The following is a 230,686-nucleotide window of genomic DNA, read 5'->3' as shown; positions in this document are numbered from 1 at the left end:
TAGGAAGCACACGTTCATCCGATGTTTGAATATGTGTATGCGTTCCAACTACCGCACTGACTCTGCCATCTAAATACCATCCCATTGCGTTTTTTTCTGATGTCGTTTCCGCGTGGAAATCTACAAAAATGTAATTCGTTTCTTTTTTAGCTTCTTCAATTAGTTGATCAGCTTTTTTAAAAGGGTCATCTATATCTTGCATAAATGAACGTCCCTGTAAATTTATAATCGCTAATTTAATATCATTAATTTGAATAAATCTCATACCTACACCAGGTGCTTCACTAGGAAAATTTGCTGGTCTAACCATTCTATTTGCATTATCAATAAAATCATAAATTTCACGTTGTCCATATGTATGATTGCCCATTGTCATGAAATCTACACCATCTCTTAATAATTGCTTATACAATTTTTCAGTTAAACCTTTACCATGTGCTGCATTTTCAGCATTAACGATACTTACAGTCGGTCTATAAGATTGTTTAATTTTAGGTAAATATTCAGCAATCGCATTTCTTCCAACTTTTCCTACGATATCGCCAATAAATAATATTCTCATTGAATGTTCATCCTCTCATAAAAATAGTTTAATTCATATAGGGCTATAATAAAAGAGGATATTCTCACTCTTTTTAAATTAGATATCTATTTACTTTAGCATGTATACAACATATGTTAAGATAGATTTAACAAAAATAATAGGAGTTGTAAAATTTACATGTCAATTAATATTGATCCAGAGAAGTTTGCAGAATTAGTGGTAAAATCTAATCCGTCTAAATCAGAAGATGCAGAAGACATTGCTAAAGAAAGTCTTGAATTATACATCAATGCTTATCGTTTAGCGGAAAGATACTCAAATATTGCTACTAATTGTTATGATACAGCAGAAATTATTTCTGAATTGAAAAAAACTGATTTACAACTTAAATAATTTATTAAATCATCAATTAAGTAAAACACAAAAATATTTTAAGTTTACATTTAACAATTATTATAAGCGATTGAATTTTAAGTGTTAAGTTGTACATTTGCATTAATGTTCAATCATTGGCTCGGAGTGAGATAAAGAAATTTATCTTGCTCCTTTTTATATCTTAAAATTGAAGTATGACAAATGGTCATTTAATTTTCAAGTTCTCCCTTTCATATATTAAAGTTCACCTGATACTTCTTTTACGGTATGGCCTCATTTTTAACTATTAAATGACACTTTAAAGGCACAAAAAAACAGATCCAAAAATTGGATCTGTTAAAAATTATTTCGCATACTCTACTGCTCTTGTCTCTCTTACAACTGTCACTTTGATGTGACCAGGATATTGTAGTTCATCTTCAATTTGTGATTTAATGTCTCTAGCCAACCTGTGTGACTTCAAGTCGTCTATTTCCTCAGGTGATACAATGACTCTTATTTCTCGACCTGCTTGGATTGCGAATGCTTTTTCAACACCATCATAACCTTCAGAAAGTGTTTCTAAACGTTCCAATCTACGTATATAATTCTCTAATGTCTCTTTACGAGCACCTGGTCTTGCTGCAGATAATGCATCAGCAGCTGCTACCAAAATAGATATGATTGACGTAGGTTCTACATCACCGTGATGTGAATGAATTGCATTAATGACAGTGTCATTTTCTGCATATTTCTTAGCTAGTTCAACACCAATTTCTACGTGACTTCCTTCAACTTCATGATCGATGGCTTTACCTACATCATGAAGCAATCCAGCACGTTTGGCTAAGCTGACATCTTCCCCTAGTTCAGCAGCTAACATTCCTGATAAATGCGCTACTTCAATTGAATGTTTTAAGACGTTTTGACCATAGCTTGTTCTATAATTAAGACGACCTAAAACTTTAACTAAGTCTGGGTGCATGTTATGAACATTAATTTCAAATGTGGCTTGTTCACCAGCATCTCTTATAATGTCATCTACTTCTTTTCTAGCTTTATCAACCATTTCTTCTATTCTGCCTGGATGGATACGTCCATCTGAGACTAAATTAACTAATGCAGTACGCGCGATTTCACGTCTAATTGGATCAAAACCAGATAAAATGACTGCTTCTGGTGTATCATCAATGATTAAATCAATACCTGTTAATGTTTCTAAAGTTCTAATATTTCTACCTTCTCTACCAATTATGCGACCTTTCATCTCATCATTTGGTAAATTAACTACTGAAACTGTTGATTCTGTCGTATGATCAGCAGCTAAACGTTGTACGGTAGTAGCCAATAATTCTTTTGCTTTTTTATCAACTTTTTCTTTAGCTTCTTTTTCTTTTTCTTTAACAAGTACAGCAATATCTTGTGACAGTTCTTGTTCAACCCTTTGAAGTTGTTCATTAACAGCTTCTTCTTGAGTGAGACCGGAGATGCGTTCTAATTCTTGTTCATGCTTCATTATTAATGTTTGAACACTACTCTCTTTTGCATCTACTTGTTGTTGTCTTTCTTCAAGTTTAGATTCCTTTTGTTCTAAAATCTCATCTTTTTTATCAAGAAGATCAGATTTTCGATCTAAATTTTCCTCTTTTTGAAGAAGTCGGGCTTCTTGTCTTTGAAGCTCACCACGTCTTTCACGTAGTTCTGATTCAGTTTGTTCTCTTATGATTTGGTTTTCTTCTTTTGCCTCTAATAATTTTTCTTTTTTGATATTATCAGCTTCTTTATGACCTTGCTTAATAATATCATCAGCAGTTTGTCTAGCTTGTAATTGCTTTTGATGCAATAAATTTCGGGCTACAATATACCCCACAACAACCCCTAGAATAATCCCCAGCAAAATGAGTAGGAGGTTTAATAAATTCACATAAACACCTCCTTTTTCTAGGTATTTGCTTTGTATATCAAAATCTCTTCATGATTTTTATGAATGTATAATAATTATACATATCAATTGTACGTTTATTAACTTGTTAGTGTCAAGATATGAAATTGCACTGGTGTGATGGTCATTCATTCCAAGCCCCGATCCCCAGCTTGCTTTGCTTGTTGAATTTCTTATGGAAATTCTCTTTGCTGGGGCCCCAATCCCCACCTTGCTTTGCTTGTTGAATTTCTTATGGAAATTCTCTTTGCTGGGGCCCCGATCCCCAACTTGCTTTGCTTGTTGAATTTCTTGGTGTGATTTCTTGTGTTGGGTCATGTACAACCGGGATATCTATTTAATTGAATTCATTTTATTTAAGTGTTTGTTAAATTCTATGCCATATAGTAAATTGCTATCACTATTTATAACGTTTTCTCAAACTATGTATTCATTGAAAGTTCTATTTTTATATAACAAAAAAGTCTACTACATTTTACTAATACACTACTTCTGTTGACACTTTTTTCATTGTCCATAACGAAAGTAGCTTATCAAATGTAGAAGACTCTTATCATGTTTCAAGCAACTATTTAAATGAATCGTTTTGTTTACTCATACGTTTCAAGTAAATTAATATACATGTGTTTAATTCAAAATTAAAGTTTTAAACGCTATTCTTCATCAAATAATGTTTGAGGCGCATCTTCTTCTTTATCCTCAACATCACCATCAAAAATACCAAGTTTTTCTCGTAATTTACGATCAATTTCTTCTTTAACTTGTGGATTTTCTTTAAGATACGTTTTTACATTTTCTTTACCTTGACCCATGCGATCACCGTTATAAGAGTACCATGCACCTGACTTATCTACGATATCATTTTCAACACCTAGATCAATCAATTCACCTTCTTTAGAGATACCTTGACCATACATGATGTCTACTTCGGCAACTCTAAATGGAGGTGCAACTTTATTTTTTACAACTTTAATCTTAGTTCTATTACCAACAATTTCTTGTCCTTGTTTTAACTGTTCAGCACGACGAACTTCTAAACGTACAGAGCTATAGAATTTTAACGCACGTCCACCTGGTGTAGTTTCAGGGTTACCAAACATAACACCAACTTTTTCACGTATTTGGTTAATGAATATAGCCGTAGTATTCGATTTTGAAATGGCACCAGATAATTTACGTAGTGCTTGTGACATTAAACGGGCTTGAAGTCCTACATGTGTGTCACCCATCTCACCTTCAATTTCTGCTTTAGGTGTTAATGCTGCAACAGAGTCAACTACTACTATATCTACTGCACCACTTCGAACAAAAGCTTCGGCAATTTCTAAACCTTGTTCACCATGGTCTGGTTGTGATAGATATAAATTATCAATATCTACACCTAGTGCTTCAGCATATACTGGATCCAATGCGTGTTCGGCATCGATGAATGCAGCAACGCCACCATTCTTCTGTACTTCAGCAATAGCATGTAAAGCTACTGTAGTTTTACCAGAACTTTCTGGACCATAAATCTCAATGATTCTACCTTTAGGATAACCTCCTACACCAAGTGCATTATCTAAAGTAACTGAGCCACTTGATACACTTGAAACACGACGTCCTTTGTTGTCGCCTAGTTTCATAACGGCACCTTTACCGAAAGATTTTTCCATATTTTTTATAACTGTATCTAAAGCTTTTTGACGATCATTATCCAAAGCGAAACCTCCTATTAATGAGTTAATCCTCGTATTAATATCTTAATTAATACTATACATTCATTTGAATCTAATTACAAGTTTTTTTGCGAATATTTGTTCGCTTTTATTGAAGTGTCTAATCACAAAATCGAACAAACGTACTCAATAAGTGCTCATATTTTCACAAAGAAACATTATTTAAACCAATTTAATAATTATATCATGGCATAATTTTGACTTCTGTTTTGTAATATATTTCGTTTTAACGGCATTTTAAATGTTTCAAATATAAATACACGTTCATCGCTATATCCAAGATAAACTTGCTCTTGATCATGTAATAACGCTATACCCAATTTAGTTTTATATAAATCTTTTACATATTGTGTTGCGTTTTTGAGTTTATCTTCAATATTATCTATCTCAGAGATAAAGACACGGGAATCTGGCAATTGTCCCTCTAAAAGATGATTGGTATCATAATTTTTTAATCGTGTGTACAGTGCGCCATTAGTCACACCATCATATAGACTAAAGCGTGTATCCATAGCATTCATTAGTGCTTGTTCAATTACAATATCATCTGAACCATAATAATATTTCCCAATTCTATCAAGAATTGCATTCTTAGTAGGTTCAATTAAGTTTTTACATTCATTTTTCGTATCGGCATTGGCAGTTAATCTTATATATACTTCATGCGTACCAGCTAACGGTGCGATGGTTGGGTTATCTTGATGATCGATTAAATCCATTAATTCAGTTTCAACTTTAGATTCTCCAATTCCAGCAAATCTCAATTGTTCTGAAAAAATAACGCTATCGTCATCCATTAAACAAGGTAATAATTCATTTTTGGCCATTGGTTTCATTTCACTTGGCGGACCAGGTAACAAAATAACTTTCTTATCTTCTATTTCCACTAACATACCTGGTGCCATTCCATAGTGATTCTGTAATACTTTAGCACCTTCAATAACTAACGCTTGTTGTTTATTATTCGGCGTCATTTCTTGACCTTGTTCTTTAAAATAATTTTCTATATATTCTAATGCTGTAGCATCAGTTACTAGATTTTTACCAAGCACTTTTGCAACAGTATGCTTTGTTAAATCGTCTTTCGTAGGTCCTAATCCTCCAGTGAACACAATTGTGTCATATCGTTTTAACCCGTCTTTAATTACACGTTCTAATCTTTGCGGATTGTCTCCAATAACCGTATGTTCAACGACACTTTTTCCAATACTGTTAAATAATCTTGATAAATATTGTCCATTTGTATTGGCAATTTGGCCCAATAAAAGTTCTGAACCTACAGCAATAATTGAAATATTCATGTTCATTTCTCCCTATAGTGATAATTCTTACACGACATCTATTATTATAATGCATCGAATGGCGCTTATTCTAAAATTTAAACTTAAAAAACCAAGAATAACTAGGAATAGCGTTGTCTTTCTATTCACTAGTATTCTTGGTTATATTTTCACTAATTTAATGTTTAAAAACATCTCTACCTTTATAAAAGTATTCAATACCAGATAAAATCGTAAATAAAACACCAATATAAAGTAATACTTGGCCTATTTGAATGCCAATCCATGTTGCTAATAAATCACCCAGTAAAATCCAGATAATTGCAACCATAGTCACAGCAGTTTTAATTTTGCCTAATTGTCCTGCCGCACTTACAAAACCTTGCTCAATTTGTAATAATCGTAATCCTGTAACTGCAAATTCACGTGCGATAATAATAATGGCTACGACAGAATTCGTAAGTCCTAATTGGACCATAACAATTAATGCACTTGAAACGAGTAATTTGTCGGCTAAAGGATCTAAAAATTTACCCATATTCGTTACAAGTTGCCATTTTCTAGCTAAGTATCCATCAAGAAAGTCACTTAAAGAAGCTACAATAAAGATAATTGCAGCAATAAGTTGCTCAATGCGGATGTCAAATCCACCTAAAATAGATACATTGCCAAATCCAAAGTTCACTAGAGCAAATAAAATGAAAACTGGAATTAATATTACCCTAAAAATCGTGATTTGATTTGGTATATTCATGTTAAAGCCTCATTTCTAATTTTATCTCTTATTTTATAATAGTAACACAGCTAAGACCCATAAGATAAACGTAATTACAATAATACCGCCAATTAATATCATTAATTGTAGAGGTTCTTTATCTTTAGTGCGATATGTAGGCGCTTCATTATTATGGTATCTGTTCAGAAGTTCATTTAATTGATGTTGACTATCCGGTATTTCCTCACGATGCGCTTGTATCAATTGATATGAATCTATATTTACTACACTCGCATATCGGCGAATAAATCCCTCTGCATAGTCCACTTTCGCTAATTCATCAAAGCGGTTTTCTTCGATTAATTTAAGCGTATCACGTTTAATTTGAGTACGCTCTTCTAACTCTGCTAAAGTCATACCTAATCTTTCGCGTCTACCTTTCAATGTTTCACCAATTGTCTTCACTTTCAAAAGCCTCCACAACCACTATTCAAAAAATCCAAAACCTCCGCCAAACATATCTTCTCCAAAGTCTAGCGAATTTTTACTTTTAACCGTTTGTTGCTTCATTTGATCATATTCAATTTCTTGATTTTCATTCTCTCGCAATTCAATAATATAATCAAAATCATCCATGCTATAGTTCCCTGATTCTACAAATAAATCAGGATGTTCAACCACCTTAATTGATGGTAATGTCATGACTTCACGAACTAATTCTTGATGCTTAGGATTTGATTCTCTAGCAGTGACAGCGCCATCAATAATATAGACATGATTTGAATCATATTCCCCTTTAATAAGTGAACTGCGTACAGTTTGCTTAATTAAAGTAGAGCTTATAAATAACCAACGTTTGTGAGCACATACGCTTCCAGCTACTATAGATTCGGTTTTTCCTACACGTGGCATACCTCTGATACCAATCAACTTATGACCTTCCTCTTTGAAAAGTTCAGCCAAAAAATCAACTAATAATCCTAAATCTTCACGTTCAAAACGAAATGTCTTTTTATCATCAGCGTCTTGTTCAATATAACGTCCATGCCTTACAGCTAATCTATCACGCAATTCAGGCACTCTTAATTTGGTTATTTCTATTTCACTAAGTTCATTGATTATATGTTCAAAGCGATTAACTTTTTCAAGACTATCTGTTTTAATTAATAAACCTCGTCGGCCTTGATCTACCCCATTAATCGTAACAATGCTTATGCCTAACATGCCAAGTAAACTTGAAATATCTCCTAGTAAACCTGCTCGGTTAACCGTGATTTCATACTCAAGATACCATTCTTTTTTTTCGGCTACTGTCATCAATATCCGCCCCTCGTTTTAAAATGGTAACCTACCATTGGAATATTAAAAATTAGTAATCATATTATAGCATTTAGAACTTAATACAAACACAAATTTTTTTATTCTTCGTTTTCAATCTGTCTGAAATTAGATATACCAAGCACCATTGACTTTTTGAATTGTTCCAGTAACACTTTTTGCAAGTGGACTCCACAAATAAGCACATGTATGAGCAATTTCATCAGGAGTTATCATTCGCTGTTGTGGTAACTCTGCTAAAATAGACGCCATATCGTCTGAATTAAATGATTGTGCCATATTACCACTTACAAAACCAGGCGTAACTGCATTGACAGTGACATTCGTCATTGCTAATTCCTGGCTTAGCGCTTTAACAAAGCCAATTTGAGCACTCTTCATTGTAGAATAAATGGTCTCCATGCTTGCACCTGTTTCCCCCCAAATGGACGAAATAACAATAATTCGACCAAATTCACTATGACGTATTGTGTCTATAAAGTAACGACAACATCGTATTAATTGCTTAACATGAAGATTGTAGCTATGATCAATATCTTTATCTGACATATCTTGTAGTAAGCCGTACAAAGCTGTACCACTACTATAAATCAAGCAATCAATATGTTTCACATGGCCAAACGTTTCTTCCAAATCAATATCTTGTGATAAATCAGCTTGTATAAATTCAACAGCTTCTCCTTCATACTTAGCTTGTAACGTATTTATATCAGATTGAAAATATTGAACAATGACTTCGTTACCTTCCTCTAATAACCGTTCTACAATTGCTGTACCAATACTTCCTGAGCCACCAAGTACTAATGCTCTCATTAAGATTTAAGCTCCAAACGACTATCAACCATATTATCAATATTTAAAAACTTAGATGCTGTTTCATTAATACTATCTAATGTTATATTCTCAATAATATCTAACATATCGAACACACTAACACCCTCAAAATATAATTTAGCATATTGATTCGCTATATATTCAGGAGAATTTAAACTTGAAATATATTCACCAATAAATTGTTTTTTCAATAAATCAAATGCTTCTTGGTCTTTCAATTTACCGCGATGCATGTTGAGTTCATTTAATAACACTTCTTTCAACTTATTTGGATGTTGTGTCGCACTCGTAATGATTGAGAAACAATAGGTAGGTTCGAGCACAAATTGATAGCCAAATGATTCATCAATCAAATCTTCATTCAATAATGTTTGATAGAAATCCGTTTCTTCACCAAATACTAATTCGAAAAATAGCGTCATTTCTAAATCATGTTGTACATATTGTTGTGGTGATGCCTTAGTTGGTTCATTTTTAAATCCTAACATTAACCTAGGTGACTGTAGCTTCATTTCTTCAGTTACAAAAGGTGTTATCACTTTAGTTGGCTCATCAATAGTCGCTCTTTCAATACTAGGTTGATTCGTTTTATCTCTTTTATTTTCATGCGTTTCAACAATATCGCGTATATTTTCTGGATTCACATCGCCAACTACAAATAACACCATATTCGATGGATGATAAAATGTTTCATAACATAGATATAAGTCATCTTTTGTAATATTATAGATACTCTCTACGCTACCAGCTATATCCACTTTAATTGGATGATTTTGATACATCGCACGTAGCGTATTAAACATAATTTTATAGCCAGGTTGTTCTTGATACATTTTTATTTCTTCAGCGATAATACCTTTTTCTTTATCAACCGTTTCCTTCGAAAAGAATGGTGTCTCTACCATTTCTAATAATCTTAGAATATTACTTTCAACATTATCTGTGGCACTGAATAAATAACTAGTACGATCAAAACTAGTAAATGCATTGACTTGCGCATTATCACTTGCAAATGCAGTAAATAAATCTTCAGTGTCATCCTTTTCAAATAGTTTATGCTCTAAAAAGTGAGCAACGCCATCTGGTACAGTTACAAACGCATCTTGATTATGTGGTTTAAAAGTATTATCTAGAGAGCCAAATTGAGTTGTATACGTTACGAATGTTTTTTGAAACCCTTTTTTTGGAATAACGAATAAACGTAACCCATTAGCTAATTCATGTTCAAATACACGCTCATCAATGAGTTCATAATATGTTTCTTTCATTAAGAATGACCACCCTTCGTAAGTGCATAAATCGTATCAAGTTTTGCTTTATTGGCCATAGTTACCACATCTTCTTTAGTAACTTTTTGGATGTGATTAATATAGTTTTCATCAGTTTGCACACGTTCTAAAAGTAACTGATTTTGCATAACTTCGATAATACTTTTAGGTCGATCGGCAATCTCATGTCTATGAGAGATGATAATTTTTTTGGCGAGTTCTAATTTATCCTCGTCAAACTCACCACGTTTAAATTTATCAAACTCTTCCAAGATTGTATCTTTAGCAAGTTCAAATTTATCTGCTGATACACCACTTAATACAAAGAGATAACCATTTTTACCATCTAATTGTGAATGGATTGAATAGGCTAGACTTTGTTTTTCACGTACTTCATTAAATAAAACGGATGATGGGTCCCCACCAAACATCGTATTTAATACTACTAATGCATAATAATCTTGTGCCCCAAAACGCGTTGGAAAGCGATAACCCATATTTAATTTTGCTTGGTCCACTTCATCCTCTTCAACAATATATTGTGGTTCTGAGTTTGAATTCATTAAATACGGTTCATTAGATTGCGTCATTTCAAATGGTTTAATTATAAATTTCGATTTGATTAATTGCTTAACCTCTTGTTCATCTACATTGCCAACAACATAAACCGAACATTGATCATTGTTAATCATATTTTGATATGTATGATATAAGCTTTCAGGTGTAATTGTATTTATTTTCTCAATTTGCCCTGTCGCTAAGTAGCGATACGGTTCATCTTTAAACATGTATTTTAATAAATTTAAAAATGAATATTGCGCCTTATTATCGATAATAGCTTCAATTTTTTTAGTTAGTAAAGATTTTTCTTGATTAACAAATGTTTCGTTAAACGCACTATTTTCAATGAGTGGTTTATTGATTACTTCATATAAGACATTCAATCCTTTTTCAAAAAGTGGTGTTGAATCTTTGAGGTAACGTTCATTAACAATTTCTAATGAGATAGTGATCACATGTTTATCTTTAAATTTAGAAACAAAACTATGTATGTAAGCACCATATAATTCTGACAGTTGTTTACTAAACGCTTTATCAGTTGACCATTTTTGTGTAGCACGAACTAATAATTTACTAAGTAAAGATCGTGCTGTGATGGTTTCGTAATTTAAAGGTGCCATAAATTTGAAAGTAATCATAGTTGTCTTAAATTTATCTGTAGGTAACACATCGATATGTATGTGTTGGTCTTGATTGATTTGTTGTTCTAACATTCATCCACACTCCTTAATATCAAATCTATATTTTTGTACGTGTCAGTTTAAATTTAACTAAACTGCTCTTCACATAATTTAAAGAATATAAAATAGGTTTACCCAATTCATCATAGTGTACAACCTTTAATAGCATTAAACCTTCATGTGGAGAAGCGTTCAGAATATCAGAAATATGTGGCTCATAACTAATTGCTTCAACTTCTGTTTCAGCAGAAGCAACTTTATGACCGGTATTCGTCTCAATTGCATTTAGCATGGAACCATCACTGATTTGATAATCAGTACAGGTAAGATAATCTTTTGAAATTTTATCCAAACAATAAATAACTGGCTGATGATTTGCAGTGCGTAGACGCTCGATAATTGTAATTGGTTGTTTATCTTCAATGCCTAACATTTGTGCATCTAATATGGAGGCAGGTTGTTCCTCTAAACTCAAATATTCAGTTCCTGAGTGGTAACCTGCTTCTTGAATCATATCGTTAATGCTGAATAATTTATTTAATGGATAGAAGAAGGGGTGTAATGACTTTACACTTGGTCCTTCTTCAAAGTTATCAGTCAAAACTTGTTCAGTAATGAGTTCACCAATTGCATCATAGACATCGTCTGTTTTCACATTCAATTCTCTGGCAATAGATAAATTGCTAGGTAGTTTATCACCAGGTTTTAAAGATTGTTCTTTAATTTGCTTAAGAATATACTCCTTAACTTTAAAAGCTGCATTTGTCTCTGTCATCATTTACACCTCTTCATCATCTAAATTTACTAATACTTGTCTTGGTTTACTACCTTTTTGCGGTCCGATAACTTGGTTTCGTTCTAAATCATCCATTAATCTAGAAGCACGATTATAGCCAATTCTAAATTGGCGCTGTAATAGCGACGTACTTGCTTTTTGCTGCTCAATAACAAATATATAGGCATCATCATATAGAGCATCTTCACTCTTCATTTCTGATTTGTCTACAGGTGCATCTGGTTCCATTTCTTTCACATAATTCACTTTTTGTTGTTCAACAACATAATTAACAACATCTTGAACTTCTTGGTCACTTAAGAAAGCACCTTGTACACGCGTTTGAGATGACTCTCCATTACCTACATAGAGCATATCACCTTTGCCGAGTAGCTTTTCGGCTCCACCAGAGCCAATAATTGTTCTAGAGTCAGTTTGAGAACTTACGGCAAATGCAATACGTGAAGGAATGTTGTTTTTAATAATACCAGTGATTACATCTACTGATGGTCTTTGTGTTGCAACGATTAAATGAATGCCTGCTGCTCTGGCCATTTGAGTAATACGTTGAATGGCATTCTCAACTTCTTTACCTGCAACCATCATCAAATCAGCTAATTCATCTACAATAACTACGATATATGGTAATTCTGCTTGTTTCTCATCGAGTTCTTCATTTTGACGTCGTATAAATTTATTATACCCTTCAATGTTACGTGTAGACGAATGTTGGAATAAATCATAGCGTCGTTCCATTTCTGCCACTACCTTTTCTAAGGCTTGAGAGGCTTTATGTGGATTGGTCACTACTGGTATTAGTAAATGTGGCACCCCATTATACACATTTAATTCTACCATCTTAGGGTCAATCAACATGAGCTTAACCTCATGTGGTTTAGCGTTTAATAGAATACTAGTAATAATACCGTTAATACATACAGACTTACCACTACCTGTTGAACCGGCGACAAGAAGGTGTGGCATTTCATTCAATTGAATTGTCATTGGTTCACCAGAAATATCTCTACCAAGACCTACTTCTAATTTGTTACTTGCTGGAAATTTAGATTCAAGCACTTCCTTAAGGGTAACTAATGAAATCTTATCATTTGGCACTTCAATGCCTACTGCTGAACGTCCAGGTATTGGCGCTTCAATACGTACATCTTTTGCTGCTAATGCAAGTGCAATATCATTATGTAAGTTCACAATTTTGCTTACTTTAACGCCTTGAGCAGGTTGAATTTCATATTGTGTTACGGCTGGCCCAATTTTAATCTGTTTCACTTTAGCATTAACACCAAAGTTTTTCATTGTAGATTCAAGTATTTGGCCTTTACGTTGAACTTCAGCCTTAGACGTTGTTTGTTGTTTAGCTGGCTGATTAAGTAATGATAATGGCGGAATGTGATATGCAGCATTAGCCTCTTCTCCCGCTTCAGAAATTGAACCGTTCATTTGATGATCATCATTAGAAGCTGAATCTGACTTTGTATTATGATGTTGATGCTTGTCGTTATTTTGATTTTCTTCTTTAGCATGATCTTCGTTATTAATACCAAATTGTCTTTTCTTGCGCTTGTTAACAGGAGGTTGTTTATTTTCTTGCGACTCACTATGACCATAAATAGGAATGTCTTCCGGTTCTGGATTAACTTCCGGAAAATCACTTACATCTTTAATTTGCTCTGACTCAAGTTGTTCTTGCTCAAATTCATTTTGTCTTTGACGCTCACGCTCTGCTTCTTTTTCACGTTGACGCGCTTCTTTTTTTAGTTTATTTTGTGCTCTTTTTTCTTTCAAATTAGAAGACGCACTTTGACTCGAATTTTTCATTTTATCAATTAAAGATTTGACAACATCTCTATGTCTAAGTTTAAGCAATAGTATAATACTTGAACTTAATAAAACTAATGTGAGGATGATGACACCTGCAATGGAAATAAGTGGAATAAATATTTTAAGTAAATAGAATCCTATTAAACCACCACCGAAATTTGGAAAATGACTATGTTCATAAGCCTTGTATACATAAGATAGAACTGGCTCTCTTTCAGACACCGCCCCTTTTTGAAAATGGTAAATAATTTGTGTTGTAATCAATAACACAAATTGTAGCGATATCAATCCGAAAGTACGTCTTGTCTTAGGGAATTGCTTTTGCATTGCAATATAAACCGTAATTAAACTGAGTAATATGTATGTTAAATAGCGACTCATTCCAAACAAATAATTGAAAAAGCTATCTATCATTCGACCCACAATGCCTAATTGGAACATTCCTAAAATCGACAAAATGACTATTATGATTGCAATAACATAGCGTAAAGAACTGTCCTTCTTCTGTTGCTTTTTTTTAGTCGATTTACGGGTTGTTGCGCCCTTTTTACGGGTTGTAGTTTTTTTCTTAGTTTGTGGCAAAATCGTACACCTTCTTTATTTCTCACTTAGTAACTCTTTGTAAAACATCTAATTCTCATTTTTCCGATATGTATTATTAATATTTTTAAAAGTACGAAAGAGGTTGGAACAATACATACCACATTTAGACTCAAAGCGTCATAAAATAAAGTGAATAATTAAGGCTATTCTCAAACGTTGCCTTTAAAATTATTACACAACTGTGATGTTGTCCCGACCTCTTTTTGATTGAATATATCTTATATTTCAGAAATGACTGGTATAATCATTGGACGACGTTTCGTACTTTCAAATAGCAATTTACTGATTTGATCTCGCATATTTTGTTTAATGTCAGACCATTCAATACGTTTTTCTTGAAGACCTGCTTCAACAATTTCACGAACCTTTTCTTCTGCTTCCTTCATTAATTCTTCACTCTCACGGACATATACAAATCCACGTGATTGAATTTCTGGACCAGCAGCAATTCGTCTGTTTTTCGGATCCAATGTAACAACTGCGATAAAAATACCGTCTTCTGCAAGTAAATGACGATCTCTTAAAACGATATTACCAACATCTCCTACACCGATACCATCGATGAGAATATTGCCAGAATTAACTTTTTCGTTTAATACCATGTCTTTACCGTCGTAGTGTATAACGTCACCTTTTTCAACTAAGAAAATTTTCTCCGGTGCTACGCCAGTTTCATTAGCTAATTTAGCATGTGCAATCTGCATTTTAAATTCACCTTGAACAGGGATAAAGTATTCAGGTTTCATGATATTAATCATCATTTTTAATTCTTCCATGCAACCATGACTAGATGCATGAATTTTTTTATTATTAGGAATAATATATGCACCTGCACGCACTAATTCATTTAATGTATCAGCAATAATTACTTCCATATTCGCTGATGCAGTAATTGCTAAATATACAGAATCTCCTTCTTCGATATTCATAATTTTATGCTTATGTTGCGCCATTTGACTCAATGCCTCGATAGGTTCGCCTTCCATACCAGTGGCTATAATTACGACTTCATTTTTAGGGTAATTTCCTACTTCATTAATTGGAATTAATAAGTCTTTAGGAATATCAAAATATCCCATTTTACGTGCAATATTAAAAGAACTTTCTAATGAACGACCTAAAAATGAAACTTTACGGTTCAATTTACTTGCTGTATTTAATACTTGTTGAATTCTAATAAAATTAGAAGCATAACAAGATACAATTAAACGACCTTTCACTTTCGCAAACGCATCATAAATATGCGATTCAATTACATTCTCAGGTGTATTATAGCCTGGTTTCTCAGCTTCTGTAGAATCACTAATTAATGCGAAGACACCCTCTTCACCAATTTCAGCCATACGTTTGATATCAGGTGCATAGTGTCCTTGTAAACTTTGGTCAAATTTAAATTCACCAGTATATACGATAGAACCGTATGACGTGTGAATGCAAATACCTAAACTATCAGGAATACTATGGGTAGTATTAAAGAACGTAATATTAACATTTTTAAATCGCATAACTGAATCGTGATTAACTGTATAATAACGAACTTTCTTCTTAACGTTACGAGACTTCATATTTTCTTTAACAAGCGCTAACGTTAATTTAGAACCATACACAGGTGCATCAATTTGTTCTAAAATATAGCTAACCGCACCGATAGCATGTTCATGACCATGGCTTAAAAAGATTCCTTTTAATTTATCTTTATTATCAATGACATATTGGATGTCAGGAATAACGATATCTACACCTAACATTTCATCTTCTGGGAACATTAACCCCGCATCTAACATAAACATTTCATCGTCTACTTCAACGATATACATATTTTTTGCGATTTCGCCCACACCACCAAGTGGGATGATACGAATATCGTCATTCTTTTTTTTCACTAAACTCAAAATGTTACCTCCTATTATAAAAATCCCCGTCCATATAAACTCATAATTTATTATAATTTAATTTATGTTGGATGTACACTATTAAAGTGTTTCTCAGGGCATTATAGTCATGATTGAATTTAGTATTTAATAAAAAAATAGGGATTGATTTATTAAATCGCGCAAAACAAAAGAAAGTGGGACAGAATTTTTCTTAAATTCGTGTCCCACCCTCGTATGGATGACTAGAACAGAGAAAAATTTGATCTAAATGCCTTCTCAGTTCTGTCAGCTACTTTAATTTGCAAAATAGCATTATTATATTTTTTATATCCTAGACTCTCATACTAGTAAAATAACAGTTATTGACTAAGTTAAACATGCGTTTCTAACAAGCACTTTACTGTTTATTTATTTTCATCTAATACTTTGTGAGATGCGTTAACGCGACCTTGTTTATCAATTTCAGTAATTTTAACTTCGATTGTATCTCCAATACTCAATACATCTTCTACTTTATTAATGCGTTCTTTTGAAATTTGAGAAATGTGTAATAACGCATCTTTACCAGCAAATAATTCAACAAATGCTCCATATTTTTCAATACGTTTAACTTTTGCGTTATAAACTTGACCTACTTCAGCCTCACGTGTAATTTCTTCAATAATTTCACGCGCACGATTGATCATGTCTTGATCAACTGCACCAATAAAGATTGTACCATCTTGCTCAATGTCTAATTTAACACCAGTTTCATCGATGATTTCGTTAATTTTCTTACCACCTGGTCCAATAACGTCTCTAATCTTTTCAGGTTTAATATGCATGATTTCCACTTTAGGTGCATAGGCACTTAGTTCTTTACGTGGTTGATCAATCGTTTGTAGCATGTGATCCATAATTGCTAAACGACCTTGTCTAGCTTGCTCTAAAGCCTCTTCAATGACTTCACGTGTTAAACCGTCAATTTTAATATCCATTTGAATCGCAGTGATACCATCTTTTGTACCAGCCACTTTGAAATCCATATCGCCTAATGCATCTTCCATGCCTTGAATATCTGTAAGTATTGTATAACTATCTTCTCGTGTTACTAACCCCATAGCTATACCAGCAACAGGTGCTTTAATTGGCACACCTGCATCCATTAAAGCTAATGTTGAACCACAAATAGATGCTTGTGATGATGAACCATTAGATTCTAATACTTCACTTACAATACGAACAGTATATGGGAATTCAGATGTATCTGGAATAATGTATTTTAATGCTCTTTCACCTAAAGCACCATGTCCAATTTCTCGACGACCTGGTGCTCTCACTGGACCAGTTTCACCTACTGAGAAATTAGGGAAATTATAATGATGCATGAAACGTTTTTCTTGTTCTGGTCCTAAACCATCAATTAATTGATAATCGCCTAAGGCACCCAATGTGAGCACAGATAAAGCTTGTGTTTGTCCACGTGTGAACAGCCCTGAACCATGTGCACGTGGTAATAATCCAACTTCTGATTCAAGCGGTCTAATTTCATCTGGTTTTCGTCCATCTGGTCTAATCTTTTCATCAGCGATAAGACGACGCACTTCTTCTTTAACTAAATCATTTAAAATTGCATAAACTTCATCAATTAACAATTCATTCTCAGGATCTGCTTCGTCAATAAATTCAGTTGCAATCTCAGCTTTTAACGTGTCTAAATTTTCATCACGTTGTTGCTTATCAAAAGTCAAAACAGTTTCTTTTAGACCTTTTTCTTCGGTTAATGCTTTAACTCTTGATACTAATGCTTCATCACGTTCTACAGGAACGAATTCTTTCTTAACTGGTTGAATGTGTGCTATCACTTCTTCTTGGAATGCTACTAAACGTTTGATTTCGTCATGACCAAAGAAGATGGCTTCTAACATTTCTTTCTCAGTTATTTCGCTTGCACCAGCTTCTACCATGTTTACTGCATCTTTATGTCCAGCAACTTCTAAATCTAGGCGCGAAACTTCTTTCTCTGCAACGGTAGGATTAATGACATATTTACCATCAACATAACCTACGTTCACACCAGCAATTGGTCCTTGGAATGGGATATCTGAAACACTTAATGCCATTGAAGAACCTATCATTGCTGCCATTTCTGGTGAACAATCTGGGTCTGCACTAAGCACCGTGTTCATAATTTGAACATCATGACGGTATCCTTTTGGGAATAGTGGTCGAATCGGTCTATCGATTAGACGTGCTGTTAATGTTGCTTCATCCCCTGGACGACCTTCACGTTTTTTAAATCCTCCTGGAATTTTACCAGCAGCATACATTTTTTCTTCATAGTTAACTGTTAATGGGAAAAAGTCACCATCACGTGGTTCTTTAGATGCAACGGCAGTTGATAATACGACAGTATCTCCGTAGCGTACTAGCACTGCACCATTAGCTTGTTTAGCTAGTTGCCCTGTCTCAATCGTTAACGATCTTCCAGCCCACTCAGTTTTAAATACCTTTTTTTCTTGAGACATTATGAATCTCCTCTCTGAAATCTATTAACTACATCATATCATTTATTTTTAAAATTTTATATTAGTGTTTAATATTAAACGATAAAAAAAGGAAAGTACCAAACTAAATGGTGCTTTCCTCTTAATATATTAGAATTAACGACGAATACCTAATGATTTAATTAATTCACGGTAACGTTGAATATCTTTACTACGTAAGTAGTTTAATAAGTGACGACGACGACCTACCATTTTTAATAATCCACGACGTGAATGGTGATCTTTTTTGTGTTCACGTAAATGTTCGTTTAATGCAGCGATTTCTGCAGTTAAAACAGCGATTTGTACTTCTGGTGAACCAGTGTCAGTTTCGTGCACGCGATATTCTTTGATAATTTCGTTTTTACGTTCTTGTGTAATTGCCATAATTAAATTCCTCCTAAAATTTGTATACACCTTAATCTGAGCTAGGCGTCGGAGTCTCAACCCGCCAAGATAAAGGAATAATAGTAGTGAATTCCATTTCTTAGAACTCAACTTTAGATATTATACGATACATCATCACCAAAATCAACCGATAGTAGGTATTTAGCTTTTTCTTTATCATTGTTCATTTGTTCAACTAAAGGATCGATACCATCGAATTTCACTTCTGGTCTCAAGTAATGATGCCAATATACTATGACACGTTCACCATATATATTGTCATTAAAATCAAAAATGTTAACTTCAATTACTACTTCAGCTTTTGATGGGTCATGGAAAGTAGGTTTCACACCAACATTAGCGACACCACGATAGATTTTATTTTCGGCACCAATTGCCATACTTACAGCGTAAACACCTTTTTTAGGTAATACATAGTCATCACTTGGTTGAACATTTGCGGTTGGGAATCCAATAGTACGACCTCGTTTTTCCCCTTGTACTACTGTCCCTTTAATTCTGTATAGATAACCTAATTGCTCATTGGCTTTTTTTAAATTACCTTCTTTCAAAGCTTCCCTAATCGCTGTAGTGGAAATTTTTTCGGTTTCCATCTCTTGTTTACCAACAATGGTTGTGCTAAATTCATTCATTTCATTTAATACAGACATGTTACCTTTTCCGAATTTACCATATGTAAAATCAAATCCAGCAACTACTTCTTGCACATGATTATTAATAATATAATCTTGGACAAATTCTTCTGCGGTTACACTCGCAAAGCGTGATGAAAAATTGATTACAATACAATAATCTACATCATGTTGTTCAATCATCTCAAGTTTATCTGAAAGTGGTGTTAAATAGTCCGTACGTTTACGTTCTGGATTTAACACGACAGAAGGGTGAGGATCAAATGTTGTAACTGCCTTTTTTAGATTTCGCGCTGCAGCACGCTCATCCAACGCTTCGAACACTTTATGATGACCACGATGCATGCCATCAAAAAAGCCAAATGCCATCGCAACGTCTTCTTTTATCAATTGATCTTCTTGAATTGGATGGGTTACTTCTATCACTTTCATAACTTTTGACTCCTTTAATTAAATACTTTTTTAGGTTTAATTTCATATTTTTTATCTGGATGTTGAACATAAATTGCCATTACTTTCTGAGTTTCAGAATCAACAAAAACTAATTGTTCATCAATGATTTGATTAAAAAGTCTTTTATTAAACTTTTGTCCATTTAATATTCTTTTTTTCATATTCTCATCAGAAATGTTGATTTTCGGCAAACTTTTCAAACCATATTCTATAGGAAAAAGCTGCGATTGTAATGCGTCTTGCTCATGTAATTGAGAAATTTGCTCTAATGTGAGACTATCCTCAACATCAAAACCACCTGAATTCGTTCGCGTTAATAAAGACATGTGTGCCGGATAACCTAATTGTTTACCGATGTCCGTAGCGAGTGTACGAATATAAGTTCCTTTACCACATTTCACCTTAATATTAAAATGACATTTCTTATTTTCAAATTGGAGATCAGATGTACGCTCAATTAAATCAATTTTCACTTGACGCACTGGCCTTTCAACTGTTTCACCATTTCTTGCGTATTCATATAACTTTTTCCCATTGACTTTAACAGATGAATACATGGGTGGAATTTGTTCTATAAGGCCTTCAAAAGTTCTCAAAACGTCATCTATGTCGGTTGTATTAACCTCATTTTCAAGAACCTCAACTTTATCTATAACTTCACCCGTCTGGTCTTCAGTAGTAGTACTTTCTCCTAATGTAATGGTCGCATGATAGGATTTACCCATGTCCATGACGTAATCACTTACACGCGTTGCAGGACCAATACATATAGGCAATACACCTGACACTTCAGGATCTAAGGTTCCAGTATGACCAATCTTCTTAGTTTTTAAAATCTTTCTTAGTTTGAAGACGACATCATGACTCGTCAATCCACGTTCTTTATAAACGGGTAAAATACCGTTATACATTTTTTCACGTCCTTCATTTTAACTACCTCTATGTATCATAACTTATCTGACTGAATATGTGTTATGAAAATTAATTGTTATAACTTAAATTGACTTAGCAAATCACACTTTTCACTTACTATCAATATTCCCTTGAAACTCAAAATGAGACGGGAGTGGAACATCATTCGATTTGAATTTATTGTCCCACCCCCGTATAGGCGACGATTATTTTGAATAGCTTAAAAATTAGTGTTTATTCTATTTCTCGTTCAATTTGTATTTGTAATGTTAATAAAATAACAAAGTATATTGCTATAACTTAGTTAATAGACAATTATCTATCTTGCTTATGCAAATCTTGAATCATTTTCTCAATTTTATTACCATACTCAATAGATTCATCATATTCAAAGAATAATTCTGGAATAATTCGTAGTCTCATTCTTGAACCTAATTCAGATTTAATGAATCCTTTCGCTTTATCTAATGCTTTAAATGTATCATTAACCTCTTTTTCACTACCTAACACAGTAAGGTACACTTTGGCTTGTGATAAGTCGTTTGTTAATTCAACATCTGTAATTGTGATAAAGCCCACTCTAGGATCTTTAACTTTATTATTTACGATATCCATAATTTCTTTCTTCATTTGTTCGCCAACGCGTTCTGCTCTCATGTTACTCATGGATATTTCACCTCTTTAAAAAATTTGTCTTTTCATTATACCCTTATAACTATGCTCGTAAAGACATAGAAACTAAATTTATCATAAAAATTTATTCACTATTTTATTATATCTTATTAGCGCTAAAAACAAAATTTCTAATGTTCTTTTTCAATTGAAATCGTTGTGTTTTTGCTTCCTTTAATATCTTTTAATCGTTTTTGACCATAAATTTTCTCAAATTTATCATAAAGTGGGTTCTTCCAAGTGTGGCCTTCAAAATCTTTATATTCAGAAACAATAAACTTATATGTTTCAATATCTTTATCATCTTTTAAATTAAATATTTCTTTCTTACTATCTCCATGGCCGGTCAAATTAATTTCTTCATCTACGTAATTGTTAATATAAGAATCACCACTAAGAGCCATAGCAAACTCAGGTTTAACCGGTAAACCGTTTTTGTCCCATGCTGCTACTGCTACAGTCACTTCTTTAATATCTTTATTACTCTCATTTACTATAATTGGATTTAATTGATCAAACGCACGTACATATCCATCATTAGTGTCTTTATCAATAAACTTTACTGTCCCGACGTGCACATCTTGATTATTTAATTTTTTATCAAGTGATGTTGCATTATATGAAGTTAACATTCCACCTTCTTTTCCAGCTTTTACAGAACTACATCCTGATAATAGTATAACCCCACTCAAGCAACAGCCTATTGTTAAATTTGCAAATTTTTTCATAAGTTTCCCCTTTGAAATCTCAAAATTTTAATTTTTATAATGAATATATAATATCAAAATTTTCATTATGATTATTATATAACTTTTTCTTTTTTATTTACTTTTTTGTCTTAAAATATAAATAGATAAAAAAGTTTTAAAGCACTTTTTTATTTTGAGATTTGAGAACTTAGATTTTGTCTATGCATAAAGAAGCATTTTGTCGAGACTGTTTTTTAGGAGCATTAATTTCATGAAAAGAAGCACACTAGTACTTAAGTAAGTAAATCTAAAAGGATAATGAAATGTAGTTGAACGCGAGATCCAATATAAAAAATCTTGAAAAGAGATTTCACAAACTAAGCAAGTTGGGCAAGCGCGCCTCTCATACGAGGTATTGTAAAATGAAAAAGCCAGTAAATGAATTTATAAAAACTCATTTACTGGCTATATTGATGAAATTATGTCCCAGACTCAGTCCACTTCATAACTCATCGTTTTATCTTTCGATTTCAACCATCTCGAATGCTTCGATAATGTCGCCTTCTTTAATATCATTGAATTTTTCAATTGTGATACCACATTCATAACCTTGGGCTACTTCTTTAGCATCATCTTTGAAACGTTTCAATGTGTCTAATTCACCTTCGAATAACACAATACCGTCTCTAATAATACGTACACCTGCGTTACGAGTAATCTTACCTTCAGTAACATAACTACCTGCAATTGTACCAACTTTAGACACTTTGAATGTTTGACGTACTTCAGCTTGTCCGATGACTTGTTCTTCAAATTCAGGATCAAGTAAACCTTTCATAGCTGATTCAATTTCTTCAATAACGTTATAAATAACACGATGAAGTCTCATATCAACATTTTCAGCTTCTGCAGCACGTTTAGCACCTGCGTCAGGACGCACATTGAAACCAATGATAATACCATTTGACGCATTAGCTAATGTAACGTCTGATTCATTAATTGCACCAACTGCTGTATGAATAATGCGCACGTTAACGCCTTCAACATCAATCTTCATAAGGGAAGCGGCAAGTGCTTCAACTGAACCTTGAACGTCACCTTTGATAATAACATTGAGGTCTTTCATTTCACCTTGTTTCATTTGTTCGAATAAATTATCTAATGATACATTTTTGCTTTCTTGACGTTGTTGAATAACGCTAGCTTCATGACGCGCTTCACCAATACGACGCGCTTGTTTCTCATCTTTGAAGACAACGAAGCGGTCCCCGGCTAACGGTACATCGTTAATTCCTGTAATTTCAACAGGCGTAGAAGGACCAGCTGATTTAATTCTTTGGCCCAAATCGTTAACCATTGCACGAATTCGTCCAAATGTATTACCTACTACGATAGAATCTCCAACGTTTAAAGTACCATTTTGAACTAATAATGAAGCGGCAGGACCACGAGATTTATCTAATTCTGCTTCAATTACTGTACCAATCGCTTGTTTATTAGGATTCGCTTTTAATTCTTGTACTTCAGCAACTAAACCAATCATTTCTAATAAATCATCAATACCGTCACCACTTAATGCTGAAAGTGGAACAAAGATTGTTTCACCGCCCCAATCTTCAGGAATTAAACCATATTCGGTTAATTCTTGCATTACACGATCAGGGTTTGCAGTTGGTTTATCAATTTTATTCACTGCTACAATTGTAGGAACATTAGCTTCTTTAGCATGGTTAATTGCTTCAATGGTTTGTGGCATTACACCATCATCGGCTGCAACAACTAGAATTGTGATATCTGTTACTTGTGCACCACGCGCACGCATTGTAGTAAATGCTGCGTGTCCTGGCGTATCAAGGAATGTGATTTTTTTGCCTGCATTTTCAATTTGATAAGCACCGATATGTTGTGTGATTCCACCCGCTTCTCCTGCTGTTACTTTAGTGTGGCGAATTGAATCAAGTAATGTTGTTTTACCATGGTCAACGTGTCCCATAATAGTAACTACCGCTGGACGTTCAATTGCATCAGGATCATCTTCTTCTTCATCAAAATAAATTGATAAATCTTCTTCGTTCACTACGACTTCTTTCTCAAGTTCAACACCATAATCGTCGGCAATTAATTCTAATGTTTCTTCATCTAACGCTTGGTTAATATTGGCAACAATACCTAATAAGAATAACTTTTTAATAATTCCTGCTGATTCAATATTAAGTTTATCAGCTAATTCGCCAACTGTGATACCTTCTTCATATGTGATTTTAGAAGGCATTTCTTTTGGTTCTGCTGCCGGCTTGTTGTTTTTGTTACCTTTATTATTTTTATTGTTTTTGTTATTCTTGTTGTTTTTATTATTTTTGTTATTGCCTTTGTTATTGTTATTTTTGTTGTTATGATTGCCTTTTTGATTCGCGTTACCTTTGTTATTTTGTTTATTATTTTTATTATTGTTATTGTTTTGTTGTTTTTGGTGATTATTTTGAGTGTTTTGTTTCGTATCATTACCACTTTCTTGTGGTTTAAACTTTTTATCAAGCGATTTAATTTGATCGTCCTCTAACGCTTGCATATGGTTAGAAACTTCAACATTCATACTTTTTAACTCATCTATAATCTCTTTACTCTTAACATTTAATTCTTTCGCATATTCGTAAATTCTTTTTTTACTCATATAATCACTCCTTACAATATTCATCTATCATCGACGTAAGCTTAGACGCAAACCCAGAGTCTATAACTCCTATGTTTACACGTTCCGACTTACCTAAAGATTGTCCTAATTCTGCTCTTGTACTAAAAATCCTAAATGGGACATGATACGTTTCACATTTATTTTTTATATTTTTCAAAGTGTTTTCTGAGGCATCCGATGCCATGATAACAAGTTTAATATTATTTTTCTTAATCTCAGTAAGCAATACAGATTCGCCAGATTTCACTTTACGCGCTCTCATTGCTAAACCTAAAAAATTTAAAATTTGTTCTTTATTCATTTAGGAATCTCTTCTCTATAAATCAAACGTATAATTTCTTTATAAACAGGGTCTAGCTTTGCAGAATCTGCATTAAAATATCTTTCAAGTACGCCCTTTTCTTGAGCTGCTTCTACACTTTGTACATCTTTTGAAACATAAGCGCCTCTACCTTGTTGTTTGCCAGTACCATCTGCAAAAATGTCGCCTTCTTTGTTAATTACAACGCGAATCATATCTTTCTTGGGACGCATTTCATTTGTAATAATACATTTGCGCATTGGAATCTTTTTCTTCTTCACTTAATTACTCACCCCAATTATTTGCTTATACGTCTTTGTCTTCACTGTCTACTTCATCAGTATTTTCAGAAGGTTCATCGATTTCTGCTGCTAATTCTGCAGTAGTTAAATTCGATTCTTCTAAATCAACATCATCAATTTCAATATCTTCATCATTAGAATCAGATAAAACAATATCATCTGCTAATGCTTCTGATTCAATCACAGGGTAAATTCCCGCTTCGCGCGCATCAGTTTCAGATTTAATGTCAATTTTCCATCCAGTCAATTTCGCAGCTAATCGTGCATTTTGACCTCTTTTACCAATAGCTAATGATAATTGATAGTCAGGAACAACAACAACAGTAGATTGATTGTCTTCGTCAACGATAACTTCTAATACTTGTGAAGGACTTAAAGCATTACGTACAAATACTTTTGGATCTTCATTCCATTGAACAATATCAATTTTTTCTCCACCAAGTTCTTCAACTACAGCTTCAACACGCGCACCTTTAGCACCTACACATGCGCCTACTGCATCAATGTCTGGATTATCAGAATAAACACTAATCTTAGAACGATCACCGGCTTCACGAGCTACTGATTTTACAATCACTGTACCATCATAAATTTCAGGTACTTCTTGTTCAAATAAACGTTTTAATAAGCCAGGATGACTTCTAGAAACATAAATTTGTGGTCCTTTAGTTGTTTGTTCTACTTTGTTAACATAAACTTTGATGCGTTCGTTAGGAATATATTTTTCATTTGGACTTCTTTCAGCTTCAGATAAAACCGCTTCAATTCTCCCTAAATTTACATATACATAACGATGATCAACTCGGTCGATAACACCTGTTAAAATATCGTCTTCTTTGTCAATAAATTCAGTGTATAAAATTTCTCTTTCCGCATCACGTAATCGTTGCATTACAGCTTGTTTAGCTGCTTGTGCACCAACACGGCCAAAATCTTTTGGTGTAACATCTTCTTCGTAAATATCGCCAACTTCATAAGCTGGATTTTTAACGAGTGCAGTACTTAAATCTACTTCATCTCTATCATCAAATACTTCTTCGACAACATCTTTACGTGCAATAACTTTAAATGTACCTTCATCCATATTTAACTCTACACGTACGTTTCTAGCACTATCATAGTTCTTTTTATATGCAGTAATTAAAGCTGCTTCAATCGCATCAATTAATACTTCTCTTGGAATTTTCTTTTCTTTTTCTAAATATTCAGTTGCTAATAAAAGTTCATTACTTGCCACAATTATTCCTCCTCATCACGTTAAATCATAACAGTGTGACGTGCTTTTGCAATTTTATTTCTTGGTATTTCAATTTGTTTTGTTTTAGCTTTCTCTTTAACTTCCATCGTAATTACATCATCATTAACAGCTTTTAAAATACCGAGCCATTCTTTATCGCCTTCAATTGGCGCATATAATGATACAAACACTGGTTTTTCAATTGCATTTTGATAATCTTTTTCTTTTTTTATTGGACGTTCTGCACCCGGTGATGCAACGTCTAAGTAGTACATTTCTGGAATTGGATCATTTTCATCCATTACTTCGCTGATTTTTTCAGAGGCAAGTGTGCAATCATTTAAATCGACACCGCCTTCTTTATCAATTGAGATTCTTAAGAAATGATCTTTCCCCTCTTTAGTGTATTCAACTTCTACTAATTCAAAATTCAATTCGTCTAAAACAGGAGTTATGATTGTTTCTACTTCCTCAGTGATTTTACTCATACAGGCCTCCTTTTTCGGCAAATAGAAAAGAGCGGGTATATGCCCACTCTTTCTGCCTGAGTCTAATTTTTTACGCACAATAAGTATATCACACTTTAATTCCTTAAACAAATGTATACTCACTGTGTCAATAGGATTGACGAAATGAAATCAAATGTTCACAACATAAGTTCGTTTACATATCAAAGATAGATAACTGTGCTTTGTCTGGTAGGTCAGGTAACGAACCTAAATCATCAAGGTACTCGATGATTTTTTGAGATAATCCAGCTTTCTTATTTAAATCTTCTTTAGATAAGAAAGGACCATCTTCTCGTGCTTCTACAATACGTTTAGCAACGTTCTCTCCAAGTCCAGGCACAGAAATAAATGGCGGGATTAACGTATCTCCTTCAATAATAAAGTCAAATGCCTGACTTTTCTCGAGACTAATCGGTTGCATACGGAACCCACGATGCGCCATTTCATTCATGATTTCTAACACAGTAAGCACATCTTTCTCTTTTTTACCGAGGTCCATGTATCTAGAATACATATCTTTCACTGTATTCTTAATACTTTCTTTATCTTTAATCATCGTAATCAAATCAAAGTCTGAAGCACGAATTGTAAAGTATGCTGCGTAATAATAAAGTGGATGATGCACTTTAAAGTATGCAATTCTCACTGCCATTAATACATATGCAGCCGCATGGGCTTTAGGGAACATGTATTTAATTTTTAAGCAAGAATCTAAATACCAGTCTGGTACATCATTCTCTTTCATAGCGTCTATCATTTCATCAGTTAACCCTTTACCTTTACGCACTGACTCCATCGTTTTGAAGGCCATAGAGGGTTCTAATCCTGCATACATTAAATAAACCATTATATCGTCACGACAGCCTATAACGCTTGATAAATCACAAATACCTGTTCGGATTAATTCTTGTGCATTACCTAACCATACATCGGTACCATGAGATAATCCTGAGATTTGAACTAATTCTGAAAACGTCGTTGGCTTAGTATCTTCCAGCATTTGTCGAACAAACCCTGTCCCAAATTCAGGCACACCAAATGTCCCTGTCTTACAAAGAATATCTTCTTCAGTTACACCCAATGATTCCGGACTACTAAAGATTTGCATCGTTTCTTTATCATCGACCGGAATGGTCTTTGGATCTATACCAGATAAATCTTGTAGCATACGAATCATTGTAGGATCATCGTGTCCAAGTATATCTAGTTTCAACACATTATCGTGGATAGAATGGAAGTCAAAATGTGTCGTCATCCAAGAAGCACTTTGATCATCTGCTGGAAATTGGATTGGCGTGAAATCATAAATGTCCATATAATCTGGAACAACAATAATACCACCCGGGTGTTGACCGGTTGTACGTTTGACACCTGTACATCCTTTAACAAGGCGATCGATTTCAGCACCACGTTTGTGGATACCTTGATCATTTAAATAACCTTTAACATAACCGAATGCTGTTTTTTCAGCAACAGTACCTATTGTTCCAGCACGGAATACCTTGTCTTCTCCGAACAGCACTTTAGTGTAGTTATGTGCGTTAGGTTGATATTCACCACTAAAGTTCAAGTCAATATCAGGTACTTTATCCCCTTTAAATCCTAAGAACGTTTCGAACGGAATATCTTGCCCTTCTTTGATAAGATCGGCACCACAAGTGCTACATTTTTTATCAGGTAAATCAAATCCTGAACCTACAGAACCATCATCAAAGAACTCACTTGTTTTACAATTAGGGCAAATGTAGTGAGGTGGAAGCGGATTAACTTCAGTAATTTCTGTCATCGTCGCCACAAAACTTGAGCCTACCGAACCACGTGAACCTACTAAATAACCATCATCCAATGATTTTTTCACAAGACGTTGAGAGATCAAATAAATAACTGAGAATCCATTCCCGATAATACTTGCAAGTTCTTTTTCAAGTCGATCAATTACAATTTGTGGTAAATCCTCACCATATAATTTTTTAGCATTTGTATAGCTTAATTCACGTATCTCTTCATTCGCACCATCCATGCGTGGTGTGAATAGCTGATCTTTAATCGGAATAACTTTATCTATTCGGTCTGCTAAGTCATTGGTGTTTTTAACTACAATTTCGTGTGCTTTTTCTTCACCTAAGAAGTGGAACTCATCTAGCATCTCATCTGTTGTTCTAAAATGTGCTTCAGGTAATGTTGAGCGATTTAAAGGATTACCGGGTTGTGAGGCAATCAATATTTTACGTGCAATGGCATCATGCTCATATAAATAATGTGCGTTACCTGTTGCTAAAACAGGAATACCAGTACTTTCTCCAGCTTTCAAGATACGGTCATAGATTTCGTATAGTGTTTCTGTATCTCTAATCAGCTCTCTATCAATCAAATCTTGATAAAGTTTTGGTGGTTGGACTTCAATAAAGTCATAATACTTAGCAATTTTTTCAACTTCTGACTGATCTCTTTGCATAACAGCCGTGAATAATTCACCTTCATCACATGCAGTTCCTACCAAGATACCTTCACGATATTCATTTAATAATGATCGTGGAATTCTTGGTGTACGATAGTAATATTTAACTAAAGAAGCACTTACAATCTTAAATAAGTTTTTTAGACCTTCTTGTGTTTGAACAATTAATGTTACATGTGTTGGTCGTGCACGTTTATATGCATCCTCATTCGATAGTTTTTGGTTGATGTCTTTGTGGTTTGTTACGCCTAATTCTTTCATTTGTTGAACCATTTTAATGAAAATATATGCCGTAGCTTCAGTATCATAAATGGCTCTATGGTGCTGTGTTAGTTCTACACCATATTTTTTAGCTAAAAAGTTTAAACCGTGTTTACCATATTCAGTATTAATCGTACGTGATAATTCCAATGTATCAATGACACCATTCGTTGATGGGCCAAACCCTAGTCTTTCATATCCTGTGTCGATGAAGCCCATATCGAATGATGCATTATGCGCTACAAATATAGCGTCGCCAACCCACGTTTTAAATTCTGTTAGTACTTCATCAATTTCAGGCGCATCTGTTAACATATCATCAGTAATATGCGTTAAATTTATAATCGTTTCTGATAATTTCTCATGTGGATTACTGAAACGTTCAAATTTATCAATAATTTCTCCATCTTTTACTTTAACAGCAGCCAATTCTATAATTTGGTCATATTGGTTTGACAGTCCTGTCGTTTCAACGTCAAACACGACATATGTAACTTCTTTAAGATCTCGGTCTGTAGGTTTATAAGCAATAGGTACTCCATCGTCTACAAGCATACCTTCCATACCATAAATCATTTTGATGCCGTTTTTTTCAGCTGCGCCGTGAGCATCAGGAAATGCTTGCACGACGTTATGGTCAGTAACTGCTATCGCTTTATGTCCCCATTTAGCAGCTTGATCAACATACGCACTTATGTTAGGAATGCCATCCATTTGGCTCATTGATGTATGCAAATGAAACTCTACTCGTTTTTCTTCTGCTTTATCTTGCTTTGGCGCCTTTTTGATTTCTTCAATATCAGACATCATCATAACCAAATCTCTGACAAATGTGTCTTCTTCAATACGTCCTTGAGCACGAACCCATTTACCAACACTAAGTGCCTTAAAGTGATCTAAATCGTCTTTATTTTTTCGTGTAAACATTTTAAGCACTAAAGAGTCCGTATAGTCTGTCACTTTTAATTCAACAATGTGACGGCCACTCTTCAATTCTTTAAGGTTAATATCAAATATAACACCCTCAATTGCAACTTTGAATTCTTCTTCAACAATTGACTCAATAGGTTTAATATTTTCAACTTGTATTGGTTTACCAATTTGGCATTTTTCAACATTGCTTTCGTTATTATCTTGTTGTTTCGCTTTCTCAGCTTTCATTTTTTCGATTTTTTCGGTAGCTTCACGCGCACTCTTCTCATCTTCCTCTTGAATATGCGCTTCAAGTGAGGCTAAATCATCATAAGAACTTGAGTCATCTGTTTCAAATACGACTTTATCTATATCAAAACCACATTTACGAAATGCTTTTACTAAGCTACCATTACATACTTTATCAAAGTGATTTCTTTCGATGTCATTTGAGGTCATTACTTTGAGCACGTTGCCTGACATAATTAAACGTTTCTGTTTAAGCTGACCCTTCACTTTAGGCGATAGTGCAGTGTGTTCAATACAATGACCAAAATATTTAATGGCATGTTCATCTTGGTTACTTGTATCTTGAATTATAAAATGCCAATCAACTTTGGCAATGTCTTTAAATTCTTCAGTAATTGCATTTGTAAAAATTAAATAATCTTCGTGTGATAGAAAATATGGCAATGTAATTTGAAATTCCCACGTTCTATTTTTATTTGACACATCTACTCGCGTTAATTCACCTTGTTCAATAATTGTTTGATCAAGTTGATTGGAAACTTTAATTTGGTCCGCAAGTACTTTAAATTTTTCTTGATTCGTCATTGCCATGACAGATAACCACCCTTATATTTAACTCTTTTCTCAATTTTGTTTTAACGTAAAGTGTTATGTTCTAACTACAAACTTGATATCTATTATACTACTTTGAGTGATGCATTTCATTTGCTGCGTTTAATTCTTTTAATAAAAAAGAGGCTTAGACAACTATGAAATTGTCCTAACCTCATTTCGATTAGTGCATTGATTGCTCTATTAACTCAGTAATGACTTAGACGCTTAAATCATACGTCTAAGCGTTCACCATATTATAATTGACTGTATAATGTAGCGATATAGTCATTTAAATCATTTATATGAACATCTTCACTCTCACCAGTTTGACGCACTTTGACTTCGACGATACCATCACTCGCATTTTTACCTACGACAATTCGTATAGGTAAACCAATTAAATCTGCATCGTTGAATTTAACGCCTGCACGATCTTTACGGTCATCATAAAGTACATCATATTGTTGTTGCAATGTTTCATACAATTGATTACCTAATTCAAGTTGTTCATCTTTTTTAGGATTTATTGTTATTAAGTGTAAATCAAACGGTGTCACTGATTTTGGCCAAATAATACCATTTTCATCATTATTTTGTTCGACAATAGCACTTAATGTTCTTGATACACCAATACCGTAACATCCCATGATTAATGGTTTAGCTTTACCTTGATTATCTAAGAATGTTGCGTTCATTGCTTCTGAGTATTTTGTTCCCAATTTGAATACTTGACCAACTTCAATACCTTCAGCAAATTTCGCTTCACCAGAGCCATCACTTAATGGTTCACCTTCTAAGATAAAGCGGAAATCACCATATTCATCAACATTAAAGTCGCGTCCAATATTGGCATTTACATAATGGTAGCCATTTTCATTTGCACCTACCACTAAATTATTTAAATCTTTAACAAAATTATCAGCGTAAATTTTAATTTCTTTATCATGAATTGGTCCTAATGATCCTGGACTTGCACTTAATAAATTAATAATTTCATCTTCAGTTGCCATCTCAACATGATCTGTTCCGAAGTACGCTTTAACTTTGACATCATTTAACTCATGGTGACCTCTGATTAAGAACATGATAAATTCACCATCAATTTTGAATATCATCGTTTTCACAATTTCATCCAATGGACGATTTAAAAAGTCTGCTAATTCTTGAGCAGTTTTAACATTAGGTGTTTCAATCTTTTCAAGTGGTGCAACTTCAGCATGTTTTTCATTTGGATAATATGCAACTTCAGCTTTTTCAATGTTAGCTGCATAATCACTATGTTCACTATAAACAATCGTATCTTCACCAATTTCACTTAGCGCCATAAATTCATGTGTATGATTACCGCCAATTGCACCTGAATCTGCAACTACTGGACGCGCATTAATACCAACGCGTTTGAATATACGACCGTAAGCGTTGTACATATCTTGATACGTATCATCAAGTGATGCTTCATCAGCATGGAATGAATAAGCATCTTTCATAATAAACTCTCTACCACGTAATAACCCGAAACGTGGACGCTTTTCATCACGGAATTTAGACTGAATTTGGAATAAAGTTAATGGTAATTGTTTATATGACTTAAGTTCATCTCTCACGATAGAAGTGACTACTTCCTCATGCGTTGGTCCTAGTGCAAATTCACGACCATTGCGGTCTTTTAATCGCATAAGTTCTGGACCATAGGCACCCCAACGACCTGACTCTTCCCAAAGTTCTGCTTGTTGAAGCGCAGGCATTAAAATTTCAACAGCATCTATACGTTCCATTTCTTCACGAATAATTTTAGAAATATTATTTAAGACACGAGAAGCGAGTGGCAAATAGCTATAAATACCACTTGTGCTTTGTTTAATTAACCCTGCTTTTAATAATAATTGATGACTTAATGCTTCTGCTTCAGCAGGTACATCTCTCATTGTTGGAATGAAAACTTTCGATTGTTTCATCACTTACTCCTCCTTAATTTATAAGAAATAACGTTGTATGTCGTTCCAAGTTACTAGAACCATGATAATTAAGACAAATATAGCACCAGCTGCTATTATCATTGTTTCAGCTTTCTTATTCACTGGTCTTCTAAAGATGGCTTCATAAAGTACGAATAAGATTCGACCACCATCAAGTGCTGGGATTGGTAACAAGTTCATTATACCTAAGTTAACACTTAACAGTGCAGTGTAATACGTTAATGCAATAACACCCTGTTTCACAACAGAATCGACATTATGATAAATACCCACTGGACCATTTAACATGTCTAAAGAAAATTGACCAGTAAATATACTTGCAATCATTGTGCCTACTGCTTTAAATATTAACGTACTCGCACTTACAAACTGATCAAACCCTAAAGCTATTGGTTTAATTAATGTATGTTCTTTTTCCGGCTGGAAACCTAAAATGTATGTCGTTTCAGAATTTAATTTCGTTTGTTTAATTACTTGTTTCTTAGGTGTTATATCAACTGACTTGATTTGGTTATCTCTTTCAAATTTTATCGTTGTTTTGTTATCTTTAATTTTATTCGCAGCAGATTGTATATCGTCAAAATCCTTTGTTTTATATGGACCTACTTGAACAATTTTATCCCCAGCTTTTAATCCTGCTTGTTGTGCAGGGTAGTTATCAGCTAATTGCGCTACTGAAGTAGTAGGTGTACCTTGGAAATAAGCTAATGCAATAAATAGAACCAAAGCCAATATAAAGTTAAACAAAGGTCCTGCAAATAATGTTAAAAATTTTGGTAATGGCTTCTTGTGTGCAAATTGGCGATGTCGTGGTGCAATTTGGATTAAGCTTCCATTTTCAACGAAATAGGCCTTCTCAGCAATGTTAAAGTGATGGCGCTCATTGTCATATGATGTAATACCTTCTATATATAAATCATCTTTAAAGTCACATTTTTTGACTTCGATTGCTTCTATTTTTTGGAATTTATGTTGATCATCTAAAATAATATGCGTAATTTCATCTTTATCATTAAGCTTAACTTTAACATTCATGCCTGGTTCAACTGGCGGTTCTTCTAAACCATCTCCAGCCATTCTTACATATCCACCGACTGGTAATAGACGGATTGTGTATAACGTTTCATTCTTTCGGAAACTAAAGATTTTGGGTCCCATACCTATCGCAAATTCAGGACACATTATTCCTGCACGCTTAGCAAAGAACATGTGACCATATTCATGTACTGTAACCAGTACACCAAACACGATTATAAATGAGACAATAGTGATTAAATAACTCACGTGTCACACCTCAATTAAATTAATTTTCTACTTTATTCATAAGAATGATGTAGATTATCTATGATTTAGTTAAATTATTCAAGAATTTTACTTTTAATAAAAGGAGTTAAGAATTACATCATCTACTATATCTAGTCAAATGTGCACTCAATAACTCCTCAATTATAGCACTATACATTTTTCATATATAAATAAAACATTAAAATCATACTACATTTGTATTAATAAAATGTTGAGTAATGGTAAAACAAACATAAAGCTATCAAAGCGGTCTAATATGCCGCCATGACCTGGTAAAATTCGTCCAGAATCTTTAACACCAAAATGACGTTTAAATCCTGATTCAACTAAATCACCTAGTTGACCAAAAATACTTAAGATGATTGTTACTAATAATAGTAACCAAATGTTTAAATTAAAATCAACAAACCATAACATAACAATTGGTACTATTAAACTACAAATTAAGCCACCAATAAAGCCTTCGATTGTTTTATTTGGACTGATAACTGGCCACAATTTATGTTTCCCCATCAAACGACCGAAAATATAAGCCCCTGTATCAGTTAACCATACCACTAAAAATGCATAAAGTATGTAATGTAAACCATCTGAACGTGTTGCATAGAAATACATAAATCCAATGCCTACGTATGCAACTGACATCAGACAAAATGCTGCGTCCATAAAACTAAATCTATTCTTAGACAATACAGTATAACTTAATAAAATAAAACTCATTGCGATTAAACTTTTTAACTGAATATCACTAACCCAGTCACCTGCTGATTGAGGCAACATAATAATGATTAATGCTAATGCACTAAAAATGCCAGGGACTGAAAGTAATTTAATCATATTCATATTTAAGAGTTCTTTTAAAGCAATTAAAGCGAGTAAGTACGCAAACAACATGAGTGTTGTTCCACCCATTAATAAAATTGGGAGAAATATTATCAAAGCAATAATTGCGGTTAAAGTTCTAACTTTCATACGCTACTCCTTACTTAACCCTCCAAAGCGTCTTTGGCGAGATTGATATATTTTTAAACAATTTTTAAATTCTTCACCGTCAAAGTCTGGCCATAATTTCTCATTGAATATAAATTCACTATAAGAAGACTGCCAAATAAGGAAATTACTAATACGTTGTTCGCCAGAAGTACGAATTAATAATTCAGGATCTGGGTATGAATGTGTCATTAAATGCTTGGTTACCATTGATTCGTCAATATCTTTACTGCCTTGACCGTTATGTTGAAGTTCATCATAAATTGATTTCATACTTTGTACAATTTCAGCACGTCCACCGTAATTAATAGCAAATATCAATTTTAATCCTGTATTATTTTTAGTTTTTTCTTTTGCGTGTTCAATCGCTTCTATCGTCGATTTAGGAACGGCTTCCAGAAATCCAATTGTTTCAATTTGAACATTTTTTTCAATGAGTTCTGGTAAGAATGTTTTCAAAAAATTTACAGGCAAATTCATGATATAATTCACTTCATTTTCAGGTCTAGACCAGTTTTCAGTTGAAAAAGCGTATAAGGTTAAGTATTTAATGCCCAAATCACTTGCTTCTCGCGTTACCGTTTTAATCGTTTGCATACCTTCATAGTGACCTTTTATTCTAGGCATTTTACGCTTTTTGGCCCAACGTCCATTGCCATCCATGATAATCGCTACATGTTCAGGTAAATTATGTAAATCTAAATCATCGTTCTGACTGATTTTAGTCTTATTTCTTTTTATTAGCTTTTTAAACATGGTCTTTCCTCCGAGCCTGATCATCTCTATTATATTATATTAGTTATTTAAGAAATCATCTATCATTTTATCATACTCGATAATGGCATTGAATAAGCAAATGAAAAAACTGTACCAAAGTCTGAATTGGCACAGTTTAGACTAAAATAATTTATAGTAATGTATAAAGTACACTTTAAATACAACTTACACATTATTAAATGAATTAATTTATTGTCGAACTCATTAAACAGACATAATGTCTTTTTCTTTGTCTTCTACTAATTGATCAATTTCCTTAATAGAATTATCAGTTGCTTTTTGTACATCTTCTGTTTGACTTCTTAAGTCGTCTTCAGTAATGTCTCCATTTTTTTCATCTTTTTTCAATTGGTCGTTAATATCGCGACGAATGTTTCGAATTGAAACTTTCGCATCTTCACCAATTTTCTTAACATTTTTCACTAACTCTTTACGACGTTCTTCAGTTAAAGCAGGAACTGTGATACGAATAACTTCGCCATCACTTGTAGGATTTACACCTAAGTTCGCAGCGTTAATTGCTTTTTCGATATCAGCCACTGAAGTTTTATCATATGGAGAAATAACTAATAAACGTGCTTCTGGCACATTGATACTAGCTAATTGTTGAACTGGAGTTGGAGCTCCATAATAATCAACTGTTACGCCACTTAATAAATTTGAATTTGCTCTTCCAGCACTGATATTTGCTAATTCACGTGATAAATTATCGATAGATTTACTCATTCTAGCTTTAGTGTCTTGAATAATGTCACTCATACTAATTACACCTCTAATTATTTAGTTATTAATGTACCTATTTTCTCGCCCATAACTGCACGTTTAATATTTCCTTCTTCCATAATTGAGAATACATTTAATGGAATATTATTATCCATGCAGAATGATGAAGCTGTTGAATCCATCACTTGTAATCCTTCTTGTAACATTTGGATATGTGTTAAGTGATCATATTTAACCGCATTCTTATCTACTTTAGGGTCTGCTGAATATACACCATCAACATTATTTTTACCCATTAAAATAACATCGGCTTCGACTTCTGCTGCACGTAACGCTGCAGTTGTATCTGTAGAGAAGTAAGGATTGCCAATACCTGCTGCGAAAATTACAACACGTTTCTTCTCTAAATGTCTAATAGCTCGTCGACGAATATAAGGTTCAGCTACTTGTTTCATTTCAATAGAAGTTAACACGCGAGTGTCACATTCTAATTGTTCTAAACTGTCTTGAAGTGCAAGAGCGTTCATAACTGTAGCAAGCATACCCATGTAATCCGCTGTACCGCGGTCCATACCTAAGTCACTACCAGTTTTCCCTCTCCAAATATTACCGCCACCAACGATAACTGCGATTTCACAATCCATCTTAGCAACTTCAGCTACTTGCTGTGCTACACTTTTAATAATGATTGGATTAATACCAAAACCTTTGTCTCCTGCGAGTGCTTCACCACTAAGTTTTAATACTACACGTTTATATTTAGAAGTTTGCGCCATTGTTTTTTCCTCTCTATTGTAAAAATATGTAATATATACAAGTAAAGAAGACACTGACGCGCCTTCTAACATAAAGTATGACTTTATAATAGAAAACCTCAAAGGTGTCTTCTTTCTTGTAAATCCTGTCGACAGATTATTTCATTTGACCTTTAACTTCATCTGCGAAGTTTTCTTCACGTTTTTCCATACCTTCGCCTACTTCATAGCGAACGAAGTCAACAAGTTTACCACCTTTAGATTTTAAGAAAGCTTCAACTGTTTGATCTGGATCTTTAACAAAGTTTTGATCAACTGCACAAATTTCTTGAAGATATTTACGTAAACGACCTTCAACCATTTTTTCAACGATTTTTTCTGGTTTACCTTCATTTAATGCTTGTTGTTTTAATACTTCTTTTTCGTGGTTGATTTCTTCTTCTTTAACTTGTTCAGAAGAAACATATTTTGGATTGATAGCTGCGATGTGCATTGCTACATCTTTAGCAGCTTCTTCATCAGTAGAACCTTCAACTACAGTTAACACACCAATGCGTCCACCCATGTGTAAGTATGCACCAAATGCATCGTTATCAGATTTAGTTCTGATTTCGAAACGACGGATGCTTAATTTTTCACCGATTGTTGAGATTGCTTCTTTCATTCTTTCATCAACTGTTTTACCACTTGATAATTTAGTTTCTAATAAAGCATCTACTGTTTCAGCTTTGCTATCAAGAATTTGATTAGCAATTTCTTTAACTAATTCTTGGAAGCCTTCATTACGAGCTACGAAGTCAGTTTCAGAATTGATTTCAACGATAGCAGCTTCGTTTCCTTTAACTTCAACATGTACTAAACCTTCAGCTGCAATACGGTCTGCTTTTTTAGCTGCTTTAGCGATACCTTTTTCACGTAAGTAATCAATCGCTTTATCGATGTCACCATCAGTTTCTGTTAGCGCTTTTTTACAATCCATCATACCAGCGCCAGTTCTTTCACGTAATTCTTTAACAAGTTTTGCTGAAATTGCCATTAATTATTCCTCCAATATTTCTAATTGTAATAATAGATGATACCTAAATATTACCATTAAAGTCACTATAATTTCCAATACTCTAGTTAACTTTAATTATTATTTTTTATTATTTGAAAAAAGGGCGATAAGCATTACATCTTATCACCCATTTAAACTATATCTTAGTTTGATTCAACAGTAGTATTTTCTTCAGTTGATTCTGCTTCTTGAGATTCTTCTTTTTCATCTAAATTGATGTTTTGCTCTGCAGCTACTTCATCGTTAGAAACACCTTGTTGACCTTCTAAGACAGCGTCAGCCATTTTACCAGTTAATAATTTAACGGCACGAATAGCGTCGTCGTTCGCTGGGATAACATAATCAATTTCATCTGGATCACAGTTAGTGTCAACAATACCAACGATTGGAATATTTAATTTACGTGCTTCAGCAATCGCGTTGCGCTCTTTACGAGGGTCAACTACGAATAATGCTTGAGGCATTGATTTCATATCACGAATACCGCCTAAGAATTTGATTAAACGGTCGTATTCTTTTTTAAGTTCAACAACTTCTTTTTTAGGTAAAACGTCGAATAAACCGTCTTCTTCCATTTTCTCGATTTCAGAAATACGTTTAATACGTTTAGAAATTGTTTTATAGTTAGTTAAAATTCCGCCTAACCATCTTTGGTTAACGTAGAATTGACCAGCACGTTCTGCTTCAGCTTTAACTGATTCTTGTGCTTGTTTTTTAGTACCAACGAATAAGACTCTACCGCCATCTTCTGATACTTGTTTGATGAAGTTATACGCTTCTTCAACTTTTTTCACTGTTTTTTGTAAGTCAATGATATAGATACCATTTCTTTCAGTGAAGATATATTTTTTCATTTTTGGGTTCCAACGGCGTGTTTGGTGACCGAAGTGAACACCGGCTTCTAGTAATTGTTTCATTGAAATTACTGCCATTTTAAATTCCTCCTAGTGGTTATTTACCTCCATAATAAACTCATATAAAGACAATGATTGAATTGCACCCTCTACATGTGCGTTTATTATGTGTGTATTGGCTTTATAGCCGACAATAATAATATCATACTTTTAATTGCCGTGCAACGTTAATTTATTGATTACGTCAATACGTAACTCTTTCGATATTTCGAGCAATTAAAAAACTGCTGCAGATACATGTTTTAGCCTCGCAGCAGTTAAACTTCAATTTATTAGAATAATTATGCTAATACTAATTATTTATTACGTTCTAATTCTTCAAGAAATTTTTCTTTTTTAACTTTAATAAAGGTACCTTTCATCCCTAAGGATCGTGATTCGATTACACCAGCACTTTCAAGTTTACGTAATGCGTTAACGATAACTGAACGTGTGATACCTACTCTATCTGCTACTTTAGAAGCAATAAGTAAGCCTTCATTACCACCTAATTCTTCAAAGATATGCTCAATAGCTTCTTTTTCTGAATAAGATAATGAATTAATAGCCATTGTAATAGCTGCTTTATCACGCGCTTCTTTTTCAACTTCATTATGCTTCTCACGTAAAATTTCCATTCCAATTACTGTAGCAGCATATTCACCTAATACTAAATCATTTTCGTTAAAGTCATCTTTAACACGACCAAGTACTAATGCACCTAATCTTTCTCCCCCACCAAGAATAGGAAATACAGTCGTACGACTATCGTTAAATAATTCTTTGTCTTCTGGAGGGAATACTGTTAATTCATTATTAATATCAATATTTGATTCAGTTTGTCTAACATCCATTAATAGTTCAGTATACTCACTAGGAATATGTTTACTTTCTAACATGTCATTGATTCTTTGACTCTTTAAAAGTTCATTTAAACTTGAACCTAAAATTTTGCCTCTACGTGAAACAATAAATACGTTCGTTACAGTAACGCTACTAATTGTTTGAGCAACGTCTTTAAAGTCAACGGCAATACCCTTATGTTTTTGTAATAGTGTATTTAATTCTCTAGTTTTAGATAATAAGCTCATAAAATTTCTCCTTTATTTATATTATAAAATAAATGCACTTAAATCTTTATTTGTTGAAATAGATTTCAACTTATCATCAACATATTGTGGTGTTATATCTACTACAGCATTTGGCATGCTAGGTGCCTCAAATGATAAATCTTCAAGCATTTTTTCTAGGATTGTGTGTAAACGACGCGCACCAATGTTATCAGTGTCTTGGTTTACTTGATAAGCCATTTCAGCCAATCTTGTAATCGCTTCCTCGGTAAAGTTCACAGTGACCTCTTCAGTTTGGAGTAGTGCCTCATATTGCTTAATAAGTGATAGTTTAGGTTCTGTTAATATTCTGTAGAAATCATCCACAGTTAAGCTTTCTAATTCTACTCTAATCGGGAAACGACCTTGCAATTCAGGTATTAAATCGCTAGGTTTAGATACATGGAATGCCCCCGCACCAATAAATAGCATATGTTCAGTATTTACAGTACCATACTTAGTTTGAATCATGCTACCTTCTAAGATTGGCAAGATATCTCGTTGAACACCTTGTCTTGAAACATCTTGACCACTATTAGCATTATTCGTTGCTACTTTGTCAATTTCATCAATGAAGATAATACCCATTTGTTCTGCCAGCTCTAATGCTTCTTGATTCGCCGTCTCTTGGTCTATTAACTCATCCGCGAAATCATCAGCTAAAATCTTACGCGCTGTTTTAACAGGCACTTCACGTTCAACCTTACGTTTAGGCATGAGTTGATTCATCATATCTTGCATTTGCTGATTTTGATTAGTACCTAGCATTCCAAGCGCACCTGGATCTTGTTCAACTTTAATTCTAACTTTCTCTTCTTCAAGTTTACCATCTAATAATTGTTTTTTGATTTCTGAACGCTTCGTTTTAATTTCTTCAGTTGGTGTTTCTTCTTCCTCATCATCATTATTACCAAAGTTTGGAATTGCGCCACCAAATAATGACTCTAATGGATTGTTGTTATTTGATGCTTTTTTCTTCATACTTGGCACTAATAATTTAACTAATTTTTCATTTGCTTTATTAAGCGCTTCATCTTTGACCAAGTCTTTCTTTTGATCTTTAACAAGTCTTACTGCCACATCCACTAAATCACGAACCATACTCTCAACATCTCGTCCAACGTAACCTACTTCAGTAAACTTAGTGGCCTCCACTTTGATAAATGGGGCGCCAACAACCTTAGCCATACGTCTAGCTATTTCCGTTTTACCAACACCAGTTGGGCCAATCATTAAAATATTCTTAGGCGCGATTTCTTGTTTAGTTTCTTCGTCAAGCAAACTTCTTCTATAACGATTTCTTAACGCAATGGCAACTTTACGTTTAGCATCATCTTGCCCAACTATATATTCATTTAATTTAGATACGATATCTTTAGGTGTTAATTTTATACCATTTGCATCCATATCTTTTACCTCCAACCTAATATACGTCCATTTATATTCATTTCCATTTGTTTAACGTTAAAGTGTTTCCACTATAATATTATCATTAGTGAACACACAAATGTCAGATGCAACTTTCAAACTTTCATAAGCCATTTCTTTTGCTGACAAATGACTAGCATGGCGTTTCAACGCTCTTCCAGCACTTAATGCGTAGTTTCCACCTGAACCAATTGCAATTAAATCATCATCTGGCGCAATCACTTCTCCAGTTCCGCTCACCACTAATATTGCATCTTTGTCCATTACAATTAGCATTGCTTCTAATTGACGCAGTTGTTTATCCCCACGCCATTCTTGTGCTAGCTCAACAGCTGCACGTTCTAAGTTACCACTAAATTGTTGTAACTTTGTTTCGAATTTCTCGAACAATGTGAAAGCATCTGCAACACTTCCAGCAAATCCAGCAAGCACTTTCCCTTCGTATAATCTACGAACCTTACGTGCTGTTTGTTTCATAATGACTTGCTCACCAAGTGTCACTTGTCCATCACCAGCCATTGCCGCTTCACCATTGTGTCTAACAGCATAAATCGTTGTTGCATGTAATGATGTTTTACTCATTTATTTACTCTCCTTTTTCGCTCGAGGATGTGCATTTAAATACACTTTACGTAATTGTTGATTAGATACATGTGTATATCGTCCAGTGGTTGATAGATTTACATGTCCTAATAAAGATTGTACCGTTCTCAAATCCGCTCCTTGATTGAGTAAGTGTGTTGCAAACGTATGTCTAAGTTTATGGGGATGAATTTCTGTCACTCCTGCTGTACGTTTTACAACATCATTTAATACATACCTAACGCCCCTTTCAGTTATAGGTGCGCCATTCATATTAACTAACAAATATGAATGTTTGGCATGTTGTATCGGTTTGAATTCACTTAAATATTGTTCAATACTTTGGCGACAAAATTCTCCAAACGGAACGAATCGCTCTTTGTTTCCCTTTCCTAGTACCTTGACACCAGGTAAAGACATATCAATATCTTTAAGTTGTATATTTACTAGTTCTGAAACACGTATACCAGTTGCATACAATAATTCTAAAATAACTCGATCACGTAATCCCTTTTTAGAATCTTGAGCTACAGTTTTAAATAAAGCCTCCATCTCTTCTTCATAAAAAAACTGTGGTAAATAGTTTTCCTTCTTAGGATGAACCAGTTGAACAAAAGGATTGATGATTGTCTCATCTTGTGTCATCCAAAACTCATAGAAAGTTCTTAGCGTTGAAATCTTCCTTGATACAGTAGTACGTTTCAAATTTTGCGAATATAAATAACTTAAATAATTTCGAGCATCTTTATATTCAAAGTTTCTTAGGCTTAATAACTCTTGATCTAAAAAACGATTAAATTGTACTAAATCATCATGATATGATTTTAAAGTATGGTCGGAGAAATTCCTTTCAACTTTGAGCATATTTAAGAATGTAACTTGGATTTCTTCCACTTAAAAATCCCCTCCATCATATGCATTGTAGCATATAACATGAAAGGGACTAAAACAATTAGCTATAGAATTCAAAATCTTTTGAGAATTCTTTAAAACTTTGAATTGACACATTTTCTATCAATTATAAAGTTTATATTATTTTTAAAGTGTTTTCTTATAATTTTCTAAATATTCGAGTGCTCTATTTGCTTGTGCCTCGTAACGTTCTTTTTTATCTTTGATACGTTTTTCAAGTGATGGGAGTAAACCAAAATTAGCATTCATAGGTTGGAAATTCTTTTCATTTTTGGCATGTGAGATGTAATATGCCATACTACCTATCATTGTTTCTCTTGGGAATATTACTTCACCTTTATCTAATATTTTATGAGCTAGATTGATGCCAGCAACAAGGCCACTTGCTGCACTCTCAACATAGCCTTCAACACCTGTCATTTGACCTGCAAATTGAATTCGATCTTCTTTAATCAATTCATACTTTTCATTTAACACGTCAGGAGAGTTAATAAAAGTATTTCGATGCATGACACCATATCGAACGATATCTACATTTTCTAAACCAGGGATAAGGCGAATGACTTCTTTTTGAGCACCCCATTTTAAGTGCGTTTGGAAACCAACAATATTATATAGTGTGCCTGCAGCATCATCTTGTCTTAATTGAACAACAGCAAATGGACGTTTGCCTGTTTTGGGGTCTTCAAGTCCCACTGGTTTCATGGGTCCAAATAATAATGTTTTACGTCCACGTTCAGCCATTACTTCAAAAGGCATACATCCTTCAAAGTATTTTTCTTTTTCGAATTCATTTGTTGGTGCAACCTCTGCTTCAAGTACTGCATCATAAAAGCGATTGAATTCTTCTTCTGTCATTGGACAATTCAGATAAGCTGCTTCACCTTTATCATAACGTGATTTCAAATACACTTTATCCATATCTATGGATTCTTTTTCTATTATTGGAGCGGCAGCATCATAAAAATAAAGTTGATCTTTACCAGTTATGTCTACGATTTCTTTAGCTAAATTTTCAGTAGTTAATGGGCCCGTAGCAATAATCGTATACCCTTCAGGAATACTATTTATTTCTTCATTAATTACTGTAACGTTTGGATGATTTCTTAAAGTTTCAGTAATGTAACCAGAAAAATCATGTCGATCAACTGCTAATGCACCACCGGCAGGCACTCTCGCTTTATCAGCAGCAGAAATAATTAACGAGTCTAATCGTCTCATTTCTTCTTTTAGTACACCTACACCATTTGTTAAAGCATTACCACGAAGTGAGTTAGAACATACTAGTTCTGCAAATTTATCAGTATGATGCGCTGGTGTTTGTTTAACAGGACGCATTTCAATCAAATTAACCTTGATTCCTCGTTGAGCTAATTGGTAAGCAGCTTCTGAACCAGCTAAGCCTGCGCCAACAATATTTACAGTTTGACTCATGGTTTTCCTCCTTATAATTTCTATCTATTTTTGAACTTCTTCTTTGTAATCACAGTTAGAACATATAACTTGTGAGCTACGTCCTTTTTTATGTTCCATTAAGTAATGATTACACTTAGGACAATCACGGCCAACAGGTTTATCCCAAGAAATAAAATCACATTCGGGATAATTTGAGCAACCATAGAACAATCTATTTTTCTTAGATTTTCTTTCAACAACATCTCCATCTTTACATTTAGGACATGTAACGCCAATCGTTTTAATAATCGCTTTCGTATTTCTACAATCTGGGAAGTTTGAACATGCCATGAATTTACCATAGCGTCCCATTTTAATTACCATAGGCGAACCACAAACTTCGCAATCTTCACCGGCTGGTTCATCTTTAATTTCAACTTTTTCCATTTCTTCCTCAGCACGTTCAACGTCTAATTTGAAACTTCCATAAAAGTTATCAATTACTTTTCTCCACCCGATATCTCCTTCAGCAATTTTATCCAATAATGTTTCCATATTAACCGTAAATTCCACATCAATAATTTCTGGGAAATAGTCCTTTACTTGTTCGTAAACGATTTCACCTAATTCTGTAGGAATAAATCGTTTGCTTTCAAGTTTGACGTAATTACGTTTTTGGATTGTATCAATAGTAGGTGCGTAAGTTGATGGTCTACCGATTTTTAGTTCTTCTAATGTTTTGACTAAACGTGCTTCTGTATATCGTGGCGGTGGTTGTGTGAAGTGTTGTGCTGGCTCAATTTGCGTCGCAGTTACTTCATCACCTTTACTTAAATTTGGTAATTTGTTTTCTTTTTCATTATCTTTATCGTCTTTGGCCTCAACATAAAGTGTCATGAAACCTTTAAATTTAATTGTTTGACCGTTCGCTCTAAATTTAATGTTATTTTGAGTAACATCTAAAGCAACCGTGTCTAGGATTGCTGGTGCCATTTGACTTGCCACAAAACGTTCCCAAATCAATTTATATAAACGATGCTGATCTCTCGTTAAGTACGATTTCATTTCATCAGGTGTACGTAAAGTACTCGTTGGACGAATTGCCTCATGGGCATCTTGGTCACCTTGTTTACCTTTCGCTGTTCGATTAGAAATATAATCTTTACCATACTTATCTTCAATATATTTTTTTGCTTCGTCTTTTGCTGTTTGTGAAATACGAGTAGAGTCCGTTCGCATATATGTGATTAATCCAACTGTGCCTTGTCGTTTTAGATCAATACCTTCATATAATTGTTGCGCAAGCATCATTGTTTTTCGCGCTTTAAAGTTCAACTTACGCGCGGCTTCTTGTTGTAATGTTGATGTTGTAAACGGATTAGCAGGATTTCTAGTTTTTTCCTTTTTATTCACATTTGTTATTTCAAATTTATCGCTGTCTAGTTCAGTTGTGATTTTTTCAACATCTTTTTTAGTTTTTAACTTAAATGGTTTGTTTTTATAATGAAGAAACTTAGCAGTAAATTTTGATTTTTTATATCTAAATTCACCTTCTATAGACCAATATTCTTCAGGGTTAAAGTTACGAATCTCGTTTTCTCTATCGATAACTAATCTTAAAGCAACAGATTGAACACGTCCTGCTGAAAGTCCTTTTTTCACTTTCTTCCATAAAACTGGTGAAATGTTATAACCAACTAATCTATCTAAAATACGGCGTGCCTGTTGTGCATCTACTAAATTCATTTCAATGCCACGAGGGTGTTTGAAACTTTCTTTTACCGCATCTTTTGTAATTTCATTAAATACTACTCTGTTTTCTTTTGTATCATCTAGTTCTAAAATTTTTGATAAATGCCAAGCAATCGCTTCACCTTCACGGTCAGGGTCACTCGCAAGAAAGACATTTTTAGCTTTCTTAGCGTATTTTTTTAAATCTTTTACTACTGGTCCTTTACCGCGAATTGTAATATATTTCGGTTCAAAATTATCTTCTACATCGACACCCATTTGACTTCTTGGTAAATCTCTAACGTGTCCCATAGAAGCTATCACTTTATACTTTTTACCTAAATATTTTTCAATGGTTTTAGCTTTTGCAGGCGACTCAACTATGACTAAATTATCTGCCAAAGTGAATTCCCCCTTGCTATTTCAATTACTAAAGATAAATGATAAACGGTCAATTTTGATTTTGTCAATGTTTAAATTCTATTTATGTGTTTTTTAAACTTATTTTAATAATATTTTTAGCTATATATTAGAAATAAATGTACATTATTTATACAATAAAACGGCTATATTTATGTATGTTAATAATCACAAGTGATATCATCTGCTTTAGTAACAATCATCGCTCCTTCTTGTGCACGTCTCAAATTCCCTTTCGTTAATGGGTTGAAAAGTGAGCCTGGCAGTACGTATACATTTCTATTTTGTTCTAGTGCACAATCAATAGTAATTTGACTACCACTCTTAACCCGAGCTTCAGTAATTAATACACCTTTAGAAAGACCACTTATCAATCGATTGCGTTGCGGAAAGTAATAGCGTCTGATACGTTCAAAGGGTGGATATTCACTTATGACTAATCCTTTTTCTTCAATTATATTGCGTAATTCTTGAGTTTCTTTGGGATAATGATGTAAATGGCCATAACCTAAGATAGCTATAGTTGGAATATGGTATTTCAACGCGAATTGATGCGCCATACTATCGGCACCTTTCGCCAAACCAGAAATGATTGTTAAAGGAATATGCGTAAATTGTGGAAATAAGTATTGAATTGCTTTAGCAGAATACTGTGTTGCGCTTCTTGAGCCTACAACGCCTAATGTATTTAACGATGTTAGCAAGTTAATCTTACCGCGGTAAAATAATACAAATGGATAATCGTAAATTTCTTTTAATAGTTTAGGATAGTTCCCATGAAATATTGTTATAAAATTTATATTATATTGGTTAAGAAATGATAGAATATCTTTCTCGTCTAGATCATAGAATTTATTGTAACAATGGCCCTGGTGATATAAAGTGTCCCAGATTTTAATTGTGCCAATTTGGTCATTATTAGAGTAGCTAAAAAAGTCAGGATACAATCTTAATAAATGATGAAGATGTTGTGTCGTATATCCCGCCCATATCAATTTCAAAAGTATCATATCGTTGTTAATCATGAAGTCGTCTCCTTTGATAACATTATAGAATAAATATGTCTTGGCGCACATTTCAATTACAATACAATTTAGCACAAATATTCATTAACACTTAATGAGTAATTTCTACATTGAATTATGTAAACTATCCAATATAGATTAAAACAAATAAAATAATCTGAAACTTAAAAGTCTCAGATTATTTTGAAGTTATCATGTTACATGTGTCCGCAGACGAAAGGTTCAAGTTGACGTTAATTTAGTTGTTCCCAATTAGTTTTACTCATTTTCGGTATAGCTTGTATAAAAATTTATTGACTGGCTTAATAAAATCCCCTACGTATTCCTCAATAAAGGCATTAAATCCTTTTTTAAACTGTTGCACACCATAATCTTCTGCTTCATTGCCAAAGTCACCAGTAATTCCATAAAAATTGTACCGATGAATACCTAGTTGTTTCGCGTGACATATCATATCCCATTGTAATCGATATGCCCCCATAAATTCATTATATTTAGGATTTGAGCCACTTGATAAATAATACATTTCATGCGCATTATGAATAAATAATGCCGCTGCTAAATCTAATAATGTACCATCTGTAATGATTAACTGCTCAGTATTTCTAATTTTATTATGCGTGCTATCTAATTGCTGTTTAATTTGTTGATATTTCACTTTTGTCTTTTTTGAATTGACATTGACATCTAGCATTTGTTTGATTTCAGTCATCGCACATTCTAAATCATTAGCTTTGGACTTTAAGGTTCTTAAATAATGATTTAAATCAATATAAGCTAGTTTCAAACACGCATTGTCTCCATAAGTGTCTAACATCTTTCTAAAATAGGGTTCTTCTTGAAAATGGAAACCATGTTTTTCTTCAGCCATGTGAAATAATCTATAAAATCTATTCGTATCTTCAATAGACAATGTTTTAATTTGTACATTCATTTCTATTGTTTTTAAGATATTGCGTCGCGTTTGATACGACATCTCTTTTAACAATTGTTGTTCGCTTTTATCTTTTAAATTTAAAATAGAATGCCATCTAATTTGACTCATTCCTGAGTAACCAGTAGTAAATCCTTGATGTTGATAACCAAGTCGATTCATCACTTCAAACCAGTTATCGTTATTAATGTGTTCAATTATGTCGCCATCAGCAGTTCTAACATTCTCAACTATATATGGATCAACCTGTATAAAAATGCCTCTTCGACGACGTACATATTGTGTTAATTTTTTAAAGAAAAATTCAACTAATGACAAATTAGAATAATCCATGACTGGCCCACGATGTGTATAAAAATATTTGAATGCCTTTAACACTCGAGCATCTGTCAATAAACATGCTGCAATAACAGTGTTATTTTCCTTCACTCCGACAAGGTGAGCACCTAAATGTCGTTCCTTACGATAAATATATAAATCTTTTACCTGTGTATAATGTGAAAAATGATGATCTACGAATGTATTAAATTCTTCTATGCTAAGCTTTGTAAAAATCATATTTAAAACCCACTTCCAATCATTTATGATGGCCCTAATATAAGATACGTCTTCAGTGCAAATCACAAATTCAAAGCGGTCTTATTATTGAATGTTGTCGTTTCATGTTGTTCTCCCCTATCATTCATACACTATAAATATAATATCGCTATTAAATAAAAAAAACAAATATATTTCTCGAAAATTTATTATAAAAAGAGACGTATTTTAAAACAAAATAACTCCGTTCAAAGTATTTAGAAGTTATAATACTTTGGACGGAGTATAGTGGATCATTTATTGATTTACAATCTCATTATTTAATTGTTAATAATTCTTCATAGATACCAGCGTCTTTAGCTGCTTCGATTAATGTTGTACCGATTTCTGAAGGTGTATCAGCAGTTTTTACACCACAATCATTTAATGTTTTAATCTTTTCGGCTGCTGTACCTTTACCACCAGAGATGATTGCACCAGCGTGACCCATACGTTTGCCTGGAGGCGCTGTTTGACCGCCAATAAATCCAACAACTGGTTTATTCATATTAGCTTTAATCCATTCAGCAGCTTCTTCTTCCGCTGTACCACCGATTTCACCAATCATTACTACAGCTTTCGTATCTTCATCTTCATTAAATGCTTTAAGCACGTCGATAAAGTTTGTACCGTTGACTGGGTCGCCACCAATACCTACAGCTGTAGTTTGACCAATACCTTCTTCAGTCAATTGATGAACTGCTTCATATGTTAATGTACCAGAACGAGATACAACACCAACGTGACCTTTTTTATGAATATAGCCTGGCATAATACCAATTTTACATTCATCAGCAGTAATAACACCTGGACAGTTAGGTCCTACTAAACGTGTTTTTCTACCTTCTAAATAACGTTTAACTTTGACCATGTCTACAACAGGAATATGTTCAGTGATGCAAATTACCATATCTAAATCTGCATCCGCAGCTTCTAAAATAGAGTCCGCAGCAAATGGCGCTGGAACATAAACTACAGATACATTAGCACCTGTTTCTTCTTTAGCTTCAGCAACAGTGTTATAAACAGGCACGCCTTCAACAACTTGTCCACCTTTACCTGGTGTTACCCCTGCGACAATTTGTGTGCCATAATCAAGCATTTGTTTTGTATGGAAAAGGGCAGTAGACCCTGTAATACCTTGTACCATTACTTTAGTATTCTTATCTATAAATACACTCATCTTAGTGTTCCCATCCTTTCCTTACGCTTCTTTAACAAGCTTAACAATTTTTTGTGCACCTTCAGCCATTGTAGCTGCTGGTTCAATTGCTAAACCTGATTCATTTAAGATTTCTTTACCGCGTTCTACATTTGTTCCTTCTAAACGGACAACTAGTGGTAAAGTTAATTCAACTTCTTTAACTGCTGCCACAATACCTTCAGCGATAACATCACATTTCATGATTCCACCGAAGATGTTTACAAAGATACCTTTAACATTGTCGTCACCTAAGATGATTTTGAATGCTTCAGTAACTTTTTCTTTTGTAGCACCGCCCCCTACGTCTAGGAAGTTAGCTGGATTTCCACCAAAATGATTAATTGTATCCATTGTAGCCATAGCTAAACCAGCACCATTAACCATACAACCAATATCTCCATCTAATGCAATGTATGATAAGTCATATTTAGATGCTTCGATTTCTTTCGGATCTTCTTCTTCTAAGTCTCGTAATTCTTGAATATCTTTATGTCTAAATAATGCGTTATCATCGAAATTAATTTTAGCATCTAACGCTAAAACGTCACCGTCTCCAGTAGTAACTAATGGGTTAATTTCAACGATTGAGCAGTCTTTTTCAATAAATACATTGTATAGAGAAATTAAGAATTTCGCTGCTTTGTTAATTGATTCTTTTGGAATATTAATATTGAAAGCAATACGACGCGCTTGATATGGTGATAAACCAACAACTGGATCGATTGTTTCTTTGAATATTTTTTCTGGTGTTTTAGCAGCAACTTCTTCAATTTCAGTACCGCCTTCTTCTGAAGCCATTAAAGTAATGCGGTCAGTTGCACGATCAATAACAAAACCTACGTAATATTCTTTTTGAATATCGCAACCTTGTTCGATGTACAAACGTTTTACTTCTTTACCTTCAGGACCAGTTTGATGTGTGACTAATTGCTTACCTAATAATTCATTGGCATAAGTTTCAACCTCAGATAATGATTTAGCAATTTTAACTCCACCTGCTTTACCTCTACCCCCAGCGTGGATTTGTGCTTTAACCACATAAACCTCAGTGTCTAATTCTTTTGCCTTCTCCACTGCTTCTTCAGCAGTAAATGCAACTCGTCCTTCTGGAACGGCTACGCCCATAGAACGAAATATTTCTTTACCTTGATACTCGTGGATATTCATCTTCCATCCTCCTACTTCTTAGGTTAAGTTCAGTTATAATTATAGAAAATGAAAGCGCTATTGTAAACTGAAAGTATTCTACTTTTTGCAATTAATTTAAAATTCAAATAATTACGTCATAGATTTGATTGGTTCGAAGTTACGTCGATGATGAGGCGTAACGCCATAGTTATCTAAACCTTCTAAGTGTGCTTTCGTTCCATAACCAACATTTTTTTCAAATTCATAACCTGGATATTCCTCAGCAATTTCTCTCATCAAATCATCTCGATACTCTTTTGCCATTATACTCGCTGCTGCAATTGATACACTCTTAGCGTCACCTTTAATAATCGATGTTTGAGGGATTTGAGTGTCTAAAGCCATTGCATCTATGAGTAAATGGTCTGGCTGATTTACCAGTTGAGTCAAAGCTCGATTCATTGCTATTTTAGTTGCATTATAAATATTGAATTCATCAATTTCTTTAGGACTTGCTATACCATAGGCGTATTCAAGTACACCCTCTTTAAGTTTTGCATTAAGCACTCGTCTTTTAGTCGCCGAAACTTTCTTAGAGTCATCTAAACCTAAATAGCGATGACCTTGATTTAATATAACCGCACATGCAACCACGGGCCCTGCAAGCGGACCGCGACCCACTTCGTCAATCCCACAGATTAATGCTTCGGGATGGGTAGCTAACAACGCATCCTCAAATTGATTCATTTGATAATAGTGGTCGACAATGTCTTGTTCTTTAAGCAGTTGTTTACGACGTCTTGATATAGCTTGGTGTACACCTTTACGGGTGTCTTGGTTGAATTCATGCTGCTCTAATTCATCTAATGAATGTATGTCAGCTAATATACGTTTAATTTCATTTATTGTCTGTGTCATTTTCTAATTCACACTTCATTTCTGAATATAAGTCGAAACAATATGTACCAATTTTAGCATTGCGTACATCGTTTATGATAAGTTCAATAACCGCTTCATAATCCACTTCATTTCCTCTTTGTAAAAGACCGCGTCGACGACCAATCGCATCAAACCATTCTAATATTTCGGCATCTGCAGGTACATCAATTTTATAATGTTGTTTAAATCCATCTAAATCATGATGAATTAAAAATTGTAGACCATAGATTGCAACTTCATCTAAATGTACGATGCTATCTTTAATCGCACCCGTTAGACTTAATTTCTTACCAACCGTTTCATCTTCAAATTTAGGCCATAAGATACCAGGTGTATCTAACAATTGTAGCGACTGTCCTACTTTAATCCATTGTTGTTGTTTTGTCACACCAGGTTTATTACCAGTTTGAGCAATATTCTTTCTTGCTAATTTATTAATTAATGTCGATTTACCCACGTTAGGTATCCCCACAATCATAGCTCTAATGGCCCTTGGTTTAAGACCTTTAGCTTTCTCACGCTCAAATTTTTCTTTTGTTGCAGCAATCGCCGCAGTTTCGACGCCCTTTAAATTTTTACCATGTTTTGCATCTACTGCAACAGGATAATATCCTTTGTCTATAAAGAAGCTTTCCCATTTCTGCATCTCATTTAAATTAGCCATATCTTTTTTATTGAGAATAACCACACGTGGTTTCTGTTTAATTACTTCATCAATCATTGGATTACGAGAACTATATGGAATTCGTGCATCAACTAATTCAAATACAACGTCTACTTTCTTCAGTTGTTCTGTAACTTCTCTTTTAGCTTTTGCCATATGTCCTGGATACCATTGTATTGCCATTGATTGTCACCTTACTTTCTTTATATTTTACTTTAACTTGTTGATTATAATTGAAATTATAAATAAGAGCCACTGTTTAATTGGTTCACCCATTATTTTAGCATTCATCATTTAAAACGAGAAAGTGTAATAAAAGGAATCATGCTAAAAAGCATAATTACTTTTATTCATATGAACTATCCCCTACAATTTAAATGTACTATTTAAATTTCAATCCGATTATTAGAGGTAAGTTATGAAGAAAATATTTATATATATAGGTATATTTTTTACTTTGTCACTCTTAGGACATAGCTATATTATTTACCGCTTCATTCATGACGGTATATTATTTACAGGGCCAAATGATGGTATTGAACAGATGGTACCGATTCAGATGTTTTTATTTGAAAAGTGGAGTCACGGTAACCTCTTTTATGCTTCTGATTTTGGATTAGGTGGAGACTTTTTCACTGATTTAAGTTATTACTTTTCAACGAACATCCTATTTATTATCAATGTTCTATGTATCATACTATTAAAAACGATTATACATATAAACACACAAGGCTTACTATTTTGGATGGTAAATGCACTCGTTATCTCTATAATTAAAGCTACAATTGCAATGTATTGTACCTATCTTTATAGCAAATATTTATCACGTAATACGTGGATAAGTATTATTATGGCGTTTTTATTTGTCATGTCGCCACTATATTATCGCTTTACAGTGTATTGGCCATTCTTTAGTGATGTCTTCATTTGGTTGCCGTTACTCTTGCTCTCGATTGAACGCGTGCTTCAAAAACAGAAATTGTGTCTTTTCATTGTTACAGTCACACTGATCATGATAAATAATTTCTATTTTGCATATTACCTTTGTCTAATAGGTGCAGGTTACATACTTATTCGTATCGTCTTTAGACATTCAAAAGATATTATTTCACGCGGTAAAGCGATAATATTATTTGTAATTAGTGCTATTTTAGGATTAGGTAACAGTTTATTTATGTTTTTCCATGGTGTTCAAAGTTTCCTAAACAATCGTCGTGTCCCCTTCTCTGGAACGGTGGATACCTTTGAAAAGCTGAATATTAACACAAATATCTTCTTTGATAACTATTTAATTGTGTTACTCTTCTTAACAATTCAAGCGCTATTGTGCTTTAAGCTTTATAAACATTACTACTATCGCTTATTCGCCATGTTAACACTAGTGTTTATCTTACTCAGCTTTGTGCCATTTATTGATCAGGTGTTTAATGGATTTTCCGCACCACAAAAACGCTGGCATTTTATACTTTCATTCAATTCAGCAATGTTAATTGGGTTATTCATGAAATATTTTAGAACATTAAAAATTAAAACTTACGTATTTAGTAATATTATTGCTGAACTCATCATTTTCGCCAGTGCGATTACGTATCATAAATTTGTAGCTTGGCTTATCCTTGTACCAATCGTTTCAATCATAGGTTTACTTATTTTAATTTTAAAAGACAGACATTACCGTATTAATTTAAGTTATATTTTTGGAATATCTATTCTCTTACTTAATATAATGGTTTCTTTCGTCTTTATTAAAAATCAAATTTATTTTAAAGATCATGAAGAACGTGCGAATACGTTTTATATTAACTCAAGTTTATATAGTTCAGATTTACAACGTTCTTTAGTCAATATAATGAATAACAGTAAACGGGAAGATGAACGTATTGATTGGCGTGTAAATGAACAGGATAATACACCGATGTATCAACATTTTAAGGGATTGAGTTTGTATTCTAGCATCTTCCATCATCATATTCTGGATTACTATTACGATGCCCTTAAAATCAATCTTGCCGAAGAGTCGTTAAGTCGCTATCAATCAACGAATGGTCGACAAAATATCGCAAGCCTTTTCTCGGTACGCTATATGATGTTGAAAGATTACCAAGGCAATTTGCCTGCTTATTTTAAAAAAATTAAAACAAGTGGACAATACACTATATATGAAAATTCACTTAACTTACCAAGCGTAAAAGTAACAAATAACATCTATGATTCTAAATCTTTAAACACAGCTATCGATCGAGAACATGCAATGTTGAACGGTGTCGTAATGGATAATAAAGGTACGTCTTATAAATCATCGTCGCCAAATTTATTATCGAAAGTCGATATGCAACATCAGAATATAAAACTTAATGGTAAACATCGCTATAAAGTTACCGGTGAGCAAGGTGGCACAATAAAACTACATTTACCGAAACATTTACGTGATAAATACGATGACTTTTATTTAACTATGAAGATTAAGCGAGGCAATCCTGATAGTAATTACACAGTTGCGATTAATAATTATGCTAATCATCGCTTGTTTAACAACTCTACTTATCGTACAGGGGTAGATACGCAACTTTATCGAGCACAACCAGATAAAAATGGTGATATTACGATAACCCTTTCACCTGATGGCGAATTTTATATCGATTTGCAACAATTAAATGGCGAGAATTATGATACGCTTAAAAAGGCACATCGGGATGCTCATTTTAGTGCTGGTTATAAGGATATTAAAAATGGTGTTCAAGTCAATCTTAATCATCATGATGGTGGTATTGCTGCCATTAATATTCCTTACCGTAAAGGTATGCATGCGTACGTAGATGGTGCACCTGCCAAAGTTCAGAAAGTTAATTATATGATGACTGGTGTTTCAGTCAATAAAAATGCTAAGCAGATTGTCATCAAATATCAACCACCTTACTGGAATACTATGATTATCACATCACTCATAAGCATGCTTTTAAGTGCTATATTTATTAAAAATTATAATTTAAAAAAACGAAAGATGAGGAAGTAAATTGATTAAAAAAATATGGTCGAAACCTTTATGGACATTTGGTTTTATTTTTATCATAGCTAATATCGTAACACTAGCGATTTATTATCCGTTTATACGTGATTATCTTAAAGATGGTGTAGTGTTTAGTGGATCTGGCGATGGCTTTAGACAAATGATGCCATTTCAATTATATTTATATGAACATTACACACACTTAAAAGGATTTTACGATCACTCATTTGGACTGGGTGGGGATTATGTAAAAGGTTTAGCATACTATTATTCCCTATCCCCCATCATGTGGGTCAATTTTATTTTTGTATGGATTGGCGAGCAATTATTTCATTGGCAACCGCACAATATCCGCTTTTGGCCAACAAACCAACTCATTGTAGCTTATGTCCGTACGATAATCACTTTTATTTGTGCATTTTATTATTTTAGATATTTAAGATTAAAATCTGTACCTCTATTAATAGCAACACTACTATATGGTGCATCAACAGTCGTATTATATTACAATTTCACATGGTCATTTTATGGTGACCTATTAATTGTATTACCATTATCTTTATGGGGAATGGAACGCTTTTTCCAACGTAAGAAGATTGGTTTGTTTATTTTTGCAGTAGCGATTACACTCTTTTCAAATTTCTATTTTACTTATTATCAAGCCATTGTGTTAGGTATTTATTTCATATTGCGAGTTGTGTTTCAATATCGCTATGATATCGTATCACGCTGGCAGAAATGTTACTTATTAATTATTGGTGCTATGTTTGCGCTTTTATCAAGTATATTAGGATTTTACACTGGTGTATCATCATTCTTAAATAATGATCGTCAACAAAATTCAGAATTTAATATTTCTTTGTTTACTGATTTAACCAAAAATAATTATTACATATTTTCAAGTGGTTTCTATGTCACAATTTCACTTGTCGCACTCGTGGCATTGTTAACGCCTAAATTATATAAACACTACTACTATAAAGTTTTTGCGATTATAACTTGGTTCTTACTTATTGGTTCCTTATCACAATACTTTGATAGTGCTTTTAACGGATTCTCTTTACCGCAACGTCGCTGGGTTTATTTCTTAGTGTTATCTACAAGTGGACTTATTGCGTTATATATTCATCACTTATCTGAAATAACAATGAAACAGTATTTAGTTGCTGCTATACCTGTATTTATTGCAGGATTGTGCCGATACATCATTGCCGATGATTTTGTGGATTGGATGCCTATAGCATTATTTATCATCATTGTATTAGGTTTATTCATTTATCGTAAACCTCTACTTAAGCAACCAATAATCATGTTATCGTTGATTGTGCTCTTTTTCGGCCAGCAAATTGTAATGACACATGATTCAAGACAAAGAACAATAGATCCATATGCAACGACAATCCATACTTTAAATGATCCATCATACTTTGATGACACAATTGCCAAAAAAATCGATACGATCAAACAGCATCAAAATGACCCATTTCACCGTATCGATTATATGTCAGCATACGCACTAAATTCACCATTTATTTATCACTATAATGGTATATCGCTATATTCTAGCATTTTTGATGGCGATATATTGAAATATTATGATAAATTAATGCAAATCAATATGCCTGTGGATAAAAATAGCACGTATCGCTTTTTGGGAAATCGTGCGAACTTAGCTGCGCTATGGAATGTTCAAGATCGTTTACGTCATCCTGAAGATCAAAATATGCCCTACGGATTTAAAAAGAAAGATACCATTTTGAATGGTAAAGATACGCTCATCCACTCCGAAAATACGATTGACTACCCAGCAGCTCATGTGACGAATCGAATTTATAATTCTAATGACTTAAAGTCACCATTAGATCGTGAGCAAGCAATGTTAAAAGGCATCGTCTTAAATGGTCAGCCAGAGAAAGCGAATACTTCATTTAAATCAAATCAAAACTTGTTAGACAAAGCGAACATGTCGACAAATGATTCATCATGGCACAATCAAAACCATCTTACTGTGCAAAAGGATAATGGTGGTGTTACGTTATCTTTACCTAAATCAGTCGCTAATCAATATAAAGATATGTATGTGGAAATGGATGTCGAATTGCTGTCGCCTGACAAAGCGCATTCAGTCGGTGTTAACGAATATTCACAAAGCCGAAATAAACTAAGTTATAAATATCGACGTTTTGTCACTCCTGTTACAATGCGCGTAAAAGCATCTAATAAACTTAATATTCAACTATCTAAAGGTAATTATCGTTTATCTGTTAAAGGCATCTATGGTGAAGATTACAGTACTTTACAAAAAGCATCTAAAGACGTTACACCTGTGAAGGTTAAAAGCATGCGAAATGGTTATATTGTTCATAAACCCAAAAATGCATCAGGCTATGTTGTCCTACCAACTGTATATGCAAAAGGCATGCATGCACACGTAGATGGTAAAGAGGTACCTGTACAACAAGCAAATGGTATGATGACGGCAATACCGGTAAATAAAGGTGATATGGTGATTAAAGTCTCTTATACCCCGCCACATTTCTATCTACTTACCATTTTAAGTATCATCGGTGTTATAGGTAGCGTACTATTTAGCTTATGGGTAAAAAGAAAACAATAAACTGAAATAAACAACTACGTCTAAGGTCAGACTTCAAAATTTTAAATACAATAAATAAAAGCTTCCAATCTCAACTTGAAAAAGAAGATGATTGGAAGCTTTGTTAGTAAGACAAACGTTGTAACTAACCTTTATCTTATTCATATACTCAATTTGCTGATTAACGAATTTCTTGGATTCTAGCAGCTTTACCACGTAAACTACGTAAGTAGTATAATTTAGCACGACGTACTTTACCACGACGTTTAACTTCGATTTTTTCGATTTTTGGAGTGTGTAATGGGAATGTACGTTCCACACCTACACCTGAAGAAATTTTACGAACTGTGAAAGTTTCAGAAATTCCTCCACCACGGCGTTTGATTACAACACCTTCGAATACTTGGATACGTTCACGTGAACCCTCAACGATACGTACGTGTACACGTAAAGTGTCACCAGTACGGAATGTTGGTAAGTCTGTACGTAATTGTGATTTAGTAACTGCTTCGATTAACTTATGATTACTCATTGATATACTCTCCTTCAACCTATGTTCTTGCCTAGACATTCATATAGCAGCGGACCATAGTGATATTTAGTGTCTTTTCACACTTGATATATATTAGCATAATACTACTAGTTTTTCAATTGCTTTTTATAGCTTTCTATTATTTTTTTATCTTCTTCTGTTAGAGGATAATGATCAAGTAAGTCCGGTCGCTTATTAAACGTCCGAATTAATTTTTGTTCATGTCGCCATTGTTCGATATTTGCATGATTACCTGACAACAATACATCTGGAACAGTCATATCCTCAAATACTCTAGGGCGTGTATATTGTGGAAACTCTAGAAGTCCATCTGAAAAAGAATCATCTTGGTGCGACTGTTGATTACCTAATACGCCAGGAATTAATCGTACAATTGCATCTGTCATTGTCATGGCAGGCAATTCGCCTCCAGTTAACACATAATCTCCCATTGAAATTTCATCTGTCACAAGATGTTCTCTGATACGTTCATCATAACCTTCATAATGTCCGCAAATAAATACAATATGTTCTGCTTCACTTAGCTCTTGTGCAATACTTTGAGAGAATGGTCTACCTTGAGGACACATTAAAATCACACGCGTCTCTTCAGTGCGTTGCAAGTCTTTCATAGCATTGAAAACCGGCTCTGGCTTTAATACCATACCTTGCCCACCACCAAATGGATAATCATCTACTTGATTATGTTTATTGATAGCGTAATCTCTGAAATTAATTGTATTTACACTAATAATTTCTTTATCTTGTGCTCGTTTTAAAATGGAGTGATTGAGTACGCCATCAAACATCTCTGGAAATAAAGTTAAATAGTCAATTTTCATTAGTCTAACAACCCTTCCATAGGTGTTATGTGAATTGTTTTATTTTCAATGTCAATGACCTTAACAACATCAGCTATATAAGGAATTAGGTATTCTTTATCACCTTTAACGACCCAAACATCATTTGCGCCAGTTTCAAAAATATTGATGACTCGCCCAATAGGCGTCTCTTCATCATCAAACACAGTGCATCCTATAATATCTGAATAGTAAAACTCATTCTCTGCTAATTCAATATCTTCGTGATCGCGTTCTTGATATAAGAAGTCACCTTTATACTGTTCAACTTCATTAATATTATTAATGTCATTAAATTTAAGCATATGGAATCCTTTGTGTACACGATACGATGTGACAGTTAATTGAATTTCATTGTTATTATGTTTTACTGTTAATACTTCACCAGGTTGAAAACGCGTTTCTGTAAAGTCAGAATTCGATTTGACTTTGACTTCACCTTTAATACCGTGAGTGTTTACAATTTGACCCACTTCAACTTGCATAGTCGCACCTCTCTTAATACATTAATTTATTTCTTTCATATTAACATGAATATTTCAGTATTGAAAAAGGCGCCACGTAATGGCGCCTTAAGAAACTTTATATTAAAGTTTAAGCTAAATTATTTAGCGTGTTTTTGTTCATCAAAAGTTTTTAAAATACCTTGTTTAGATAAGATATTATGAACTGTATCAGTTGGTTTAGCACCGTCTTTTAACCATTTTAATGCTAATTCTTCGTCAATTTTAACTTCTGGAGCATTAACACTAGCTGGGTTGTAAGTACCGATTTGTTCGATAATACGACCATCACGTGGTGAACGTGCGTCTGCAACTACGATACGATAGAATGGATTTCTTTTTGAACCTAAACGAGTTAAACGAATTTTAACTGCCATATATAAAACTCTCCTTTAAATCTTTTACTTTTTATTTTCTACAAGAAATAATATTAACAGTAACTTGATTATTTGTAAAGACTTTTTTCTTTACCAAATCTAGGTTTATGAAATAAACCGTAGATTTGGTTATGCATGAGCTTTAGCTCAGGCGAACCTTATTATTTTCTAAATTTATTTAGTTAGTGGGACTTACGCACTAGCTTTAGCTAGGGTGTTCCTTTAACTAGGTTTATGAAATAAACCGTAGATTTGGTTATGGGAGTGAGATAGAATTTTAAATTCGTCCACCCCAGCTTGCGTAGCTTGTAGAATTTCTTTGCGAAATTCTCTGTGCTGGGGCCCCGCCCCCCTCGCACAGTTGATTAGGTGCTTGAAATATTTTATTTCAAGTCCAATCAACCACTGCGTTAAAGCTTCAGCTCAGGCGATCCTTTAGTTAGATTTATGAAATAAACCGACATAAAAATATCGAGCGCTTATCAAAAAGCGTCCGATATTTTTAAATCATTAAAATGGTAAGTTCATGCCTTTTAACATATTTTCCATTTGACTTCGTTTACCTTTTTTACCTTTACGACCAGCACCACTAAATTGTTTCATCATTTTCTTCATATCATTAAATTGTTTCATTAAGCGATTCACTTCTTGTAATGAACGACCTGAACCTTTAGCAATACGTTTTTTTCTAGAAACATTTAAGACTGCTGGATTTTCTCTTTCACTTGGTGTCATAGACTGGATAATCGCCTTAATATGGTCAATTTGTTTTTCATCCATATTAAGCTTATCCATACCTTTCATTTTGTTCATTCCAGGAATCATTTTCATAATATCATCCAGTGGGCCAAGGTTTTTAACTTGATCCAATTGTTCAAGAAAATCATCCAATGTAAATGTTGAATTACGCATTTTTTGTTCTAAGTCTTTAGCTTTTTCTTGGTCAACATCTTGTTGTGCCTTTTCGATAAGACTTAGTACATCTCCCATACCAAGTATACGAGAAGCCATTCGCTCTGGGTGGAAGAGTTCAAGTCCATCCATCTTCTCACTCATACCAACAAACTTAATTGGCTTTTGTGTTACTGAACGAATTGATAACGCTGCACCACCACGCGTATCGCCATCTAATTTAGTCAATGTAACGCCAGTCACATCTAATTGATCATCGAATGATTGTGCAACATTAACTGCGTCTTGACCAGTCATTGCATCCACAACCAACATAATTTCATTTGGTTTAGAAATTTCTTTAACTTCTTGTAATTCATTCATCAATGCTTCATCAATATGCAAACGACCTGCTGTATCAATGATTACAAAATCTAAATGTTCTTCTTTAGCGTGCTTTAATGCGTTTTCCACGATTTGTTGTGGTTTGACTTGATCCCCTTCACTATACACAGGAACATCAAGTTGTTTACCTACAGTTTGTAATTGATTAATTGCAGCTGGACGATAAATATCTGCAGCTACTAACATAGGTTTTTTATTGTATTTTTTACGCATTAATAATGCTAATTTACCGGCAGTAGTCGTTTTACCTGCACCTTGTAAACCAACCATCATCACAACAGTTGGTGGCTTGTTCGCCATTTTAATCGTTGCGTTTTCGCCACCCATTAATTGTGTTAATTCGTCTTGTACAATTTTAATGACTTGTTGACCAGGTGTTAATGATTGCATTACATCTGATCCTAAGGCACGTTCTGACACAGTTTTCACAAATTCTTTAACTACTTTAAAGTTCACATCGGCTTCTAATAATGCTAATCGTACTTCTCTCATCATAGCTTTAATATCAGCTTCTGTGACTTTACCCTTACCACGCATTCTTTGCATCGTAGCTTGTAAGCGATCGGATAATCCTTCAAATGCCATACCAAATGCCCTCCTTTATATATCTGTTTATTCTAATTCTTCTAATTGATTAATATATTGTTCTAACGCTGTAGCATCATTTAAAGATTGTTTCATTGCTTCATAAATGTTACGACGTTGTTCGAATTTTTCATATAAATTCAACTTAGATTCATAATCTTCAACTAAATCGCCAGTTCTTCTTATATTATCATAAACTGCTTGTCTACTCACATCAAATGTCTCTGCAATTTCACTTAATGAATAGTCTTTTAAATAGAATAGCTCTAAATAATTTCTCTGCTTATCAGTTAATAACGTTTGATAGAAATCAAACAAATAATTCATTCGTAATGTTTTAACTAAATCATTTTTCCCCATGTGGATGATCCTCGTTATTAAAATCTAATTCAGCAACTTCATCTGGAATATCTTCATTTTGTTCTATCATATCTGCAAATAATCCATAAACGTAGCTTTCTGGGTTAAATGGTTGCAAGTCGTCAAGTTTTTCACCTAAGCCTACATATTTAACTGGGATATGAAGTTCATTTCTAATTGCAAGCACAATACCACCTTTAGCCGTACCATCCAATTTAGTTAATACGATACCTGATACGTTTGTAACTTCTTTAAATGAACGTGCTTGAGATAAGGCGTTTTGACCTGTTGTTGCATCTAAACACAATAAAGCTTCATGAGGAGCATCTGGTACAGCTCTGCTAATAACACGTTTCATTTTATCTAGTTCTTGCATTAAGTTTGATTTATTTTGTAAACGTCCTGCAGTATCACAAATTAAAATATCGACGCCTTTATTTTTAGCCGCATTGATTGCATCATAAACAACTGCTGCAGGGTCAGATCCCTCACTTTGGCGTATAACTTCAACACCTACTCGGTCACCCCACACTTGTAATTGATCAATAGCACCAGCTCTGAATGTATCTCCAGCTGCAAGCATTACTTTTTTGCCTTCCATTTTATATCTATGTGCAAGTTTACCGATAGTAGTTGTTTTACCTACGCCGTTTACACCAACCATTAAAATGACGTTTAATCGGCCATCTTCAAGATTCATAGCTTCAGATTGGTCGTCTTCTTGATGGTATATTTCAACAATCTTTTCGACAATGACTTCACGTAAATCTTCCGTTTCCTTAATATTACGACGTTGTGCCTCCGTACGTAATTCTTCTGTTAATTGCATCACTGTGTTGAAACCAACGTCGGCAGTAATTAACATTTCTTCAAGTGCTTCGAAGAAATCTTCATCAACCGTTCTATAACGCGCAATTAAATTATTAAGTTGTTCTTGGAAGTTCTGACGTGATTTTTCAAGACCTGCTTTAAACTTAGCACCCATTTTTTGTGCTTCAATTTCTTCAAAATCTTCAATCGAGATTAAACCATCATCATCAAAATCTGCTTCACTTAACTTACGTGGTTTCTTCTTAGGTGCCGGTTGTGATACTTCTTCATTATCATCACGTGGTGTGCTACTCTGCTCACTTTCATCTTGTGATAATTCTTGTTCTATATCTTCCGTTGATTTCGTAGAAAATTTATCTTTTAAACGTTTAAAGAAACTCATGCTTGTTCCTCCTTCATGACCTCATCAATAGTATTTAAGTTAACACTTACTAATTTTGAAACCCCTGATTCTTGCATTGTCACACCATACAAACGATCTGAATATTCCATTGTCCCTTTTCGATGCGTAATCACAATAAATTGAGTTTGCATTGATAACTCTTTTAGAAATTGTGCGTATCGAATGACATTTGCTTCATCAAGTGCCGCTTCTACTTCATCCAGTATAACAAATGGTGCAGATCGTACTTTCAAGATAGCAAATAGCAATGCGATTGCACTTAAGGCACGTTCACCACCACTTAACAACGACAAGTGTTGTAATTTTTTGCCTGGCGGTTGAACAATAATATCGACACCAGCTGATAAATAATCATCATCTGTTAATTCTAATTTAGCATGTCCTCCACCAAATAACGACTGAAATACTGTCGTAAAATGAGATTGAACCTGTAAAAATGTCTCTTTAAAACGACCCTTCACTTCTTGATCCATCTCATTAATAATTTGCTCAAGTGTCTGTTTCGCTTCACGCAAGTCTGTGCGTTGTTCATCTAAGAAAGTATAGCGCTCATTTAACTCTTCAAATTGTTCAATCGCATTAATATTAACAGGGCCTAATTCATCGATTGACATTTTAGTTAATTTAACTTTCTTTCTTAGCGACTCAATTGGTGTTTCCGAGAAGAATTCATCTCTGGCACGTTCGACTGTTAATTGATATTCATCATTTAAATGATCAATGGCATGATGAATTAATACATCTAATTTTGATTGTTGCGCTTTGATATCCTGATAGAAACTTTCTATTGATAATAAATCTTGATGGCATTCTTGTAACTGTGCTTCATGTATTTCCACATCTTCATTGACATCTACACGTTGCTTTTTCAAATCTTTTAATTGATTAGTAATCGATTGTCGTGAATTTTCCTTAGATTTAATCTCTTGTTGTAATTTATCAAATGCTTGTTCACCCATCATTTCGTCAGAATTAAAGAGTTTAATCTTGTCTTCAACGTTCGTTAACTGTTGATGAATCGTTGCAATCTGTTTATCTGTACGGGTTAATGCCCCTTTTTGCGCATGTATTCGTTCTTTAATAACTGCTAAATCAGAGCGTTTTTGGTTTAATTGTTGTTGTACTTGCGTAGTCGTCTCTTTACCTTCCTTAGATAATTGCGTATAACGTTCAATGTCCGTTTCAAGTTGTTTTAACTTACCTTGAATAATAGATAAACGTGCTTGCTTTTCATTTAAAGTAACACGACTATTTTCACTTTGGTAACCGTCATTCTTTTCAAACTCAAATTCTTCATGCTCATCTTTAATATGTGCTTCTTGTGTTTTAAGACGGTCTAATACTAACGCTTCGTTATGTGATTGTTCTTTCACTTCATTATATTGTTGACTCAAATTAAAATATGTTTCACTTAACTGCTCGACGTCATCTTTTTGATTTTGCAATTGTTTTTCAAAATCTTTAGTTTGCGATTCATAATTTTTTAATTGGTCACGCATTGTAGTCAGTTCATCTTTTTGTGATAAAATGCTCTTCGTCTTACGCGCACCACCACCAGTCATAGAACCTCCAGGATTAACAATATCGCCTTCTAAAGTAACGATACGTGTTTTATATTGAATCGCTCTCGCCAGTTCATTCGCATGTTTTAGATTATCTACAATAATAGTCGTACCAATTAAATTTTCAACTACGGCTTGATATTGCGCATTCACTGTAATTGCATCAGAAGCAACATTAATATAACCTGCTGTACTTTCAGCAATTTGACGAATATGATGAGATAGCTGTCTTGATTTAATAACATTTAATGGTAAAAATGTTGCTCTACCAAGTCCTTTTTGCTTTAAGAATTGGATTGCTTGGCGACCATCTTTTTCGTTGTCAACGATGATATGTTGCAATGAAGCGCCTAATGCGGTCTCAATTGCCTGTGTCAATTCTGATGGTACAGAAATCACTTCTGCAACTGCACCATGAATACCTTGTAAGCTATCGTTTTTAGCTTTTAACACATGCTTAACGCCATTAAAGAAGTACGTATAGTCTTCCTCTTGTGTTTCCAAACTTTCAATTCGAGCTCTCATTTTATCCGTATAACGATATGCTTGATACAATTTATCTTCGTATTCAGTTTGAATTTGTTTCGCTTTTGATAATTGTTGCTCTATTCGACTTATTTGGTCTTCTATATTGCTCAATTGTTTAACTGTAGCTTTATGATGTTGTTCTGTAGAAGCAATTTCGCTTTGTAACGCCTTGAGTTGATTAAATGCTTCAACTAAACGTGAATCTAAGCGTGATTTCTTCGCTTCATTTTCTTTAATGGTATGCTCTAGGAAACGAATGTCATTATTGACATCTGATTGTTCAGACATTAATTCATAGTATTCATTTTTAATAGATTCGAGTTTTTCATCATGTTGTTCATCAGAAACGTAAAGTTGTGATTCTAGTTCATGAATATCATTATTTAACGTTTTCTGTTTTTCTTTTAACGTCTCAATTTGTTGCGTAATCTCATTTTTTTCATCTTGAGCGTTCTTTAATTCGTGATTTAAATTATCTAATTCTTCTTCAAAGCGCGCATTCGTTTCTGATTGATTACGTTTTCTTTCTTCTAAGACATTTAATTGACCTGTAAACTTCTCATATGCTTCTGTAGCTTTAATCAAATCATAATTTAATTGTTCAATGTCATTATCAATATGTTGACGTTGAGACTTTTGTTTTTGAATATATTGATTTATTTGTGCTTGTTTCGCCTCTTTATCTGCTTGTTGGCTTTTTAGGTAATTAAGTTTGACGTCTAATTCACGATTATCTTCCGAATACTGATCGATATCATGTACAGTAACAATGACATCGCTTTGTTTCATTTCTTCAGAGAGTTTCAAATATTCTTTTGCGCTGGACGCTTCTGCTTTTAATGGTTCTACGCGCCCTTCCAAGTCATATAAGATATCTTCAACTCGTGTAAGATTGTCTTCTGTTTGATCTAATTTTTGTAGTGATTCAGCTTTTCGTTTTTTGTATTTTAATACGCCAGCAGATTCTTCAAGAATTTGACGACGATCAATCGGTTTAGCGTTTAAAATTTCATCAACTCTACCTTGAGATATAATGCTAAATGCTTCTTTTCCCAAACCAGAATCCAAAAACAATTCAGTAATATCTCTTAAGCGTGCTTTATCATTATTAAGATAATATTCACTCTCACCACTGCGGTACAAGCGACGCGTCACGACAATATCATCTGAATCAACTTGTAATTTTCTGGCTTTATTATCAAGTTTCAATTGTACTTCTGCATAATTCTGAGCATTTCGATGTTCAGCTCCTGAAAAGATAATATCTTCCATTTTAGAGCCACGTAATGATTTTGCGGACTGTTCACCTAATACCCATTTGATAGCATCGGTAATGTTACTCTTGCCGCTACCATTAGGCCCAACTATTGCTGTCACACCTTTATCAAATTGGACATCTGTGTGATCTGCAAATGATTTAAAACCTATGGCATCAATTGATTTTAAATACACCATACTATTCTCCTTGCTAATCATTCCACTCATTCTAGTTGAGAGGAGGACAATATTTTAAAGATGATTGGTCATCTTAAACACTGCTATTATTCTTAAGTTCTGAGTAAGCACGCTCTGCTGCTTTTTGTTCAGATTCTTTTTTAGTTTTACCTTGACCTGTTGCAACTGCATTATTTTCCAAAATAACTTCCGATGTAAATAAACGATGATGCGCTGGGCCTTCTTCCTTAATTAATCGATAAGTTACATCTCCACGATTTTGACTGTGAACATACTCTTGAAATTGTGTTTTAAAGTCGACAACACCAACTAATTCATCATCTTCTACATATGGGAAAATGACTTTCTCAGCAAATTGCCATACGACATCTAATCCTTGATCGAGATATAAAGCCCCAACAAAGGCTTCAAATGCGTCAGACACAAGTGAAGGGCGCGTTCTTCCACCCGTTTTTTCTTCACCTTTACCTAATAGGATGAGTTGATTTAGCTCGATTTTATTAGCAAATATTACAAGTGAGGGCTCACATACAATTGTTGCACGCATTTTTGTTAAGTTACCTTCAGGAAGATCTGGATGTTTATCAAAAAGGTAGCGTGATACCGTCAATTCTAATACCGCATCGCCTAAAAATTCGAGTCGCTCATTATGCGCTAAACGATCCATATTAAAGTCATTGATAAAACTTGAATGAGAAAATGCTTGTTGATATAACTCGATATTTGAATATGTAAATCCTAATTCATTCATTTTCTTCGCAAACTGTTGTTGAAAATCATTAACCATTTCTATTTTTTTTGGATTAGCCACATTAGAACCTCCCATATATTTATGCTTTGTTTGATTCTTAAGAAAAAAATCTGAGCCATCTTGTAGACGACTCAGATGTAAGTTTTTTATTTTTCAAGACTATTGATGTATTTAACTGCATCACCAACAGTGTTGATTTTTTCAGCTTCTTCATCAGGAATTTCAGTACCAAATTCATCTTCTAATTCCATCACTAATTCAGCGATATCAAGTGAGTCAGCGCCTAAATCATCTTTGAAAGATGCGTCTTCAGTTACTTTGTCAGCATCTACACCTAAACGGTCAACGATGATATCTTTTACTTTATCGAAGTTTTCCACGTCGATTCACCTCCTTTGAAAGTGTCTATCCATAGACTATTATATTTTCCCATTTTAATGGGTAAAATACAAGCATTTCTTAAATACTCATTATAAATAGTATTTTGTTTAACAAAGCGATTTCTCATCAAAGTGTTATCGAAATAAAACTTATTTCAACTAACTAACTTTAGATGATTACATGTACATACCACCATTAACATGAATGGTTTGGCCAGTAATGTATTTTGCTCTATCAGATGCTAAAAATGCAACTGTATTCGCTATATCTGTATCTTGACCAAATCGAGATAATGGAATTTGTTCTAACATTTGTGCTTTTAATTCATCACTAAGTGCGTCTGTCATATCTGAAACGATAAATCCTGGTGCTACAGCATTTACAGTAATACCACGTGATGCAAGTTCACGTGCACTTGATTTAGTTAATCCTTCTATACCTGCTTTCGTAGCGACATAGTTTGCTTGACCTGGATTACCCATTGCACCAACTATACTTGATAAGTTAATAATTGCACCACCACGTTGACGAAGCATTTGTGGCGTCGCCTTTTGAATACAATTGAAAGTGCCTTTTAAGTTTGTATTAATTACATCATCCCATTCATGCTCTTTCATACGCATTAACAAATTATCACGTGTGATACCAGCATTATTTACAAGGACATCTAATGAACCAAATTGACTAACGACTTCTTTAATCATCGCTTTAACTTCGTCGCCTTCAGCTACATTAGCTTGAATTGCAAAACTTTCAACGCCTTTTGCTTTAATTTCAGACACAACCGCTTCAGCCTTTTCTTTATTACCAGCATAGTTAACAGCTACATTGAAACCATCTTCAGCTAATTGTAATGCAATACTACGACCTATACCTCTTGAAGCACCAGTTACTAATGCATTTTTATTCGTCATGATTATTCCAACCTTTCACATCTTCTAATGTTTGAATTGATGTTAATTTAACATCACGATTGATTTTCTTAATTAAACCAGATAACACTTTGCCTGGACCAATTTCTATAAAATGATCGACGCCTTGCTCAATTAACCATTCTGCAGAATTGATAAATTCAACTGGTGAATATAACTGCTTAATCATATTTTGCTTAATAGTTGTTGCGTCCGTTTCACCTTGCGCATTCACATTTTGCACAATAGGGAATGCTGCATCATGCCACTCAAATTGATTAATATACGACTCGAAGTCTTTTTCAATCACTTGCATCATTGACGAATGGAATGGGCCAGAAACTGCTAAAGGCAAGACACGTTTAGCGCCTAATGATTTACCTTCTTCAACTAATTTATCAATGAGTGATTTATGACCTGACACTACAATTTGTCCAGGGGAGTTAATATTCGCAGGTTCAATCAGTTCTTCAGATGTTGATAAGTCTTTGCAAATTTTATCTACTTCTTCATAGCTTAAACCTAATACAGCTGCCATACTACCTACACCGTTTGGAAAAGCTTGAGCCATGAGTTGACCACGTTTACGAACAATCTTAACTGCATCCTCAAACTTTAATACGCCTGCAGCGACTAAACTAGAGTATTCACCTAGACTATGTCCCATCGTATAGTCAGCATTAATAGAATTTAAGGCACGATATAAGGCGATGCTATGTGTTAATAAAGCTGGTTGTGTATGTTCAGTTTCGCCTAATTTGTTGTCACTATCCGTAAACATTGTTTCTAATAAATCGAAGTCTACGGCTTCTTGTGCTATGTTTAGAATCTCTGTTGCTTTTGTATCTTCATTATATAAATCGCTAGCCATACCAACTTTTTGTGCACCTTGACCCGGGAAAATAATTGCTACTTTACTCATCCTTTTCACCTACCGTCTCTCTCATAATTTCGACAATTTTCTCATCACCGGCAATTTTAGCTTGTCGGATTGCAGAATAAAACGCGCGAGCATTAGAACCACCATGTGCTTTAACAACTGTACCATCCAGACCTAATAATACCGAACCACCGTATTCTGCATAATCCATTTTTTTAGTAAATGTGTCTAAGTCCTTTTTTAACACTAATGCAGCAAGTTTGTTTTTTAAACTTCCTAAAAATGTCTCTTTCAACATTTTACCAATGGATTTTGCAGTACCTTCGATATTTTTTAGCACCATATTTCCAGTGTAGCCATCAGTTACAACAACGTCAGTGTTACCTTCCATTAATGTTTTAGCTTCAATGTTACCATCAAAATTAAAGCTTTGATCATCTTTTAGTAATTGATATGCTTTTTTAGTCAATGTATTACCTTTAGCTGGTTCTGTACCGATATTTAATAATGAGACCTTAGGGTTTTGAATGCCTCGAATTTTTTTAGCGTAGATATTACCAAGTTGCGCATACTGTAATAAATGTTCAGGTTTTGCATCAGCATTGGCACCAACATCTAAAAATACAAAACCTTTACCATCAATTGTTGGTAATGTTACTACAAGGGCTGGTCTGGCAACACCTTTAATACGACCGACAATAAACAATCCAGCTGACATAAGCGCGCCTGTATTACCCGCAGAAACACATCCGTCCGCTTCGCCATTTTTCACTGCTTCAGCCATTCTGACCATTGAGCTATCTTTTTTACGTTTAATCGCTCTCACTGGTTCGTCTTCCATCTCTATTTTTTCAGAACAATGTCTAAATTCAATTCGTTCATGATTGAGTGTATATTGGTTTTTATCTCCAAATAAAATTATTTCTAAATCTTTAAAATCATTTACTGCTTTTTCAACAGCCTCTAACACGATACCAGGCGCGTCATCTCCGCCCATCATATCAATAGCAATCTTAACCATGTTATTCATCCTCGCTTATATAAAACATTTTAAACGTTCCTTTAAACACCATTGTATCTCTTACATATGAATTCACTTCAATAATATAATGTTGCGCTGTTTTATTAACAACGCGTGCTTCAGCTCTTACAGTGTCATCCAGTTTTACTTTCTCGATAAAAGCGACATTACTTTCTTGTGTTAATACGGTTGATTTATGTATTAGAGCGACACAAAGCGAATTCGCTTGAGCAAATAAAACATGACCTCGTGCAATCTGTGTCTTTGCAAAGACTGATTCTTCAGTGATTTCAATGAGTGATTGTGCAGTTCTGTCTGGCTCAACTTGAATTAAATCTCCAACCACTTCATTTGCTTCAAGCGCACGAATTTGTTCATAGTTTTGCTCAGCTACTATTTTAATACGCTTACGTAGTTCTGGAATATTTAGATTTGTTCTATCTAAACGTATCGTTTGAATACTTACTTCAAACTGTTCACATAATTCACTATCCGTAATAAAGGGGTTTTGCTCAATTGCTTTTTGAATCGCCTCACGACGTTCTGCTTTTTTTAATTTCATATATATCCCCCTTTAAATGCGAAATTAGTACCAAGTCTTAAACATTCCTCACATATCATAACACTTTCCGTTTAATAAGCTCAACAAATATCATAGTGCTATATTTTACTTTTTAAAAATAATTACCTTTAAACACTAATCAAAACTCATATGTAGTAAATTCTGATCAATAAAATCACGTAAATGTTGATATGCTTCTGTAAAGAATTCTCCCGATTGAATCAACTCTGCCGCTTCATCTCGAGCGACTTCAAGCATTCGATAATCTTCCACAATATTCGCTACCATGAAATCCGGTAAACCACTTTGTTTAACACCGAAGAAATCTCCGGGTCCACGCATTTCTAAATCACGTTCACTCAACTCAAAACCATCCGTTGTTTGCGTCATTATAGTCATTCGTTCTATTCCTGTTTCCGTCTTAGGTGACGCAATAAGTACGCAATAACTTTGATGTTCGCTTCGTCCAACACGACCTCTTAACTGATGTAAAGTAGATAGTCCAAATCGATCTGCATCATAAATCATCATAAACGTTGCGTTCGGTACATTGACACCAACTTCTACTACAGTTGTAGAGACAAGAATGTCTATATCATGTTGACTAAAACGCGTCATAACTTCATCTTTCTCTTCAGCCGACATTTTGCCGTGTAATAAACCGACGCTCCCCTCTCCATAATAGGCTTGAAGTGAGTCGTACAACTCAACTACATTTTGTACATCATCTAAATGTTCCGAACTTTCAATGAGCGGACAAATCACATAAGCTTGACGACCTTTTTTAAGTTCCGTTGTCATTTGAGACAGCACTTGTTCGTATTGCTCGTGTTTTGCCCAGTTCGTAATAATCGGTTTACGCCCTTTGGGTAACTGTTTAATAGATGAAACATCCATTTCACCAAATACTGAAATAGCTAGGGTTCTAGGAATCGGTGTCGCTGTCATGAAGAGGACGTTCGTCATCGCTCCTTTTTCTCTTAACAGTTGACGTTGATTGACCCCAAAACGGTGTTGTTCATCGGTAATAACCAGTCCTACATTTTGAAATGCTACATCATCTTGTATAAGCGCATGTGTACCTATTAGACAATCAATGGTGCCATTCTCTAATTGTTCTAAGAGGACTTTTCTTTTTTTACCTTTAACAGATCCAGTTAATAATGCGACGTTCATATAGTCTCCAAATAACTCAGTTAAACTATTTGCGTGTTGCTCCGCTAGAATTTCAGTAGGAACCATTAGCGCAGACTGATATCCAGCTGTTTTTAACGCATACATACATATAGCAGCAACAACTGTCTTCCCTGAACCTACATCACCTTGCAATAATCGATGCATGCGAATCGGTGCTTTCAAATCTCTAAAGATTTCGTTCACACTCTTTTTTTGCGCATCCGTTAACTCAAAAGGTAATGTTTCTATAAACGCTTTTACCTTTTGGATGTCGTAGTTGATTTCAATGGCTTCGTCCGATGTCTTCTCTAGACGATTCAACCATTGCATTCGTAATTCAAACATGAATAATTCGGTAAAGGCATACGTCCGTCTAGCACGTAATAAGTCATGGCGATCTTTAGGATGGTGCAGTGCATGTATGGTATCAGATAAAGATTCTAATTTATACTTCTGTCTTAATTCATCTGTCAACCATTCATGTATCGTAACATCATCTAACGTTTGATAAATCATATCTCGCATTTGCTTTTGTTTAATGCCCTCTTTGATACGATACACAGGTTCTAATTTAACTTCAGATGCATCTTGAGACTGTGCATTAAAGAACATACGATTTCCGTTAATTTCTTGTTTCGCACGATTCCATTTTCCTTTAACAGTTACCGTACCATGAAGTTCAATTTTCTTTTTTAAGTATGGTTGATTAAAGAAGACACATTTAACTGCGATATTGTCCACCATTAAATGGACTGTTAACTTCGATTTATTTCTTCCGAAAAAAGCAACCGTCGGCATAGAATAAACTTCTCCAACAACTGTCACTGTAGATTGATCTTCAGCCATATTTAAGTCTACAACTGTATTATCTTCATAGCGACTCGGTAAATAAAGCACCAAGTCTTCTACCGTATTAATATTGAGTTCTTGCAATAAAGCAATTCGTTTTGGTCCTAGCCCTTTAATCTTTTGAAGCGGATATGGACTTTCTATTAAATTGACTTTAGACATAACTTCTCACCTAGTATTTATAATATTAATATTTATTTTATCATGATTAAGCAGAATAATTGATTGTTAAACCTTTGATATTTAAAAAGGCGGGAGTGGGACAGAATTCTTTTTGAATTCATCGTCCCACCCCCAGCTTGCTTTAAGCGTCTTCTCAGTACAGTCAGCTACTGCGAATTTGCAAAATAGCTTTATTATATTATTTATGTTCAAGCCTCACTCTAATTCACTGAACGATACATGTTTAACGTTCACATGCCCATCCATCTTTATCGCGGTCAAACTTTGTTTGATAAGCAGGATGACCCTTTTTCACACCATTTGGATATTTCTTTCTTAATAAAGTGCAATTTTTATAATTTTCTGTTGATTGCTTTTTCGTTGTCTTTGAAGTTGACGACGTTGATGTTTTCGGTTTAGTTGATGATTTTACAGATGCTTTTGTAGATGATGTTTGACCCGTCTTAGCTTTCGTGTTCGACGTTGTTGTAGACCATATATTTAGCTTTTCAGCTTGTGCTTTGGATTGGCTTACCTTTAACATTTGTTCAAATGTATTGTTCGGCGGATAGATATAAGTCACTCTAGCTAATCCTTGTCTAACAACCGCTTCATTAACCATTCTACCATCTGCATAAACGTATGCTAAATAACGACCATATTTATCTGTTCGTTGACCACGATCAAATTGAACTTGTACCGTACGCGCATTAGCCAACATTCGTGTTGTAAATTGACTAGCCTCCGGACCATATTTTTGAACAGGCTTTCGTGGATCCTTAGTTTCAGGTGTATCAATCAACAATAATCTAAAGGTTGATTTCTTCCCTTTATAAAGTAATTGAACAGTGTCTCCATCAATACCTTTAACAAATTTAACTTTCTCTTTAGTAAGTGCACTACTTTGTGCATTAACTCTATTGAGTGGCAATGCTATAAGTGTAGATGATGTTGTGATTAAAACCGCCAAAGCTGTAACAGCAATTGTTTTCTTTTTAAAAAGCATTAATATAAAACATATGATACTAAGACCAATAACTACTAAAAGTATATTTCCCATGTGCATACTCCTATTGTTTAATATACATATATTTTATACTAATACACATTAAAAATACTATTAAAATTTTAATATTTATATTTTTTGTAATCATTAAACACATGTAGATATGCACTATTTTATGTTTTAAACGGTATATCTATCGCTATGATAAGTAAGTTTTAAATGGGACTTCAAATTATATGAATGTGATGTTTGTTCAGAATGTCCGCTGAAGAATCAATGTATAAACTTCAATTCAAAAACAAATAAAAATAATGAAGAATTAAAACTGGGAGTATTTTAAATCCCAAATTAACAAAAAGCTTTCAGAACTAGAAACGATAATCATCTACAGTCAAAGCAAAATTGATGTGGTGCTGACTTTTGGATTTATGAAGGCGATCTTAAGTTTCACTCAGATGTCTGTCCAAGGGATAAATAAAGTCAAAAGAGAACTTGGTTTTATATGAATAACGCTTAATATAATAAAAGTAACAACTCAACGAGCTGAAAATAATCAAAAAAATATAAAAAAAGGGAGTGGAACAGAATTCTTTTAAATTCGTCGTCCCTCTCCCAGCTTGCTTTGCTTGTAGAATTTCTTGATGAAATTCTCTTTGTTGGGGCCCCGCCCGCAAGGATGACTAGAACTGAGAAAAGCTTGATTAAAGCGCCTTCTCAGTTCAGTCAGCTACTGCGAAGTTGCAAAATAGCTTCATTATATTATTTTTGTCCCAGCCTCTTAATATAAGGAAAGTAACAACTCAATGAGCTAAAAATAATCAAAAAATATAAAAAAGGCAATTTCTATATTATTTCAATAGAAATTGCCTTAATTTACTCATCCAGGAACTTTATGTCCAGGACCCTTCATAGCTTTTCAATTGATATTTATTCGACTGAGAATAAATATTGATAGATAGGTTGGCCACCGTTATGTTCTTCTACTTCAACGTCTGGATATTCGCTTTCAACCCACTCTACTAATTTATCTGAGGTTTCAGTATTTGCATCCTCACCAGCGATAATAGTTAAGATTTCACTATCTTCATTTAGCATCGCTTTAAGTAAACCTGTGATTGTCGCAAACTCATCATCGTTGCTTGTCACAATTTTACTTTCAGATAATCCCATGAATTCGCCTTTTTTAATCTCTACGCCATCAATTTTAGTGTCACGAACAGCAAATGTTACTGATCCAGATTTCACACTATCTAAAGCTGTTGTCATGTGAGATTGATTATCTTCAAGTGATGATGATGGATCGTATTGGAACAACGCCGCAATACCTTGTGGAATAGATGTTGTAGGAATTACAACTGTATCTGCTTCAACTAAAGTTGCAGCTTGATCACTCGACATTCTTATATTTTTATTATTTGGTAAAATAATGGCACGTTTACATTGAGATTGTTCAATGACCTTTACAATGTCTTCAGTAGATGGATTCATTGTTTGTCCACCGCTTATAATATGTGTCGCACCCATAGATGTAAATAATTCTGAAATGCCATCACCCATAGAAATAGCAATAATTGCTGTTTCAACTGTTTTTGATTCTTCTTGTTGGTCTGATTGATGATTTTGCTTTTCTTTTCTAATGACTTCACGATGTTGTTCACGCATATTTTCAACTTTTAATTTAATAAGCTCACCATACTCTTGACCATAGTTAAACACATCACCTGGTGTTTCAGTATGTACATGGACTTTTACAATTTCATCGTCATTAATAACGAGTAATGAATCACCAAAATGACTCATATCTGTTCTAAATGTTTGCTCATCAAATTCTCTTTTATCTTTTCCAAAACGTACCATCATTTCAGTACAATAGCCATACTTAATGTCTTCAGTGTTAATTACGCCATGGAAGTCATGCTCTTCATGCACTAACTCTTCTGTGTTTAATTTTTCTTTTTTCACTTCAATCGTTTGGCCTGTTAAACCTTTTAAGAAACCTTCATAAACACATAATAGCCCTTTACCACCACTATCAACTACGCCAACTTCTTTTAATACAGCAAGTAAATTGGGTGTATTATTTAATGACTTTTCAGCTTCTGCAATTGTATATTCCATAACTTCAACACAATCATCTGTTTCTTCAGCTTTATTAACCGCTGCCTTGGCTGCATCTTTAGCAACAGTTAAGATTGTCCCTTCGACTGGTTTCATTACAGCTTTATAAGCAGTGTCAACACCTGCTTGGAAACTATTAGCAAGTTGTTGTGCATTAATTTCATTTTCAGTTTCAATATTTTTACAGAATCCTCTAAATAATTGAGAAAGAATTACACCTGAGTTACCTCGAGCACCCATAAGTAATCCTTTAGAGAATGTCTTCCCTAATTCACCAATACTTTGAGATAAATTATTTTCAACTTCCTCACGTCCAGAAGTAATTGTAAGATTCATATTAGTACCTGTATCACCATCTGGCACAGGGTATACATTTAAAGAATCTACTAAATCTGCATTATTAGATAAATTTTGTGCCCCTTGTATTATCATATCGGCAAATAATTTACCATTAATTTTGCTAATCATCCTGCTAAGTCCTCCTATACCTACTTGCCCTTATTATTAAGTCTTACACCTTGTACAAATATATTAATTGAATTCACTTTTACATTGAGTGAGTTTTCTAGTGTGTATTTTACTGATGATTGTACATTATTAGCTACCTCTGAGATTTTAACACCGTAGCTAACGATAATATACATATCTATATCAATGACACCATTGTTTTCTTTGACTTCAATGCCTCTAGCATAATTTTCATGTCCTAAAATTTCGGCAATACCATCTCGCACTTGTTGTCTAGATGCCATACCAACAATACCATAACTTTCAACAGCTTTACTGCCTACTACTGAAGCAATGACTTCATTTGAGATATCGATTTTACCATAATCATTTGAGATTTCTATTGTCATCTTTATATTCCTCCTGAATTTTGTTTAAAAATGACGAAACTATAAACATTTACAATTAAATTCATTGTAGAAATTAACCGATTCTTCCATAAATAAGTCTTTATAACCTAATTAAATGTACTACATAACTCCTCAGCTTACAATTATACCATAAATTATAAAATTCAAAACATTTTTAGAGAAATACCTTTCAATTTCATTGCTTTAAAAATTCATATATGGTATCTTATTTAAGTATATAAGTAGTCAAGTGTATTTATATTTATTAAAGGAGGTACTTTGATGGGTAAACAATGTTACGTAACAGGTCGTAAAGCATCGACTGGTAATAATCGTTCACACGCTTTAAATGCGAATAAACGCAGATTTAATGCTAACCTTCAAAAAGTTAGAATTTTAGTTGACGGAAAACCTAAAAAAGTTTGGGTTTCTGCTCGTGCTTTAAAATCTGGTAAAGTTACTAGAGTTTAATAAATATAATGCACTAAAAAATGCCTTCATATGTGGTGAAGGCATTTTTTTATGTTCTTTTTTAACTTGCATCCTTACTTCTCATTTGAAGTACTTGTCCGTCATGTAAAATGATTTCCGCGACAGCTTCTTTTACTTCATTAGATAATGTAAGTGTCGATCCTTTTTCTAGAAGTTGCTTATTCAAATTATATTTAAAGCCCTTCAATGATAAAACAACATTTTCAGTAACTGGAATAAATGATACATATGGGAAATGAAGTGATTTTTGAATTTTATGGGTACCTTGTTTCAATAATTTAATTTCATTTTGATCATCTTCCACACTAATTGAAATATTTCGTTCTATATACTTTGGTTTTTGCAATATTTGCATGACACCCATAAAATGATCTAATCTACCACCAGTTGCACCATAAATATGTATTTGCGTAAAACCTCTATGAACAGCTTCTTCTACACCTAATGCTAAATCCGTATCATCTTTTTCAGCTTTGACGGGCTTAATATTCAACTGATGTTTGAGTTGTTGACGTTCTTCTTCTGAAACAGAATCAAAGTCTCCAATTGAGAACGTCGGTGTGATGGCATGGTTAACTAGAATCAGTGTTCCTCTATCAATGCCACCCCAATGTTCATGCTTTTGAGTGCTCAATACTTGTGGAGGTAAATGTCGGTCACTACATAATAAATTGATTCGCATATTAAAATCAGCCTTTCAGTAATTGTGTCACCTTGTTATAATCCTTTTGATTAAAGAAATAAGAACCTGTAACAAACATAGTTGCCCCATTATCAGCACACAATTGGATAGTTTCATCATTGATGCCACCATCAACTTCAATATCAAAATTTAAATTTAAAGATTGTCTTAGATCTCTAAGTGACTTCACTTTTGATGCGCATGCTTCAATAAATGATTGACCACCGAAACCTGGATTGACTGTCATCACTAATACATAATCTACAATCTCAAGAACTGGTAATAATACTTCAACTGGTGTACCAGGATTAATGACAACGCCTGCTTTTTTATCAGCATTCTTAATCATTTGAAGCGCTCTATGAATATGTTGCGTAGACTCGACGTGCACCGATATCATGTCAGCACCGTGTTCAGCAAAGGTGTTAATATACTGCTCAGGTTGCTCAATCATTAAGTGAACATCAATTGGTAATTGTGTAGCAGTTCGAATTGAATCAAGAATCGGCAAACCAATCGATATATTTGGTACAAATTGACCGTCCATCACATCAAAGTGTAAACCATCAACTTGTGCTTTTTCTAAAGCTTTAATTTCATCTTCTAAATTTAAAAAATCAGCGGATAAAAGTGATGGATAGATTTTTTTCATTAATATCTTACCTTTCTATTTGAAATTTCATTAAATAATTGAATGTAATGATCATAGCGAAATTGTGCTAAATGACCACTCTCCAATTGTTTCTTAACATGACAATGAGGTTCTTTAATATGATTACAGTTTCTAAATTTGCATGCCTCGCCATAGTGATGAATATCTATAAAATAGTGTTTCAATTCATCTTTTTCAATATGATCAAAATCTAATGCACTAAAGCCTGGTGTATCTGCAATAAAACCAGATTCCCTTTCGAATAATTCTACATGTCTCGTCGTATGTTTACCACGGTTAAGGGATTTTGATATATCATTGGTTTCTAAATTTAATTCTGGTTTAAAAGCGTTTATAAATGTCGACTTACCAACACCTGATTGACCACTTAGTACAATAAGTCCTTTCGGCCAAGAAGCGACTACTTCCTGTTTAGACGTATCTTTGCCAACAAATTGAGTATTGTAGCCAATAGTTTCATAAATATTTAACCATTCATTAATTTTTTTAATGTCATCATCAGACGCTAAATCCTTTTTAGTCACTAGTATACTCGGTTCTAAATCATATGAATGCGCAATAACTAGAAAACGATCTAACAATTGTGTTGAGAAATCTGGTTCTACAGCGCTCATCACGATGATTAAGCCGTCAATATTACTAACTGGTGGTCGTTTCAATGCATTATGACGATCGTGAACATGATGAATATAACCTTCATTGGTATTTTGAATTTCAAAATCAACAATGTCCCCTACAATTGGTGAAAACTTCTTTTTTCTGAAAAGACCACGTGGTTTAGTATCATATAAAGTTCCATCTACATCTACTTGATATACACCACTAATTAATTTAATAATACGTCCAGTTTCCAAAATGACACCTCTTAATCATTATTTATATTTCATTATTATAGCAAAACCTTAGAGAATATTATATCCAGAACATATTTGTTTAAAGTCAAAGTTATCAAAGCAGAGTACATTTAAAGTTTACATAATATTTTTATAGTTTTTATAAAGATTTAAAAAACCTTTTAGTGAATGTTTGATTGCTTTCATTCACTAAAAGGTTGAACTTTAATAATCTATATCTTTATCTGCAATAATATCGCCATCTACTCTAATGGTGTAGCCTGCGTCAGATCCTTCTTCAATTTTAAGCGGAATCGTGATTGTTCTATCACCTTTTATACTAAACGTTTGACTCGCAGATGTGCCACTATTGTCTTTATCTCTTATATAAACTTGAACTTTTTGACTTTCATCGTCACCCGTATATGGGATATGATATGTTTCGGTGTAATTTTTAACTTTCTTTGCGTCGTCGTCCTTATCTTTACTAGAATCATTAGACTTCTCGTCTTCTTTATCTTCGTCTTTAGAAGTTGCTTTTCCTTTCGAAACAATCAGTTGAACTGTACTTCCTTCATCAATTTCTGTATTTTTCGGATTTTGTGAAATAATATTATCTTTTTTTTCATTATTACTTGATTCAGTCGTTATTTGTACTTTTAGACCATTTTTTTCAAGTTCTTTCTGAGCAGTTTTATAATTTTTATGTTCATAATTTTTTACGTATACTTTTTTAACACCTAACGACTCAGTTAACGTGATTTGGTGATCATTCACACGTACATAACTATCCGGATTAACACTTTGTTTGGCGATAGCACCTTTAGGTATTTGATTATTGTATTCTTGATTCACTGTTACATGATCAAGTTTAAATTGTTTTAATTTATCAAGTGCATCAGCTTTTTTCATTCCTATAACATTCGGCATTTTAGCCCGTTCTGGTCCTTTTGAAAGCACGATATCAACTTTTTCATGTTGATTCACTCTTTCACCTTGTTTCGGTTTTGTCTCGATGATTTTATTTTCTGGATAGTCATCACTATAGTCTCTAGAAATATTGCCAATTTCTAAATGAGATTGACGTAATATTTTTTCTGCTTCTTTTTCAGTTTTACCCTTAAGATCTGGCATTTCTGAATACTTACTGCCAAACATGCCCATCGCAATAAACCCAAATAAACTTACGACTAATAACAATAAAATCAACGCAATGGCAAATTTTTTCTTTTTAGAACGCTTTTTCTTTGGTGGCTCGTAAATTTGCGCCTCGTTAGTTTGGAAATGGTGCTCATTGACAATAGGTATTTGCATGGTTTGAGCGATTTGTTTCTGCTCATTTTCTTCCTTTATTTTACTTCTGATATCTTGTCTATCAATGGCAACGGTATTTGTATCATCTTCTTCAATTGAATGCTTTTTTTCATTAGCACGACTAGATACAAGTACACTACTTAAGTCTTCTTTCATATCATTGACACTTTGATAACGATCCGTTGCTTTCTTTTCTGTTGCTCTAAGGACAACGTTACTTAAGGATTGAGGTATATCAGATCTTAACTCGGTTACATTAGGTATGGAATCCTGAATATGTTTTATCGCTATACTAACAGCTGTTTCGCCATTAAAAGGTGGTTCCCCAACTAACATTTCAAAAAGTACAATACCTATGGAATAAATATCTGTCGCTTCATTCGTAGTTTCACCTTTAGCTTGTTCTGGTGAAAGGTATTGTACAGTACCGAGCACGTGGTTTGTTTGCGTCATAGATGTTTCACTTAAAGCTTTGGCAATTCCAAAATCGAAAATTTTAAGTGTCTTGTTCTTATCAATTAAGATATTTTGAGGTTTAATATCTCTATGTATGATAAGTTTGTCATGCGCTTGCGCCACACCTTTTAAAATTTGATTGGTAAAGTCAATTGCTGTATCAATACTTAAAGGACCATGACTATGTATGTATTCAGATAAAGTAGGCCCATCTATATATTCCATAATTAAAAAGAAGCACTCTTCATCTTCTTGAACATCATACACTTCAACAATGTTTTCATGTGAGAGTTGCGTTGCATTATTGACTTCTCGCTCGAAACGTTTCATTGTTTCTTCTTTTTCATTCTGAGGAATTGAGATTGCTTTAATCGCCACTTCACGATTTAAAATGGTATCTTCTGCTAAGTAAACGGTACTCATTCCTCCGCCACCAAGCTTATCCACTATCTTATATCGTTCACTAACTAACTTTCCAATCATAGATGATCACCTTCAATAGCTGCTATTAAAACACTAATATTGTCTTTAGAATCATGGTTTAGTGCTAATTGAATAAGCTGTTCACCATGTTCTTCTAATGATAACGACGTATTAAACGCTTCAAGAATACGTTCACTTCTGACATAATCTGTTAAACCATCAGAATTCAACATTAAAAAGTCATAATAATTAAATCGTTTCGTAAATATATCTGGACTTACACGTTTATCTGTTCCCATCACTTTAGTAATAATATTACGTTGTGGGTGTGTGAATGCTTCCTCTTCAGTAATTTGACCTGACATAACTAAATGGTTAACAAATGAATGATCATACGTAATTTGTTCGATTTCTCTAGAATTAATAAGATATGCTCTAGAGTCCCCTATATTTGCCACAACCAAGTGCTTATCGAATACAAGGGCACAAACACATGTTGTACCCATACCTTTATACGATTCATTTGTTTGAGCGTATTCAAATAGCTCACGATTAATCTCTTTTAAATTGAAACGCAACCAAGTTTCGGCTTGTTCATACTCAATAAAATTTTCAGCTTCAAAACGTTTTTGAAGCTCATACGTAACAAACTGACTTGCAATTTCCCCCGCTTTATGACCACCCATACCATCGCATAGTACTAATAATTGTTGGTGAGTTTGGTTATAAAAAATACCTCCTGCATCTTCATTTTTATTTCTATGTTGTCCAGTATCTGTGAAAAATTGTGCGTTTAGCATTGTGATTACCTCGTTTCTACTTGTCGTTCCTTCGCTCTTAATTGTCCACATGCCGCGTCAATATCTGATCCTTGTTCTCTTCTAATTGTAGCATTTATGCCCAATCGTTTTAATTCTTTTTCAAATTTGAAAATATCATCTTTAGGTGTTTTAACGTAATTACGTTCTGGAACATGGTTGACTGGTATTAAGTTAACATGACAGTTTAGATCTTTAATAAGATGCGCTAAATCACGTGCATGCTCTAATTGGTCATTGACGCCACCAAATAATCCATATTCAAATGTCACACGACGATTTGTTTTTTCTTGATAATATTGAATTGCTTCCATTAATTTATCTACGTGGTAAGCTCTGTTAATTGGCATTAATTTAGAACGAATGTCATCTTTGGCTGCATGCAAACTTACGGCAAAGTTAATTTGAATATCTTCTTCAGCAAAATCATAAATACGTGGAATAATACCTGATGTTGACACTGTTATATGACGTGCACCGATATTTAAACTATTGTCATCATTAACGATACGTAAGAAATCCATCATTTCATCATAATTCTCAAAAGGTTCACCAATTCCCATAATTACAATTTGAGATACACGTTCATCTGTCGCATCTAATGCTTTTTGAACTGTTAAAACTTGTGAAACAATTTCTCCTGCTTCTAAGTTACGTTTTAAGCCACCTAATGTAGAAGCACAGAACGTACAACCGATACGACATCCAACCTGAGTCGTTACGCAAACTGAATTACCATAGTCATGGCGCATTAATACGGTTTCAATTGTATAACCATCTTGTAATTCAAATAGGAATTTTATGGTCCCATCTTTACTTTCTTGTTTTACAACAGTCGTTAAAGTGGTCATAGCAAAGTTATCTTTTAGCACTTGACGAAGATCTTTGGATAAATTCGTCATTTCATCAATACTATCTACACGTTTTTGATATAGCCATTCAAATATTTGCTTAGCTCTAAATTTTTGTTGGCCATGGTCTACTAACCATTCTTGCATTTCATCATATCTAAGTGAATAAATCGACTGTTTATCAAAGTCAGGCAAGAATTTATTTTTCTTCTTTTTTTCAGTAGTTATCATCTTAACTTTCCTTTCTTTTTATTTTTGTGATGAAAAAGCCATCTGAATTAAAATCTTGGGGTAAAATCTGTATTGTTTTTACTTGTTCACCGCTAACAGGATGTGTCATTAATTCAAATTCAAAGTCTTTATTATTTTTTAAGAAGGTATAAATCACATTTTCATTTTCGAGTTGTTCAATCGTACACGTTGAATAGACTAGAGTTCCACCAGGTTTCAAGTTTTCTTTAACATTGTCTAATATCTGTAACTGTAATTCAACCAAGTCTTGAATATCTTGCTTTGTTTGAACATATTTAATTTCTGGCTTATGTCGTAATACGCCTAAACCACTACATGGTGCATCAACAAGTATTTTGTCATATACATCTTTATATGGTTTTGTTGCATCATGATCAAATGCTTTAATGTTCTTAAGTTGTAATTTTCCAATATTTTCTTTAATTAAACCAATTTTATGCTTATGAATATCTGTCGCATCTACATGACCACTTGATGCTAATAATTCTGCAATATGACACGCTTTGCCACCTGGTGCACTACATGCATCCAAAATAACGTCATTGTCTTCGACACCCATTAAATATCCTACAAACATTGAACTCTTATCTTGAATTGAAATATTTCCATTTTTAAAATTGTCGGATTCAATTATTGGACGTCCTTTTAAATGTAAACAATAAGGAATCAGTTCATCCACTTCAACGTCATATCCCTCCGCTTGTAACCCTGCTACGACATCTTCAACTTTATTTTTACTTGTGTTAACACGCACAGTACTTGCAGTTTGTTCCATAAATGAAGATGCTATTTCACGTGTGGTCTCAACACCATAATGCGTAATCCAATGTTCAATAATCCACTTTGGAATACTATACTCAATGGCCATACGTTGTTTATCATTTTTAATTGAATCTAGGCTTGGCAATTCACTTCTAAAGATCGTTCTCAATATAGCGTTAACAACATTACCATTATGAGGACCACCACGACGTTTCGCAATATTAACTGCCTCATTTATAATGGCGTGATTAGGAACTTTATCTAAATAAATATACTGATACAAACTCATCCATAATAATTGTCTGACCCAACTTTTAATTTTCGTTTTTACAAAAGGTCTAAGATAAAAATCTAGCGTCATTTTCCGTTTTACAGTTCCATACACGAGTTCAGTGTACAAAGGTTTATCAATACTAGATACGTCCCCGGTAGAAAGTACCTCATTGATTCTTAAGTTACTGTAAGCATAATCATTAAAGATTTCTTGAATTGTTTGAAATGCTAATTCTCTTACTGTTTGTGTCATTTTAATAATTTCCCAACTAGCGATTCTTGAACACCGCTTAAATAATTTGCTGCTAGCATACGTTTTTTACCAGCTAATTGAATATCAGTTAAGGCAATTGCATCATCAGAGCCTGTAGCAACTATAATCGCTTTTTTAGTCGTTTCGACAATCTCCCCTGGTTGCCCTTTTTTGTTATGCACGATATGTGCAGCATACAATTTCAAGTTTGTATCATCCATCGTAGTATAGCCGACAGGCCATGGTGATAATCCACGTATATGATTATGAATATCTTCAGCGGTCATCGTCCAATCAATACGTTCATCTTCTCTACTAATATTTGAAGCGAATGTGGCTTGCGTATCATCTTGAGGCGTACTATCATTTGTACCATCGATAATTGCTGGTAATGTTTCTTTCAATAGATCTGCGCCTAATATACTAAGCTTATCATGCATCGTACCTACATTATCATCATCTTCTATATCAATTGCTTTTTGTGAAATAATATTGCCAGCATCTAACTTTTTAACCATATACATAATTGTTATACCAGTTTGTGCCTCACCATCAATAATTGCTTGATGTATGGGCGCACCACCACGGTATTTAGGTAACAATGATGCATGGACATTAATTGCACCTAATTTAGGTAATTGTAGTAATGTCTCAGGCAATAATTGACCAAATGCAGCAGTAACAATTAAATCAGGTTCTAATTGTAACAGTTGTGCCAATTCGTCAGATTGCGCTAATTTTTCTGGTTGATGAACAGGTAAATTGTGTTCTTCAGCCACTCGTTTAACAGGTGGTGGTGTTAATACACGTTTACGTCCCACTGGTCTATCAGGTTGCGTTACGACTGCGATAACGTCGTGTTCTTCTATTAACATTTCCAATACCTTAGTTGAAAAATCAGGTGTTCCCATAAATATCACTTTAGTCATTTTCAAAATACGCCTCCACTTCTTCATCAGTTAATAAATGCTGTGCACGCTTAGTAAATGATATACCGTTTAATTGGTCAACGATGTGTAAAATCATTCTCGCTATATCATCATAAGCGGTTAATTCTATCGTATTACCTTCTAAATCATTGGCTTCTACAGTTATCATTTTACTTCGTTCGACTTCCCCGTAGATACCTGGTGTGTTTACTGAACCTTCAAGGTCTGTGACTTTATCTTTAGACTCCGTTTTAATTATAGGATTGATTAGTTGTAGCAATCCTTCAAGTTCCATATCAATGATAGCTACTTGCTTACTAATACCAATTTGAGGTGCGCAAAGCGCTGATGCCTCATTAGCATATAATGTATCTTCTATATCTAATAATAAATCTTTTAATGTAGCATCAAATGTTGTTATGCGTTCCGCTTGTTTCGTTAATACAGGATGCGTTGACTGGACTAATTTTTGTATCGCCATTTATTTTGCTCCTCCTGAAAAAATTCATCATACAATTATAACTTAATTCACTTTGAATTGCGACCTTAGTCTGAAATTTATCCATTCTAGCTACTATTAATTGCTTTTATTTTTCAGTCTATTAAAATAAAAGTAACTTAACTTATCATCACTTGCACAATTAAAGGAGGTGCCAACATGGAAGTAAATAAAATTATTTATATTGTTTTAGCTATATTTTTAGGTGGTTTCGGTGTTCATAAATTCTATGCCGGTAAAACAATGTCTGGTCTTTTACACTTATTATTCTGTTGGACAGGTATTCCACATATCATTGCAATCATTAGTGCTATTCTTACACTATTTAGACCAGCAGATGAAAACGGTAATGTTGTCATGTAAAAACTAATATTTACGAAAGAAAGAGTTACGTAAGTTAGGTCTTTAAACCTAATAACTACGTAACTCTTTTTGTTTACATTAATACTTGCGGATTGATATCTATTTTTAATGCAAGTTTGTCTTTAAGATAGGCCTCATGATAATAATCATCTAAATATTGAAGTGCTTTTAACAATTCCGGTTCACGCTTGTATTTCACTAAAATTTGAAATCGATGTTCGTTGTTAATACGAGCTATTGCAGCTGGTGAAGGGCCTAACACTAACGCACGATCTGTGAGATGCTGCAGTAAGATTTGATGTATATGTTTGGATGCTTCCATCACTTTCTTCATATTTTTGTGTGAAATCGTAAAATTGATCAGAAAATAATAAGGTGGATACTTGCCCATTTTTCTGTATTCCATTTCTTTATGATAGAAAGTTAAATAATCATTTTTTTGAACATCTTCAATTGCATAATGGTCAGGATTATAAGTTTGAATAATGACATTACCCGGCTTTTCATGTCGTCCTGCTCTTCCAGCCACTTGTGTTAACAGTTGATATGTCCGCTCACTCGCACGAAAATCAGGTAGATTCAACATAGTATCAGCATTTAAAACACCTACTAAGGTGATATTTGGATAATCTAACCCTTTTGCAATCATTTGTGTGCCTAATAAAATATCGCCTTTTCCTTGTTCAAATTCGGATAGCAATTTTTCATGCGCGCCTTTTCTAGAAGTAGTATCTACATCCATTCGTATAATACGTGCACCTTCAAATTCTTGTTGTAATATTTCTTCCACACGTTGTGTACCCGTGCCTACTTGGCGAATATGAGAACTTTCACAATTAGGACATTTATTTGGAGGTACTTCATGGTAACCGCAATAATGACACTTCAATTGATCTGTTGACTTGTGGTACGTTAATGAAATATCACAATGTGGACATTGAGGCACATAACCGCAATCTCGGCATAACATAAATGATGCATAGCCACGACGATTAAGAAATAAAACGATTTGTTCATTTTTACGTAAGCGTTCTTCAATTGCTTCTCTTAATTCGTTAGAAAACATTGATCGATTTCCCGCACTCAATTCTTCGCGCATATCAACGATATCTATCGAAGGTAATGCTTGTTGATTCACTCTAGTAGGTAATGATAGTAACTGATACACGCCTTTTTCAGCTCGTGCGTATGATTCAAGGCTTGGTGTTGCACTTCCTAATACTAAAGGACATTGATGATATTGACTTCTCCATTCAGCGATATCTCTAGCATGATACCGTGGATAATCTTCTTGCTTATATGTTGATTCATGTTCCTCGTCAATAATAATTATGCCTAAATTTTTGAATGGTGCGAAGATACTTGATCGTGCACCAACACTGACACGTGCTCTACCGTCTCTAATCTTTTGCCATTCATCGTAGCGTTCTCCATTAGATAGACCAGAGTGTAGCACAGCTACGTCATCACCAAATCGACGTTTAAATCGTAAGACCATTTGTGGAGTTAAAGCAATTTCAGGCACTAACATCATTGCTTCTTTACCTTCATTGAGTACTTCTTCGATTGTCTGTAAGTAAACTTCTGTTTTACCTGAACCTGTCACACCATGTAATAAGAATGTACGTTGCGCTTTATTATCGATTTTGTCTTTAATCTGTTGAAAAGCAACACGCTGTTCTGAAGTAAGTTCCCGCTTCTCTTCACGTTCAAATATACGATGTGCAAACGGATCACGTTCTACTTCGGCATCATATTTCTCAATATAACCCTTCTTAACTAACCCATCTATACTTGATTTTGAGAATCCCATCTCTTCCATATCTTTCAGAAATACTGTATTATGTTGTTCATCTAATAGATAGGCATACACGTCATACTGCTTTATTTTCTTCTCAAGTTTAGCTAAGACCTCATCTGGATGATAACCTTCTACGATACGTACCGCTCTCTGTGTTTTCTTTTTTACATTTTGAGATAATATTGTAACTTCTTTCACTGCGCCTGTTTTTAACAATTTATTTAAAACAGGAAGATGATTATTCTTTTGCGCTTCTTTATATTTATATTGCCCCGTAGCATCAAAGTATTCAATCAATTGGTCATCGATATCATTATATTTCACAACTTCAAAGACTTTCGTATACTTTGCTTTAATTGCACTGGGCAACATTACTTCAAGTACTGAAATGCGCTTAGATACATGATAGTGGCTAATCCATTCACTCAATTGAATCAATTCAGAGGTTAATTCAGGTTTCATATCTTGAATTTCTTTGATTACTTTCAATTTCTCAATATTAATATCATCACTTGGTTCATTTTCAATAGCCATGACATATCCTTGAATTGTACGCGGACCGAATGGAACAACCACCCTAACCCCTACCTGAATAAAAGCCTCTAAATGCTCTGGTATCAAATAATCAAATTTAAAGTCCACACTCTTAGAAGGAATATCTACGATTACCTTCGCAATCATTATTGCCACCTAGTTTCTAATTCATCTAAAATTTGTTCAGCTAATTGAACCTTTTTGCCTCTCTTAATATTAATCATTTCATTAGTTTTAAAATGCATGGTTAATTCATTATCATCTGATTTAAAACCAATCGTTTTGTCACCTACATTATTCGAAATAATCACATCAGCATTTTTTCGTTTTAATTTATCTTGCGCATAGGCTTCGATATTTTGCGTTTCAGCAGCGAAACCTACTAAATATTGATGTGCTTTATGTTCACCTAAATATTTTAGAATATCTTTAGTTCGTTTAAAGGTAACGGCTAAGTCGCCATCTTGTTTCTTCATTTTATGATCTAATACTTCCATCGGCGTATAATCAGATACAGCTGCCGCTTTAAATACAATGTCTTGCTGATCAAAACGTGTCGTTACTGCCTCAAACATGTCTTCCGCACTTTCAATATGTACAATGTCCATACCAATAGGATCTACTAATTGCGTTGGCCCTGTCACTAACGTAACGTGTGCGCCTCTTTTTTGTAGCGCTTCAGCTAGAGCGTAACCCATTTTCCCTGAAGAACGATTGGATACATAACGAACAGGATCAATCACTTCTACAGTTGGCCCAGCTGTGACTAATGCATGTTTACCTTTAAACGAACTATGCGCCATTACCTTTTGCGAATGGAAAAAGTCGTTGATAACTTTAACAATTTGTAATGGTTCTTCCATTCTTCCTTTTGCTACATAACCACACGCTAAATAACCATCCCCAGGTTCAATAAAGCGATAGCCATCTTGTGCTAATACGTTAATATTGTGCTGTGTACGCTTATTCTCATACATATGTACATTCATTGCCGGAGCAATAAAGGTAGGTGTCTCAGTTGCTAACAACGTAGATGTTAGCATATCATCTGCAATACCCACACTCAATTTCGCAATCACATTTGCAGTTGCAGGCGCAATGATAATCGCATCTGCCCAATCACCCAATGCGACATGTTGAATTTCTTGTGGGTTCTCTTCTTTAAATGTATTGGTATAGACTGGGTTTCTACTAATTGCTTGAAAAGCAAGTGGTGTAACAAATTCTTGCGCATGTTCAGATAACATTACGCGTACATCGTAACCAGCTTGTGTTAATTTACTCGTTAAATCTATAGCTTTATATGCTGCAATACCACCTGTAACAGCTAGCAAAATGTGTTTCATAATCGTATTTCTCCCTTTTACTATATCGATTATTAATCATAATTTATATTAAATTTATTATACACAAATTAAAGGTGTAATTAAAAAGACACATCTTATTGAAGAAGCGTAATACTCAAATCAATAAGATGTGCATATGGATAAATTAATTTCATTTGGTTTTACATAGTGAATTCGTCAGAAACGACTGGTGTAATTTTACCGCTAGCAATTTCTTCTAATGCTTCACCAACAGGTTTAGCTGAATGATATCCACTTAATAAAGCTGTTTCAGGTCTTTCATCTAATTCACGTGCACGCTTAGCTGCAGTCGTAGCAATTAAATACTTAGAATTGATTTTCGATTGTAACTGGTTTAATGGTGGGTTTAACATTATTTTTTGGCCTCCAATAACATTTTTCTATATATAGCTTCAACACGTTCGCGTTTTAAGTGTTCAGCTTCAACAATTGATTGAATACGATCTTTCGCTAAATGGACTTCATCGTTGACTACAACGTAATCATAAAGATTCATCATCTCTACTTCTTTACGTGCTTCATTTACTCTACTTTGAATCTTCTCATCTGACTCAGTGCCACGTCCAACTAATCGTTCTTTCAAATGGTCTAAGCTAGGTGGTGCAAGGAAGATAAATAATGCATCTGGAAATTTCTTTCTTACTTGTTTAGCACCTTCTACTTCAATCTCTAAAAATACATCATGTCCAGCAGCCATAGTATCTTTAACATATTGAACAGGCGTACCATAGTAATTTCCAACGTATTCAGCATATTCAATAAATTGATCTTCCTGAATTAAAGCTTCAAATTCTTCTTTCGTCTTAAAAAAGTAATCTACACCATCAACTTCACCTTCACGCATATTACGTGTCGTCATTGAAATAGAGTACTTATATGATGTAGTTGGATCATCAAATATCTCTTTGCGTACAGTTCCTTTACCTACTCCTGAAGGACCTGAAAGAACAATTAGTAATCCTTTTTCATTATCCATGCCTTACGACCTCTCTAAGCTATTCTTCTATTATTTAAATATAATATCATATTGTAGTGAAAATTGTATAGAGTATGTAACATAAACTTAAATCATGACGCTTTCTTTTTACCATGTTACAATATATTGAATGATTAAATTGAAGGTGGAAATTATTTATGGCATATGATGGCTTATTCACTAGAAAAATAGTTGAATCACTACAGTTTTTAGTATCTGGACGAATCCATAAGATTAATCAACCAGAAACTGATACGATTCTTATGGTTGTACGCCAAAATCGCAAAAATCATCAACTATTACTATCCATACACCCTAGTTTTTCAAGAATGCATATCACAACGAAGAAGTATGATAACCCATTTGAACCACCAATGTTCGCACGCGTATTTAGGAAACATTTAGAAGGTGGCATTATTAAATCAGTACGTCAAATCGGTAATGACCGCCATATTGAAATCGATGTTGAAAGTAAAGATGAAATTGGGGATACCATTTATCGCACCGTTATTTTAGAAATTATGGGTAAACATAGCAATTTATTACTTGTTGATGAAAATTATAAAATTATTGAAGGATTTAAACATTTAACCCCGAATACAAATCAGTATCGTACGGTTATGCCGGGTTTTAAATATGAAGCACCACCAACACAAAATAAATTAAATCCATTTGACGTTTCTGGGGACGAAGCTTTAAAATATGTAGATTTTAATAGTGGTAAACTTGCAAAGCAGTTATTGAACACGTTTGAAGGTTTTAGTCCACTGATTACTAATGAAATAGTCAATCGCTATCAATTTATGACAACAGACACTCTACCTAAAGCTTATGATGAGGTTATCGCTCAAACGTTACAAACACCTGTACCTGTTTTCCATAAAAATCATGAAACTGGTAAAGAAGATTTTTACTTCATGAAATTAGAACAATTTCATGATGATATGGTTGAATATGCATCCTTACATGAATTGTTAGATCGGTATTATGATGCCCGTGGAGAACGCGAACGTGTCAAACAACGCGCAAATGATTTAGTACGCTTTGTTCAACAGCAATCTCAAAAATATCAACATAAATTGAGCAAACTGATTGCGGAGTATGAAAGTGCTAAAGATAAAGATAAACAGCAACTATACGGTGAACTCATTACTGCTAATATTTACCGCATTAAGCAAGGCGATGATGCTGTAACTGTTCTCAATTACTATACAAATGAAGACATTACGATTCCATTAAACCCTACTAAATCACCGTCAGTTAATGCACAATATTATTACAAGCAATATAATCGAATGAAAACACGTGAACGCGAATTAGATCATCAAATTCAATTAACGCGCGAGAACATCGATTACTTTGCAAATATCGAACAGCAACTCGACCATATTACGGTTGATGAGATAGATGATATTCGTGATGAACTAGCAGAACAAGGATTTATGAAACAACGTAAAAACGTTAAAAAGAAAAAGAATGATAAAATTCAACTTCAAACCTATCTTTCTACAGATGGGGATACGATACTGGTAGGCAAAAATAATAAACAAAATGATTATTTAACAAATCGCAAAGCTCAAAAGTCACATATTTGGTTCCATACAAAAGATATTCCAGGTTCTCATGTCGTTATTCTTAATGATGCACCAAGTGAACAAACGATTAAAGAAGCTGCTATGTTAGCTGGTTACTTCTCAAAAGCCGGAAATTCTGGCCAAATTCCTGTAGACTATACAGAAATTAGAAATGTTCACAAACCGTCTGGTGCTAAACCAGGATTTGTAACGTATGATAATCAAAAAACATTATTTGCAACGCCAGATTATGACAAAATTCAAAGTATGAAAGTTAAATAAGCTGCATCGCACAGTCACTAAAATGATGAAACGATATTTAAAAAGGGATTAGAACCGAACGCAAACTACATTCAGTTCTAATCCCATGTTTTATTTTTCAGGTAATGCGAGTTGAAAACTAACACCAAATTTATCTTGTACCCATGCAAATTCACGGAATGGCGGCATCGCAGTTTTAGGCATTAATATTGCGCCTTCCTTCTTCAAACCACTGAATAGTCGTTCCATTTCCATCGCATTATCAACCGTAATATATAAAGAAATTGACGGATTCATGGGCAAATTCTCACCATTATCCGCATCAATTGCCATAAATACTTGCCCATTTAGCGTAAATATAGAATGTTGTACTGTGCCTGGCACACCCGGTCCATCCTCTCCATATTTAACCATAGTTAAAATTTCACTATTATCGAACAGACTCGTATATAAATTAATTGCTTCTTCTGCTTGATTATTAAACATTAGAAATGTTGTTATTTTAGGTATTTCCACATTGATTCCCCTCTCTTTATCTTTAATACTTATTTTAAACTAATCTATATCATTTTAAAAAAATTTAACTATATAATTTCGTTAATCTAAATTTTTGACTTATTCAATTTTCAAGTTAAAATTAGAATAAAGTTCAATTGGAGGCTTTCAATTATGATGCATCTTGTTATACCTATTTTATGTATGCTTATTGTTTTACTTATCGGATGGGTGCTTATTAAAATTTTTATTCGCTAAGCGTTATGTATTATATTTCTAAACATATAAATCGTGGTATAGATATGACAACATGTCATCTATTACTTTAGATGATTGTGCCCGCCTATACCACGTTTTTTTAATCGATTTTACCCTTTTGTCTAAGCGATTGCTTAGCCTTTTTAAAGAGGTCACTTGTATGCACAAATGAGTCCATGCTTACTTTAGATTGATTTTTACTTATTTCTTTAATGCTATTATCAATCGACATTGCGTTGTCTGGGGATTTGAAGTCTTCATCTCTATATAAGAATTCATTAACGTGCTTCATATTATTATAGAAGCGATTCGCTTCACTATCCGTCATATTAATCAATCCCCCTTTTGACATAGCATATTACAAGTTGTCTCTCCATTCAACTAAAGTTTGTATATCATGATCAGAAATTTTACCTTCTTCACGTGCAACTTCAATTAACTCATTATAGTTACTTAATGTGTAGTAAGGGACATTGATATCATTAAACATGTCCTCTGCTTTCTTTAAGCCATAAGTGAAAATGGCTACTACACCTACGACATTGGCCCCCGCTTCTTTTAATGCTTCAACTGCAGTAATTGAAGATCCACCTGTTGAGATTAAATCTTCGACAACGACGACATTCTTGCCTTTGCTTAAAGCGCCTTCAATTTGGTTTTGTTTTCCATGGCTTTTGCTTTTCGAACGAACATAATTCATTGGTAAATTTAATTTCTCAGAGATATACGCTGCATGCGGAATACCTGCTGTTGCTGTACCAGAAATAATATCTACATCACCGAATTGTTCAATAATCAACTGGCTCAATCCATCACGGATGGCACTTCGTACTTCTGGATAGCCTAATGTTACACGATTATCACAGTATATCGGAGATTTAATTCCTGAACTCCATGTATATAGGTCGTTTGGAGATAATGTTACTGCTTCGATATCTAATAAAGATTTTGCTATTTCTTTTGCCATATTAACTTAACCAACTTTCTTTAATAGTGTGATAACTTTCTACAGGATTCTCACTTTGCGTGATTGGTCGTCCAACTACAATATGTGTTGCCCCTAATTGTTTAGCGTCTTCAGGTGTAGTGATTCGCTTTTGATCATCTACAGCTGCCCCTTGTGGTCTAATTCCAGGTGTTACTTTTAAAAAGTCTGAACCTAATTCATTTGTTAATAATTCTGCTTCTAATGGTGAGCATACAACACCATCTAAACCTGCTTGTTGCGTTAATGTCGCATAGTTTAATACGGCTTCTTCGATTGTTGTTTGAATATTTTGCTCATTACGCAACATTTCTTCAGTTGTAGATGTTAATTGTGTAACAGCAATAATCTTTGTATCATTACTAAATTTGTGCAATCCCCTTACTGCAGCTTTCATCATGGCTGTACCTCCAGCTGCATGCACATTAACTAAATCGACATCTAACTTTCCTAAGCCTTCCATTGCTTTTTCAACTGTGTTTGGAATATCATGTAGCTTCAAATCTAAGAAAATATCATGACCACGTGATTTAATAGATTTAATGAACTCTGGCCCTGCTTGATAGAAGAGTTCCATTCCGATTTTCACGAAAAGTGGTTCATCAAATTGATCTAAAAATGTATTCACTTTTTCTGCGGATTCGAAATCTAGTGCTATGATAGGTAAATCTTTCATATTATAACTCCTTTGAAAATGAACGACGCGGTCGCAGTCGTCTGACTAAGAAAATCCTGACTCATTACAACCTTGTCGTTTTCGAATTGTAATATTACATCGTTCTTATTGAAAATGTCATACTTTCAATCACATTTGTTAAAGCATTCGCAGTATCTAATGATGTTAAACATGGCACACCATTTTCAACTGTTGTACGACGAATTTGGAAACCGTCTCTCTCTACTTCTTTACCCTTAGTCATGGTATTAATGACAATTTGTACTTCACCATTTTGGATACGTGTTAATAAATCATCATCGCCACCAATTTTACCTACAACTTCAACTGGAATATGATGTTCTTCTAATTTTTGTGCCGTTCCTTGAGTAGCTAAAATCTTATACCCTACCTCATTTAAACGGTGAGCAATTTTTACAATTTCGTCTTTATCTTTATCACTTACTGTCATAAGTACAGTACCATGATCTTTAACTTCTACACCACTACCCGTTAATCCTTTGTAAAGCGCTTTTTCTAAAGTTAGATCTTTACCCATCACTTCACCGGTAGATTTCATTTCTGGTCCTAAAGTCACATCGACATTTTTCAATTTATTAAAACTGAAGACAGGTGCTTTCACATAGACACCTTCTGAATATGGTTGGATGCCTTGCTTATAGCCTAACGCTTTAAGCTGTGTTCCCATTATAGCTTGCATCGCAAGTTGTGCCATTTGAATATCTGTGATTTTACTTAAGAATGGTACAGTTCGACTTGCACGAGGGTTTACTTCTAGTACGTAAACACCATCATGTGCGATCACAAATTGGATATTAATCAAGCCTACGATATTAAGCCCTTTAGCTAATTTAATTGTGTAGTCTTCTAACGTATTAATATCTTCCTGGCTTAAAGTTTGTGGTGGATAAACAGCGATTGAGTCACCACTATGAACACCTGCACGTTCGATGTGTTCCATGATACCAGGAATGATGACTGTTTCACCGTCTGATATCGCATCAACCTCTATCTCCTTACCAGTTAAATATCTATCTACCAATACTGGATGTTCTGGGCTCGCTTTAACAGCTTGTTCCATGTAGTTTTCTAATTCAGCGTCGCTATTCACTATTTCCATAGCACGACCACCGAGTACATATGATGGTCTCACCACAACCGGGTAGCCAATTTCACGGGCATTTTCAAGTGCTTCTTTTGGAGAAGTCGCAGTTTTACCTTTAGGTTGAGGTACATTAATGGTATGCAGTAAGGCTTCGAATTCTTTTCTATCTTCGGCACGATTTAAATCGTCTAAAGACGTTCCTAATATTTGAACCCCATGTTTAGCTAATTTATCCGCTAAGTTAATTGCCGTTTGGCCACCAAATTGCACGACTACGCCTTTAGGTTGTTCTAAATTGATGATATTCATTACATCTTCTTCAGTTAATGGTTCGAAGTATAATTTATCTGATATTGAAAAGTCAGTCGATACTGTTTCAGGATTATTATTCACGATAATTGCTTCGTATCCGGCATTTTGAATTGCCCATACTGCATGTACAGTAGCATAGTCAAATTCCACCCCTTGCCCAATTCGAATTGGACCTGATCCAAGTACCAAGATTTTTTCTTTATCTGTCACGATGGATTCATTCTCAGTCTCATAGGTGCCATAGTAATAGGGTGTTGTTGACTCAAATTCAGCAGCACAAGTGTCAACCATTTTGTATACAGGTTTAATGCCATTTTCTTGGCGCAATTGATAAACTTCTGCTTCAGTCATACCGAATCGATGTGCAATCACTCTGTCACTAAAGCCATAGTCTTTAGCATATTTAAGGTAGTCTAAATCTCCAGGGTGTGCTTTCAACTCATGTTCGATATTAATAATATTTTGGAATTTATTTAAGAAGAAATAATCAATTTGCGTCATATTATGTATTTCTTCAAGCGTCGTACCACGTCTAATTGCTTCACCTATAAAGAAGAGTCTTTCATCATCTTGGTGGCTGATGCGTTCCTTAATATAATCTAAATCAAAACTTTCTCCATTTGGTAAGCCTAAATGGTGTACACCATATTCAAGTGAACGTATTGCTTTCAATAGCGATTCTTCATATGTACGACCAATAGCCATTACTTCACCAGTGGCTTTCATTTGAGTACCTAATTCACGTTCGCCTTTTTCAAATTTATCAAATGGGAATCTCGGTATCTTTGAAATAACGTAATCTAACGTTGGTTCAAAGGCAGCATATGATGTGCCTGTGACAGGGTTAAGCATCTCATCTAATGTTAATCCTACTGCTATTTTTGCCGCTAATTTTGCAATTGGGTATCCAGTTGCTTTAGATGCAAGCGCTGATGATCGTGATACACGTGGATTTACTTCTATAATATAGTAATTGAATGAGTGTGGGTCTAATGCAAGTTGGACGTTACATCCACCTTCAATACCTAATGCTCGAATTACTTTTAAAGATACATCACGTAACATTTGATATTCAACATCTGATAACGTTTGACTCGGCGCTACTACGATAGAGTCTCCAGTATGAATACCAACTGGGTCAATATTTTCCATATTACAAACAACAATTGCATTGTCATTTTTATCTCGCATGACTTCATATTCAATTTCTTTGTAGCCCGCAATAGATTTTTCAATTAAACATTGTGTCGCTGGACTGTAATGTAGCCCATTGCTCACTACTTCTTTTAATTCATCATCATTGTAGCAAATACCACCACCAGTACCTCCCATTGTAAAGGCAGGACGAACAATGAGTGGATAGCCTACTTCGTCTTTAAACGCAAATGCTTGTTCAACAGTATTTACAATATCACTTTCAGGGACAGGTACATTTAAATCATTCATTAATGATCTAAATAATTCTCTATCTTCTGCTTGTTGAATTGACTTTAATTCCGTACCTAGTAATTTCACATTATTTGCTTCAAGTACACCACTATCATGTAATTGAATTGCCATATTCAAACCTGTTTGACCACCTAATGTTGGTAACAGTGCATCAGGCTGTTCTTTACGAATAATACGTGCAATAAAGTCATGTGTTAACGGTTCGATATAAACTTTATCTGCAATTTCTTTATCTGTCATAATCGTTGCTGGGTTAGAGTTGACTAATATGACACGGTAGCCTTCTTCTTTTAAAGCAAGGCACGCTTGAGTACCTGCGTAATCAAATTCTGCAGCTTGTCCAATGATAATTGGACCTGATCCAATAACTAGAATCGTTTGTATATCGTCACGTTTAGGCATTTGCTGTTTGCTCCTTTTCTTTAAATTCTTTCATCATAGCCATAAATTCATCGAATAAATAATTTGAATCGCTTGGGCCTGGTCGTGCTTCAGGATGATATTGCACCGAAAATGCCGGTAATGTCTTATGTCTTAATCCTTCAACCGTACCATCATTTAACGCAATATGTGTCACTTCTAAGTCAGTATGTGCCAATGAATCTTTATCAATAGCGTAACCATGGTTTTGACTTGTGATATCTACTTTTCCAGTTCGTAAATCTTTTACAGGGTGATTTGCACCACGATGACCGAACTTCATTTTAAATGACGTCGCACCTTGAGATAGCGCGAATAATTGATGTCCTAGGCATATACCGAAGAATGGAATTTTGCCTAAAATACCGTTAATCATATCCAATGCAACTTCTACCACATCTGGGTCACCAGGGCCATTAGATAACATCACGCCATCAGGTGACATAGCTAATATCTCTTCAGCCGATGTGTCATAAGGTACTACTGTCACATTGCACCCACGCAAATTTAATTCTCTTACAATGTTTTGCTTTTTACCAAAGTCTAACAAGACGACACTTAAATCAGATCCTGTAGAGACGTATGGTGTTTTAGTAGATACTGTTTCCACTTCATTTCGAGGTAACGTTGTACCTTGTAATGTACTGATTAGTGTGTCAATGTCCTCTCGATTATCAGTGAACCCTGCCTTGAGTACACCATGCTGTCTAATCTTACGAGTAATACTACGTGTATCTACGCCTGAGATACCAGGTATCTTGTATTGTACAAGCACATCGTGTAACGTTTTTTGATTTCTAAAGTTACTTGGATGCGTGCTTGCTTCTTTCACTACTACACCATTTAATGTTGGTGTTAGTGCTTCAAAGTCGTCTCGGTTAATACCGTAATTACCAATTAATGGGTATGTGAATGTAATGATTTGACCAGTATATGAAGGGTCTGAGATTGTTTCTTGGTATCCTGTCATCGCTGTGTTGAATACGATTTCTCCAACTGATAAGTCGTTAGATCCCAATTGATATCCTTCATAATAAGTCCCATCTTCTAATACAAGATAGCGTCGCTCAAGCATTTATTTATCCTCCTTATATTTAACTTCGCCTTCTACCATAGTTAAAATCGGGTTACCATAAACTTTGTAACCAATAAATGGTGTATTATCTGCTTTAGATAAGAAATCTTCACCTTTGATTTCGCGCTCTTCTTCCAGATTAATCATTGTTAAATCAGCTAAGTGTCCTTCTTCCAATTTGCCATATGGTAAATCAAATACTTGTGCTGGTTTAACAGTTAAGTAATCCACTAATTGTTGCAATGTCCAATCTCCATTTTTTACAAAATGCGTATATAGTAATGGGAATGCAGTTTCACTTCCTACAATACCGAAAGGCGCTTTAGTCATCGGTTGTGCTTTCTCTTCTTTCGCATGTGGTGCATGGTCAGTTGCAATACAATCTATCGTTCCATCTAATAACCCCTCTAATAAGGCCTCTCTATCTTCTTTACTTCTTAAAGGTGGATTCATTTTATAAATTGCATTATCACCTGGTACATCATCTTCAGTTAGTAATAAGTGATGTGGTGTAACTTCGGCTGTCACATGAATACCAGCTGCTTTAGCATCACGAATAGCTCTAACACTTTCTTTCGTTGAAACATGACATACATGATAATGACAATTTGCTGCTTCAGCTAGTAGCACATCTCTCGCGATTTGCACCGCTTCACAAATATTTGGAATGCCAGGTATACCTAACGCTTCGCTTCGTTTACCTTGGTGCATTGCACCACCATAAATTAAACTATTATCTTCGCAGTGTGCTACCACAGCTTTATTAACTTTAGCTGCTTGTTGCATTGCTTCATACATCATTGCTGATTCTTGAACACCTACGCCATCGTCTGTGAACGCAAAAGCACCTTGCTTAGCTAGTGCTTCAAAATCAACATGTTCTTTTCCAGCTTGGCGTACGGTTATAGATGCATATGGTAATACACGTACTTGTGCGTTCTCTTCAATTAATTGTTGTAAACGCTCCATATGTTCCACAGTGTCCGGTACTGGACGTGTATTTGGCATTGGACATACAGTTGTAAACCCACCACGAGCTGCAGCTTTCGTACCTGTCTCAATCGTTTCTTTATGTTCTCCACCTGGTTCACGTAAATGAACGTGAACATCAATTAAACCAGGTGCTACAAAATGTCCTTGTGCATCAATTACTTCAACACTTTCATCAACTTCAATATTATTGCTTATTTCTTTAATATGTTGACCGTCAATTAAAATAGATGTTTGCTTAAGTTCACCGTTATCTAAAATTTGAGCATTTTTGATTAATTTCAACGTTTACGCCTCTTTTCCTGATAATAGTTTATTGATTACTGACATTCTTAAATACATGCCATTTGTCATTTGTTTGAAAATTCGTGCCTTAGGCGCTTCCACTAATTCAGAATCAATTTCAACACCTCTATTAACTGGTGCAGGGTGCATAACAATTGCTTTATCTTTCAACTTATTATATCTATCCATTGTTAAACCGTATTGTTCATGGTAATCATTTGCCTCGAAGTTAGCTTCACCCGTTATACCATGACGTTCATGTTGAACACGTAATAACATAACAATGTCTACTTGGTCGATAACATCATCAATTTGCACATATGGTGCATCTAAAGATTCATCAACCCATTCATCTGGACTTGAGAACATCACATTTGCGCCTAGTGATGTTAAGCTTATGAAATTACTTCTTGCTACACGCGAATTTTTAATATCTCCACAGATCAAGATATTCAATCCTTCAAATGACCCATACTCTTCATAAATTGTCATGATATCTAATAAACTTTGTGTAGGGTGTTGACCACTACCATCACCAGCATTTGCAATTGGGATATTAAGATTTTCTAGTTCTTCATAATATGCATTTTGAGAATGTCTTATGACAAGTAAATCAACGCCGATGCTCTCAAGCGTTTTACATGTGTCGTACAGTGATTCTCCTTTTTGTACTGATGATGTACTTGTTTCAAAGTTAACTTCTTTAAGACCTAATTTTTGCTCTGCTACTTCAAAGCTACATTTAGTACGTGTTGAGTTTTCGAAGAATAAATTTGAAACAAACTTTCCTTCAAATTGTGGTAATGGTTGTTTTCCTGATTTGTAATCACAAGCTGTTTGAATTAAATCGTAAATGTCCTCGTTAGATAAATGTTCCATAGATAATAAGTTATTCATAAAGCGCCTCCTGATAAATAATCCTTGTTAAATTAGTTTTTTGATTCCTGTTTTTCTTTTGGCAAAATTAAATTTAAGATAATACCTGAAAGTGCTGCGAGTGCCATACCTTCGATTTGAAGGTTTACACCTAAACCTTTTAAATTGATAAGTAAATTACCAATACCTACAACTAAGATGACTGAAGCAATGACTAGGTTACGGTTGCTTGCGAAATCGATATTGCTCTCAACTAACATTCTCAGTCCGCTTGCTGCAATAATACCGAAGAGCAAGATGGATACGCCGCCCATTACCGGGGTAGGTATTGATGAAATCAACGCTGAGAACTTTCCAATGAATGATAAGACAATCGCGATAACCGCTGCGCCACCAATAACATAAATACTATAAATTTTTGTTATTGCTAGAACACCGATGTTTTCGCCGTATGTTGTACTTGGTGGACCACCAATAATACTTGCGAACATGGTTGACACACCGTCACCGATAATTGAGCGATGTAAACCTGGATCCTCGAAGAAGTTTCTACCTACAATTTTATTGATTACCATTTGGTGACCGATATGCTCACTCACTGTTACGAACACGATTGGTAACATGACGAGTATTAAACCAAGGTGTATCGACGGTACATAATCTTTAAACGGTAAATAGATGTGAGGGAAGTCAATCCAATTTGCTTTCGCAATATTTGAAAAGTTTACTAATCCCATAAAGATTGAAACAATGTAGCCGACGATGATACCAATAAGTACCGGTATCAGTGATAAGAATCCTTTGAAGAACCCTTGGACAATAATGGTTACAAGTAATGTGATAAGTGCTACAACTAAATAGCTTAAGTTGTACCCTTTCATATCACCTGAATTCTCAAACATTGCCATATTGACTGCTGTTGGTGCTAGGCTTAAACCAATCACCATGATTACTGGCCCCACTACTACTGGTGGAAGTAAATGCATTAACCATCCAGTACCACTTATTTTGATTAGAATACCGATGATGACGTACATGACGCCACTAGCGAATAATGCGACCAACATATCACCTAGACTGTGTGTGCTCAAGCCAGTAATAATCGGTGTGATGAATGCGAAGCTTGAGCCTAAATATGCTGGAATCTTTGCTTTAGTAATTAGGATGTAAAGCAATGTTCCTATTCCTGATGCAAGTAAAGCTGCTGATATAGGTAAACCAGTAAGGAATGGTACTAATACAGTAGAACCAAACATTGCAAATAAATGTTGCAAACTCAGTAATGCCCACTGTGCCGGTTGCGGTTTATCCTGTACGTCTAACACCGGCTTAACGGTGCGTTCAAACATTTGTTCATTTTCCATTTTTTTCTTCCTTTCATAAAAAAAGTCTCTTTAACATATAAATGTAAAGAGACTAAAAAATCGTATTTAGTAAGCAGATACGTTTTCATATCCAACGTGATCTGTACATACGTGACAAAGTATTCTGTTTTAGTGAGCGCATTATTACTTATATTGAAACTTTAATACTGACACTCACTATTGAATACTTTACCTTTTTCAGTCTCTCGTACTGATTTAAAAGGCCTTTATTCAATTATAACTGCGTTCTGTGAATCCTTTTCATTTAAGAACACAGAAACGGATTCTTCTTTAGCAGTTGGAATATTTTTTCCTACAAAATCTGCTCTGATAGGCAACTCACGATGTCCTCGATCTACAAGTGCAGCCAATCCAATTTTAATTGGTCGAGAATGTAATAGAATCGCATCTAGTGAAGCTCTAACAGTTCTACCAGTGTAAAGCACATCATCAATAATGATGACGACCTTGTTATTAATATCAGCATCAATATCTATTGCGTCTTGAGTGATTTTCTTGTTAGTAATTTCAATATCATCTCTAAAATGCGTAATATCAATTGTGCCTGTCGGAACTGCTTTTTGTTCAATTTGATTGATTTTGTCTTGAATACGTCGTGCTAAGTATTCGCCTCTCGTTTTGATACCGAGTAACACAAGATTTTCTGTACCTTTATTGTATTCTAGAATTTCGTGCGCCATACGCGTTACAGTACGTTGTATTGCAGCTTCATCCATGATGATACGCTCAGACATTATCTCACCTCTTAATATTAAAAAACCTCATGTCTTTAATCAAAGACATGAGGTTTAATTTATATACGGACATGTACGTTTATACGATACATGATAAAGTCATTCTCATTAAACAATTCATCAATGTGCTCAATGAATCATTTTAAGAAAGTGTATAGAATTATACTCATTGTCTTTGAAGCCTCTCTGGACTTTCGTTTAAAGACATCGTTTTCTTTTTGAACTGTTATTAGCTTAATGCTTTTTGACTTATAAGTCAATGCAAATTTTAAAATTCTCTGTGTTAAATAATCCTTTTTTATTAGATTAAATTCCATTTAGACAATTGAATGATTAACTTATGCTTCTCTTAAACGGATATCTTCTAATAATGTTTCAAATGCTTCAGGTAACTCCGCTTGTCGTTCAATGTATTCATGTGTGACTGGATGTTCAAACCCAATAACCCCTGCGTGTAAAGCTTGACCACCAATATCAAGTGTCTTTCTCGGACCATATTTAGGGTCTCCAACAAGAGGAAATCCTATATACTTCATATGCACACGGATTTGGTGTGTACGCCCTGTCTCTAATTGACACTCAATTAATGTATAATCTTTAAAATGTTCCAACACATTGAAATGTGTCACGGCTTCTTTACCATTATCAACAACATCCATGGATTGTCTATCTTTCTCATTTCTTCCTATTGGCGCATCGATTGTACCGTAATCATGTGGAATGTTTCCATGTACTAATGCAGTATATTTTCGCTTAACAGATTTATCCATTAACTGTTCAACTAAACCACGATGCGCGATATCATTTTTCGCAACCATTAATAACCCTGATGTATCTTTATCAATACGATGTACGATACCAGGACGAATCTCACCATTAATACCAGATAAATCTTTAATTTGATACATTAATCCATTAACCAGTGTACCTGAATAATGACCTGGTGAAGGGTGAACTACCATACCTTTAGGTTTATATACAATCGCAACATCTTCATCTTCATAATAAATATCTAAGTTTAAATTTTCCGGCTGAATATCAGCTTCAACGACTTCCTTTTCAGTAACGATAATACTGTCATTTAATTTAACTTTATAATTAGATTTAATCACTTTGTCATTTACTGTTACTAAATCTTCTTTAATCCAATCTTGTATTTGACTTCTTGACCAATCATTGTTGAATTCGGGTAATAATTTATCAATACGCTGTCCAACATAAGCTTGGTCTTCTATTTTAAATTCATGTGTTTTCAAATTACAGCCTCCTATTCTTTCGAATTTGCATCTTTAAGTAAGGCAATGATGATGAATAATACACCTATTGTTAGACTAGAATCCGCAACATTAAATATTGGAAAATCATATCCGAAAATAGTCGTATCAACAAAATCAACTACTTCACCATTTACTAATCGATCAATAAAGTTACCTAATGCGCCTGCAAATAATAAACTAATTGCAACTTGCATAAACAGATTATACTTTGCTTCTTTAATATAAAATAATACAAGTACGACGAGAATTATAAGCGTAATAATATAAAAGAATCCCATTTTACCACTTAATATTCCCCACGCCGCACCGTCATTTCTATGTGATGTTATATTTAAAAAATTGGGAATAACTTCATACGAATCACCAATATTCATTGTTGTAGCTATTATGCGTTTAGTTACTTGATCAATGATTAATATTGTAATTGCTACGATTAAAGATATCGTTATATAATATTTCTTTTTCATTCACGTGCCTCCATTCACACACTACACTTTGACAACACTCTACATTATAGCTTACTCCCATACATAAAAAAAGCTACAGTTACAAATAACTCATGAGAGGTGTAACTGTAGTTCACTATGCTGTTTCATTTTTATTTTCCTTTGGGTGAATATAATTAAATTCGTCTACTTGATTGTCATGAACTGTTCTTTTAGTCACTTCATACGGTTTATTATAGTTCATATCAAATACTGTTAGCGACCCATCCTGGTGAACTTTATCTATATATGCTACATGACCATATTGACCTTTAGGATATTGCAAAATTGCGCCAACACTAGGTTCATTATTTACTGTATATCCTTCTTCATCAGCTTTTGCAGCCCAATACTTAGCATCGCCCCATTTATTGCTAATGATATTACCATCTTGTCGTATTCTGTCAAACACGTAATACGTACACTGCCCCTTAGCATATAAATTGAATTTCATTGGATTCTTTTCCCAAAAATGAATTGTAGGTTGTGTCATATCTTGATTATCAATACCATCATATATTGCTCCAACAGTGAAAAGTGCACTACCTAATAACATTATAGCTATAAATTTCTTCATTTAATCACACTACTTCTATAAAATTAAATCTAAATTGAAGTCCGTCTGGACCATTTACATCGATATGCGTTGTTTCTGGATAATAATAATCAATTAATGCGAGACCATATGTGATAGGATTCATAACGCGCTTCGTACTTGATAACCATTGATTAATTGCTAAATGATGATGATATTGATTTGAAGACATATAGAGTGAAAATTTATCTAAATATGCAGATGTTTCAAGTCCAAAATAGTTTAAATAATATGATTTGACTTCAGACATACGTATCGATTTAAGAGATACATTTCCAATTTTAGTTCCTTTAGGAATGCCTTGCCAAGTTTGATCTGTTACATGCGTTAATAATCGTGGAACATTAATTGCTTCAACATCCAATTTCACATATTCATTATCGTACACCCAGTCATCTATATCGTGATCGACATAAAACTTAAATGCATTTCCCTCTGGATCTTCAATAAAAAGAGAAGTACAGACACTTTGTTCTCCACCATTTACTGGAATTTCAAAATCTGTCATTTGTACAAGTAAATCTGCTAAATCTTCTATATTAGGAAGCAAAATACCTATATAAAATAATCCGGCTTCAGATAATAGCGGTTCCCTACCATTTACAATTTCTTTTAAAGTTATAAAATGATTAGATTGACCAATCTCATATTGGACAGATTGGTGTGTTTCGGTAATCACTTCAAATCCTAATACCGTTTCATAAAATGGTCTTAAATTAGCTAAATTTCTCACATTTAATGTTATACCATTTACGAAATGTGCATGCTTGGAATGAAACATTGTGGCCTCCTAATATGACTGTAAATCAACTGCATCATTTTTATCGGATGCATTAATCACTTAGATGAAAATAATACTTTTTATTTTACCTTAAAATCTATCAAATTTTATCAGTCTTTGTATGTATATTACAATTTATGTTTTTTTAGTTCGCCCTTCTAAATATGGACTTCAAGATAAAGTATTTACATTTTACTTAGTTTACTTTTTTAAATTATGCTAATGAATTAAAAAGAGGCTAGGACATAAATAATATAATGAAGCTATTTTGCGAATTCGCAGTAGCGGACTGAACTGAGAAGGCACTTAAATCAAGCTTTTCTCAATTCCAGTCATCCTTGCGGAGGTGAGCGGGGCCCCAGCACAAAAAATCACGAAAGTGATTTTACAAGCTAAGCAAGTTGGGGTCGGGGCCCCAGCAGAGAGAATTTCATTAAGAAATTCCACAAGCAAAGAAGCTGGGAGCGGACGACGAATTTAAAAGAATTCTGTTCCACTCCCTTTTCAACTATATCAGCGCTATAACTCGGACGTTCTTTTAAAACAAATTAACGTATGCATTATATCTTTATGGATGATTTATGCTTTAATCAGATGATATATTTTTGATCCTACATAAGCACCCACAATCGCACCTGTAGTCATCGCAATAGTACTGAATAGCTGATTATTGTGTGATGACGCTTGTTTATCTTCTTCAGCAAGTTTATTCATATGATTAACAAATAATTCCATAACTGTTTTATGAATATTGGCTTGTGTATATTTATAAACTACCCAAGGCAATGTCGGCTCATATTCTTGTAACGCAACGATTGCTTCATTCGTATCTAAAATACGTCTAAATTCAAATCGAGCATTTCCACCATTATTGGATAATGCTAAATTACCACCTACGATTTTGTAAACAATCATATCCTCAGAAGAATCTTCCATATCACGTTCCATTTTTAAGATAAATTGATTCATAAACGGCAGTGTAATATCAAATTTATTTTCATTTATAGTGCCATTGATTAAATGTAACGTAATATTGTTAATAAACGTTGCATATGTTTTAGCCACATCTTCCATTGAATAATTGGCCGGAATACTAAAACGTGATATTGCTCTTACATCTTTGATGCTTTCTTTTTTACTTTTACTTGATGATTTTTTGTTTTTATTTTGTTTTTGATTCATTTTATTTTCTTCATTTAGCGCTTGTTCTACACTTTCTTCATATGACATCTTACCAATAGATATATCAGGATGTGTGCGTTCTGGTTGTGGAATCATATCATGAACTAAACTATTCATAAGTGGGTAAACCATCTCTTTAGGCACCTGTGAAATAAGTTGTACTCAATATCGACTAACCCAAATAGGGATAATTGGTAAGTCAACGATTGGTAAACGTTTATTTAACACTACTGCCGTGCGTTGTATTAATTCCTTATAATTCATAATTTCTGGACCTGTAATATCAAAAGCCTCATTATGTTGTGGTGTACGTTCGACTAATAGTGCGAGTTTATCAATAACATCGTTGATTGAAACGGGCGCAATCATATTATATGCCCAACTAGGTAAGACCATTCCGGGTAAACGTTCAACCAAACGTTTTAAAATCGGGTAAGAGCTTCCCTTTGCCCCAATAATTAAACCTGCTCGCAATGTGCTAACCGGTATGCCATAAGACCCAAGAATTTTCTCACATTCTAAACGACTACGTAAATGCGCCGACAGCTTGTCTTCATTGGGAATTAAACCACTCATAAAAACAATATGTTTTACGCCTTGTTTTTTAGCAGCTCTCGCAAAATTATCCGCTAATAAGGCATCCATATCTTCAAAATTTGCTTGCGTCAATTTTGCATTAGGCATCATAGAATGAACAAGGTAAATTGCAGTATCTACCCCTTCCATAACCTCTGTGATTTCATCTAAATCAAATAAATCAGCAGCTTTCCAAGTGACATTCTGTTCATTTTCTTTATTTTTAATATTTCGTGAAATTGCGATAATTTCGTAATTCTCTTTTAATTGCGCTTTCAAGTGTCCACCAATATAGCCAGATGCACCTGTTAATAAAATTTTACTCATCGTTCCACCTCTGTTTATTAGAAATTCGCTCTGTCATTTAACTATGAATATATCTTTCTAAATAACCTTAAATCATAAAGTGAAACATTGTATATTATTATTCTTTTTATGTATAAATTATATTGTAATTATTAAAAAGAAGCAGGACAATGAAATAAATTTTAGAAAATATATTTCTGTCCAGCTCCTTTTTGCTCACATACTATTAAATTAACGTTTTAACTACTTGTTGGCATCGTGGGCATAAGTGTTCTAATTCACCTACTGCGCCTAATGCTTCAGTGTAGTTCCAACATCTTTCACATTTTTCGCCTTCAGCATGGTCAATTCTGATATCACCATGTTGGTAAGTCTCTGCATTGTCCACAGCATCTGTAACTTCAACTTGTGAAACTATGAATAATTGTTGTAAATCTTCAAATTGTTGTAAGAACTCTGCAGCGTTAAAGTTGTCGTTATTACCAATAACAACTTTTGCTTCGAGTGATTTACCGATTACTTTATTGTTACGTGCTACTTCTAATGCTCGGTTAACATCATCACGTAATGCCATTAATTGATTCCATTTATCAAGTAATGCTTGATCAACTTCAACTACTTTAGGCATATCAGCTAAATGAACACTTTCTTCTTTCACATGTGGTGTGTGTGTCCAAACTTCTTCAGCTGTGTGGACTAAAATAGGTGCTAATAATTTCGTCATATCAACTAAGATTTGGTATAACACTGTTTGCATACTGCGACGTTTATGCGCATTTTTCTCTTCGATATAAAGGATATCTTTACCATAATCTAAATAGAAGTTACTTAATTCAACATTAATAAAGTTTTGAACTTCTTGATAAATATTTAAATAATCAAAGTTATCATAATGGTTAATTGTGCTTGCAGTGAATTCACGTAAACGGTTTAATAAGTAACGGTCTACTTCTAATAATTCAGATTCAGGAATTGCATCTGTTTCCGGATTGAAATCGTTAATATTACCTAACATGAATCTTAATGTATTTCTAATTTTACGATAAACATCAGATGTTTGTTTTAAGATTTCATCAGAAATACGAACGTCAGCTAAGTAATCCGTACTACTAACCCATAATCGTGCGATATCAGCACCTTTTTGTTTTACAACTTGGTCTGGAACAATAACATTACCAAGTGATTTACTCATTTTCTTACCTTCACCGTCCATTACAAAACCGTGAGATAATAAGAATTTATATGGTGCTTGTCCTCTTGTTGCCACAGCAGTAGTAATTGAAGAGTTAAACCAACCACGATATTGGTCACTACCTTCAAAGTATAAATCTGCAGGGAAACTTAATTCTGGACGATTTTCTAATACACCACGGTGTGATGAACCTGAGTCAAACCAAACATCCATGATATCCATTTCTTTTGTAAACGTACCATTTGGACTACCAGGATGTGTAAATCCTTCAGGTAATAAGTCTTTCGCTTCTTTTTCAAACCAAATATTTGAGCCATGTTCTTCAAATAAATCTGCTACATGGTTAACCGTTTCTTTAGTCATGATAATATCGCCGTTTTCAGCATAAAATACTGGTAATGGTACACCCCATACACGTTGACGAGAAATAACCCATTCTCCGCGATCACGAATCATATTATAGATACGTGTTTTACCCCAATCTACTTTGAAGTCTGTGTCTTCAATTGCATCTAAGATATCTTGTCTTACCTTATTGATTGAAGCAAACCATTGTGGTGTTGCACGGAAAATAACTGGTTTCTTAGTACGCCAATCATGAGGGTAACTATGTGTAATAAAGTTAAGTTTTAATAAAGCATCTTTTTCAGTTAATAAATCAGTAACTGCTTTGTTAGCTTTATCGTAAAACATACCTTCAAATTGTCCGCCTTCTTCAGTGAACACACCTTTATCATTTAAAGGACTAATTACTGGTAAATCATATTTTTGTCCAACGATATAGTCATCTTCCCCGTGACCAGGAGCGGTATGAACACAACCTGTACCTGCATCAGTTGTAACATGGTTACCGTTAATTACAAGTGATACACGATCTAAGAATGGGTGTTGGGCTTCAACGTACTCTAATTCTTTACCTGTAAATTCTTTTTCTAATTGAATTGCTTCTTTATCCCATTCTAATGCTTCTGCTACATTTTCAGATAAAGCTTGTGCAATGATATATTTCTTACCATTCACGTTATATTGACCATATTTAAGTTCAGGATGAACAGTAATCGCAACGTTTGATGGAATAGTCCATGGTGTAGTTGTCCAAATAATAAATTGTGCATCTTCATCTACAATACCTTTTGAATCTTTTACATCAAACGCAACATAAATTGATGCTGAACGTTTATCATGGTATTCAATTTCCGCTTCAGCTAAAGATGATTCACTTGAAGGTGACCAATAAACAGGTTTTTTACCTTTATAAATTAAACCCTTATCAGCCATTTCACCGAATAAACGAATTTGTGCCGCTTCATATTCTGGTTTCAAAGTGATGTATGGATCATTGAAGTCACCACGCACACCAAGACGTTTAAAGTCTTTCTTTTGTAATTCAATTTGTTCTAATGCAAATTCTTTACATTTTTCTCTAAATTCGGCAATTGACATTTTTTTACGATCAACGCCTTTTTTAGTTAAAGCTTGTTCAATTGGTAAACCGTGCGTATCCCAACCTGGAACATATGGTGCATAAAATCCTTGCATCGTTTTATAGCGAACGATGATATCTTTAATGATTTTATTTAATGCATGTCCCATGTGTAAATTACCATTTGCATACGGTGGACCATCATGTAGGATATAAGATTGGTTACCTTTATTTTTTTCTAGTGCTTTTTGGTATTGGTTGTTAGCTTCCCATTGTTCTTGGATTTGAGGTTCTTTATTTGGCAATCCACCACGCATTGGAAAGTCAGTCTTTGGCATTAATAAAGTATCTTTATAGTTCATAATTGTTTTCACTCCTTAAATGTAAAAAAGAACTCTAAGTTCAATTAAAAAGGGACGGAATGACCGCGGTACCACCCTTGTTAACTCAACTTAGAGTTCTCTCATATATATCGTATTACTTTGTCTAAGTCAGTGATATAAGAGATAGACTTTTATTAGGCTTTCACCGACCCTAATTCGCTGTAAAAAGTTGATTATCTCCTACGTGTCTGTCTTATTTGATAACATTTATTTATTTGTATTTGATGTTGATTCGCTTTGACTCACACTTGCCTCTGAAGCAACAGGTTCACTTGTACTAGTAGCGTCGCTTGTACTTAGTGAATCGGTTGATTGGCTATCACTTTCGCTCGTAACCGTACTTTCAGATTGCTGAGCCTGAGCGTTAAGTTGTTCCTCAGGTGTAATATCTTGACTATTTAAATGTTGAAAATTTTCTTGCGTAACTTGTTCTGCATCGATATCGTAGTTTAGTAAATAATCCCAATCATCATTTTTAAGTAAATCTAATTGAGCTTCCACTAACATACGGAAACGAGATCTAAAGATTTTAGATTGACGTTTCATATCTTCCGTTTGGAATGATAAATGACGCGCTTTCTCAATAGCATCATTTACGATTAAGTCTGCTTGTGCCTGTGCTTTACTAATCACAGCTTCCGCTTCTTTATTTGCTGCTTGTTTTGTTTCTTCACCAGCTTGTTGTGCTTGAACAAGTGCATCGCTAACTGATTGATGTACTTGTTGATAAGATTTAATATTAGTATCTCTCTCTTCAATTACTTTTTCAAGTTGTTTTTTTTCATCTTTTAATCGTTCAATTTCATGACTTAATTGATTTAAATAATCACTTACTTCAGCTGGTTCAAGACCATTTTTCACTTTTGTAAATTCTTTATTTTTTATTTCACTAGGTGTAAAAGGCATCCTACATCCTCCTTAAATCAATTTTAAATTGACTTCTATTTATTACTTAAACAATGTTCGATAATTAATGTGTATTTTGTCTTTTTTAGTTCTACCACCTATATCAGTAATTTGGGCTCTTCCAAATCCTTGAATAGATAATAAATCATTGTTTTGTATTTGAAAATCTGGTGAATCAATAATAGTATGATTTACTTTGACACGTTTCTTTTCAATTAATTGTTTCGCAATTGATCTAGATTTGTGAATCATTTCTTTTACGACGACATCTAATCTCAATGCGCTTACAGTACTTCCTTGAATTTTCCAATTCTCTACTGATTGTATCATATCTTTAAATGGAATAGAATTAAGTTTAACTGTAGCACCTTTTATCTTTGTTAATTCCAACATAATATATGATTCTAGTTGCTTTGTCAAAACAAATTGAATACGTTCTCCTACAATGATATCTCCGACTTGTTCTCTTTCAATTCCTAGTGACATGAGTGTGCCTAACACATGCTGGTGTTGAAGATGAACAAACTTTTCAGGGTAATTAATCTGAATTAATACTTCTTCAAAATCGTCTTCCTCCGGATCAAAATAACTCGGTGCTATTATTCCTCTTCTTCTTTCAGCGTTATTTCCACCAAAAAATGTCACATGCATATCTTCATAACTGCCTGTGATAACTTCAAGAATATATTGCCCTCTCGGATCAAGAAAGTTTGTCAAAATAGGTGCATACTGCTGTTCGACCTGATCACACTTATCTATTAATTGATCGATTAGCACTTGCTCTTCATCTCTAAAATGTTGATAAATATCGATTACTGTTACACCTCTCTTATATCTAATTCAAATGATAAAAGAGGTTGAAACAAACATTTGTATTGTCTCAGCCTCTTTAACTTCATTAATTATTACACTAAATAAATAAGTATCATATCAAAAATACTTCTTAACCCAGCTTGGAATAATACAAGTACAAACAAAGCTACAAGTGAAGAAATGTCAATCATTCCAATTGGTGGGATAATCTTTCTAAATGGTTCTAAAAATGGTTCATATAATTTACCTAGTATTTGGCCTAATTTAGATTCTCTAACACTTGGTACCCAAGATGTAAAGAAATATATAATCATTCCAAAATAATATATTTGTACTAGAAATATTATAAAATTAAAAATAGTAGCTAATAAACCTACATCCATATAATGTCTCCTTATTCGTAGTGCTGCGTTTCCATTTGTTCAATGTGGTCTGTGATACTTCCCGCAACTTCCACGTTATCAGGTGTACAAAGGAATATGTCAGTACCTACACGTTGAATATCCCCACCAATCGCATAAACTGTACCACTTAAGAAATCAATAATACGTTTAGCTGAAATTTTGTCAATGCGTTGTAAATTAACTAATGTAGCGCGACGGTTTTTTAATTCATCAGCGATATCTTGCGTATCAGAAAATACACGTGGCTCAAATAAGCACATTTTTGAACTTTCATTGCCACTGTAGCTTTGTGACGATTGATTCATCGTCACAACATTTTTACTGTTTGACTTTGATGGTGGTTGATTCATACGCACATTCCTTTCTTCTGAGTTATAATTTCTTGATGTTTTCTTTTGCGGTACGCTCTTTAATTTACTTTGATTGCTATATGAACGTTCAGATTGTTGTGGTTGATTCTGCTGAACATGATTTGTTTCTGTTTCTTCATTCTGAACTACACGACGTTGTCGCTCTTCAGGGCTTTCTACTTCCTCTTCATCATCCATTAGAAAAAAATTATTAAATAAATCTTTAATAGCCACGGGGCTCACTCCTATTCTCCAACAAGTTTAGTCCCTATTCTTATAAATGAGGCACCTTCTTCTACAGCAATTGCATAGTCATTACTCATTCCCATAGATAAATAATCACATGGTGCATAATCTAATTTAAGGTTTTTAATTTCATCTCGTTTTAATCGTAATTGTTTAAATAACTGACGAATATAAGCTGTATCATCTGTATAGGGTGCCATAGTCATTAATCCGACAATTTTAATGTTGTCATATTGTTTCATTTGTTCTATGAAGTGATTAACTTCATTCAAAGCAATACCATGTTTAGATTCTTCACCTGAGACATTAACTTGTACGAAGCAGGCAATCTCATGATCAGCTCGTTTATTAATTTCCTTAGCTAGACTAAGTCGATCTAATGCATGCAGGTAATCAATGTCGTTAATTACTTCTTTTACTTTTCTAGATTGTAAAGAACCTATAAAATGCATCGTAACATCGTCAGGTAACGCAGATTTCTTCTCTAAAAAGCCTTCTAATCTGTTTTCACCAAAATGTCTTAGCCCAGCATCATAAGCTTCTTTAGCACGGTCTATTGTAACATATTTTGTCACTGCAATCACGTTTGGCAAGGAACTTGCTTCACTATTTTCAAAGTGTGCTTGAATTTCACTTTCAATATTTTTTAAATTATCTTTTACGTCCATATTCTACCCAACCTCTTCAACATTTGTTAAGTACAATGATTATTAATATTGACTTTCACATATCTATTGTATTACGACAATCAATACTTTAAACAGCTTATTTTTGTCCTATAAATGCCAACATTCTTCCTGTTTGGCCCTTTTCAATGCGATATGAAAAGAAAAGAGACAAATCTTCTGATGTAGCATAATCAGTAATATATATATTGTCCATTGGCACACCATAATGATGAAGTAATAATGCATTAGCACGCTTTAAGTCAATGCCATGTCTATTTTCTCCACGTGTCTCAATATATGACTCTACATTAATTGGTAACGTTTCAAACTTCGATTTAATATCATCATTAATTTCATACGTCGTTGATGTCGATGGTCCTATCACTATATTTAAATCTTTTAGATCAAAATCAATTTGTTTTAACATTTCATTAACGATTTGGCCATAAGTACCTCGCCATCCTGCATGTGCTAAACCTATATAGTGGTGTTTCTCACTGTAAAAGTAAACGGGTACACAGTCTGCATAACACATAGTTAATAACGTATCAGATTCATATGTATACATCCCGTCGATACCATATAGTTCATCTGTTAAACTATCAATGTTAGTCCCACGATGACTTTGTGTAATCTCAATCACACGATTTTCATGTGTTTGAATCGGGAATACCCAATGCGCGCTTTCAAATCCAATTGCATCCGCCAATATTTCTTGATGTTTCGTAATATTTTCAGGTTCATCATCCACATATCTGGCCATATTAAATGACGCTTCAGGATATAGGCTATAGCCACCCTCTCTTGTAGTGAATCCCAAATTTACACGCATCAAGTCTTTAGATTCATAATTTAAGTAATGGGGATACTTCACAAACTTCTCTGACACGAAATCAAACCACCTTAATTTAATGTTTTATATTTATCGATTTAAAAAGCCTTACTCTAAAATTGAATATAATTATATTATATAACAATCTTCACTTTACTTGAAAGTAAATAAAAAGGGAGCGAACATGAATCCACAAGTGAATTCGTCGTTCTACTCCCTTTTAGGAATGATTAAGACGATAAACACACTTAATCATACAACGAAATATAGTCTAAACTTATTTGAATTAACGTCTAGTTCTTCTAGAACGTCTTTCTTCTCTATTTCTGATGAAGCTAGGAATGTCGTCATCTTTAGTAGTATGACTTCTTTCAGATACGCTTTCAGAAGAACGCGTGCTTGATGAACTTTGAGAGAATGATTCTTCTCTAGGTGTACTTGCTTGAGATGACGTACCTGAAGTTGCACTTGATCCGAAACCTGTGCTTGAAGCTTTACGTCCTTGTGAAGTTGGTTTATCTTCAAAGCCTGTTGCAATTACAGTAACTACGATTTCATCTTGTAATTCAGGATTGATAACTGTACCAAAGATCATATTCACATCTTCATCTGCTGCATCTTGTACGATGTCAGCTGCTTCTTGCGCTTCGAATAATGAAAGTGATTCTCCACCAGTGATGTTCATTAACACACCTTGAGCACCAACGATTGAAGTTTCAAGTAATGGTGATGAAATAGCTTTTTTAGCTGCTTCAACTGCTCTGTTTTCACCAGAAGATACACCAATACCCATTAATGCTGAACCTTGGTTAGACATGATTGTCTTAACGTCAGCAAAGTCTAAGTTTACTTCACCTGATACAGCAATTAAGTCAGAGATACCTTGAACACCTTGGCGTAATACGTTATCTGCTTCTTTAAATGCTTCCATCATAGGTGTTGATTTGTCAACGATGTCTAATAAACGGTCGTTAGGGATAACGATTAATGTATCTACAGCTGCTTTCATAGCTTCAACACCAGCAGCTGCTTGTGTTGAACGTTTACGTCCTTCAAATCCGAATGGACGCGTTACAACACCTACAGTTAATGCTCCCATTTCTTTAGCAATCTTAGCTACTACTGGTGCAGCACCTGTACCAGTACCGCCACCCATACCAGCAGTTACGAATACCATATCTGCACCTTGGATAGCATCTTCAATTTGTTCACGAGATTCTTCAGCTGCTTTTTTACCAATTTCTGGGTTAGCACCTGCACCAAGTCCACGTGTTAATTTCTCACCAATTTGGATTTTAGATTCTGCTTTAGATAAGTTTAAAGCTTGTCCATCTGTGTTAATTGCAATAAATTCCACATTATTCATACCATGGTCGATCATACGGTTAACAGCGTTGTTACCGCCACCACCTACACCGATGACTTTTAATGTCGCTAAATGATTAAATCCTTGTTCAAATTCTAACATTTATATTTCCTCCTAGTCTTAATGGCCCATCATTCAAATAGAGATTTCATAAGTTTTTTAAATTTACCCTCTTCTTTTTGAGGTTTTTCTTGATCATCATCATAATGTTCTGTCGTATCGTGATGAGTTTCATGGCTTTCATACTTATCATCATTGTCTACTTTTTCTGCTCTTTCATGTGGTTCGTTGTAGTCTTCTTCATAAGTATCTTCATTTTTATTTGACTTACGTTTAAACCAGTCAAATCCACCAGATTTAGAAGTATGTTCTTTTTCGTTATCTTCAATAACTTCTTCTTCAAATTCATCATTATCTTGATAACTCATTGTAACATAATCTAGCAGTTCATCAAAAGTGATGCTACTAGATATAGTAGAAATCGCTGATGTGAATTCTGGTTTTCTGATACCCATTTGTGATGGTGTATGAATTCTGATTTTTTCATTTACCATCGTATTGAGTAATTCTTTAACGCCTAATAAGTTTGAAGAACCACCTGTTACAATGAAACCACCGTTTACTCGTGTTAGACCTAAGTCAACTAATACATCAAATACCTCATTAAAGATATCTTGCATTGTTCTCTCAATTACTGCACTTAAGTCTTTTTGAGTATATTCTACTAATTCATCACTATCTACTTGGTCAACGCTGAATACATCTTGTTCTGATGCTGAATTAGCAAAAGCATGACCATACTGATGTTTAATCTTTTCAGCTGTTTCATATGTAGTATTTAATTCTTCAGCAATATCATCAGTAATATCGCGCCCTGCTAATTCAATTGAATCAGCATCTACTAATTCGCCACGTTCATAAAAGGCTATTTGTGTTAAATCTTCACCAATGTCAATAACACACGCGCCTAATTCTTTTTCAGTGGCAGTAAGAATTGAACCATAGTTATATGCATCTGAATAAACATCTAAAACGTCTACACCACATGATTCTACACATTTAATCATGTTGATTAAAATAGATTTGTGAATTGCAATAACCCCAGCTTCAACTCTTAATGAGTGTCTAGCAATTAATTCTTTAGGGTCTGATACTTCGTTATCCCCATCTACTATAAAACGAATCGGGAAAACATCAATGACATCAGTATCCGCTACATCATTTTTTTGACGAATACCTTCTAGCACTTCTTCAATATGTGTGCCGTTTATTTCAGTATCTTCATAAAAATCAATTTCATTTGCTTCATCGTATACTTCTGTACCTATGATAGGTAATTTTAAGAAAACTTCTTTAATGTCTACACCTGATGCGATAGAAGCTTTTTTAATTGTATCTTTAACTGCTTGTTTAGCAATGTCAAAATCATCAATTAATCCATTCTTAATACCGCTAGTGTAGGTTTGTCCTGTACCTATCACATTGATACCATTGTGAAATTTCTCGCCTACTATTGTTTTTACACTTGATGAACCAATATCTATGCTTACATAGTAATGTTCCTCCATAGATAGGCACCTCCTGACAAATTACTATTAAAATACACTATGTTTAGTTTACAATACGTCGAAAGGCTTGTGAACTATAAACACATATTAATATCGAAATTTTTTAATTATTTGAACCTGATTGTTCGTTAATTTTATTTAAAGCACTTTGTAACTCATCTTTTGCATCTGTTTCTTGTTGTGATTTTTGAAGAACATTTTGATCAGATTTAGAATCTCCGCTACTATTTTCATTATACGGGATAAATGATGCACCTACAGATAAATCTATATATCCTTGTGTTTTTAGATTTCCTGAATCATCTTTCGCTAAAGATTGAGACATTTGAGGGTAATATTTAATTTTATTAGCAATTGTTTTGATATTACCTACTACTTGCATATCATCTTGCATATATAAAAGAATTCGATTAGGACTATTTTGTTTGGGTGCGTAACTCACTTCTGAAATCATATCTCTAACTTCTGGAGACATCTTGGACAACGCTTTAATCATGTTATCTTTTTCTTTACCTTTAAATCCATCTATAATTGGACCGCTGCCGGCAATATTACCATCAAAATTTTTCAATTCTTCGTTGCCTTCAATGATTGGCACGTATTTATTTTTCTCTTTGACAACACCCACAACTTGATTTTCAGTTATTTGTACTTTCAATGTATTAGGTAATTGTTTTTTAATTTTAACGTCTTTGATTAAATCGTTTTTCTTCAGATTTTGAATCCCTTTACGTTTACTATACGTATACATTCTTGAATTGTCTTTAACATCTAAAGCTTTTTTAACTTGACTATCGGTTACGTTGTTATTTCCACTAATTTTAATATTTGAAATTCTACTTAGTGGTGTAAACATATAAAGTAAAAATAAGATAATTAACAGTATTAAAACGGTTAGGATAATATACTGAACTCTTTTTTGACGTTTCCTTCGCTGAATTCTTAGTTGTTCTTTTCTTTCTTGAGGTGATAAATGATCGAATCGAGCATCCTTTTCACGCTTTCGTCTCTTACGATTATCGTTAAATTCTTTCAACCTATCTTTGACTGTAAATTTGTACGTAGGTTTTTCTGACTGAGTAGAAAGCGTACGCCTTTTTTCTAGTTTTTCACTATCATGACGATGATCATTCTTTGCTTTTTTTTCTATGCTTTTATGCGATGGATCACTAAATGCATTTTGTTCTAATGATTCAGAGTCCTTGATTTGGCTTTCCGTTTTCTGTTTGTCTTCTGAATTGTTCTCATTTTCTTGTTCTTGATTTGATTCATCGGTTTGCTTTTTTATTTTGTACAATTGGTCATCATCAGTGGGTAAGTTATTATTATTTACATGATTTGAAAGGTGGTCTTCATTATTTAGTTCTCGATTTCTCTTTTCGATAAGACTTTGAATCGAGCTCACCTTATTATGTTTACGTCGTTTATCTTTCACTTGATTTCACAACCTTTAATAAGATGGTAAGTGGGCACGGAAGCTCTCTATAAATCTTTCTCCACGTTCTTCAAATGTATTATATTGATCCCAACTTGCACAAGCTGGAGATAATAAGACAACATCATTCGGTTCAACTACATCTTGTACTTTTTTGACTGCATCTTCAATATCTGTAGCTTTGACGACGATTTTGCCTTGACTATTGCCAAGTTTAGCAAATTTTTCTTGCGTTTGACCAAAAACAACCATAACACGAACATTTTTCATATAAGGGATTAATTCATCAAATTCATTCCCACGATCTAAACCACCACATAACCATACTATAGGTTGTTTAAAGGAATTTAATGCAAACTGTGTTGCTAATGTATTCGTAGCTTTAGAATCATTATAATATTTATTCGTGCGATTAGCGCCAATATATTGCAATCTATGATCTATACCGGAGAATGTCGTTAAACTATCAACGATGGCCTTTATTGGGACACCAGCTAGAATAGAGGCCAATACTGCAGCGAGAATATTCTCTAAATTGTGCTCACCTGGTAGAACTAAATCATCTATATTGATGATTCTTATGCCCTTATAGATAATAAAGCCATCTTTAATGTAAATACCGTCAACTTCCTGATGTGTAGAGAAGTACAGTGTCTTAGCTTTTAAATTCTCTGACTCAATTAATTGTCTTTGATGATAATTACATATTAAATAATCATCTTCAGTTTGATTTTTATAGATTTGTTTCTTAGCATTTTGATAATTTTCAAGCGTTTCGTGATAATCAAGATGCGCTGAATATATGTTTGTAATAATTGCAATATGCGGACGATATTGTTCTACACCTAATAATTGAAAAGATGACAATTCAGTTATGAGAAATTCATCTGGTGACGTTTCTTGTGCTACTTTAGATGCCACATAACCTATATTTCCAGATAAACGACCAGTCAATCTACTTTTCTTGAACATATCCCCTATTAAAGAAGTGGTAGTTGTTTTACCATTGGTACCAGTAACCGCAATAATAGGTGCTTCAGATATTAAATAGCTTAATTCGACCTCAGTTAAAATCTTTAAATGACGTTGATAAGCCTCTTTAATAATAGAAACAGTGTATGGGATACCAGGGTTCTTGACAATAATAGGATTATTATCAAGTAACGATAAAGGATGCCCACCATCAACAATTTTAACACCTAATGCTTCTAAATCCTTGGCATGTGGATCTTGAGATAAATCTTTGCCATCATTGACTGTTACATTTGCACCTAGTTTAATTAGTAACTTAGCCGCTTCATATCCGCTTTTTGCTAATCCTACCACAAGGACATCTTTATTTTCTAATCCTTTATAATCGAGCATGCTAATGCACTCCTATCCATAATCCGATTAATCCTGAAATTAAACCAACTGTCCAAAATACTGTTACAACTTTCCATTCTCCCCAACCACTTAATTCAAAGTGATGATGGATTGGGCTCATTTTAAAGATACGTTTTTTTGTAAGTTTGTAAGAAGCAACTTGTAACATAACTGAAGCTGTTTCGATTACAAATACTAATCCAACTAGTAATAATGATAATTCTTGATTTAACATAATTGAGATTGTAGCAAAAATACCACCCAAAGCTAAACTACCTGTATCACCCATAAATACTTTTGCAGGATTAAGGTTATATGGAAGAAATCCTAATAAAGCAAAAATCATTATGATACAAAATGCACCAATTGCTGGTGAATCTAAAACAAAGCTCATAATGGCATACATTGTAAAGCCAATGATTGATAGTCCTGTTGCTAAGCCATCTAAACCATCTGTTAAATTCACAGCATTTGAGAATCCAACTTGCCAAAATACGATAAAAATAACATAAGCAAATGATAATGGAATGCTAATATTTGTAAAAGGTATATTTAAATCAGTTGAAAACGCTATAAGATGAAATACGTCACTAAGTACGAAGAATACTATTGCAATAGCGATTTGTGCTAAAAATTTCTGTTTGCTTGTTAAACCTTGATTGTTTTTCTTAACTACGATGATGTAATCATCGATAAAGCCAATCAAACCAAAACCAATTGTTACAAATAATAATAATATGATTGGATTTGAATTATCTACAAAGAAAATTGCAATAATTGATGTAATGATAATACTAATTAAAAAAGTCAAACCACCCATTGTAGGTGTTCCTGTCTTCTTCATGTGACTTTGCGGACCTTCTTCACGAATACTTTGTCCAAATTTCATTCGCTTAAGTGTCGGGATTAATATTGGTACTAAAATAAAAGTAATTAGTAGTGCGATAAACGCGAGTATAAAAAGCATAATGGTCTCCTTTATATATTTAATTTTTAAACGTTGTACTCTGAGTTAACTTCGTTATAATATCTTATTTATTTTATCAATATTTGTAAGTAAATTCATTTAAATATGAGTACAGTATTGAATGAAACACTTTGATGATATGTAATTTATAAAAACATCAGTGTTCATCCAATACCTGTACCTCATCATCTACCTTTTCAAGACAAGATCTGATTACTCATTAGCATCGTGTGTCGTACTGGACTACTCGTCTTGGCCAGATGAACGAGATGAATCTTCTTTGTTGTCTTCCCCACTAGTGTCAGAAGACGAATTTGATTTGTCTTTATCTGACGAATCATCACTTGATTGTTCTTTATTAGAAGCATCATTTGATGTTGAATCATTAGCACTAGCATTCGTCGACGTGTCATCAGGGTCTTCAGTAGATAATTCAATTTCAACTTTACTATTATCTTTTAATGTTGTTCCACTCGTAACCGATTGTTTTGTGACGTAACCACTACCTTTTGTTGTAACGTTAATGCCCGTTAATTCTTGGAAGGCAAGCACATCATCTTTTGTCCAACTCTTCATATTTGGCATTGTGATATCACCATCAGTTAATAAAAGCACTTTACTGTTAGGCAATAGTTTTTTGTTTGGTTTAATCGATTGCGATTTAACATTATCTCCATTACCAATAACTACTGCTTGTAAATCTTCAGATTGCAGACTTTCTTTCGCTTTATCTGTAGACTGTCCTGATACATTCGGAACTTTTGAATATTGTGCTGATTTTGTTTCATCTGTTTTAGAACCTACATTTAAATATTTAAGTGTATTTTCCATGATTGGTTTAAATGCTTTACTTACACCCATTTCATAGGCTTCTTGGTCGTTTTTCTGAGCTAAGCTCATTCCAGCATAAACGATAACCTTAGGATTTTTCTTAGGTGCGTCGCCTATGAAACTTACAAAGTAAGGGTTCTCACCTTTAACATAACCGCCGCCTTTTTCATCTGCTACTTGGGCGGTACCAGTTTTACCTTCAATATCATAGCCGTCTACTCTATAGTTCATCGCATGACTTTTCTTACTATTAACTACTTTATCTAGTTCAGTTTCTACTTTACTTGCAGTTGAAGCAGTGATGGGTTTGCCCGCAAATTCTTTTTTGCCTTGATAGAATGTTTTCTTAGAAACTGGATTGTTAATACTTTCAACAAACCAAGGTTTCAACATATTGCCATCATTAAAGAAAGCAGATTGTGCCTGAATCATTTGTACTGGCGTTACAGTTGTAGATTGTCCAAATGCTGATGTTTTTTGTTGTAATTCATTTGACCAGGCAATATGACCTTCAGCTTCACCATCAAATAGACCGCCTGTTTTTTTACCAAAGCCAAATCGTTCATACCAAGATTTCATTTTGTCAGCACCTACAAGGTCTTGTAAATGCATCATCAATGTATTTGAAGAGTAAGTGAATCCAAGAGACATTGGGATTTCTCCCCAACCAGTTCTATTCCAGTCAGAAATTCGAGACCCCATAATATCACGGTGTCCAGACTCATATTTCTTATCAGGATCAAACTTACCTTCTTGTATAGCTGCTGCTAAACCGAATGATTTAAACGTTGAACCAGGTTCATACGTATTTTGATATAAGTCGTTCGCCCATTTTTTCCCAAAGTTTTCGCCAGTTTCTGGATTAAACGTAGGTCGTTGACTAAAAGCTAAAATCTCACCCGTTTGTGCATCCATCACAACAGCAAATAAATCTTTTGGTTGATATCGCTTAACCATATCATCCAGTGCTTCCTCTACGAACACTTGAATATTAGAGTCAATCGTTAAATGAACATCGTCGCCACGTTTAGGTGATTTTTCATTTTTAGTATTTGGAGCTATATATCCCCAAATATCTTGAATATACGACAACGCACCTTTAGTACCACTTAAATAACTGTCAAAGATTTTTTCTACACCAAGTGCACCTTTTAATTCGCCTGTATCCGGATTTTTCTGAGCCATCCCAATTAAATGAGACGCGAAATTACCATTTGGATAAAATCGTTCAGTTTCTGGATATAATGTGATGCCAGGTAAATCCATTTTTTCGAGTTTTTGTTTATCTTGATACGTTAAATTGGTTCCTTTTTGCCCAAATTCTACTTGGAATGCTTTTTTCTGATTAAGCCTTTTTTCAATTTCTTCAGGTTTCATATCTATAATTTTAGATAATGCTTTAGCAGTTTTTTTCTTATCTTCAACATAGCGTGGTTTATCACCACTTTTACCTGCACTTTTATCAACAACAGCCACAACTTTGTATCTTTCTACATCTTCTGCGAGAATTTTACCGTTTCTATCGTAGATCTTACCTCGTTCCGCCTGTTCATTGGTTTGAACAAGATACTTTTCATTTGCTCGCATAACTAAATCCTGTCCATCTGAATGACCTGTAATCATTATGTACGCATATCTTAAAACCAATATAAAAAAGAGCAGTCCGAATATACCAACAAGGAGGACTGCTCCTAATTTATTTTTTCTAATTTTAATTTTTCGCTTCGCCATTTGTACGCACTACCTTTACATTGTCGTTATTTAGGCTCATACCTTGTGCTTTAGCCTTGTCGTAAATGCGTTGGTAAGAAGAACTTTTCTTTATTTCAGATTGAATCGCGCTATTTTCACTTGATTGTTGTTCAATTTTAGAATCTAAATCTGCAATTTTTCCATTAGTATCATACGCATCCATTTTTAAAGATAGCATATAGATAGCAATAACTGCAATTGCAGTAACAAGTGTTATGTATAAGTATTTCTCAAACCTTGTGAGTTGAACTACAACCTTTTTTGTGACAGTTCGTGTTTGTGGTTTTGGTTGAGGTTGTTGTTTCGGTATACTATTGTGCTGAACGTCTTCATATGGTTCATATATTTCTTCTACAGCCATCGTCAATTACTCCTTATTTTAAAATTTCTGCAACACGTAATTTTGCACTGCGCGCTCTGTTATTTTCATCCAAATCTGTGTCAGTTGCCGTTATTGGTTTACGATTTACTCTTTTAAGTTTAGGTATGTAAGCTTCAGGAATAATTGGTAACCCTCGTGGCACTTCAGGACCCTTTTCATACTCTTGGAACATTTGCTTACATAATCTGTCTTCTAAAGAGTGGAAAGTGATTACTGAAATTCTGCCTCCAACTTTCACAAGCTCAATCGCTTGTTCAATTGAATCCTCGAATGCAGATAACTCATCATTGACTGCTATACGTATAGCTTGAAATACACGTTTTGCAGGATGACCACCTTTTCTTCGAGCTTTAGCAGGAATGCCTTCTTTAATGATGTCAACTAGCTCTAATGTAGTTTCGATAGGCTGATGTTCACGATGTGCTTCGATTCGTCTCGCTATTTGTTTAGAAAATTTTTCTTCTCCATAACGATAAAAAATCTTAACAAGCGCTTCATATGGCCATTGATTGACTACTTCATATGCGCTAAGTTGCTGCGTTTGGTCCATTCTCATATCCAGTTTGGCATCATGATGGTAACTAAATCCTCGCTCTGGAACATCTAATTGTGGACTCGAAACGCCTAAGTCATAATAAATTCCGTCTACCTTTTCAATGTTCAAATTTTTTAAAATGTCAGTCAATTCTCTAAAATTACTATGTACGAACGTGACTTTGTGTAGATGATCTTTCAATACTTCTTTAGCATTATCTAATGCTGTTGTGTCTTGATCAATCGCAATTAATCTACCGTCATCGTTTAATTGATTTAATAAATAGAGAGCATGACCCGCGCCACCAAGCGTACAGTCTACATAAATACCATCTTCCTTGATGTCTAGATAATCTATTGTTTCGTTGAGCATGACGCTAATATGATGAAACACGACTTATTCCTCCATTAAAAATCAAAATCTATTAAATCTTCAGCAATATCTTCGAAACTTTCTTCAGATTCATCATAAAAATCTTTCCAAATTTCTCTATCCCAAATTTCAATTCGATTTGAGACGCCTATTACTGTACATTCTTTTGTTAAATTAGCGTATTTCCTTAAATTTTGAGGAATATTAATACGCCCTTGCTTATCCAATTCCACTTCAATCGCACCTGAGAAGAACATACGCATAAACTTACGTGCGTCTTTTTTTGTCATAGGTAAGGTTTTCATTTTATCTTCTATTTGTTGCCATTCTTCAAGTGTGTAACCGAATAAACATTTATCAAGGCCTCGTGTGATAATAAAACGTTCGTTTAAGTCATATCTAAACTTAGATGGAATTATCATACGTCCTTTAGCATCAAGTTGATGTTCGTATTCTCCCATGAACATTATTATCACCTCACCTTATTTATAATTTACCACATATCCCCACTATCCTCCACTAATTCTGTAAAATATCTTAAAATTCTTTTTTCTATACAAAAAAACCCTATTTTATCATTCCGATAAAATAGGGCTAATGCCTGATTTATTAAGGTTTTACAATAATTTGATCAAATGTGTATTCAAGTGGTGGATAAGTGGAGGGACTGAACACATCAATCCCAAAATCATTCATAATTTGGAGTGGATTCCAAATTCTTTCTTGCAGTCCGTGGTGAGGATGTAATATGAAATCCAATTCTCTAAATTGTCTCATGCTAATATCATTTTCTCGTTCAATATTTAATAAATAGCGCTTAAGTAAATAATCAAATTGTTTATTATGAATGTCTCTATTTTTAGTAACTAAATTTAAATTGTCTTGGTTCCCTTGAACTTCATTTAATAATTGCTCATATACATTGTCATGTTTGGCTTGCAATTCTTCTACTTGTTGAATGAAGGTGTTGGATGCTTTTTCTCGTACAAATTTATTTTTGTCATCATCAATACCATTTTGAATTACTTTTTCAACATTCAAATTGTATTGTTTCAATAGTTTTTCTGTTCTTTCCATCATATAAGTGATTTTCATACGTGGTAAAACAATAGGCATTTCAACATCTAGTAATTGGAACACACCATTTAATTCTGCCCAATACTTAATCTCACTTGGGCCACCTATGAATGCTACAGTATTGAATAACCATTCTTCCATGACTGGTCTTGTGACAACGTTGTTTGAGAATCGCTCTGGCTCAGCTTCTATCAATTCCATGAGTTCCTTTTCTGAGAAAGTGTTCTCTGACTTACTTAATTTAAAATGGTCACCATCTCTTGTTATTAATTGTCGCATCCCATCTTCATGAAGGAATAAATGAACATTCGTGTCAGTCTGAATCATTTGTGTTAACCCAGCCTCAATAGTTTGTTCTTGTGTTTGTCTAAATGCCTGATCAATTTTAGTGTGTTGATTTACAATTTCTTTTAATAATGGTTTCTCCAGTTGTCTTAGGTTATTATTTTGTGCATCAATGAGTAACAAACCGTAATCTTTAAAGACTTCATGTAATAAAGCTTTAAAGATATCTGTCCATGTATCAAACGTATTAATAATATCCACACATAAGTTATATAAAGGTTTAGAATGCTTAGTTTCTTTTAATTCTTTGAAGAAAAGATTTAATGCATTAAGTAGCGCTTCTTTATCAGGTGTATATCTTGAAACATTAGTTTCTGGTGGTGTCATTGTATGATATTTAACTTTCTTTAATTGTGCCTCATTGGCATTATATGCATACGTATGATTGACTTCATCAAAATCATGATCTTCCCCAGCAATCCAAAATACTGGTACAACCGTTTCACCGTATGCTTTAGTTAGTTGATTACTTAACGTAACAATTGAAAGTATTTTGTGGAACGTATATAAAGGTCCTCCAAATAGACCGGCTTGTTGACCACCGATGACTACTTTTGCACCTTGTCCAAGCGCCTCTATGTGCTCTAGTTGAGAAGTCGTTAATTTTAAATCTGCCATATGGTCTTTAATGATTTGTGCTAATTGTTGTTCTCTACCATTATTTGGACGTTCCATTCTAGCAGTGAAGCTAGATGATGCAACAGGATCATACTGATAAAACGCTAATAATCGCTTGTCACTTTCTTTTAATTTTGAAATAAATAAATCTTTTTCTTTAAACTGAGTTACTCGACAGTCCATATCCATACTCCTTCAACATAGCTATTACTCATATAGTATAAAGATTATAGCACTATATGACAATTTTACGGCTTAAAAAATTATAAATAGTATTGTAAAAGATGCCTTTGCTAAGGTAAATATAATTGAATGAAATTTACATATTATTTAAGTTATAATAAAACAAAAGAAATAAGGGGGATAACGAAAATGAGTGAAGTTAAACATCTTGAAATAAATTATAAAACAGACGAGTTATTTGAAGCTTTTAGAGCGTTTGGAAATAAAGATTTATACATGGTAGAAGAACTACAAGGTCAAATGATAGACGCTAGTTCCGATTCACCATTCTATGGCATTTTCCATGGTGAAAACCTTGTTGCGCGTATGGCGTTGTTAAAAAAAGGTGATGTTGAGGAAATTTATTTTCCAGAATTTGACGACTATTTACTATTATGGAAATTGGAAGTATTAGAGAAGTACCAAAACAAAGGATACGGCCAATCACTCATTGATTACGCCAAATCTTATAATATGCCTATCAAAGCGATTGCACGTCAAAATTCTAAAAACTTTTTAATCAATCAAGATTTTGAGGATGTTCATGCCAAAAATCCTGAAGGCCACGATGTACTTGTTTGGTCTCCTAAATAATCGTTTTATAACGTGAACAAAAAAGTGATTCAAATCGTTTCTATATAAAACCAAAATTCAATTACTAGAAAAAAGCCAGTAAATGCGTTTTGACTTAATTCATTTACTGGCTTCAATTTTTGAATAACTGAGAATTAATAGCTCACTAGCTCAACTTGACATATGTGTGACGTCTCTGTTCGGAGCCTTCTACGTTAAGCCCTGCACTCAGCTATGTTTCATTATCCATTTCAATTAATTTAACTAATTCGTCTAATGATTTAATTTCATAATCCGGCTCTATGTTAGAGGTGTTCTTCTTGTTTCTTATATTAAACCAGCATGTAGCGATATTAGCATTTTTGCCTCCTAATATATCTGAAGTTAACGAATCTCCTACGATAATGGCACTTTCTCGTTTCGCTTCACCTATTTCATCGAACACATAATCAAAAAATTCTATCATAGGCTTTTGATAGCCAGTCTCTTCTGAAATAAACACACCCGCAAATGTATCTTTAAACTGTAATTGCGCAATACGTCTTTTTTGCGTATCCGTAACGCCATTCGTTACGATATACAGTTCATTATTTTGAGCTAAGCGATCTATCGTTTCTAAAGTTGAATCAAAGTGCTTAATAGGTGCCTTTGCTAATTCATCTCTAAACATAATATCCGCTTGTTTGCCATCAACTTCTATACCATAATGATTAAAATATTCAATAAAACGGTGGGATAGAACTTCTTCTTTAGTAAGTTTATTTTCTTGAAATGCCTCCCAATGTGCTTGATTAATTTGTTTAAAAAATTGAAAGTCTTCAGCTGTTGGATAATGTTGATAATGCTTTGCCATATTATGAAATGCTTTATCTTCAGCATCATAAAAATCAACTAAAGTATCATCGAAGTCTAATAGAATTGTATTATATTTCATCGTTTCATCCTTACTCATTATTTATTACTATGTATTTTAACAGAAATTGATCTATAAATTAAAAAAAGACCAGAGCGCTTGCCCTGGTCCATATGACATAAAATGTATATTAGAAACCGAAGATTTTACCTAAAGCACTAATACCGTTTTCTACGATACCTACGATGTCAGTACCCATTTTACCCCAGTCTTTATCTTGACCTGCTTGAATTGCTGCTGCGATAGATTCTGCTAATTTTTGCATATTTATCTCTCCATTTCTGTTTTTAAATTCATGATATTAACTAAGTTTTAAAAAAGCGTTGAATTAGAAACCAAAGATTTTACTTAATTCTGTTACACCGTTAGAAATTACATCTAAAATGCTTGTACCTAATTTAGTCCAGTCTTGGTTTTGACCTGCTTCAATTGCACCTTTGATTGCGTTTGCGATTTTTTCCATGATTATAATCTCCTTTATAATGTAGATTTATATTTTAATGAAATGTTATTAGTCGAAATATTAGAATCCGAATAATTTACCTAAAATGCCAACACCGTTTTCTACGATACCTACAATGCTTGTACCTAATTTAGCCCAATCTTGGTTTTGGCCTGCTTGAACTGCATCTGAAATTGCTTGTACTAATTTTGACATTTAAATCGCTCCATTTCTTTTTAGTTAGAATATTTGAATCTTAATGCACTCGTTTGTTCAAAATACATTAAGCTATTTCTTAAAACTAAAAACGATGAATTGGTAAGTTTTTGTTTACCTATCGTTTTGATACTTATACTATATACCGATTTGTTCGTTTTGCGTTCTATCTTTCTTAACTCAAACATTAAACATCAAAACTGTAGGCATTTGATTTCTTAGAATACACTTAGGCATTCATATATGTTGTACAAAATCAGACAATTCTGCAAACGTTTACAATACCTTTACATTCGCTTAAAACTAGATTATAAAACCCTCGCTTAAACAGATTATTTCATCAATTATAGTCCTTGCTAAGTTAATCTGTGTCTATTTTCATTCATAAAACAAAGCATAATCGTAAATAAACGCGTATTAATAAATGATCATACTAATTAAATGACATTACTTTATCAATACCATTCCTGTTCACGCATTTCATCGTACTACTATTGATAACTAACGTTGAAATTCAAAATCGGCAGATAGCATATAGAAGATTTAACGTCTAATTTTGGTCAATTCGTTTCGCAAGAGTTACAAATGCGCATAATTAGTGAAAAATATAAACTTTTTTTATATCAAAGCTATTGATAAATAAGGTTTCTTTAGCTATAATTATTCTTGTGTTAAAAAATCATGTCCTGGTAGCTCAGCTGGATAGAGCAATGGCCTTCTAAGCCATCGGTCGGGGGTTCGAATCCCTCCCAGGACGTCATATAACTTTTGATAAAAGTCGAAAAGCCTGCTATTATAGGCTTTCGGCTTTTTTATTTCGAACAAAACAGAATAAAACTGAACTATTTTGACACATGCTTAACACTTTTATATCTGCTTTTTCTAATTTATCAAGCTTCAATATGATTTAAACCGTAAGTACTAAATTAATAATTGAAAGCAACAATGGGAGTGGGACAGAATTCTTTTTAAATTCGTTGTCCCACCCCCGCAAGGGTGACTAGAACTGAGAAAAGCTTGAATTAAGCGCCTTCTCAGTTCAGTCAGCTACTGCAAATTTGCAAAATAGCTTCATTATATTATTTTTGTCCCAGCCTCCAAAGTGGTTCGTTTTTACTTCTCAATCTAATACCTTCATCCTACATGACTTATTTAAGTTGAATTCTATCCTATCTAATAATTAAAACACTTAGGCAACGACTTTTGCCTAAGTGTTTCTTTGCTAAATTTCGAATTCTATTGTTTCTATAATACGGTTGTCACGATTTCTAAAGTTTAAAATCGCATTCATATTTACTTCATCAATAACGAGTTCGGCAAACGTTTCTTCAATATTACTGCGGGATTGTGATATACTGCCTGGGTTAATAACGTGTACACCACTAAAGTGTTCATATTTTGCGACGTGAGTATGACCATAGAAAGCAAATTGACATCCAAGTGATTTAGCCTTCTCAGCTAAGTGCATGCGCGTTTGATTAACTGAATACAAATGGCCATGTGTATAAAAGGCTTTAATACCTTTAGCTTCCACAACTTCCTCATTTGGAAATTCAGGATAAAAGTCACAATTTCCTTTTACTCTTTTAAATAGACTTAACTCTGTGTCATTGTATTCGAATTCAGAGTCACCTAAATGTAGTAACATTTCAGCGTCTTTATGTGATTCATAAATATGGTATAAAATACCAGGTTCTGTATGATTGTCACTGACGATAAGCCACTTTGTCATATTGATTCACTCTCCAAATAAGCATTTAATTTCTTAATTGCATTACCTCTATGACTAATTTCACTTTTTTCTGTTGTTGTGAGTTGTGCCATGGTTTTACCTTTTTCAGGAACATAAAATACAGGATCATATCCGAAACCATGCTCACCTTGTCTCTCAGTCGTAATTACACCAGATACTGTTCCTTTGAAAGTTTGCGTCGGCTCATTAGGTGCACTCATACTAATGACACAAACAAATTGTGCCTCACGCTGTTCAATACCATCTAAATTCTTCAATAATTTATCAATATTAGCATCATCGCTCTTGTCTAGACCGGCATATCGAGCTGAATAGACACCTGGTTCTCCATTTAATGCAAATACTTCTAATCCACTGTCATCTGCGATAACACGTTTATTTAACACTTTTGCAGCTTCTTCTGACTTTAACCGTGCATTTTCTTCAAAAGTTGTTCCAGTTTCCTCTACATCGAAATCTGCGATGAGCTCTGATATACCTATCACATTATCGTGGGGAAAGATAGATTTAAAGTCATTAATTTTACCTTTATTGTTTGTAGCGATTACGATATCTGCCATTATAATTCCTCCTCACTAAGCATCTACACTGATGCGCTCAACTTCAACATCTAATTTTAACCATTGCAAAATTATATTTTTAATATGTACTGTATCTCCAGTAGCAAAGAATCGATGCTCTGGATGGCGCGTATAACTCGCGTGTTCATTACTAAACGTTAATAAAGCACTTACTTCACGCGCTGTCTCTAGTCCAGAGGAAATAACTTTCTTCTCTCCTCCAAAGTAATCATTAATTGGTTTATATAACAATGGATAGTGTGTACAACCTAAAATTATTGTATCTGCATCTGTATTTCTCCATTGTTTTAACGTTTGATGAATGACAATACTTGTAATGGTAGGATCATTGTAGCGCATTTGTTCAACTAACGGGACGAAACCAGGACAAGCTACGCCATATACATGCACATTAGGATTAATGCGTTTAATATGATGTCTGTACGCTTCAGATTTTATTGTCCCTTCTGTCCCAAAAATTAAAACTTTTTGATTCTTAGTTGTCATAATAGCTGTTCTGGAGCCTGGCTCAATAACCCCAATAACAGGAATAGGCAATACTTGTTGCAAATATTCTAATGCAACAGCAGTCGCAGTATTACACGCTATAACTAGCATTTTGATATCAAACTGCATTAGTTTGTTAGCGAGTTGTGTAGTAAATGCTTTTACTTCATCTCCAGGTCTTGGACCATATGGACATCTTGCAATGTCTCCTAAATAATATATTGTCTCATTAGGTAATTGACGCATAATTTCTTTTGCTACAGTCAAACCACCTACGCCTGAATCTATAACACCAATTGGTTTATTCATTTTCATTCATCCTTATAACACATAGTATAGTTATTTTACCATATACATGTTGAGAGTTTGACTAATCCGATTGAGTAAACGTTTTTACACATTTAAATGACAACAAGAAAGTAAGGGGTAGGACATAATTCTTTTGAATTCATTGCCCTACCCCTTACATATGACTAGAACTGAGAAAAGTTTGATTTACACATTTTCTCAGTTCTATCAACTACTGTAAATTCGTTAAGTTGTCACTAATTATGATTTTGGCTATCTTTAACTATTTAAAAAGTATTAATCAACTTTATGGTCTGAACCGAAGAATGATTTGAACATATGGAATGTTGTTTCTCTATTCATAGCAGCGATTGACGTTGTCAAAGGAATACCTTTAGGACAAGCATTCACACAGTTTTGAGAATTACCACATTCTTGTAAACCACCGGCGCTCATTAACGCATCTAAACGTTCGTCTTTGGTCATTGCACCTGTTGGATGTAAGTCGAATAAACGAACTTGAGAAATTGCTTGGGCACCAACGAATTTATTTTTAGGTGTAACATTCGGACACACTTCTAAACAAACACCGCAAGTCATACATTTAGACAATTCGTAAGCGGTTTGACGTTTTTTCTCAGGCATACGTGGTCCTGGTCCTAAATCATACGTACCATCAATTGGAATCCATGCTCTCATACGTTTCAAGTTATCGAACATTCTTGTACGATCTACTTGTAAATCACGTATTACAGGGAATGTACTCATTGGTTCTAAACGAATTGGTTGTTCTAAGTGATCAACGATTGCTGAACATGATTGTCTTGCGCGACCATTGATAACCATAGAACAAGCACCACAAACTTCCTCTAAACAGTTCATATCCCAAGTAACAGGTGTTGTTTTTTCACCTTTACTATTTACTGGGTTACGTCTAATTTCCATGAGACATGCAATCACATTCATGTTTTCTTTATAAGGAATGTCGAATGTTTCTTCATATGGTTTAGAGTCTTGATTATCTTGTCGTTTAATAATCAATTTAATTGATTTTTGTTTTGGCTTTTGTTGTTCTGTCTCATTTGTTTTACTATCGTTTTGGCGAAGTTCTTCGGGAGTTTCTTTTACTGATTGATTGTCAGCCATTATTTTTTACCTCCTTTAGACTTACTTGTATAGTCACGTTTACGTGGTGGAATTAAACTTACATCGACTGGTTCATAAGTAAATTTAGGTGCTTCTTCTTTACCTTGATATTCAGCTAATGTTGTTTTTAACCATTCATCATCATTACGGTCAGGGAATTCTGGTTTGTAATGCGCACCACGAGATTCATTACGATTGTATGCACCAATTGTAATAACACGTGCTAAAACTAACATGTTCCATAATTGACGAGTGAAGAATACAGCTTGGTTACTCCACGTTTGCGTATCTTCCATATCAATATTTTCATAACGTTTCATTAATTCAACGATTTTTTTGTCTGTTTCTAATAATTTATCATTTTCACGTACAACTGTTACGTTCGCTGTCATAACTTCACCAAGTTCACGGTGAAGTTTGTATGCATTTTCAGTACCACGCATATTTAATAATTTGTCAAAACGTTCTTGTTCTTCATCAACACGTTTTTGGTAAATGCTATCATCTAATTCAGTATATGTTGTTTCAACATTTTCTACATATTTAATCGCATTAGGTCCTGCGACAGTACCACCATAGATTGCTGATAGTAATGAGTTCGCTCCTAAGCGGTTACCACCATGTTGTGAGAAATCACATTCACCAGCAGCAAATAGGCCTTTAATATTTGTCATTTGATCATAGTCTACATATAAACCACCCATTGAATAGTGAACCGCTGGGAAAATCTTCATCGGTACTTTACGTGGGTCATCACCTGTGAATTTCTCATAAATTTCAATGATACCACCAAGTTTAACGTCTAATTCATGTGGATCTTTATGAGATAAGTCAAGGTAAACCATGTTTTCACCGTTAATACCTAATTTCTGATTAATACATACATCAAAGATTTCACGCGTTGCAATATCACGAGGAACTAAGTTACCGTAATCAGGATATTTCTCTTCTAAGAAGTACCAAGGTTTACCGTCTTTGTACGTCCAAATACGACCACCTTCACCACGTGCTGACTCACTCATTAAACGTAATTTATCGTCACCAGGAATGGCAGTAGGATGAATTTGAATAAATTCTCCGTTTGCATATTTAGCACCTTGTTGGTAGGCAATTGATGCTGCTGATCCTGTATTAATCATTGAGTTTGTTGTCTTACCAAAGATGATACCCGGACCACCTGTTGCCATGATAACTGCATCTGATCCAAATGATTTAATTTCTGAAGTAGTCATGTTTTGAGCAACAATACCTCTTGCAGCATTTTCATCATCTTTGACTATACCTAAGAATTCCCATCCTTCATATTTCGTAACGAGTCCATCTACTTCGAATGAACGTACTTGTTCATCAAGTGCATACAATAGTTGTTGCCCTGTAGTAGCACCTGCAAAAGCGGTTCTGTGATAAAGTGTACCACCGAAACGTCTAAAGTCTAAAAGACCTTCTTTCGTTCTACTAAACATTACACCCATACGGTCTAATAAATGGATAATTGATGGTGCAGCTTCAGCCATAGCTTTTACTGGTGGTTGGTTCGCTAAGAAGTCCCCACCATAGACTGTATCATCAAAGTGAATCCAAGGAGAATCCCCTTCACCTTTGGTATTTACCGCACCGTTAATACCACCTTGGGCACATACAGAGTGCGAACGTTTAACAGGTACGATTGAGAATAAATCTACATGCGCACCTTGTTCTGCAGCTTTAATTGTTGACATCAGACCGGCAAGTCCTCCACCGACAACAATAATTTTTTTCTCTGCCATAGAAAAGTCACTCCCCTAAAATATATCGATAGCTTAACGTGTTTACGTAAGCTCATATGATAAGCACCTAAATCAATTACTTATCAAAAATTTCAACGTACTATATGTGATTACTATTTATGTTTTATACAAATGCGAAAATTGCTGATACACCAATGTATCCAAGAACTAAGAATACAACTAAAGAAATCCAAGTGAAAACACGTTGAGATTGTTTAGATTGTAAGAATCCCCATGTTACAAAGAATGACCATAAACCATTAGAGAAATGGAAAATAACACATAATACACAAACGATATATACAATGACCCAAAGTGGGTTTTCAAGTGTTTTGTGCATCAATTCAAAATCAACTGCTTTACCAAAGAAGTATTTTTGAATTGTCGTTTGCCATAAATGCATGAAGATAAATATAAATGTCACAATACCTGAGAATCTTTGTAATGCGAACATCCAGTTTCTAAATAATGAGTAATGGCCGATATTTTCTTTAGCTGTGAATGCAATGTGGATACCATATAGACCATGGTATAAAATCGGAATGTAAATTAATAAAAATTCAACTGCGAGTAAAAACGGAATTGATTCCATAAAGCCAGCCGCCTTATTAAAAGCCTCTGCCCCTTGTGTTGCTTGATGGTTCACAATTAAATGAACGATTAAGAATGCACCAATTGGAATAATACCTAGTAACGAGTGTACACGTCTAAGGTAGAATTCATTTTTAGACTTTGCCAAAAGGAGTCCCCCCTGTAAAACTATTAATTTAAATCGCTTATTTCTAAGAAAGTCAATTTAATCAAGTCCATATATCACATAACGATTTACTATTTTATTTAGTACTTGTCTTATTTAAAGATCCTGACATTTCTTCATCAAGAGTCGTTCCAATCAAAACTATGTAAACAAGTAGGACTTAAAAAAGTAAATTGAGTTCGTTATTTTTTAATGATAAATGCAATTATTACATTAATCATTTCTAAAAACACTTTGATGATAATGTTTCTCAATTAGAAAACGCTTCCATACTTTCTTAAAAAAATAAACTTTTTGTTAACTGTATTGTAACATTTTTTATATGTTTTTGGGCTATGAGAATAATTCTCATAGCCCTTTTTTTAATTAATTATCTAACAAAGCTTGTTGTAAGTTATGTGCAACCTTCTCAGGTAAACCTGCTTGTTGTAAGTCGGCAACACTTGCTTCCTTCATTTTCTTAATCGATCCAAACGTTCTTAATAAACGCGTCTTACGTTTACTTCCGATGCCGTCAACAGTGTCCAATACAGATTGTAAACCTGTTTTTTGGCGTGTTTGACGATGGAACGTAATTGCAAAACGGTGAACTTCATCTTGAATTCGATGTAATAAATAAAATGCTTGACTATTCTTTTTCAATGGTACAACGTCTGCTTGTGGTCCATAAAGTAATTCTGACGTTTGGTGTTTATCATTTTTTCTTAATCCAGCAACGGGAATGTCTAACCCTAGTTCATTCTCAAGGACATCTAATACACCTGACATATGCCCCTTCCCACCATCGACGATAATTAAATCAGGCAAAGGCAATCCTTCATTTAAAACACGCGTATAACGACGACGAACGACTTCTCGCATTGACTTGTAATCATCTGGTCCATCGACCGTTTTAATTTTATACTTACGATATCCTTTTTTATCTGCTTTACCGTCAACAAAAGTAACCATGGCTGATACGGGATCTACACCTTGAATATTTGAGTTATCAAATGCTTCAATACGGATTGGTGTTTGAATGCCCATTCGTTCTCCGAGCTCTTCAATTGCTTTTATTGTACGAGATTCATCTTTTGCAATTAGCTCGAATTTATTTTCAAGTGCAACTTCGGCATTATGATTAGCCAAATCTACCATTTCTTTTTTAGCACCACGTGCCGGTTGAACAATTTTAGTATCAACTACGGATTGAATCATAGTCTTATCTAAATGTTTAGGAACATGCACTTCTTTGGGCAGAATATGTTGATTTAAGCTATAGAATTGACCTATAAATGTATAGAATTCTTCTTCTTCAGTTTGTTGTTGTAAAGGAATCATTGTCGCATCTCTTTGTATCAAATTCCCTTGTCGAATGAAGAATACTTGAATACACATCCATCCTTTAGAAACACTATAACCAAACACATCTCTAATCGTGTTATCTGACGACATAATTTTTTGTTTTTTAGTTAAATTATGAATATGTTGTATTAAATCGCGATACTCTTTCGCACGTTCAAAGTCTAATTTTTCACTCGCATCCATCATACGATCCTCTAAATTTTTGAGAATGGTTTTATCTTCTCCATTTAAAAAGTCACTTATTTCACGAGTCATTTGTGCATAGGCTTGTTGATCTACATCATAAACACATGGTCCCATACATTGTCCGATATGGTAATAAAGACATAATTTATCTGGCATTTTGTCACATTTTCTAAATGGATAAATGCGGTCTAATAATTTTTTCGTCTCTTGTGCTGAATAAGCATTAGGATATGGTCCAAAATATTTTCCAGTTCCTTTTTTTACGGTACGTGTAACAATTAACTTAGGGTGTTTCTCTTTAGTGATTTTTATAAAAGGATAGCTCTTGTCATCTTTTAATAAAATATTATAGCGAGGTTGATACTGTTTAATTAAGTTTAGTTCTAAAAGTAGGGATTCTGTTTCACTTGAAGTGACTATAAATTCAAAATTTCGGATTTCTCCTACTAATCTTGTTGTTTTCGCATCATGTGCACCGGTAAAATAGGAACGCAATCTATTTCTTAAACGTTTCGCTTTACCAACATAAATCACTTGGTCATTCCGATCTTTCATTAAGTAACAACCCGGTTCAAAAGGAACTACACTTAATTTATCTTTTATTTTAGTTTTGTAGTCTGACAATGTATCCCCTCCTTCCTAAGAGATTGACTACATATAAAAAAGACGGAGCGATTACATTTATGTAATGCCCCAGTCTCATTTATGTTTAGATTGTTCTTATAGGTGTTTATCTAATACTTCAGCTAAGTTTTCTTTAGGTTGGAAACCTACTACTTTATCAACTGGTTCACCATCTTTAAATACGATTAAAGTTGGGATACTCATTACTTCAAATTTAGCTGCTGTTGATGGGTTTTCATCAACATCTAATTTTAAAATATCAGCTTTACCATCGTAGTCTCCAGCTAATTCTTCTAATACAGGTGCGATCATTTTACAAGGTCCACACCAAGTTGCCCAGAAATCTACTAATTTAACGCCTGATTGAATATTTTCATCAAAGTTTGAATCCGTTACTTTTACGATTGCCATAAATGCCAATCCTCCTTAAATTTTGAATGATGAGCAAATTATAACAGACTTTAGTGGCACGTGCATCGCAGTTGCTCATTTACTAATGATCTGTCAATAATTATCAAATCTCATTCATCTTATTTTATTTTCACTGGCTTAATTGTACGTTATTTTCTAAAAAAATCAACAACACTGCTTAGACGTCAATGTAACTTATTTAAGTTCAGCAACTGTTACGCCAAAGCCGCCCTCACTTGGCATACCACCACGATACGATTTCACACTTTTATGTTTCTTCAAGTGGTTTTGAACGGCTTTTTGAAGTGCCCCAGTGCCTTTACCATGAATAATATAAACTTGTTCATAATTGCTGAGAACGGCTTGATCAATATATTGATCTAATTCGCCTACTGCTTCTTCATAACGATAACCACGTAAATCTAATTCTGTTTTAATCGTTTGACGATTTTGTCTAGTGACCATTTTAGATGGTTTTTCTTTTTTCTTTTTAGTCTTTTCAAGATCTTCAATAGGTAATTTCATTTTAATGATACCCATTTGAACCACTGCTTCTTCTTCACTTACGAGTTCTAAGACTTCACCTTTTTGACCATACGATAACACTTTAACCTCGTCACCTGCATGGATTTCATCATATTTTTGTTTTTGAACATTTTGTTTTAACGATTTTGCTTCATATTGATCATCTAATTGTTTCTTCTTATCGATAAGCTCATGTTCTTTAACGTCGGCACCTTTTTGATCACGTAATGTTCTTAATTCTTTTAAGATTGAATCCGCTTCTTTAGTCGCAGATTTGACACGTTGATTTGCTTTTTCTTTCGCTTCATCCATCAATTTCTTCTCGTAATTTTTATATTGTTCATATTGGTGTTCTAAATCATCATGTGTTGTTCTCGCTTCTTTTAACAGTCTATCTAATTCAATTCGTTGTTCATCGACACGTTTTGAATTCTTTTCAAGAGATTCAATCATTGAATTAATTTCTTGTTCGTCCGTCCCAATCATCGTCTTAGCTTTATTAATAATACCTAAGCTAAGTCCTAATTTACGAGAAATATCAAATGCATTTGAACGACCAGGTACACCCATCAATAATTTATAAGTTGGACTTAACGTATTAACATCGAATTCTACGCTAGCGTTCATCACACCTTCACGATTATAACTATATGCTTTCAATTCTGGATAATGTGTCGTAGCCATGACTAATGAGCCAATATCGCGAACGTGGTCTAAGATACTCATCGCTAACGCTGCACCTTCACTTGGGTCAGTACCTGCACCTAATTCATCAAATAATACTAAACTATTTTTATCAGTCTCTCGCAAAATTTCAACAATATTTTTCATGTGTGAAGAGAACGTTGATAATGATTGCTCAATTGATTGTTCATCACCGATATCACAATAAACATTTTCAAAGACACTTAATTGGCTACCATCTAAAGTAGGAATGAGCAACCCTGATTGCGCCATTACGATAATTAAACCAAGTGTCTTTAATGTAACTGTTTTACCACCTGTGTTAGGCCCTGTAATAATCACTGTTTCAATATCATCAATAAATTCAATCGTATTGGCTACAACCGTATCTTTATTTAATAGCGGATGGTAAGCATTCGGTAGGTAAACCGTTCTTTCTTTATAAAATGTAGGTTTCGTTCCCTTTATTGAACGTGCATAACGCGCTTTAGCAGTTAAAAAATCAATTTGACCCATAACAGATTCAGCAATTAGGCAACCATCTGCTTCAGCAGCAACCATACCTGTTAATTCTGTCAGGATACGCTCACGTTCAACTGCTTCGTCATTTCGTAAACGGCTAATTTGATTATTCATTTCAACAATAGATGACGGTTCAATATAAAGGGTTTGACCAGAGGCAGATTGATCATGCACAATCCCTTTAAAATCTTGTCGGTATTCCGCTTTGACTGGAATAACATTACGATCATTCCTTACAGTAATAATCGCATCAGATAATTTCTTCTGATTAGCCTGACTCTTAACGATACGATCTAAATTTTGACGAATGCGTTGATTCGTACTTGAAATCTTGCTACGTATCCCTTGTAATTCATAACTCGCGCTATCATACAAATCATGTGTATCGCATTTTTCATTTATCTCTTGAAATAGATCTGACAAAATTGGTAATTGGTTCATTTTGTCATTCAAAATTGGATACTTAACAACGTTCTCATCTTCTTCTAACAATTGATTATAAAATGTTTTAAACTGGTTCTGAACTTGTATCAAACGTTTAACCAAATTAAGTTCTGTTACATTAAGTACACCGCCAATCGTTGCTCGATGAATTAATGGTGAAATTTTGGCTAAACTACTTAAACTTGGTAAACGATGTTTATTATAAATTTGTGATATTTCATCTGTCTCATTCATTTGAAATTCCACTGTTTCAAAGTCTGTGGCTGGAGACATCTTAGACACTTTTTCACGTCCTAAGTCACTGATTGTCTCAGAAGCAACAAATGACTTAATTTTATCAAATTCTAAGACGTCTAATGTTTTTTGTCTCATACAATCCCTCTATTTCTTCAACTTTTTATTATTCTCAACAAAATCTTTAAATGCTTGACGAGACATCGTGTTTATTACTCGTTCTTTGTTTACAAATCCTTTTTGAGCAGTTGCTACACCATATTTCATAAAGTCTAAATGGTCTACATGATGTGCGTCTGTATTGATTGTTAATGTAACGTTAGGATATTTCCTTACTGTTTCAGCATTTAAATCCAAGCGTTTAGGATTTGCGTTAATTTCCATTATCGTATTTGTTTCTTCTGCTAATTGCATTAATTTTTCGATATTCGGTTTGTAACCGTCTCGTCGACCAATAATACGTCCTGTTGGATGTGCAATGTGTCGTACATATGGATTTCGACATGCATTTTCCAAACGTTTCATAATTTCTTCTTCTGATTGGTTAAAACTTTGATGAATGGCTGCAATGATGTAATCAAGTTGTGCTAACACTTCATCATCATAATCTAATGAACCATCAGGCAAAATATCCATTTCTGTGCCTGAATATATATCTATTTCTGAATACGCTTGATTGAGTTTTTTGATTTCTTCATTTTGTCGTAATAAACGTTCTACTTGTAAGCCATTAGCGACTTTTAAGCTTTGTGAATGGTCAGTAATCACCATAAATTGATAGCCTTTTTTAATATTTGCCTCAATCATGTCTCGGATAGAATACGCACCATCACTATAAGTGGTATGCATATGAATATCTCCATTGATATCATCTAAAGTAATCATTTGACTTAAATCTTTATCAAATTCGCTGCCATCTTCTCTTAGCGCAGGTGCTATCCATTCACTACCGAAATGTTGATAAATCGCTTCTTCGCTCTCTAGCTGTAGTAATGACCCATCTTGCTGTTCAATACCATATTCACTTACTTTTTCATTTTGCGCTTTGGCCATCTGTCTAATGCGAATATTATGCTCTTTAGAACCTGTAAAATGTTGCAATGTGTGGTAAAACGCAACTGGTTCGATAAGTCGGAAATCTACACCAATCGTTTCATCATCGTACGTCAACTCTAATGATACTTTGGTCTGTCCAACAGCAACATCTTTAACTTTATTAGGTATATTTAAAAGTTGTTGTTGTACTTTGTCTGGATGCTCCGTACTGATAATATAATCTAAATCCTTACTCATTTCTTTATATCGACGGAAACTACCCGCTTCGGAATATTTCTCGATATCATCTATAGTTTCCAAATAATCGATAATGATACGATTTAAACCACGCATTGTATCTATTGGGTAACGGTCTTTTTTAGCACCTAAAGCTTTAACTGCTTCAAGTATATTTTGTTCGGTTTTTTTAGCGAAACCACTCAGTTCGCTCACTTTCCCACTTTCACAAGCTGATTGTAGACTTTCTTTATCAGTAATATTCAGTTCTTTGTATAACTTAGCTATTTTTTTGCTACCTAATCCCTGAATCTTCATTAATGGTATTAAACCTTCTGGAACAAGTTGTTGCAATTCTTTCAAATAACTTGATTCACCAGTATTACGATATTCATTAATCACATCGCCTACACCTTTACCAATTCCTTTTAACTCAGTGACATCTTCAATTTCATCAAGTGGACGCTCATCAATTTCTAAACTTTGCGCCGCTTTTCTATATGCTGAAACTTTAAACGTATTGTCTCCATTTAATTCCATATAGATAGCAATTTTTTCTAATAATTGAATTACATCTTTTTTTGTCATTCCAATCACTCCATAAAAAGAAGACCAGGACATTTAACAAAGTAGCCTTGTCCTGACCTTATATCAGTTTTGTATTATAAATTTAAAATGTAAGACGAGAAAAATGGTGTATGAAATAAGATAAGTTTCCCTATGTACGCATGTTGTAAACTATGTTGTATCCACTCAATCGGATACAATGCTAACACATATATGAATAACTGAAGAATAACGACAGCCATGACTACACTAATTAAACTACCAAAGCGTCTACTCATTTGATTTATCATTCGATACGTCACTATATTATCAAAAGTAATTATAATAAGATATAAAATCAACTTACATATTGAGGCAATGAGTAAAAATGCCATCACTTTATCAAAACGTTGCTGCAAATCATTAAAATGAAATGCATACGCCATATCATACGCAATCGTCTTTGGAAACGGTAAAAAGACAATTAGTTGTTGACTTATACGTTGGTAAAATTGATGTGCTATGATAAATGACACGATCGTCGAACATAAATGTAAACTATTTAACCATATTCCTCTTCTATACCCCATGATAAGACTATATACAATAATGATAATGATCGTTAAATCAATAATCATCTATTCTTCTCTTTGCTTTAATTGTTGTATTTCTTGTAATAATTTACGATTTTCTTCTTCTAGTTTAACCTTTTCATGCATAATGTTTACTGCAGTTAGAATTGATTTTCTAGTGGTGTCCAATCCGGTTGATTTACGTCCCATTTCTCTTAATTTTTCATCTACTAAATGTGCTACATAACGAATATGCTCCGGGCTGTCCTCACCAATGATGGTATAATTCTGATCGTTAATCGTGACATTGATTCGATTTTTAAATTCTCCCATAGCAATAACTCCTGACATTATTTATTCTTAAAGCTATCAATGGTTACACGTAGATAACCACATCGTCTCGTACTTCAATTGAATGCAATTCTTACATAATTTATAAAGTAGAATATCACAACTAATTATACATTAGGATATGTTGTTTGGTAAGTAGTGATTACGGAATCGTTATAAATAATACATCTAACACACGTTATCTATTCTGAAGTGTAATCATAATATGTTATGCTTATCTATGTTTTATTATATTTTGAAAAGTGAGGTCAACTAGCGTATGGCAAACGTCGTTCATAAATTATCAGAATCTGAAATCCAAGACTTATTACAACACATTACATTTGAAACATCACAATTACCTCCAGGCATGAAGGCACGGACGAAATATAATCAAGCTGTAATTAACATATATAATTCAGGTAAAGTCATGTTTCAAGGTAAAAATGCGGAAGCTGTCGCACAACAGTTGCTTTCAGGACATTCTACCTCTTCTACCAAACCAACAACGTCTCAACAATCATCTGACCAAACATTGGCCTATAATCATTTTAATTGTATTGGTAGTGACGAAGCAGGTAGTGGCGATTACTTTGGACCTTTAACTGTATGTGCCGCTTATGTTTCAAAAGAGCATATTCAAATTTTAAAAACGCTAGGTGTGGATGATTCCAAAAAATTAAGTGATCAAAAAATAATTGAGCTGGCCGAACAATTAATCACATTTATTCCGCATTCTTTATTAACATTGGATAATCCCAAATATAACGATAGACAAGCGATAGGTTGGTCACAAGTTAAAATGAAAGCTGTACTTCACAACGAAGCTATTAAAAATGTAACGCAAAAAATAGACTGCAATGACTTAGACTACATCGTGATTGATCAATTTGCTGTGCGTGGTGTTTACCAACGTTACGCATTAAGCGCACTCCCCTATCCTGATAAAACAAAATTCGAAACGAAGGGGGAATCTAAATCATTAGCAATTGCAGCTGCGAGTATTATTTCTCGATATGCTTTCGTTAAACATATGGATCATATATCACATAAAATGAAACAAGTGATTCCTAAAGGAGCCAGCAATAAAGTAGATTTGATAGCCGCGCAAATCATCGATAAACATGGGATTGAAACACTAGATGCGATTTCTAAGAAACATTTTAAAAATCGTGATAAAGCGCAACATTTAGTGACTAAAAAGTATCAATAAACATTAAAAATGCTAGGACAAACTAATAAGATAATGCTACTTTGAAAATGCGCAGTAGCTGACTAATTTGAAAATGCGCTTAAATCAATCTTTTCAAACCTAGTCTTCATTCTAGCGAGGCCCTAGCAAAGAGAATTTCACTAAAAAATCATACACGCAAAGCAAGATGGGAGCGAGACAATGAATTGATTTAAATTTCTGTCCCGCTCCCTTTCCTACGATTATCTAATTGTAGCGCCCTGTGCTTGTAATGCTTCTAAAATCTTATCGTGAACTTTAGATACGCGTTCATCAGTTAATGTATCTTCAGTATCTAAATAATTCAAACGAATTGCTATTGATTTTTTACCTTCTTCTAAATGTTCACCTTCATAAACATCAAATACTAATGTACTTTGTAAGATATCCTCACCATTATCATGAATGGTTTGTTTCAATTCTGAAGATGGCACTTCATGATTGACTTCTAACGCAATATCACGTGTTACGCCAGGGAATCTAGGAATTGGCGCATAATTAATGTATCCTACTGCTACGTCCATCATTGCATCATAATTTAATTCGAACACATACGTACGTTTTAAATCATTATCAGCAGCAACTTGTGGATGCAATTCACCAATAAAGCCAATTTCTTTGCCTTCTAACGACACAATTGCTGTGCGCCCTGGGTGTAAACCTTTAATTTCTCCTGCTTTATAGCTCAATTCTAAGTTTAATTTTTCAGCTACTCGGTCTACAACACCTTTGGCTATAAAGAAATCAATTTCTTCTTTTTTACCTTGCCAAGCATTAACAACATATTCTCCTGTTAAAATACCACTTAGATATTCAACTTCATCTGGAAGCTCTCCTTCACCATTGCCAAAGAAAACACGACCAATTTCATATAATCTCACATCTTTATTTTTACGTGCGACATTATATGCAGTTGCCTCAATTAAATGTGGTAATAAACTTTGACGTAACGTTGCGTGTGCTTCACTCATCGGCATTAATAAACTGATAGTTGGACGTGCTTGTAATGCAAAGTCTTTCGCATGTTCTTTAGACACTAATGAATATGTGATGGCTTGGTTTAATCCAGCACCTTCAAGCGTTTCTTTAACTGTACGAGTTTTATGTTGACGATCTGTTAATTCTCCACTTGTAACTTCTCCGAAAATCGGTAATGATGAAGGGATTTCATCGTAACCGTAAATACGTGCAACTTCTTCAATTAAGTCTTCTTTAATTGAAATATCTTTACGACGTGACGGTACATTAACCGTTAATGTATCATCATTTTGTTGCGTATCAAATCCTAATTGTTCAAAGATTGCTTTAATTTCATCGCTTGATAAATCAAAACCAATCGTTTGATTCACTTTATCAGCTGTAATATCAATTGGTGTCACAAATGAACCTAAGTCACCTGCTGATACTCTATCTTGTAGTACTTCACCAGAAGCATATTCTTGCAATAAGTAACATGCTCTGTCGACCGCTTCATCGACAAATTCTGTTGCAATACCTTTCTCGAAGCGACTAGAAGCTTCACTACGTAAATTTAAACGGCGTGAAGTATGACGAATTGAAACTGGATCGAATATTGCGCCTTCAATCACGACATTGGTCGTTTGGTCTGTTACCTCTGAGAAGTCTCCACCCATTACACCAGCTAATGCGATAGGTTCTTGCCCATTCGAAATAACGATATCAGTGTCCACTAATGTGCGTTCAGTATTATCTAATGTTGTCATTACTTCTTTATCTTTAGCTTGGCGTACGACAATGTCTTGAGAACCGATATGGTCTTGGTCAAACATGTGTAATGGTTGGCCATATTCTAATAATACATAGTTTGAAATATCAACAACGTTATTAATTGGACGAATACCTGCTTTAATTAAACGTGCTTGCATCCATATTGGAGATGGTGCGATGGTTACATTTTTAACAACACGCGCACTATAATACGGCACCTTTTCAGGGTTATCAATTGTAACTGATAATTCATCTAATGCAGAAGTTGCAATTTCATTACTTTCAGTTGACGGTTTCGTCATTTCAGTTTGATATAACGCTGCCACTTCGTAAGCTGTACCAACCATACTTAATGCATCAGCACGGTTTGGTGTTAAATCAAATTCCATTACTTGGTCATTTAAATATAACGCAGTTAAAGCATCTGTACCTGGTTCAACTTCATTAGGAAAAACAAAAATCCCATTCTCATATGCTTTAGGTACTACATTGCTTGAAATACCAATCTCTTGTAATGAACAAATCATACCTTCGGAACGTTCACCACGTAATTTAGCGCGCTTAATTTTAATGCCTCCTGGTAAGCGACCACCCACTTTCGCTACAATAACATGTTGACCGGCATCTACATTCGGTGCACCACATACGATTTGAACCGCTTCTTCTTCACCAATGTCTACTTGGCAAATATTTAATTTATCTGCATCGGGATGTTTTTCTTTTGATTGAACATAACCAACCACTAAATTTTTAATATCTTTTGTATAATCAATAATGTCATCCACTTCAATCCCTGTACGGGTAATACGCTCAGCTAAATCTTCAACCGATACATTTGCGTTAACGTAATCTTTTAACCATTCATTTGAAATCAACATTATGCTTCACCTCTATCTTCAACAGCTTTAAATTGCTCAAGGAATCGAACATCATTTGTATAGAAATGACGAATATCTTCAATGCCGTATTTCAACATAGCGATTCGATCAGGCCCCATACCAAATGCGAAACCTGAATATTCATTTGAATCGAAACCAGCCATTTCAAGTACATTTGGATGTACCATACCCGCACCTAAAATTTCAATCCATCCTGTATGTTTACATACGTTACAGCCTTTACCTTTACATTTGAAACATGATACATCCACTTCAACAGAAGGTTCAGTGAATGGGAAGTAGCTAGGACGTAATCGAATTTCACGGTCTGCACCAAATAATTTTTTCGCTACTAATTCTAATGTTCCTTTCAAATCACTCATTTTGATATTTTTATCAACTACCAATCCTTCAATTTGAGTAAATTGATGACTGTGTGTCGCATCATCTGAATCACGACGATAAACTTTACCAGGACAAATAATTTTAACTGGTCCTTGTCCATTACGTTTTTCCATTGTACGTGCTTGTACAGGAGATGTATGTGTGCGCATCAGGATTTCATCAGTGATGTAGAAACTATCTTGCATATCACGTGCTGGATGCGATTTAGGTAAATTTAATGCTTCAAAGTTATAATAATCTTGTTCTACTTCATAACCATCAACAATTTCATAACCTAATCCTAAGAATAAATCTTCAATTTCTTCTACTGTTCGTGTTAAAGGATGTTTAGAGCCAATACTGATTTGACGACTTGGCAAGGTCACATCAATGGTCTCTTCTGCTAATTGTTGATTTAGTTTTTCATTTTTTAGAAGTGTTTGTTTTTCGTCTAATTCAGTTTGAATGGTTTGACGTAATTCATTCACTTTTTGCCCATATGCTGGCTTTTCTTCATTCGGTAAATCTTTCATGTTTTTCATCAAGCCACTTACTGAGCCTTTTTTACCTAAATATTTAACTTTTACATCTTGTAATTCGCGTTCATTTTGAGCTTCATTAATATCAACAAGTGCTTGTTGTTTTAAATCAGCCATAGAATCGTTTTGAGTCATTGACTTACACCTCTCATTTTATGTTCACTTTGTGTTTTACTATTTTATTCATAAAAAAAGACTTCCATCCCAATAACTGGGACGAAAGTCTTTCCGTGGTACCACCCAAATTTATGCTTACGCATACACTTGCAAACGTTGTTAACGAAGACATACTCCGACTTAAATTTCTTTAAGTAACCAAAAAGATGAAAGAAACTAATTCGTGTTGGAGTGAATTCCAGTCACGTTCACTCTCCCTGTACAACACGTTCTATTAGTTAAAGTCTTTTTATCGGTTATATTTTTAATTTTTATGCATTGATTTACCAATTTACATTATTCGTTGTGTATCTCTAAGTATAGCCGATTTTAATTCTCAGGGTCAACCTTTCAAATGATAAAGTAATATACTACCTGCGATGGCTACATTCAAACTTTCCGCTTTACCATAAATCGGGATTGTTAAATTTTGTGTAGTTTCATTTAACAATGCTTTGTTAACGCCTTCGCCTTCATTACCTAGTAGTAAAGCAAACGTTTCTTGAGAAGCTACTTCTTTATAAGGTTGCGCATTTTCAAGTGCCGTACCATACACAGGCCCGTTAAAGTCAGTTATAAACGTCTTCAAATCTGTAGTAATTACTGGGATATGGAAGACACTGCCTTGACTTGCGCGTAAAACTTTATCTTGATAAGGGTCAGCCGTGCCCTTTTCCATAACAATTAAATCAATGCCTGCTGCATCAGATGTTCGAATCAAAGTCCCTAGATTCCCTGGATCTTGAATTCTATCAATTAACAATACTTGTTTGGCTTGGTTAATGTCATATTCTGGCTTTTCAATTACAGCGAAAAACCCTTGCGGTGTAATCGTACCGGATAGTGATTCAGCCACTTTCATATTAATTTCATACGTTTCTTCCGCGTAATCTATAAGTGCCTCATCTGTTCTACTTGGTTCAATCACAAATAATTGTTTAATCACGATGCCACTTTGGTATGCTTCGTCAATAAGATGAATGCCTTCAATGAGTGCTTGTCCTGTTTTATCACGATCTCGTTTTTTCTTTAATTTATTCGCATTTTTTATTTTATTATTTTGAACTGATGTAATTTGTTCCATAATTATCTCCATTATTGTAACTAGATTGTTTTGTTTACACATTTATATTAACATAATCGAATTGATTATAATGAAGCCTTTCATATAATGCGTAAATTCATTACATTTTAAAGCACATTGTATTTAACGCTTTAATTATCGATAAAAAAGGAAGCAATGAACAAAGTAAAATTGTTCATGCTTCCTTCAAATTCATACGTCGATTATTTAGAAACGACTTCTTCACCATTGTAAGAACCACAGTTTTTACATACGCGGTGAGATAATTTGTATTCGCCACAGCTTGGGCATTCAGTCATACCAGGTACTGAAATTTTGAAGTGAGTACGACGTTTGTTTTTTCTAGTTTTAGACGTTCTTCTTTTTGGTACTGCCATGATATATCCTCCTTAATATTAAACACATATCTTAAGTGTTAGGTCATTAAATCATTATACAATAATTTAAAACAACCTGCTATTACTCTTTATCGTATAATTGTTGTAATTTTTGAAGCCTAGGATCAACTTGTTGCGTTTGGGAATCATTATTGTCTTTTTCTTTTTCAAGTTCGATCATTTGATCTTCGTCAATAACTTCCCAACCATTACCTTCTGTAAGCATTTGATCGCTATTCTCAGAATATGCTCTCATCGGTTTCTCAATGATAACCAATTCTTCAGCAATGTTTCGAATGTTAATCATACCATCAGTCGCTAGATGATAATGTTCATCTTCTTCAACTTCTTCATCGGTATAACTATCATAACCTTCTAAATCAAATATTTCAGATGTACGCACGTCTAAAGGAACTTCTACAGGTACAAGCGTACGTGCACAAGGCATTGTATACGTTCCAGTTAAATGCATATCTGCAATAACTTCATTTGATTTAACAGTTAATTCACCTTCAACATTGATTTCTGATAAATCAATCAAGCCTAAGGGTTCTATTAAATGTTCAAAATTCGCCGTTTGATTAAATTCAAATGGTTTATCTTGATATTTTCTTAATTGCGTTATTGACCATTTCATATGGCTTCACCTCTAACAAACACAAAATTTATTTTAACTTTACAAGTATAAGTTGTCAAGATTTTTTCTTAACATACTTTCTTCTGTTACAATACTAATAATGAATACTGAGAGGATGAATTGCAAATGAAAAGTGTTGGACTGATTTCAGAATATAATCCATTCCATAACGGTCACTTATATCATGCCCAACAATCTAAGATACAGTCTAATGCTGAAATCGCTATTGCAATCATGAGTGGCAATTTCGTTATGCGTGGCGAACCCGCAATCTACAACAAATTTTTACGTACTAAGATGGCTTTATCAGGTGTAGATTTAGTCGTTGAACTCCCAACCATTGCCAGCCTATCATCTAGTGATTATTTTGCAACATTTGCAATTAAAGTAGCTCACTATTTAGATATTGATACGATCGCATTTGGCAGTGAAATTGATAATCTTGCACGCCTTGAAAAGGTAGCAACAAACATCAACGCACTTGAGCAGTCATCACTTTTTCAAGATTTAATTAAGCAAGGCAAACATTATGCAAAAATTATTGATGACTTGGTTGAAGACCCCGATGTCTTACACTCACCGAATAATATACTAGGTGTCGCATACATAAAGGCAATCAATACCATTGATCCGACGATTAGTAAAATTGCTATTCAACGCCAATCTGCCACGCATCATGATCAAGACATTAAACATGACACATTTGCAAGTGGCTCAGCTATAAGACGGGCCTTAATAAATAACGATAATATTTGGAAGGATGTTGTACCATCCAATATAACTTGCCTATATGAGAAACCACACCTTTTAAAGCAACAGACATTTAATTTTATTAAATATAATATTTTAAGTCGTTCTTCTACAGAATTGTCACAAATTTATACAATGTCCGAAGGCTTTGAACACCGACTTAAAGCAAATATTCAAAGTGCACCAGATTTTGACACATTGATGTCATTAGTTAAGACCAAGCGTTTCACATATACGCATATTCAACGTGTATTGATGCAATTATTGTTGAACATAAAGAAAGATGCGTTCAAAGAGGATATTGAGGCTGTACGTATTTTAGGAATGACACCTCAAGGCCAACAATATTTAAAGTATTTAAAAAAGAAATTCCCAAATCGTTCTTATGTAACAAATATAAATAAGAAGACGGCCACTTTATTTGAAAATGAAATTAAAGCGACACATATTTATAATTTACTATCTGGTCAAATAGCTAATGATTTTAATACCCCAGTGATTATTAACAAAAAGGACTAGAAATGAGAAAAGCTTAATTAAAATAACTTCTCAGTTCTAGTCATCTTTGCGGGGGTGGGACGATGAATCTAAAAAAGAATTCTGTCTCACTCCCTTCAACTATTATTTTTTAAACTTTTCTTTCAAAGCTTTCTCTACACTAGGTGGCACAAAATCTGAAATATCAGCTTTATATTGTGCCACTTCTTTTACAACGCTTGAACTTATAAAAGAGTAGTTCGTACTTGTCATCATATACATCGTCTCTACATTACTATTTAATTTCTTATTCATTGATGTTAAACGTAATTCGTACTCAAAATCACTAACTGCTCTTAGTCCTCTAATGATTGTTTGAGCACCGATTTTATCACAAAAATCTACTAACAAGCCGTTATAATTATGTACTTGAACATTAGATAAGTGTTTAACAGATTCTTCTATTAATGCCATTCGCTCATCAATATTAAACGTTCCAGTTTTATTACTATTCTTTAGCACACAAATATGCAATTCATCAAAGCGCCCTGCACTACGCTCGATAATATCAATGTGTCCATATGTAATAGGATCAAAACTACCTGGAATGACTGCTTTCGTTTTAGCCATTTTGCTCTCCTTTTTCTAATAACAAAGTATCAGTAAGACCATAGTGATATTGTTTAATCACTTTGAATCCATTTGTGTTGATTTGTTCATGGTTGCTAAACTCACAAATGATGATACCATTTTCTTTTAATAAATTAAACTCTGCAATCTGCTCCAAAGCTTTATCAATTAATCCTTTATTGTATGGTGGGTCAAGGAAGATATAGTCAAATTGAATGTCTCGTTTATTTAAAGCTTTTAATGCTCGATCCGCATTATTTTTATAAACTTCTGATTGTTCACGTAAATCTAATTGCTTTAAATTTGCTTGGATTACTTTAACAGCTTTAAAATTTTGGTCGACAAAAATGACCTTCTCCATACCACGAGATAATGCTTCGATACCTAATGCGCCACTTCCGGCGAACAGGTCTAATCCCAAACCGTGTACGTCTTGTAAACTATTAAAAATCCCTTCTTTTACTTTATCCATAGTTGGACGTGTATTACGACCTTCTAAACTTTCTAGTGCTTTACTTTTATGTTTACCAGCAATAACTCTCATCTTGACTTACACTTCCATTTCTCTAGGTTATTTATTATAATTTGTTGTAAAAAGGAGAAAGATTATATTATGAAACAGTCATTTATTGTTTTAGGTGAAGGATTAACAGACCTATTTGAATTTAATACATTAATCGAATACAATCATCTTCGAATCAATAAAATAGTATATTTTAATACACCACAATCTTCAAAACAACTTTCGTCAGTAGCGTTGATTATGAACCCTACTTCAGGCAATCATTTCCAGGCAATGTACATCATGCTTAATGCACTTAAATATCCATATCCTAACAGTAATAAAAAATTTGAACTCATAAATAATCAAGCAAATCAATATAATATCCCTATATTGGGCGTAGATGTACAACCACCAGAAGCGTTCCACACTTTGGACCAATATTTTAAATATTTAATTAGTGTCTTACGACTACAAAATTGGATTCCACCTATGCAGTAACAGCGTTAGCTATGTCATTATGTAGTCAGAGAACCACTAAAATGAGACATCCGATGATTGTAATTGTCGCGATTTAAAATAATAATTTAAATAACGATTTATAACATTTCATGCTTTTCTTTCTCGTATGTTTTTTTCAAATATTTATAAGGTGATCCATCTATATCAACAACATACTTAAGTTTCATTAATTTATGAACAATTGCGTCTGCGTCTTTCTCATTAACATACAACACTACATATTTACGTTGTTTATTTGTATAAATGATATGACCATACTTTCTAATTTGACGTTCATGTTTAATATGTTTTAAATATATAATCAAACTCACTCTAGGAATTAATTCCATACTATACACACTCCATTTATTATGCATAATAACTATACCATGTCTATTTATTTTATAAAATCCTTAAAACGATATCTTGCATACCTGTTGATTAAATATCTATTTACTTTTGCGTTAGTGCAAAGTTTGGTACGCTTAATTCAATAATTACGAGGAGGCGTTATAAATGACGAATAAAAAAAGATGGGCGCTTAATTTAAGTTTAGCGAGTGTTAGTTTTTTAGGTAGCTTATTTTTTATAAATAAAAGCAATAAAACAGAACATACGAAGGAAATACCTAAGTTCTTTAGTGGTCAAGCACCATATATCTTTGCTCATAGAGGTGGCATGGCGGTAAGACCTGAACAAACTCAATTAGCATTTGATAACGCCGTTGCATACAACTTGGATGGTTTTGAAACGGATGTTCGACTGACTAAAGATGAAAAATTAATCGTCTTCCATGATGCAACTGTAGATCGTACTACAAATGGTTCTGGCAAAGTGAGCGACCATAGTGTTGCAGAATTGAAACGCTTAGATGCTGGTTATCATTTCAAAGATATAAATGGTTTATTCCCATATCGTGGTCATAATGAAGCTAAAATTTTAACTTTTGATGAGCTGTTAAAAATGTATCCCAACATGTATATTAATGTTGATTTAAAAGACGCACCTGATAGCTATGAAGGAACCGTTGCACCTACAAAAATGTATGAAGATATCATTAATAACGACGCACAAGATCGCGTACTTGTAACTAGTTTTTATAAAGAACAAAATGATCGTTTTAGAAAGATAAGCAATGGCCAAGTAGCGATTGGTGCGAGTCAAAAGGAAGTAGCAGAAGGCTTTATTAAGTTTAACACTGGATTGGGTAACACATATCAACCTGTTGCTGATACATTTCAAATGCCTACGCAATTTAAAGGCATTCCCTTAACTTCTAAACGTTTCATTCAATGGCTAAACGTTTTAAATATTGTGCCTGGTTTTTACGGCATCAATAGTACTGACTTAATGGTTGATTTATATCGTAAAGGGGTTCATACATTAGTGACTGACCGTCCTGATTTAGGACAACAATTTAAAGCAAGCCTTCAAAACAATAAATAAAATACTTTAAGATAATGTAAATGGGAGTGGACAGAATTCTTTTGAATTCGTAGTCCGCTCCCAGCTTGCTTTGCTTGTAGAATTTCTTAGTGAAATTCACTTTGTTGGGGCCCCACCCGCAAGGATGACTAGAACTGAGAAAAGCTTGATTTAAGCGCCTTCTCAGTTCAGTCAGCTACTGCGAAATTGCACAATAGCATATTTATATCATTTATGTCCCAGCCACATCTTTTATTTCAAACTACAATTGCATGTGCCACCCGTTGCACAACCATCATGACCGGTCTTAAAGAATGGATTTCCCGCTTCTATTTTTACATTTTGCGAAACTGACAGCGCAATCTTGCTTACTACTTCATCTATTAAATTCTGTAGTGATACTTCTTTAGATTTATAATCCATAACCACAGGTAACATTTCATAAGCTCTTTTACGTCGTCTTGTTTCTAACATGACTTTTTGATAATCGGGGTGATATTTTCCAAACCGCATTACCTCATCATAAGCAACCTTAGATTTCAAGAAGGCTTGATACATGAGATGTGCTTCATCATCTTGATTCAATCTCTCTTGAGCTTCCCGAAAATCATGATACAGTTCTGATTGAACAATCATATCCGAAAGGCCTTCGATGTCATCAAGGATTGACATTGTTTCTTCTGTATACAATGCAAAGTCTCCTTTCTAAATTAAATTATTTTTCTAAGAAAATAAGTGAATAGTAATCTTTCATGACTTCTCCACCCATTTCTTCATATTTAGTATTTAACATTCTAGAACGGTGCATATCAGAATTCATCCAACTATGAATTAATGTTGGTACATCATCAAAATCATACCCAACATTTTGACTTGTCGTAGTAAATGAAATATTCTCATTACTTAGTTGGCTTTTTAACGCATCCTCTGTAAACTCAACATCATTAGAACCAGTTGCTTCGTATAAATTTACTGATGCAATATGCGCAATATCCGAGTTAACTTTTAACGGTTTAATGTTTTTTAGCTCTCTCATCTCATTAGTAATTTCGTATAGCGTCATTAATTGGTTCGGGTTTTGTTCATAAGGCAGTTTATCTTTCTGAGCATTATTAAAATTGTCTCCTTTATCATCTTCTTCAGTCTCATTAGCTAAAGGATACAGTTTAAGAAATGCTAGTGCCTCTTTATCTAGAAAGCGTATGCCCATAATTTGATTAGATTGTTGATCAACATACACTTGTGCATACACATTCCCATATTTTATTAATGTTTGTGTCTTGATATCTTCATCAGATAGTTCAAAATTATAACGTTGACCATCCACTTTAATTGAAGGATCGGGGTTAATACTTGTATTTTCAAAGATACGTGACGCACTCTCGTTTATCTTTAAAGGTGCGACATTTGCTTTATTACCTGTAGCATAAACTGACTTTATTTTATGTTCTTTAGTTGAAACGATATAATATTGATTATCTTTCTTAAAGACATAGTTCATATAATGGCCTCTAAACGGATATGTACGACTTGCTTGGCCAAATTTATCAGTTAGCGTATCTATATCTTTTCCAATCCATGTACCTACCCCTTCCTTAGGTGCGGGATTTTCAGTGGTATTGTGCGTCTTAGGTGTTTGATCTGAATGATTGGTTGACACGGTTTTATTTGGGTTCTCTAATACATCAAATTTAAGTCTTGGTGAGTAAAATAAATAAATAAGAAATAAAACTAAAAATATTACACCTAAAACTTTAATAACTAATTTTGCCATCTTTCACCCACCTATTTTGAATTATATCTATTGTACAAAATAACTAATTTATTAATCAAGATATCCTACTTAAGATGACACTTGTGGCATACCCCGTTTTCTTTTTGTCATTAACATTATCATATTAAAAAAGGGAGCAGGGTAGAATTCTTTTTGAATTCATTGCCCCACTCCCACAAGTATGTCCAGTATAAAGAAGCGCTACTTTAAAGTGCTTTCTATTACAGTATACTGCTACGACATTGCTAAGTAGTCACCACAAATTATGTTGTCTGCTTATAATGATATGAATTGATTATAGGCCTAATGTAGCTTTAATCAATGACGTTGTTTCTCCACCTGGGTAAAATACATATAGTAGTAAGTAAACTGCTACACCAGTAATCGCTGTAAAGAACCAAATAATTGATGCAATTGGTCCTGCTTTTCTATGCCAATTAAACTTATCTTTGAATGCTGTAATGATTTGAACTAACCCAAGAACGCCACCAATTGTAGCTAAATTAATGTGGAATATTAAAAATATCTTATAATACGTTCTTACTGAATCTGGTCCCCCAAAATCTGTATTACCTATAAATATCGTTCTTGATGCATAGATAATAAAGAAAGTTAATGCAAAAATTGCTGCCCATAACATTGTTTTCTTGTGCTTATCTATATCTTTATGCCAAATTTGCCACCAACCAATGGCAACAAAAATAGCACTTATCACAATACAACTTGTACTAATCGTTGGTAGAATTGGTAAATTCATATGTTTCATCCTTATTTAATTTGTATATTTTAAATCATTTTTATAAGTGAGATAACAACAACTAAAACGAAAAACACTACTAAATAATTTAGAGAGTATATAAACATTTTTGTTGCCCATTTAGTTTGGTCTGTATTTCTCTTAAATGACGTTAAACCTATATAAAGCCAACCTAAATTGAGCAATGTTCCTAATACTACAAATGTTGTTCCAAGACTTGATAATAGGAATGGTAATGGAAGTAAAAATATTAACCATATAAACATACTTACTCTAGTACGTTTAAATCCTTTAACAGATGGTAACATAGGAATATTAGCTAATGCATATTCATCACTTCGTTTAATTGCTAAAGCATAAAAGTGAATTGGTTGCCAACAAAAAACAACTAAAAATAATGCAATTGCAACGAGACTTATATTTCCATCAATTGCAACCCATCCAATTAATGGTGGTACTGCACCTGGAAAACTTCCTACTACTGTATTCCAAGTTGTATGTCTTTTAGACCAAATTGAATAATAAGACACATAACCTACGATGCCGATAAGTCCTAGTACGCCTGATGGTACATTTAATAAGAATAAACAAGCTTCTCCTACTAACATCATACCAAAACTTAAAAATAATAAATTTTTATCTGAAATTCTATCATTAACTGTTGGTCTATTTTGTTTACTTGGCATTATACGATCAATGTCCTGATCATAATAATTGTTTAATGCACAAGCACCACCCATAATTAATGTTGAACCAATCAACATTAATAGAATTTGAGGTATTGACGATAGGAAGGAATGATTGGTCATCACAACTGCTAACCAAGCGCCTGCAAATGCAGGAATTAAGTTACCTTGGACCAATCCCATCTTGATAATCTGTTGTAACTCTTTAAACGATACACGGCTCGATGGTTGTGACAAAGTTTGCTCTTTGCTCATGATCCCCCTCCTTAAATTTTCCATATAATACTATGATATAGTAATTACTAAAAATTGACTAGTTTATATCAAATTTAATTGTGACACTTTAGCGACATTCTACTACACTAATTTTTTGTTAGTTCTTATTGTTGTATAATTATTTTAATAATATAATTTCAATAAAATAGACATTAATTAAGCGTAATCAATTGTATTTAGAAGATGCACTTAATTAATGATGGGGTGTATAACATTGTTTAATAAACGAAACCTTAAATGGTTATCTGTATTAGCAACTATCATAATGGCATTTGTACAACTTGGTGGTGCATTAGTTACTAAGACTGGCTCTGAAGATGGATGTGGATCATCTTGGCCTTTATGTCACGGTGCATTACTCCCTGACAATTTACCAATAGACACTATTATTGAATTAAGTCATCGCGCTGTCTCAGGTATCTCATTAATTGTTGTACTGTGGTTAGCTATTACTGCATGGAAACATATCGGCTATATTAAAGAAGTAAAGCCATTAGCTATTATTAGTATCGCATTTTTACTTGTTCAAGCATTAATTGGTGCAGCAGCTGTTATTTGGCAACAAAATTCATATGTATTAGCGCTGCATTTCGGCATATCTTTGATTAGTTTCTCTTCAGTATTCGTTCTAATGCTGATCATATTTGAAGTTGATAAGAAATATGAAGCCGATGAATTATATATCAGAAAGCCTTTAAGAAGATTAACATGGATCATGACAGGCATTGTGTATGTAACCATTTATACTGGTGCGTTAGTTAGACATGCAAAGGCAAGTTTAGCTTATGGTGGTTGGCCGTTACCTTTCCATGATATTATTCCACATACTGAACAAGATTGGGTTCAATTTGCGCATCGTGGCATGGCATTTATTACATTTATATGGATTATGATCACATTTATTCACGCAGTTAAGAATTATTCTGAGAATAGAACGATACGATATGGATATACGACTGCGTTTATTCTTATCATATTGCAAGTCATTACTGGTGCGTTATCTGTAATGACGAACGTCAATTTATTCATTGCACTTTTACATGCATTATTTATCACGCTATTATTTGGTATGATTGCCTACTTCATTATGTTAATGCTACGTACCATTAGAAGTGAAAATAACAAATAACCTATCATATTAAAAAGGAGATGTGAACCGTGTTATCACATCTCCTTTTTTTATTTATTGAATTGTTCTATAACGTCAAAATGTCTTATTTTCAAACAACTATTTAATTTAATCTGCTTTTTCAATCTCAATCAGTAGATCCCCTGTGGCAATTGCATCACCACTAACAACGGTTACTTGTTTGATTGTACCATTGAACGGTGCCTGAATTGTCGTTTCCATCTTCATCGCTTCTGTAATTAGTAGTGGTTGATTAACTTTTACTTCATCGCCAACTGCAACTTTTACCTCAGTAACCGAACCTGGCATTTGAGCACCGATATGACTAAGGTTTGATTTGTCTGCTTTAGGTTTTAAGTTCGTATTTGTTTTAATATTTTCATCTTTAATCGAAATACGACGCGCTTGTCCATTCATCACATAATAAATCGTTCTATAACCATTTTCATCTGGCTCACTAATCGTTTCAAGTTTAATGATCAATCGTTTACCCGTATCTATTTCGATTTCAACTGTTTCACCATTACGCATACCGAAGAAGAACGTTGGTGTATCTAATAACGATAAATCACCATATTGTTGTTTCGTTTGAATATATTGATCAAATACTTTTGGATACAATACATAACTGATAACATCTTGTTCAGTCACTTCACCATAAGCTTTTGCTTCAAGTTCTTGTCTTATATCATCAAAATTTACAGGGGCTAAATATTCACCTGGACGCTCTGTTAATGGTTGTTGGCCTTTAAGGATGACCGCTTGGAGATTTTTATTAAAACCATTGACCGGTTGACCGATGTCACCTTTGAAATATGATACAACAGATTCAGGGAAATCTAACTTATGTCCTTCATTAATTACTGTTTGTTCATCCAAATCATTTTGAACCATATAAAGTGCCATATCTCCTACAACTTTAGATGATGGTGTTACTTTCACAATATCTCCAAATAAGAAATTCACACGACGATACATATCTTTGACCTCGTGGAAACGTTCACCTAAGCCTAAACTTTTAGCTTGTTGACTTAAGTTTGAATATTGTCCCCCAGGCATTTCATGTTGATAAATTTCAGTATTAGGAGATTTAATGTCACTTTCAAAGTCATTATAGTAAGGGCGCACAGTACTCCAATAATGACTGAGTTCTTCTAAGCCTTCAATATCTGCGCTTAAATGACGATTAAAGCCATTCAGTCCATAATAAAGTGAATTAGCACTAGGTTGACTTGTCAAACCACTCATAGATGCAACAGCAGTATCTATGATATCAACACCTGCATCTATCGCTTCTTTATAGATAAGCAGGCCATTTCCACTCGTATCATGAGTGTGTAAATGTATTGGTAAGTTTATCGCTGATTTTAATTCGCCGATAAGTTCATAAGCTGCTTTAGGTTTTAATAATCCAGCCATATCTTTAATTGCTAAGATATGGAATCCTTCACGTTCTAATTCTTTAGCTAAATTAACATAATATTCAAGTGTAAATACATTTGAACGTTCAGGATTTAAGATATCTCCCGTATAGCAAATTGCGCCTTCAGAAATTTTACCTGCCTTTTGAACCGCTTCATTTGCTACTTTCATTTGGTCGACCCAGTTTAATGAATCGAAAATTCGAAAGACATCTACGCCTGCATTTGCACTTTCTTTTACAAACTTTTCAATTACATTATCAGCATAGTTTTTATAACCGACTGCATTTGAAGCGCGTAATAACATTTGGAACAAAATATTTGGAATGGCTTTACGTAATCTTTCAAGTCGTTCCCATGGATTTTCCTTTAAAAAGTTATATGCGACATCAAATGTTGCGCCTCCCCACATTTCTAAAGAGAAACTATCTTTAAATACTTCAGCTGTTTTAGAGGCAATATTCATCATATCTTTAGTACGTACACGTGTTGCTAAAAGCGATTGATGTGCATCACGAAATGTAGTATCAGTTACCAATACATCTTTTTGTTCACGAACCCAATTCGCAACTGCTCTTGGTCCTTCGTTATCAAGTAACTGCTTTGTACCATTCAATGAATTAATTTTTCTGTGAGACACTTGAGGTATCGTTGTTGATTCATAATCAGGTTTAGGTCTCTTTTCAACATTTGGGAAACCATTAATTGTAACATTACCGATATATTCAAGCGTTTTAGTACCACGGTCAAGTGTAGGTGCAATATTAAATAATTCAGGTGTTTGTTCAATAAATTTAGTTGTATAATCTCCACTGCGGAATTGATCATTTCGCATCACATTAATTAGAAACGGAATATTCGTTTTCACACCACGGATACGCATCTCGCGAAGTGAACGTTCCATCTTTTCTTCAGCTTGTTTAAACGTAACCGCGTGTGTCGATAATTTAACTAACAATGAGTCGTAATACGGAGATATCTCTGCACCTTGGAAACCATCTCCAGCATCTAATCGTACACCAAAGCCGCCACTTGAACGGTACGCGATAATTGTACCTGAATCTGGCATAAAATCATTGGTTGGGTCCTCAGTCGTAATACGACATTGAATAGCATAACCTAATGATTGAATGTCTTCTTGTTGAGGCATAGAAATACGTTCATCAAACAAATTAGCACCATCAGCAACTAAAATTTGAGTTTTAACAATATCTATACCTGTAATCATCTCAGTTATTGTATGCTCTACTTGTACACGAGGATTAACTTCGATAAAGAAGAACTCGTCCCCTGATACTAAGAATTCTACAGTACCCGCATTCACATATTTGATATTATTCATCAATTGTAGTGCCGCATCACAAATTCGTTCTCTTAAATCATGAGATAATCCTACTGAAGGGGCTACTTCTACAACTTTCTGATGACGACGTTGTACCGAACAATCACGTTCATACAAATGCACAATATTACCATATTCATCACCAATAATTTGTACTTCTATATGTTTCGGATTGTCTATGTATCTTTCAATATAAACGTCACTGTTCCCAAAAGATTTTTCCGCTTCAGATTTGGCACGGTGAAACGCATCTTCCAATTCTCTTTCTTCACGAACAATACGCATCCCTTTACCACCGCCACCACTAGTGGCTTTAATCATTAAAGGAAAACCAGCATCTTTAGCAAATGCTTTGGCCGCTTCGAAACTTTCAATTGGTCCATCAGTACCAGGAATGACTGGTAAGTTAGCTTTAATCGCAGTCGTTCTCGCTTTAACTTTATCCCCAAACATATCCAAATGTTCTAAGTGTGGACCAATAAATTTAATACCTTCTTCTTCACAACGATGTGCAAATTGTTCATTCTCACTTAAGAAGCCATAACCAGGATGAATTGCATCCACACCAGCTCTTTTCGCCACATCGATGATACGTTCAATGTTCAAATAACTCTCAGCTGGACCCAAATCTTTGCCCACTAAATAAGATTCATCAGCTTTATATCTATGTAAAGCATTTTTATCTTCGTTCGAATAAATTGCCACGGTTTTAATATTTAATTCTGTTGCTGCCCTAAATATTCTGATTGCAATTTCGCCACGGTTTGCTACTAATAATTTTTTTATATTTTTCAAAAAAGGCACTCCCCTTTTAAAGTTCGAATATTCTAACTAATTAGATAATAAAATTTTATACTAACTCAAATAATAAAGCTATCTTTATTTATGAAATGTGAGTTATAAAAAAATAGTAAAGTACTAATAATGCTTGAAAATAAGTATTGCATATATACCCTTTTCTAAAACGCATGCTCAGAGTATCATCAGGAAAAATTATCATTAGTCATAACTTTATATTATCACTTTAATAGATAATACTCCACCAACATCGACGTTTTATAATAATTTTCATAAAAATGTAAAAAACCTTTACATGAACTCTAATTATATGTTCATGTAAAGGTATCGTTTATATTATTATCTTTATCTAGTTAAACCAATTTTTTGTTTTTTAGCTTTTTGTGATCGTTTTTCGTCCATTTTAATTTGTTTGGCAACTAGCAATAATAGACCCATTGCGATACTTAAACTTAACATTGATGAACCTCCAAAACTTATAAATGGTAATGGAACACCTGTTAATGGGATAGTTGCTGAAATACCACCTAAATTAACAAACGTCTGACTTCCGATATAACTTGCAACACCTACACAAATTAATTTATAAAAATAAGATGGCGTTTTAGTAGCTAATACGAAAGCGCGATAAACGATAAAGAATAATAAGCAAATTACAAATAATCCACCTACTAAACCAAGTTCTTCACAAATGACTGCGAAAATAAAGTCAGTATGTGCCTCTGGCAAATAGCCAAGTTTCATAATACCATTACCTAATCCGCGTCCAAATAAACCGCCATTACCTATCGCCATTAATGAATTGGTCAAATGGTAACCTGTACCAGCTTCAGAACTGAATGGGTTCATCAGGGTACTAAAACGGGCTTTCAAATAGTGTGGCATCATACCGCTTGCTACAAAGAGTAAAGCAATACCAACGAAACTACCAACGATAAGTAAGACGGGTCCTTTGACTATTTTCTGAACACCTATGCCAGCAAAAATAAACATAGATACAATGATTATCATGATGAGCAAAGTCTGTCCAATATCACCCTGTAATAATACTAAAAATAGACATACAACTATCAGCACAAGTGGTGCAGCGATAACTTTAATCTTCTCTCTTACTTGTGGTAATTTTCGACTGATCACATATGAAATATATAATATGAATGCAATTTTCAACAATTCTGATGCTTGTAAGTTCATAAATCCAAGATTTATCCAACTCTTAGAACCGTTAATATTTTTACCTACGATAAGAGTTAAAAATAGTAACACGAAGATGATTATCATGATCCACTTCTGTGTTTTCGCTTGTTGTAATATTTTAATATTCAGCATAAAAGCGATAAAGAATACGACAATAAAACTCATAATAACGTATATAAGCTGTCTATTGTAGAAATACGTACCAGATACTTCAAGTCCACCTGTTAGCGTCCCTTTAGTTGCCGCAACCATACTTGCACTATATACCATAATCAAACCAAAGAGACACAAAATAACGTATGTAATTAATAATGGATAATCGATGAACTTAGCAGTTCTACCTATGTATCGAAATATATTTTTTAAATTACTCATAAAAATGATCATCCAATTCTAGATTTTTAAAACTATGAATACTATTACATTTAAACATAATTTCTGTCTAAACTATTATATACTTTGTGCACATTATTTAACAAATATAAACTGATTAGTGATGCATCTATTTAACTTACAATTTCAGTCTTCAATTTGAAAAAGCGCTTAAAACATAAAATGACTGAAAATATTATAAACATAATATTTCAGTCACTATAGTGAGATAATTTATATGTAATAAATATTACAATTAACTCAATTTATAAATGAAAAAGCAAATCATTAAAATTTACTTATATATTTAATCGATAGTTATTTTACATTAGTAAATGCTTCATGAAGTTTAGATAATTCTTTTTCTAAACGTAGCATTAAATTTTTGCCGTCTTCTTTATTGACTAAACCAAGTTTAACCGCAAAGTCAACTTCTTTTTGTAAACCAAACATTTGTGTGTCGAGAACTTCTTCATATAACGGGCACGAAGGTAAAGTTAAATTATCCATTTGAACTTTAATTAAATGTAAGATTCTATCAGCATCTTGATTTAATTGCTCATAAGCCACGTTACTCATTTTCGTTTGCTTCGGCATCACATACTCCCCCTATCATTAAATATCTTCATATCAAAAGTTTATCTTACTACTTTTTAAAAAGCAAGTTTATTCAGTGAATACATGAATTTAATTGTGATAAAATAATGACTAGAACGAAATTAGGGAGTGGGCAAAAAATGATTCAAATCAAAGGCTTAGTCAAGTTCCCTATCACTTTAGATAGTACAACTTGGATATTCGATGATAGAAAAGTAAAAATCGAAGATATTGAAAGCGGTGTGTTTGAAGGAACAAAACCTATTAAATTTGAAGATAATCGTGAATGGAACAGAGCCATTCTTGAAGGACAAACGAATCCTCCAACTTTAAATTCAGAGATAAAATATCGTAAACGTTCTGTATTAGAAGATTCTTTCGCTATCAATATGACACCTTTCTTCAAAAATGCAGAACCGCAAGACAATGCGACTGCAATTAAATTATTTAATGAAAATGATGCTATTGAAGTCCCAATTGACTTGTTACCTTATCTGTTCTTCCAATTTGCGAAAGACGGTAAACGAATGTATGATGATAACGCTGTAGATAGCTTTGTTTATAACCCAGATGAGAAAGATTACACGTATGAATTTAAATATGTTACGCATATAGAGGTGATCTAATTTGCGTGAAGTACAATGTATAATTTGTGATACGAAGGTTTTAATTGATGAACATACGGTTGAAGCCAAACGACTTCGCAATAATCCAATCAGAACATTTATGTGTGATGATTGTAAAAGTCGCCTAGATAGACCAAAGCAACGTCTAAATACACACCACACAGTAAACTTTAATCCAAATGATGGATTTTAATTATCTATAATTAATTAAAACTTTTATTTCTCAAAATAAATCAGTCTGGGACATAAATAATTTAATCATGCTATTTAGCAAATTCGCAGTAGCTGACTGAACTGAGAAGGCGCTTAAATCAAGCTTTTCTCAGTTCTAGTCATCCTGTAAAATACACAAACTAAAAAACCAGTAAATGATGCTTAGCACACATTTACTGGTTTTTGCATAAAGTACTCTAAATAATAATTTAGATTTCAACGATGCTTATTCTTCTTGCATCATTTGTTTCACACGTTTAGCTTCTTTTTCACGTAATGATTTATTTAAAATTTTCTTTCTTAGACGAATACTTTGAGGCGTTACTTCAACTAATTCATCATCATTAATATATTCTAACGCTTCTTCAAGTGTAAGAATTCTTGGACGGTTCATTGTTTGTGTTTGGTCTTTAGTAGCTGAACGTACGTTTGTTTGATGTTTTGCTTTAGTAATGTTTACTGTTAAATCATTTTCACGGTTATGTTCACCAACAATCATACCTTCATATACTTCAGTACCTGGTTCCATGAAGTTTACACCACGATCTTCTAAGTTGATGATCGCATATGCTGTGGCTTGGCCTTGGTCCATAGAAATTAATGCACCATTACGACGACCACCAATTTGTGCTTTAACACGAGGTCTAAATTCTTCGAAAGTATGGTTAATAATACCATATCCACGTGTCATAGACATAAATTCAGTTGTATAACCAATCATACCACGTGCTGGTACCATAAAGATAAGTCGTGTTAACCCATTATCAGTTGTTGACATATCTAACATTTCACCTTTACGTGCACCTAAAGATTCAATGACTGATCCTGCATTTTCAGAAGGTACTTCACATTGAACGCGTTCAAATGGTTCACTTAGAACACCATCAATTTCACGTAAAATAACTTGTGGTTTAGATACTTGAAGTTCAAATCCTTCACGTCTCATATTCTCGATTAAGATAGATAAATGTAATTCACCACGTCCTGCAACTACCCATGTATCTGGAGAGTCAGTTGGTGTTACTTTTAATGAAACGTCTGTTTCAAGTTGTTGATCTAAACGTTCTTGGATTTGACGTGCAGTAACATAGTCACCTTCACGGCCAGCAAATGGTGAATTATTTACTTTGAATGTCATTTCAAGTGTTGGTTCATCAATACGTAACACAGGTAATGCTTCTTGATGATCAGTTGGTGTCACTGTTTCTCCGACGTTAATATCTTCCATTCCTGAAACGGCAATTAAATCACCCGCTTGTGCTTCTTCGATTTCTTCACGTTTCAAGCCAAAGTAACCAAAGATTTTAGTTACACGGAAATTCTTAACAGTACCATCTAATTTAATAAGCGATACGTTGTCACCTACGCGCATTTTACCTCTGAATACACGTCCGATACCAATACGTCCTACGTAGTCATTATAATCCAATAATGCGACTTGGAATTGTAACGGTTCATCATGATTGTCGATTGGTGCAGGTACATAATCAATAATTGTTTCATATAAAGACTGCATGTTTTCATCTTGTTTTTCTGAATCAAGACTAGCAGTACCATTAACAGCAGATGCATATACTACTGGGAAATCTAATTGTTCATCATTTGCTTCTAACTCGATGAATAAATCTAATACTTCATCCACTACGCCTTCAGGTCTTGCTGATGGTTTATCAATTTTATTTACAACCACAACAGGTTTTAAGTCTTGTTCTAGTGCTTTTTTAAGCACAAAACGTGTTTGAGGCATTGTACCTTCATAAGCATCGACAACAAGTACAACACCGTCTACCATTTTCATAATACGTTCTACTTCGCCACCAAAGTCAGCATGTCCAGGTGTATCTAAGATGTTTATTCTTGTACCTTTATAATCAATCGCAGTATTTTTAGCAAGAATTGTAATACCACGTTCTCTTTCTAAATCATTAGAGTCCATTGCTCTTTCGTCAACATGTTCGTTCTCTCTGAAAATACCAGATTGTTTAAGTAATTCATCTACTAATGTAGTTTTACCATGGTCAACGTGCGCAATGATTGCAATATTACGTACATCTTCTCTTCTATTAGTCATTTTATAATTCCTTTCTCGAGTAAACTCCCACTTTTAATTACAACTTTTTTATTATATCATATTATTAGTAAAAGATAACAAAAAGGTGGGGTATGGGATGGAAAAACCTAAGTCTAAAGGTATATTTTGGTTGCTATCAATTATAGCAGTAATATTTTTAGTGCTTTTTAGTTTCAGCGTTGGTGCTGGTAGTATTCCAATGATGATTTTAACATTTATACTTTTCATTGCAACTTTTGGCGCTGGTTTCACGCTTAAAAAGAAGTATCGTGAAAATGACTGGCTTTAATATAATAAAAATGTCTCGGTAGTACCATTTGGAAGATGCACATCTTTCAAAGTTGACTGACCGAGACATTTTTTATTTTTTGAAACGTTGATGCAATTCTGTTAAAACGGCGTTATTCGGATTTAAATAATCAACCAAAATTTCATTATGCGTCGTCTTATTTCCAACTAGAACAGAATTAGCACTTTCTATTGTCAGTGGTTCACCTAATAAATTACTTCCAACGCCATCAACTTCATTTAAAATAATTAAGCCACCTGCAAAATCCCAAGGTTGCAACCTTGGCGTAATATATGCAGCCAATTGTCCCTTAGCAACACTTATAATTTCTAAAGCTGCACTTCCAAATGCTCTACAACTTCTTGCTTGATTTACAATTTCTGAAAAGATTGGCCCCATTTTAGGTTTGGTAATCCAATTGGGATTAATACCTATTAAGCTTTGTTTTAAATGCGTATCATTTAATGGTTTTAATTCATGTTTATTCTCAAATGCGCCTTCGCCCACTTTCGCATGATAGAGGACATCTTTCATCACGTCATAGACTAATCCGGCATATGGCTTACCATCACGATAAATACCTATTGATATCGCAAAGCCTTCTTGCTGGTGAACAAAATTGAGCGTTCCGTCAATTGGATCAACAACCCATACTACACCTTTGACGTCTTCCATATTATGACCATGTCCTTCTTCACCAATTACACGATGATCAGGATAATTTCTTAGTATGGCATCATAAATATAATTCTCAGTTGCTTTATCCACATTCGTAACTAGATCATTCGGGTTTGACTTCGTTTCAATACTCAATTCTTCTTTCATCATAAATCTTACTTTATTACCCGCTTCTAATATCAAACCTTGAGCAAATTCGTATAGTGACATATCATCATCTCCTGTTGTTTCCTATTATACAGAATTTTAGTCAATATAATCTATACATCTTTGTATACCTTATTATAATGAGTTTAAACGCAAATAATCTCAATTCAGCATTTGGATAGATTCAGTCATTCTGTGCTACAATAACGGTAAATTATTTTCTGAAAAGGAGCAACGCTAATGACGCAATATACATTTAAACCTAAAGATTTCAAAGCGTTTGAAGTTGAAGGCTTAGATGCTCGAATGGAAGCATTAAATGAGTACGTACGCCCACAACTTCATCAATTAGGGGATTATTTTAGTGAATATTTCACCTCTCAAACTGGAGAAACTTTTTATGCTCATGTTGCAAAACATGCACGTAGAAGTGTAAACCCACCTGTAGATACGTGGGTTGCTTTTGCTCCTAATAAACGTGGATATAAAATGCTACCTCATTTCCAAATTGGTTTATTTAAAGACCATTTATTTTTAATGTTTGGCGTTATGCATGAAGGTAAAGATAAAGCTGAACGTGTGAAAGTATTTGATAAACACTTTGATACGCTTAAACATTTACCTGAAGATTATCAAGTAAGTTTAGATCATATGAAACCTGAAAAATCATACATTAAAGATTTAAGTGATGATGAATTACACCAAGCGATTGATCGTGTGAAACATGTTAAAAAGGGAGAATTTTTTGTTGCACGTACACTCTCCCCTAATGATGCTGAATTAAAATCGGATAAGGCATTTTTAGCTTTCGTAAAAGAAACGTTTGATGAATTTTTAAAATTCTATGAATAAACTCAACGTTTAACGTTATTTTAATTGTTGTCATTATGATATCAGCGTATGTAATAAGTGAACTAGGTAGTACAGACGCAGTAGCTGACTGAATTGGAAAGGTGCTTACATGTTTCTTTTCTCAACATTCGTCATCCGTACTGGCGGAAACTAAAAAACATTATATGAAGCAATTTAATAATCCAAATAACTTGGGAGTGGGAATACGAATGTGATAAGCGTTCTAACCCACTCCATTAATTTTTTACTTCGATTTATTAGGTTGACCTAAAAATAAAGTTAGATTATTATAAAACATATAGTTTGAAGGAGTTTTATCATGGGTATTAAAGACAACAATGAACAACGTAGTTTAGATGAAATTAATAGCACAATCGAATTTAATGGTACACAACGTACGAGTCAAAAATTTTTAGCATTTCTAGGTCCAGGCTTACTTGTAGCGGTAGGCTATATGGATCCAGGAAATTGGATTACATCAATGCAAGGTGGCGCACAATTTGGTTATACCTTGCTATTTATCATTTTGATTTCAAGTTTGTCAGCAATGTTATTACAAAGTATGACTGTTCGCTTAGGTATCGCAACTGATAAAGATTTAGCACAAATGACACGTCATTATTTAAATAAACCGACTGCAATTATATTTTGGATTATCGCTGAGCTTGCAATCATTGCGACTGATATTGCCGAAGTAATTGGAAGTGCTATCGCTTTAGATTTACTTTTTGATATACCTTTAATCATCGGCGCATTGATTACAGTTTTGGATGTATTTTTGTTACTTTTTATAATGAAGTTCGGTTTTCGTAAGATTGAAGCAATCGTCGGTACATTAATTTTTACTGTACTTATGATTTTTGTATTTGAAGTCTTCATCTCATCACCGAATACAATTGAAATACTTAATGGCTTTATTCCTCATCATCAAATTATTACTGATCATAATATTCTGTATATTGCATTAGGTATTATTGGCGCTACGATTATGCCTCATAATTTATATTTGCATTCATCAATCGTGCAATCACGAAAATATAATCGTCACAGCCTTACTGATAAAGCCCAAGCGATTAAATATGCAACGATTGATTCTAATATACAATTAAGTATCGCATTTATTGTAAACTGTTTATTACTCGTTCTTGGCGCCGCCCTATTTTATGGTGTCAATTCGAATAATTTAGGTGGCTTTTATGATTTATATCACGCATTAAGAACGCAACCTGTCTTAGGTGTTGTGATGGGGAGTATAATGAGCACTTTATTCGCAGTAGCATTGTTAGCTTCTGGTCAAAATTCAACTATCACTGGTACACTTGCAGGTCAAATAGTGATGGAAGGTTTCTTAAAATTATCCATTCCAAATTGGATGAGACGACTAATCACAAGAAGTTTAGCCGTCATCCCTGTTTTAGTATGTCTTATTATTTTTCGGGGTAACGAATCTAAAATGGAACAATTGCTCGTATTTTCTCAAGTCTTCTTAAGTATTGCATTACCCTTCTCATTAATACCGTTACAATTAGCCACTAGTAATAAAACATTAATGGGACCATTTCAAAATAAAAAATGGGTAAATATATGTGCTTGGAGTTTAATCATTATACTAAGCTTCCTTAATATTTATCTGATTATAGAAACATTTAAAGAATTATAAAATTAAACGGCAAAATGAATAAGGGAGTGGGACAGAATTCTTTTTAAATTCGTTGTCCCACCCCCGCAAGGATGACTAGAACTGAGAGAAGCTTGAATTAAGCGCCTTCTCAGTTCAGTCAGCTACTGCGAATTTGCTAAATAGCTTCATTATATTATTTTTGTCCCAGCCTCTATTTAACTAGGCATTATTTCCTATGCACATCTATTTTCACTCTATATTTTAATAAATATAGGGATCATCTTTTTTACGTTCATTATAAGCCCTTTCAGATTGCCAGTCATCCATTGATGGCTTGACTGATTTTGGCTTTTTGTTAGGTTGATTTGGATCTTTTTTAACAAATAGCATTATTGCTACAACAATCCATAGCACGCCTGCAATTAAACTCATATTGAATATACCTACTAACGCTGCAACAATAAGTAGCGAACCAGCTAATATAGGTCGTCCTTTAATGATAGACATTCCAATAATGCCTAAAAGTGTTGAGAAAATAAGTGTTCCCATAGAAAAAGTCATTGCAAAGTTTATCATTTCAGGCGTAACCTTCACATCCTGATTACCAAATTGTTTTAACATTTGCTGGTATTGTTCCGTATTACTATTTTGTCTTACCGTAAAATATGATATTAATGACATAATCAAATACATCATACTTAAACCACAAGCAATCCAGCCAAGAATTAATTCTACCTTTCTATTCACACACTACACCTCCAATATTGAAGTATTTAGTTAAATCATACTAAAATTATAATTTATTTGCGACTAACTTAATAATTTATACAAAGCGGTTAAGCCAAAAATGACTTAACCGCTTTAAGGAGATATTAATCTTTATTATCTTCGTTGTTATTTAATTCTTTATCTGATTCAATATCATCTTTATTCAATATTTGTTTACGCTCTTCATAATTCATACGTCGTTGACTAACTGCACTTGGTTGATTTTTGCGACGCTCTTTCATACGTTGATTATAAGCTTTACGTTTTTCTTTTTTCTTGGCTTTAAGTTCAGCCTTTTCTCTTTTACGTTGTGCTTTTTCTTCTTTTTTATCAATTTTCGGCTCTGAATCAACCACATTTTCAGCAAAATCATTTGAATCTTCATCAATGTTGTTATCGTACTGAGATTGTTTATTCGATTTCTGATTGTATTTAGCCTGTCTAGAAAGTACGCCAGTTGCTTCATTCTCATTAGCATCTGTGTGGTACTCATCAGTGATTGCACGTTTTGGATATTGATTATATTTATCTTCCTCAGTGTCAGTTGCTAAATCTTGCTCAGCATCATTACGATGTGTTGTGTCATCAAAGTTGTTATCTCGATAATTATTATCGATATCATCATTGTAATATGGTTTTTTACGACGTGTACGACGGTCTGATTTTTTAGTTTTATGTGGTGGTTCCACATCGTCTTGTTCATAATCGTCATACTGGTTATGATTATCGTAACCATAGTCGTCATTAATATTTCTATTTGATCCATAATAACGATCATCATAATCATTATATTCATCTCTAGGATAGTAATGCGGTTCATAGCCTTGTGATGGACCGTACATAGGTACTGTTTCAACCTTACTCTTCCGTGCAAACATCATGATTGCAATGATAAAGAAGAAAATAGGAATAATTAATGTCACGAATAATAATACCAATGGCAATGTAATAATTGAGGCAATTAAGAATAAGAATCCAGAAAGTATTCTCATATTCATAGATATTAATGCTAAAAATGAAATAAGCAAACATACTATGAAATAAACAATAATTGCCCATACACCATTTTGTAACCAAATCACAAATTGTGTGGTATTTAAACTATTGTTTGTTAAAATCTGCTGAATTAGTTCATTATTATTCATTGAGTTTTCAAGATTTTGAATTGATGTATCATTACTAAATGACACGAGTGCAATAAACATTGTAATAACCGTCAATATAAGTAAGAAAATCCAACTAAACCAACCTAAAAGTTTTTCAGTCAGACGACTCACAGGCCGTTTGATTTGCGTGTAACGTTCTCCTGACATGTATTACAACTCCTTATATAACTTATCAAATAATTATATCTAATTCATTATAAAATAACTACTATTTATAGTCTATTTTAAAGACATTTTAAAGTTTAAGAAACTTTCGTTATATTCTCCTAATGTTTTAGGACCTAAATCTTTATAAACTTCTAATCGCGCTTGCTCTTTTTGCGTTGGATAGAAACGATGATCATCTCTTACTTCTTTAGGTAATAACTGACGTGCAGCTTTATTTGGTGTAGCGTATCCTACCCACTCTGTGTTCTGTTTGTTATTTTTAGCGTCAAGAAGGAAATTCATAAATTTATAAGCACCTTCTTTGTTTTGCGCTGTCTTAGGAATAACCATGTTATCAAACCATAGATTAGACCCCTCTTTCGGAATCACATAATTATATTTGTCACTATTTTGCACTAGTGGGGCTGCAACACCACTCCAAACGACTGCGATATTCCCTTCGTTTTGTTCAAGCATCATTGTAACCTCATCCCCAACAACACCACGAACTTGAGGTGCCAAATGATGTAAGTCCTTCTCCGCTTCTTTTAAATGATTGGGATTAGTATCATTTAAACTATAGCCTAATTTATTTAAAGCTAATCCCATAATTTCACGTGCACCATCCACTAATAGAACATCATTTTTATATTTGGGTTGGTATAAAGTACGCCAACTACTAAAGTCTTCATTTGGATAGGCTTGTTTATTATATAAAATACCCACTGTTCCAAAGAAATATGGTAGTGAATATTTATTATTTCTATCGTATGGCATATTCATATAATTAGGATCTAAATTTTTAATATTGGGAACCTTACTATGGTCAAGTGGTTCTAGTAAATTTTCACGTTTCAATTTTTGAACCGTATATTCACTTGGAAAAGCCACATCATAATGCGTTCCACCATTTCGAATTTTAGCTTCCATCGCTTCGTTCGAATCAAACGTTTCATATACAACTTGAATGCCCGTTTCTTTCTCAAATTGTTTAATTAAATCTGGGTCAATATATTCGCCCCAATTATATACATAAATCTTTTCACCAGTACTCGTATTATCCTGCGATTTAAACCAGTGACTAATACCTAAGCAAATTAAACCGACAACAATGGCACCCAATATAAGTTGTAAAAATTGCTTCACTGTTGTACACCTCGCTTAGCTAAATGTCGTTTTTTCACTGAACGTTGTATTGCATAATAACCAACAATTCCTAATACAATAGCAGCGAATAAAATCGTTGAAATGGCATTAATTTCCATACTAATTCCTTTACGTGCCATAGCATAGACTTCGACAGACAGTACACTAAATCCGTTACCCGTCACGAAGAAACTTACTGTAAAATCATCTAATGAATACGTTAAAGCCATAAAAAAACCACCAATAATGGAAGGCATTAAGTTTGGAATCAATACACGTCCAAGTATTTGTGATTCTGATGCGCCTAAATCGCGTGCAGCATTCAATATATTGTTATTCATTTCATAAAGCTGTGGTAACACTACGATAACAACAATTGGAATACAGAATGCAATATGAGATGCAAGTACTGTTCCAAAGCCTAAACCTAAGCCAGTTATATGTCCAACTGCTGTAAACATAATTAAAAATGAAGCGCCTATCACTACATCTGAGGAAACCATTAGTACATTATTAAGTGTTAACAAAGTTACTTTGAATTTTTTATTTCTTAAGTAATATAACGAAATAGCACCAAATGTTCCTATAATAGTAGAAATCGCTGCCGCTAATAGTGCAACTGCTATTGTATTAAAAATAACAGACATTAAACGGTCATTTTGAAACAGACTTTGATAATGCTCTAAAGTGAAATGTTCAAAATGAATCATATTTCCCGCTGAATTAAATGAATAAAACATAAGGAAAAATATCGGAACATATAATATAACTAATAGAATGCCAATATATAATTTTCCATACCACTTCATTTAATTCACCTTCTTTCGTCCGTTGATTTTGATTTAGTAATAATTAAAATAAACGCCATAAATACAATTAAGAAAATAGCAATTGTAGAACCCATACCATAATTTTGAATCACTAGAAATTGTTCTTCAATTGATGTACCAATATTAATTACTTTATTACCCGCAATCAATCGTGTAATCATGAATAATGATAATGCTGGGATAAAGGTTACTTGAATGCCTGTCATGACACCTTCTTTAGTCAAAGGTACGATTACTTTTCTAAAAGTTGTAAAAGGACTAGCTCCCAAATCACTTGAAGCTTGTAACAAATTATTAGGAATTGCTTTCATACTATTAAATATCGGTAGAATCATAAATGGTATATAAATATAACTTGCTACTAATAAAAATGCGCCTGGCGTAAATAAAAGATTAGCTGCCGGTAAATGAATAAAATTAAGAAATTTATTAATCAAACCTTCATGACTTAATATGCCAATAAACGCATATGTTTTTAGTAAAAGATTTATCCACGTAGGAATAATTAAAATGAGCAACCACATATTTTGATTTTTTGATGCACGAATAAAGTAAGCAGCCGGATAACTAATTAACAAAGTAATTATTGTAATAAGCGCTGCATAAAAAATTGAATCCCACATCATCTTTAAATATTTCAATGATAATATTTGTTCATAATTGGTAAAACTAAAATGACCATTTAGATCGGTAAATGAGAAATATACGAGTAAAATAACTGGTATGATAATGAATAATAGCATCCATAATAAATATGGAATGATGAGCACTTTATTAATATTACGCATTGTCTAACGCCTCGTAACTTTCAATACGTTTATCAAACTCTTCTTCTGTTTCACCAGGAACCATGATATGAATTGCTTCCGGGTCAAAATAAAGTCCAACTTCGCTGCCGACTTCAGCTTTTTTAGTTGTTTGTATTACCCACTCATACCCTTTTCGATCAATACAGCAAATTTCATAATGTACGCCTCTGAATAACATTGAGTCTACAGTGGCTTTGAATAGCCCTTTGTCCGATGCTATTAATGAAATATCCTCAGGTCTGATGACAACTTCTACTTTCTTCCCAGAGGGTATCCCCGCGTCTACACATTCAAAATCTTGACCATAGATATTCACTACAAAATCCTCTACCATTTTGCCTTCAACGATATTAGATTCACCTATAAAATCAGCAACAAAACGGTTGACCGGCTCATCATAAATATCTGTTGGTGTACCAAATTGTTGGATTTTACCATCTTTCATAACAAAGATATAATCACTTAAAGCCAACGCCTCTTCTTGATCGTGCGTTACAAATATGAATGTTATTCCTAGGCGTTTTTGTAGTTCACGTAATTCATATTGCATCTCTGTTCTTAATTTTAAATCTAAAGCGGATAATGATTCATCCAACAATAATATTTCAGGTTCGTTGACAATGGCTCTTGCAATTGCCACACGCTGTTTCTGACCGCCACTCATTTCATTGATGTTACGTTGTTCATATCCTGATAACTTCACAAGTCTTAATGCATCTTTTACTTTTTTATCGATATCTTTTTTAGAATGTTTTTTTAACTTTAATCCAAAAGCTATATTATCGTAAACATTTAAATGTGGAAATAAAGCATAATCTTGGAAAACGGTATTTACCTTTCTCTTATTCGCAGGCAAATCACCTATTGATTTATTTAAATAGATAATATCTCCATCATCTGGTTGTTCAAATCCAGCTATGAGCTTCAATATCGTTGTTTTCCCGCAACCTGAAGGACCTAGTAATGTGTAGAAATGACCTGATTCTATCTCTAAATCCATTTTGTTCAATATTGTTACATCGTCAAAACCTTTTGTCACACCTTTAAATGATAACAATGGCTCCATTACTATTCTCCTCCCTTATAAATATGATGCTGTCGCAACAATCAAAATTTCTATTTCTTCTGATGTTTCATTATGTAATTGATGAATTTCATCAGCCCTAAAGTATAAAACATCCTCTTCATTAGCCTGGTATCGTGACTTTCCTAAAGTCAGCGTTACACATCCTTTTAAACAATATATAAATGTGTCTGATTCAGATGGATCGAAATGTTTATAGGATGCACCTGGTTTCAATGATAATATGAGCGGTTCCATTTCAAATTCATTTGATTTCATTACCAACCAATTAAGAACATATCCTCTATCATATTCATCATAAACTGTGCGCTCATCTCTCGTATAAAGCACTTTTTCTTTTGATTTTTCTTTAAAAAAATCACTTGGAGATGTACCTAACACCTCTAGAATATTTAAAAAGGTTTCCATGCTAGGAGAAGCATGCTGACTTTCAATTTGAGAGATGTATCCTTTGGACAAATCTGTACGTTCTGCTAACTCTTCTTGTGTTAAATTCTTTATACGTCTTAAATTACGTAATTTATTGCCAATTTGCATTGTTAATCACCTTAAAAAAAAGCTATACCTTGTTTACTAATATTAAACATTTTGTTTAATGCTTAATAAAAGTATCAAAATATAGCTTTGACTTCAATAGTTTTTTGAAATTAAATATAAATTAATCTAATAGACTTTATAAGTTTTGATAGTTCACTTAGAACAACGCTAAGTTAATTAGCGCTAAACGACGTTTGATCAGGATTATTTTTCACTTCTTGTATGACTTTGTAGCTGTTATAACTACTCTTTTCTTCAAATTCTTTAAATAATTGCTTTTCCTCTGCTTTACCAGGAACGATTTCTTTAAAACGTTTATAATGCTGCATTAAGTCTTGACCATTGACCGATTTTTCATAATAGCTTTCAATTTTATTGAAAAAGGCAATCACATCGACCATTTCTTCGTTAGTCCAATCTAAATCTAGCGGATATTGATACTCCATCTAAACCCTCCCTTTTATTATTTTAGCCGTTATTAATCTTATACCCATTACAGCTAGATAATATTAAAAAAGGGGTGAAACCAAGTTCAAATATGAACTTGAGTTGCACCCCTGTTGACTGTTAAATAACTATAAAACAGTTATTCAATTTATGAAATTAGTCTATTCGACTAATCATTAATTATTACATAGTGTGGATTGGTAATCCAATTGCTTTTTCAGCAGCTTCCATAGACATTTCACCTAATGTTGGGTGAGCGTGTACAGTTAATGCGATATCTTCAGCATTCATACCAGCTTCAATAGCTAAACCTAATTCAGAGATAATGTCTGAAGCGCCGTTACCAGCAATTTGTGCACCGATAACAGTACCGTCTTCTTTTAATGTGATAAGTTTAACGAAACCAGTAGTATCATCTAATGATAATGCACGGCCATTACCAGCATAAGGGAATTTAGAAGCTTTATAGTCTAAACCTTCTTCTTTAGCTTGTGCTTCAGTGTAACCAACTTGAGCTAATTCTGGCTCAGTGAAACATACAGCTGGCATACCGATGTAGTCTACTTCTGATGCTTGGCCAGAAATAGCTTCAGCAGCTACTTTAGCTTCATAACTTGCTTTATGAGCAAGTGGTAAACCAGGAACGATATCACCAATTGCATAAATATTGTCGATAGAAGTACGGCTTTGTTTGTCTACTTCTAATAATCCACGATCAGCGAATTTAAGGCCTAATTCTTCTAAACCTAATTCGTCTGTGTTTGGACGACGACCAACAGTTACTAATACATAATCAGCTTCGATAGTTTTTTCTTCACCTTTAGCTTCATAAGTAACTTTAACGCCATTTTCAGTTTCTTCAGCATTTTTAGCCATTGCTTCAGTAATGATTTCAACGCCTTTAGCTTTCATGCCTTTTTTAACTGGTTGAACCATTTGTTTTTCGAATCCGCCAAGAATTTCTTTAGCGCCTTCTAAAATAGTAACGTCTGAACCGAAGTTAGCAAATGCAGTACCAAGTTCTGAACCAATGTAACCACCGCCGACAACGACTAATTTACCTGGAACTTCTTGTAAGTTTAAAGCACCTGTTGAATCGATAACACGTTTACCGAATTCAAAGTTAGGAATTTCGATTGGTCTAGAACCTGTTGCGATAATAGCGTGTTTGAAGTTATAAGTTTGAGCACTTTTTTCGTCCATAACACGTAAGCTATTATTATCAACGAAATATGCTTCACCTTTAACGATTTCAACTTTATTACCTTTTAATAAGCCTTCAACACCACCAGTTAATTTGTTAACAACTGATTTTTTGAATTCTTGAACTTTGTCAAATTTAAGTGATACGCTTTCAGCGATAACACCTAAGTTTTCAGAGTGTTGTGCTTCTACAAAGCGGTGTGAAGCGTGTAATAATGCTTTAGAAGGAATACAACCAACGTTTAAGCATACACCACCTAAGTTACCTTTCTCAACGATAGTAACTTTTTGTCCTAATTGTGCTGCACGAATTGCTGCAACGTATCCACCAGGACCTGCTCCGATTACAATAGTATCTGTTTCAATTGGGAAATCTCCAACTACCATGTTTTACCCCTCCATTAATAATAATTCTGGATTATTTAATAAGCGTTTAATGTGATTCATAGCGTTTTGTCCAGTTGCACCATCAATTTGTCTGTGGTCAAAGCTTAATGATAAAGTTAATACTGGAGCTGCTACGATTTCACCGTCTTTAACGATAGGTTTTTGAGCAATACGGCCAATACCTAAGATAGCTACTTCTGGGTGGTTGATAACTGGAGTGAACCATTGTCCACCAGCTGAACCGATATTACTGATTGTGCATGTAGCACCTTTCATTTCGTCAGATGTTAATTTACCATCACGCGCTTTAACAGCTAATTCGTTGATTTCATCTGAAATTTGGAAGATTGATTTACGGTCTGCATTTTTAACTACAGGTACTAATAAACCTCTTTCAGTGTCAGCAGCAATACCAATGTTCCAATAGTGTTTGTGTACGATTTCGCCAGCTTCTTCGTTGAATGAAGTGTTAAGTGCTGGGTATTTTTTAAGTGCAGAAACTAATGCTTTAACAACATATGGTAAGAAAGTTAATTTAATACCTTGTTCAGCTGCAACTTCTTTGAATTTTTTACGGTGATCCCATAAATCTTGAACATCAATTTCATCCATTAATGTTACGTGAGGAGCAGTGTGTTTAGAGTTAACCATTGCTTTCGCAATTGCTCTACGCATTGCTGGGATTTTTTCTGTAGTTTCAGGGAAGTCACCTTCAGGTACAGATTGTGTTTGAACTGCAGAAGTATCTTCTGATGTTGAAGCAGCTGCACTTTCGTTTGAAGCTGTTGCTGCTTGCGCACCGCCACCATTTAAGTGGTTGTCGATATCTTCTTTAGTAATACGACCATTTTTACCTGAACCAGCTACTGCTTTGATGTTAACGCCTTTTTCACGAGCATATTTACGAACAGATGGCATAGCTTTGATTTGTCTATTTTCATCTACTTCTTCATCTTGTGAAGCTGATGCTGCTGGTGCTTCTTCTGTTTTAGCTTCTTCTTGAGCTGGTGCTTCTTCTGTTGAAGCATCGTCATCATGACCACCTTTAAATTGCATATCTTCTGCATCAGGTGCGTCGATTTTAACAATAACATCACCTACTACTGCTACAGTACCTTCGTCAACTACAACTTCTTCAACAGTACCGCTAACAGGAGATGGGATTTCAACTACAGATTTGTCATTTTGAACCTCTGCTAATACATCATCTTCTTCAATTGTATCTCCGGCTTTAACAAACCATTTTACAATTTCACCTTCGTGGATACCTTCACCAATGTCGGGTAATCTAAATTCAAATGCCACGTTCTTGTCCTCCTAGATTTCTTATTCATCATTTAATAAATTTATAACATAGAGCAAGGACAGAATAATTTGAACCAATACATCAAATTACTTTGCCCTACGTCTCTAGTTTACACTTACTTATTCACACATAGAGTAAAAAGTAAACATGTTACTTACTTACTTCCTATAAGTCTGATTGCTAGCTAATTGTTAAGCTAAAAGTATTAGAATTCTAATGTAGCTTTAGCTTGTTCAACGATGTCGTTTTTGTTTGGTAACCAAACATTTTCGGCTTGAGTAAATGGATATACTGTATCAGCAGCAGCTACACGAGCGATTGGTGCTTCTAATGAAAGGATAGCACGTTCAGCTAATTCAGCAGCTACTGTAGCACCAACACCAGCTTGACGTTGTGCTTCTTGAACTACTACAGCACGACCAGTTTTTTCAACTGAAGCAACTAAAGTATCGATGTCGATAGGTTGTACAGTACGTAAGTCAATAACTTCTACTGAGTAACCTTCTTTTTCTAATTCTTCAGCAGCTTTTTCAGATTCTTGAACCATTGCACCGTAAGCGATTAATGTGATGTCGTTACCTTCTTTTCTCACATTAGCTTTACCGATATCAATTGTATATTCTTCTTCCGGAACTTCTTCACGGAATGAACGGTATAATTTCATGTGCTCTAAATATACAACTGGATCATTTGATCTGATTGATGATAGTAATAAACCTTTAGCATCATATGGGCCTGAAGGAATAACTACTTTAATACCTGGTGATTGAGCTAAAATACCTTCTAAGTTATCAGCGTGTAATTCAGGTGTATGAACACCACCACCGAATGGTGCACGGATTGTAACAGGTGCTACTTTAGAACCACCTGAACGGAAACGTGTACGAGCAATTTGACCAGCAACTTCGTCAAATACTTCAAATACGAAACCAAGGAATTGGATTTCCATTACTGGACGGAAACCTTCTACAGTTAAACCAAGAGCTAAACCACCGATACCAGATTCAGCTAATGGCGTATCGAATACACGATCTTCACCGAATTCTTTTTGTAAACCTTCAGTTACACGGAATACACCACCGTTAACACCAACGTCTTCACCGAAAACTACTACATTTTCGTCATTTTGCAATTCAGTTTTAAGCGCATTGTTAATCGCTTGAACCATTGTCATTTGTGCCATGGCTTATTTCGACTCCTTCTCTTTGTAAATTTCATATTGTTCAGCTAAGTTTTGAGGCATATCTTCGTACATGATATCCATTAAGTCAATAACTGTTTGTTTTGGAGTATTGTCAGCCTCTTTGATAGCTTTCTTGATGTCGTCTTTAGCACGTTCAATAACTTCATTTTCTTTATCTTCGTTCCATAATCCTTTGTTTTCTAAGAATTTTCTGAAACGAACTAATGGGTCTTTTTTCTTCCAATCTTCATCTTCATCTGAAGTTCTGTAACGAGTTGGGTCATCTCCAGCCATTGTATGAGGACCATAACGATAAGTCATAGTTTCAATTAATGTTGGACCTTCACCATTAATAGCACGATCACGAGCTTCTTTAGTAGCTTGGTATACAGCTAATGCATCCATACCATCAACTTGGATACCAGGGATACCTACTGCAATAGCTTTTTGAGCTAATGAAGTTGCTGCTGTTTGTTTACTACGTGGAGTAGAAATAGCATAGTTGTTATTTTGGATAACAAAAATTGCTGGTGCTTTGTAAGCTGAAGCAAAGTTGATACCTTCATAGAAGTCACCTTGTGATGAACCACCGTCACCAGTGTAAGTGATCGCTACTGCTTTTTTACCACGTTTTTTAATACCGAATGCTACACCAGCAGTTTGAATGTATTGTGCACCGATAATGATTTGTGGACTGAATGCATTAACACCTTCAGGGAATTGATTTCCTTTGAAGTGTCCTCTTGAGAATAAGAAAGCTTCAGTTAATGGTAAACCATGCCAAATGATTTGTGGCACGTCACGGTAACCTGGTAAGATGAAGTCTTCTTTTTCTAAAGCGTATTGTGAAGCTAATTGTGAAGCTTCTTGTCCAGCTGTTGGCGCATAGAAACCTAAACGACCTTGTCTATTTAATGAAATAGAACGTTGGTCAAGAATACGTGTCCACACCATTCTTTCCATTAATTCTACTAGTTGTTCATCAGTTAAATCAGGTACTAAGTCTTCATTTACGACATTACCATCAACATCCAAAATTTGAACCATTTCAAATTTCGACTGAGTATCATTTAATACTTTTACTGCATCGAATTGGGCTTGTAACTTAGGAGCCATTCAATTCACCATACCTTTCCCATATAATAGAAATTCATTTTATCCTCTCATAGTGTACCACAATTTATTTGTACTGTTAAATATTTTAATAAAGTTCTGTATTACTAAAAAAGATACAGTTTTTCCAACTGTATCATTATCGATATTCAATCTGTATCAATACCCAAAGTACTACAGATTATCAACATCTTGTTTTTCTTTATTTACTGTGTTCATAGCTTTTGAATATTCTTTAAATTTGTCTTGGAAATTCTTCTGTGCTTTATTTAATGCATCATTCTTTTCATCTACTTGAGATTGCGTTATACCATCCTGTTTGATAAGTTCGAATAAATCTTTTTCTTTATCTAAAACATTCTTATAGGCATCCGCATATTTGTCATGAACTTTATATTTGTTTTTAACTGCATCATCTAATTCTTTAAGTTCTTTTTTCTTGTCATCACTTTTAATTTCTTTGATGTGTGACTCGCCTTTATTAAATTGTTTCTTAGAATCGTCTAATGCTGCTATTTCTTTATCAAATGTATCTTCTCTTTGTTTGATATTATCAAGAATATCATCAGCTGCTTTCTTACGTGTTTCCTCGTTATCACTATTCGTTTTTTTATATAAATCTTGTTTCTTTTCTTCAAGAGAATTTAATTTCTTGCTAATACTATTAATAGGTTGTTCTTTATCAAACGCCTTTTGAACATTTTCATTGTATGCTTTCACTTCTTTTTTATCTGTTGTACAACCTGCTAATAAAACTGTCGACGCTGCTACTACTGCAACTGTTTTACGTAGTTTCATTGAGTGTAAACCTCCTCGTAGTCATTCGACTGTTATCATATAAAATTATGCTTTATAAATCAAATGAAATAAGATAATGTACTTATGATTCGTTTTTCTGTTATATTTTATTATAAGGAAGGTGTATGACATGTTAACTATGAAAGATATTATCAGAGATGGTCATCCTACGTTACGCGCTAAAGCGGAAGATGTAAATTTACCGTTATCTGATGAAGATAAAAATACATTAAAAGAAATGCGTCAATTTTTAATTAACAGTCAAGATGATGACATTGCTAAAAAATATGGTTTACGTTCAGGCGTTGGTTTAGCTGCTCCTCAAATTAATGTTTCTAAAAGAATGATTGCTGTTTACTTACCTGATGATGGAAACGGTAAATCATATGACTATATGCTGGTTAATCCTAAAATCATGAGCCACAGTGTTCAACACGCCTATTTACCTACTGGTGAAGGTTGTTTGAGTGTGGATGAAAATATTCCTGGATTAGTTCATAGACATTATAGAGTAACTATTAAAGCATTAGACATTGACGGTAATGAAGTTAAATTAAGATTAAAAGGTTACCCTGCGATTATTTTCCAACATGAAATCGATCATTTAAACGGTATTATGTTCTATGATTATATTGATCAAGAAAATCCATTAACACCATTACCAGACTCAGTTGAGGTTTAACTTTAATCAAGTTTATTTTACTCAAGCTATTTTCAAATATGGAAGTAGTTTGAGTTTTTTATTTATCCACGGCGTGAACAATAAATTTAATTCTTACTTATTTAATAATATTTAGACTTTATATCTAGTAATTGAAGTGTAGAACAGATATAAACTGCTTTATTTATTCATATACATAATGTAAAATAAATAGTAACTGAAATCTTAGTGTAATGCTAATTTTCAAATAATGAACGACATTTATATTTGCCTTAATACACGGTTGAAAGTCAGAAACATTTCATATTGTGCTTAATCACATAACTATTAGGTCGATATTTATAACATGACGCTAATATCAACACGTAGACAAATCAATATCTGCAAATAATTGTAAATTGATAAAGTACTACTATTAATCTACGCAATATGACTGGACGTATCAAGTTGATTAAGGTTTCAGATTAATAAAATCAATTAAGATGTTTAAATTTAGGAGGAACTATCCAATATGACAGTATTTAAAGTATTTTTCCAACATAACAAAGACGAAGTAATCGTTCGTGAAAACACAAATACAATTTATGTTGAAGGTGAAACAGAGGAACAAGTAAGACGTTATTTAAAAGACCGCAATTATAATATCGAATTCATTACTAAATTAGAGGGCGCACATTTAGAATATGAAAAAGAACATTCTGATCATTTCAACGTGGAGAATGCTCAATAATGAAGCAATTACATTCTAACGAAGTAGGTGTATATGCTTTAGGTGGCTTAGGTGAAGTCGGTAAAAACACTTACGCCATCGAATATAAGAACGAAATCGTCATCATAGATGCTGGAATTAAATTCCCTGATGATAATTTACTAGGAATTGACTACGTCATTCCTGATTACACTTACCTCGAACAAAATCAAGATAAAATTGTCGGTCTATTCATAACACACGGACATGAAGACCATATAGGTGGTGTGCCCTACCTATTAAAACAAATTAATGTACCTATTTATGGTGGTCCATTAGCTTTAGGACTAATACGTAATAAGCTAGATGAACACAACTTATTACGTAATGCGTCATTAAATGAGATTACAGAAGATAGTGTTATTAAATCGAAACACTTTGAAATATCATTTTATCTAACAACTCATAGTATTCCTGAAGCTTACGGTGTAATTATCGACACACCTGAAGGCAAAATTGTTCATACTGGTGACTTTAAATTTGATTTTACGCCTGTAGGTGAACCAGCGAATATTGCTAAAATGGCTGAATTAGGTAAAGAAGGTGTTCTATGTCTTCTATCTGATTCAACTAATGCCTTAGTTCCTGATTTCACACTAAGTGAGCGAGAAGTCGGACAGAACGTTGATAAGATTTTCCGTAATTGTAAGGGACGTATTATATTTGCTACCTTTGCATCTAATATTTACCGTGTACAACAAGCGGTTGAAGCTGCAATTAAATACAATCGTAAAATTGTAACATTTGGTCGTTCTATGGAAAATAATATCAAAATTGGTATGGAGCTTGGTTACATCAAAGCACCGCCAGAAACTTTTGTGGAGCCAAATAAAATTAACAATATTCCTAAACATGAATTACTTATTCTATGTACAGGCTCTCAAGGTGAACCGATGGCTGCTTTATCTCGTATCGCAAATGGAACGCATAAACAAATTAAAATTATTCCAGATGATACTGTAGTCTTCAGTTCTTCACCTATTCCAGGTAATACTAAGAGTATCAACCGCACTATTAATGCTTTATATAAAGCTGGTGCTGATGTAATTCATAGTAAAATATCTAATATTCATACATCAGGTCACGGTTCACAAGGCGATCAGCAATTAATGCTTCGCTTAATTCAACCGAAATACTTCTTACCTATTCACGGTGAATATCGCATGCTTAAAGCACATGGTCAGACTGGTGTTGACTGTGGTGTTAAAGAAGACAACGTCTTTATCTTTGATATCGGTGACGTGCTTGCATTAACACATGACTCAGCACGTAAAGCAGGTCGTATACCTTCTGGAAATGTGTTAGTTGATGGTAGTGGTATTGGTGATATTGGTAATGTCGTTATCCGCGATCGTAAATTATTATCTGAAGAAGGCTTAGTCATAGTTGTCGTTAGTATCGATTTCAGTACTAATAAATTGCTTTCTGGTCCAGACATCATTTCTCGTGGTTTCGTATATATGCGAGAATCTGGACAATTAATTTACGATGCGCAACGTAAAATTAAAACTGATGTTATTTCAAAACTAAATGCTAATCCAAATATTCAATGGCATCAAATTAAATCGTCAATCATTGAGACACTACAACCTTATTTATATGATAAAACAGCACGTCGTCCAATGATTTTACCTGTAATCATGAAAGTGAACGAAGATTAATAAATGGTTTCCGCATGACGTAATAGCGTCTGGGACACAAAGTTCCAGGATAAGTAAATTAAGACAATTTCTATTGAAATAATATAGAAATTGTCTTTTTTTATTATTTTTAGCTCATTGAGTTGTTACTTTCTTTATATTATGTGCATTAGCACAATTCCTTATTCTCTTTTGGATTTATTTATCTCTTGTACAGACATTCGAGTGAAACCCAAAAACGCCTCCATAAATCTAAAAGTAAGCGCCACATCAATTTTCCTTTGACTGTAGGTGGTTTTCGTTTTAGATTCTAAAAGTATTCAATTAATTTGGGCTTTAAAACATTCACAATTATAATTCTTCATTCATTTTTTATTTATTTTTGAATTGAAGTTCATACAGTTGTCCATTTTTCATACAATCTTCTTTCATTTTCATCAATGTGACATCATGGTCTATTTTAGAATAACTATTATTATATTTTGGTATAGTTACTTGAGTCATATTATATTTTTTAGTATTTTAATATAAAATTACATATAAATATAAAATATTTTGGCAAGACGCTTACGTTGATTATTAATGAACATAAGTGCTCACACACTTAGGTAAATAGCTCTATAGATGGATAATAATTGGCGTTGCGCGCGGGGCCCTAGCGAAGAGATTTTCAACATGAAAATCTACAAGCAAAGTAAGCTGGGGTTAATTAACGTAAGTGCTCACACACTTACGTAAATAGTTCTAAGATAGATTACGAAACAGAGTTGCGGAGACTCCTAGGGGGGCAGTAGTTTCAAAGAACCTAAGTGCTATAACACTTAGGTAAGTAGCTCTAAAGATGGATAATAAATGGCGTTGCGCGACTCCTCTGTTGGTTATTAATGAACATAAGTGCTAGCGCACTTATGTAAGAAATTCTAAAGATGAACTACGAATGACGTTGTGTGACGCCTGAGGGAGTAGGATGAGTGTCCAGACCGCGGCTCGACCCATCCCCCTAACAACAGAATGAGTAAATGTTCATCTAAGCATTTCTTTAAAAGGACTACAGGCTGAAGCTGTCCCCTAAGGTAGCGAGCCAACAATATCAAGTATTGCAAATAAAGAAACCAGTAAATGCGTTTTAACAAACGCATTTACTGGTTATTTTGCTAGGAATGATGTCCCAACCTCTTCCTGATTACGATAACTATGATGATCCTTTGTCTTGATTAAAATTCGCTGGTAATGTCTTAACAAATGTAAATAACACAATCGTTTGAATGATTACCATAATGACTAACCCAATTCGAATATATAAGTTTGAAATCATAAAAATAGAAAAACCAACTACTATATATAAACTTATAAGTATTCTTATTTTTTCTTTCATCGTATAACCTTTATACTTTTTAAGATTCTCAACGTAATCTTTATAAATTTGAGTGCTTTCAAGCCATACTTTGAACTTTTTGGAACTATTTGTAAAACATATGACTGCTAAAATTAAAAACGGTGTTGTCGGTAATAATGGTAACACTGCACCTATAAAAGCTATTACAGTAAATAATATACCTAATGCTATTAATACATATCTCATTTACTTGTATCATCACTCCATATCCCATTTTTGAAACTAGATATTTTCCACTTACATTCCCTCTAGTTATTATAAAAACATCACAAGTATTAAAGTTACCAAATCGTCAATCAATCTTATGTCTATGATTCGAAGTCCTTTAATAATTGTGATGCAAACTTTATCTTACAATTTTCTTTTCAAAACGATTTAAATCATTATCATGACCTATCATAATCAATATATCTCCAAATTCGATGTTCATCGAAGGGTCTGGGGATACAACAATTTCTTTACCACGTTTAATCGCAATAATATTGATTCCAAATTGCGCACGAATATCTAAATCGATAATTGATTGTCCTGTCATTTTTTCACTTGCTTTTAATTCAACTAGTGAGTGTTCATCTGCTAATTCAAGGTAGTCTAAAACACTAGCGCTTGCTACATTATGCGCAATTCGACGTCCCATATCTCTCTCAGGATGGACAACTGTATCTGCACCAATTTTATTTAATATTTTAGCATGATAATCATTTTGAGCTTTTGCTGTAACTTTTTTAACACCTAATTCTTTAAGAATAAGCGTAGTTAATGTACTAGATTGTATATTTTCACCAATTGCTACGATAACATGATCAAAGTTACGAATACCTAAACTTTTCATCACAGCTTCATCTGTCGTATCAGCTACGACTGCGTGCGTTGCAATGTCACTATAATCATTAACACGTACCTCGTCTCTATCAATTGCCATAACATCCATATCTAACGCATTTAACTCTCTTACTATACTTCCACCAAAGCGACCTAACCCAATAACAACATATTCTTTCTCCATTGAACGGCTACCCCTATCTCTTAAAAATAAGGCAAAGGCTGAGATAAATGACATCATGTATATTATACTTCATAAAGTTAATATACATTGATGTTCATTATCTCAGCCCCCTTCTATTATTATAATTATTTTTTACCTTCTACATATTCTTTATCGAATACAAATAATCTCAATAATAATATTAACGATGGAACTAATAAAAGTAAACCTAAAATAAATACAATCACAAGTGCTAATCCCATTGAATCATTAACACCTGAATCACTTACCTTAATAAATGGATATAATAAATAAGGTAATTTACTTATGCCATATCCATAAAATGCAAATGCCATTTGGAGTATCACCATTATAAATGCTAGACCATGATATTTCTTAATGAAGTTCAAAATACCCGCTACAATGAAACAAATGAAGCTTAATGCAAACATCCACCAGTAATGTTGTACTGCATTATTGAAATGATCTGCATTTTGAATTCTCAACGATAAGAAAACAAATAGTGAAATAATAATCATAGGAGGTCCCCAGAAAATAAACCATTGTCTCATATATTTATATGCCACTTCATCTTTAGCTTTCGATGCATAGTATGTTAAAAATCCTGAAGATATATACAATACACTAATGATTGCTAAAAAGACGACTGACCAAGCAAATGGACTAAGTAGTAATTGGAACCAATCTAAATCAAAATGTGAACCACGTTCATTGATGTAGCCACCTTCAGATATTGTTAATACCGTTGCTAATGATGCTGGAATTAACAAACCTGTTAAACCATACATAACTATCCATGGCAATTTAGTGTCTTGACCATAATGTTCAAATGCGTAGAAACTTCCTCGAATAGAAATCAGAATAAGCGCAATAGAACCAGGTACTAGCAACACAGTACCAAAATATAATGCTGAATCAGGGAAAAATCCTACAAATCCAACAAAGAAGAACACGAAGAATACATTTGTAACTTCCCATACTGGATTTAAGTATCGTTCAACTAAGTGGTTAATCTTTTTCTCTTCTCCAGTTAATTTAGTGTGTAAAGTAAAGAAACCCGCACCAAAGTCAATTGAAGCAACAATGATATATAAAAATAAGAACGTCCAAAGTACGGTAATACCTATTGTAGTGTAATCCATTAAGCATGACCTCCTTTTTCGATGACTTTATCTACATCATCTTGGGCAGGTTTATCTTTGAACATACGAATGAGTACATATGCTGATGTAAAGAGTAATACTAAGTAGAGTAATCCAAATAGTATAGTAACTAATGTTATTCCTCCTGCTTGCGTAGCAGCTTCACTCACACGCATATATCCTCTAACTATCCATGGTTGACGCCCAACCTCAGTTAAAAACCATCCAAATTCGATAGCTAACATAGAAGCTGGCCCAGTAAGAAGAATCGCGTATAACATACCTTTATGCGTAACGAATTTACGTAGTTTCTTAATGATTAAAGTTAAAATAAAAGCACCTGAAATAACAAAGCATAATACACCCATAGTTACCATTAAATCAAAGAAGTAATGGACAATTAATGGAGGTAGTTCATCTTTCGGAAAATCATTGAGTCCTTCTACTTTAGTGTTTACATTATTATCCGCTAAGAAACTCAGCATGCCTGGTATTTTGATAGCACCTTCAACTTCTTGAGTCTTCTCGTTTAATACACCGAAGAATACTAAATCCGCTTTCGATTGCGTATCAAAGTGCCACTCGTAAGCCGCTAATTTCTCAGGTTGCGCTTGGTGTAAGAATTTAGCTGATAAGTCTCCCGCTAACATTGACAATAATGTTGATAAGAATCCAACAATCATAGTCATTTTTAAAGCTTTTTTATGATATTCTGCATCTTTATTATATTTGTTTTTCAATAGTTTAAATGCTGCAATAGATGCTAGAACAAACGCCATTGTCATACCTGCAGTAGCTACCACATGGAACGCTCTTACTAGGAATGAAGGATTGAACATTGCTTCAAGTGGTTGTACATTAACCATTTTGCCGTCCTTCATTTCAAATCCTGCTGGTGTATTCATGAATGAGTTCACTGATGTAATAAAGAACGCAGAGAATGAACCACCGATAATAACTGGGATGCTAATAATGAAGTGTGTCCATTTATTTTTGAAACGATCCCATGTATATAAATAAATACTTAAGAATATCGCTTCAAAGAAGAACGCAAATGTCTCCATAAATAGTGGTAAAGCAATGACATGCCCACCCATTTTCATAAATGTTGGCCAAATTAATGATAATTGTAAACCGATAATTGTACCTGTTACAACACCGACAGCAACAGTAATGGTATAACCTTTCGACCAACGCTTGGCTAATGCTATATATTTAGGATCCTTGTTTTTGATTCCTAAAAATTCTGCAATTGCGAACATAAGTGGCATACCAACACCTATCGTCGCAAAGATGATATGTACTGCTAATGTCATACCAGTTAGGAAACGACTAATTTCAACGGAATCCATAATTTTATCACCTTTTCTATATCTATTTTTAAAAAGCAATTAATATAAATTATATTATGTTCTATTTTCTAACTAAATCCTTTTGCTTAAATTTAAGGAAGATTTTTTTATGAAATTCACATAATTTTCACAGTTTGCATTTCTTTCCAAAATTATATATAGTATTTTTCATGATAATAACTCGATAGGAGTGAGCTCGATTGCCAAACATCGTTATTTTTACTCAAAATGATTGTCCCCCTTGTACATTTGTAAAAAATTATCTTACTGAACACAAGGTCGGTTATATTGAAAAGAACATTGCGAATCAACAATATCGCGCTGAAATGATGGATTATGATGCGTTCGCTACACCATTTATTCTCTTAGATGGCGAACCAATGTATCAAGTGGACTTAGATAAGATTAATGCTGCATGTCATATTGGTTCATAGTATAATCATATTAACGATACAGACCTAGCACTAAATGAAATGATTTAGTTGCTAGGTTCTTTATTGTAAAAAAACACCTTAACGTCAGTTAAGGTGTTTAATCTATATAATATTATTTAGAAATATGATTAACTAAATCTTTTACTTCTTCTTGTGTAGCACAATTAATTGCACGGTTAGCTAATTCAGACATTTCATTTTTACTTAAACCATTGATTTGTCTTCTAGCTTTTAAAATAGATGTCGCACTCATTGAGAACTCATCTAAGCCTAAACCTAGTAATAATGGAATCGCTGTTTCATCTCCAGCCATTTCACCACACATACCAGTCCATTTACCTTCTTTATGAGAAGCTTCAATAACTTGCTTAACTAAGCGTAAAATAGCTGGGTTGTATGGTTGATATAAGTAAGAAACGCGTTCTGACATACGGTCAGCTGCCATAGTATATTGAATTAAATCATTCGTACCAATACTGAAGAAATCAACTTCTTTAGCAAAGATATCAGCTAATGCAGCTGTAGATGGAATCTCAACCATGATGCCTAATTCAATGTCATCAGAGATATCATGACCATCATTTTTAAGATTTTCTTTTTCTTCTAAAAGAATCGCTTTCGCATCACGGAATTCATTGATTGTAGCGACCATTGGGAACATAATGTTTAATTTACCATATACTGAAGCACGTAATAATGCACGTAATTGCGTTCTAAAAATATCTTGTTGATCTAAGCATAAACGGATTGCTCTGTAACCTAAGAATGGATTCATTTCTTTAGGTAAATTTAAATATGGTAGTTCTTTATCGCCACCAATATCTAACGTACGAACTACAACACGTTTATCTTTCATTGTTTCAAGCACTTTTTTATAGGCTTCAAATTGCTCATCTTCTGTTGGCATTTGATCTCTACCCATATAAAGGAATTCAGTTCTATATAATCCGATTCCTTCAGCGCCATTTTCCATTACACCATATAAGTCATCAGGTGTACCGATATTTGCAGCTAATTCTGCATGTTCTCCGTCGATGGTTACTGTTTCAGCATCACGTAATTTTTGTAATTCTTTTTTATCTTCAAAGAAACGTTCACGTTTGTTTTGATAAGCAATTAACTCATCTTCTGTTGGGTCAACAATAACGTCACCAGTGATACCATCAACGATAACCATATCGCCTTGTTTAACTTCTTTAGTAATTGATTTCGTACCTACAACTGCAGCAATTTCTAATGAGCGACTCATAATTGCTGAATGGCTTGTACGACCACCAATATTTGTAACGAAACCTTGAACAAATTCTTTATTTAATTGTGCTGTATCTGAAGGTGTTAAGTCATTTCCAACGATAACAACACTTTCATCAATCATACTTGGGTTTGGTAATTCAACACCTAAAAGATGTGCTAACACACGTTTTGACACGTCTCTAATGTCTGCAGCACGTTCTCTCATGTATTCATTATCCATAGATTCGAAGATTGTAATAAATTGTGAAGTAACTTCATCAAGGGCTTCTGGAGCACTTACTTTTTCATTCGCAATTTTATCTTCGATTGGTTGAATTAACTCAGGATCATCAAGTACTAATAAATGCGCATCAAAAATTGCAGCTTTATCAGGACCTAATTGCTTTTCAGCATTATTTCTGATTTTAGTTAATTCAATTTTAGAAGCTTCTAACGCATTTCTGAATTTTCGAATTTCAGCATCAGTATCTGTAACTTTTTCATTAGTGAATGATAAATCAGGTTCTACTAATAAATAAGCTTTAGCAATTGCGACACCATCTGATGCCGCAATACCATTAATTAATTTTGACATAATTATTCAGTTAAACCTTCTTTAGATAAGACATCACTGATTGCTTGAATTGCGTCTGCTTCATCGCTTCCATCAGCGTAGATAGTGATTTCAGCATCTTTACCTACACCTAAACTCATAACACCCATGATTGATTTTAAGTTAACTTTTTTACCGTTATATTCTAATTGAATATCTGAATCAAATTTTGATGCAGTTTGAACTAACATAGTTGCAGGGCGTGCATGAATACCTGTTTCATCGATAATTACATAAGATTTTTGTTCCATAATCTATTTCTCCTTCGCAAAGTTAGAATATTCAAATTTGTCATAATCTAACATAATTTTATACCATAACACTACCAAAATATATTACTAAATTCAATTCTAATAGGATTGAAAAACTATTATAATTGGTTTTTATAGAAATAAACAAGTGTTTCAAATTGTAAAAAGTCGATTTTAACCTTCAATATTTTTACTTACTTATCGTATGCATAACAGCACAAATTAAAATCACTGTCACAACTTTGGTTTAAATTATAATTTAAGACAAATTCGTATGATAACTATTTAGCCTTTATCATTAAGCTTACTCCAATTATACTACAACATTTTCATTTTAAATAATATCATGAAGCACTTTTTCACATTTTTCGATATGTTCGCGCCCAAGTTTGTTCATAAAGTAGTAACTGATTGATGCTGAAACAGCTTGTCCAACAACAGGGAACCATTTTGTTTGTTTCGCTGCAGCACGTTTTGCCATGTCTCTAATAACCACTTTTAACACAGCACTTGATACTTTTTTACCAATAAATGAACTACCTTGAATTGCTGCTGCTGCTAAAATTCGTTCTTTCACATCATCCCCAAGCGTATTCACTTGTTTATGATCTAGTCCATAAATTTTATTAACATCTTCAATAATGTCTCGCATTAATTTAATATCTACGCCAAAGTCTAGTCCAGGAATTGGCACAATACTCATACTTGATGATAATAATGATTTTTTCTTCACAATTGTTTCCGCTTTTGCTCTGCGTTCAGCTAATTCTTCTTTAGTAGTCGGTAAGTTACTTTTTTCTTTAATTTCTTCAATATTTAAAACTTTGTTCCCAACTTTATTTGTAACGCCACTTGTAAATTTATTCATAATGCCCATTTAAAGACACACCTTTCTTAAATCATTCATTAACCATGTATACCCATTTTTAATGATTTAATGCTTGATATTAATAAATACAGCTTTTAAATATTTTGACGGCTTATAGTGTGGGTGCGTTTTAAAATCCTTAGGCAACCCCATAACTTCCTCAATATCATATGCTACATCTGCTTCATTAAGCGTAGTTTTAATAACATTTTTAAAGGCTTTCAATGAAAAAGCACTTGAATTTGTACATAATAATAGAGAACCATTCGGAGCAAGTATATTTAATGCACCATTAATTAAATCATCGTAATTCTTTTGTACCGAAAATGTCTTCTTCTTATTACGAGCGAAACTTGGTGGATCAATTACAATCGTATCGTATACTTTGCCGTGTCGCGCAGCATAATTGTAAAAATCAAATGTATCCATTACATAAATATACTGGCTTTTAGGATCAATACCATTTAAACCAAAGTTTTCTTCCGTTAAACTACGTGAACGATTGGCTAAATCCACACTTGTTGTTGTAGTCGCATTTTTAGCAGCTACAACCGAAAATGCACCAGTATAACTAAATAAATTAAGTATATGCTTATCTTTTGCAAAGTGGTCTCGTAATTTCTTTCTTACTTCTTTTTGATCTAGGAAAATGCCTGTCATCAAGCCATCATCTAAATCTACATTATAAAATGTAAAATTTTCCTCTATAACTATTGGAAATTCAGGCGTCTCTCCTAATACATGTCCACCTGTATATTCCGAATCTTTAAAACGCATTTTTTCAAAAATTGACTTAAATGGAAATACTTTCTGAATCGCTTCAATGACATTATAGCGGAATTTATATATTCCTTTTGAGTACCATTGAATCAATAAATGGCCATCGTAGTTATCAATCGTTAAACCACCAACGCCATCGCCTTCTGCATTAAATAATCTAAACGCATTAGTACCTTCGATATGATAATAATAGTCACGTTCTTGTAATGCAATTTCAAATCTTTTTTCGAAAAAAGATGTATTAATTGTTTCATTTTGATCGTAGCTTAATATCCAGCCAAGTCCCTTATGTTGGCGCCCAACATATGCGGTTGCAATGTACTGTTCTTGACCATTCATAATGTAAAATAAGTCGCCTTCTTTTAAATGATCATTGTTATAAATATCCGCTTCATCTACTAGCGGATAGTGATTTAAATACTTTGTTTCTTTACCTCTATTTAATGTGGCTATTTTCATTTTCAAACGCTCCTATTTAGATTGTTTTAAGTTTGAATTTTATACAACACTCTCGTTATCGTTCAACACTAGTTTAACAAATATAAAATTATCATTACACAAAACAACATTAAACAAAAAAGGCGGAACGTGAAGTCTATTTTGTCACCATAGATTTCACGTTACCACCTTATCAAAATTAAACGCATTAAGGTCTGTCTCTCAATTGTAACGTAAATGCGATAATAACCGCTATCAACATTAAGATTAACGTTGGAGTTATAAAGATCGATAATAATAATCCATGAATCATAATGTTTACAAATTCAGTTAACAATTTAAAGAATAGAATACTAACCATAAAGAGTTGTAAATAATAATATTTACCTCTTAAGAAATGTGTAAATGTCGTTGCAATATAAGTGATAATAACTAGCATTAATAATAATAAAGTTACCCATTCAACAACATATTGTGTTTGGGATAGTTCCCATTCACCTGATACAAATAAAGCATTTCTGTTATTAAATTCAATAAATGTAAATAGGAATAAAATGAAACCACAGAATATTTCTACATACGCTGGTTTAATCCATTTCGGACGTCTCATCCAATTAGGAATATCATCTTCTTCAATATTAAATACATTTTTGAATTTATTCTTAAATTTATCACGTTTTGATCTGATTTTTTCTAAATCGACACTTCTTCTCGTCTTACGTGCATATTCTGATGTTTTATCTTGAAGCTGTTTAAAATGAACTTTAGACTGATTCGAAACATTTCCTTTACTTGTTCTTGATAATTCAGGTTCTTCTTCTCCCAATTCTTCTTTAGTCAATGGTAAGGATCTTCTTAAGAATAAGAAATTCCAAATTGAAGCTTGCGCTAATAACCACATTACTAAGAAAAATGTATTTACACTTAATATATCTATTGGTGCAATTTCATTGGCATCAATTTTGCCGTATAAAGAAATTTGAGTAATTAAATAACTTATTCCGTAAGAAAAGATAATCCATAAGTAATGATTTTTTCTATTAGCAACATTAAGTTCATCTTTATATACAATGTAGCCTGTGTGAATAATAAAAGGAATAATAAAAATAATTGCCCAAAAACTATATACTTGAGTCATTAAAGTAATTGAAATGAGGAAGTATAAAATCCCAATAATTAAAAAGAAAATTGAGATGTCGTAATCATATTTCGTAGTTCTATATAATGCATAACCAATAAGCATTACAAGAATACCAAACAGAATAATTATGACTGCACTAATAATAGGAAAGTTGCCTATGAACCTACTCATCACTCTAATAATTTCACTGAAGAATGCATTAAGGAAATCCCATAAATTATGAATTTTTAATTCAACTTTATCTTTATCCTTTAATTGATTAATTAAAGGTAAATTTATAAGTATTATGAGACCCGTGAAGAGTGAAACGATACCGACAATATAACTAAAAATAATCTCGGTGTGTTTCTTAAGAAAAGACATACTGTTCACCTCAAAATTCATTATATAGTAAGATGTTAATCTTGTCTTTATTAAACAATAAAATACATCTTGAGACCTATATAAGTTTATCCTAGTTTTATATGGGTAAACTTAAATTGTAAACATTAATCTAACAAGGAGTGTTCATTATGACAAACGAAGATGCTAAAAAAGCAAAAGAAGTAGAAGAAAAATTAAAAGAACAAAAAGAAGAAAAAACTGACGACATCGAACAAACTAAAAAAGATGTTCAAAACACTTTAGATTAATTACTAAAGCAATTATTTATAAAGGTTACAGCTTCACTCATTCATTTGCGTAGCTAACCGAACTGAGATGGCGCTATATTTCATGCGCTTCTCAGTTCTTTTCATTTTTAATGGTATTTAAGGCCATCAATTCATAATGTTTCATTCATTATGAATATCGATTTTTCTCTCATTTTTTTAATTTAATTAAAATCGCCTTGACATTAATTCATAAAAGTCATACATTTAAAATAAATTAAATATAAAACGCACTAGGGGTGTGTATACTGAGATGAGGTTTTACCTCGAACCCTTTGAACCTGAACTAGTTAAAACTAGCGTAGGAAAGTGTTGCTAATATAAATAATTGTAGTAAATACATATAAAACTTTTTATTTAAATTCACGCACAACTTTCTACGGATGGTTGTGCGTTTTTTTAGGAGGAAATATCATGTCAAAAGGTTTAAAGCTTTCAGAAATCCTTGTAACTGTTCTGATTGCAGTAGTATTTGCGATAATTTATAACTTATGGTGGTTTGCGTATAACGTGGCGCAAGTTGCCGGTGTTCATATTGAACAATTAACATATGGCGTTTGGTTTATGGCAGCTATCGTCGCATATTTAATTATTCCTAAACCTGGTATTGCACTTATTGCAGAGTTTGCTGCAGGTGCTGGTGAAACAATTGTTATGGGTAAATTTGATATTCCTACAATTGTATATGCAATTCTTCAAGGTTTAGCTTGTGAAATTATTTTTGCTATTTTTAAATACAAATCTAGATCATTAATGGTTGCTGTATTAGCTGGATTAGCAACTGCATTAATTTCATTTCCAGTTGATTATTATTACGGTTATTTAGCTGAAGTCGCAGGATGGAATCTTCTTTTATTCATTATATTCCGTTCTATTAGCGGTATTGTCATTGCCGGCTTATTATCTTATCTCATTGTTAAAGCATTAGATCAAACAGGTGTGACGAAATTATTCCGCCCTGCTTCTCAAAAAGACTACGACAACCTATAAGGGGAAATTAAAGTGTTAAAAGCGAAAAATTTACGTCTGAAATATCCGAATGGCGAACGTAAAATCTTCGATAATTTGAATATTGAAATTAAAGATAAAGAAAAAGTGCTTTTACTAGGTCCTTCAGGATCTGGTAAAAGCACATTACTTAATGTTTTAAGTGGCATTGTGCCAAATCTAATTGAGTTACCTATGAAATATGATGAACTTGAAATCGATCCACATTCCGGTGTCATCTTTCAAGATCCAGATACGCAGTTTTGTATGCCTAAAGTGTATGAAGAACTTGCTTTCGTTCTGGAAAATAAGCAAGTACCGCGTAATGAAATGGACGCACTTATAGAGAATGCTTTAGCATCGGTTGATTTAAATGTTACGGACAATACATTCGTCAATCATCTTAGTGGCGGTATGAAACAAAAGCTCGCTATTGTTGAAACTATTTTACAAGAAGCTAATACGCTTTTCTTAGATGAGCCTACTGCCATGTTAGATGTAGATGCTACAGCTGATTTGTGGCAACGACTTATTCAGTTATGGTCTGATCAAACTGTGCTTATTGTCGAACACAAAGTTGAACATATTTGGGAGCATGTCGATAGAGTCATCTTATTGAATTATGAAGGGCAAATCATAGCAGATGGCACACCGGATTACATATTAAAAAACTGTGAGCATTTACTCACTGAATTTGGCGTTTGGCATCCTCATGCTTGGGATCATGCGCCAAAGCCGATTACATTTCCAGCTAATAAAGCTGAAACATTATTTACTTTTAAGAATGGTCAAGTTATTCGTGGTAAAAAACAATTATTCCAGACATCCGAATTAAATGTTCATTCTGGAGAATGGATTACGATAACTGGGAAAAATGGTACAGGTAAAACAACGCTGTTAGAATCAATGATGCAACTTATAAAATATGAAGGTACGATGGCTTATAAGAATACAATATTGAAGAAAATAAAAGATGCAGCCAAGCATATGTATCTCGTTTATCAAAACCCTGAATTACAATTTATAACAAATTCAGTTTATGAAGAAATATATATTCATTATAATCACCAAGAACCTTCAATCGCTGAAAATGAAACGATGAAACTTTTAAAATTATTGCATTTAGAAGCCGTTAAAAACCAACATCCATTTGAATTATCTATGGGTCAGAAACGACGTCTTAGCGTAGCTACTGCACTAAGTTCAAAAGCCGATATCATCTTGCTAGATGAACCAACATTCGGACTGGATAGTCACAATACATTCCAATTGATTGAACTTTTCCAAGAAAGCGTCTCTAGTGGTCAAACCATCATTATGGTTACACACGATCCGGAAATCATTCATCGCTATCCAACACGTCGTTTAATCGTCGAAGATAACCAACTCATTGAAGAGGAAGGTGAATCACATGTTTGAACGTTGGAAGAAACACTATTCCTTTGTAGATGACGTTAATATCATTACGAAACTTTTACTTGGTGTAGCGCTATTCATTTTCATTATATTTGTCCATAATTTTGATTATATGATTTACATTACCATTATTATGTTTTTATTTTTAATGGCATTTAATGGTACGCAATTTAAAATTACAGGAGCCTTTATTTTAGCCACTGTGCTATTTGCGCTATTATCGTCATTATTTATGATTCTTTATGGTGATGGTACACATATGTTATTTAAATGGGGCATTATTCAAATTAGTACTGAAAGTATTGTACGTGGCTTGCATTTATCATTACGTACAATTACAGTGTCAATGTTTGGTATTTTATTGGCCCTCACGTCCGAAATTGTCATGATTTTTTATAGCCTAATGCAACATTTAAAAGTAAAACCTAAAATTGCATATGCGTTTATGGCTGCGATTAGAATGGTACCTCTCATTTTTACATCACTTATTCAATTGAGACGTTCGCTTAAAATGCGTTATCAAATGATTGATGCTTCAAATTATAGAGGGCTTAAACGTCTAAAACATTTATTAATACCTATCTTAAGTCAAAATATCCGTCGTGCGCATCAACTGTCTGTTGCGATGGAATCTAAAGGCTTCAAAGATGGTCCAAGAACATATTATTATAAAGCACCGTTTTCTTATAAAGATATTTTATTTGTAATTTGCGTTGTGGCCATATTAATCATCGCATTTTATCTTTCACAATACTTCCCTATCACTGGGATTACTGATGCTCGTGTATCAGGTTATACCTCATAAAAAATACGGAGTGGGACAGAATTCTTTTGAATTCATCGTCCCACTCCATTATTTACATTTACTTATTCAATGCCTTATTTCCAATATCATGACGATAAAATAGGTTATCACTCTTAATTTTTTCTACATTGTCATAAGCTACATTCTGTGCATCTTCAATTGTTGCACCTTTTCCAAGAGCTAATATCACTCTGCCTCCTGAAGTAACAAAAGCATCATCTTCTTTACGTAAACCACTTACGAAATAAGTATCATTCAATTCAAACCCAGTTACTTTAGCACCTTTAGCGTAACTTCCTGGATAACCCTTAGAGGCTAACATGACGCCCACGACATAGTCATCTTGCCATTGGAATCTAATTGGTTCTTTGCGATCTAAAGCAACGATTTGAGCCATTAAATCACTCTCTAATCGACTTAACAATACTTGTGCCTCTGGGTCTCCAAAGCGTGCATTAAATTCAATCACTTTGGGTCCTTCAGATGTTAAAATCGCACCAATATAAAGTAATCCAAAGTAATCATAACCTTCTGCTTTCATCGCTTTCGCAATAGGTTGTGCAATTTCTTTATTCGTACGTGTTAAGACATCGTCAGTAATATGAGGCACTGGACAATATGCACCCATACCACCAGTATTAGGTCCTTCATCATGATCAAAGGCACGTTTATGGTCTTGCGCAATACAATCAAACGGAACTGCATATTCACCATTAATAAAGGTCATTAAAGAGAATTCTTCACCCTCTAAAAATTGTTCAAATACCACTTTACCCTGCTCTTCCGGATATAGTGTTTCAACCGCTTCTTTCGCCGCTTCACGTGTATCAGCGATAATAACTCCTTTACCAGCTGCTAAGCCATCTTTCTTAGCTACGATAGGTAAATCACAATGTTTTATATAGTCGAGTGCTTCTGTTTTAGAATTCACTTCTTTATAATCCGCAGTTGGAATATTATATTTTTTCATTAATTGTTTAGCAAATAGCTTAGACCCTTCTATTTGAGCCGCGTCCTTATTTGGACCAAATACCTTTACATTAGCTTGTCGTAATTGATCTGGTAATCCATCAATTAATGGTTGTTCCGGTCCTACAATTACCCATTCAATATTCTTTTCTTGAACAAAGTTTAAGATGGCTTCATGATCACTTTCTGCAATGTCAGTATGCACTTCTGCAACATTAACCATAGCGTCATTACCTGGAATTGCGTGTAATTGATCAATTAATGGTGATTGACGCAATTTATTAGCTAAAGCGTGTTCGCGGCCACCCGCTCCGATAACTAAAACATTCATCATTATTACCCCTTCCATTATTTAAATGACAAATTAATGCTTGAAGTGACGCATACCAGTTGTCACCATAGCAATGCCATATTTATTCGCCATATCAATTGAATCTTGGTCTTTAATTGAACCACCCGGTTGAATAATAGCTTTAATACCATGCTGTGCAGCCAATTCAACGGTATCATCCATTGGGAAGAAACCATCTGAAACTAGGGCAACATTGTCATTGATTTCTATTGCACGCTCTAACGCAATTTTTGCAGAGCCAACACGATTCATTTGACCTGCACCAATCCCTACCGTTTGTTTCGTATTACTCAAGATGACAGCATTACTTTTTACAGAAGGGATTACTTTCCAACCTAATAGCATCGCATCCCACTGATCGTCAGTAGGTGCCTTGTCAGTTACAACTTTCATATCTTCTTTAGCAACTTCAAAGTTGTCTTTGTCTTGGACTAAATAACCACCAGATACAGAAACAAATTCTTCTTCACGATTATCAATCGTCATATCAATTTCAAGCAATCGGATATTTTTCTTTTGCGTTAGAATATCTAAAGCTTCATCTGTAAATCGTGGCGCGATGACCACCTCTAAGAATATCGCATGCAACGTTTCTGCTAATTCAGCAGTCACTGTTCTATTTAATGCGATAATGCCACCAAAAATAGATTGGTTATCTGCATCATAAGCATGTTTAAACGCAATTTCAATATTGTCGCCAATACCTACACCACAAGGGTTCATATGTTTAACGGCAACAGCAGCTGGTTCACTAAACTTCTTCACAAGTGAAAGTGCTGAATCCGCATCTTTAATATTATTAAAGCTTAACGCTTTACCATGTAATTGTTTAGCACCTGCAATAGTATGTTTACTATTCGAAGTACGAACAAAGCGAGCTGATTGTTGAGGGTTCTCGCCATATCTTAATTGTTCGCTATCTCCTTTAAAGAAGCTTACAATAGCATGATCATATTCATTTGTATGTGTAAATACTTTTATCATTAATGCTTTACGGTACGCTTCATCTAGTCGATCTTCTCTTATACGCTCGATGACTTCATTATAATCAGATGGGTGTACAATTGTCGTTACATGCTTAAAGTTTTTAGCTGCAGCACGTAGCATCGTAGGTCCGCCAATATCAATGTTTTCAATTGCTTCTGCTTCAGTCACATCAGGATTTTCAACCGTTTTTTGAAAAGGATATAAATTCACTACCACCATATCGATTAAATCAATATGTTGTTCCGATAATTGTTCTAAATGTTCAGGTTTATCTCTATCCGCTAAAATACCACCATGTACCGCCGGGTGTAATGTTTTAACACGGCCATCCATAATTTCGGGAAATTGTGTTAACTCTGAAACAGATTTCACTGGTACAGAAGCATCTTCTAAAGCACCTTTAGTTCCTCCAGTTGAATAAAGTTCATAATCTAATTTGATTAACGATTTAGCAAATTCCACTATTCCACTTTTGTTTGAGACACTTAAAATTGCTTTTTTCATGATTAGCTTAACTCCTTATTTAATAACTTTAGCTATAACACTTGGATAAAGTTCGTATTCCAATTGTTTAACACGTTCTTCCAATTCTTCTTTAGTATCGTCCGATTTAATATCACATTGTCGTTGATCAATAATTTCTCCCGTATCCATGCCACTATCTACATAATGAACCGTTGAACCAGTAATCTTATCACCGCTATTAAATGCTTGTCCTATAGCATCTTTCCCCTTATATTTCGGTAACAATGATGGATGGATATTTAAAATTTTACCTTCGTATGCTTCTAATAAGTCAGGCCCAATTAATCGCATATAGCCAGCAAGGATAATCCATTCTACTTCTTCGCGTTGTAACAACTTAATTACATGTTGTTCATAGGCTGCTTTTGATTCGAAATCTTTAGGTTCATTAATATTGACAGCTACTTTTAATTGTTCAGCACGTTTGACGCAGTACGCATCGTGATGATCAGTATATAAAGATGTAATTTCTATATTATTGAGTTCCCCTTTATCTGCGCATAATACAATATTTTCGAAATTACTACCTGAACCAGATGCAAATATTGCTACTTTAGCCACTACTCTACCCCCTCAAGATGAATAGGTGTGTCTTTGTCTTCAATAATTTCACCTATTTCGAAAGCAGCTATACCCTCTTGTTTTAAAATATCAAGTGATTGCGCAACATCTTTTTTATCGATTATGACAGTAAAACCAATCCCCATATTAAAGACATTGTACATTTCTTTAGTATCTATATTGGCTTGTTGTTGTAGCCAATTAAATACATTTGGTGTTGGAAATGCTTGTGTATCAATGTTAGCTGCTAAACCTTCTGGCAACCCTCGTGGAATATTCTCATAAAAACCACCACCAGTGATATGATTCATTCCTTTAATTTGAACAACTTTTTTTAGAGCAAGAATAGGTTTTACATAGAGCTGCGTTGGTGCTAGAAACGTTTCTAAGTACGAACGACCATCAAAGTCATCATTTAAATCAATACCTGATTCTTTAATTAATTTACGTACCAAACTATAACCATTAGAGTGAATCCCATTTGAAGCTAAACCAATAATGGCTTGTCCAGCTTCAATCGCTGAGCCATCAATGTATGCGTCTTTCTCAACTGCACCCACAGCAAACCCAGCAAGATCGTACTCACCTTCGTGGTACATCTCACCCATTTCTGCCGTTTCACCACCAATAAGTGCAGTATTTGTTTCTTCACAACCATCACTGACGCCTTTTACGATTTGTTCAATAACTTCTGGGACAACTTTATTTGTTGCAATATAATCTAAAAAGTATAGTGGTTCCGCACCCGTAGTTAAAATATCGTTCACGCACATTGCAACCGCATCTATACCGATTGTGTCATGTTTGTCATGATCAATAGCCAATTTCAATTTAGTCCCTACACCATCTGTGCCAGAAACTAAGACGGGTGCTTTCATATTTAATTGCGATAAATCAAAAGTAGCACCAAATCCACCTAAACCACCTAATACTTCTTTACGCATCGTACGTTTCACATGACTGGACATTCTCTCTACTGCTTCATAACCTGCGTGAATATCAACACCTGATTGTTCGTATGCTTTAGACATGAATATTACCCTCTCTATCAAAGTAGTGTTTATGATTATTGATATAATCTTGTTGACGTTGACTTAAGTTCTTATAATATTTCTCTTCATAATCAAACAGTCCTGCTGGATAGTCACCTGTAAAGCTCTCTACACATAATCCGCTATATGGTGCATCATAATCCAACCCAATTGACTCGATTAAACCGTCTACACTTAAATAAGATAGCGAGTCTGCACCGATATAATCACAAATTTCTTCAGGTGACTTGCTTGCTGAAATAAGTTCGGCAGTCGTTGAAACATCAATTCCGTAAAAGCTAGGAAACATAAATTCTGGTGAAGCAATTCTGACATGCACTTCTTTAGCTCCAGAATCTTTTAACATTCTGACAATACGCTTACTCGTCGTGCCACGTACAATTGAATCATCAACTAAGACAATGCGCTTTCCTTCTACAATATCTTTAACTGCTGATAATTTAACGCGAACACCTTGCTCCCTTAACTCTTGTGTCGGTTGAATAAATGTGCGAGCAACATATTGATTTTTTACTAAGCCCATTTCATAAGGTAAATGACTTTCTTCAGCATAGCCACTTGCCGCTGATAATGAGGAGTTGGGTACACCAATGACCATATCTGCATCTGCAGGGCTTTCTTGTGCTAATTTCTTTCCAGATGCTTTGCGTACTGCGTGGACATTTTTACCCGCGATGGTTGAATCAGGTCGCGCAAAATAAATGTATTCCATCGCTGATATAGCTGTATTCGTATGACTTGTATATGATTTAACCTCAATACCTTCATCGTTAATCACAACGTATTCTCCAGCATGGATGTCTTGCACATATTCTGCACCTAATACATCAATGGCACATGTTTCACTAGCTAAGATGTACGTACCGTCTTGCATTTTGCCAACGACTAACGGACGAATCGCATTAGGGTCAACAGCGCCATATAATGCATCTTTAGTAAGAATTGCAAAGGTGAAGCCACCTTTAATTTGGCGTAAACTTTCTTTTAATGCTTCTTCAAAAGTGGGTGCCTTACTTCTACGTATTAAATGCATAATCACTTCAGTGTCGGATGATGAATGGAATATCGCACCGTGTTTTTCCAAATATTGACGCAATGTCTGTGCATTAATTAAATTACCATTATGGCAGATCGCAACACTCATATCGTAAAAGTGATACAAGAATGGTTGTATATTTTCAATACCTTTATTACCTGAAGTCGCATAGCGAACATGGCCAATCGCGTTGTGACCATTTTTAAGTTGATCCATTTGGTCACCTTTAATTGCTTCTGTTAACAATCCAAGACCACGTTCACCTTTTAAAACTTCTCCATCTGATACAACGATACCTGCACCTTCTTGACCACGATGTTGCAAACTGTGAAGTCCCATATAAGTCAATTGAGCGGCTTCTGAATGATTCCAAATGCCGAATACACCACATTCCTCGTTTAATCCACTGTAGTTAAACATTGTGCAATTGCTCCTTCCCAACTTTCTTTAATATCTGAGACTTTTTCAACAATCGAACTTTGAGCATTCGTTACTTTAAATTCATCAACATCTGTTAATTGACCAATTTCTATAGCATCGTCAATATTTAAAGCCTGACCTTCTTTAACAGCAATGATATATCGACCTTGCGTTTCACTAAACAATTGTGCATCTGTAAGATCAACTGAAGCTTCTAACCCTAAACTGTAGTGCGCACTTAAGCGTGCTAAAGTGATTAATAAACCACCTTTACCTACTGTTTGTACGTGTGAAGCCACGCCATTTCGAATCGCATTTTTAACCGCTTCTCCTTTAGCAACTTCATCACTTAAATCAATCGCTTCAAATTCATGATTCACTTTACCGTACAATAATTTTTCAATTTGACTACCGCCAAAGTCATCTCTTGTTTCACCAACTAAATACAATTTATGGCCAGCTTCAGGGTGGAAGTCATTAAGGTAATTAATATCTTCAATTAATCCAACCATTCCTACGACAGGCGTTGGGAAAATGGATGTGCCACGTGTTTCGTTATAAAGAGAAACGTTACCTGAAACAACTGGTGTTTTTAATACTTCACACGCTTCTGACATGCCCTTCGTTGAATCAATCAATTGTTGATAGATTTCTTTCTTTTCTGGTGAACCATAGTTTAAGCAGTCTGTCATAGCTAGTGGTGTAGCACCTACAGCAATTAAATTACGATAAGCTTCTGCAACGACCATTTTTCCGCCCTCATACGGTTGGTTAAATACGTAACGTGCTTCACCGTCTATCGTAGATGCAATAGCTTTATTCGTACCTTCTACACGAACAACTGATGACTGTAGTCCTGGTTTGATAATCGTATTTGCACCAACTTGTTGATCATATTGTTCATATAAATAATGTTTAGAAGCAATTGTTGGGTGTTTTAAAAGTTTTTCAAAGACATCTTGAACATGGATTGAACTATAGTCATTTTTTGATGTGTTGTATTCTTTATCTTCACCCTCTAGCACATAAACCGGTGCTTCATCTGCAAGAGATTGCACAGGGATATCTGCAAATAGCTCATCTTCATATTTAAGTACGAAGCGGTCAGTGTTCGTTACTTTACCAATTACCGCACTATCTAATTCGTGTTTTTCAAATAAATCTAAGAATTTTTGTTCAGTACCTTTTTCAACGACTAGTAACATTCGTTCTTGCGTTTCAGAAAGCATCATTTCATAAGGTGAAATACCTGGTTCACGTGTAGGCACTTTATCTAAATGTAATTCTAGACCGCTGCCACCTTTAGCTGCCATTTCTGATGATGAAGATGTTAAACCAGCGGCACCCATATCTTGAATACCAACTAATTCGTCAAAAGTAATCGCTTCTAATGTTGCTTCCATAAGTTTTTTACCTACAAATGGATCCCCAATTTGAACTGACGGACGTTTACTTTCACTTTCTTCAGTCAACTCTTCAGATGCAAAAGTGGCACCATGAATACCATCACGACCTGTTTTGAGTCCTACATATATAACCGAGTTACCTTCACCTTTAGCAGTTCCTTTTTGGATCATGTCATGATCAATCACACCGACACACATATCATTGACTAACGGATTACCATCATAGCGATCATCAAATTCAATTTCTCCAGCTGTTGTTGGAATACCGATACAATTACCGTAACCGCCAATACCACGAACAACACCTTTAAGTAAACGTTGGTTTTGTTTCACTGACAATTCACCGAAACGCAAGCTATTTAATAAATTAATAGGTCTAGCTCCAATTGATACAATATCTCTAATGATGCCACCTACACCTGTTGCAGCACCTTGATAAGGTTCAATAGCAGATGGATGGTTATGTGATTCAACTTTAAACACAACTGCTTGGTTGTCTCCTATATCTACTACACCTGCACCTTCACCAGGTCCCATTAAGACATGTTCACCTGTTGTCGGAAATTGCTTTAAGAATGGTTTAGAGTGTTTATAAGAGCAATGTTCACTCCACATCACTGAGAAGATGCCTACTTCTGTAAAGTTAGGTTCTCTCCCTAATATTTCACACACTTTGTTATATTCCGCGTCACTTAAGCCCATATCTTGATACAATTTTTCAAGCTTAATTTCTTCAATACTAGGTTCGATAAACTTAGACATTTTGTTCCCTCCAACTATTTACCATTGCTTCAAATAATTTCACACCACTATCAGTTCCAAGAATGGTTTCAAGCGCACGTTCTGGGTGCGGCATCATACCACAAACATTACCTGCTTTATTAACAATCCCTGCAATATTTTCATGAGAGCCATTTGGATTATCTTCATAAGTTAAGATAATTTGATTATGCTCAATTAATTCATCATATATATCATCTGTACAGTAATAATGACCTTCACCATGTGCAACCGGATAAACGACAATTTCATTCTCACCATATAAATTTGTAAAAGGTGTTTGATTATTGGCAATTTTTAGACTTTCATTTCTGCTAATAAATAAATGAGAATCATTATGAAGCAATGCACCTGGTAATAAACCAATTTCTGTAAGAATTTGGAATCCATTACACACACCAAGAACCGGTTTACCTTCACTTGCTAGACGTTTCACTTCACTAATGATAGGTGCTACACTTGCCATTGCGCCTGAGCGTAAATAGTCACCAAAAGAAAAACCACCTGGAATTAATACGCCATCGTAACCTTCCAATGATGTCTCACGATAGTCAACATATTCTGCTTCAGCACCTGTCTTAATCGCTGCATTGTACATGTCTCTATCACAATTAGATCCTGGGAATACGAGAACTGCAAATTTCATCTTATGCATTCTCCTTTTCATCAACGATTTTATAACTATATTCTTCAATTACAGTATTAGCGAATAACTTCTCACTTAAAGTAGTAACGATATTATCAACCGCTTCATCAGTTGCTTCATCAACCGTCATGTATAATACTTTACCTACTCGAATATCATTTACTTGTTTATAACCTAAATCATGTACAGCTCGATTTAATGCTTGCCCTTGCGTATCTAATACTTGTGGTTGTAATGTAATGTGAAGTTCAATCGTTTTCATTATTTTAGTTCCTCCAATTTATTTAAAAATGTTGTATATGTGTCAATAAGTGAACCTGTATCATTTCGATAGACATCTTTGTCAAAGTTAGTGTCAGAATGTTTATCCCAAATACGACATGTATCAGGAGAAATTTCATCAGCTAGTAAGATTTTACCGTCAGATGTCTTACCAAATTCGATTTTGAAATCCACCAATCTTAAATCCATTTCATTCATAAGTTCTATTAATACTTTATTGATATCTTTCGCCATCGTTTTCAATGTTTCAATTTCACTATCATTCGCAATGTTTAGCAGTTTCACATGATCATCTGTAATTAAAGGGTCGTTCAAGTCATCATTTTTATAGAAAAATTCAACTAAAGGGGCTTCAAATTCATGACCTTTATTAAAACCTAAGCGTTTGGTAATTGAGCCTGTTGCAATGTTACGAACCACCACTTCTAATGGGATAATAGTCACTGCTTCGACTAATTGTTCCGTTTCTGAAAGTTGTTTAATAAAGTGACTTTTAATTCCATGTTGAGCTAAATAGTCGAATATTATAGCGGTAATTTGATTATTTAATCGACCTTTACCCTCCATTTTGTCTTTTTTTGCACCATTACCAGCCGTAACTTCATCTTTATACTCAACTCTCAATTGACGTTCTTTGTCTGTTGAGAAAATTCTTTTCGCTTTCCCTTCATATAATAATGTCATTAACTACTCTCTCCCTTCAAACTGTTTAAGCATGTCTTTCTCAGTTTCATTTAAATCATTCGTCAAAATGGTCATATGTCCCATTTTACGGTCAGGCTTGCGTTCTGATTTGCCATAAATGTGCACATGCCATTCAGGATGACTTGAAAACTGTTCTTCTAATAAATCTAAGTCTCGTCCTAACAAATTCATCATGACTGCTGGTTTTAAGATTTCGATTTGTTCTGGTAGCTTTTGACCTGTAACAGCAAGAATATGCGTATCAAATTGTGAATAATCACAGGCTTCAATAGAATAATGTCCTGAATTGTGTGGACGCGGTGCGATCTCATTTACATACAAATGATTTGATTTATCGATAAAGAATTCAACTGTGAATGTACCTACAAAATGAACTTGATCAATAATCTTATTCACTTCGTTTCTCGCTTCTTGTTCCTTGTCAGTTCGTGCAGGCACAATGGTTTTAAACAAAATCTGATTACGATGTTCGTTCTCTTGTAGTGGGAAGTACGTAATTTGTTTGTGATTGCCAATCGTAACTGTTAACGAAACTTCAAGTGAAATATCAAGATATTGTTCTGCTACACACTCTTGATTCGTTATAAGTGCTCTAGCTTCTTGGAGCGCTGTTTCATCTTTAACTAAGACTTGTCCTTTGCCGTCATATCCACCAAATCGCGTTTTGACTATAAATGGATAGCCTAATGTATGAATAGCGTCATTTAAATCTTTTTCACTTTTTATAGATAAAAATGGAACAATTTTAGAACCAGCTTGTTCTAATGTTTGTTTTTCAGTCAATCGGTCTTGCAATAATTGAATTGCTTGATAGCCTTGAGGAATATTGAATTGTTGCGTTAAGCGATTAAGTTGCTCAGCAGAAATATTTTCAAACTCATAAGTAATGACATCAGATTTTTCGCCAAGTTCATGTAACGCTTTTTCATCATCATAAGCAGCAGTGATAAATTCATGAGCAACAGGTTTACATGGACTGTCAGGGTTAGGATCTAAACAAATGACTTTGAAACCCATTTTCTGTGCTGATTGAGCCATCATCTTACCTAATTGACCACCACCAATAATGCCAATAGTGTCACCGAACTTTAATTTATTGAAGTTCATTTTGCATTTCACCAACTTTATCTACTAGACTTTGCTCATATTGTTCTAAATGATGACGAACTGTTTCGTTGCCAATACTTAATATTCTTGCAGCCAATATGCCAGCATTTTTAGCACCTGCCGTTCCAATTGCAGTTGTAGCTACTGGAATACCACCAGGCATTTGAACAATTGATAATAATGAATCCAGACCTTTTAAACTTTTCGATTCTATTGGTACACCTATCACAGGTAATGTTGTCATTGATGCAACCATTCCCGGTAAATGCGCTGCGCCACCTGCTCCAGCAATAATGACATCATAGCCATTTTTCTGTGCTTGACTGGCAAATTCATACATTAATTTTGGCGTACGATGTGCCGAAACCACTTTCTTATCGTACGGTATTTCGAATTCGTCTAACATCGCACAACTTTCTTGCATAATCTTCCAATCTGAAGAACTACCCATAATTACCGCTACTTTCACGTTGTACACCCTTTCAAAAGTTTGAAATTTAGATACGATTAGTTGTATATTACAGATATAGCATAACAATCATGCGATGCTTTTTCAATTAAAAATCGAACTTTAACTTAATTTTTATCTTTAATTTACGTCTTTTGGCTATTAATTGACGAGAATACAGTTTTAAAGTTAAGGTATAGTTATGATTAAAACAAACAAGGAGGAATTTTTTGTGGTTGCAAAAATTTTAGATGGGAAACAAATTTCTAAGGACTATAGACAAGGTTTACAAAATCAAGTCGAAGCTTTAAAAGAAAAAGGTTATACACCAAAATTATCAGTTATCTTAGTTGGTAATGATGGTGCAAGTCAAAGCTATGTAAACTCTAAAAAGAAAGCTGCTGAAAAAATCGGCATGATTTCTGAAATTGTTCATTTAGAGGAAGATACTTCTGAAGAGGATGTATTAAAAGAATTAGATCGTTTAAACAATGATGATTCAGTTAGCGGTATTCTAGTTCAAGTACCACTTCCTAAACAAGTAAGTGAACAAAAAATCTTAGAAGCGATTAATCCTGAAAAAGACGTTGATGGCTTCCACCCTTCAAATATCGGTAAATTATATATTGATGAGCAAACTTTTGTTCCATGTACACCATTAGGTATTATGGAAATTCTTAAACATGCTGATATTGATTTAGAAGGTAAAAATGCGGTTGTAATTGGACGTAGCCATATCGTTGGTCAACCAGTATCTAAATTATTATTACAAGCTAACGCTACTGTAACTATCTTACATTCACGTACTAAAGACATGCATAGTCATTTAAAAGACGCTGATGTCATTGTTAGTGCTGTAGGTCAACCAGGCTTAGTTACTAAAGATGATGTTAAAGAAGGCGCAGTTATTGTTGATGTTGGTAACACGCCTGATGAAAATGGTAAATTAAAAGGTGACGTAGAGTTTGAAGAAGTTAAAGAAATTGCTGGAGCTATCACACCAGTTCCAGGTGGTGTTGGCCCATTAACAATCACTATGGTGCTTAACAACACACTATTAGCTGAAAAAATGCGTCGTGGCATTGAATAAGAAGGCTTCACTTTGACTTAAGTCTTATGTTATTAGAATAATTAAATTAAAATGGCTAGGACATCATTCCTAGAGAAATAGCCAGTCAATGCGTTTTAACAAACGCATTGACTGGTTTCTTTATTTACAATACGGAGTATTGTTGGCTTGCTTGCCCAACGTGCTTTGCTTGTAGAAACTGATTAAATCAGTTTCTCTGTGTTGGGGCCCTGCGCGCAACGCCATTTATTATCCATCTTTAGAACTACTTCAGTCTGGGACATAAATAATATAATAATGCTATTTAGCAAATTCGCAGTAGCTGACTGAACTGAGAAGGCGCTTAAATCAAGCTTTTCTCAGTTCTAGTCATCCTTGCGGGGGTGGGACGACGAATTCAAAAGAATTCTGTCCCGCTCCCTCATTAATAATTAACGCAAGCGTCTCGCCAAAATACTTTGTATTTATATGTAATTTTACACTGAAATTCTTAAAAAATTAAGGCACACTCATATAATTTAGTAATCATTTCAACACTAAATTAGAGAGGTGCCTTTTATATTAGAAACTACACTATAAAATAATTATACGTCTTGCATTAATCCAGTAATGTAGCATATCTTAACATCCATTATTCTTATTAAACTGTAACACTTAATTTTGGTACGAATGTTTCATAATGGATGTGACTTTGATCCACATCTAATGCTTTTAATACTTCAATTACAGATTGAATGAACTTAGCACCGCCACATACATATACTTCAGTATCATTGCTTAAATAGTTTTCAAGATAGTCTTTAGTTAAATAGCCATTTTTTTCTCTATCATAAAGTTCATAATTTGCTTTGTCTGATTTTTGGCTAATAGCTTCTAAATGTGAAGTGAACGGTGTATCGTTAATGTCTCCAGTAACTTGAACAAATTGAGCTTTACTGCCTTTAGCTACTACTTCATCAAACATAGAAACTAGAGGTGTAACACCGATACCTGCACCAATAAATAGTTGTGGTTTTTCTGGATTTGCAACTGCAAATGGACCAACTGGAGCAGACAAGTTAATTGTGTCCCCTTCTTTTAATTCATCATGTAAGATAGTTGAAACTTCACCTTCATGATTAGTAGTTACATCACGTTTAACAGCAAATGTTAAACGTTCTTTTTCTCCTGATACGATTGAGTAATGACGTTTTGCGCGATAAGGTAATTTTTCACTACTTACGTCAACAGTGATATATTCACCTGGTGTGAATTGACTTAAATCATATTCAGTAGATTTAACTGTGAATGCTTTAATATCTGAAGACAATTGTTCAATTTTTTCGATTTCAAAAGGTTTGAAGCCATCCCAAAGCATTTCAGCATAAATATCTTTTTCTACTTGAATAAACACATCAGCAATTTCTTGGTAAGCTTTTTTCCAAGTTTGAATAATAGGATGATCATCTTCAAGACCTACAACAGCTTTAATTGCTTCGATTAAATTTTCTCCGACAATATCGTAACCTGCAGGTGGAACTTGTAAAGCACAATGTTTATACGCAATTTCTTTAACAACTGGCATGATATTACCTAAATTATCAATATTCACTGCTGCTGCTAAAACACTTTGTGCTAATGCAGTTGATTGGAACCCTTTCTGTTGGTTCGTTTGGTTAAACATATTTTTCAATTCTGGATGTTGGTTGAACATTCTATTGTAAAAATATGATGTAATCTCAGTGCCTTTGTCTTGTAATACTGGTACTGTTTCTTTAATAATGCCTTTTTCTTTTTCATTTAACATGAAAAGTCACTCCCATTTAGTTAAATATTTCAAACCATTTCTTAATTCATTCTATTTCAAAATTGAGATTTTTTAAATCAAATGTACTTAAATTCACAAAATGTTCATTTTACATAATCTTAATATATATTTTTCTTCTTATTATTTTAATTCGTAAAATAATACGATATATTAAGACTATAGTATGATGTTTATTGTCAGAATATATTGTATAGTTTAATTAAATTACTCAATGACTTTATTTTAACGGAGGTTAACTTAATGAATAAACTAATCCAGTCACTTTCAGCGCTAGGCGTCTCCGCAACTCTAGTTACCCCCAACTTAAGTGCAGAAGCTACTACAAATCACTCTCCTGAACTTAGAGGCGTGAATGATATTGTAATTGAAAAAGGCCAAAACTATAATCTACTTAATGGAATTAGCGCCTATGATAAAGAAGATGGCGATTTAACGCATAAAATTACTGTTGATGGTCATGTTGATACTTCTAAAGTAGGTAAATATAAAGTCAAATATAACGTCATTGATTCAGATGGAGCTAAAGAAACTTCTACACGATACATAGAAGTTAAGTAATGATGACAATTTTGAGATGAGATGAAATGTCTCATCTTTTTTTATGTCTAAAACCCTTGAAAACACTGAAAATGATAACGTTTCTCAACTACATGCGCATTTCACTTAATTTTGTCATTTTTCACAGAATAGACACATAATTTTAACAAATCTTACATTCCCCGTCATTCCTATTGTTGCTAGTTGTTTCCTATATATATTTATAATTTTTTTTGGATAAGTACTTGTAAATATCGCGTAATAAACTAAAATTAATGATAAGCCCTACATTTGTAGTATTAGGAGGTCAAAAAAGTGTCAAAATTTAAGTCTTTGCTTCTAATGTTCGGCACGCTAATTTTACTTAGTGGTTGTTCGAATGTAGAAGTATTTAATGCAAAAGGGCCAGTAGCAAGTAGTCAGAAGTTCCTGATTATTTATTCAATCATCTTCATGCTTGTTATTGTTGCTGTTGTACTTACCATGTTCGCTATTTTTATTTTCAAGTATAGCTACAATAAAAACAGCGAAACTGGTAAGATGCACCACAATTCTTTAATTGAAACAATTTGGTTTGTGGTACCTATCATTATCGTTATTGCTTTATCTATTCCAACAGTTAAAACTTTATACGATTATGAGAAACCACCAGAAAGTAAGGAAGATCCAATGGTTGTATACGCAGTAAGTGCTGGATACAAATGGTTCTTTGCTTATCCAGAACAAAAAGTAGAAACAGTGAATACATTAACTATTCCTAAAAATCGTCCTGTAGTCTTCAAATTGCAAGCTATGGATACAATGACAAGTTTCTGGATTCCTCAATTAGGTGGTCAAAAATATGCCATGACTGGCATGACAATGAATTGGACTTTACAAGCCGATGAAACAGGTACTTTCAGAGGACGTAACTCTAACTTCAATGGTGAAGGTTTCTCTCGCCAAACGTTTAAAGTTCACTCTGTAGACCAAAGTGAATTCGATTCTTGGGTTAAAGATGCTAAGAGCAAGCAAACACTTAGCCAAGATGAGTTTGATAAACAACTCTTACCAAGTACACCTAATAAAGAATTGACATTCAATGGTACGCATATGGCATTCGTTGACCCTGCAGCTGATCCAGAGTACATTTTCTACGCTTACAAACGTTATAATTATGTTCAAAAAGATCCTAACTTTGTAGCTGAAGAAGACTTGTACAAAGATGTTACTGATAAACCACAGAAACCAGCTCGTAAGGTTCAAATCACTAACGCTAACTATAAGCGTCATGGTATGAAACCTATGATTCTTGGTAACAATGATCCTTATGATAATGAATTCAAGAAAGAAGAGGATCATAACGCTAAGGAAATGGAAAAAATCAGTAAAAGCGCGAAAGACGAAAATGCGTCTAAATTTGGTAGCAAAGCAGACAATGATCATGGAGGTGGACATTAATGAATTTTCCATGGGATCAATTACTCGTTAAAGGTAACTGGATGATTACAATGGCACAAATCGGTGCGCCATTCCTAGTTATTGGTTTAATTGCAGTAATTACTTACTTCAAGTTATGGAAATATCTTTACAAAGAATGGTTCACATCCGTAGACCATAAAAAAATCGGTTTAATGTATTTAATTTGTGCTGTACTTATGTTCGTCCGTGGTGGTATTGATGCGTTACTTTTACGTACACAATTAACAATTCCAGATAATACTTTCTTGGAATCAAACCACTATAACGAAATCTTCAGTACGCACGGCGTTATCATGATTATCTTTATGGCTATGCCATTCATTTTTGGTTTATGGAACGTAGTTGTTCCACTACAAATTGGGGCTCGTGATGTGGCGTTCCCAGTTATGAATAACATTAGTTTCTGGTTATTCTTTGTTGGTATGATTTTATTCAACCTTTCATTCATTATTGGTGGATCACCAGCAGCTGGTTGGACAAACTATGCACCATTAGCTGGTGAATTTAGTCCAGGCCCAGGTGTTAACTATTACCTAATCGCTATACAGATTTCAGGTATTGGTACATTAATGACTGGTATTAACTTCTTTGTAACAATACTTAGATGTAAAACACCAACAATGAAATTCATGCAAATGCCAATGTTTACTGTAACTACATTTATTACGACTTTAATCGTAATTCTTGCGTTCCCAGTATTCACAATTGTACTTGCATTAATGACAGCTGACCGCATTTTTGGAACTGCATTCTTTACAGTTGCTGATGGCGGTATGCCAATGTTATGGGCAAACTTCTTCTGGGTATGGGGGCACCCTGAGGTTTATATCGTTATCTTGCCTGCATTTGGTATTTACTCTGAAATTATTCCAACATTTGCTCGTAAACGTTTATTCGGTCACCAAAGCATGGTGTGGGCAACTGCTGGTATCGCATTCTTAAGTTTCTTAGTTTGGGTTCACCATTTCTTCACAATGGGTAATGGTGCATTAATCAACTCATTCTTCTCAATTTCAACAATGTTAATCGGTGTACCTACCGGAGTTAAACTCTTCAACTGGTTATTAACATTGTATAAAGGACGTATTACGTTCGAGTCACCTATGCTATTCTCATTAGCCTTCATCCCTAACTTCTTATTAGGTGGGGTTACTGGTGTAATGTTAGCGATGGCATCAGCTGACTATCAATATCATAATACTTATTTCTTAGTAGCTCACTTCCACTATACATTGGTTACTGGTGTAGTATTTGCCTGCCTAGCTGGTTTAATCTTCTGGTATCCTAAGATGATGGGTTACAAATTAAACGAAAAATTAAATGCATGGTGTTTCTGGTTATTCATGATTGGATTTAACGTATGTTTCTTACCACAATTCATTCTTGGATTAGACGGAATGCCTCGTCGTTTATACACTTACATGCCTTCTGATGGTTGGTGGTTATTAAACGTAATCTCTACTATTGGTGCATTATTAATGGCTGTTGGTTTCCTATTCTTAGTAGCAAGCATCGTATACAGTCATATCAAAGCTCCACGTGAAGCTACTGGAGATAACTGGGATGGTCTTGGACGTACTTTAGAGTGGTCAACTGCTTCTGCAATTCCACCTAAATACAACTTTGCTATCACTCCAGATTGGAATGACTATGATACATTTGTTGATATGAAAGAACATGGTCGTCATTATTTAGATAACCATAACTATAAAGACATTCATATGCCAAACAATACACATACTGGTGTGTTTATGGGTATATTCATGTTATTAGGTGGTTTCTTCTTAATCTTTGAAACGATCGTCCCTGCTATAATTTGTTTAGTAGGTATTCTTGGTTCATTAGTTTACCAAAGTTTCGTTCAAGATCATGGTTATCATATCCCTGCTTCTGAAGTTGCTGAAAATGAAGCTCGCTTAAGAGAAGCTCGTATTAAAGAAAGGGAGGCTGTAGGTCATGAGTCATGATACAAATACTGTTGATTCACGTACGCACGAAGGTCAATTAAATAAACTTGGCTTCTGGATTTTCCTTACAGCCGAATTCTCGTTATTCGGTACCTTATTTGCAACGTTATTAACGTTGCAACATGGTGGCGATTACGCAGGCAAAATGACAACTGAATTATTCGAGTTACCGCTTGTATTAATTATGACATTTGCCTTATTAATCAGTTCTTACACATGTGGTATTTCAATTTATTACATGCGTAAAGAAAAACAAAACTTAATGATGTTTTGGATGATTCTTACAGTACTTTTAGGTTTAGTGTTCGTTGGATTCGAAATTTACGAATTCGCTCACTATGTTTCTGAAGGTGTAACACCACAAATTGGATCTTATTGGTCTAGTTTCTTCATCCTATTAGGTACACATGGTGCCCACGTTTCATTAGGTATTGGCTGGATCATTTGTTTATTAATCCAAGTAGCTACACGTGGTCTTAATAAATACAATGCTCCAAAATTATTTATCGTAAGTTTATACTGGCACTTCTTAGATGTTGTTTGGATCTTCATCTTTACTGCCGTATATATGATAGGGATGGTGTATAGCGGATGAATACAATCGTAAAACATACAGTTGGCTTTATAGCCTCAATCGTCTTGACGTTATTAGCAGTTTTCGTAACTCTATACACAAACATGACATTCCATGCTAAAACAACAATCATCTTTGGCTTTGCATTTATTCAAGCTGCAGTTCAATTATTAATGTTCATGCACTTAACTGAAGGTAAAGATGGTCAAGTACAATCGTTCAAAGTTATCTTTGCGATTATCATCACATTAGTGACTGTTGTTGGTACGTATTGGGTTATGCAAGGTGGACATTCTCACCACTTATAATTTAATATTTATCTCACTAAAAGAACCTGTTATGAAACGCCTTAGCGTTTCAAACAGGTTCTTTCTTTATACTTTCATTTACTATCTTAGATAAGTTATCTTTATATTAAACCAATCATTATATAGGAGATGAATTGAATCATGCGTTTACCATTAATTATAGATACAGACCCAGGTATTGATGATGCAGCTGCATTAAGTGTCGCCCTATTACATCCATCTTTTGATGTTAAAATGATATCAACTGTTAACGGAAATGTTGGTATCGAAAAAACGACCGCAAATGCGCTAAAATTAAAAGCTTTCTTCAACAGTGACGTACCTGTTCATAGAGGTGCTACAAAACCATTAATAAGTAAGGTTATTGATGCTAGTCATGTTCATGGAGAAAGTGGTATGGATGGTTATGACTTCCCTTCTTTATCAATAAATCAATTAGCATCAACTAATTCAATAACTGCAATGAGAGATATTCTCTTACAAACAGACACCCCTATCACAATCGTTGCTCTAGGACCACTGACGAACATTGCTTTATTAATAAGTACATTTCCAGAAGTTAAAGATTTTATTAAGGAAATTGTCTTAATGGGTGGTAGCGCTGGACGAGGTAATGTAACGCCGCTTGCTGAATTTAATATTTATAGCGATCCTGAAGCAGCTCATATTGTGTTTAATTGTGGCCTCCCTATCACAATGATTGGCCTTGATTTAGCGCGTCAATCTTTATTAACGCATGATTATCTAGCGTCATTCGAACATTTGAGTCGAACAAGTGCAATGCTTTATCAACTCTTTCAACATTATAGAGAAAAGGATTTTGCTCAAGGGTTAAAATTATATGACGTCTTTACTGTACTCTATCTACTCGACACAGAAAGTTACGAAACACATCTGGCTGATGTACAAATTGAACTACAAGGCACACTGACTAGAGGTGCTACAGTTGTCGATTTTGATTCTCCATATCCAAACTGTACAATAGTTACATCAAGTTTAAATGATAACTATCGTTCCATATTCAAAAACACACTTAAATAAAAACTATGGGAGTGAAGAACGACTTCAATATGATTTCGTTTCTCCACTCCCAATTTATTTTTGGAATATTTTTATGTCCTTCCTATTATTAGGCCCTTCTCCAATAAGGATAACTAAAGTTGATAAAACTTAATTTAAAGGTCCTCTCACTCTAGCCAGCTAATATCGATATTATATAGCCCTATAGATTAACGTTGCCTCAAATGCACGACTTTAGTTACTTCGTTTCATAAATATTTTGACCTAGTAATTGATAGTAAATATGTGAAATCGTCGACTCATTGGATAGCTTAGCATTATCAACTTTATTAGTCGCCAATACAATAATGTAGTCTTTATTAAAGTACACAGTAAATATTTGACCAAAGAATACACCATTAATTCGATTGACTTGTGGTGTCGCATAGAATCCATATCTATATGACTCTGGGTATTTAGTACTTCCAATTTCTTGAAGCAATGAGGTTGTCACCGTTTGATTAAAAATATTGTTTTGCTGTAAGTCATTAACTAATCGTGCCATATCATGCGTAGACATGTATAAATTCCCAGCACCGTAGTATTGCTCTAAAATATTAGGTTTCATCTTTTTTAATTTATTATTTTTAACTTTATAACCCGTAGCCATATTCTCTTTAAAAGGCTTTTCATTAAAGAAAGCACTGTGTTCTAAGTGATAAGGTTCAGCTAAATATTTATAGTAATTTTCTACATAAGATTGATGTGTGACTGATTCGATAACCTGAGCTAATACTAAATAATTCGCATCATTATATAAATGTTTATGATAATACTTATTGTTGATCCCTCTTCTTTGAATATCGTGTACTGCTCCATCTAAACTTTTAGTATCTGGATTAGCACTAAATTTATACAAACCACTTCTATGTAACATTAAATCTTTCAGGGTAATGGTTTTATTTGTCTTGAACCACGGTAGATATTTCGTAACAGAATCATTCATATTTATTTTGTTTGATAATTCTAAATGCTTGAGTATTAAGCCAGTAGTAAATTTTTGTGCTGAGCCAATTAAATACATCGTATTTGTGTTGTTCTTTTTCTTACTACCCAAATTTTGGTAACCGTAGCCTTTATCAAGCATTAACTTCCCATCTTTTAAAACTGTAATCGATCCATTAAAATGAACATTCTTTAAATATGTATTAATTTGTTTAATACTATGATCATCCGCTTGAACCGTTTTTAACTTAGGCGCCTTTTTGTGGTGTTTATCTCTATGTTCAATATAAGTCTTATTATCGTTCACATTATTATATGCACTATCTTTAATACTGTAATTAGTCACTTTAACGACAAATAATATGACGAGAAGCACTAATACGATTAATACTAAAATAAAAGCTATAATTTTTAATTTGTTATTTTTCATGAGGTCCCTCTTACATCTAAAATAGAAGCGTGTCTAAATCAAAAACTATTCTATCTATATTATTTTTTTATTCATTCAACATTTTATATTATATAACACAACATCATTGAATTCATCTTTCTTTAATCATACATGCATCATTTTTAAATTCATCATACTTTAGTATGATAAAGTATAAATTAATGCAACGAAATCTCTTTTTTTAATTTTATTTTAATTATGTAAATCTTGTATTAAAATTAAAGTTGTAATTTTCTCCAAAAAGTAATACAATTTAAGGCTATGAGAGTATAGAACACATAAATTCAATTCATTTTAACACCTTTGACTATAAACAAATTACGAAAACTAAAAACTTTATCTTTGATTTTTATGATTTTGCTTAAACAAGCACATAGTTGTGTTTATTTTTCGAATTGTAAAATCACTTATAAAAGATAATATGTATAGGAGCAAATGCTATGAACCGATTTTTAAAATATTTTATGATGCTACTCACATTAGTATTAATCGTTGTTCCTGTAATTTTTATCATCAATTTGTACAAAACTTCTGAAAGTGCAATGCAAGACTCTTATGATAAGATTGATTCAAAACGTCAGTCGAGCATTCGAGAAGGTAAAGTAAATCCTTCTAAAGACGCCGTATCAATCTTATTCTTAGGTATCGATGATAATGAAGGTCGCCGAAAAAATGGCCAAACTACGGAACACTCTAGAACAGATTCAATGATTCTTTCTACCTTTAGTCCTGACAAACGTCAAATTCGCTTACTGAGTATCCCACGTGATACGATTAGCTACATTCCTAAAGTTGGTTATTACGATAAAATAACGCATGCACATGCTTATGGTGGTCCTGTAGCTGCAATGGATTCTGTCGAAGCTACTCTAAATGTTCCAGTTGATTACTATGTACGTGTGAATATGGATGCGTTTGTTGAAGCAGTAGATGAACTTGGTGGGATCTATTACGACGTCCCTTATGACTTAAATGAACCAAATACAGACGACAGCGGTAGAATTAAAATAAAAAAAGGATACCAAAAACTGAACGGTGACGAAGCGTTAGCTGTTGCAAGAACAAGGCACCATGACTCT

The 230,686-nt window shown here is 33.9% G+C and carries 207 protein-coding genes, 1 tRNA gene, 5 pseudogenes and 1 riboswitch (2 of these 214 cut by a window edge); of the genes and pseudogenes, 35 read left to right on the top strand and 178 right to left on the bottom strand.

Annotated elements, in window-relative coordinates:
- Positions 1-562: the 5' portion of a TIGR00282 family metallophosphoesterase gene (locus tag AK212_RS04010; protein WP_053029343.1), read on the bottom strand. It extends 233 nt beyond the left edge of the window; 562 of the gene's 795 nt are visible here — the first part of the coding sequence; the start codon lies at positions 560-562; its stop codon lies off the left edge, out of view.
- A 159-nt stretch (positions 563-721) separates the two neighbouring features.
- Here AK212_RS04010 and AK212_RS04005 point away from each other — a divergent pair, with 159 nt between their 5' ends.
- Positions 722-937 (top strand): hypothetical protein, encoded by a 216-nt coding sequence (locus AK212_RS04005; RefSeq protein ID WP_053029342.1) that lies wholly within the window; start codon positions 722-724, stop codon positions 935-937.
- Positions 938-1,262: 325 nt separating this feature from the next.
- On the opposite strand, the gene rny is transcribed toward AK212_RS04005, so the two are convergent.
- From rny to ylqF, 45 genes and pseudogenes are all read right to left on the bottom strand, one after another.
- The gene (gene rny, locus AK212_RS04000) at positions 1,263-2,822 is read right to left on the bottom strand and encodes a ribonuclease Y (protein ID WP_053029341.1); all 1,560 of its coding nucleotides are present in this window, start codon (positions 2,820-2,822) and stop codon (positions 1,263-1,265) included.
- A 671-nt stretch (positions 2,823-3,493) separates the two neighbouring features.
- The gene (gene recA, locus AK212_RS03995; protein WP_053029340.1) at positions 3,494-4,540 is read right to left on the bottom strand and encodes a recombinase RecA; all 1,047 of its coding nucleotides are present in this window, start codon (positions 4,538-4,540) and stop codon (positions 3,494-3,496) included.
- Between the two features lie 197 nt (positions 4,541-4,737).
- Positions 4,738-5,859, bottom strand: coding sequence for a CinA family nicotinamide mononucleotide deamidase-related protein (locus AK212_RS03990; RefSeq protein ID WP_053029339.1), 1,122 nt, complete (start codon positions 5,857-5,859; stop codon positions 4,738-4,740).
- Positions 5,860-6,016: 157 nt separating this feature from the next.
- A complete protein-coding gene (gene pgsA, locus AK212_RS03985; RefSeq protein WP_053029338.1) occupies positions 6,017-6,592 on the bottom strand; it encodes a CDP-diacylglycerol--glycerol-3-phosphate 3-phosphatidyltransferase in 576 nt (191 codons plus the stop codon).
- A 33-nt stretch (positions 6,593-6,625) separates the two neighbouring features.
- Positions 6,626-7,018, bottom strand: coding sequence for a helix-turn-helix domain-containing protein (locus AK212_RS03980; protein ID WP_053029337.1), 393 nt, complete (start codon positions 7,016-7,018; stop codon positions 6,626-6,628).
- Between the two features lie 21 nt (positions 7,019-7,039).
- Positions 7,040-7,870, bottom strand: a complete 831-nt coding sequence (locus AK212_RS03975) for a YmfK family protein (RefSeq protein WP_016930681.1) — start codon at positions 7,868-7,870, stop codon at positions 7,040-7,042.
- Between the two features lie 129 nt (positions 7,871-7,999).
- Positions 8,000-8,704: an elongation factor P 5-aminopentanone reductase gene (gene ymfI, locus AK212_RS03970; protein ID WP_053029336.1), complete on the bottom strand. Its 705-nt coding sequence runs from the start codon at positions 8,702-8,704 to the stop codon at positions 8,000-8,002.
- Entirely contained in the window at positions 8,704-9,993 is a 1,290-nt protein-coding gene (yfmH, locus tag AK212_RS03965) for an EF-P 5-aminopentanol modification-associated protein YfmH (protein ID WP_053029335.1), read from the bottom strand. Before yfmH ends, ymfI begins: the two co-directional genes overlap by 1 nt.
- On the bottom strand, positions 9,993-11,267 hold the full coding sequence (gene yfmF / locus AK212_RS03960) for an EF-P 5-aminopentanol modification-associated protein YfmF (protein ID WP_053029334.1): 1,275 nt from the start codon (positions 11,265-11,267) through the stop codon (positions 9,993-9,995). The genes yfmH and yfmF overlap by 1 nt, the downstream gene beginning before the upstream one ends.
- A gap of 25 nt (positions 11,268-11,292) precedes the next feature.
- Complete coding sequence (locus AK212_RS03955; protein ID WP_053029409.1) at positions 11,293-12,009, bottom strand: GntR family transcriptional regulator; 717 nt, start codon at positions 12,007-12,009, stop codon at positions 11,293-11,295.
- Between the two features lie 3 nt (positions 12,010-12,012).
- Positions 12,013-13,470, bottom strand: a pseudogene (locus AK212_RS13985) (DNA translocase FtsK); the annotation flags it as partial.
- 99 nt (positions 13,471-13,569) lie between these two features.
- Positions 13,570-14,430, bottom strand: a pseudogene (locus AK212_RS13980) (cell division protein FtsK); the annotation flags it as partial.
- A gap of 239 nt (positions 14,431-14,669) precedes the next feature.
- On the bottom strand, positions 14,670-16,343 hold the full coding sequence (gene rnjB, locus AK212_RS03945) for a ribonuclease J2 (protein WP_053029332.1): 1,674 nt from the start codon (positions 16,341-16,343) through the stop codon (positions 14,670-14,672).
- Positions 16,344-16,729: 386 nt separating this feature from the next.
- Positions 16,730-18,832 (bottom strand): polyribonucleotide nucleotidyltransferase, encoded by a 2,103-nt coding sequence (pnp, locus tag AK212_RS03940; RefSeq protein ID WP_053029331.1) that lies wholly within the window; start codon positions 18,830-18,832, stop codon positions 16,730-16,732.
- 135 nt (positions 18,833-18,967) lie between these two features.
- A complete protein-coding gene (rpsO, locus tag AK212_RS03935; RefSeq protein WP_053018906.1) occupies positions 18,968-19,237 on the bottom strand; it encodes a 30S ribosomal protein S15 in 270 nt (89 codons plus the stop codon).
- Between the two features lie 113 nt (positions 19,238-19,350).
- On the bottom strand, positions 19,351-20,322 hold the full coding sequence (locus AK212_RS03930) for a bifunctional riboflavin kinase/FAD synthetase (protein WP_053029330.1): 972 nt from the start codon (positions 20,320-20,322) through the stop codon (positions 19,351-19,353).
- Between the two features lie 14 nt (positions 20,323-20,336).
- Positions 20,337-21,254, bottom strand: coding sequence for a tRNA pseudouridine(55) synthase TruB (truB, locus tag AK212_RS03925; protein ID WP_053029329.1), 918 nt, complete (start codon positions 21,252-21,254; stop codon positions 20,337-20,339).
- Between the two features lie 316 nt (positions 21,255-21,570).
- Positions 21,571-21,921, bottom strand: a complete 351-nt coding sequence (gene rbfA / locus AK212_RS03920; RefSeq protein ID WP_053029328.1) for a 30S ribosome-binding factor RbfA — start codon at positions 21,919-21,921, stop codon at positions 21,571-21,573.
- Positions 21,922-22,058: 137 nt separating this feature from the next.
- On the bottom strand, positions 22,059-22,655 hold the full coding sequence (locus AK212_RS03915) for a DUF5780 domain-containing protein (RefSeq protein WP_053029327.1): 597 nt from the start codon (positions 22,653-22,655) through the stop codon (positions 22,059-22,061).
- Between the two features lie 478 nt (positions 22,656-23,133).
- Positions 23,134-25,287 (bottom strand): translation initiation factor IF-2, encoded by a 2,154-nt coding sequence (gene infB, locus AK212_RS03910; RefSeq protein ID WP_053029326.1) that lies wholly within the window; start codon positions 25,285-25,287, stop codon positions 23,134-23,136.
- 4 nt (positions 25,288-25,291) lie between these two features.
- Positions 25,292-25,609, bottom strand: coding sequence for a YlxQ family RNA-binding protein (locus AK212_RS03905; RefSeq protein ID WP_053029325.1), 318 nt, complete (start codon positions 25,607-25,609; stop codon positions 25,292-25,294).
- Positions 25,606-25,890 carry an RNase P modulator RnpM gene (gene rnpM, locus AK212_RS03900; protein WP_053029323.1) on the bottom strand — a complete coding sequence of 95 codons (285 nt, stop codon included), beginning with the start codon at positions 25,888-25,890 and terminating at the stop codon, positions 25,606-25,608. The genes AK212_RS03905 and rnpM overlap by 4 nt, the downstream gene beginning before the upstream one ends.
- Before the next feature lie 25 nt (positions 25,891-25,915).
- Positions 25,916-27,148, bottom strand: coding sequence for a transcription termination factor NusA (nusA, locus tag AK212_RS03895; protein WP_053029313.1), 1,233 nt, complete (start codon positions 27,146-27,148; stop codon positions 25,916-25,918).
- A gap of 20 nt (positions 27,149-27,168) precedes the next feature.
- Positions 27,169-27,636, bottom strand: a complete 468-nt coding sequence (rimP, locus tag AK212_RS03890; RefSeq protein WP_053029311.1) for a ribosome maturation factor RimP — start codon at positions 27,634-27,636, stop codon at positions 27,169-27,171.
- A 175-nt stretch (positions 27,637-27,811) separates the two neighbouring features.
- Positions 27,812-32,128 (bottom strand): PolC-type DNA polymerase III, encoded by a 4,317-nt coding sequence (locus AK212_RS03885; RefSeq protein WP_053029309.1) that lies wholly within the window; start codon positions 32,126-32,128, stop codon positions 27,812-27,814.
- A 257-nt stretch (positions 32,129-32,385) separates the two neighbouring features.
- Positions 32,386-34,086 (bottom strand): proline--tRNA ligase, encoded by a 1,701-nt coding sequence (locus tag AK212_RS03880; protein ID WP_053029307.1) that lies wholly within the window; start codon positions 34,084-34,086, stop codon positions 32,386-32,388.
- Positions 34,087-34,104: 18 nt separating this feature from the next.
- Positions 34,105-35,391, bottom strand: a complete 1,287-nt coding sequence (gene rseP, locus AK212_RS03875; protein ID WP_053029306.1) for an RIP metalloprotease RseP — start codon at positions 35,389-35,391, stop codon at positions 34,105-34,107.
- A gap of 210 nt (positions 35,392-35,601) precedes the next feature.
- Positions 35,602-36,384 carry a phosphatidate cytidylyltransferase gene (locus tag AK212_RS03870; protein ID WP_053029303.1) on the bottom strand — a complete coding sequence of 261 codons (783 nt, stop codon included), beginning with the start codon at positions 36,382-36,384 and terminating at the stop codon, positions 35,602-35,604.
- A 3-nt stretch (positions 36,385-36,387) separates the two neighbouring features.
- On the bottom strand, positions 36,388-37,158 hold the full coding sequence (locus AK212_RS03865) for an undecaprenyl pyrophosphate synthase (protein WP_053029301.1): 771 nt from the start codon (positions 37,156-37,158) through the stop codon (positions 36,388-36,390).
- 225 nt (positions 37,159-37,383) lie between these two features.
- Entirely contained in the window at positions 37,384-37,938 is a 555-nt protein-coding gene (frr, locus tag AK212_RS03860; RefSeq protein WP_053029299.1) for a ribosome recycling factor, read from the bottom strand.
- Positions 37,939-37,955: 17 nt separating this feature from the next.
- Positions 37,956-38,678, bottom strand: coding sequence for a UMP kinase (pyrH, locus tag AK212_RS03855; RefSeq protein ID WP_053029298.1), 723 nt, complete (start codon positions 38,676-38,678; stop codon positions 37,956-37,958).
- 136 nt (positions 38,679-38,814) lie between these two features.
- Positions 38,815-39,693, bottom strand: coding sequence for a translation elongation factor Ts (gene tsf, locus AK212_RS03850; protein WP_053029296.1), 879 nt, complete (start codon positions 39,691-39,693; stop codon positions 38,815-38,817).
- Between the two features lie 164 nt (positions 39,694-39,857).
- Positions 39,858-40,646 carry a 30S ribosomal protein S2 gene (gene rpsB / locus AK212_RS03845; RefSeq protein ID WP_011275944.1) on the bottom strand — a complete coding sequence of 263 codons (789 nt, stop codon included), beginning with the start codon at positions 40,644-40,646 and terminating at the stop codon, positions 39,858-39,860.
- A 278-nt stretch (positions 40,647-40,924) separates the two neighbouring features.
- Positions 40,925-41,698, bottom strand: a complete 774-nt coding sequence (gene codY / locus AK212_RS03840; RefSeq protein ID WP_053029294.1) for a GTP-sensing pleiotropic transcriptional regulator CodY — start codon at positions 41,696-41,698, stop codon at positions 40,925-40,927.
- 21 nt (positions 41,699-41,719) lie between these two features.
- Positions 41,720-43,123 carry an ATP-dependent protease ATPase subunit HslU gene (hslU, locus tag AK212_RS03835; protein ID WP_053029292.1) on the bottom strand — a complete coding sequence of 468 codons (1,404 nt, stop codon included), beginning with the start codon at positions 43,121-43,123 and terminating at the stop codon, positions 41,720-41,722.
- 57 nt (positions 43,124-43,180) lie between these two features.
- Positions 43,181-43,726, bottom strand: a complete 546-nt coding sequence (hslV, locus tag AK212_RS03830; protein WP_053029290.1) for an ATP-dependent protease subunit HslV — start codon at positions 43,724-43,726, stop codon at positions 43,181-43,183.
- On the bottom strand, positions 43,727-44,590 hold the full coding sequence (gene xerC / locus AK212_RS03825; protein WP_156304822.1) for a tyrosine recombinase XerC: 864 nt from the start codon (positions 44,588-44,590) through the stop codon (positions 43,727-43,729). It lies immediately after the preceding gene.
- Positions 44,591-44,764: 174 nt separating this feature from the next.
- Entirely contained in the window at positions 44,765-46,072 is a 1,308-nt protein-coding gene (trmFO, locus tag AK212_RS03820) for an FADH(2)-oxidizing methylenetetrahydrofolate--tRNA-(uracil(54)-C(5))-methyltransferase TrmFO (RefSeq protein WP_053029285.1), read from the bottom strand.
- A gap of 24 nt (positions 46,073-46,096) precedes the next feature.
- Positions 46,097-48,166 (bottom strand): type I DNA topoisomerase, encoded by a 2,070-nt coding sequence (gene topA / locus AK212_RS03815; protein ID WP_053029284.1) that lies wholly within the window; start codon positions 48,164-48,166, stop codon positions 46,097-46,099.
- Between the two features lie 179 nt (positions 48,167-48,345).
- The gene (gene dprA / locus AK212_RS03810) at positions 48,346-49,209 is read right to left on the bottom strand and encodes a DNA-processing protein DprA (protein ID WP_053029282.1); all 864 of its coding nucleotides are present in this window, start codon (positions 49,207-49,209) and stop codon (positions 48,346-48,348) included.
- Between the two features lie 262 nt (positions 49,210-49,471).
- Positions 49,472-50,701, bottom strand: coding sequence for an aminoacyltransferase (locus AK212_RS03805; RefSeq protein ID WP_053029280.1), 1,230 nt, complete (start codon positions 50,699-50,701; stop codon positions 49,472-49,474).
- 295 nt (positions 50,702-50,996) lie between these two features.
- Positions 50,997-51,902 (bottom strand): succinate--CoA ligase subunit alpha, encoded by a 906-nt coding sequence (sucD, locus tag AK212_RS03800; protein WP_053029278.1) that lies wholly within the window; start codon positions 51,900-51,902, stop codon positions 50,997-50,999.
- A gap of 21 nt (positions 51,903-51,923) precedes the next feature.
- Entirely contained in the window at positions 51,924-53,090 is a 1,167-nt protein-coding gene (sucC, locus tag AK212_RS03795; protein WP_053029276.1) for an ADP-forming succinate--CoA ligase subunit beta, read from the bottom strand.
- A 111-nt stretch (positions 53,091-53,201) separates the two neighbouring features.
- Positions 53,202-53,969, bottom strand: a complete 768-nt coding sequence (locus AK212_RS03790; RefSeq protein WP_053029274.1) for a ribonuclease HII — start codon at positions 53,967-53,969, stop codon at positions 53,202-53,204.
- Positions 53,950-54,837: a ribosome biogenesis GTPase YlqF gene (gene ylqF / locus AK212_RS03785; RefSeq protein ID WP_053029272.1), complete on the bottom strand. Its 888-nt coding sequence runs from the start codon at positions 54,835-54,837 to the stop codon at positions 53,950-53,952. Before ylqF ends, AK212_RS03790 begins: the two co-directional genes overlap by 20 nt.
- 235 nt (positions 54,838-55,072) lie before the next feature.
- Here ylqF and AK212_RS03780 point away from each other — a divergent pair, with 235 nt between their 5' ends.
- Together AK212_RS03780 and AK212_RS03775 are read left to right on the top strand one after the other, a co-directional pair.
- Entirely contained in the window at positions 55,073-57,667 is a 2,595-nt protein-coding gene (locus AK212_RS03780) for a YfhO family protein (protein ID WP_053029270.1), read from the top strand.
- 1 nt (position 57,668) lies between these two features.
- Positions 57,669-60,278 (top strand): YfhO family protein, encoded by a 2,610-nt coding sequence (locus AK212_RS03775; RefSeq protein ID WP_053029268.1) that lies wholly within the window; start codon positions 57,669-57,671, stop codon positions 60,276-60,278.
- Between the two features lie 160 nt (positions 60,279-60,438).
- On the opposite strand, the gene rplS is transcribed toward AK212_RS03775, so the two are convergent.
- From rplS to AK212_RS13775, 16 genes are all read right to left on the bottom strand, one after another.
- Positions 60,439-60,789 carry a 50S ribosomal protein L19 gene (gene rplS / locus AK212_RS03770; protein WP_002448843.1) on the bottom strand — a complete coding sequence of 117 codons (351 nt, stop codon included), beginning with the start codon at positions 60,787-60,789 and terminating at the stop codon, positions 60,439-60,441.
- 107 nt (positions 60,790-60,896) lie between these two features.
- A complete protein-coding gene (gene trmD / locus AK212_RS03765; protein WP_053029266.1) occupies positions 60,897-61,631 on the bottom strand; it encodes a tRNA (guanosine(37)-N1)-methyltransferase TrmD in 735 nt (244 codons plus the stop codon).
- Positions 61,631-62,134: a ribosome maturation factor RimM gene (rimM, locus tag AK212_RS03760; RefSeq protein ID WP_053029264.1), complete on the bottom strand. Its 504-nt coding sequence runs from the start codon at positions 62,132-62,134 to the stop codon at positions 61,631-61,633. The genes trmD and rimM overlap by 1 nt, the downstream gene beginning before the upstream one ends.
- A gap of 119 nt (positions 62,135-62,253) precedes the next feature.
- Positions 62,254-62,529, bottom strand: a complete 276-nt coding sequence (gene rpsP / locus AK212_RS03755; protein WP_011275962.1) for a 30S ribosomal protein S16 — start codon at positions 62,527-62,529, stop codon at positions 62,254-62,256.
- 510 nt (positions 62,530-63,039) lie between these two features.
- The gene (ffh, locus tag AK212_RS03750) at positions 63,040-64,410 is read right to left on the bottom strand and encodes a signal recognition particle protein (protein ID WP_053029262.1); all 1,371 of its coding nucleotides are present in this window, start codon (positions 64,408-64,410) and stop codon (positions 63,040-63,042) included.
- Between the two features lie 27 nt (positions 64,411-64,437).
- Positions 64,438-64,770 (bottom strand): putative DNA-binding protein, encoded by a 333-nt coding sequence (locus tag AK212_RS03745; RefSeq protein WP_053029260.1) that lies wholly within the window; start codon positions 64,768-64,770, stop codon positions 64,438-64,440.
- On the bottom strand, positions 64,757-65,983 hold the full coding sequence (ftsY, locus tag AK212_RS03740; RefSeq protein ID WP_053029258.1) for a signal recognition particle-docking protein FtsY: 1,227 nt from the start codon (positions 65,981-65,983) through the stop codon (positions 64,757-64,759). The genes AK212_RS03745 and ftsY overlap by 14 nt, the downstream gene beginning before the upstream one ends.
- Complete coding sequence (gene smc, locus AK212_RS03735) at positions 65,980-69,549, bottom strand: chromosome segregation protein SMC (protein ID WP_053029256.1); 3,570 nt, start codon at positions 69,547-69,549, stop codon at positions 65,980-65,982. Before smc ends, ftsY begins: the two co-directional genes overlap by 4 nt.
- A 73-nt stretch (positions 69,550-69,622) precedes the next feature.
- Positions 69,623-70,375 carry a ribonuclease III gene (gene rnc / locus AK212_RS03730; protein WP_156304791.1) on the bottom strand — a complete coding sequence of 251 codons (753 nt, stop codon included), beginning with the start codon at positions 70,373-70,375 and terminating at the stop codon, positions 69,623-69,625.
- Between the two features lie 71 nt (positions 70,376-70,446).
- Positions 70,447-70,680: an acyl carrier protein gene (locus AK212_RS03725; protein ID WP_001830184.1), complete on the bottom strand. Its 234-nt coding sequence runs from the start codon at positions 70,678-70,680 to the stop codon at positions 70,447-70,449.
- A 177-nt stretch (positions 70,681-70,857) separates the two neighbouring features.
- Complete coding sequence (gene fabG / locus AK212_RS03720) at positions 70,858-71,595, bottom strand: 3-oxoacyl-[acyl-carrier-protein] reductase (RefSeq protein WP_053029252.1); 738 nt, start codon at positions 71,593-71,595, stop codon at positions 70,858-70,860.
- Positions 71,585-72,514 carry an ACP S-malonyltransferase gene (fabD, locus tag AK212_RS03715; protein ID WP_053029249.1) on the bottom strand — a complete coding sequence of 310 codons (930 nt, stop codon included), beginning with the start codon at positions 72,512-72,514 and terminating at the stop codon, positions 71,585-71,587. The genes fabG and fabD overlap by 11 nt, the downstream gene beginning before the upstream one ends.
- On the bottom strand, positions 72,507-73,493 hold the full coding sequence (gene plsX / locus AK212_RS03710) for a phosphate acyltransferase PlsX (protein WP_053029247.1): 987 nt from the start codon (positions 73,491-73,493) through the stop codon (positions 72,507-72,509). Before plsX ends, fabD begins: the two co-directional genes overlap by 8 nt.
- Before the next feature lies 1 nt (position 73,494).
- Positions 73,495-74,055, bottom strand: a complete 561-nt coding sequence (gene fapR, locus AK212_RS03705; RefSeq protein WP_053029245.1) for a transcription factor FapR — start codon at positions 74,053-74,055, stop codon at positions 73,495-73,497.
- A 135-nt stretch (positions 74,056-74,190) separates the two neighbouring features.
- Positions 74,191-76,242, bottom strand: coding sequence for an ATP-dependent DNA helicase RecG (gene recG, locus AK212_RS03700; protein ID WP_053029243.1), 2,052 nt, complete (start codon positions 76,240-76,242; stop codon positions 74,191-74,193).
- A gap of 244 nt (positions 76,243-76,486) precedes the next feature.
- Positions 76,487-77,302, bottom strand: coding sequence for a thermonuclease family protein (locus tag AK212_RS13775; RefSeq protein WP_053029241.1), 816 nt, complete (start codon positions 77,300-77,302; stop codon positions 76,487-76,489).
- A gap of 119 nt (positions 77,303-77,421) precedes the next feature.
- Between AK212_RS13775 and AK212_RS12915 the strand changes: the two are divergent.
- Positions 77,422-77,844 (top strand): annotated as a pseudogene (locus AK212_RS12915) (transposase); the annotation flags it as partial.
- Positions 77,845-78,175: 331 nt separating this feature from the next.
- Here the strand turns inward: AK212_RS12915 and fakA are convergent.
- The gene (fakA, locus tag AK212_RS03690) at positions 78,176-79,834 is read right to left on the bottom strand and encodes a fatty acid kinase catalytic subunit FakA (RefSeq protein WP_053029239.1); all 1,659 of its coding nucleotides are present in this window, start codon (positions 79,832-79,834) and stop codon (positions 78,176-78,178) included.
- 20 nt (positions 79,835-79,854) lie between these two features.
- On the bottom strand, positions 79,855-80,223 hold the full coding sequence (locus tag AK212_RS03685) for an Asp23/Gls24 family envelope stress response protein (protein WP_011275975.1): 369 nt from the start codon (positions 80,221-80,223) through the stop codon (positions 79,855-79,857).
- 282 nt (positions 80,224-80,505) lie between these two features.
- On the opposite strand from AK212_RS03685, the gene rpmB reads away from it, so the two are divergent.
- Positions 80,506-80,694 carry a 50S ribosomal protein L28 gene (rpmB, locus tag AK212_RS03680; RefSeq protein ID WP_011275976.1) on the top strand — a complete coding sequence of 63 codons (189 nt, stop codon included), beginning with the start codon at positions 80,506-80,508 and terminating at the stop codon, positions 80,692-80,694.
- 61 nt (positions 80,695-80,755) lie between these two features.
- Here the strand turns inward: rpmB and AK212_RS03675 are convergent, their stop codons facing one another.
- The 9 genes from AK212_RS03675 to AK212_RS03635 all read right to left on the bottom strand — a co-directional run bounded on the left by AK212_RS03675 (position 80,756) and on the right by AK212_RS03635 (position 89,715).
- Positions 80,756-81,397, bottom strand: a complete 642-nt coding sequence (locus AK212_RS03675) for a thiamine diphosphokinase (RefSeq protein ID WP_053029237.1) — start codon at positions 81,395-81,397, stop codon at positions 80,756-80,758.
- A gap of 7 nt (positions 81,398-81,404) precedes the next feature.
- Complete coding sequence (gene rpe, locus AK212_RS03670) at positions 81,405-82,049, bottom strand: ribulose-phosphate 3-epimerase (protein ID WP_053029235.1); 645 nt, start codon at positions 82,047-82,049, stop codon at positions 81,405-81,407.
- Positions 82,049-82,924, bottom strand: a complete 876-nt coding sequence (gene rsgA / locus AK212_RS03665) for a ribosome small subunit-dependent GTPase A (RefSeq protein ID WP_053029233.1) — start codon at positions 82,922-82,924, stop codon at positions 82,049-82,051. Before rsgA ends, rpe begins: the two co-directional genes overlap by 1 nt.
- Before the next feature lie 204 nt (positions 82,925-83,128).
- Positions 83,129-85,156 carry a Stk1 family PASTA domain-containing Ser/Thr kinase gene (pknB, locus tag AK212_RS03660; protein WP_053029231.1) on the bottom strand — a complete coding sequence of 676 codons (2,028 nt, stop codon included), beginning with the start codon at positions 85,154-85,156 and terminating at the stop codon, positions 83,129-83,131.
- A complete protein-coding gene (locus tag AK212_RS03655; RefSeq protein WP_053029229.1) occupies positions 85,153-85,896 on the bottom strand; it encodes a Stp1/IreP family PP2C-type Ser/Thr phosphatase in 744 nt (247 codons plus the stop codon). The genes pknB and AK212_RS03655 overlap by 4 nt, the downstream gene beginning before the upstream one ends.
- A gap of 5 nt (positions 85,897-85,901) precedes the next feature.
- Positions 85,902-86,996 (bottom strand): dual-specificity RNA methyltransferase RlmN, encoded by a 1,095-nt coding sequence (gene rlmN, locus AK212_RS03650; RefSeq protein WP_053029227.1) that lies wholly within the window; start codon positions 86,994-86,996, stop codon positions 85,902-85,904.
- A gap of 1 nt (position 86,997) precedes the next feature.
- The gene (gene rsmB / locus AK212_RS03645) at positions 86,998-88,305 is read right to left on the bottom strand and encodes a 16S rRNA (cytosine(967)-C(5))-methyltransferase RsmB (RefSeq protein WP_053029225.1); all 1,308 of its coding nucleotides are present in this window, start codon (positions 88,303-88,305) and stop codon (positions 86,998-87,000) included.
- A complete protein-coding gene (gene fmt, locus AK212_RS03640) occupies positions 88,302-89,234 on the bottom strand; it encodes a methionyl-tRNA formyltransferase (protein ID WP_053029408.1) in 933 nt (310 codons plus the stop codon). Before fmt ends, rsmB begins: the two co-directional genes overlap by 4 nt.
- A complete protein-coding gene (locus AK212_RS03635) occupies positions 89,227-89,715 on the bottom strand; it encodes a peptide deformylase (RefSeq protein ID WP_053029222.1) in 489 nt (162 codons plus the stop codon). Before AK212_RS03635 ends, fmt begins: the two co-directional genes overlap by 8 nt.
- 177 nt (positions 89,716-89,892) lie before the next feature.
- Between AK212_RS03635 and AK212_RS03630 the strand changes: the two genes are divergently transcribed.
- Positions 89,893-90,096 carry a TM2 domain-containing protein gene (locus AK212_RS03630; protein WP_053029220.1) on the top strand — a complete coding sequence of 68 codons (204 nt, stop codon included), beginning with the start codon at positions 89,893-89,895 and terminating at the stop codon, positions 90,094-90,096.
- Positions 90,097-90,169: 73 nt separating this feature from the next.
- Here AK212_RS03630 and priA read toward each other — a convergent pair whose 3' ends face one another.
- The 4 genes from priA to gmk form a co-directional block, all read right to left on the bottom strand.
- Positions 90,170-92,578, bottom strand: coding sequence for a primosomal protein N' (priA, locus tag AK212_RS03625; RefSeq protein WP_053029218.1), 2,409 nt, complete (start codon positions 92,576-92,578; stop codon positions 90,170-90,172).
- On the bottom strand, positions 92,578-93,777 hold the full coding sequence (coaBC, locus tag AK212_RS03620; protein ID WP_053029216.1) for a bifunctional phosphopantothenoylcysteine decarboxylase/phosphopantothenate--cysteine ligase CoaBC: 1,200 nt from the start codon (positions 93,775-93,777) through the stop codon (positions 92,578-92,580). Before coaBC ends, priA begins: the two co-directional genes overlap by 1 nt.
- A 161-nt stretch (positions 93,778-93,938) precedes the next feature.
- Positions 93,939-94,151: a DNA-directed RNA polymerase subunit omega gene (rpoZ, locus tag AK212_RS03615; RefSeq protein ID WP_011275989.1), complete on the bottom strand. Its 213-nt coding sequence runs from the start codon at positions 94,149-94,151 to the stop codon at positions 93,939-93,941.
- The gene (gene gmk / locus AK212_RS03610; RefSeq protein ID WP_053029214.1) at positions 94,151-94,774 is read right to left on the bottom strand and encodes a guanylate kinase; all 624 of its coding nucleotides are present in this window, start codon (positions 94,772-94,774) and stop codon (positions 94,151-94,153) included. Before gmk ends, rpoZ begins: the two co-directional genes overlap by 1 nt.
- A gap of 158 nt (positions 94,775-94,932) precedes the next feature.
- Between gmk and AK212_RS03605 the strand changes: the two genes are divergently transcribed.
- Positions 94,933-96,630, top strand: coding sequence for an Rqc2 family fibronectin-binding protein (locus AK212_RS03605; protein ID WP_053029213.1), 1,698 nt, complete (start codon positions 94,933-94,935; stop codon positions 96,628-96,630).
- Positions 96,631-96,720: 90 nt separating this feature from the next.
- Here AK212_RS03605 and AK212_RS03600 read toward each other — a convergent pair whose 3' ends face one another.
- The 32 genes and pseudogenes from AK212_RS03600 to bshC all read right to left on the bottom strand — a co-directional run bounded on the left by AK212_RS03600 (position 96,721) and on the right by bshC (position 132,869).
- Positions 96,721-97,125, bottom strand: coding sequence for a VOC family protein (locus AK212_RS03600; RefSeq protein WP_053029212.1), 405 nt, complete (start codon positions 97,123-97,125; stop codon positions 96,721-96,723).
- Between the two features lie 337 nt (positions 97,126-97,462).
- Positions 97,463-97,690, bottom strand: a complete 228-nt coding sequence (locus tag AK212_RS03595; protein ID WP_053029211.1) for a hypothetical protein — start codon at positions 97,688-97,690, stop codon at positions 97,463-97,465.
- Positions 97,691-97,720: 30 nt separating this feature from the next.
- Complete coding sequence (pyrE, locus tag AK212_RS03590; RefSeq protein WP_053029210.1) at positions 97,721-98,329, bottom strand: orotate phosphoribosyltransferase; 609 nt, start codon at positions 98,327-98,329, stop codon at positions 97,721-97,723.
- A gap of 1 nt (position 98,330) precedes the next feature.
- The gene (gene pyrF, locus AK212_RS03585) at positions 98,331-99,023 is read right to left on the bottom strand and encodes an orotidine-5'-phosphate decarboxylase (protein ID WP_053029209.1); all 693 of its coding nucleotides are present in this window, start codon (positions 99,021-99,023) and stop codon (positions 98,331-98,333) included.
- Between the two features lie 94 nt (positions 99,024-99,117).
- Positions 99,118-102,291 (bottom strand): carbamoyl-phosphate synthase large subunit, encoded by a 3,174-nt coding sequence (gene carB, locus AK212_RS03580; RefSeq protein WP_053029208.1) that lies wholly within the window; start codon positions 102,289-102,291, stop codon positions 99,118-99,120.
- Positions 102,284-103,384, bottom strand: a complete 1,101-nt coding sequence (locus AK212_RS03575) for a carbamoyl phosphate synthase small subunit (protein ID WP_053029207.1) — start codon at positions 103,382-103,384, stop codon at positions 102,284-102,286. The genes carB and AK212_RS03575 overlap by 8 nt, the downstream gene beginning before the upstream one ends.
- Positions 103,385-104,659 (bottom strand): dihydroorotase, encoded by a 1,275-nt coding sequence (locus AK212_RS03570; RefSeq protein ID WP_053029206.1) that lies wholly within the window; start codon positions 104,657-104,659, stop codon positions 103,385-103,387.
- Between the two features lie 3 nt (positions 104,660-104,662).
- Positions 104,663-105,556 (bottom strand): aspartate carbamoyltransferase catalytic subunit, encoded by an 894-nt coding sequence (locus tag AK212_RS03565; protein ID WP_053029205.1) that lies wholly within the window; start codon positions 105,554-105,556, stop codon positions 104,663-104,665.
- A 32-nt stretch (positions 105,557-105,588) separates the two neighbouring features.
- Positions 105,589-106,899, bottom strand: coding sequence for a uracil-xanthine permease family protein (locus AK212_RS03560; RefSeq protein WP_053029204.1), 1,311 nt, complete (start codon positions 106,897-106,899; stop codon positions 105,589-105,591).
- 227 nt (positions 106,900-107,126) lie between these two features.
- Positions 107,127-107,654 (bottom strand): bifunctional pyr operon transcriptional regulator/uracil phosphoribosyltransferase PyrR, encoded by a 528-nt coding sequence (pyrR, locus tag AK212_RS03555; protein WP_053029203.1) that lies wholly within the window; start codon positions 107,652-107,654, stop codon positions 107,127-107,129.
- Positions 107,655-107,992: 338 nt separating this feature from the next.
- On the bottom strand, positions 107,993-108,910 hold the full coding sequence (locus AK212_RS03550; RefSeq protein ID WP_053029202.1) for an RluA family pseudouridine synthase: 918 nt from the start codon (positions 108,908-108,910) through the stop codon (positions 107,993-107,995).
- Positions 108,911-108,921: 11 nt separating this feature from the next.
- Positions 108,922-109,398 carry a signal peptidase II gene (gene lspA / locus AK212_RS03545; RefSeq protein ID WP_053029201.1) on the bottom strand — a complete coding sequence of 159 codons (477 nt, stop codon included), beginning with the start codon at positions 109,396-109,398 and terminating at the stop codon, positions 108,922-108,924.
- A gap of 115 nt (positions 109,399-109,513) precedes the next feature.
- A complete protein-coding gene (locus tag AK212_RS03540) occupies positions 109,514-109,993 on the bottom strand; it encodes a CHAP domain-containing protein (RefSeq protein ID WP_053029200.1) in 480 nt (159 codons plus the stop codon).
- 4 nt (positions 109,994-109,997) lie between these two features.
- Positions 109,998-110,792 carry a VOC family protein gene (locus tag AK212_RS03535; RefSeq protein WP_053029199.1) on the bottom strand — a complete coding sequence of 265 codons (795 nt, stop codon included), beginning with the start codon at positions 110,790-110,792 and terminating at the stop codon, positions 109,998-110,000.
- A gap of 579 nt (positions 110,793-111,371) precedes the next feature.
- Positions 111,372-112,877, bottom strand: a pseudogene (locus AK212_RS03530) (NmrA family NAD(P)-binding protein).
- Positions 112,878-113,082: 205 nt separating this feature from the next.
- Positions 113,083-115,833, bottom strand: coding sequence for an isoleucine--tRNA ligase (gene ileS, locus AK212_RS03525; protein WP_053029198.1), 2,751 nt, complete (start codon positions 115,831-115,833; stop codon positions 113,083-113,085).
- Between the two features lie 228 nt (positions 115,834-116,061).
- A complete protein-coding gene (locus AK212_RS03520; protein WP_053029197.1) occupies positions 116,062-116,760 on the bottom strand; it encodes a DivIVA domain-containing protein in 699 nt (232 codons plus the stop codon).
- Between the two features lie 42 nt (positions 116,761-116,802).
- Positions 116,803-117,600, bottom strand: a complete 798-nt coding sequence (locus AK212_RS03515) for a YlmH family RNA-binding protein (protein ID WP_080365517.1) — start codon at positions 117,598-117,600, stop codon at positions 116,803-116,805.
- A 65-nt stretch (positions 117,601-117,665) separates the two neighbouring features.
- Positions 117,666-117,956, bottom strand: a complete 291-nt coding sequence (locus tag AK212_RS03510; RefSeq protein ID WP_053029195.1) for a YggT family protein — start codon at positions 117,954-117,956, stop codon at positions 117,666-117,668.
- An 11-nt stretch (positions 117,957-117,967) separates the two neighbouring features.
- Positions 117,968-118,561: a cell division protein SepF gene (locus AK212_RS03505; RefSeq protein ID WP_053029194.1), complete on the bottom strand. Its 594-nt coding sequence runs from the start codon at positions 118,559-118,561 to the stop codon at positions 117,968-117,970.
- 11 nt (positions 118,562-118,572) lie between these two features.
- Positions 118,573-119,241 (bottom strand): YggS family pyridoxal phosphate-dependent enzyme, encoded by a 669-nt coding sequence (locus AK212_RS03500; RefSeq protein WP_053029193.1) that lies wholly within the window; start codon positions 119,239-119,241, stop codon positions 118,573-118,575.
- A gap of 97 nt (positions 119,242-119,338) precedes the next feature.
- Positions 119,339-120,130, bottom strand: a complete 792-nt coding sequence (gene pgeF, locus AK212_RS03495) for a peptidoglycan editing factor PgeF (RefSeq protein WP_053029192.1) — start codon at positions 120,128-120,130, stop codon at positions 119,339-119,341.
- Between the two features lie 229 nt (positions 120,131-120,359).
- Positions 120,360-121,541, bottom strand: a complete 1,182-nt coding sequence (gene ftsZ, locus AK212_RS03490; RefSeq protein ID WP_053029191.1) for a cell division protein FtsZ — start codon at positions 121,539-121,541, stop codon at positions 120,360-120,362.
- A gap of 29 nt (positions 121,542-121,570) precedes the next feature.
- Positions 121,571-123,007 carry a cell division protein FtsA gene (gene ftsA / locus AK212_RS03485; RefSeq protein ID WP_053029190.1) on the bottom strand — a complete coding sequence of 479 codons (1,437 nt, stop codon included), beginning with the start codon at positions 123,005-123,007 and terminating at the stop codon, positions 121,571-121,573.
- A 103-nt stretch (positions 123,008-123,110) separates the two neighbouring features.
- Positions 123,111-124,442 carry a cell division protein FtsQ/DivIB gene (locus AK212_RS03480; RefSeq protein WP_053029189.1) on the bottom strand — a complete coding sequence of 444 codons (1,332 nt, stop codon included), beginning with the start codon at positions 124,440-124,442 and terminating at the stop codon, positions 123,111-123,113.
- A gap of 15 nt (positions 124,443-124,457) precedes the next feature.
- Positions 124,458-125,807: a UDP-N-acetylmuramoyl-L-alanine--D-glutamate ligase gene (gene murD, locus AK212_RS03475; RefSeq protein ID WP_053029188.1), complete on the bottom strand. Its 1,350-nt coding sequence runs from the start codon at positions 125,805-125,807 to the stop codon at positions 124,458-124,460.
- Between the two features lies 1 nt (position 125,808).
- Positions 125,809-126,774 carry a phospho-N-acetylmuramoyl-pentapeptide-transferase gene (gene mraY, locus AK212_RS03470; protein ID WP_053029187.1) on the bottom strand — a complete coding sequence of 322 codons (966 nt, stop codon included), beginning with the start codon at positions 126,772-126,774 and terminating at the stop codon, positions 125,809-125,811.
- A 243-nt stretch (positions 126,775-127,017) separates the two neighbouring features.
- The gene (locus AK212_RS03465; protein ID WP_053029186.1) at positions 127,018-129,336 is read right to left on the bottom strand and encodes a penicillin-binding protein; all 2,319 of its coding nucleotides are present in this window, start codon (positions 129,334-129,336) and stop codon (positions 127,018-127,020) included.
- On the bottom strand, positions 129,317-129,718 hold the full coding sequence (gene ftsL / locus AK212_RS03460; RefSeq protein ID WP_053029185.1) for a cell division protein FtsL: 402 nt from the start codon (positions 129,716-129,718) through the stop codon (positions 129,317-129,319). The genes AK212_RS03465 and ftsL overlap by 20 nt, the downstream gene beginning before the upstream one ends.
- A gap of 13 nt (positions 129,719-129,731) precedes the next feature.
- On the bottom strand, positions 129,732-130,667 hold the full coding sequence (rsmH, locus tag AK212_RS03455) for a 16S rRNA (cytosine(1402)-N(4))-methyltransferase RsmH (protein ID WP_053029184.1): 936 nt from the start codon (positions 130,665-130,667) through the stop codon (positions 129,732-129,734).
- 14 nt (positions 130,668-130,681) lie between these two features.
- Complete coding sequence (gene mraZ, locus AK212_RS03450; protein WP_053029183.1) at positions 130,682-131,113, bottom strand: division/cell wall cluster transcriptional repressor MraZ; 432 nt, start codon at positions 131,111-131,113, stop codon at positions 130,682-130,684.
- Positions 131,114-131,255: 142 nt separating this feature from the next.
- On the bottom strand, positions 131,256-132,869 hold the full coding sequence (gene bshC, locus AK212_RS03445) for a bacillithiol biosynthesis cysteine-adding enzyme BshC (protein WP_053029182.1): 1,614 nt from the start codon (positions 132,867-132,869) through the stop codon (positions 131,256-131,258).
- 189 nt (positions 132,870-133,058) lie between these two features.
- On the opposite strand from bshC, the gene AK212_RS03440 reads away from it, so the two are divergent.
- Positions 133,059-133,502, top strand: a complete 444-nt coding sequence (locus AK212_RS03440; RefSeq protein ID WP_053029181.1) for an N-acetyltransferase — start codon at positions 133,059-133,061, stop codon at positions 133,500-133,502.
- 211 nt (positions 133,503-133,713) lie between these two features.
- Here AK212_RS03440 and AK212_RS03435 read toward each other — a convergent pair whose 3' ends face one another.
- The 4 genes from AK212_RS03435 to AK212_RS12900 all read right to left on the bottom strand — a co-directional run bounded on the left by AK212_RS03435 (position 133,714) and on the right by AK212_RS12900 (position 135,052).
- Positions 133,714-134,415 carry a YjjG family noncanonical pyrimidine nucleotidase gene (locus tag AK212_RS03435; RefSeq protein ID WP_053029180.1) on the bottom strand — a complete coding sequence of 234 codons (702 nt, stop codon included), beginning with the start codon at positions 134,413-134,415 and terminating at the stop codon, positions 133,714-133,716.
- Positions 134,416-134,524: 109 nt separating this feature from the next.
- A complete protein-coding gene (locus tag AK212_RS12910; RefSeq protein WP_070855434.1) occupies positions 134,525-134,659 on the bottom strand; it encodes a beta-class phenol-soluble modulin in 135 nt (44 codons plus the stop codon).
- A 63-nt stretch (positions 134,660-134,722) separates the two neighbouring features.
- The gene (locus AK212_RS12905) at positions 134,723-134,857 is read right to left on the bottom strand and encodes a beta-class phenol-soluble modulin (protein ID WP_070855429.1); all 135 of its coding nucleotides are present in this window, start codon (positions 134,855-134,857) and stop codon (positions 134,723-134,725) included.
- Positions 134,858-134,917: 60 nt separating this feature from the next.
- Complete coding sequence (locus tag AK212_RS12900) at positions 134,918-135,052, bottom strand: phenol-soluble modulin PSM-beta-3 (RefSeq protein WP_011276028.1); 135 nt, start codon at positions 135,050-135,052, stop codon at positions 134,918-134,920.
- A 683-nt stretch (positions 135,053-135,735) separates the two neighbouring features.
- Here AK212_RS12900 and AK212_RS03430 point away from each other — a divergent pair.
- A tRNA-Arg gene (locus AK212_RS03430) sits at positions 135,736-135,809 on the top strand.
- A 465-nt stretch (positions 135,810-136,274) separates the two neighbouring features.
- Here AK212_RS03430 and AK212_RS03425 read toward each other — a convergent pair.
- From AK212_RS03425 to zapA, 12 genes are all read right to left on the bottom strand, one after another.
- On the bottom strand, positions 136,275-136,784 hold the full coding sequence (locus tag AK212_RS03425; RefSeq protein WP_053029179.1) for a YfcE family phosphodiesterase: 510 nt from the start codon (positions 136,782-136,784) through the stop codon (positions 136,275-136,277).
- The gene (locus tag AK212_RS03420) at positions 136,781-137,365 is read right to left on the bottom strand and encodes an XTP/dITP diphosphatase (RefSeq protein ID WP_053029178.1); all 585 of its coding nucleotides are present in this window, start codon (positions 137,363-137,365) and stop codon (positions 136,781-136,783) included. Before AK212_RS03420 ends, AK212_RS03425 begins: the two co-directional genes overlap by 4 nt.
- A 15-nt stretch (positions 137,366-137,380) precedes the next feature.
- Entirely contained in the window at positions 137,381-138,181 is an 801-nt protein-coding gene (gene racE, locus AK212_RS03415; protein ID WP_053029177.1) for a glutamate racemase, read from the bottom strand.
- Positions 138,182-138,457: 276 nt separating this feature from the next.
- Positions 138,458-139,306, bottom strand: a complete 849-nt coding sequence (gene sdhB / locus AK212_RS03410; RefSeq protein ID WP_053029176.1) for a succinate dehydrogenase iron-sulfur subunit — start codon at positions 139,304-139,306, stop codon at positions 138,458-138,460.
- Positions 139,306-141,072, bottom strand: a complete 1,767-nt coding sequence (gene sdhA / locus AK212_RS03405; protein ID WP_053029175.1) for a succinate dehydrogenase flavoprotein subunit — start codon at positions 141,070-141,072, stop codon at positions 139,306-139,308. The genes sdhB and sdhA overlap by 1 nt, the downstream gene beginning before the upstream one ends.
- A gap of 124 nt (positions 141,073-141,196) precedes the next feature.
- Positions 141,197-141,811 (bottom strand): succinate dehydrogenase cytochrome b558 subunit, encoded by a 615-nt coding sequence (locus AK212_RS03400; RefSeq protein ID WP_053029174.1) that lies wholly within the window; start codon positions 141,809-141,811, stop codon positions 141,197-141,199.
- Positions 141,812-142,195: 384 nt separating this feature from the next.
- The gene (gene uvrC / locus AK212_RS03395; RefSeq protein ID WP_049395075.1) at positions 142,196-143,983 is read right to left on the bottom strand and encodes an excinuclease ABC subunit UvrC; all 1,788 of its coding nucleotides are present in this window, start codon (positions 143,981-143,983) and stop codon (positions 142,196-142,198) included.
- A 96-nt stretch (positions 143,984-144,079) separates the two neighbouring features.
- Positions 144,080-144,394 carry a thioredoxin gene (gene trxA / locus AK212_RS03390; protein ID WP_011276093.1) on the bottom strand — a complete coding sequence of 105 codons (315 nt, stop codon included), beginning with the start codon at positions 144,392-144,394 and terminating at the stop codon, positions 144,080-144,082.
- A 195-nt stretch (positions 144,395-144,589) separates the two neighbouring features.
- Positions 144,590-146,941 carry an endonuclease MutS2 gene (locus tag AK212_RS03385; protein ID WP_053029173.1) on the bottom strand — a complete coding sequence of 784 codons (2,352 nt, stop codon included), beginning with the start codon at positions 146,939-146,941 and terminating at the stop codon, positions 144,590-144,592.
- 9 nt (positions 146,942-146,950) lie between these two features.
- Complete coding sequence (gene polX, locus AK212_RS03380) at positions 146,951-148,663, bottom strand: DNA polymerase/3'-5' exonuclease PolX (protein ID WP_053029172.1); 1,713 nt, start codon at positions 148,661-148,663, stop codon at positions 146,951-146,953.
- 74 nt (positions 148,664-148,737) lie between these two features.
- Positions 148,738-149,259: a CvpA family protein gene (locus tag AK212_RS03375; protein WP_053029171.1), complete on the bottom strand. Its 522-nt coding sequence runs from the start codon at positions 149,257-149,259 to the stop codon at positions 148,738-148,740.
- Positions 149,260-149,526, bottom strand: coding sequence for a cell division protein ZapA (gene zapA / locus AK212_RS03370; protein WP_016930711.1), 267 nt, complete (start codon positions 149,524-149,526; stop codon positions 149,260-149,262). It abuts the gene before it with no gap.
- Positions 149,527-149,803: 277 nt separating this feature from the next.
- On the opposite strand from zapA, the gene rnhC reads away from it, so the two are divergent.
- Positions 149,804-150,736 carry a ribonuclease HIII gene (gene rnhC, locus AK212_RS03365; RefSeq protein WP_053029170.1) on the top strand — a complete coding sequence of 311 codons (933 nt, stop codon included), beginning with the start codon at positions 149,804-149,806 and terminating at the stop codon, positions 150,734-150,736.
- A gap of 221 nt (positions 150,737-150,957) precedes the next feature.
- Here rnhC and pheT read toward each other — a convergent pair whose 3' ends face one another.
- The 5 genes from pheT to AK212_RS03340 all read right to left on the bottom strand — a co-directional run bounded on the left by pheT (position 150,958) and on the right by AK212_RS03340 (position 156,537).
- On the bottom strand, positions 150,958-153,360 hold the full coding sequence (gene pheT, locus AK212_RS03360) for a phenylalanine--tRNA ligase subunit beta (protein WP_053029169.1): 2,403 nt from the start codon (positions 153,358-153,360) through the stop codon (positions 150,958-150,960).
- Positions 153,360-154,418, bottom strand: a complete 1,059-nt coding sequence (pheS, locus tag AK212_RS03355) for a phenylalanine--tRNA ligase subunit alpha (protein WP_016930714.1) — start codon at positions 154,416-154,418, stop codon at positions 153,360-153,362. The genes pheT and pheS overlap by 1 nt, the downstream gene beginning before the upstream one ends.
- A 364-nt stretch (positions 154,419-154,782) precedes the next feature.
- Positions 154,783-155,523, bottom strand: a complete 741-nt coding sequence (locus AK212_RS03350) for a TrmH family RNA methyltransferase (protein ID WP_053029168.1) — start codon at positions 155,521-155,523, stop codon at positions 154,783-154,785.
- 203 nt (positions 155,524-155,726) lie between these two features.
- The gene (rpmF, locus tag AK212_RS03345; RefSeq protein ID WP_002435373.1) at positions 155,727-155,900 is read right to left on the bottom strand and encodes a 50S ribosomal protein L32; all 174 of its coding nucleotides are present in this window, start codon (positions 155,898-155,900) and stop codon (positions 155,727-155,729) included.
- Between the two features lie 82 nt (positions 155,901-155,982).
- Positions 155,983-156,537, bottom strand: a complete 555-nt coding sequence (locus AK212_RS03340; protein ID WP_053029167.1) for a YceD family protein — start codon at positions 156,535-156,537, stop codon at positions 155,983-155,985.
- Between the two features lie 126 nt (positions 156,538-156,663).
- Between AK212_RS03340 and AK212_RS03335 the strand changes: the two genes are divergently transcribed.
- Entirely contained in the window at positions 156,664-157,806 is a 1,143-nt protein-coding gene (locus tag AK212_RS03335) for a nucleotidyltransferase (RefSeq protein WP_053029166.1), read from the top strand.
- Between the two features lie 102 nt (positions 157,807-157,908).
- On the opposite strand, the gene coaD is transcribed toward AK212_RS03335, so the two are convergent.
- Entirely contained in the window at positions 157,909-158,394 is a 486-nt protein-coding gene (gene coaD, locus AK212_RS03330; protein WP_053029165.1) for a pantetheine-phosphate adenylyltransferase, read from the bottom strand.
- Positions 158,387-158,938 (bottom strand): 16S rRNA (guanine(966)-N(2))-methyltransferase RsmD, encoded by a 552-nt coding sequence (gene rsmD, locus AK212_RS03325; protein WP_053029164.1) that lies wholly within the window; start codon positions 158,936-158,938, stop codon positions 158,387-158,389. The genes coaD and rsmD overlap by 8 nt, the downstream gene beginning before the upstream one ends.
- A gap of 69 nt (positions 158,939-159,007) precedes the next feature.
- On the opposite strand from rsmD, the gene AK212_RS03320 reads away from it, so the two are divergent.
- Positions 159,008-159,397: a DUF7147 family protein gene (locus AK212_RS03320; protein WP_053029163.1), complete on the top strand. Its 390-nt coding sequence runs from the start codon at positions 159,008-159,010 to the stop codon at positions 159,395-159,397.
- A 98-nt stretch (positions 159,398-159,495) separates the two neighbouring features.
- Here AK212_RS03320 and AK212_RS03315 read toward each other — a convergent pair whose 3' ends face one another.
- Complete coding sequence (locus AK212_RS03315) at positions 159,496-159,747, bottom strand: DUF2129 domain-containing protein (protein WP_053029162.1); 252 nt, start codon at positions 159,745-159,747, stop codon at positions 159,496-159,498.
- 166 nt (positions 159,748-159,913) lie between these two features.
- Between AK212_RS03315 and AK212_RS03310 the strand changes: the two genes are divergently transcribed.
- A complete protein-coding gene (locus AK212_RS03310) occupies positions 159,914-160,843 on the top strand; it encodes a lysophosphatidylglycerol phospholipase D (protein ID WP_053029161.1) in 930 nt (309 codons plus the stop codon).
- A 231-nt stretch (positions 160,844-161,074) separates the two neighbouring features.
- Here AK212_RS03310 and AK212_RS03305 read toward each other — a convergent pair whose 3' ends face one another.
- From AK212_RS03305 to cyoE, 4 genes are all read right to left on the bottom strand, one after another.
- The gene (locus AK212_RS03305; protein ID WP_053029160.1) at positions 161,075-161,512 is read right to left on the bottom strand and encodes a YlbF/YmcA family competence regulator; all 438 of its coding nucleotides are present in this window, start codon (positions 161,510-161,512) and stop codon (positions 161,075-161,077) included.
- A gap of 25 nt (positions 161,513-161,537) precedes the next feature.
- Complete coding sequence (locus tag AK212_RS03300) at positions 161,538-162,596, bottom strand: CAP-associated domain-containing protein (RefSeq protein WP_053029159.1); 1,059 nt, start codon at positions 162,594-162,596, stop codon at positions 161,538-161,540.
- Between the two features lie 295 nt (positions 162,597-162,891).
- The gene (locus tag AK212_RS03295) at positions 162,892-163,353 is read right to left on the bottom strand and encodes a DUF420 domain-containing protein (protein WP_053029158.1); all 462 of its coding nucleotides are present in this window, start codon (positions 163,351-163,353) and stop codon (positions 162,892-162,894) included.
- A gap of 29 nt (positions 163,354-163,382) precedes the next feature.
- A complete protein-coding gene (gene cyoE, locus AK212_RS03290; RefSeq protein WP_053029157.1) occupies positions 163,383-164,294 on the bottom strand; it encodes a heme o synthase in 912 nt (303 codons plus the stop codon).
- Between the two features lie 235 nt (positions 164,295-164,529).
- Here cyoE and AK212_RS03285 point away from each other — a divergent pair, with 235 nt between their 5' ends.
- Complete coding sequence (locus AK212_RS03285) at positions 164,530-165,444, top strand: COX15/CtaA family protein (protein ID WP_053029156.1); 915 nt, start codon at positions 164,530-164,532, stop codon at positions 165,442-165,444.
- A 108-nt stretch (positions 165,445-165,552) separates the two neighbouring features.
- Here the strand turns inward: AK212_RS03285 and AK212_RS03280 are convergent, their stop codons facing one another.
- The 3 genes from AK212_RS03280 to AK212_RS03270 form a co-directional block, all read right to left on the bottom strand.
- On the bottom strand, positions 165,553-169,002 hold the full coding sequence (locus tag AK212_RS03280; RefSeq protein WP_053029155.1) for a pyruvate carboxylase: 3,450 nt from the start codon (positions 169,000-169,002) through the stop codon (positions 165,553-165,555).
- A gap of 348 nt (positions 169,003-169,350) precedes the next feature.
- Positions 169,351-170,577 carry a cell division peptidoglycan polymerase FtsW gene (gene ftsW, locus AK212_RS03275; RefSeq protein WP_053029154.1) on the bottom strand — a complete coding sequence of 409 codons (1,227 nt, stop codon included), beginning with the start codon at positions 170,575-170,577 and terminating at the stop codon, positions 169,351-169,353.
- Between the two features lie 315 nt (positions 170,578-170,892).
- Positions 170,893-171,171: an Fpa/YlaN family protein gene (locus tag AK212_RS03270; protein WP_016930721.1), complete on the bottom strand. Its 279-nt coding sequence runs from the start codon at positions 171,169-171,171 to the stop codon at positions 170,893-170,895.
- Positions 171,172-171,311: 140 nt separating this feature from the next.
- On the opposite strand from AK212_RS03270, the gene AK212_RS03265 reads away from it, so the two are divergent.
- Positions 171,312-171,797, top strand: coding sequence for a hypothetical protein (locus tag AK212_RS03265; protein ID WP_016930722.1), 486 nt, complete (start codon positions 171,312-171,314; stop codon positions 171,795-171,797).
- Position 171,798: 1 nt separating this feature from the next.
- Entirely contained in the window at positions 171,799-171,990 is a 192-nt protein-coding gene (locus AK212_RS03260) for a YlaI family protein (protein ID WP_053029153.1), read from the top strand.
- 246 nt (positions 171,991-172,236) lie between these two features.
- Here the strand turns inward: AK212_RS03260 and typA are convergent, their stop codons facing one another.
- The gene (gene typA, locus AK212_RS03255; RefSeq protein ID WP_016930724.1) at positions 172,237-174,081 is read right to left on the bottom strand and encodes a translational GTPase TypA; all 1,845 of its coding nucleotides are present in this window, start codon (positions 174,079-174,081) and stop codon (positions 172,237-172,239) included.
- Positions 174,082-174,178: 97 nt separating this feature from the next.
- Between typA and AK212_RS03250 the strand changes: the two genes are divergently transcribed.
- Positions 174,179-174,370: a DUF5325 family protein gene (locus AK212_RS03250; protein ID WP_053029152.1), complete on the top strand. Its 192-nt coding sequence runs from the start codon at positions 174,179-174,181 to the stop codon at positions 174,368-174,370.
- 72 nt (positions 174,371-174,442) lie between these two features.
- Here the strand turns inward: AK212_RS03250 and AK212_RS03245 are convergent, their stop codons facing one another.
- A complete protein-coding gene (locus AK212_RS03245; RefSeq protein WP_053029151.1) occupies positions 174,443-175,258 on the bottom strand; it encodes an inositol monophosphatase family protein in 816 nt (271 codons plus the stop codon).
- Positions 175,259-175,435: 177 nt separating this feature from the next.
- Here AK212_RS03245 and AK212_RS03240 point away from each other — a divergent pair, with 177 nt between their 5' ends.
- Positions 175,436-176,047 carry a YktB family protein gene (locus AK212_RS03240; RefSeq protein WP_016930726.1) on the top strand — a complete coding sequence of 204 codons (612 nt, stop codon included), beginning with the start codon at positions 175,436-175,438 and terminating at the stop codon, positions 176,045-176,047.
- Positions 176,048-176,366: 319 nt separating this feature from the next.
- Positions 176,367-177,707 (top strand): Nramp family divalent metal transporter, encoded by a 1,341-nt coding sequence (locus tag AK212_RS03235; RefSeq protein ID WP_016930727.1) that lies wholly within the window; start codon positions 176,367-176,369, stop codon positions 177,705-177,707.
- A 222-nt stretch (positions 177,708-177,929) separates the two neighbouring features.
- On the opposite strand, the gene AK212_RS03230 is transcribed toward AK212_RS03235, so the two are convergent.
- The 13 genes from AK212_RS03230 to AK212_RS03170 all read right to left on the bottom strand — a co-directional run bounded on the left by AK212_RS03230 (position 177,930) and on the right by AK212_RS03170 (position 190,592).
- A complete protein-coding gene (locus AK212_RS03230; RefSeq protein ID WP_053029150.1) occupies positions 177,930-178,415 on the bottom strand; it encodes a DUF4064 domain-containing protein in 486 nt (161 codons plus the stop codon).
- 125 nt (positions 178,416-178,540) lie between these two features.
- The gene (auxB, locus tag AK212_RS03225; RefSeq protein ID WP_053029149.1) at positions 178,541-179,749 is read right to left on the bottom strand and encodes a lipoteichoic acid stability factor AuxB; all 1,209 of its coding nucleotides are present in this window, start codon (positions 179,747-179,749) and stop codon (positions 178,541-178,543) included.
- A gap of 72 nt (positions 179,750-179,821) precedes the next feature.
- The gene (locus AK212_RS03220) at positions 179,822-180,895 is read right to left on the bottom strand and encodes an ABC transporter substrate-binding protein (RefSeq protein ID WP_053029148.1); all 1,074 of its coding nucleotides are present in this window, start codon (positions 180,893-180,895) and stop codon (positions 179,822-179,824) included.
- Positions 180,892-181,704, bottom strand: a complete 813-nt coding sequence (locus AK212_RS03215; RefSeq protein ID WP_016930731.1) for an ABC transporter permease — start codon at positions 181,702-181,704, stop codon at positions 180,892-180,894. Before AK212_RS03215 ends, AK212_RS03220 begins: the two co-directional genes overlap by 4 nt.
- A gap of 5 nt (positions 181,705-181,709) precedes the next feature.
- The gene (locus AK212_RS03210) at positions 181,710-182,513 is read right to left on the bottom strand and encodes an ABC transporter permease (protein ID WP_016930732.1); all 804 of its coding nucleotides are present in this window, start codon (positions 182,511-182,513) and stop codon (positions 181,710-181,712) included.
- Entirely contained in the window at positions 182,506-183,600 is a 1,095-nt protein-coding gene (locus AK212_RS03205) for an ABC transporter ATP-binding protein (protein WP_016930733.1), read from the bottom strand. Before AK212_RS03205 ends, AK212_RS03210 begins: the two co-directional genes overlap by 8 nt.
- Positions 183,601-183,615: 15 nt before the next feature.
- Positions 183,616-184,155: a helix-turn-helix domain-containing protein gene (locus AK212_RS03200; protein WP_016930734.1), complete on the bottom strand. Its 540-nt coding sequence runs from the start codon at positions 184,153-184,155 to the stop codon at positions 183,616-183,618.
- Positions 184,156-184,328: 173 nt separating this feature from the next.
- Positions 184,329-184,601 carry a UPF0223 family protein gene (locus AK212_RS03195; protein WP_016930735.1) on the bottom strand — a complete coding sequence of 91 codons (273 nt, stop codon included), beginning with the start codon at positions 184,599-184,601 and terminating at the stop codon, positions 184,329-184,331.
- 184 nt (positions 184,602-184,785) lie between these two features.
- On the bottom strand, positions 184,786-186,192 hold the full coding sequence (gene lpdA / locus AK212_RS03190) for a dihydrolipoyl dehydrogenase (RefSeq protein ID WP_016930736.1): 1,407 nt from the start codon (positions 186,190-186,192) through the stop codon (positions 184,786-184,788).
- A 3-nt stretch (positions 186,193-186,195) separates the two neighbouring features.
- A complete protein-coding gene (locus AK212_RS03185) occupies positions 186,196-187,497 on the bottom strand; it encodes a dihydrolipoamide acetyltransferase family protein (protein ID WP_053029147.1) in 1,302 nt (433 codons plus the stop codon).
- 206 nt (positions 187,498-187,703) lie between these two features.
- Complete coding sequence (locus tag AK212_RS03180) at positions 187,704-188,681, bottom strand: alpha-ketoacid dehydrogenase subunit beta (RefSeq protein ID WP_053022629.1); 978 nt, start codon at positions 188,679-188,681, stop codon at positions 187,704-187,706.
- 3 nt (positions 188,682-188,684) lie between these two features.
- Positions 188,685-189,797, bottom strand: a complete 1,113-nt coding sequence (gene pdhA, locus AK212_RS03175) for a pyruvate dehydrogenase (acetyl-transferring) E1 component subunit alpha (protein ID WP_053022628.1) — start codon at positions 189,795-189,797, stop codon at positions 188,685-188,687.
- A 171-nt stretch (positions 189,798-189,968) separates the two neighbouring features.
- Positions 189,969-190,592: a YkyA family protein gene (locus AK212_RS03170; protein WP_053029146.1), complete on the bottom strand. Its 624-nt coding sequence runs from the start codon at positions 190,590-190,592 to the stop codon at positions 189,969-189,971.
- A 130-nt stretch (positions 190,593-190,722) separates the two neighbouring features.
- Here AK212_RS03170 and def point away from each other — a divergent pair, with 130 nt between their 5' ends.
- The 3 genes from def (at position 190,723) to rnjA (ending at position 193,662) form a co-directional block, all read left to right on the top strand.
- Positions 190,723-191,274: a peptide deformylase gene (gene def, locus AK212_RS03165; protein WP_053029145.1), complete on the top strand. Its 552-nt coding sequence runs from the start codon at positions 190,723-190,725 to the stop codon at positions 191,272-191,274.
- 490 nt (positions 191,275-191,764) lie between these two features.
- Positions 191,765-191,983 (top strand): DNA-dependent RNA polymerase subunit epsilon, encoded by a 219-nt coding sequence (locus AK212_RS03160; RefSeq protein WP_053022625.1) that lies wholly within the window; start codon positions 191,765-191,767, stop codon positions 191,981-191,983.
- Positions 191,983-193,662 (top strand): ribonuclease J1, encoded by a 1,680-nt coding sequence (gene rnjA / locus AK212_RS03155; protein WP_053022624.1) that lies wholly within the window; start codon positions 191,983-191,985, stop codon positions 193,660-193,662. The genes AK212_RS03160 and rnjA overlap by 1 nt, the downstream gene beginning before the upstream one ends.
- On the opposite strand, the pseudogene AK212_RS13770 reads toward rnjA, so the two are convergent.
- The 5 genes and pseudogenes from AK212_RS13770 to AK212_RS03135 form a co-directional block, all read right to left on the bottom strand.
- Positions 193,659-194,042 (bottom strand): annotated as a pseudogene (locus AK212_RS13770) (IS5/IS1182 family transposase); the annotation flags it as partial. The gene rnjA and the pseudogene AK212_RS13770 overlap by 4 nt on opposite strands.
- Before the next feature lie 791 nt (positions 194,043-194,833).
- On the bottom strand, positions 194,834-195,223 hold the full coding sequence (locus tag AK212_RS03150; protein WP_053022623.1) for a YbaN family protein: 390 nt from the start codon (positions 195,221-195,223) through the stop codon (positions 194,834-194,836).
- Between the two features lie 160 nt (positions 195,224-195,383).
- The gene (locus AK212_RS03145; protein ID WP_053029144.1) at positions 195,384-196,043 is read right to left on the bottom strand and encodes a potassium channel family protein; all 660 of its coding nucleotides are present in this window, start codon (positions 196,041-196,043) and stop codon (positions 195,384-195,386) included.
- Between the two features lie 125 nt (positions 196,044-196,168).
- On the bottom strand, positions 196,169-197,185 hold the full coding sequence (locus AK212_RS03140; protein ID WP_053017747.1) for a cytochrome d ubiquinol oxidase subunit II: 1,017 nt from the start codon (positions 197,183-197,185) through the stop codon (positions 196,169-196,171).
- Entirely contained in the window at positions 197,185-198,537 is a 1,353-nt protein-coding gene (locus AK212_RS03135) for a cytochrome ubiquinol oxidase subunit I (RefSeq protein WP_053029143.1), read from the bottom strand. Before AK212_RS03135 ends, AK212_RS03140 begins: the two co-directional genes overlap by 1 nt.
- A gap of 200 nt (positions 198,538-198,737) precedes the next feature.
- Between AK212_RS03135 and AK212_RS03130 the strand changes: the two genes are divergently transcribed.
- A complete protein-coding gene (locus AK212_RS03130) occupies positions 198,738-198,971 on the top strand; it encodes a glutaredoxin family protein (protein ID WP_053029142.1) in 234 nt (77 codons plus the stop codon).
- A gap of 112 nt (positions 198,972-199,083) precedes the next feature.
- Here the strand turns inward: AK212_RS03130 and ptsP are convergent, their stop codons facing one another.
- From ptsP to auxA, 5 genes are all read right to left on the bottom strand, one after another.
- A complete protein-coding gene (ptsP, locus tag AK212_RS03125) occupies positions 199,084-200,799 on the bottom strand; it encodes a phosphoenolpyruvate--protein phosphotransferase (RefSeq protein WP_053029141.1) in 1,716 nt (571 codons plus the stop codon).
- 2 nt (positions 200,800-200,801) lie between these two features.
- Positions 200,802-201,068 carry a phosphocarrier protein HPr gene (locus AK212_RS03120; protein ID WP_011276148.1) on the bottom strand — a complete coding sequence of 89 codons (267 nt, stop codon included), beginning with the start codon at positions 201,066-201,068 and terminating at the stop codon, positions 200,802-200,804.
- Positions 201,069-201,402: 334 nt separating this feature from the next.
- On the bottom strand, positions 201,403-201,945 hold the full coding sequence (locus tag AK212_RS03115; protein WP_053022619.1) for a hypothetical protein: 543 nt from the start codon (positions 201,943-201,945) through the stop codon (positions 201,403-201,405).
- Between the two features lie 57 nt (positions 201,946-202,002).
- A complete protein-coding gene (locus AK212_RS03110; RefSeq protein ID WP_053022618.1) occupies positions 202,003-203,175 on the bottom strand; it encodes a class I SAM-dependent rRNA methyltransferase in 1,173 nt (390 codons plus the stop codon).
- Between the two features lie 187 nt (positions 203,176-203,362).
- Positions 203,363-204,658 (bottom strand): lipoteichoic acid stability factor AuxA, encoded by a 1,296-nt coding sequence (gene auxA, locus AK212_RS03105; protein WP_053029140.1) that lies wholly within the window; start codon positions 204,656-204,658, stop codon positions 203,363-203,365.
- Between the two features lie 149 nt (positions 204,659-204,807).
- On the opposite strand from auxA, the gene graF reads away from it, so the two are divergent.
- From graF to AK212_RS03090, 4 genes are all read left to right on the top strand, one after another.
- Complete coding sequence (gene graF, locus AK212_RS13330) at positions 204,808-204,927, top strand: glycopeptide resistance-associated protein GraF (protein WP_141763602.1); 120 nt, start codon at positions 204,808-204,810, stop codon at positions 204,925-204,927.
- Positions 204,928-205,170: 243 nt separating this feature from the next.
- A riboswitch (TPP riboswitch) is annotated at positions 205,171-205,270 on the top strand.
- 89 nt (positions 205,271-205,359) lie between these two features.
- Positions 205,360-205,935 carry an ECF transporter S component gene (locus AK212_RS03100; RefSeq protein WP_053017839.1) on the top strand — a complete coding sequence of 192 codons (576 nt, stop codon included), beginning with the start codon at positions 205,360-205,362 and terminating at the stop codon, positions 205,933-205,935.
- Positions 205,936-205,947: 12 nt separating this feature from the next.
- Positions 205,948-207,351 carry an ABC transporter ATP-binding protein gene (locus AK212_RS03095; protein WP_053029139.1) on the top strand — a complete coding sequence of 468 codons (1,404 nt, stop codon included), beginning with the start codon at positions 205,948-205,950 and terminating at the stop codon, positions 207,349-207,351.
- Positions 207,344-208,153, top strand: a complete 810-nt coding sequence (locus AK212_RS03090; protein ID WP_011276155.1) for an energy-coupling factor transporter transmembrane component T family protein — start codon at positions 207,344-207,346, stop codon at positions 208,151-208,153. Before AK212_RS03095 ends, AK212_RS03090 begins: the two co-directional genes overlap by 8 nt.
- 58 nt (positions 208,154-208,211) lie before the next feature.
- Here the strand turns inward: AK212_RS03090 and purD are convergent, their stop codons facing one another.
- From purD to purE, 11 genes are read right to left on the bottom strand one after another with little or no spacing between them, the layout of a single operon-like run.
- On the bottom strand, positions 208,212-209,453 hold the full coding sequence (gene purD / locus AK212_RS03085) for a phosphoribosylamine--glycine ligase (RefSeq protein WP_053029138.1): 1,242 nt from the start codon (positions 209,451-209,453) through the stop codon (positions 208,212-208,214).
- A gap of 33 nt (positions 209,454-209,486) precedes the next feature.
- Complete coding sequence (purH, locus tag AK212_RS03080; RefSeq protein ID WP_053029137.1) at positions 209,487-210,965, bottom strand: bifunctional phosphoribosylaminoimidazolecarboxamide formyltransferase/IMP cyclohydrolase; 1,479 nt, start codon at positions 210,963-210,965, stop codon at positions 209,487-209,489.
- Between the two features lie 15 nt (positions 210,966-210,980).
- A complete protein-coding gene (purN, locus tag AK212_RS03075) occupies positions 210,981-211,547 on the bottom strand; it encodes a phosphoribosylglycinamide formyltransferase (protein WP_053029136.1) in 567 nt (188 codons plus the stop codon).
- Complete coding sequence (purM, locus tag AK212_RS03070) at positions 211,547-212,578, bottom strand: phosphoribosylformylglycinamidine cyclo-ligase (protein WP_053029135.1); 1,032 nt, start codon at positions 212,576-212,578, stop codon at positions 211,547-211,549. The genes purN and purM overlap by 1 nt, the downstream gene beginning before the upstream one ends.
- The gene (purF, locus tag AK212_RS03065) at positions 212,571-214,055 is read right to left on the bottom strand and encodes an amidophosphoribosyltransferase (protein ID WP_053029134.1); all 1,485 of its coding nucleotides are present in this window, start codon (positions 214,053-214,055) and stop codon (positions 212,571-212,573) included. Before purF ends, purM begins: the two co-directional genes overlap by 8 nt.
- Positions 214,034-216,223: a phosphoribosylformylglycinamidine synthase subunit PurL gene (gene purL / locus AK212_RS03060; protein ID WP_053029133.1), complete on the bottom strand. Its 2,190-nt coding sequence runs from the start codon at positions 216,221-216,223 to the stop codon at positions 214,034-214,036. Before purL ends, purF begins: the two co-directional genes overlap by 22 nt.
- Entirely contained in the window at positions 216,216-216,887 is a 672-nt protein-coding gene (gene purQ, locus AK212_RS03055) for a phosphoribosylformylglycinamidine synthase subunit PurQ (RefSeq protein ID WP_053029132.1), read from the bottom strand. The genes purL and purQ overlap by 8 nt, the downstream gene beginning before the upstream one ends.
- A 1-nt stretch (position 216,888) precedes the next feature.
- The gene (gene purS / locus AK212_RS03050; protein ID WP_033079949.1) at positions 216,889-217,149 is read right to left on the bottom strand and encodes a phosphoribosylformylglycinamidine synthase subunit PurS; all 261 of its coding nucleotides are present in this window, start codon (positions 217,147-217,149) and stop codon (positions 216,889-216,891) included.
- On the bottom strand, positions 217,149-217,853 hold the full coding sequence (gene purC / locus AK212_RS03045; RefSeq protein ID WP_053029131.1) for a phosphoribosylaminoimidazolesuccinocarboxamide synthase: 705 nt from the start codon (positions 217,851-217,853) through the stop codon (positions 217,149-217,151). The genes purS and purC overlap by 1 nt, the downstream gene beginning before the upstream one ends.
- A 3-nt stretch (positions 217,854-217,856) precedes the next feature.
- On the bottom strand, positions 217,857-218,981 hold the full coding sequence (gene purK / locus AK212_RS03040; protein ID WP_053029130.1) for a 5-(carboxyamino)imidazole ribonucleotide synthase: 1,125 nt from the start codon (positions 218,979-218,981) through the stop codon (positions 217,857-217,859).
- Positions 218,968-219,450 carry a 5-(carboxyamino)imidazole ribonucleotide mutase gene (purE, locus tag AK212_RS03035; RefSeq protein WP_053029129.1) on the bottom strand — a complete coding sequence of 161 codons (483 nt, stop codon included), beginning with the start codon at positions 219,448-219,450 and terminating at the stop codon, positions 218,968-218,970. Before purE ends, purK begins: the two co-directional genes overlap by 14 nt.
- A 211-nt stretch (positions 219,451-219,661) precedes the next feature.
- Between purE and folD the strand changes: the two genes are divergently transcribed.
- Positions 219,662-220,519 (top strand): bifunctional methylenetetrahydrofolate dehydrogenase/methenyltetrahydrofolate cyclohydrolase FolD, encoded by an 858-nt coding sequence (gene folD, locus AK212_RS03030; RefSeq protein WP_053029128.1) that lies wholly within the window; start codon positions 219,662-219,664, stop codon positions 220,517-220,519.
- A gap of 619 nt (positions 220,520-221,138) precedes the next feature.
- Here the strand turns inward: folD and AK212_RS03025 are convergent.
- Positions 221,139-222,284, bottom strand: coding sequence for a globin domain-containing protein (locus AK212_RS03025; protein ID WP_053029127.1), 1,146 nt, complete (start codon positions 222,282-222,284; stop codon positions 221,139-221,141).
- A gap of 261 nt (positions 222,285-222,545) precedes the next feature.
- Between AK212_RS03025 and AK212_RS03020 the strand changes: the two genes are divergently transcribed.
- The 6 genes from AK212_RS03020 (at position 222,546) to rihC (ending at position 228,193) form a co-directional block, all read left to right on the top strand.
- Positions 222,546-222,863 (top strand): DUF5011 domain-containing protein, encoded by a 318-nt coding sequence (locus tag AK212_RS03020; RefSeq protein WP_053029126.1) that lies wholly within the window; start codon positions 222,546-222,548, stop codon positions 222,861-222,863.
- Positions 222,864-223,157: 294 nt separating this feature from the next.
- On the top strand, positions 223,158-224,282 hold the full coding sequence (gene qoxA, locus AK212_RS03015; RefSeq protein ID WP_053029125.1) for a cytochrome aa3 quinol oxidase subunit II: 1,125 nt from the start codon (positions 223,158-223,160) through the stop codon (positions 224,280-224,282).
- A complete protein-coding gene (gene qoxB / locus AK212_RS03010; protein WP_053029124.1) occupies positions 224,282-226,270 on the top strand; it encodes a cytochrome aa3 quinol oxidase subunit I in 1,989 nt (662 codons plus the stop codon). The genes qoxA and qoxB overlap by 1 nt, the downstream gene beginning before the upstream one ends.
- Complete coding sequence (gene qoxC / locus AK212_RS03005) at positions 226,260-226,865, top strand: cytochrome aa3 quinol oxidase subunit III (protein ID WP_011276175.1); 606 nt, start codon at positions 226,260-226,262, stop codon at positions 226,863-226,865. Before qoxB ends, qoxC begins: the two co-directional genes overlap by 11 nt.
- Positions 226,862-227,152, top strand: a complete 291-nt coding sequence (qoxD, locus tag AK212_RS03000) for a cytochrome aa3 quinol oxidase subunit IV (protein WP_053029123.1) — start codon at positions 226,862-226,864, stop codon at positions 227,150-227,152. The genes qoxC and qoxD overlap by 4 nt, the downstream gene beginning before the upstream one ends.
- Positions 227,153-227,293: 141 nt before the next feature.
- Positions 227,294-228,193 carry a ribonucleoside hydrolase RihC gene (gene rihC, locus AK212_RS02995; protein ID WP_053029122.1) on the top strand — a complete coding sequence of 300 codons (900 nt, stop codon included), beginning with the start codon at positions 227,294-227,296 and terminating at the stop codon, positions 228,191-228,193.
- A 217-nt stretch (positions 228,194-228,410) separates the two neighbouring features.
- Here rihC and AK212_RS02990 read toward each other — a convergent pair whose 3' ends face one another.
- Complete coding sequence (locus AK212_RS02990; protein WP_053029121.1) at positions 228,411-229,586, bottom strand: serine hydrolase domain-containing protein; 1,176 nt, start codon at positions 229,584-229,586, stop codon at positions 228,411-228,413.
- Positions 229,587-230,047: 461 nt separating this feature from the next.
- Here AK212_RS02990 and AK212_RS02985 point away from each other — a divergent pair, with 461 nt between their 5' ends.
- Positions 230,048-230,686 carry the 5' portion of an LCP family protein gene (locus tag AK212_RS02985; RefSeq protein ID WP_053029120.1) on the top strand. It continues 618 nt past the right edge of the window, so the window shows 639 of its 1,257 coding nt (coding positions 1-639); the start codon lies at positions 230,048-230,050; the stop codon falls past the right edge of the window.

Origin of the sequence: Staphylococcus borealis (genome assembly GCF_001224225.1) — a bacterium.
Taxonomy (GTDB): Bacteria; Bacillota; Bacilli; order Staphylococcales; family Staphylococcaceae; genus Staphylococcus; species Staphylococcus borealis.
This window is presented reverse-complemented; position numbering and strand designations above follow the sequence as displayed.

What these genes read in the sequence shown, in the direction of transcription:
- purK (WP_053029130.1), bottom strand. Translation starts at nt 218,981, where the DNA reads ATGAACTTCAATAAATTAAAGTTCGGTGACACTATTGGCATTATTGGT.
- AK212_RS03265 (WP_016930722.1), top strand. Translation starts at nt 171,312, where the DNA reads ATGATTCAAATCAAAGGCTTAGTCAAGTTCCCTATCACTTTAGATAGT.
- AK212_RS04005 (WP_053029342.1), top strand. Translation starts at nt 722, where the DNA reads ATGTCAATTAATATTGATCCAGAGAAGTTTGCAGAATTAGTGGTAAAA.
- murD (WP_053029188.1), bottom strand. Translation starts at nt 125,807, where the DNA reads ATGCTCGATTATAAAGGATTAGAAAATAAAGATGTCCTTGTGGTAGGA.
- purF (WP_053029134.1), bottom strand. Translation starts at nt 214,055, where the DNA reads ATGTTTAACTACAGTGGATTAAACGAGGAATGTGGTGTATTCGGCATT.
- qoxD (WP_053029123.1), top strand. Translation starts at nt 226,862, where the DNA reads ATGAATACAATCGTAAAACATACAGTTGGCTTTATAGCCTCAATCGTC.
- rplS (WP_002448843.1), bottom strand. Translation starts at nt 60,789, where the DNA reads ATGAGTAATCATAAGTTAATCGAAGCAGTTACTAAATCACAATTACGT.
- auxB (WP_053029149.1), bottom strand. Translation starts at nt 179,749, where the DNA reads ATGTCAGGAGAACGTTACACGCAAATCAAACGGCCTGTGAGTCGTCTG.
- codY (WP_053029294.1), bottom strand. Translation starts at nt 41,698, where the DNA reads ATGAGCTTATTATCTAAAACTAGAGAATTAAATACACTATTACAAAAA.
- sdhB (WP_053029176.1), bottom strand. Translation starts at nt 139,306, where the DNA reads ATGGCTGACAATCAATCAGTAAAAGAAACTCCCGAAGAACTTCGCCAA.
- AK212_RS03955 (WP_053029409.1), bottom strand. Translation starts at nt 12,009, where the DNA reads ATGACAGAGACAAATGCAGCTTTTAAAGTTAAGGAGTATATTCTTAAG.
- AK212_RS03310 (WP_053029161.1), top strand. Translation starts at nt 159,914, where the DNA reads ATGACGAATAAAAAAAGATGGGCGCTTAATTTAAGTTTAGCGAGTGTT.
- sucC (WP_053029276.1), bottom strand. Translation starts at nt 53,090, where the DNA reads ATGAATATCCACGAGTATCAAGGTAAAGAAATATTTCGTTCTATGGGC.
- pyrF (WP_053029209.1), bottom strand. Translation starts at nt 99,023, where the DNA reads ATGAAAGATTTACCTATCATAGCACTAGATTTCGAATCCGCAGAAAAA.
- tsf (WP_053029296.1), bottom strand. Translation starts at nt 39,693, where the DNA reads ATGGCAATTTCAGCAAAACTTGTTAAAGAATTACGTGAAAGAACTGGC.
- hslU (WP_053029292.1), bottom strand. Translation starts at nt 43,123, where the DNA reads ATGGATGCAAATGGTATAAAATTAACACCTAAAGATATCGTATCTAAA.
- AK212_RS12910 (WP_070855434.1), bottom strand. Translation starts at nt 134,659, where the DNA reads ATGCAAAAATTAGCAGAATCTATCGCAGCAGCAATTCAAGCAGGTCAA.
- recG (WP_053029243.1), bottom strand. Translation starts at nt 76,242, where the DNA reads ATGTCTAAAGTCAATTTAATAGAAAGTCCATATCCGCTTCAAAAGATT.
- ymfI (WP_053029336.1), bottom strand. Translation starts at nt 8,704, where the DNA reads ATGAGAGCATTAGTACTTGGTGGCTCAGGAAGTATTGGTACAGCAATT.
- fabG (WP_053029252.1), bottom strand. Translation starts at nt 71,595, where the DNA reads ATGACGAATAAAAATGCATTAGTAACTGGTGCTTCAAGAGGTATAGGT.
- AK212_RS03315 (WP_053029162.1), bottom strand. Translation starts at nt 159,747, where the DNA reads ATGGAATTAATTCCTAGAGTGAGTTTGATTATATATTTAAAACATATT.
- fapR (WP_053029245.1), bottom strand. Translation starts at nt 74,055, where the DNA reads ATGAAATTAAAAAAAGCAGAACGTCGTGAGGCGATTCAAAAAGCAATT.
- rbfA (WP_053029328.1), bottom strand. Translation starts at nt 21,921, where the DNA reads ATGAGTAACATGAGAGCAGAACGCGTTGGCGAACAAATGAAGAAAGAA.
- AK212_RS03865 (WP_053029301.1), bottom strand. Translation starts at nt 37,158, where the DNA reads ATGTTTAAAAAGCTAATAAAAAGAAATAAGACTAAAATCAGTCAGAAC.
- AK212_RS03685 (WP_011275975.1), bottom strand. Translation starts at nt 80,223, where the DNA reads ATGACAATAGAAATCTCAAATGATTATGGTAAAATCGATATCTCAAAT.
- AK212_RS03675 (WP_053029237.1), bottom strand. Translation starts at nt 81,397, where the DNA reads ATGCGAATCAATTTATTATGTAGTGACCGACATTTACCTCCACAAGTA.
- AK212_RS03180 (WP_053022629.1), bottom strand. Translation starts at nt 188,681, where the DNA reads ATGGCACAAATGACAATGGTTCAAGCGATTAACAATGCGCTTAAAACT.
- ptsP (WP_053029141.1), bottom strand. Translation starts at nt 200,799, where the DNA reads ATGTCAAAATTAATTAATGGTATTGCGGCATCAGATGGTGTCGCAATT.
- lspA (WP_053029201.1), bottom strand. Translation starts at nt 109,398, where the DNA reads ATGAAAAAGAAATATTATATAACGATATCTTTAATCGTAGCAATTACA.
- rpsP (WP_011275962.1), bottom strand. Translation starts at nt 62,529, where the DNA reads ATGGCAGTTAAAATTCGTTTAACTCGTTTAGGTTCAAAAAGAAATCCA.
- AK212_RS03140 (WP_053017747.1), bottom strand. Translation starts at nt 197,185, where the DNA reads ATGGATTACACTACAATAGGTATTACCGTACTTTGGACGTTCTTATTT.
- carB (WP_053029208.1), bottom strand. Translation starts at nt 102,291, where the DNA reads ATGCCTAAACGTGACGATATACAAACGATTCTAGTTATTGGATCAGGT.
- rpsO (WP_053018906.1), bottom strand. Translation starts at nt 19,237, where the DNA reads ATGGCAATTACACAAGAACGTAAAAACGAAATTATCAAAGAATATCGC.
- AK212_RS03635 (WP_053029222.1), bottom strand. Translation starts at nt 89,715, where the DNA reads ATGGCGATACAAAAATTAGTCCAGTCAACGCATCCTGTATTAACGAAA.
- AK212_RS03880 (WP_053029307.1), bottom strand. Translation starts at nt 34,086, where the DNA reads ATGAAACAATCGAAAGTTTTCATTCCAACAATGAGAGATGTACCTGCT.
- AK212_RS03250 (WP_053029152.1), top strand. Translation starts at nt 174,179, where the DNA reads ATGGAAAAACCTAAGTCTAAAGGTATATTTTGGTTGCTATCAATTATA.
- AK212_RS03335 (WP_053029166.1), top strand. Translation starts at nt 156,664, where the DNA reads ATGAAAAGTGTTGGACTGATTTCAGAATATAATCCATTCCATAACGGT.
- infB (WP_053029326.1), bottom strand. Translation starts at nt 25,287, where the DNA reads ATGAGTAAAAAAAGAATTTACGAATATGCGAAAGAATTAAATGTTAAG.
- pgsA (WP_053029338.1), bottom strand. Translation starts at nt 6,592, where the DNA reads ATGAATATACCAAATCAAATCACGATTTTTAGGGTAATATTAATTCCA.
- trxA (WP_011276093.1), bottom strand. Translation starts at nt 144,394, where the DNA reads ATGGCAATCGTAAAAGTAACGGATTCAAACTTTGATGAAAATATTCAA.
- rpsB (WP_011275944.1), bottom strand. Translation starts at nt 40,646, where the DNA reads ATGGCAGTAATTTCAATGAAACAATTACTAGAAGCCGGTGTTCACTTC.
- ylqF (WP_053029272.1), bottom strand. Translation starts at nt 54,837, where the DNA reads ATGGCAATACAATGGTATCCAGGACATATGGCAAAAGCTAAAAGAGAA.
- AK212_RS03350 (WP_053029168.1), bottom strand. Translation starts at nt 155,523, where the DNA reads ATGGAACAAATTACATCAGTTCAAAATAATAAAATAAAAAATGCGAAT.
- AK212_RS03595 (WP_053029211.1), bottom strand. Translation starts at nt 97,690, where the DNA reads ATGACGGATAGTGAAGCGAATCGCTTCTATAATAATATGAAGCACGTT.
- AK212_RS03975 (WP_016930681.1), bottom strand. Translation starts at nt 7,870, where the DNA reads ATGACAGTAGCCGAAAAAAAAGAATGGTATCTTGAGTATGAAATCACG.
- coaD (WP_053029165.1), bottom strand. Translation starts at nt 158,394, where the DNA reads ATGGCTAAAACGAAAGCAGTCATTCCAGGTAGTTTTGATCCTATTACA.
- fmt (WP_053029408.1), bottom strand. Translation starts at nt 89,234, where the DNA reads ATGACTAAAGTGATATTTATGGGAACACCTGATTTTTCAACTAAGGTA.
- pheS (WP_016930714.1), bottom strand. Translation starts at nt 154,418, where the DNA reads ATGACTCAAAACGATTCTATGGCTGATTTAAAACAACAAGCACTTGTT.
- AK212_RS02990 (WP_053029121.1), bottom strand. Translation starts at nt 229,586, where the DNA reads ATGAAAAATAACAAATTAAAAATTATAGCTTTTATTTTAGTATTAATC.
- AK212_RS03270 (WP_016930721.1), bottom strand. Translation starts at nt 171,171, where the DNA reads ATGCCGAAGCAAACGAAAATGAGTAACGTGGCTTATGAGCAATTAAAT.
- fabD (WP_053029249.1), bottom strand. Translation starts at nt 72,514, where the DNA reads ATGAGTAAAGTAGCAATTATTTTCCCGGGTCAAGGTGCACAAAAAGTT.
- purS (WP_033079949.1), bottom strand. Translation starts at nt 217,149, where the DNA reads ATGAAAACGATTGAACTTCACATTACATTACAACCACAAGTATTAGAT.
- rnc (WP_156304791.1), bottom strand. Translation starts at nt 70,375, where the DNA reads ATGGGAGGTTCTAATGTGGCTAATCCAAAAAAAATAGAAATGGTTAAT.
- pheT (WP_053029169.1), bottom strand. Translation starts at nt 153,360, where the DNA reads ATGTTGATTTCAAATGAATGGTTAAAAGATTACGTTAACGCAAATGTA.
- rnjA (WP_053022624.1), top strand. Translation starts at nt 191,983, where the DNA reads ATGAAGCAATTACATTCTAACGAAGTAGGTGTATATGCTTTAGGTGGC.
- ftsA (WP_053029190.1), bottom strand. Translation starts at nt 123,007, where the DNA reads ATGGAGGAACATTACTATGTAAGCATAGATATTGGTTCATCAAGTGTA.
- AK212_RS03340 (WP_053029167.1), bottom strand. Translation starts at nt 156,537, where the DNA reads ATGAAATGGTCAATAACGCAATTAAGAAAATATCAAGATAAACCATTT.
- plsX (WP_053029247.1), bottom strand. Translation starts at nt 73,493, where the DNA reads ATGGTTAAGATTGCTATTGATATGATGGGCGGAGATGACGCGCCTGGT.
- AK212_RS03215 (WP_016930731.1), bottom strand. Translation starts at nt 181,704, where the DNA reads ATGAAGTGGTATGGAAAATTATATATTGGCATTCTATTAGTTATATTA.
- AK212_RS03375 (WP_053029171.1), bottom strand. Translation starts at nt 149,259, where the DNA reads ATGATTATTGATTTAACGATCATTATCATTATTGTATATAGTCTTATC.
- smc (WP_053029256.1), bottom strand. Translation starts at nt 69,549, where the DNA reads ATGGTGTATTTAAAATCAATTGATGCCATAGGTTTTAAATCATTTGCA.
- AK212_RS03930 (WP_053029330.1), bottom strand. Translation starts at nt 20,322, where the DNA reads ATGAAAGTGATAGAAGTAACCCATCCAATTCAAGAAGATCAATTGATA.
- trmFO (WP_053029285.1), bottom strand. Translation starts at nt 46,072, where the DNA reads ATGAGTCAAACTGTAAATATTGTTGGCGCAGGCTTAGCTGGTTCAGAA.
- ileS (WP_053029198.1), bottom strand. Translation starts at nt 115,833, where the DNA reads ATGAACTATAAAGATACTTTATTAATGCCAAAGACTGACTTTCCAATG.
- AK212_RS03465 (WP_053029186.1), bottom strand. Translation starts at nt 129,336, where the DNA reads ATGGCGAAGCGAAAAATTAAAATTAGAAAAAATAAATTAGGAGCAGTC.
- rnhC (WP_053029170.1), top strand. Translation starts at nt 149,804, where the DNA reads ATGGCAAACGTCGTTCATAAATTATCAGAATCTGAAATCCAAGACTTA.
- AK212_RS03885 (WP_053029309.1), bottom strand. Translation starts at nt 32,128, where the DNA reads ATGGCAATGACGAATCAAGAAAAATTTAAAGTACTTGCGGACCAAATT.
- AK212_RS03440 (WP_053029181.1), top strand. Translation starts at nt 133,059, where the DNA reads ATGAGTGAAGTTAAACATCTTGAAATAAATTATAAAACAGACGAGTTA.
- AK212_RS03200 (WP_016930734.1), bottom strand. Translation starts at nt 184,155, where the DNA reads ATGCAAATTGGCAATAAATTACGTAATTTAAGACGTATAAAGAATTTA.
- AK212_RS03025 (WP_053029127.1), bottom strand. Translation starts at nt 222,284, where the DNA reads ATGTTAAATGAAAAAGAAAAAGGCATTATTAAAGAAACAGTACCAGTA.
- AK212_RS03170 (WP_053029146.1), bottom strand. Translation starts at nt 190,592, where the DNA reads ATGAAACTACGTAAAACAGTTGCAGTAGTAGCAGCGTCGACAGTTTTA.
- AK212_RS03205 (WP_016930733.1), bottom strand. Translation starts at nt 183,600, where the DNA reads ATGGAGCCATTGTTATCATTTAAAGGTGTGACAAAAGGTTTTGACGAT.
- AK212_RS03150 (WP_053022623.1), bottom strand. Translation starts at nt 195,223, where the DNA reads ATGAGATATGTATTAATAGCATTAGGTATATTATTTACTGTAATAGCT.
- rpe (WP_053029235.1), bottom strand. Translation starts at nt 82,049, where the DNA reads ATGAAAAAAATCTATCCATCACTTTTATCCGCTGATTTTTTAAATTTA.
- truB (WP_053029329.1), bottom strand. Translation starts at nt 21,254, where the DNA reads ATGTATAACGGTATTTTACCCGTTTATAAAGAACGTGGATTGACGAGT.
- AK212_RS03090 (WP_011276155.1), top strand. Translation starts at nt 207,344, where the DNA reads ATGTTTGAACGTTGGAAGAAACACTATTCCTTTGTAGATGACGTTAAT.
- AK212_RS03295 (WP_053029158.1), bottom strand. Translation starts at nt 163,353, where the DNA reads ATGAATTTACCAATTCTACCAACGATTAGTACAAGTTGTATTGTGATA.
- bshC (WP_053029182.1), bottom strand. Translation starts at nt 132,869, where the DNA reads ATGGACTGTCGAGTAACTCAGTTTAAAGAAAAAGATTTATTTATTTCA.
- coaBC (WP_053029216.1), bottom strand. Translation starts at nt 93,777, where the DNA reads ATGAAACACATTTTGCTAGCTGTTACAGGTGGTATTGCAGCATATAAA.
- yfmF (WP_053029334.1), bottom strand. Translation starts at nt 11,267, where the DNA reads ATGTTAGAACAACAAATCAATCAAGACCAACACATACATATCGATGTG.
- purD (WP_053029138.1), bottom strand. Translation starts at nt 209,453, where the DNA reads ATGAATGTTTTAGTTATCGGAGCGGGTGGCCGCGAACACGCTTTAGCT.
- pdhA (WP_053022628.1), bottom strand. Translation starts at nt 189,797, where the DNA reads ATGGCTCCTAAGTTACAAGCCCAATTCGATGCAGTAAAAGTATTAAAT.
- qoxB (WP_053029124.1), top strand. Translation starts at nt 224,282, where the DNA reads ATGAATTTTCCATGGGATCAATTACTCGTTAAAGGTAACTGGATGATT.
- AK212_RS03160 (WP_053022625.1), top strand. Translation starts at nt 191,765, where the DNA reads ATGACAGTATTTAAAGTATTTTTCCAACATAACAAAGACGAAGTAATC.
- priA (WP_053029218.1), bottom strand. Translation starts at nt 92,578, where the DNA reads ATGATTGCGAAGGTAATCGTAGATATTCCTTCTAAGAGTGTGGACTTT.
- pyrH (WP_053029298.1), bottom strand. Translation starts at nt 38,678, where the DNA reads ATGGCGCAAACTTCTAAATATAAACGTGTAGTATTAAAACTTAGTGGT.
- AK212_RS03780 (WP_053029270.1), top strand. Translation starts at nt 55,073, where the DNA reads ATGAAGAAAATATTTATATATATAGGTATATTTTTTACTTTGTCACTC.
- AK212_RS03020 (WP_053029126.1), top strand. Translation starts at nt 222,546, where the DNA reads ATGAATAAACTAATCCAGTCACTTTCAGCGCTAGGCGTCTCCGCAACT.
- rihC (WP_053029122.1), top strand. Translation starts at nt 227,294, where the DNA reads ATGCGTTTACCATTAATTATAGATACAGACCCAGGTATTGATGATGCA.
- purM (WP_053029135.1), bottom strand. Translation starts at nt 212,578, where the DNA reads ATGTCTAAAGCATACGAACAATCAGGTGTTGATATTCACGCAGGTTAT.
- purC (WP_053029131.1), bottom strand. Translation starts at nt 217,853, where the DNA reads ATGACATTATTATATGAAGGGAAAGCGAAAAGAATTTTCTCAACAGAC.
- polX (WP_053029172.1), bottom strand. Translation starts at nt 148,663, where the DNA reads ATGACAAAAAAAGATGTAATTCAATTATTAGAAAAAATTGCTATCTAT.
- rpmF (WP_002435373.1), bottom strand. Translation starts at nt 155,900, where the DNA reads ATGGCAGTACCAAAAAGAAGAACGTCTAAAACTAGAAAAAACAAACGT.
- pnp (WP_053029331.1), bottom strand. Translation starts at nt 18,832, where the DNA reads ATGTCTCAAGAAAAAAAGGTATTTAAAACTGAGTGGGCTGGAAGATCG.
- auxA (WP_053029140.1), bottom strand. Translation starts at nt 204,658, where the DNA reads ATGTCTTTTCTTAAGAAACACACCGAGATTATTTTTAGTTATATTGTC.
- AK212_RS03435 (WP_053029180.1), bottom strand. Translation starts at nt 134,415, where the DNA reads ATGAAATATAATACAATTCTATTAGACTTCGATGATACTTTAGTTGAT.
- hslV (WP_053029290.1), bottom strand. Translation starts at nt 43,726, where the DNA reads ATGAGTAAAACATCATTACATGCAACAACGATTTATGCTGTTAGACAC.
- lpdA (WP_016930736.1), bottom strand. Translation starts at nt 186,192, where the DNA reads ATGGTAGTTGGAGATTTCCCAATTGAAACAGATACTATTGTAATCGGA.
- pknB (WP_053029231.1), bottom strand. Translation starts at nt 85,156, where the DNA reads ATGATTGGAAAGTTAGTTAGTGAACGATATAAGATAGTGGATAAGCTT.
- AK212_RS03520 (WP_053029197.1), bottom strand. Translation starts at nt 116,760, where the DNA reads ATGCCTTTTACACCTAGTGAAATAAAAAATAAAGAATTTACAAAAGTG.
- rsmD (WP_053029164.1), bottom strand. Translation starts at nt 158,938, where the DNA reads ATGAGAGTTATTGCTGGTAAACATAAAAGTAAAGCACTAGAAAGTTTA.
- AK212_RS03115 (WP_053022619.1), bottom strand. Translation starts at nt 201,945, where the DNA reads ATGGGCATTATGAATAAATTTACAAGTGGCGTTACAAATAAAGTTGGG.
- AK212_RS03510 (WP_053029195.1), bottom strand. Translation starts at nt 117,956, where the DNA reads ATGGATGTAGGTTTATTAGCTACTATTTTTAATTTTATAATATTTCTA.
- AK212_RS03245 (WP_053029151.1), bottom strand. Translation starts at nt 175,258, where the DNA reads ATGTCACTATACGAATTTGCTCAAGGTTTGATATTAGAAGCGGGTAAT.
- AK212_RS03240 (WP_016930726.1), top strand. Translation starts at nt 175,436, where the DNA reads ATGACGCAATATACATTTAAACCTAAAGATTTCAAAGCGTTTGAAGTT.
- zapA (WP_016930711.1), bottom strand. Translation starts at nt 149,526, where the DNA reads ATGGGAGAATTTAAAAATCGAATCAATGTCACGATTAACGATCAGAAT.
- rimP (WP_053029311.1), bottom strand. Translation starts at nt 27,636, where the DNA reads ATGAGTAAAATCACTGAGGAAGTAGAAACAATCATAACTCCTGTTTTA.
- AK212_RS03110 (WP_053022618.1), bottom strand. Translation starts at nt 203,175, where the DNA reads ATGAAAATAGCCACATTAAATAGAGGTAAAGAAACAAAGTATTTAAAT.
- cyoE (WP_053029157.1), bottom strand. Translation starts at nt 164,294, where the DNA reads ATGAGCAAAGAGCAAACTTTGTCACAACCATCGAGCCGTGTATCGTTT.
- AK212_RS03605 (WP_053029213.1), top strand. Translation starts at nt 94,933, where the DNA reads ATGGCATATGATGGCTTATTCACTAGAAAAATAGTTGAATCACTACAG.
- yfmH (WP_053029335.1), bottom strand. Translation starts at nt 9,993, where the DNA reads ATGAAAGAAACATATTATGAACTCATTGATGAGCGTGTATTTGAACAT.
- AK212_RS03535 (WP_053029199.1), bottom strand. Translation starts at nt 110,792, where the DNA reads ATGTTTCATTCCAAGCATGCACATTTCGTAAATGGTATAACATTAAAT.
- purQ (WP_053029132.1), bottom strand. Translation starts at nt 216,887, where the DNA reads ATGAAATTTGCAGTTCTCGTATTCCCAGGATCTAATTGTGATAGAGAC.
- frr (WP_053029299.1), bottom strand. Translation starts at nt 37,938, where the DNA reads ATGAGTGACATTATTCAAGACACTAAAGCTAGAATGAGTAAATCTATC.
- rpoZ (WP_011275989.1), bottom strand. Translation starts at nt 94,151, where the DNA reads ATGTTAAACCCACCATTAAACCAGTTACAATCGAAAATCAATTCTAAG.
- typA (WP_016930724.1), bottom strand. Translation starts at nt 174,081, where the DNA reads ATGACTAATAGAAGAGAAGATGTACGTAATATTGCAATCATTGCGCAC.
- ffh (WP_053029262.1), bottom strand. Translation starts at nt 64,410, where the DNA reads ATGGCATTTGAAGGATTATCCGATCGCTTACAAGCTACGATGCAAAGA.
- AK212_RS03320 (WP_053029163.1), top strand. Translation starts at nt 159,008, where the DNA reads ATGAAACAGTCATTTATTGTTTTAGGTGAAGGATTAACAGACCTATTT.
- ftsW (WP_053029154.1), bottom strand. Translation starts at nt 170,577, where the DNA reads ATGAGTAATTTAAAAAATATATTTCGATACATAGGTAGAACTGCTAAG.
- rlmN (WP_053029227.1), bottom strand. Translation starts at nt 86,996, where the DNA reads ATGATAACTACTGAAAAAAAGAAGAAAAATAAATTCTTGCCTGACTTT.
- fakA (WP_053029239.1), bottom strand. Translation starts at nt 79,834, where the DNA reads ATGATTAGCAAAATTAATGGTAAATTATTTGCCGATATGATAATACAA.
- dprA (WP_053029282.1), bottom strand. Translation starts at nt 49,209, where the DNA reads ATGATTAACAACGATATGATACTTTTGAAATTGATATGGGCGGGATAT.
- xerC (WP_156304822.1), bottom strand. Translation starts at nt 44,590, where the DNA reads ATGCTCAAAGTTGAAAGGAATTTCTCCGACCATACTTTAAAATCATAT.
- AK212_RS12905 (WP_070855429.1), bottom strand. Translation starts at nt 134,857, where the DNA reads ATGGAAAAAATCGCAAACGCAATCAAAGGTGCAATTGAAGCAGGTCAA.
- AK212_RS03300 (WP_053029159.1), bottom strand. Translation starts at nt 162,596, where the DNA reads ATGGCAAAATTAGTTATTAAAGTTTTAGGTGTAATATTTTTAGTTTTA.
- AK212_RS03560 (WP_053029204.1), bottom strand. Translation starts at nt 106,899, where the DNA reads ATGGAAAATGAACAAATGTTTGAACGCACCGTTAAGCCGGTGTTAGAC.
- rpmB (WP_011275976.1), top strand. Translation starts at nt 80,506, where the DNA reads ATGGGTAAACAATGTTACGTAACAGGTCGTAAAGCATCGACTGGTAAT.
- trmD (WP_053029266.1), bottom strand. Translation starts at nt 61,631, where the DNA reads ATGAAAATTGACTATTTAACTTTATTTCCAGAGATGTTTGATGGCGTA.
- AK212_RS03500 (WP_053029193.1), bottom strand. Translation starts at nt 119,241, where the DNA reads ATGGACGTAAAAGATAATTTAAAAAATATTGAAAGTGAAATTCAAGCA.
- AK212_RS03100 (WP_053017839.1), top strand. Translation starts at nt 205,360, where the DNA reads ATGTCAAAAGGTTTAAAGCTTTCAGAAATCCTTGTAACTGTTCTGATT.
- racE (WP_053029177.1), bottom strand. Translation starts at nt 138,181, where the DNA reads ATGAATAAACCAATTGGTGTTATAGATTCAGGCGTAGGTGGTTTGACT.
- AK212_RS03915 (WP_053029327.1), bottom strand. Translation starts at nt 22,655, where the DNA reads ATGAAAAAATTTGCAAATTTAACAATAGGCTGTTGCTTGAGTGGGGTT.
- AK212_RS12900 (WP_011276028.1), bottom strand. Translation starts at nt 135,052, where the DNA reads ATGTCAAAATTAGTACAAGCAATTTCAGATGCAGTTCAAGCAGGCCAA.
- AK212_RS03195 (WP_016930735.1), bottom strand. Translation starts at nt 184,601, where the DNA reads ATGGAGTATCAATATCCGCTAGATTTAGATTGGACTAACGAAGAAATG.
- AK212_RS03385 (WP_053029173.1), bottom strand. Translation starts at nt 146,941, where the DNA reads ATGAGACAAAAAACATTAGACGTCTTAGAATTTGATAAAATTAAGTCA.
- purH (WP_053029137.1), bottom strand. Translation starts at nt 210,965, where the DNA reads ATGAAAAAAGCAATTTTAAGTGTCTCAAACAAAAGTGGAATAGTGGAA.
- AK212_RS03420 (WP_053029178.1), bottom strand. Translation starts at nt 137,365, where the DNA reads ATGGCAGATATCGTAATCGCTACAAACAATAAAGGTAAAATTAATGAC.
- AK212_RS03120 (WP_011276148.1), bottom strand. Translation starts at nt 201,068, where the DNA reads ATGGAACAAAAATCTTATGTAATTATCGATGAAACAGGTATTCATGCA.
- purL (WP_053029133.1), bottom strand. Translation starts at nt 216,223, where the DNA reads ATGTCTAAGTTTATCGAACCTAGTATTGAAGAAATTAAGCTTGAAAAA.
- rsmB (WP_053029225.1), bottom strand. Translation starts at nt 88,305, where the DNA reads ATGACACAAACAGTAAGAGAATTAGCATTTCAAACAATTCAAGAAATC.
- pyrE (WP_053029210.1), bottom strand. Translation starts at nt 98,329, where the DNA reads ATGGCAAAAGAAATAGCAAAATCTTTATTAGATATCGAAGCAGTAACA.
- AK212_RS03790 (WP_053029274.1), bottom strand. Translation starts at nt 53,969, where the DNA reads ATGACACAGACAATAAATGAAATTAAACGTATATTAGCTGACATACAT.
- sucD (WP_053029278.1), bottom strand. Translation starts at nt 51,902, where the DNA reads ATGAGTGTATTTATAGATAAGAATACTAAAGTAATGGTACAAGGTATT.
- AK212_RS03135 (WP_053029143.1), bottom strand. Translation starts at nt 198,537, where the DNA reads ATGGATTCCGTTGAAATTAGTCGTTTCCTAACTGGTATGACATTAGCA.
- qoxC (WP_011276175.1), top strand. Translation starts at nt 226,260, where the DNA reads ATGAGTCATGATACAAATACTGTTGATTCACGTACGCACGAAGGTCAA.
- mraZ (WP_053029183.1), bottom strand. Translation starts at nt 131,113, where the DNA reads ATGTTCATGGGAGAATACGAACATCAACTTGATGCTAAAGGACGTATG.
- def (WP_053029145.1), top strand. Translation starts at nt 190,723, where the DNA reads ATGTTAACTATGAAAGATATTATCAGAGATGGTCATCCTACGTTACGC.
- AK212_RS03575 (WP_053029207.1), bottom strand. Translation starts at nt 103,384, where the DNA reads ATGCTTGAGCGACGCTATCTTGTATTAGAAGATGGGACTTATTATGAA.
- AK212_RS13775 (WP_053029241.1), bottom strand. Translation starts at nt 77,302, where the DNA reads ATGGGAAATATACTTTTAGTAGTTATTGGTCTTAGTATCATATGTTTT.
- AK212_RS03805 (WP_053029280.1), bottom strand. Translation starts at nt 50,701, where the DNA reads ATGATTTTTACAAAGCTTAGCATAGAAGAATTTAATACATTCGTAGAT.
- sdhA (WP_053029175.1), bottom strand. Translation starts at nt 141,072, where the DNA reads ATGGCAGAGAAAAAAATTATTGTTGTCGGTGGAGGACTTGCCGGTCTG.
- rimM (WP_053029264.1), bottom strand. Translation starts at nt 62,134, where the DNA reads ATGCAAGTTGAAGTGGGTCAAATTGTAAACACTCACGGTATTAAAGGT.
- AK212_RS03745 (WP_053029260.1), bottom strand. Translation starts at nt 64,770, where the DNA reads ATGGGGAAAAATGATTTAGTTAAAACATTACGAATGAATTATTTGTTT.
- mraY (WP_053029187.1), bottom strand. Translation starts at nt 126,774, where the DNA reads ATGCTTTTTATACTCGCGTTTATCGCACTACTAATTACTTTTATTTTA.
- ftsY (WP_053029258.1), bottom strand. Translation starts at nt 65,983, where the DNA reads ATGAGTTTCTTTAAACGTTTAAAAGATAAATTTTCTACGAAATCAACG.
- AK212_RS03655 (WP_053029229.1), bottom strand. Translation starts at nt 85,896, where the DNA reads ATGCTAAACGCACAATTTTTCACAGATACTGGACAACATAGAAATAAA.
- ftsL (WP_053029185.1), bottom strand. Translation starts at nt 129,718, where the DNA reads ATGGCTGTAGAAGAAATATATGAACCATATGAAGACGTTCAGCACAAT.
- graF (WP_141763602.1), top strand. Translation starts at nt 204,808, where the DNA reads ATGACAAACGAAGATGCTAAAAAAGCAAAAGAAGTAGAAGAAAAATTA.
- AK212_RS03210 (WP_016930732.1), bottom strand. Translation starts at nt 182,513, where the DNA reads ATGCGTAATATTAATAAAGTGCTCATCATTCCATATTTATTATGGATG.
- AK212_RS03540 (WP_053029200.1), bottom strand. Translation starts at nt 109,993, where the DNA reads ATGAAGAAATTTATAGCTATAATGTTATTAGGTAGTGCACTTTTCACT.
- AK212_RS03630 (WP_053029220.1), top strand. Translation starts at nt 89,893, where the DNA reads ATGGAAGTAAATAAAATTATTTATATTGTTTTAGCTATATTTTTAGGT.
- AK212_RS03145 (WP_053029144.1), bottom strand. Translation starts at nt 196,043, where the DNA reads ATGGAGAAAGAATATGTTGTTATTGGGTTAGGTCGCTTTGGTGGAAGT.
- ftsZ (WP_053029191.1), bottom strand. Translation starts at nt 121,541, where the DNA reads ATGTTAGAATTTGAACAAGGATTTAATCATTTAGCGACATTAAAAGTC.
- AK212_RS03235 (WP_016930727.1), top strand. Translation starts at nt 176,367, where the DNA reads ATGGGTATTAAAGACAACAATGAACAACGTAGTTTAGATGAAATTAAT.
- gmk (WP_053029214.1), bottom strand. Translation starts at nt 94,774, where the DNA reads ATGGATAATGAAAAAGGATTACTAATTGTTCTTTCAGGTCCTTCAGGA.
- AK212_RS03990 (WP_053029339.1), bottom strand. Translation starts at nt 5,859, where the DNA reads ATGAATATTTCAATTATTGCTGTAGGTTCAGAACTTTTATTGGGCCAA.
- AK212_RS03565 (WP_053029205.1), bottom strand. Translation starts at nt 105,556, where the DNA reads ATGAATAACTTATTATCTATGGAACATTTATCTAACGAGGACATTTAC.
- pyrR (WP_053029203.1), bottom strand. Translation starts at nt 107,654, where the DNA reads ATGTCTGAGCGTATCATCATGGATGAAGCTGCAATACAACGTACTGTA.
- AK212_RS03870 (WP_053029303.1), bottom strand. Translation starts at nt 36,384, where the DNA reads ATGAAAGTTAGAACTTTAACCGCAATTATTGCTTTGATAATATTTCTC.
- AK212_RS03425 (WP_053029179.1), bottom strand. Translation starts at nt 136,784, where the DNA reads ATGACAAAGTGGCTTATCGTCAGTGACAATCATACAGAACCTGGTATT.
- AK212_RS03905 (WP_053029325.1), bottom strand. Translation starts at nt 25,609, where the DNA reads ATGAATAAAGAACAAATTTTAAATTTTTTAGGTTTAGCAATGAGAGCG.